General features: G+C 65.3%; 208 protein-coding genes, 1 tRNA gene and 1 riboswitch (2 of these 210 cut by a window edge). Of the genes, 109 read left to right on the forward strand and 100 right to left on the reverse strand.

Translation table 11 applies throughout. The features are described from left to right. The 7 genes in view from ACE10Z_RS10735 to ACE10Z_RS10765 are tightly spaced (at most 53 nt apart) and all read left to right on the forward strand, a layout consistent with a single transcriptional unit that may run on beyond the window. Positions 1-633, forward strand: the 3' portion of a protein-coding gene (locus tag ACE10Z_RS10735; protein ID WP_375787890.1) for an acetyl-CoA C-acyltransferase. The gene continues 555 nt to the left of window position 1, outside the view; the window shows 633 of its 1,188 coding nt (coding positions 556-1,188); the start codon falls outside the window, past its left edge; the stop codon is at positions 631-633. A 21-nt stretch (positions 634-654) separates the two neighbouring features. Further along, positions 655-1,665, forward strand: a complete 1,011-nt coding sequence (locus ACE10Z_RS10740) for an NAD(P)H-dependent flavin oxidoreductase (RefSeq protein ID WP_375787891.1) — start codon at positions 655-657, stop codon at positions 1,663-1,665. Between the two features lie 12 nt (positions 1,666-1,677). Further along, positions 1,678-2,451: an enoyl-CoA hydratase-related protein gene (locus ACE10Z_RS10745; RefSeq protein WP_375787892.1), complete on the forward strand. Its 774-nt coding sequence runs from the start codon at positions 1,678-1,680 to the stop codon at positions 2,449-2,451. A 41-nt stretch (positions 2,452-2,492) separates the two neighbouring features. After that, a complete protein-coding gene (locus tag ACE10Z_RS10750) occupies positions 2,493-3,653 on the forward strand; it encodes an iron-containing alcohol dehydrogenase (protein WP_375787893.1) in 1,161 nt (386 codons plus the stop codon). Positions 3,654-3,678: 25 nt separating this feature from the next. Continuing rightward, positions 3,679-4,485, forward strand: coding sequence for a glutathione S-transferase (locus ACE10Z_RS10755; RefSeq protein ID WP_375787894.1), 807 nt, complete (start codon positions 3,679-3,681; stop codon positions 4,483-4,485). Positions 4,486-4,524: 39 nt separating this feature from the next. Further along, positions 4,525-5,226 (forward strand): SDR family NAD(P)-dependent oxidoreductase, encoded by a 702-nt coding sequence (locus tag ACE10Z_RS10760; protein ID WP_375787895.1) that lies wholly within the window; start codon positions 4,525-4,527, stop codon positions 5,224-5,226. 53 nt (positions 5,227-5,279) lie between these two features. Next, positions 5,280-6,482, forward strand: a complete 1,203-nt coding sequence (locus tag ACE10Z_RS10765) for an ABC transporter substrate-binding protein (RefSeq protein WP_375787896.1) — start codon at positions 5,280-5,282, stop codon at positions 6,480-6,482. Between the two features lie 20 nt (positions 6,483-6,502). On the opposite strand, the gene ACE10Z_RS10770 is transcribed toward ACE10Z_RS10765, so the two are convergent. Further along, positions 6,503-8,059: a hypothetical protein gene (locus ACE10Z_RS10770; RefSeq protein WP_375787897.1), complete on the reverse strand. Its 1,557-nt coding sequence runs from the start codon at positions 8,057-8,059 to the stop codon at positions 6,503-6,505. Between the two features lie 15 nt (positions 8,060-8,074). Further along, the gene (locus ACE10Z_RS10775; RefSeq protein ID WP_375787898.1) at positions 8,075-9,376 is read right to left on the reverse strand and encodes a glycosyltransferase family 4 protein; all 1,302 of its coding nucleotides are present in this window, start codon (positions 9,374-9,376) and stop codon (positions 8,075-8,077) included. A gap of 166 nt (positions 9,377-9,542) precedes the next feature. Between ACE10Z_RS10775 and ACE10Z_RS10780 the strand changes: the two genes are divergently transcribed. Then, complete coding sequence (locus tag ACE10Z_RS10780; protein ID WP_375787899.1) at positions 9,543-11,654, forward strand: GumC family protein; 2,112 nt, start codon at positions 9,543-9,545, stop codon at positions 11,652-11,654. 57 nt (positions 11,655-11,711) lie between these two features. On the opposite strand, the gene ACE10Z_RS10785 is transcribed toward ACE10Z_RS10780, so the two are convergent. Then, the gene (locus ACE10Z_RS10785; protein ID WP_375787900.1) at positions 11,712-13,037 is read right to left on the reverse strand and encodes a lipopolysaccharide biosynthesis protein; all 1,326 of its coding nucleotides are present in this window, start codon (positions 13,035-13,037) and stop codon (positions 11,712-11,714) included. 517 nt (positions 13,038-13,554) lie between these two features. On the opposite strand from ACE10Z_RS10785, the gene ACE10Z_RS10790 reads away from it, so the two are divergent. Beyond that, on the forward strand, positions 13,555-14,775 hold the full coding sequence (locus ACE10Z_RS10790; protein ID WP_375787901.1) for an FAD-dependent oxidoreductase: 1,221 nt from the start codon (positions 13,555-13,557) through the stop codon (positions 14,773-14,775). 27 nt (positions 14,776-14,802) lie between these two features. On the opposite strand, the gene ACE10Z_RS10795 is transcribed toward ACE10Z_RS10790, so the two are convergent. Then, entirely contained in the window at positions 14,803-15,933 is a 1,131-nt protein-coding gene (locus ACE10Z_RS10795) for a GNAT family N-acetyltransferase (RefSeq protein ID WP_375787902.1), read from the reverse strand. Between the two features lie 498 nt (positions 15,934-16,431). Between ACE10Z_RS10795 and ACE10Z_RS10800 the strand changes: the two genes are divergently transcribed. The 4 genes from ACE10Z_RS10800 (at position 16,432) to ACE10Z_RS10815 (ending at position 21,038) form a co-directional block, all read left to right on the forward strand. After that, entirely contained in the window at positions 16,432-17,244 is an 813-nt protein-coding gene (locus ACE10Z_RS10800; RefSeq protein ID WP_375789803.1) for a WecB/TagA/CpsF family glycosyltransferase, read from the forward strand. 75 nt (positions 17,245-17,319) lie between these two features. Next, positions 17,320-18,609 (forward strand): O-antigen ligase family protein, encoded by a 1,290-nt coding sequence (locus tag ACE10Z_RS10805; RefSeq protein ID WP_375787903.1) that lies wholly within the window; start codon positions 17,320-17,322, stop codon positions 18,607-18,609. Then, a complete protein-coding gene (locus ACE10Z_RS10810; RefSeq protein WP_375787904.1) occupies positions 18,606-19,631 on the forward strand; it encodes a glycoside hydrolase family 5 protein in 1,026 nt (341 codons plus the stop codon). The genes ACE10Z_RS10805 and ACE10Z_RS10810 overlap by 4 nt, the downstream gene beginning before the upstream one ends. Before the next feature lie 117 nt (positions 19,632-19,748). Continuing rightward, positions 19,749-21,038 carry an MFS transporter gene (locus ACE10Z_RS10815; protein ID WP_375787905.1) on the forward strand — a complete coding sequence of 430 codons (1,290 nt, stop codon included), beginning with the start codon at positions 19,749-19,751 and terminating at the stop codon, positions 21,036-21,038. Positions 21,039-21,047: 9 nt separating this feature from the next. On the opposite strand, the gene ACE10Z_RS10820 is transcribed toward ACE10Z_RS10815, so the two are convergent. From ACE10Z_RS10820 to clpB, 5 genes are all read right to left on the reverse strand, one after another. After that, entirely contained in the window at positions 21,048-21,239 is a 192-nt protein-coding gene (locus tag ACE10Z_RS10820) for a hypothetical protein (RefSeq protein ID WP_097672779.1), read from the reverse strand. 85 nt (positions 21,240-21,324) lie between these two features. Continuing rightward, positions 21,325-22,140 carry a family 1 encapsulin nanocompartment shell protein gene (locus ACE10Z_RS10825; protein ID WP_342709490.1) on the reverse strand — a complete coding sequence of 272 codons (816 nt, stop codon included), beginning with the start codon at positions 22,138-22,140 and terminating at the stop codon, positions 21,325-21,327. Continuing rightward, complete coding sequence (locus tag ACE10Z_RS10830; RefSeq protein ID WP_375787906.1) at positions 22,133-23,194, reverse strand: Dyp-type peroxidase; 1,062 nt, start codon at positions 23,192-23,194, stop codon at positions 22,133-22,135. The genes ACE10Z_RS10825 and ACE10Z_RS10830 overlap by 8 nt, the downstream gene beginning before the upstream one ends. Positions 23,195-23,314: 120 nt before the next feature. Next, positions 23,315-23,584 carry a DUF2171 domain-containing protein gene (locus tag ACE10Z_RS10835; RefSeq protein WP_050628119.1) on the reverse strand — a complete coding sequence of 90 codons (270 nt, stop codon included), beginning with the start codon at positions 23,582-23,584 and terminating at the stop codon, positions 23,315-23,317. Between the two features lie 102 nt (positions 23,585-23,686). Beyond that, a complete protein-coding gene (gene clpB, locus ACE10Z_RS10840) occupies positions 23,687-26,299 on the reverse strand; it encodes an ATP-dependent chaperone ClpB (RefSeq protein WP_375787907.1) in 2,613 nt (870 codons plus the stop codon). 648 nt (positions 26,300-26,947) lie between these two features. Between clpB and ACE10Z_RS10845 the strand changes: the two genes are divergently transcribed. The 5 genes from ACE10Z_RS10845 to ACE10Z_RS10865 all read left to right on the forward strand — a co-directional run bounded on the left by ACE10Z_RS10845 (position 26,948) and on the right by ACE10Z_RS10865 (position 30,158). Further along, complete coding sequence (locus ACE10Z_RS10845; protein ID WP_375787908.1) at positions 26,948-28,327, forward strand: hypothetical protein; 1,380 nt, start codon at positions 26,948-26,950, stop codon at positions 28,325-28,327. A gap of 86 nt (positions 28,328-28,413) precedes the next feature. Then, positions 28,414-28,596, forward strand: coding sequence for a hypothetical protein (locus ACE10Z_RS10850; RefSeq protein WP_092116659.1), 183 nt, complete (start codon positions 28,414-28,416; stop codon positions 28,594-28,596). Between the two features lie 122 nt (positions 28,597-28,718). Next, positions 28,719-29,621 (forward strand): DnaJ C-terminal domain-containing protein, encoded by a 903-nt coding sequence (locus ACE10Z_RS10855; protein WP_375787909.1) that lies wholly within the window; start codon positions 28,719-28,721, stop codon positions 29,619-29,621. Beyond that, a complete protein-coding gene (locus ACE10Z_RS10860; protein ID WP_375787910.1) occupies positions 29,618-29,893 on the forward strand; it encodes a chaperone modulator CbpM in 276 nt (91 codons plus the stop codon). The genes ACE10Z_RS10855 and ACE10Z_RS10860 overlap by 4 nt, the downstream gene beginning before the upstream one ends. Before the next feature lie 40 nt (positions 29,894-29,933). Further along, a complete protein-coding gene (locus ACE10Z_RS10865; RefSeq protein ID WP_021081495.1) occupies positions 29,934-30,158 on the forward strand; it encodes a hypothetical protein in 225 nt (74 codons plus the stop codon). A 5-nt stretch (positions 30,159-30,163) separates the two neighbouring features. On the opposite strand, the gene ACE10Z_RS10870 is transcribed toward ACE10Z_RS10865, so the two are convergent. Together ACE10Z_RS10870 and ybaL are read right to left on the reverse strand one after the other, a co-directional pair. Next, positions 30,164-30,397 (reverse strand): hypothetical protein, encoded by a 234-nt coding sequence (locus ACE10Z_RS10870; RefSeq protein ID WP_375787911.1) that lies wholly within the window; start codon positions 30,395-30,397, stop codon positions 30,164-30,166. A gap of 39 nt (positions 30,398-30,436) precedes the next feature. Further along, complete coding sequence (ybaL, locus tag ACE10Z_RS10875; protein WP_375787912.1) at positions 30,437-32,170, reverse strand: YbaL family putative K(+) efflux transporter; 1,734 nt, start codon at positions 32,168-32,170, stop codon at positions 30,437-30,439. A 114-nt stretch (positions 32,171-32,284) separates the two neighbouring features. Here ybaL and ACE10Z_RS10880 point away from each other — a divergent pair, with 114 nt between their 5' ends. From ACE10Z_RS10880 to ACE10Z_RS10955, 16 genes are all read left to right on the forward strand, one after another. Next, positions 32,285-32,950, forward strand: a complete 666-nt coding sequence (locus ACE10Z_RS10880; RefSeq protein ID WP_375787913.1) for an HAD family hydrolase — start codon at positions 32,285-32,287, stop codon at positions 32,948-32,950. A 9-nt stretch (positions 32,951-32,959) separates the two neighbouring features. Beyond that, positions 32,960-33,913: a sugar-binding transcriptional regulator gene (locus ACE10Z_RS10885; RefSeq protein ID WP_375787914.1), complete on the forward strand. Its 954-nt coding sequence runs from the start codon at positions 32,960-32,962 to the stop codon at positions 33,911-33,913. 383 nt (positions 33,914-34,296) lie between these two features. Next, positions 34,297-35,610 carry an ABC transporter substrate-binding protein gene (locus ACE10Z_RS10890; protein WP_375787915.1) on the forward strand — a complete coding sequence of 438 codons (1,314 nt, stop codon included), beginning with the start codon at positions 34,297-34,299 and terminating at the stop codon, positions 35,608-35,610. A gap of 135 nt (positions 35,611-35,745) precedes the next feature. Continuing rightward, positions 35,746-36,618, forward strand: a complete 873-nt coding sequence (locus ACE10Z_RS10895; RefSeq protein WP_375787916.1) for a carbohydrate ABC transporter permease — start codon at positions 35,746-35,748, stop codon at positions 36,616-36,618. 4 nt (positions 36,619-36,622) lie between these two features. Next, complete coding sequence (locus tag ACE10Z_RS10900; protein ID WP_375787917.1) at positions 36,623-37,453, forward strand: carbohydrate ABC transporter permease; 831 nt, start codon at positions 36,623-36,625, stop codon at positions 37,451-37,453. A gap of 16 nt (positions 37,454-37,469) precedes the next feature. Next, positions 37,470-38,477 carry an ABC transporter ATP-binding protein gene (locus ACE10Z_RS10905; RefSeq protein ID WP_375787918.1) on the forward strand — a complete coding sequence of 336 codons (1,008 nt, stop codon included), beginning with the start codon at positions 37,470-37,472 and terminating at the stop codon, positions 38,475-38,477. An 86-nt stretch (positions 38,478-38,563) separates the two neighbouring features. Beyond that, entirely contained in the window at positions 38,564-39,337 is a 774-nt protein-coding gene (locus ACE10Z_RS10910) for an SDR family NAD(P)-dependent oxidoreductase (protein WP_375787919.1), read from the forward strand. Between the two features lie 27 nt (positions 39,338-39,364). Beyond that, positions 39,365-41,017 carry an FGGY-family carbohydrate kinase gene (locus tag ACE10Z_RS10915; RefSeq protein WP_375787920.1) on the forward strand — a complete coding sequence of 551 codons (1,653 nt, stop codon included), beginning with the start codon at positions 39,365-39,367 and terminating at the stop codon, positions 41,015-41,017. Between the two features lie 9 nt (positions 41,018-41,026). Further along, positions 41,027-41,965 (forward strand): carbohydrate kinase, encoded by a 939-nt coding sequence (locus tag ACE10Z_RS10920; RefSeq protein ID WP_375787921.1) that lies wholly within the window; start codon positions 41,027-41,029, stop codon positions 41,963-41,965. A gap of 118 nt (positions 41,966-42,083) precedes the next feature. Beyond that, a complete protein-coding gene (locus ACE10Z_RS10925; RefSeq protein WP_375787922.1) occupies positions 42,084-43,514 on the forward strand; it encodes an amidase in 1,431 nt (476 codons plus the stop codon). A gap of 283 nt (positions 43,515-43,797) precedes the next feature. Further along, positions 43,798-44,748, forward strand: a complete 951-nt coding sequence (locus ACE10Z_RS10930) for an ABC transporter permease (protein WP_375787923.1) — start codon at positions 43,798-43,800, stop codon at positions 44,746-44,748. After that, positions 44,745-45,641, forward strand: a complete 897-nt coding sequence (locus ACE10Z_RS10935) for an ABC transporter permease (protein ID WP_375787924.1) — start codon at positions 44,745-44,747, stop codon at positions 45,639-45,641. Before ACE10Z_RS10930 ends, ACE10Z_RS10935 begins: the two co-directional genes overlap by 4 nt. A gap of 2 nt (positions 45,642-45,643) precedes the next feature. Then, positions 45,644-46,648 (forward strand): ABC transporter ATP-binding protein, encoded by a 1,005-nt coding sequence (locus ACE10Z_RS10940; RefSeq protein ID WP_375787925.1) that lies wholly within the window; start codon positions 45,644-45,646, stop codon positions 46,646-46,648. Continuing rightward, positions 46,645-47,679 (forward strand): ABC transporter ATP-binding protein, encoded by a 1,035-nt coding sequence (locus ACE10Z_RS10945; RefSeq protein WP_375787926.1) that lies wholly within the window; start codon positions 46,645-46,647, stop codon positions 47,677-47,679. The genes ACE10Z_RS10940 and ACE10Z_RS10945 overlap by 4 nt, the downstream gene beginning before the upstream one ends. 56 nt (positions 47,680-47,735) lie before the next feature. Then, a complete protein-coding gene (locus tag ACE10Z_RS10950) occupies positions 47,736-49,226 on the forward strand; it encodes an ABC transporter substrate-binding protein (RefSeq protein WP_375787927.1) in 1,491 nt (496 codons plus the stop codon). Positions 49,227-49,266: 40 nt separating this feature from the next. Then, the gene (locus ACE10Z_RS10955) at positions 49,267-49,557 is read left to right on the forward strand and encodes a c-type cytochrome (protein ID WP_375787928.1); all 291 of its coding nucleotides are present in this window, start codon (positions 49,267-49,269) and stop codon (positions 49,555-49,557) included. Between the two features lie 106 nt (positions 49,558-49,663). On the opposite strand, the gene glyA is transcribed toward ACE10Z_RS10955, so the two are convergent. From glyA to bla, 3 genes are all read right to left on the reverse strand, one after another. After that, positions 49,664-50,941 carry a serine hydroxymethyltransferase gene (glyA, locus tag ACE10Z_RS10960; RefSeq protein ID WP_375787929.1) on the reverse strand — a complete coding sequence of 426 codons (1,278 nt, stop codon included), beginning with the start codon at positions 50,939-50,941 and terminating at the stop codon, positions 49,664-49,666. 34 nt (positions 50,942-50,975) lie between these two features. Then, a riboswitch (ZMP/ZTP riboswitch) is annotated at positions 50,976-51,061 on the reverse strand. An 83-nt stretch (positions 51,062-51,144) separates the two neighbouring features. After that, complete coding sequence (locus ACE10Z_RS10965) at positions 51,145-51,660, reverse strand: ankyrin repeat domain-containing protein (RefSeq protein WP_375787930.1); 516 nt, start codon at positions 51,658-51,660, stop codon at positions 51,145-51,147. Then, entirely contained in the window at positions 51,635-52,552 is a 918-nt protein-coding gene (bla, locus tag ACE10Z_RS10970; RefSeq protein ID WP_375787931.1) for a class A beta-lactamase, read from the reverse strand. Before bla ends, ACE10Z_RS10965 begins: the two co-directional genes overlap by 26 nt. Positions 52,553-52,652: 100 nt before the next feature. Here bla and ACE10Z_RS10975 point away from each other — a divergent pair, with 100 nt between their 5' ends. Continuing rightward, positions 52,653-53,630 (forward strand): LysR substrate-binding domain-containing protein, encoded by a 978-nt coding sequence (locus ACE10Z_RS10975; RefSeq protein ID WP_375787932.1) that lies wholly within the window; start codon positions 52,653-52,655, stop codon positions 53,628-53,630. Positions 53,631-53,969: 339 nt separating this feature from the next. On the opposite strand, the gene ACE10Z_RS10980 is transcribed toward ACE10Z_RS10975, so the two are convergent. The 6 genes from ACE10Z_RS10980 to ACE10Z_RS11005 all read right to left on the reverse strand — a co-directional run bounded on the left by ACE10Z_RS10980 (position 53,970) and on the right by ACE10Z_RS11005 (position 61,613). Next, positions 53,970-54,938: an ABC transporter ATP-binding protein gene (locus ACE10Z_RS10980; protein ID WP_375787933.1), complete on the reverse strand. Its 969-nt coding sequence runs from the start codon at positions 54,936-54,938 to the stop codon at positions 53,970-53,972. After that, positions 54,935-55,915: an ABC transporter ATP-binding protein gene (locus ACE10Z_RS10985; protein ID WP_375789804.1), complete on the reverse strand. Its 981-nt coding sequence runs from the start codon at positions 55,913-55,915 to the stop codon at positions 54,935-54,937. Before ACE10Z_RS10985 ends, ACE10Z_RS10980 begins: the two co-directional genes overlap by 4 nt. Continuing rightward, positions 55,912-56,829, reverse strand: coding sequence for an ABC transporter permease (locus tag ACE10Z_RS10990; RefSeq protein ID WP_050402552.1), 918 nt, complete (start codon positions 56,827-56,829; stop codon positions 55,912-55,914). The genes ACE10Z_RS10985 and ACE10Z_RS10990 overlap by 4 nt, the downstream gene beginning before the upstream one ends. Then, on the reverse strand, positions 56,795-57,751 hold the full coding sequence (locus tag ACE10Z_RS10995; RefSeq protein ID WP_375787934.1) for an ABC transporter permease: 957 nt from the start codon (positions 57,749-57,751) through the stop codon (positions 56,795-56,797). Before ACE10Z_RS10995 ends, ACE10Z_RS10990 begins: the two co-directional genes overlap by 35 nt. A 242-nt stretch (positions 57,752-57,993) precedes the next feature. Beyond that, positions 57,994-59,784, reverse strand: a complete 1,791-nt coding sequence (locus ACE10Z_RS11000; RefSeq protein WP_375787935.1) for a peptide ABC transporter substrate-binding protein — start codon at positions 59,782-59,784, stop codon at positions 57,994-57,996. 410 nt (positions 59,785-60,194) lie between these two features. Continuing rightward, the gene (locus tag ACE10Z_RS11005) at positions 60,195-61,613 is read right to left on the reverse strand and encodes a M20 family metallopeptidase (RefSeq protein ID WP_375787936.1); all 1,419 of its coding nucleotides are present in this window, start codon (positions 61,611-61,613) and stop codon (positions 60,195-60,197) included. Between the two features lie 319 nt (positions 61,614-61,932). Here ACE10Z_RS11005 and ACE10Z_RS11010 point away from each other — a divergent pair, with 319 nt between their 5' ends. Next, on the forward strand, positions 61,933-63,294 hold the full coding sequence (locus ACE10Z_RS11010) for a metallophosphoesterase family protein (RefSeq protein ID WP_375787937.1): 1,362 nt from the start codon (positions 61,933-61,935) through the stop codon (positions 63,292-63,294). A 54-nt stretch (positions 63,295-63,348) separates the two neighbouring features. On the opposite strand, the gene ACE10Z_RS11015 is transcribed toward ACE10Z_RS11010, so the two are convergent. The 4 genes from ACE10Z_RS11015 to ACE10Z_RS11030 all read right to left on the reverse strand — a co-directional run bounded on the left by ACE10Z_RS11015 (position 63,349) and on the right by ACE10Z_RS11030 (position 66,378). Further along, positions 63,349-63,561: a hypothetical protein gene (locus ACE10Z_RS11015; protein WP_375787938.1), complete on the reverse strand. Its 213-nt coding sequence runs from the start codon at positions 63,559-63,561 to the stop codon at positions 63,349-63,351. 459 nt (positions 63,562-64,020) lie between these two features. After that, positions 64,021-64,395 carry a response regulator transcription factor gene (locus ACE10Z_RS11020; RefSeq protein ID WP_375787939.1) on the reverse strand — a complete coding sequence of 125 codons (375 nt, stop codon included), beginning with the start codon at positions 64,393-64,395 and terminating at the stop codon, positions 64,021-64,023. After that, a complete protein-coding gene (locus ACE10Z_RS11025) occupies positions 64,392-65,258 on the reverse strand; it encodes a S1C family serine protease (protein WP_375787940.1) in 867 nt (288 codons plus the stop codon). The genes ACE10Z_RS11020 and ACE10Z_RS11025 overlap by 4 nt, the downstream gene beginning before the upstream one ends. A gap of 97 nt (positions 65,259-65,355) precedes the next feature. Beyond that, positions 65,356-66,378 carry an AraC family transcriptional regulator gene (locus ACE10Z_RS11030; RefSeq protein WP_375787941.1) on the reverse strand — a complete coding sequence of 341 codons (1,023 nt, stop codon included), beginning with the start codon at positions 66,376-66,378 and terminating at the stop codon, positions 65,356-65,358. 262 nt (positions 66,379-66,640) lie between these two features. Between ACE10Z_RS11030 and ACE10Z_RS11035 the strand changes: the two genes are divergently transcribed. The 3 genes from ACE10Z_RS11035 (at position 66,641) to ACE10Z_RS11045 (ending at position 69,951) form a co-directional block, all read left to right on the forward strand. After that, positions 66,641-67,090: a cupin domain-containing protein gene (locus ACE10Z_RS11035; protein ID WP_375787942.1), complete on the forward strand. Its 450-nt coding sequence runs from the start codon at positions 66,641-66,643 to the stop codon at positions 67,088-67,090. Positions 67,091-67,305: 215 nt separating this feature from the next. Next, a complete protein-coding gene (locus ACE10Z_RS11040; protein ID WP_375787943.1) occupies positions 67,306-68,799 on the forward strand; it encodes a flavin-containing monooxygenase in 1,494 nt (497 codons plus the stop codon). Positions 68,800-68,883: 84 nt separating this feature from the next. Beyond that, on the forward strand, positions 68,884-69,951 hold the full coding sequence (locus tag ACE10Z_RS11045; RefSeq protein WP_375787944.1) for a maleylacetate reductase: 1,068 nt from the start codon (positions 68,884-68,886) through the stop codon (positions 69,949-69,951). Position 69,952: 1 nt separating this feature from the next. On the opposite strand, the gene ACE10Z_RS11050 is transcribed toward ACE10Z_RS11045, so the two are convergent. Next, positions 69,953-71,407 (reverse strand): GH1 family beta-glucosidase, encoded by a 1,455-nt coding sequence (locus ACE10Z_RS11050; RefSeq protein WP_375787945.1) that lies wholly within the window; start codon positions 71,405-71,407, stop codon positions 69,953-69,955. Positions 71,408-71,646: 239 nt separating this feature from the next. Between ACE10Z_RS11050 and ACE10Z_RS11055 the strand changes: the two genes are divergently transcribed. The 6 genes from ACE10Z_RS11055 (at position 71,647) to ACE10Z_RS11080 (ending at position 82,105) form a co-directional block, all read left to right on the forward strand. After that, positions 71,647-74,313: a M1 family metallopeptidase gene (locus tag ACE10Z_RS11055; protein WP_375787946.1), complete on the forward strand. Its 2,667-nt coding sequence runs from the start codon at positions 71,647-71,649 to the stop codon at positions 74,311-74,313. Positions 74,314-74,391: 78 nt separating this feature from the next. Further along, entirely contained in the window at positions 74,392-76,044 is a 1,653-nt protein-coding gene (locus tag ACE10Z_RS11060) for an acetolactate synthase large subunit (protein WP_375787947.1), read from the forward strand. 138 nt (positions 76,045-76,182) lie between these two features. Then, on the forward strand, positions 76,183-77,823 hold the full coding sequence (gene pgm, locus ACE10Z_RS11065; protein ID WP_375787948.1) for a phosphoglucomutase (alpha-D-glucose-1,6-bisphosphate-dependent): 1,641 nt from the start codon (positions 76,183-76,185) through the stop codon (positions 77,821-77,823). Positions 77,824-77,847: 24 nt separating this feature from the next. Then, positions 77,848-78,804: an NAD-dependent epimerase/dehydratase family protein gene (locus ACE10Z_RS11070; protein WP_375787949.1), complete on the forward strand. Its 957-nt coding sequence runs from the start codon at positions 77,848-77,850 to the stop codon at positions 78,802-78,804. Then, a complete protein-coding gene (locus ACE10Z_RS11075; protein WP_375787950.1) occupies positions 78,797-79,672 on the forward strand; it encodes a dihydrodipicolinate synthase family protein in 876 nt (291 codons plus the stop codon). Before ACE10Z_RS11070 ends, ACE10Z_RS11075 begins: the two co-directional genes overlap by 8 nt. 105 nt (positions 79,673-79,777) lie before the next feature. Beyond that, positions 79,778-82,105 carry a xanthine dehydrogenase family protein molybdopterin-binding subunit gene (locus ACE10Z_RS11080; protein ID WP_375787951.1) on the forward strand — a complete coding sequence of 776 codons (2,328 nt, stop codon included), beginning with the start codon at positions 79,778-79,780 and terminating at the stop codon, positions 82,103-82,105. 86 nt (positions 82,106-82,191) lie between these two features. On the opposite strand, the gene ACE10Z_RS11085 is transcribed toward ACE10Z_RS11080, so the two are convergent. From ACE10Z_RS11085 to ACE10Z_RS11095, 3 genes are read right to left on the reverse strand one after another with little or no spacing between them, the layout of a single operon-like run. Then, positions 82,192-83,388, reverse strand: coding sequence for an acyl-CoA dehydrogenase family protein (locus ACE10Z_RS11085; protein WP_375787952.1), 1,197 nt, complete (start codon positions 83,386-83,388; stop codon positions 82,192-82,194). 13 nt (positions 83,389-83,401) lie between these two features. Next, positions 83,402-84,547 (reverse strand): acyl-CoA dehydrogenase family protein, encoded by a 1,146-nt coding sequence (locus tag ACE10Z_RS11090; protein ID WP_375787953.1) that lies wholly within the window; start codon positions 84,545-84,547, stop codon positions 83,402-83,404. Positions 84,548-84,551: 4 nt separating this feature from the next. Further along, positions 84,552-85,343 carry an enoyl-CoA hydratase gene (locus tag ACE10Z_RS11095; RefSeq protein WP_375789805.1) on the reverse strand — a complete coding sequence of 264 codons (792 nt, stop codon included), beginning with the start codon at positions 85,341-85,343 and terminating at the stop codon, positions 84,552-84,554. A 224-nt stretch (positions 85,344-85,567) separates the two neighbouring features. Between ACE10Z_RS11095 and ACE10Z_RS11100 the strand changes: the two genes are divergently transcribed. From ACE10Z_RS11100 to ACE10Z_RS11110, 3 genes are read left to right on the forward strand one after another with little or no spacing between them, the layout of a single operon-like run. Then, a complete protein-coding gene (locus tag ACE10Z_RS11100) occupies positions 85,568-86,188 on the forward strand; it encodes a LemA family protein (RefSeq protein ID WP_375787954.1) in 621 nt (206 codons plus the stop codon). Between the two features lie 21 nt (positions 86,189-86,209). Next, a complete protein-coding gene (locus tag ACE10Z_RS11105) occupies positions 86,210-87,106 on the forward strand; it encodes a TPM domain-containing protein (RefSeq protein ID WP_375787955.1) in 897 nt (298 codons plus the stop codon). A 4-nt stretch (positions 87,107-87,110) separates the two neighbouring features. Beyond that, positions 87,111-87,608 carry a TPM domain-containing protein gene (locus ACE10Z_RS11110; protein WP_375787956.1) on the forward strand — a complete coding sequence of 166 codons (498 nt, stop codon included), beginning with the start codon at positions 87,111-87,113 and terminating at the stop codon, positions 87,606-87,608. 199 nt (positions 87,609-87,807) lie between these two features. On the opposite strand, the gene ACE10Z_RS11115 is transcribed toward ACE10Z_RS11110, so the two are convergent. The 4 genes from ACE10Z_RS11115 to ACE10Z_RS11130 all read right to left on the reverse strand — a co-directional run bounded on the left by ACE10Z_RS11115 (position 87,808) and on the right by ACE10Z_RS11130 (position 91,199). Beyond that, a complete protein-coding gene (locus ACE10Z_RS11115; RefSeq protein ID WP_375787957.1) occupies positions 87,808-88,422 on the reverse strand; it encodes a glutathione S-transferase family protein in 615 nt (204 codons plus the stop codon). A gap of 142 nt (positions 88,423-88,564) precedes the next feature. After that, positions 88,565-89,878 (reverse strand): MFS transporter, encoded by a 1,314-nt coding sequence (locus ACE10Z_RS11120; RefSeq protein ID WP_375787958.1) that lies wholly within the window; start codon positions 89,876-89,878, stop codon positions 88,565-88,567. A 140-nt stretch (positions 89,879-90,018) separates the two neighbouring features. Further along, the gene (locus ACE10Z_RS11125) at positions 90,019-90,828 is read right to left on the reverse strand and encodes an MBL fold metallo-hydrolase (protein ID WP_375787959.1); all 810 of its coding nucleotides are present in this window, start codon (positions 90,826-90,828) and stop codon (positions 90,019-90,021) included. After that, entirely contained in the window at positions 90,825-91,199 is a 375-nt protein-coding gene (locus ACE10Z_RS11130; RefSeq protein WP_375787960.1) for a Crp/Fnr family transcriptional regulator, read from the reverse strand. The genes ACE10Z_RS11125 and ACE10Z_RS11130 overlap by 4 nt, the downstream gene beginning before the upstream one ends. Positions 91,200-91,403: 204 nt before the next feature. On the opposite strand from ACE10Z_RS11130, the gene ACE10Z_RS11135 reads away from it, so the two are divergent. The 3 genes from ACE10Z_RS11135 to ACE10Z_RS11145 all read left to right on the forward strand — a co-directional run bounded on the left by ACE10Z_RS11135 (position 91,404) and on the right by ACE10Z_RS11145 (position 94,475). Beyond that, positions 91,404-92,471, forward strand: a complete 1,068-nt coding sequence (locus tag ACE10Z_RS11135; RefSeq protein ID WP_375787961.1) for a hypothetical protein — start codon at positions 91,404-91,406, stop codon at positions 92,469-92,471. Positions 92,472-92,661: 190 nt separating this feature from the next. Next, positions 92,662-94,209 (forward strand): hypothetical protein, encoded by a 1,548-nt coding sequence (locus ACE10Z_RS11140; RefSeq protein ID WP_375787962.1) that lies wholly within the window; start codon positions 92,662-92,664, stop codon positions 94,207-94,209. Between the two features lie 101 nt (positions 94,210-94,310). After that, positions 94,311-94,475 carry a hypothetical protein gene (locus tag ACE10Z_RS11145; protein ID WP_223977455.1) on the forward strand — a complete coding sequence of 55 codons (165 nt, stop codon included), beginning with the start codon at positions 94,311-94,313 and terminating at the stop codon, positions 94,473-94,475. A 61-nt stretch (positions 94,476-94,536) separates the two neighbouring features. Here ACE10Z_RS11145 and ACE10Z_RS11150 read toward each other — a convergent pair whose 3' ends face one another. The 3 genes from ACE10Z_RS11150 to putA all read right to left on the reverse strand — a co-directional run bounded on the left by ACE10Z_RS11150 (position 94,537) and on the right by putA (position 99,749). Further along, positions 94,537-95,181: a glutathione S-transferase family protein gene (locus ACE10Z_RS11150; RefSeq protein WP_375787963.1), complete on the reverse strand. Its 645-nt coding sequence runs from the start codon at positions 95,179-95,181 to the stop codon at positions 94,537-94,539. A gap of 176 nt (positions 95,182-95,357) precedes the next feature. Next, entirely contained in the window at positions 95,358-96,563 is a 1,206-nt protein-coding gene (locus ACE10Z_RS11155; RefSeq protein ID WP_375789806.1) for a CaiB/BaiF CoA transferase family protein, read from the reverse strand. 174 nt (positions 96,564-96,737) lie between these two features. Next, complete coding sequence (gene putA, locus ACE10Z_RS11160; protein WP_375787964.1) at positions 96,738-99,749, reverse strand: bifunctional proline dehydrogenase/L-glutamate gamma-semialdehyde dehydrogenase PutA; 3,012 nt, start codon at positions 99,747-99,749, stop codon at positions 96,738-96,740. A 125-nt stretch (positions 99,750-99,874) separates the two neighbouring features. Here putA and ACE10Z_RS11165 point away from each other — a divergent pair, with 125 nt between their 5' ends. Continuing rightward, positions 99,875-100,339 carry an Lrp/AsnC ligand binding domain-containing protein gene (locus ACE10Z_RS11165; RefSeq protein WP_212319462.1) on the forward strand — a complete coding sequence of 155 codons (465 nt, stop codon included), beginning with the start codon at positions 99,875-99,877 and terminating at the stop codon, positions 100,337-100,339. 91 nt (positions 100,340-100,430) lie between these two features. Next, complete coding sequence (locus tag ACE10Z_RS11170; RefSeq protein ID WP_375787965.1) at positions 100,431-101,081, forward strand: hypothetical protein; 651 nt, start codon at positions 100,431-100,433, stop codon at positions 101,079-101,081. Between the two features lie 312 nt (positions 101,082-101,393). On the opposite strand, the gene ACE10Z_RS11175 is transcribed toward ACE10Z_RS11170, so the two are convergent. From ACE10Z_RS11175 to ACE10Z_RS11195, 5 genes are all read right to left on the reverse strand, one after another. Continuing rightward, positions 101,394-101,594, reverse strand: coding sequence for a cold-shock protein (locus tag ACE10Z_RS11175; RefSeq protein ID WP_021079749.1), 201 nt, complete (start codon positions 101,592-101,594; stop codon positions 101,394-101,396). Positions 101,595-101,880: 286 nt separating this feature from the next. Then, positions 101,881-102,192 (reverse strand): c-type cytochrome, encoded by a 312-nt coding sequence (locus tag ACE10Z_RS11180; RefSeq protein ID WP_375787966.1) that lies wholly within the window; start codon positions 102,190-102,192, stop codon positions 101,881-101,883. An 11-nt stretch (positions 102,193-102,203) separates the two neighbouring features. Beyond that, positions 102,204-103,403 carry a molybdopterin-dependent oxidoreductase gene (locus tag ACE10Z_RS11185; protein WP_375787967.1) on the reverse strand — a complete coding sequence of 400 codons (1,200 nt, stop codon included), beginning with the start codon at positions 103,401-103,403 and terminating at the stop codon, positions 102,204-102,206. Between the two features lie 209 nt (positions 103,404-103,612). Further along, positions 103,613-103,840: a hypothetical protein gene (locus ACE10Z_RS11190; protein ID WP_050404118.1), complete on the reverse strand. Its 228-nt coding sequence runs from the start codon at positions 103,838-103,840 to the stop codon at positions 103,613-103,615. Between the two features lie 164 nt (positions 103,841-104,004). Further along, a complete protein-coding gene (locus tag ACE10Z_RS11195) occupies positions 104,005-105,741 on the reverse strand; it encodes an adenylate/guanylate cyclase domain-containing protein (RefSeq protein ID WP_375787968.1) in 1,737 nt (578 codons plus the stop codon). A gap of 213 nt (positions 105,742-105,954) precedes the next feature. Here ACE10Z_RS11195 and ACE10Z_RS11200 point away from each other — a divergent pair, with 213 nt between their 5' ends. Next, on the forward strand, positions 105,955-107,520 hold the full coding sequence (locus ACE10Z_RS11200; protein WP_375789807.1) for a glycosyltransferase family 39 protein: 1,566 nt from the start codon (positions 105,955-105,957) through the stop codon (positions 107,518-107,520). A 164-nt stretch (positions 107,521-107,684) separates the two neighbouring features. Here ACE10Z_RS11200 and ACE10Z_RS11205 read toward each other — a convergent pair whose 3' ends face one another. Further along, positions 107,685-108,716: a YcjF family protein gene (locus ACE10Z_RS11205; RefSeq protein WP_375787969.1), complete on the reverse strand. Its 1,032-nt coding sequence runs from the start codon at positions 108,714-108,716 to the stop codon at positions 107,685-107,687. Beyond that, entirely contained in the window at positions 108,713-110,176 is a 1,464-nt protein-coding gene (locus ACE10Z_RS11210) for a YcjX family protein (RefSeq protein WP_375787970.1), read from the reverse strand. The genes ACE10Z_RS11205 and ACE10Z_RS11210 overlap by 4 nt, the downstream gene beginning before the upstream one ends. 199 nt (positions 110,177-110,375) lie before the next feature. On the opposite strand from ACE10Z_RS11210, the gene ACE10Z_RS11215 reads away from it, so the two are divergent. Together ACE10Z_RS11215 and ACE10Z_RS11220 are read left to right on the forward strand one after the other, a co-directional pair. Next, the gene (locus tag ACE10Z_RS11215) at positions 110,376-111,071 is read left to right on the forward strand and encodes a hemolysin III family protein (protein WP_375787971.1); all 696 of its coding nucleotides are present in this window, start codon (positions 110,376-110,378) and stop codon (positions 111,069-111,071) included. 225 nt (positions 111,072-111,296) lie between these two features. After that, on the forward strand, positions 111,297-112,091 hold the full coding sequence (locus ACE10Z_RS11220; protein ID WP_375787972.1) for an SDR family oxidoreductase: 795 nt from the start codon (positions 111,297-111,299) through the stop codon (positions 112,089-112,091). Between the two features lie 115 nt (positions 112,092-112,206). Here ACE10Z_RS11220 and ACE10Z_RS11225 read toward each other — a convergent pair whose 3' ends face one another. Beyond that, positions 112,207-112,827, reverse strand: coding sequence for a TetR family transcriptional regulator (locus ACE10Z_RS11225; protein ID WP_375787973.1), 621 nt, complete (start codon positions 112,825-112,827; stop codon positions 112,207-112,209). A gap of 82 nt (positions 112,828-112,909) precedes the next feature. Here ACE10Z_RS11225 and ACE10Z_RS11230 point away from each other — a divergent pair, with 82 nt between their 5' ends. Beyond that, positions 112,910-114,457, forward strand: a complete 1,548-nt coding sequence (locus ACE10Z_RS11230; RefSeq protein ID WP_375787974.1) for a 4-hydroxyphenylacetate 3-hydroxylase family protein — start codon at positions 112,910-112,912, stop codon at positions 114,455-114,457. A gap of 258 nt (positions 114,458-114,715) precedes the next feature. Here ACE10Z_RS11230 and mdlC read toward each other — a convergent pair whose 3' ends face one another. The 4 genes from mdlC to ACE10Z_RS11250 form a co-directional block, all read right to left on the reverse strand. Continuing rightward, positions 114,716-116,344, reverse strand: coding sequence for a benzoylformate decarboxylase (mdlC, locus tag ACE10Z_RS11235; RefSeq protein ID WP_375787975.1), 1,629 nt, complete (start codon positions 116,342-116,344; stop codon positions 114,716-114,718). 280 nt (positions 116,345-116,624) lie between these two features. Further along, positions 116,625-117,512: a BJP family subclass B3 metallo-beta-lactamase gene (gene blaBJP, locus ACE10Z_RS11240; protein ID WP_375787976.1), complete on the reverse strand. Its 888-nt coding sequence runs from the start codon at positions 117,510-117,512 to the stop codon at positions 116,625-116,627. A 129-nt stretch (positions 117,513-117,641) separates the two neighbouring features. Then, positions 117,642-118,025, reverse strand: coding sequence for a tautomerase family protein (locus ACE10Z_RS11245; RefSeq protein WP_375787977.1), 384 nt, complete (start codon positions 118,023-118,025; stop codon positions 117,642-117,644). 109 nt (positions 118,026-118,134) lie between these two features. Further along, complete coding sequence (locus ACE10Z_RS11250; RefSeq protein ID WP_298367306.1) at positions 118,135-118,632, reverse strand: helix-turn-helix domain-containing protein; 498 nt, start codon at positions 118,630-118,632, stop codon at positions 118,135-118,137. Between the two features lie 122 nt (positions 118,633-118,754). On the opposite strand from ACE10Z_RS11250, the gene ACE10Z_RS11255 reads away from it, so the two are divergent. Genes ACE10Z_RS11255 through ACE10Z_RS11270 form a run of 4 tightly spaced genes read left to right on the forward strand, consistent with a single transcriptional unit; the run spans position 118,755 to position 121,761 of the window. Continuing rightward, entirely contained in the window at positions 118,755-119,360 is a 606-nt protein-coding gene (locus tag ACE10Z_RS11255) for a VOC family protein (RefSeq protein WP_375787978.1), read from the forward strand. Positions 119,361-119,416: 56 nt separating this feature from the next. Continuing rightward, complete coding sequence (locus ACE10Z_RS11260) at positions 119,417-120,067, forward strand: isochorismatase family cysteine hydrolase (RefSeq protein ID WP_375787979.1); 651 nt, start codon at positions 119,417-119,419, stop codon at positions 120,065-120,067. Further along, positions 120,064-121,431, forward strand: a complete 1,368-nt coding sequence (locus tag ACE10Z_RS11265; protein ID WP_375787980.1) for an epoxide hydrolase family protein — start codon at positions 120,064-120,066, stop codon at positions 121,429-121,431. Before ACE10Z_RS11260 ends, ACE10Z_RS11265 begins: the two co-directional genes overlap by 4 nt. A 36-nt stretch (positions 121,432-121,467) precedes the next feature. Continuing rightward, the gene (locus ACE10Z_RS11270; protein WP_375787981.1) at positions 121,468-121,761 is read left to right on the forward strand and encodes a putative quinol monooxygenase; all 294 of its coding nucleotides are present in this window, start codon (positions 121,468-121,470) and stop codon (positions 121,759-121,761) included. Between the two features lie 31 nt (positions 121,762-121,792). Here the strand turns inward: ACE10Z_RS11270 and hisC are convergent, their stop codons facing one another. The 4 genes from hisC to ACE10Z_RS11290 form a co-directional block, all read right to left on the reverse strand. Then, the gene (gene hisC, locus ACE10Z_RS11275; protein ID WP_375787982.1) at positions 121,793-122,845 is read right to left on the reverse strand and encodes a histidinol-phosphate transaminase; all 1,053 of its coding nucleotides are present in this window, start codon (positions 122,843-122,845) and stop codon (positions 121,793-121,795) included. A 104-nt stretch (positions 122,846-122,949) separates the two neighbouring features. Then, positions 122,950-123,804: a MaoC family dehydratase N-terminal domain-containing protein gene (locus ACE10Z_RS11280; RefSeq protein WP_375787983.1), complete on the reverse strand. Its 855-nt coding sequence runs from the start codon at positions 123,802-123,804 to the stop codon at positions 122,950-122,952. A 27-nt stretch (positions 123,805-123,831) separates the two neighbouring features. Next, a complete protein-coding gene (locus ACE10Z_RS11285; RefSeq protein WP_375787984.1) occupies positions 123,832-124,932 on the reverse strand; it encodes a CaiB/BaiF CoA transferase family protein in 1,101 nt (366 codons plus the stop codon). An 11-nt stretch (positions 124,933-124,943) separates the two neighbouring features. Next, a complete protein-coding gene (locus ACE10Z_RS11290; RefSeq protein ID WP_375787985.1) occupies positions 124,944-126,113 on the reverse strand; it encodes an acyl-CoA dehydrogenase family protein in 1,170 nt (389 codons plus the stop codon). Positions 126,114-126,265: 152 nt separating this feature from the next. On the opposite strand from ACE10Z_RS11290, the gene ACE10Z_RS11295 reads away from it, so the two are divergent. Next, positions 126,266-127,189 carry a LysR substrate-binding domain-containing protein gene (locus ACE10Z_RS11295; protein WP_375787986.1) on the forward strand — a complete coding sequence of 308 codons (924 nt, stop codon included), beginning with the start codon at positions 126,266-126,268 and terminating at the stop codon, positions 127,187-127,189. A gap of 13 nt (positions 127,190-127,202) precedes the next feature. Here the strand turns inward: ACE10Z_RS11295 and ACE10Z_RS11300 are convergent, their stop codons facing one another. From ACE10Z_RS11300 to ACE10Z_RS11330, 7 genes are all read right to left on the reverse strand, one after another. Beyond that, positions 127,203-127,796, reverse strand: a complete 594-nt coding sequence (locus tag ACE10Z_RS11300; RefSeq protein ID WP_375787987.1) for a thiamine pyrophosphate-dependent enzyme — start codon at positions 127,794-127,796, stop codon at positions 127,203-127,205. Continuing rightward, complete coding sequence (locus tag ACE10Z_RS11305) at positions 127,796-128,356, reverse strand: thiamine pyrophosphate-binding protein (RefSeq protein WP_375787988.1); 561 nt, start codon at positions 128,354-128,356, stop codon at positions 127,796-127,798. The genes ACE10Z_RS11300 and ACE10Z_RS11305 overlap by 1 nt, the downstream gene beginning before the upstream one ends. 342 nt (positions 128,357-128,698) lie before the next feature. Then, a complete protein-coding gene (locus ACE10Z_RS11310) occupies positions 128,699-128,830 on the reverse strand; it encodes a hypothetical protein (RefSeq protein ID WP_375787989.1) in 132 nt (43 codons plus the stop codon). Positions 128,831-128,877: 47 nt separating this feature from the next. After that, positions 128,878-130,710: a methyltransferase domain-containing protein gene (locus tag ACE10Z_RS11315; protein ID WP_375787990.1), complete on the reverse strand. Its 1,833-nt coding sequence runs from the start codon at positions 130,708-130,710 to the stop codon at positions 128,878-128,880. 61 nt (positions 130,711-130,771) lie between these two features. Beyond that, the gene (locus ACE10Z_RS11320) at positions 130,772-132,046 is read right to left on the reverse strand and encodes a cytochrome P450 (protein ID WP_375787991.1); all 1,275 of its coding nucleotides are present in this window, start codon (positions 132,044-132,046) and stop codon (positions 130,772-130,774) included. 30 nt (positions 132,047-132,076) lie between these two features. Continuing rightward, on the reverse strand, positions 132,077-133,348 hold the full coding sequence (locus ACE10Z_RS11325; RefSeq protein ID WP_375787992.1) for a cytochrome P450: 1,272 nt from the start codon (positions 133,346-133,348) through the stop codon (positions 132,077-132,079). A gap of 226 nt (positions 133,349-133,574) precedes the next feature. Beyond that, entirely contained in the window at positions 133,575-133,934 is a 360-nt protein-coding gene (locus ACE10Z_RS11330; protein ID WP_375787993.1) for a hypothetical protein, read from the reverse strand. Positions 133,935-134,221: 287 nt separating this feature from the next. Here ACE10Z_RS11330 and ACE10Z_RS11335 point away from each other — a divergent pair, with 287 nt between their 5' ends. Genes ACE10Z_RS11335 through ACE10Z_RS11345 form a run of 3 tightly spaced genes read left to right on the forward strand, consistent with a single transcriptional unit; the run spans position 134,222 to position 136,788 of the window. Next, the gene (locus ACE10Z_RS11335) at positions 134,222-135,367 is read left to right on the forward strand and encodes a DUF898 family protein (protein ID WP_375789808.1); all 1,146 of its coding nucleotides are present in this window, start codon (positions 134,222-134,224) and stop codon (positions 135,365-135,367) included. 4 nt (positions 135,368-135,371) lie between these two features. After that, complete coding sequence (locus ACE10Z_RS11340; protein ID WP_375787994.1) at positions 135,372-136,496, forward strand: M48 family metallopeptidase; 1,125 nt, start codon at positions 135,372-135,374, stop codon at positions 136,494-136,496. 46 nt (positions 136,497-136,542) lie between these two features. Further along, complete coding sequence (locus ACE10Z_RS11345) at positions 136,543-136,788, forward strand: hypothetical protein (RefSeq protein ID WP_375787995.1); 246 nt, start codon at positions 136,543-136,545, stop codon at positions 136,786-136,788. 15 nt (positions 136,789-136,803) lie between these two features. On the opposite strand, the gene ACE10Z_RS11350 is transcribed toward ACE10Z_RS11345, so the two are convergent. Continuing rightward, complete coding sequence (locus tag ACE10Z_RS11350; protein ID WP_375787996.1) at positions 136,804-137,952, reverse strand: ABC transporter substrate-binding protein; 1,149 nt, start codon at positions 137,950-137,952, stop codon at positions 136,804-136,806. Positions 137,953-138,330: 378 nt separating this feature from the next. Between ACE10Z_RS11350 and ACE10Z_RS11355 the strand changes: the two genes are divergently transcribed. Beyond that, positions 138,331-138,579 (forward strand): hypothetical protein, encoded by a 249-nt coding sequence (locus tag ACE10Z_RS11355; protein WP_375787997.1) that lies wholly within the window; start codon positions 138,331-138,333, stop codon positions 138,577-138,579. Positions 138,580-138,586: 7 nt separating this feature from the next. On the opposite strand, the gene lspA is transcribed toward ACE10Z_RS11355, so the two are convergent. The 3 genes from lspA to ACE10Z_RS11370 all read right to left on the reverse strand — a co-directional run bounded on the left by lspA (position 138,587) and on the right by ACE10Z_RS11370 (position 141,343). Further along, a complete protein-coding gene (gene lspA, locus ACE10Z_RS11360) occupies positions 138,587-139,099 on the reverse strand; it encodes a signal peptidase II (RefSeq protein ID WP_375787998.1) in 513 nt (170 codons plus the stop codon). Positions 139,100-139,238: 139 nt separating this feature from the next. Beyond that, positions 139,239-140,234: a LysR family transcriptional regulator gene (locus ACE10Z_RS11365; protein ID WP_375787999.1), complete on the reverse strand. Its 996-nt coding sequence runs from the start codon at positions 140,232-140,234 to the stop codon at positions 139,239-139,241. Between the two features lie 77 nt (positions 140,235-140,311). Further along, complete coding sequence (locus ACE10Z_RS11370) at positions 140,312-141,343, reverse strand: MerR family transcriptional regulator (protein WP_375788000.1); 1,032 nt, start codon at positions 141,341-141,343, stop codon at positions 140,312-140,314. 744 nt (positions 141,344-142,087) lie between these two features. Between ACE10Z_RS11370 and ACE10Z_RS11375 the strand changes: the two genes are divergently transcribed. Further along, complete coding sequence (locus tag ACE10Z_RS11375) at positions 142,088-143,125, forward strand: IS110 family transposase (RefSeq protein ID WP_375784156.1); 1,038 nt, start codon at positions 142,088-142,090, stop codon at positions 143,123-143,125. Between the two features lie 329 nt (positions 143,126-143,454). Here ACE10Z_RS11375 and ACE10Z_RS11380 read toward each other — a convergent pair whose 3' ends face one another. Next, a complete protein-coding gene (locus tag ACE10Z_RS11380; RefSeq protein ID WP_375788001.1) occupies positions 143,455-144,252 on the reverse strand; it encodes a DUF2927 domain-containing protein in 798 nt (265 codons plus the stop codon). 93 nt (positions 144,253-144,345) lie between these two features. Further along, positions 144,346-144,918: a L,D-transpeptidase gene (locus tag ACE10Z_RS11385; protein WP_375788002.1), complete on the reverse strand. Its 573-nt coding sequence runs from the start codon at positions 144,916-144,918 to the stop codon at positions 144,346-144,348. Between the two features lie 388 nt (positions 144,919-145,306). Here ACE10Z_RS11385 and ACE10Z_RS11390 point away from each other — a divergent pair, with 388 nt between their 5' ends. Together ACE10Z_RS11390 and ACE10Z_RS11395 are read left to right on the forward strand one after the other, a co-directional pair. After that, entirely contained in the window at positions 145,307-146,854 is a 1,548-nt protein-coding gene (locus ACE10Z_RS11390; RefSeq protein WP_375788003.1) for an acetolactate synthase large subunit, read from the forward strand. Between the two features lie 103 nt (positions 146,855-146,957). Beyond that, positions 146,958-147,494: a hypothetical protein gene (locus tag ACE10Z_RS11395; protein ID WP_375788004.1), complete on the forward strand. Its 537-nt coding sequence runs from the start codon at positions 146,958-146,960 to the stop codon at positions 147,492-147,494. 609 nt (positions 147,495-148,103) lie between these two features. Here ACE10Z_RS11395 and ACE10Z_RS11400 read toward each other — a convergent pair. After that, positions 148,104-148,340 carry a hypothetical protein gene (locus ACE10Z_RS11400; RefSeq protein ID WP_375788005.1) on the reverse strand — a complete coding sequence of 79 codons (237 nt, stop codon included), beginning with the start codon at positions 148,338-148,340 and terminating at the stop codon, positions 148,104-148,106. Between the two features lie 181 nt (positions 148,341-148,521). Here ACE10Z_RS11400 and ACE10Z_RS11405 point away from each other — a divergent pair, with 181 nt between their 5' ends. Then, positions 148,522-148,662, forward strand: a complete 141-nt coding sequence (locus ACE10Z_RS11405; RefSeq protein WP_171947715.1) for a hypothetical protein — start codon at positions 148,522-148,524, stop codon at positions 148,660-148,662. Positions 148,663-148,731: 69 nt separating this feature from the next. Here the strand turns inward: ACE10Z_RS11405 and ACE10Z_RS11410 are convergent, their stop codons facing one another. Further along, on the reverse strand, positions 148,732-149,103 hold the full coding sequence (locus tag ACE10Z_RS11410) for a DUF4118 domain-containing protein (RefSeq protein ID WP_097677242.1): 372 nt from the start codon (positions 149,101-149,103) through the stop codon (positions 148,732-148,734). A gap of 180 nt (positions 149,104-149,283) precedes the next feature. Between ACE10Z_RS11410 and ACE10Z_RS11415 the strand changes: the two genes are divergently transcribed. Next, positions 149,284-149,586, forward strand: a complete 303-nt coding sequence (locus tag ACE10Z_RS11415; protein WP_375788006.1) for a hypothetical protein — start codon at positions 149,284-149,286, stop codon at positions 149,584-149,586. Positions 149,587-149,717: 131 nt separating this feature from the next. Here the strand turns inward: ACE10Z_RS11415 and ACE10Z_RS11420 are convergent, their stop codons facing one another. From ACE10Z_RS11420 to ACE10Z_RS11440, 5 genes are all read right to left on the reverse strand, one after another. Next, a complete protein-coding gene (locus ACE10Z_RS11420) occupies positions 149,718-151,169 on the reverse strand; it encodes an amidase family protein (protein ID WP_375788007.1) in 1,452 nt (483 codons plus the stop codon). A gap of 150 nt (positions 151,170-151,319) precedes the next feature. Next, positions 151,320-151,637 carry an addiction module antidote protein gene (locus ACE10Z_RS11425; protein WP_375788008.1) on the reverse strand — a complete coding sequence of 106 codons (318 nt, stop codon included), beginning with the start codon at positions 151,635-151,637 and terminating at the stop codon, positions 151,320-151,322. 355 nt (positions 151,638-151,992) lie between these two features. Further along, positions 151,993-152,067 (reverse strand) — tRNA-Val (locus ACE10Z_RS11430). A gap of 114 nt (positions 152,068-152,181) precedes the next feature. Continuing rightward, a complete protein-coding gene (locus tag ACE10Z_RS11435) occupies positions 152,182-153,477 on the reverse strand; it encodes a hypothetical protein (protein ID WP_375788009.1) in 1,296 nt (431 codons plus the stop codon). A gap of 142 nt (positions 153,478-153,619) precedes the next feature. Next, positions 153,620-154,225: a DUF1134 domain-containing protein gene (locus ACE10Z_RS11440; protein ID WP_298366658.1), complete on the reverse strand. Its 606-nt coding sequence runs from the start codon at positions 154,223-154,225 to the stop codon at positions 153,620-153,622. A 153-nt stretch (positions 154,226-154,378) separates the two neighbouring features. Here ACE10Z_RS11440 and ACE10Z_RS11445 point away from each other — a divergent pair, with 153 nt between their 5' ends. Then, positions 154,379-154,843 carry a YHS domain-containing (seleno)protein gene (locus ACE10Z_RS11445; RefSeq protein ID WP_375788010.1) on the forward strand — a complete coding sequence of 155 codons (465 nt, stop codon included), beginning with the start codon at positions 154,379-154,381 and terminating at the stop codon, positions 154,841-154,843. Here the strand turns inward: ACE10Z_RS11445 and cysQ are convergent, their stop codons facing one another. Beyond that, a complete protein-coding gene (cysQ, locus tag ACE10Z_RS11450; protein WP_375788011.1) occupies positions 154,844-155,671 on the reverse strand; it encodes a 3'(2'),5'-bisphosphate nucleotidase CysQ in 828 nt (275 codons plus the stop codon). Positions 155,672-155,911: 240 nt separating this feature from the next. Here cysQ and chpT point away from each other — a divergent pair, with 240 nt between their 5' ends. From chpT to ACE10Z_RS11480, 6 genes are all read left to right on the forward strand, one after another. Next, positions 155,912-156,559 carry a histidine phosphotransferase ChpT gene (chpT, locus tag ACE10Z_RS11455; protein ID WP_375788012.1) on the forward strand — a complete coding sequence of 216 codons (648 nt, stop codon included), beginning with the start codon at positions 155,912-155,914 and terminating at the stop codon, positions 156,557-156,559. Between the two features lie 202 nt (positions 156,560-156,761). Next, positions 156,762-159,476 carry a chemotaxis protein CheW gene (locus tag ACE10Z_RS11460; protein ID WP_375788013.1) on the forward strand — a complete coding sequence of 905 codons (2,715 nt, stop codon included), beginning with the start codon at positions 156,762-156,764 and terminating at the stop codon, positions 159,474-159,476. A 14-nt stretch (positions 159,477-159,490) separates the two neighbouring features. After that, a complete protein-coding gene (locus ACE10Z_RS11465; protein WP_375788014.1) occupies positions 159,491-159,961 on the forward strand; it encodes a chemotaxis protein CheW in 471 nt (156 codons plus the stop codon). A 63-nt stretch (positions 159,962-160,024) separates the two neighbouring features. Continuing rightward, entirely contained in the window at positions 160,025-160,390 is a 366-nt protein-coding gene (locus ACE10Z_RS11470) for a PleD family two-component system response regulator (RefSeq protein WP_018273268.1), read from the forward strand. Between the two features lie 75 nt (positions 160,391-160,465). After that, a complete protein-coding gene (locus tag ACE10Z_RS11475) occupies positions 160,466-161,626 on the forward strand; it encodes a chemotaxis response regulator protein-glutamate methylesterase (RefSeq protein WP_375788015.1) in 1,161 nt (386 codons plus the stop codon). Beyond that, entirely contained in the window at positions 161,623-162,492 is an 870-nt protein-coding gene (locus ACE10Z_RS11480) for a CheR family methyltransferase (RefSeq protein ID WP_375788016.1), read from the forward strand. Before ACE10Z_RS11475 ends, ACE10Z_RS11480 begins: the two co-directional genes overlap by 4 nt. A 487-nt stretch (positions 162,493-162,979) precedes the next feature. Here the strand turns inward: ACE10Z_RS11480 and ACE10Z_RS11485 are convergent, their stop codons facing one another. The 4 genes from ACE10Z_RS11485 to ACE10Z_RS11500 all read right to left on the reverse strand — a co-directional run bounded on the left by ACE10Z_RS11485 (position 162,980) and on the right by ACE10Z_RS11500 (position 165,320). Continuing rightward, on the reverse strand, positions 162,980-164,137 hold the full coding sequence (locus ACE10Z_RS11485; RefSeq protein WP_375788017.1) for a glutathionylspermidine synthase family protein: 1,158 nt from the start codon (positions 164,135-164,137) through the stop codon (positions 162,980-162,982). Positions 164,138-164,179: 42 nt separating this feature from the next. Next, entirely contained in the window at positions 164,180-164,395 is a 216-nt protein-coding gene (locus ACE10Z_RS11490; RefSeq protein ID WP_375788018.1) for a hypothetical protein, read from the reverse strand. Between the two features lie 96 nt (positions 164,396-164,491). Continuing rightward, a complete protein-coding gene (locus ACE10Z_RS11495; RefSeq protein ID WP_375788019.1) occupies positions 164,492-164,899 on the reverse strand; it encodes a hypothetical protein in 408 nt (135 codons plus the stop codon). A 16-nt stretch (positions 164,900-164,915) separates the two neighbouring features. Next, a complete protein-coding gene (locus ACE10Z_RS11500; RefSeq protein ID WP_024583958.1) occupies positions 164,916-165,320 on the reverse strand; it encodes a DUF350 domain-containing protein in 405 nt (134 codons plus the stop codon). 218 nt (positions 165,321-165,538) lie between these two features. Here ACE10Z_RS11500 and ACE10Z_RS11505 point away from each other — a divergent pair, with 218 nt between their 5' ends. Genes ACE10Z_RS11505 through ACE10Z_RS11515 form a run of 3 tightly spaced genes read left to right on the forward strand, consistent with a single transcriptional unit; the run spans position 165,539 to position 168,613 of the window. Then, on the forward strand, positions 165,539-165,796 hold the full coding sequence (locus tag ACE10Z_RS11505) for a hypothetical protein (protein WP_375788020.1): 258 nt from the start codon (positions 165,539-165,541) through the stop codon (positions 165,794-165,796). Between the two features lie 32 nt (positions 165,797-165,828). Then, complete coding sequence (locus tag ACE10Z_RS11510; protein ID WP_375788021.1) at positions 165,829-167,016, forward strand: hypothetical protein; 1,188 nt, start codon at positions 165,829-165,831, stop codon at positions 167,014-167,016. 10 nt (positions 167,017-167,026) lie between these two features. Beyond that, positions 167,027-168,613, forward strand: coding sequence for a protease pro-enzyme activation domain-containing protein (locus ACE10Z_RS11515; protein ID WP_375788022.1), 1,587 nt, complete (start codon positions 167,027-167,029; stop codon positions 168,611-168,613). 65 nt (positions 168,614-168,678) lie between these two features. On the opposite strand, the gene ctrA is transcribed toward ACE10Z_RS11515, so the two are convergent. Next, positions 168,679-169,380: a response regulator transcription factor CtrA gene (gene ctrA, locus ACE10Z_RS11520; protein ID WP_016848562.1), complete on the reverse strand. Its 702-nt coding sequence runs from the start codon at positions 169,378-169,380 to the stop codon at positions 168,679-168,681. A 367-nt stretch (positions 169,381-169,747) separates the two neighbouring features. On the opposite strand from ctrA, the gene fliI reads away from it, so the two are divergent. Beyond that, entirely contained in the window at positions 169,748-171,073 is a 1,326-nt protein-coding gene (gene fliI / locus ACE10Z_RS11525) for a flagellar protein export ATPase FliI (RefSeq protein ID WP_375788023.1), read from the forward strand. Between the two features lie 108 nt (positions 171,074-171,181). Continuing rightward, positions 171,182-171,601, forward strand: a complete 420-nt coding sequence (gene fliJ, locus ACE10Z_RS11530; RefSeq protein ID WP_021081901.1) for a flagellar export protein FliJ — start codon at positions 171,182-171,184, stop codon at positions 171,599-171,601. A 200-nt stretch (positions 171,602-171,801) separates the two neighbouring features. On the opposite strand, the gene ACE10Z_RS11535 is transcribed toward fliJ, so the two are convergent. Beyond that, positions 171,802-173,118: an ISNCY family transposase gene (locus ACE10Z_RS11535; protein WP_375783413.1), complete on the reverse strand. Its 1,317-nt coding sequence runs from the start codon at positions 173,116-173,118 to the stop codon at positions 171,802-171,804. Between the two features lie 241 nt (positions 173,119-173,359). On the opposite strand from ACE10Z_RS11535, the gene ACE10Z_RS11540 reads away from it, so the two are divergent. Further along, a complete protein-coding gene (locus ACE10Z_RS11540) occupies positions 173,360-173,905 on the forward strand; it encodes a sigma-70 family RNA polymerase sigma factor (RefSeq protein ID WP_097676823.1) in 546 nt (181 codons plus the stop codon). 3 nt (positions 173,906-173,908) lie between these two features. Beyond that, positions 173,909-174,874, forward strand: coding sequence for an anti-sigma factor domain-containing protein (locus tag ACE10Z_RS11545; RefSeq protein ID WP_375788024.1), 966 nt, complete (start codon positions 173,909-173,911; stop codon positions 174,872-174,874). 69 nt (positions 174,875-174,943) lie between these two features. Here the strand turns inward: ACE10Z_RS11545 and ACE10Z_RS11550 are convergent, their stop codons facing one another. Continuing rightward, the gene (locus ACE10Z_RS11550; RefSeq protein ID WP_375788025.1) at positions 174,944-175,246 is read right to left on the reverse strand and encodes a DUF6506 family protein; all 303 of its coding nucleotides are present in this window, start codon (positions 175,244-175,246) and stop codon (positions 174,944-174,946) included. A 125-nt stretch (positions 175,247-175,371) separates the two neighbouring features. On the opposite strand from ACE10Z_RS11550, the gene ACE10Z_RS11555 reads away from it, so the two are divergent. Then, positions 175,372-176,265: a LysR substrate-binding domain-containing protein gene (locus ACE10Z_RS11555; RefSeq protein ID WP_375788026.1), complete on the forward strand. Its 894-nt coding sequence runs from the start codon at positions 175,372-175,374 to the stop codon at positions 176,263-176,265. Positions 176,266-176,468: 203 nt separating this feature from the next. Here ACE10Z_RS11555 and ACE10Z_RS11560 read toward each other — a convergent pair whose 3' ends face one another. From ACE10Z_RS11560 to ACE10Z_RS11575, 4 genes are all read right to left on the reverse strand, one after another. Then, positions 176,469-176,669 (reverse strand): hypothetical protein, encoded by a 201-nt coding sequence (locus tag ACE10Z_RS11560; RefSeq protein ID WP_375788027.1) that lies wholly within the window; start codon positions 176,667-176,669, stop codon positions 176,469-176,471. A 406-nt stretch (positions 176,670-177,075) separates the two neighbouring features. Then, positions 177,076-179,208: a flagellar biosynthesis protein FlhA gene (flhA, locus tag ACE10Z_RS11565; RefSeq protein ID WP_375788028.1), complete on the reverse strand. Its 2,133-nt coding sequence runs from the start codon at positions 179,206-179,208 to the stop codon at positions 177,076-177,078. Positions 179,209-179,499: 291 nt separating this feature from the next. Beyond that, positions 179,500-179,796 carry a hypothetical protein gene (locus ACE10Z_RS11570; protein WP_375788029.1) on the reverse strand — a complete coding sequence of 99 codons (297 nt, stop codon included), beginning with the start codon at positions 179,794-179,796 and terminating at the stop codon, positions 179,500-179,502. Positions 179,797-179,900: 104 nt separating this feature from the next. Further along, positions 179,901-180,110: a hypothetical protein gene (locus tag ACE10Z_RS11575; RefSeq protein ID WP_375788030.1), complete on the reverse strand. Its 210-nt coding sequence runs from the start codon at positions 180,108-180,110 to the stop codon at positions 179,901-179,903. 292 nt (positions 180,111-180,402) lie between these two features. Here ACE10Z_RS11575 and ACE10Z_RS11580 point away from each other — a divergent pair, with 292 nt between their 5' ends. Continuing rightward, a complete protein-coding gene (locus tag ACE10Z_RS11580; RefSeq protein WP_375788031.1) occupies positions 180,403-180,822 on the forward strand; it encodes a hypothetical protein in 420 nt (139 codons plus the stop codon). A gap of 143 nt (positions 180,823-180,965) precedes the next feature. Further along, positions 180,966-182,195, forward strand: coding sequence for an MFS transporter (locus tag ACE10Z_RS11585; RefSeq protein ID WP_375788032.1), 1,230 nt, complete (start codon positions 180,966-180,968; stop codon positions 182,193-182,195). Here the strand turns inward: ACE10Z_RS11585 and ACE10Z_RS11590 are convergent. From ACE10Z_RS11590 to ACE10Z_RS11605, 4 genes are all read right to left on the reverse strand, one after another. Further along, positions 182,192-182,377: a hypothetical protein gene (locus tag ACE10Z_RS11590; protein ID WP_375788033.1), complete on the reverse strand. Its 186-nt coding sequence runs from the start codon at positions 182,375-182,377 to the stop codon at positions 182,192-182,194. The two genes, ACE10Z_RS11585 and ACE10Z_RS11590, sit on opposite strands and share 4 nt — an antisense overlap. Positions 182,378-182,434: 57 nt before the next feature. Continuing rightward, the gene (locus ACE10Z_RS11595) at positions 182,435-182,839 is read right to left on the reverse strand and encodes a DUF4864 domain-containing protein (protein ID WP_375788034.1); all 405 of its coding nucleotides are present in this window, start codon (positions 182,837-182,839) and stop codon (positions 182,435-182,437) included. A 273-nt stretch (positions 182,840-183,112) separates the two neighbouring features. Further along, positions 183,113-184,639, reverse strand: a complete 1,527-nt coding sequence (locus ACE10Z_RS11600; RefSeq protein WP_375788035.1) for a lysozyme inhibitor LprI family protein — start codon at positions 184,637-184,639, stop codon at positions 183,113-183,115. Positions 184,640-184,706: 67 nt separating this feature from the next. Continuing rightward, a complete protein-coding gene (locus tag ACE10Z_RS11605; RefSeq protein WP_018273259.1) occupies positions 184,707-185,255 on the reverse strand; it encodes a cupin domain-containing protein in 549 nt (182 codons plus the stop codon). A 137-nt stretch (positions 185,256-185,392) separates the two neighbouring features. Here ACE10Z_RS11605 and ACE10Z_RS11610 point away from each other — a divergent pair, with 137 nt between their 5' ends. Continuing rightward, positions 185,393-186,733, forward strand: coding sequence for an aspartate aminotransferase family protein (locus ACE10Z_RS11610; RefSeq protein WP_375789809.1), 1,341 nt, complete (start codon positions 185,393-185,395; stop codon positions 186,731-186,733). A 200-nt stretch (positions 186,734-186,933) separates the two neighbouring features. Next, a complete protein-coding gene (locus tag ACE10Z_RS11615) occupies positions 186,934-188,199 on the forward strand; it encodes a D-amino acid dehydrogenase (protein ID WP_375788036.1) in 1,266 nt (421 codons plus the stop codon). 11 nt (positions 188,200-188,210) lie between these two features. On the opposite strand, the gene ACE10Z_RS11620 is transcribed toward ACE10Z_RS11615, so the two are convergent. Then, positions 188,211-189,653 (reverse strand): MATE family efflux transporter, encoded by a 1,443-nt coding sequence (locus tag ACE10Z_RS11620; protein WP_375788037.1) that lies wholly within the window; start codon positions 189,651-189,653, stop codon positions 188,211-188,213. A 121-nt stretch (positions 189,654-189,774) separates the two neighbouring features. Between ACE10Z_RS11620 and gcvA the strand changes: the two genes are divergently transcribed. Beyond that, positions 189,775-190,644: a transcriptional regulator GcvA gene (gene gcvA / locus ACE10Z_RS11625; protein WP_375788038.1), complete on the forward strand. Its 870-nt coding sequence runs from the start codon at positions 189,775-189,777 to the stop codon at positions 190,642-190,644. A 6-nt stretch (positions 190,645-190,650) separates the two neighbouring features. Here gcvA and ACE10Z_RS11630 read toward each other — a convergent pair whose 3' ends face one another. Together ACE10Z_RS11630 and ACE10Z_RS11635 are read right to left on the reverse strand one after the other, a co-directional pair. After that, positions 190,651-193,785, reverse strand: coding sequence for a multidrug efflux RND transporter permease subunit (locus tag ACE10Z_RS11630; RefSeq protein WP_375788039.1), 3,135 nt, complete (start codon positions 193,783-193,785; stop codon positions 190,651-190,653). Between the two features lie 275 nt (positions 193,786-194,060). After that, positions 194,061-194,705 carry a TetR/AcrR family transcriptional regulator gene (locus tag ACE10Z_RS11635; protein WP_375788040.1) on the reverse strand — a complete coding sequence of 215 codons (645 nt, stop codon included), beginning with the start codon at positions 194,703-194,705 and terminating at the stop codon, positions 194,061-194,063. 152 nt (positions 194,706-194,857) lie between these two features. On the opposite strand from ACE10Z_RS11635, the gene ACE10Z_RS11640 reads away from it, so the two are divergent. From ACE10Z_RS11640 to ACE10Z_RS11650, 3 genes are read left to right on the forward strand one after another with little or no spacing between them, the layout of a single operon-like run. Then, the gene (locus ACE10Z_RS11640; RefSeq protein ID WP_375788041.1) at positions 194,858-195,355 is read left to right on the forward strand and encodes a (2Fe-2S)-binding protein; all 498 of its coding nucleotides are present in this window, start codon (positions 194,858-194,860) and stop codon (positions 195,353-195,355) included. Beyond that, positions 195,352-196,398 carry an FAD binding domain-containing protein gene (locus ACE10Z_RS11645; protein ID WP_375788042.1) on the forward strand — a complete coding sequence of 349 codons (1,047 nt, stop codon included), beginning with the start codon at positions 195,352-195,354 and terminating at the stop codon, positions 196,396-196,398. The genes ACE10Z_RS11640 and ACE10Z_RS11645 overlap by 4 nt, the downstream gene beginning before the upstream one ends. 3 nt (positions 196,399-196,401) lie before the next feature. Next, positions 196,402-198,672, forward strand: a complete 2,271-nt coding sequence (locus ACE10Z_RS11650; protein WP_375788043.1) for a xanthine dehydrogenase family protein molybdopterin-binding subunit — start codon at positions 196,402-196,404, stop codon at positions 198,670-198,672. Between the two features lie 200 nt (positions 198,673-198,872). On the opposite strand, the gene ACE10Z_RS11655 is transcribed toward ACE10Z_RS11650, so the two are convergent. Beyond that, entirely contained in the window at positions 198,873-199,520 is a 648-nt protein-coding gene (locus tag ACE10Z_RS11655; protein ID WP_375788044.1) for a cupin domain-containing protein, read from the reverse strand. A 181-nt stretch (positions 199,521-199,701) separates the two neighbouring features. On the opposite strand from ACE10Z_RS11655, the gene ACE10Z_RS11660 reads away from it, so the two are divergent. From ACE10Z_RS11660 to ACE10Z_RS11675, 4 genes are all read left to right on the forward strand, one after another. Further along, positions 199,702-200,469 carry an ABC transporter substrate-binding protein gene (locus ACE10Z_RS11660; RefSeq protein ID WP_375788045.1) on the forward strand — a complete coding sequence of 256 codons (768 nt, stop codon included), beginning with the start codon at positions 199,702-199,704 and terminating at the stop codon, positions 200,467-200,469. Between the two features lie 171 nt (positions 200,470-200,640). After that, the gene (locus ACE10Z_RS11665; protein ID WP_375788046.1) at positions 200,641-201,294 is read left to right on the forward strand and encodes an amino acid ABC transporter permease; all 654 of its coding nucleotides are present in this window, start codon (positions 200,641-200,643) and stop codon (positions 201,292-201,294) included. Further along, on the forward strand, positions 201,291-202,022 hold the full coding sequence (locus tag ACE10Z_RS11670) for an amino acid ABC transporter ATP-binding protein (protein ID WP_375788047.1): 732 nt from the start codon (positions 201,291-201,293) through the stop codon (positions 202,020-202,022). Before ACE10Z_RS11665 ends, ACE10Z_RS11670 begins: the two co-directional genes overlap by 4 nt. 194 nt (positions 202,023-202,216) lie before the next feature. After that, positions 202,217-203,509: an NAD(P)/FAD-dependent oxidoreductase gene (locus ACE10Z_RS11675; RefSeq protein WP_375788048.1), complete on the forward strand. Its 1,293-nt coding sequence runs from the start codon at positions 202,217-202,219 to the stop codon at positions 203,507-203,509. Between the two features lie 167 nt (positions 203,510-203,676). On the opposite strand, the gene ACE10Z_RS11680 is transcribed toward ACE10Z_RS11675, so the two are convergent. The 4 genes from ACE10Z_RS11680 to ACE10Z_RS11695 all read right to left on the reverse strand — a co-directional run bounded on the left by ACE10Z_RS11680 (position 203,677) and on the right by ACE10Z_RS11695 (position 207,883). Then, complete coding sequence (locus ACE10Z_RS11680) at positions 203,677-204,546, reverse strand: alpha/beta hydrolase family protein (protein WP_375788049.1); 870 nt, start codon at positions 204,544-204,546, stop codon at positions 203,677-203,679. Between the two features lie 125 nt (positions 204,547-204,671). Then, on the reverse strand, positions 204,672-205,070 hold the full coding sequence (locus ACE10Z_RS11685; protein WP_375789810.1) for a PaaI family thioesterase: 399 nt from the start codon (positions 205,068-205,070) through the stop codon (positions 204,672-204,674). 323 nt (positions 205,071-205,393) lie between these two features. Next, entirely contained in the window at positions 205,394-206,248 is an 855-nt protein-coding gene (locus ACE10Z_RS11690) for an enoyl-CoA hydratase-related protein (RefSeq protein WP_375788050.1), read from the reverse strand. A gap of 45 nt (positions 206,249-206,293) precedes the next feature. After that, positions 206,294-207,883, reverse strand: a complete 1,590-nt coding sequence (locus ACE10Z_RS11695; RefSeq protein ID WP_375788051.1) for a gamma-glutamyltransferase — start codon at positions 207,881-207,883, stop codon at positions 206,294-206,296. Positions 207,884-207,984: 101 nt separating this feature from the next. On the opposite strand from ACE10Z_RS11695, the gene ACE10Z_RS11700 reads away from it, so the two are divergent. Continuing rightward, positions 207,985-208,758, forward strand: a complete 774-nt coding sequence (locus ACE10Z_RS11700; protein ID WP_375788052.1) for an enoyl-CoA hydratase-related protein — start codon at positions 207,985-207,987, stop codon at positions 208,756-208,758. Positions 208,759-208,776: 18 nt separating this feature from the next. Here the strand turns inward: ACE10Z_RS11700 and ACE10Z_RS11705 are convergent, their stop codons facing one another. After that, on the reverse strand, positions 208,777-209,790 hold the full coding sequence (locus ACE10Z_RS11705) for an NAD(P)-dependent alcohol dehydrogenase (RefSeq protein WP_375788053.1): 1,014 nt from the start codon (positions 209,788-209,790) through the stop codon (positions 208,777-208,779). Between the two features lie 201 nt (positions 209,791-209,991). Here ACE10Z_RS11705 and ACE10Z_RS11710 point away from each other — a divergent pair, with 201 nt between their 5' ends. Next, positions 209,992-210,858 (forward strand): DUF2066 domain-containing protein, encoded by an 867-nt coding sequence (locus tag ACE10Z_RS11710; RefSeq protein WP_375788054.1) that lies wholly within the window; start codon positions 209,992-209,994, stop codon positions 210,856-210,858. 111 nt (positions 210,859-210,969) lie between these two features. Here the strand turns inward: ACE10Z_RS11710 and ACE10Z_RS11715 are convergent, their stop codons facing one another. The 3 genes from ACE10Z_RS11715 to ACE10Z_RS11725 all read right to left on the reverse strand — a co-directional run bounded on the left by ACE10Z_RS11715 (position 210,970) and on the right by ACE10Z_RS11725 (position 213,524). After that, positions 210,970-211,923 (reverse strand): helix-turn-helix domain-containing protein, encoded by a 954-nt coding sequence (locus ACE10Z_RS11715; protein ID WP_375789811.1) that lies wholly within the window; start codon positions 211,921-211,923, stop codon positions 210,970-210,972. A 225-nt stretch (positions 211,924-212,148) separates the two neighbouring features. Beyond that, positions 212,149-212,430: a hypothetical protein gene (locus tag ACE10Z_RS11720; protein ID WP_050401090.1), complete on the reverse strand. Its 282-nt coding sequence runs from the start codon at positions 212,428-212,430 to the stop codon at positions 212,149-212,151. Positions 212,431-212,627: 197 nt separating this feature from the next. Next, on the reverse strand, positions 212,628-213,524 hold the full coding sequence (locus ACE10Z_RS11725) for a LysR family transcriptional regulator (protein ID WP_375788055.1): 897 nt from the start codon (positions 213,522-213,524) through the stop codon (positions 212,628-212,630). A gap of 110 nt (positions 213,525-213,634) precedes the next feature. Between ACE10Z_RS11725 and ACE10Z_RS11730 the strand changes: the two genes are divergently transcribed. The 7 genes from ACE10Z_RS11730 to ACE10Z_RS11760 all read left to right on the forward strand — a co-directional run bounded on the left by ACE10Z_RS11730 (position 213,635) and on the right by ACE10Z_RS11760 (position 222,106). Then, the gene (locus ACE10Z_RS11730; RefSeq protein ID WP_375788056.1) at positions 213,635-215,254 is read left to right on the forward strand and encodes an FAD-dependent monooxygenase; all 1,620 of its coding nucleotides are present in this window, start codon (positions 213,635-213,637) and stop codon (positions 215,252-215,254) included. 11 nt (positions 215,255-215,265) lie between these two features. Next, a complete protein-coding gene (locus ACE10Z_RS11735; protein ID WP_375788057.1) occupies positions 215,266-216,057 on the forward strand; it encodes an alpha/beta fold hydrolase in 792 nt (263 codons plus the stop codon). An 18-nt stretch (positions 216,058-216,075) separates the two neighbouring features. Beyond that, positions 216,076-217,494, forward strand: a complete 1,419-nt coding sequence (locus tag ACE10Z_RS11740; RefSeq protein ID WP_375788058.1) for an MFS transporter — start codon at positions 216,076-216,078, stop codon at positions 217,492-217,494. A gap of 18 nt (positions 217,495-217,512) precedes the next feature. Continuing rightward, complete coding sequence (locus ACE10Z_RS11745; protein ID WP_375788059.1) at positions 217,513-218,703, forward strand: M24 family metallopeptidase; 1,191 nt, start codon at positions 217,513-217,515, stop codon at positions 218,701-218,703. A 391-nt stretch (positions 218,704-219,094) separates the two neighbouring features. Further along, positions 219,095-220,642, forward strand: coding sequence for a threonine ammonia-lyase, biosynthetic (gene ilvA, locus ACE10Z_RS11750; protein ID WP_375788060.1), 1,548 nt, complete (start codon positions 219,095-219,097; stop codon positions 220,640-220,642). Between the two features lie 77 nt (positions 220,643-220,719). Beyond that, on the forward strand, positions 220,720-220,983 hold the full coding sequence (locus ACE10Z_RS11755) for a hypothetical protein (RefSeq protein WP_375788061.1): 264 nt from the start codon (positions 220,720-220,722) through the stop codon (positions 220,981-220,983). A gap of 151 nt (positions 220,984-221,134) precedes the next feature. Beyond that, positions 221,135-222,106: a TRAP transporter substrate-binding protein gene (locus ACE10Z_RS11760; RefSeq protein ID WP_375788062.1), complete on the forward strand. Its 972-nt coding sequence runs from the start codon at positions 221,135-221,137 to the stop codon at positions 222,104-222,106. Positions 222,107-222,161: 55 nt separating this feature from the next. Here the strand turns inward: ACE10Z_RS11760 and ACE10Z_RS11765 are convergent, their stop codons facing one another. Further along, the gene (locus ACE10Z_RS11765; protein ID WP_375788063.1) at positions 222,162-222,851 is read right to left on the reverse strand and encodes an acetamidase/formamidase family protein; all 690 of its coding nucleotides are present in this window, start codon (positions 222,849-222,851) and stop codon (positions 222,162-222,164) included. A 561-nt stretch (positions 222,852-223,412) separates the two neighbouring features. On the opposite strand from ACE10Z_RS11765, the gene ACE10Z_RS11770 reads away from it, so the two are divergent. Further along, positions 223,413-224,333 (forward strand): CoA transferase subunit A, encoded by a 921-nt coding sequence (locus ACE10Z_RS11770; RefSeq protein WP_375789812.1) that lies wholly within the window; start codon positions 223,413-223,415, stop codon positions 224,331-224,333. Further along, on the forward strand, positions 224,326-224,823 hold the 5' portion of the coding sequence (locus ACE10Z_RS11775) for a CoA-transferase subunit beta (RefSeq protein ID WP_194459395.1). The gene runs 273 nt beyond the window's last position; 498 of the gene's 771 nt are visible here — the first part of the coding sequence; the start codon lies at positions 224,326-224,328; its stop codon lies off the right edge, out of view. The genes ACE10Z_RS11770 and ACE10Z_RS11775 overlap by 8 nt, the downstream gene beginning before the upstream one ends.

A 224,823-nucleotide genomic window follows, 5' to 3' on the forward strand; every position in this document is an offset into this window, starting at 1 on the left:
GGCCGCTTCAACGACGAGATCGTTCCGATCACGACGAAGATGGCCGTAGTCAACAAGGACACCAAGGAACTCAGCTTCCAGCAGGTGACGCTGGCGAAGGATGAAGGCCCGCGGCCCGACACCACGGCGGACGGACTCGCCAAGATCAAGCCGGTGTTCGAGGGCAAGACCATCAGCGCTGGCAATGCCAGCCAGCTCTCCGACGGCGCCTCGGCTTGCGTGATCATGAGCGACAAGATCGCCGCGCAGAAGGGCCTGAAGCCGCTCGGCATCTTCCGTGGCTTCGTCGCCGCCGGCGTCGAGCCGGACGAGATGGGCGTCGGCCCGGTTGCCGCGATCCCGCGGCTGTTGAAGCGGCACAATCTGAAGATCGACGACATCGATCTGTGGGAGCTCAACGAGGCCTACGCGGTGCAGGTGATTTATTGCCGCGACAAGCTCGGCATCGATCCGGACAAGCTGAACGTCAATGGCGGCTCGATCGCGATCGGCCATCCCTATGGCATGACCGGGGCGCGGCTCACTGGCCACCTCCTGATCGAGGGCCGGCGGCGCAAGGCGAAATACGGCGTGGTGACCATGTGCATCGGCGGCGGCATGGGCGCGGCCGGACTGTTCGAAATCATCCACTGATCGGCAACGCGGGAGAAACTTGTGAAGACAGCAATCACTGAACTGTTCGGTATCCAGCATCCGATCATCCAGGGCGGCATGCATTATGTCGGCTTCGCCGAGATGGCGGCCGCGGTGTCCAATGCTGGCGGCCTCGGCATCATCACCGGCCTGACCCAGCGGACGCCGGAGCTGCTGGCGAAGGAGATTGCGCGCTGCCGCGACATGACCGACAAGCCGATCGGCGTGAACCTCACCTTCCTGCCGAGCTTCACCGCACCGCCCTATCCCGAGTATATCGCGGCTATCCGCGAGGGCGGCGTCAAGGCGGTGGAAACCGCCGGCCGCAGCCCGGAACAATACATGCCGGCGCTGAAAGCGGCCGGCATCAAGGTGATCCACAAATGCACCTCGGTGCGGCATTCGTTGAAGGCCGAGAAGATCGGCTGCGACGCGGTCAGCGTCGACGGCTTCGAGTGCGGCGGTCATCCCGGCGAGGACGACATCCCGAACATGATCCTGCTGCCGCGCGCGGCGGACGAACTGACAATCCCGTTCGTGGCCTCGGGCGGCATGGCGGATGCGCGCAGCCTCGTCGCCGCGCTGTCGATGGGCGCGTCCGGCATGAACATGGGCACGCGCTTCATCGCGACCAAGGAGGCGCCGGTCCATGCCAATGTGAAGCAGGCGCTGCTCGATGCCGACGAGCTCGATACGCGCCTGGTGATGCGGGCGCTGCGCAACACCGAGCGGGTGCTCAAGAACAAGGGCGTCGACGAGCTGCTCGTGATCGAGCGCGAGAAGGGCGGCAAGCTCAAGATCGAAGACATCCACGAGCAGGTCGCCGGCGTCTACCCGAAGGTGATGATCGACGGCGAGATGGATGCCGGCGCCTGGAGCTGCGGCATGGTGGTCGGCCTGATCCATGACATTCCGACGGTCAAGGAGCTGATCGACCGCATCATGAGCGAGGCCGAAGCGATCATCCGGCAGCGGCTGACCGGCTTCCTCGACGGCAAGTTTGAAACCACGGCGGCCCGCGCGGTCGCCTGACGGGAGAGTGCCATGACCGAGCATGTCAAAGTGGAGGTCGCCGCCGGCGTCATGACGCTGACCTTGCAGCGGCCCGAGAAGAAGAACGCGCTGACCGGCGCCATGTATGACGCGATGTCGAATGCGCTGAAGCAGGCCGAGGCGGATCCATCCGTCCGCGTGATCCTGTTCCAGGGCGACGGCGACAGCTTCACCGCGGGCAACGACCTGGCCGACTTCGCGAGCCAGGCGCGCGGCGAGAGCGCGGTCGACAGCCCCGCGCATCGCTTCATCGAGACCATCAGCAAGGTCGGCAAGCCGCTGGTCGCGGCCGTGCAGGGCAATGCGGTCGGCGTCGGCACCACCATGCTGCTGCATTGCGACCTCGTTTATCTCGCCGAGAACGCACGGCTGATCACGCCGTTCGTCAACCTCGCTCTGGTGCCGGAGGCGGCCTCGAGCTGGCTGCTTCCCTTAAGGATCGGGCACGCGCGCGCCTATGCGATGTTTGCGCTCGGCGAGCCGATGGATGCACAGGGCGCGCTGGCATCCGGTCTCGCCAATGCCGTGGTGCCGCAGGCCGATCTGCGCAAGAAGGCGCATGACGCGGCGGTCGCGTTGACCAAGCGGCCGGCCGGTTCGCTCAGCCTGACCAAGAAGCTGATGCGCGAGCAGCAGCGGATCGCGGCGCAGATCGCCGAGGAAGGCGTGTTGTTCAAGGAGCGGCTGACGACGCCGGAGGCGCGCGAGGCCTTCGCCGCCTTCGCCGAACGGCGCCAGCCTGATTTCACCAAGCTGTCGGTCTGACCGGCAGCGCAACTCACGGACACATCGAGGGAGTGAACAGCATGGGCGTCGTCGGCAGCCATCAATATCCCAGCATGGAATCCGTGATCTACGGCAAGCCGGCAGCCGAGGCGCTGCGCGAGGAGGCCGAGCGGCTGGGCGCGAAACGCGTCTATCTGATCGCCAGCCGCACGCTGAACACCACGACCGACGAGATCGAGAAGATCCGCAAAGCGCTCGGCGATCGCCATGCTGCGACCTTCGATGGCGTGCCGCAGCACACGACGCGGGATGTGGTGACCCAGATCGCACGGCAGGCAAGCGAAGCCAAGGCCGATCTCATCGTCGCGATCGGCGGCGGCTCGGTGGTCGATGCCGCGAAGATCGTGCTGATGTGCATGGAGCACGAGATCTTCGAACCTGATGGCCTCGACGGCTTCGAGACCACGCCGGACCGCCGCTTCGGCCCGTTCCGCACGCCCAAGGTCCGGATGATCGCGATCCCCAGCACGCTCTCGGGTGGCGAATATAACTCCGGCGCGCTGGTCACCGACACCGGCCGCAAGCTGAAGCAGATTTTCAATCACCCGATGATGATGCCGCGCAGCATCATCCTCGATCCCGCGATCACCAGATACACGCCGGAGAAGCTTTGGCTCGGCTCCGGCACGCGCGCGATGGATCACGGCATCGAGGCGATCTGCTCCAGCCGGCCCAACGTGCTGGTCGATGCGGTGTGCCAGCAGGGACTGCGCTATCTGCATCACGGCCTGCTGCGTACCAAGGCCAATCCCGACGACGAGGCGGCGCGGCTGAGCTGCCAATTGGGCTCGTGGCTGTCGGCCTTCGGATTGCAGTCGCGGGTGCCGATGGGCGCGAGTCACGCCATCGGCCATGTGCTCGGCGGCACCTGCGACGTCCCGCATTACTTCTGCACGGCAGTGATGATGCCGAGCGTGCTGCGCTACAACCGCCCCGCGACGGAAGCCGCACAGCAAGCGATCGCCGCCGCGCTTGGTGCGCCCGGCCGCGACGCGAGCGAGGCATTCGCCGGCTTCATCGCGGAGCTCGGCCTGCCGCGGCGGCTTGCCGATGTCGGTGTCGCCGAAGACCGCTTCGAGCTGATCGGCCGGAACGCCATGCTGTCGATCTTCACCCGGACCAATCCGCAGCCGATCCGCGAGCCCGGCGACGTCGTCAAGATCCTGAAACTGGCCGCCTGAGGCAACAGCACCCGGAGCAGCCACCATGGCCGCCTTGCGCATCTTCTCCTATCTGCCGAACCCGCGGGTCTGGAAGGCAACCATTGCGGCGCGGTTCTGCGGCGTCGACGTCGAGGTCAGGGGCGCGTCCGGCAAGGAGTTGCGCGACTGGCTGTGGGACTACGATGCCCGTCCGCTGGCGGAGCAGGAACGCGCCGAGCTCGCCTCGCTGGCGCGGACCGGCCGGGTCGGCCTGACCGGCGCGCAGCTCTTCAAGACCGATGCGTTCATGGCGGCGCAGCCGTTCGGCAATGTGCCGGCCGCGTTCGGCGCCGACGGCAAAGTCGGGATATTCGAATCGAACAGCATCATGCGGGCAGTGGCGCGGCTCGGCGAAGCGAAGTTTCCGCTGTACGGACGTGACGCCTATGAGGCGTCCAGGATCGACAGCTTTCTCGACGTCAGCCTGGTCTTCGCGCGGGACACGCAGATCTATCTGCTCGCGCTGTCGGGCGGCACGGTCGATGCGGCCATTCATGCCCGCGCCAAGGATGCGTTCGCGATCTATGCCTCGGGGATCGAGCAGGCACTGTCGCCACGGCGAGAGGCGCTGGTCGGGAACGGCATCTCGATTGCCGACATCTGCCTTGCCGCCGAGCTTGCGCTGTTCATGAACGAGCATGGGCGGGCCGAGCAACTGCGCAAGCAGGGGCTGGAGAAAATACTGCATCCCGGCGTACGGGACGAATATCCGCTGATGTTCGCTCACTTCGCCCGGCTGGTCGAGCACGCGCATTTTAGGCCGGACCTCAAGCCTTACGTCGAGAAGCTGCTGTCGAAGGCGGCCGCTTGATCTCGAGAATGATTGGCTGCAACGCGGAGGATTGACTGCATGACCGCACCCGTCTGTCTGATATCCGGCGTTGGGCCCGGCACCGGTTCGGCACTCGCCAGGAGGTTCGCTGAAGGCGGCTATCGCGTCGCGCTTCTTGCCAGGAACGACGAGCGTCTCGCCGCGCTCGAGAAGCAGTTGCCGGGTGCAAAGGCCTATCGATGCGATGTGTCCGACCCTGTGCAAGTCGAGGCGGTGGCGTCGGCCGTGGAGCGCGATCTCGGCAATCCCGGCGTTGTGATCCACAACGCCGTCGGCGGGGCGTTCGGCACCTTCCGCGAGATCGATCCGCAGATTCTCAATCGCAACTTCCAGGTTAACACGATGGGCCTGTTGTACCTGGCGCGGCGATTTACTCCCGCGATGATCGCTGCCGGCAAGGGCGCCATCGTTGCGACCGGCAACACCTCGGCGTTGCGCGGCAAGGCCGGTTTCGCCGGTTTCGCGCCGACCAAGGCGGCGCAGCGCATCCTGGCCGAAGCGATGGCGCGCGACCTCGGGCCGCAAGGCGTCCACGTCGCCTATCTCGTGATCGACGCGGTGATCGATCTGGAATGGACGCGAAAGCGCTGGCCGGAGCGGCCGGACGACTTCTTCATCAAGCCGCGCGCGATCGCGGACGAGGTCTGGCACGTCGCCCATCAGGACCGCAGCGCGTGGTCGTTCAACGTCGAGATCAGGCCGTTCGGCGAAGCCTGGTAGACGCCGCGCGGCGGTCGCAAGCGCCGTTTAATTCATAAGCTCAGGGGGAATTCATGTCGTTGAAGACGTTTGCCGTGTCCATTGCGATGCTGGCGGCCGTTGCCGCAACTGCGGTCCGCGCCGAAACGCCCGGCGTCTCGGAATCGGAAATCAGGATCGGGGCGACGTTCCCGTTCAGCGGCCCGGCGTCCCCGCTCAGCAATACTGGCAAGGGCCTGATCGCCTACGTGCATTCCATCAATGATCGCGGCGGCATCAACGGCCGCAAGATCAACCTCATCACCTATGACGATGCCTATTCGCCGCCCAAGGCGGTGGAGCAGACCCGCAAGCTGATCGAGAGCGACGAGGTGGCGTTCCTGTTCAGCCCGCTGGGGACACCCGGCATCGGCGCAACCATCAAATACGTGACCGCGAAGAAGGTGCCGCACCTCTTCGTCGTCAGCGGTGTGACCAAGTTTGCCAACTTCGCCGAGTTTCCGCTGACCACCACGGGGCTACCGAGCTACAACACCGAAGGAAAGATCTACGCCAAATACATCTCCCAGACGGCGCCCGACGCAAAGATCGCGATCCTCTACCAGAACGACGATCTCGGCCGGGACTTCGTGGCCGCGTTCAAGGAAACCCTGAAGGGTGAGTTCGACAAGAAGGTGGTGACCTCTCCCTATGAGGTCACCGAGCCCACGATCGAATCCCGCGTGGTGACGCTGAAGGCGTCGGGCGCCCAGGCATTCCTGATCGCCGGCACGCCGAAATTCGCGGCACAGGCGATCAAGAAGGCGAGCGAGATCGGCTGGACGCCGCTCACCATCGTCAATTACGTGTCGAGCTCGGTCTCGGCGACGATCGTGCCGGCCGGCGCGGATAAGGCAGTGGGCGTCGTCGTGGCGACCATTACCAAGGATCCCAACGACAAGAAATGGGCCGACGATGCCGGCATGAAATGGTATCGCGCCCATTTCGAGAAATATCTTCCCGGCGCCGATATCGGCGACAACAACTACCTGTTCGGGACCCAGCAGGGCCAGATTCTGGAGCAGGTGCTGAAACAGTGCGGCGACGACCTGTCGCGCGAGAACATCGTCAAGCAGGCGCGCAACATCAAGGGGCTGGTGCTGCCGACCTTGATGCCGGGCATCACGATCAACACCGGCCCCGCCAACAGCATGGCCTATACGCAGCTTCAGCTGCAGCGCTGGACCGGAAGCTCCTGGGAACAGTTCGGCGGCGTGCTGAGCGCCGAGCCGAACTGAGCCGCCACATCGATTGTGGGCTAGTAGAGCCGTCGTGCGATCGGCTTCGCCAGCGCACCATGCCAACCCCATTGCGATGATGGGCCGCTCGACCGCAGGCTCGCCAGGAACGCCGTGGTCTTCGGCTGCACCCGCGAGCCGTCGATCACCTCGAGCTGGCCGCAGCGGTTGAGCGTGTGGAGTTTGCGCCCGGTCCATAGCGGCCCGGGCTTGAGCAGATGTCGAACGGCCTGCTTGTAGGTCGTCGGCGACAGTTCGAGCACTTCGGCAAGTCCGAGCGCCGCGCCGTATCCATTGGTGCAGTCCTGCACCGGCCGCCACAGTTTTCCATTGACGGTCACGAAGTTGCCGGCAGGTCGCGTGGTCGCGCGATCCATCAGGATCGGGTTGGCCGCATGCGGCTGCCAGGGGCCGAGCAACTGCCCGGCGTAATAGATCGCCAGCGTGTCGGAATATCCGCCGGTGCCGTCGCGCCAGGCGCCGAACATGTAATGGAGGCCGTTGTGCTGCGTGATCGTCACGTCGGCAAGTTCGAGGCCGGACAGCAGCGTCGAATGCCGCTCCCACTTGTCCGGAAAGCGGATGCATTTGTAGATCGGAACGTCCCGATGCGCGGTGCTTTCCGGGATCATCCAGAGCTCGCCATTGTCCTCGATCAGGAACGGGTAGGACAGATGCCAGGGCTCTTCGAGCACCGGCATCGCCGTGCCGATCGGCCCGCTGCCGTCGAATTCCATCGCGGAAATGATGCCCTTGCCGGTCCGGTGGTCGAGGTCCTCGAAGAAGACGAACGTCCTGCCCTGCCATTTCACTGGGAACGGATCGGCATAGAAGTGGTTGCCGGGATCGCCGAGCACGTTCCAGGCAGGTCCCGAGAGGTCGCCGGTGCGCCAGATATCCGTGTTCCCGGCGAAGCGCCAGCCGACATGCCAATGCGGCGCGTAGCAGCACAGGCGATAGATTTCCTTCGCGATTGAAGCCGCCACGCCGCGCACGACAATGGGCGCAGGATTTGGCGTTGCACCGCCGCTCGCCGGAGCTGCCAATTGCGGCACCAGCCGCGGAGCCCCTGAGAGTATCGGCGGCAGCATCGACAGCGTGCGCGCCATCACCGCATCGAGCCCGCCGCTCAAGCCAGCCGCGATTTCCGCGGAGGGATGGCCGCGGTCCATCACCGAGCCGTCGAGCTCATTGACGATTTCGATCACCGGCAGATCACCGGCGAGAATGGCCGCCAGCGCGGCACTTTCTCCCGTGCGGCCGTTGAAGCGTGGACGGAGATAGAGCTTGGCGGCGCAGCTCGGATCCCGCATGGCACTGGTGAAGTCGACCACCACGTCGGGGTTGCCGGCGCGCGGACGCTGCGGGATCGTCTTCAACGGGTCGGCGCCGCCGGTCTTGCCCTTGCGCAGGACGATGCGCTCGAGCTCGAACAGCATGTCGAGGCCGGCGGGGCGGGGCTCCGGCGTCGTGGTCCAGGCGATTTGAACGGGAATATCCTGATCGTTGACGCGCAACGACTCGCGGCACATCCAGAGCCGCGGCTGCGCGCGATCGCAGCGAAACTCGATAATCATGGCCAGCCCAACTTCCTAGTGCGCGTCCGCCCCCACAGCGTCGCCGAGAATGCGGACGTATTCCTCTATCATGGCATCCAACGAATAGCGCGACTTCAGGCCGACGGCGCTTTGCCGCAGCTGGTCGCTCAGCACGCGATCGGTCAGGACCGTCGACACGGCGGCCGAGAATTCGGCCTCGTTCCAAGCGTCAACGAACACCGCTGCGGGCTGTCCCTGGCAGGACAGCACCTCGCGCAGCACTGGGAGATCGTTGACGACGCAGGGAATGCCGGCGCTCGCGGCTTCGACCGCGGCAAGGCCGAAGGTTTCGGCCTGCGTCGGGAAGACGAACACGTCGAGGCAAGCCAGGAAATCGGCCATCTGGCGCGGTGGAATCTCGCCGATGAAATGCAGCCTGTCCGAGACCTTTAGCTCATCCGCCAGGGCTCTCAGCCGCCCTTCATCCGCGCCCTGGCCGGCGAGCGCAAGGTGCCAGGATGGATCGGCAGCCAGCAGGCGAATTGCCGCATCGAGCCGCTTGTGCGGGTGCAGCCTTGCCGCGCAGCCGAGCAGGGTACGGTCCGGCGGCAGCTTGAACTGCTGCCGCGCAACATCCTTCGGCAGGCTGTGCGACTTGTCGTCGAAGCCGTGCGGGACGTGCTTCATGCGCGACCGATACGGAGCGGGATAGCGTGCGTATTCACGCTCCATGTCCCGCGAGTTCAGCGTGATGCACTGGAAGAAACCGGTAGAGCCCATGATGATGTCGGCAGCACGCACCGGCATGCTCATCGAGAGCGCCGAGGATACCTGGTTCGCGATCACGGGGGCGCGGCTGACGAGGCGCGACACACCGCCGCCGATCACGTTGCCGAAGTGCTGGAAGGTCAGGACGACGTCGGGCTTGAAGGTCCTGAGATGGCCGGCAAGCGCCCACAGCATGCGCAGCAGCGCCACCGGATTTCCCGGACGGGTCTGCGCGCAATAGAACGTATTGGGCGGCTCGTCGAAGGAATCCGATTTGCGGTAGAAGAACAGGTTGGCGACATCGTAGCCGCGGGCGGTGAGGCCGGCGCCGAGCAGCCGCGAAATCTCCTGCGCGCCGGCGTTCTCGGCCTGGGTCTGCACCAGGACAACGCGCAGCTTTCGCTTGCTCTCGTTCGGTCGATCGCGTGATGCGGTCGATGCCTCGCGCAACTCTGTGCTTGGCGTGCGTTGGAGCACGGATTCCTCACCCGTCGAAGGAGTGGATTTGTCTCCTTCGTTTCTGCGCGCGTAACTATCACGGGAGGCGTGCTCGTGCATCGAGTAGCGCGTGTTGAGGTTATTGCTCATTTAGCAATCAGACATGTGTCAGCAATCGAGAGCTATTGTCTCACGGATAGGGTACAGCCGGCTCGTTAACTAATTGGTTACGGCGACGCAAAGAGGGGGTAACCGGCGATTAACCATAGATATTTACGTTGGGGCAGTACTGTCAGTTGAATTCGAGTCAGAACCCATGAAGTTCGGTAGCCGCATAGGCCCGAGACGTTCCGAAGTCACGGAACCCGCAGCGTCGTGGGAAACTGCCGGCGTGCCGGCTGGCCAATCTTCGGCGGAAACCACCAAGGGCGTCCTTAGCATTCCAGGCGTGGTGGCTTTTTTTCGTGAGAAAGGTCAACGCATCCTGATGCTCGCCGCGGTCATCTTCGCGGTCGGTATCATCTTGTTGATGTTGATCCCGGCGCGTTACGCCGCGACGGCGCTCGTCGTCGTCGACCCGCGCGAGCAGCGCGTAACCGCCGACCAGGACGTCCTGCCGGGGATCGGTCAAGACGCCGCAGCTCTGCAAAGCTACGTCGAGATCGCCAAATCCGATGGATTTCTCGGGCCGTTGATCGATCAGCTCAAGGTCGCCGAGGACAGCGACATCTCCGGCGGCAAAACCGACGCGACGCGCCTGCTCGACCGGTTTCGCAGCCGGCTCGATATCTCAAGGCGCGGATTAACCTATGTTATCGCCATCAAGTTCACGTCCAACAATCCGCAGCGCGCCGCGTACTACGCCAATGCGGTGGCCGAGGCCTTCGTCGCAAGCCAGCGCGGGACGCGCAGCGTGGCAACCGACGAGGCCGCCGACTGGCTGAAGAGCCGGCTCAAGACCTTGAACGACCGGCTGCGATCGTCGGAAGATGCCGTTGCCAAGTTCAAGCTCGAGCACCGGATCGTCAACGCCGGCAAGGAATCCACCACGCAGCAATTGCGCGTCACCGACCTGACGCAGCAGGTCGCCGCGGCGCGCGCCCGCAGCGAGGAAGCCAAGGCACGCTATGAGCAGCTGCAGCGCGACCTGAAGGCCAATGTCGACGGGCCGGTCAAGCAGGATCTGCTGAGTGCGCTGCGTGCCCAGCGCTCCGCGCTCAACGACCAGATTGCGCAGAAGCGCGGGGTGCTCGGCGATCGTCATCCCGACCTCGTGATGGCGCTCAGCCAGTTGAGCGATCTCAACCGGCAGATCGAGATCGAGCGCAAGAAGAACATCGACACCGCTAAGTCGGAATACGAGGCGCAGCGCGACCAGCAGAAGGCGCTCGAAGAGCAGCTGAAGGCGGCCGAGCAGCAGATCCTTGTCGACGGCCAGGCGCTGGTCAAGCTGCAGGAATTGCAGCGCGATGCCGATGCCAACAAGAATATCTACGAGCAGTTCCTGTCGCGCTACAGGACGACCGACGAGCAGCGCGGTCTTCAGAACTCGCAGACCAAGGTGGCATCGCCCGCGACGCCGCCGGTGCGTTCGACGCTTCCGCCGCTTCCCCTGTTGCTCGTCGCGCTCGCGATCGTCTCGCTGCTGACGTCGACAGCGATCGTCGCCGTGCCCGGCCTCGATCTGAAGCAGCTCCCGATCAAGAGCATTCCGCCGCTTCGCAGAGCCGAGGCGCCCGCACCGGCACCGACGCCGGCCGCGCCGCAATCTGCATTGCCGCCGGGCTTGCCGGTGCTGGCCCGCATCCCCAACATGGTGTCGCCAGATGCAGTCAGGAGCGTCTGGCAGACCCCGATTTCGGCGACGGCCGAGCCCGATCTCAGTCCGCATCTTCAGTTGCTGATCGAGAACATCGAGCAGCTTCCGGGTGAGCACGGCAAGGTGGCGCTGCTGCTGTCGGTCGAAACCGGTGCGGGCGGCAGCACCGTCGCACGGTCGCTCAACCGGTCCGCCGTCACGAACGGGATGCTCAGCGTCCTGATCGAGATGGAAACCAGCCGCGCCGAAGCCGCGCCGCCGCAAGGTGCGGGGATCATCAAGGCCGATCTGCCGTCGGTCGTCGAACTGCTCGGCGCCAGCTGCAAGGCGCCGCCCTATCCGCAGGACGACATTCGCGCCGATTTCGGCCTGATCATCGTCGACGCGTCGTCGCTTGCCATGCAGCCGGCCGCGGTCGCGGTGGCCGCCCAAGCGGACCTGGTGATCCTCGTGGTTCGCGAGGGCGCCGCCAACACGGCTGCGATCGGCAAGACGCGGGCCGATCTGTCCAGGTTCGGTTCGGTCCCGATTGCGCTCGTCGTCAATCGCGTGGCGGCCAATGCCGCGGTCAGCAACCCGCAGCGCGAAGCCCTGGGATTGGCAAGCTGAAGCGCTGGATACGCGTTTTCTTCACGCGAACCGGCGCCCGCTACGCTTGAAAACCCCCTAGTCCTTGCTATCCGCAACACGGACTGCGTAAGCGCCAGCCTTCGACGACGACAGATGCGACAGCACCAGAATTGACGGGTCGACGCCGGTCCGCCGGCGGCACAGCACATTGAGCGCGATGGTGGCGAGCACCAGGGAAACCGTCGCCGAGATCGCCGCCCCGAGCACGCCGAGCCAGGGGATCAGCACGACAAATCCGACCAGCCGCAACGCCACGTTGGCGGCAACAACAGGAACATAATCGCGCTCATGCCCGGTCAGCTGCAGGACCGCGGCCGACGGCCCGCCGGCCGCCTGGAAGGCCGTTCCGATCGCGAGCACGATCAACACCCACTGCTGCGCGGCGAAATGCGGTCCGAACAGGCCGAGAAGGTAGGGGGCGCCGACCCAGACGATGACGAGCCCGCTGAGCACGCAGAGCGCGGTCACCTCGGCCATCAGCTTCAGCGTATGTTCAAGCTCGCGGTGATTTTTGCTGAAATACAGCGAGGGCAGCCGGCGTGCGCCGAACGTGTAGAGCGCGGCCGAAAGCATCGCGAAGATGTTGGCCAGGCGCGAGGCCGCGAAATAGACGCCCGCAGTAGCTGGATCCAGCATCCAGTAGACCAGGATGACGTCGAAATACTGGTTCGCCGCTTCGAGAATCGATGCGAGCCAGAAGCGGAACGCGCTGCGGTTCCAGCGCGATGTCTCGAAACGCGCCGTGACCCTGCGCAGATTCGGCAGCACGCGCACGATCGACACGATCTGCACGACCAGCCCCAACGCCATCGCGACCGTCATCGCGGCGAACAGTTCGGCGGGGGTGAGCTGGCGGTGGCCGAACAGCGCCGCGATCAGGACCAGGACAATTGCAACCCGCCAGAAGAATTCGCGATTGCCTTCGCCCATCAGGATGCTGACCAGTGATCGTGCGATCTGGCTGCCGAGCATCAGCCCGGCATTGACGGCGGTGAACGCCGAGACGGAGAGGATCAAGAGCCACCATTCGCCGCGAATGCTTGCCACCGCGGCGATCGCGGCGATCGAGATCAGCATTCCGATCGCCGAGTACTTCAGGCTCGACAGCAGCACACCCTTGGTGAACTCGGCCTCGCCGCGTACCTCGTACTCATTGAGGAAGCGAACCAGCAGCAGCTCCTGGCCGACCAGGCCCACGACCGCGGCGATCTGGGCGATGGAGAGCAAGGTTGCGAAGTCTCCGAACGCGTCAGGCGTCATCGTCCGCGCCGCCAGCGAGAACAGGGCGAACGCGAGTCCGCCGCTGCCAACCTTGAGCAGGATGGTCCCGGCAACGCCGCGCGTGACGTCGCGCCGTAGCATTTGGAGAACAGAGGCAATCACCAGAGGCGTCTCAATATCCTGTCAGGCTGTTGACCGTAGCAGTCGGTGAGGTCGGGAGTGTTAATGTTCTCTTGCTAAAAATCCGTTCCTTCCAACCGGCCTCCAGGCGCCACGCGGTCGTGAACCTGGCCAATATGTCGCGCTGCTCCATTCTGGAACGCTGACGTCCTCACTGTGTCCAAACGGCGCAGATCGGATTTTTCCACGCCGTCCGGTTCGACAGTGTGGGCCGCGTTGGTTGAAGCCGCGTTAGCGCGTCAACGGCACGGTCGAAACACCACGGCCACGCAATTGCTCCGCCAGCCTGCTGCGGAGCGTCGAAAACATCAGTTTCATGACCGCCGTGGTTGCAAGCCATGTGCCGGGAAGCGGCTGATCGCGATGGGGCGTTGCCGTTAACCTCAACAGTGGAACTTGTTGTGTCCGTTCTGCAAGGCGGCAGGGCAGGCAAGGAAATTGCAGTTCCGTGGCCAATTAGCCGTCGGAGCGGACAAAGATGATTGCCGAGGAATGCATGACCCAGCCGATCGCACCCTGCGAGGCTGAAACGATCGAAGCGGACGTCGCCATTGTTGGCGCCGGTCTGGCCGGCTCGCTCGCGCGGGCCGTCCTTACGCGTGCCGGGTATCGGGTCGTCCTGATCGACAAGCGCTCGATCCCGCCGGATGAATTCCGGGTCGAAAAGATTGCCGGGCGGCAGATCGATATCTTCCGTCGCCTGGGCTTCATCGACGACCTCGAGGCCATCGCCTCGTCCTATGACCGGGTGCTCAACATCAGGGACGGCAAGCTGGTCGATATCGGCGTCGGCCGGTCCTACGGGATTTCCTATGCCAACCTCGTCGACATGGCCCGCGGCCTGACGCCTGATGCGTCGGGCTTCCTGCTCGACCAGGTGACCCATGTCAGCTGCAGCGCGGATCGTCAGCAACTGACGCTGGCCTCCGGAAAGCGCGTCGTCTCCCGCCTGGTCGTTCTGGCCACCGGCATGGCGGGCGCGCTTGGCTACAATCTCGGAATGCGCCGGCAGGTGCTCGCCGAGCGCCACTCGATTTCGTTCGGGTTTACCATTGCAAAGCCGGACAAGGCGCCGTTCGGCTTCGACGCGCTGACCTGCTACGGTAAGAAGGCGGCTGACGGCGTCGACTATCTCAGCCTGTTTCCGATGTCGGGCGGCATGCGCGCGAACCTGTTCATGTTCCGCGATCCGACCGATCCGATCATGCGCGAGCTGCGCCGCGACACCAGGCGGACGCTGCTCCGTCTGATGCCGGGACTGCAGACCTACCTCGGTGATTTCGGGATCGTCGGCCAGGTGCACAACTGGGTCATGGACCTGTCGGTGACCGAGGGCCATCTGCAGCCGGGCGTCGTGCTGATCGGCGATGCCTACCAGACCAACTGTCCTGCGGCCGGAACCGGCGTGAGCCGCCTGCTGGTGGATGTCGAGCGTCTCTGCACCGAATATGTGCCGCGCTGGCTCGAGACCGACGGCGTGGGCACGGAGAAGATCGCGCAGTTCTATTCCGATCACGACAAGCTTGCCGCCGACCGGCATTCACTGCAACTGGCGCGCTTCCGCGAGGCTTTGACCGCCAACACCGACGTACGCTGGACCATGCAGCGGAAGCTGCACTTCCTGCGCCGCATGATCACGCATCAGGTGGACCAGATTCATCCGGGATGGGTCATGCGCGTCCGCAGCGCGCTTCGGTAAAGGGACGGTAGGCTTTTCCAGCCGGCCTTACCGCGTACCGGTCGAGGTGCGGATCGGCCTGAGGTCGGTCACCCGCTTCGCCGCCTGCTTGATCCAGGGCGCCTGCTTCAGCGCAAACAATGCAAGCGATCCGGCCGCACTGCCGGCCTGCGTCACGCTCGACATCGGCGTGGGCTGGCCGCCGAACTGCATCTTGTAGGGCTCGTCACCGATGGTGAAATCCAGCACCCGGTCTCCGCGCTCGATGCAATCCTTGGCAACACTTTCGAACGTCAGCGCGCCGATCGACTGGCTCTTGTATCCCTCGATGTCGAAAGCTGTCATGACGACGAGCAGGCTGCCGCGGTGGGCCAGCCCAAGGGCGGTGGCGATGACCTCGCCATCCATCTTCATGGCATAGAGCCGGGTAAAACAGCCCATGCCGCGAAGCGCCACGCTCGAGTAGAAATCGAAATATTCCGGACGCTGCAGCAGGTCACCGTCGCCGTGTGCCTGGAAACGCGGGCCGCGAAACTTCCTCATCACGTCCATGGCCTCGCCGATGGAAGCGCCGTCGTTGCAGCATGAAAAGGTGAGCGTGCCCTTTTTGAGGATCTGGCGCCATTTCTTTGCCAGTTCCTTCTGATAGGATTTTCCCAGCGCGTTGATCCGCCATTGCTCGAACGGCGCGACCAGGACCGTCGCATAGGCATTGGTGTCCATCAGGCTGCGGTGAGGCGCCCCGAGCAAATTCTCGATCGGCATCCTGGCATCGAGCAGCTTGGGAATGCGCAGCAGGTCGAACGGCCGGACCAGTTTGCGAAGCTTCTCGCAGGCCTGCCGGTCCTGCAGCAGGTCGGCGAATGTCTCCGCCGTGCAGACCGGCGACAAATAGTCGGACACGCGAAGGTCCGCGAATTCGACCGTGCGCATCGGGCCGCGCCGCACGCGCAGCAGCGGCAGCACGGCCGCAAGCGCGCTGTTCGTGCGATGACGGACGACGACGACCAACGGCTTCGCTGCCGCGGCGGGAGCGAGCTTGCGATAGAGCGTGTCCAGCCATAACGGATGCTGGAAGGCGGTCGCGTCCGAGCCTTCAAACAATGTCGCGTATTCTTCAGACAGGAAGTCGAATGCGTCGTCGATGCACACATCGAACGCGTCATCATTCTTATTCATGTGAAACCAAACAAACTGAGTTTTAAAAGCGCCGGTCAAGCCAGCGCGTCGCCGTTATAGCAAGGCTGATGACCTCGGGCACCGGTAGAATACGATTTGTATTAATGTAGAGCGTGGACCTTTGCGCAGTGTTGCTGCGCGAACGTCGCCGGCCTCGCGGAATCCAGCGTGATGCTGTCGCCGTGCCCGGCGGCCGGCATCGTTAACAATTTCTCTACGGCCTGTGTCGAATCAGACTGCTGCGGCGATATCGCATGTGGTCTGGACCGGATATTGCAGTTATGGGCACGTAAGTCCTGGAGCCCTGCTGAAATGTTGACGAACAGCCAAAAAGCCCGCGTTTCCGACGCAATTTCGCCTGCGCAGGCCGATCGCGAGCGGCCTCGGCGTCTCAATTCGGATATGGCTGCTCCATCTGTCCGGATTTGCAACACTTCGAGCGCCGGGCAGCCGGTTTTCTCCACGGATGTGTCAGCCGGATCATCGATGCCGAACGGTGTGCTGGAGCGGCGCACCAATCCCGTCGGCAGGGCTGCGACCGCCAGCGTTGTGCGGGCGACCATCGGCGGGCTGCGGCTCGCCGTGCTCGATCGCGAGCAGACCGCGGACTTCATGGTCGAGGCGGTGTATCCGAACCGGCGCATCAATCGGCCGCTGTATCTGACATCAGCCAATGGCGAGGTGTTGTCGCGCTGCTCCACCGAGCCGATGACCGATCGGTTGTTCCGTGCTGCCGACCTGATCAATGCCGACGGGCAGCCGCTGGTCATGGTGTCGAAGCTGCGGTCGCCGAACCCGCTTCCCGAGCGCGTTGCGACCACGGATCTGTTCCACAACGTCGCGCGCAAGGCGGAAGAACGCGGGCTGACCTTCTACCTGTTTGGCGCGAACGAGGCCGAAAACAAGGCGGCAATCGCCAATGTCCGCCGGGCCTATCCGGCTCTCAAGATCGTCGGCCATTCGCACGGCTATCTGCGCGGCGACGCGCTTCGCGCCAAGGTGGATGAGATCAACGCCCTGGCGCCGGACTTTCTCTGGGTCGCGCTTGGCGTGCCCTACGAGCAGGCCTTCGTCGACGAATTCATGTCGCGGCTTGGCAATGTCGGCGTCATCAAGACGTCAGGCGGATTGTTCAACTTCCTGTCCGGATCGCGGCCGCGCGCGCCGAGATGGATGCAGATCGTCGGGCTCGAATGGGCCTGGCGTGTCTGGCTCGAGCCGCGCCGGCTGTTCTGGCGCTATCTGACGACCAATCCGCACGCCCTCTATCTGCTGTTCAACCGGACCCGGTCCTCGGCGACCAAGGACTGAATCCGTACTGAGTGCAATTTTGCCGCTCCGATCCACCGGAGCGGCGAGCTCTTCAATGAGCGGAGTACAACTGATATGGACGGTCGAGCAGCCGATAGCTCGGTCTGGCAGGCGCCGGGCGTTGATGCGGAAAATTTCGCTCGGACCGTCGTCAATTGGTCGATCACCGTCAACGTGATCATGTCGATGGGGACGTTCCACCCCGCGCTGCTTCCGACCGAGGTGACGCTGGTTCAGCAGGCCGTCGCCCTGCTGATGTGGGGCGTGCTGATCTATGCGAGCCTGTTCATTCGTCCCTGCCTGCGGCTGGCCTTCAATCTCGACGCGCTCGTGATTGTCGGATTCTATGCGTTCGCCACGATTTCGGTGCTCTGGACCAATCTGGACGTGGCGGCCTTGATGAAGGCCGCTGCGCTCGCTGTCACGACGCTGGGCGCGTTCTGCATGGTCAGTTGCGTCGACATCGACGACATCGTGAAATCGACCATCCGCGGCCTCTTCGTCCTGATCGCGGGCTCAGCGGTTTGTGCGGTCGCGCTCCCGGACATCGGTGTGGATCAGACCTGGATGCACAATGGGCAATGGCAGGGCGTCTTCGAGTCGAAACAGACCCTGGGCTTTGCTGGCGCCTATCTCATGTTCTTTGCCTGTTATCGAAAGATAACCGGACAGGGATGGCTGCCGTTCATCGTGACGTTCGCGCTGGCCTCGACTTGCGTCGTCTTCTCGGAGTCGCGTGGCGCCGGCGCCTTGTCGCTGGTCGCCTGTGCGCTGCTGCTGACCTCCCTGTGGTCAGTCAGGTGCATGCAAGTCTACGCGATGCTGCCATGTGCCATGTGCGTCGCGGCCGCGTTGCTGATGCTGTACTTCTACACGACCGGGTACGACTCGATCCACGTGTTCGATACGACGATCAATTTTACCGAGAGAACCTTCATCTGGCAGTACGCCATCAGCCATTTCGATGATGCGCCGCTGTTCGGATTTGGCATCAACGGGTTCTGGACCAGACCCGAGATCTACGACTATTTCAACCAGAACCATGGCTGGGTGCTCGACAACTACCACAACGGCTACATCGCCATTCTCGTCGAAACCGGATTTCTGGGCTATGTCCTGTTCATGGCGAGCGTCTTTCTGTTTTCGTACAAGATGCTCTGCCTGATCGCTGAGCGGGCGATCGACCGTCTGCATTGTGCGCTGATCATCGGGTTCGTTTTCCTCAACTGTCAGACCAATTTTACCGAAACGGTGTTCCTGCGTTCGACGATGTTCACATCGGTGCTGCTGATCGCCTTTTTCCTCGCCGCTTGCCGGTCGTTGCCGTCGTCGCGCCTGCAGCCGCGCGAACTGGAGCAGACATGAGCGGGTTCCGATGTCTTTCGCAAAGAGTGTTGAGCGCGCTGCTGGCGGCAGTGCTTTCTGCCGTGTTGCTCTCGCCCGCGCGTGCGGCCGGGCAGGGGGCGTCCCCGGACGTCGCGGCGTTGGGGCGCGGCATCAATATTCTTGGCTATGACGGCATCTGGGAAGGTTACCAGAACGCGCCCTTCCGCCTGGAAAACCTCACCGCCATCCGCAAGGCGGGCTTTTCACACGTCCGGATCAACTTCTTCGGCTTCAAGCACATGGATTCCGGCAACATCCTGGATGAAGCCGTCTTGCGGCGCCTCGACGCCGTGATTGAGCAGGTGCTGGCGAGCAGACTGATCCCGATCCTCGATGAGCACGACACCGATCTCTGCCAACGCGACGTGCCGGAATGCACGGCGAAGCTCAAGGCGTTCTGGCGCCAGATCGCGTCGCGCTACGCGGGCAAATATCCGGCGCTGGTGTTCGAGATCCTGAACGAGCCCGGCGGGAACATGACGTCGGCCGAGTGGAACGCGCTGCTCGGCGAGTGCCTCGCCATCGTCAGGGGCACCAATCCGAAGCGGAATGTGGTTGCCGCCGTCCTGAACACCGAGGCGCTGCCGGTCGAGGACCTGACGCTGCCGGCCGCCGACAGGAATCTCATCGTCACGTTCCACTATTATTTGCCGCTGCGATTCACCCATCAAGGCGCGCCGTGGTCGGCAACCTTCTCGAAGATCGGCCCGTTGAATTGGGGCTCCGCGGAGGACGAAGCCAAGGCCGCCGCCGATTTCGACAAGGTCAGGTCCTGGTCGGAGAGGGAGCAGCGCCCGATCTATCTCGGCGAGTTCGGCGTCTACGAACGCGCGCCAGCGGAGAGCCGGGCGAAGTACCTGTCGTTCGTGGCGAGGCGCGCCGAAAGCTTAGGCTGGGCGTGGGCCTATTGGCAATTCGATCACGATTTCGCGGCATTCGACGGCGCCCGGCAGCGCTGGAACAGGGATATCCTCCGCGCGATCATTCCTCCGGTTCGATGAACCCTTGCGGCCTGTGCGCGGCGCTGATCTGGGATCGCGCGGTACGCCCTGCCTTGCCTTGCATGGCCTGAGGAACAATACTCGCTCCGGACAGCCAAGCTTAAGGAATCGAGAGCGTTGCCGGACATTGCGAGCAGGGAAGAGTTCGATGTCAAGCGCGCAGCCTTTGCCGCGACTATCGGCAACATGCTGGAGTTCTACGACTTCATCACCTACAGCTTCTTTGCGACCGAGATCGGGCGCACCTTCTTCCCCGCGCATAGCGAATACGGCAGCCTCATGCTGTCGCTTGCGACCTTCGGCGCCGGGTTCCTGACGCGGCCGATCGGCGGTGTCGTGCTCGGCATCTTCTCCGACCGGGTCGGCCGGCGGCCGGCGATGCTGCTGAGCTTCGCGCTGATGGGTGGCGCGATCCTGACCATCGCGCTGACGCCATCCTATGCCGCGATCGGCGTCGTGGCTCCGATCATCGTGATCCTGGCGCGGATGGTGCAGGGATTCGCGCTCGGCGGCGAAGTCGGACCGACCACGGCCTATCTCATCGAAATCGCAGCGCCCAGGAAGCGCGGCCTGGTGGTGGCATGGCAGCCCGCCAGCCAGGAGGTCGCGGCGACCGTCGGCGCCCTCGTCGGTGTCATCCTGAGCAGCACGATGGCGCCTGACATGCTCCAGGCTTATGGATGGCGCGTCGCGTTCCTGCTCGGGGCGGTGTGCCTGCCGTTCGGCATATGGATGCGCCGCACGCTGCCGGAAACGGTCCCTCACGGCGAGCACGCTGCCGCGAGCGTCGAGCGCTCGAACCATGTCATGCTGGCGCGCCGGCATCTTCGCGTGATCCTGCTGGCCGTGATGATCCTGGCTAGCGGCACGATCTCGACCTACGTGACGCAATACATGACGACCTACGCCAAGAACACGCTGCACGTGTCGCCGTCGCTGGCGTTTACCGTCTCGTTGGTGAGCAACGGACTTCAGATCATCGGCGCGGTGCTGGGCGGCTGGCTTGCCGACCGGCTTGGCCGCAAACCGATCATGATCTGGCCGCAGCTGGTCGTGCTGGTGCTGACCTATCCGGCCTTCCTGTGGATCGTCCGGGATCCCGGCGCGTGGTCGCTGCTGTTCGGCTTCGGCATCCTGTCATTCATCGGATCGCTGCCGTTCACCGCGTTCTATGCCGCCTTCACCGAAGCTTTGCCGCAGAACATCCGTGGCGGCGTGTTCGCCACGATCTACGCGGTCGCGATCGCGACTTTCGGCGGCACCGCGCAACTCGTGGTCACATGGCTGCTGCATGTGACCGGAGATCCGCTGGCGCCGTCCTGGTATCTGCTGCTCGCGGCGGCGGTCGGCGTCCTGGCGATGAGCCTGATGCCCGAGACCGCTCCGGTGAAGGTCGGCGAGAAGTAACCGCTGAGCTCAGTCCATGTCGCGAAAGGCGTGGCCGTTGGCCTCGATCTCCTTCACGAGCTGCGGCGGCAGATTGGCTTGCGCCGAGGTGCCGTCGAACACCCAGTCTTTGGCGTCGCCGAGATCGGGGAGGCCGGCGCCCTTGCGGACATAAAGGCCGACCGACGCCTTCTTCGGGTTGATGTAGAGATCGTAGTCCATTGCGCGCCTCCTCTTCGTTGAAGTTCAACGGAAGCTCCGGCACAGATTGGCCAGAGGCTTCCTGGAAGAGTCAACGCCGGCGGGTCTAGGCGGGTTTCTTCGCCTCCGGCGCAAGCACCACCGACGCTTCGCTGGTCAGCATCAGGAAGGTGATGGTCTCCTGGAAATACAGCTGGACCGAGGTCGCGGAGTGGCTGAGATAGCCGATCGAAAGGTCCTGGCCGATCGAGAGCTGGAAATCGCCGCCGCGGGTGGTCAGCAGCACGCCGCCCTCGATCGCAGGCGCCCAGATGATCTTGCCGTCGATCAGGCGCTGGATGTGCTGCAGCACAGGATAGCCGTCGTCGGTCGCACCGCCGATCGCGGTGTAGGGTTCGGTGCCGAGCAGGAGCGTATAGGGACCGTTGACGCCGGCGAGCCGCAACTGGCTGACCGCCTGCGCGACCACGGCGGGGTAATTCTTGATGCTCGACGGCAGCTTCAGCACCGGGTTGCTGGTGCCCTGACGGATGCCCTGGATGCCGGCGGCCGTGTAGCCATCGAACACCGCGCGATCCTCGGCGAAGGCGATCTTTCGCGCGGCTTCCTTGAGCGGATCCCAGTCGGAATCATTGGAGCCGCGTTCGACGTCGTCGATCGCCTGCCGCGAGAGCTCGAACGGCACGCGCAGCTCGACCAGCGCGCGGACGTCACGTTGTGTCGCCTCGACCCCGTCACCGGGTGTCGCAATTTTCTTGAGATGGCCGGTGCCGACCGCAGAGAAGTCCGTTCCCTTTGGACCATCGACATCGACGACACGGCGCGCCGCCAGATGGCGCTTCAACGTCCGCGAGGCTTCCTCTTCGATCTGGGCCCATGCCGCGTCTGAGATGGGGGCCAGTCCCCGATGAAGATTATTCATGTCCAGCCTCTCCTTTGAGTGAGCCGATCCCGAGCGATCCGTCGGACGGCGGTATTTTTTGTGCAGGGGGCTCGTCAGCCCCGGCGTCATCCAGCGACGGCTCAGCCGGCGCGGGCGCAGGTGGTTCGCTGGTGACATCCTCCAGGAAGGTCGCCGACGGGATGAAGAACAGCGTGCCGGTCACGGCGCGGCTGAAGTCGAGCAGGCGGTCGTAATTGCCCGGCGGCTTTCCGACGAACATGTTCTCCAGCATCTGCTCGATCCGGTGCGGGGACTTGGCATAGCCGATGAAATAGGTGCCGAATTCGCCCTTGCTGATGTTGCCGAACGGCATGTTGTCGCGGACGATATCGAGCTCCTCGCCATTCTCGACGATCGTCGTCAGGGCGTTGTGCGCGTAGCTCGGCTTCACGGCATCGTCGAGCTCGATGTCGGACAGCTTGGTGCGGCCGATGATCTTCTCCTGCATCTCGACCGGCAGCTCGTTCCACTTCTTCAGATCGTGCAGGTATTTCTGCACGATCACATAGCTGCCGCCGGCGAAGGCTAAGTCCTCGTCGCCGATGATCGTGGCCTTGGTCGCCGCCTGGTCCTCCGGATTTTCCGTGCCGTCGACGAAGCCGAGCAGGTCGCGCTCGTCGAAATATTTGAATCCGTGCACCTCGTCCGAGGTGGCAACCGCATCGCCGAGCCGTGACATGATCTGTGTCGCGAGCTCGAAGCACAGGTCCATCGGCACGGCGCGGATGTGAAACAGCAGGTCGCCCGGCGTCGCGACGGCGTGGTGGACGCCGTTGATCTCGCGGAACGGATGCAGGCCTTGCGGCTTCGGCGCGCCGAACAGCCGGTCCCATGCATCCGAGCCGATGCCCATGACGCAGGTCAGCCGGCCCTCGAGATCGCGGAAGCCGACCGCGCGCACCAGCGCAGCCAGATCGGCACACAGCGACCGCACCACGGTATCAAATTCCGGATTGGGCTTGATCGTGACCGCAAGGAAGATGGCCGCGCGCGTCAGCTTCGCAGCGACCGGTTGCGGAACGGCTGATGGCACGCATCTCTCCTTAACTAACGGCACTTCCACGACGACAAAAGGCGGGGCTGGACGCCGGATTGACGTCCAGATACCGGGGAGAGGAGCATGCCATCGGAGCCTTTACAAGAGCCCGGATTGCTAGGCTTCCGCGGACGGACCAACCGGCTTGCCGGACTTCTCCTCCTCGAGGGTCACGGCAATGGCGGCGTTGGCTGAGAGCCGAACCTTGGAGCCTTCGACACCGGCGACGAAGCCGAGCTCGATATAGTGGTGATGGCCCTTGTGGAAGCCGTCGCTTTCGCTTTTCTTGAGCTTGATACGGTTGCCTTCCACGTGATCGACGGTGCCGACATGCACGCCGTCGGCGCCGATGACCTCCATGTTGTCCTTGATGTTCTGCTGCGTCATGGCGCTCTCCCTGGTTGCAGGTCAGCTTGTTCATTCAGCTTGCATATGAAGCGCCCGGACGACGCGACGATGACGGCGCGTCGTTGACAATCCGGGCTTCTCTCACACCGGTTCGAATTCGTCAGCGGCAGCGTTCTCGGGCTTCTTGCCGTTGAAGGTGAGGCCGGCCTTGGTGGCGGAGAGCTTCACCTGCGAGCCGTCGCGGACGTCGCCGGCGAGGATCATCTCGGCGAGCGGATCCTGCACGCTGCGCTGGATCACCCGTTTCAACGGACGGGCGCCATAGGCCGGATCCCAGCCCTTCTCCGCCAGCCAGTCGCGCGCCTTCGGATCGAGCTCGAGCTCGATCTTGCGATCCTCGAGCAGCTTGCGCAGTCGCGCGAACTGAATCTCGACGATGCGGCCCATGTCGCTCTTTTGCAGCCGGTGGAACAGGATGATCTCGTCGATGCGGTTGAGGAACTCGGGACGGAAATGCGCCCGCACCATGTTCATCACCTGCTCGCGCACCGCGCTGGTGCTCTGGCCCTCGGGCTGATTGACGAGGTACTCCGCGCCGATGTTCGAGGTCATGATGATCAGCGTGTTGCGGAAATCGACGGTGCGGCCCTGGCCGTCGGTGAGGCGGCCGTCGTCGAGCACCTGCAGCAGCACGTTGAAGACATCGGGATGCGCTTTCTCGATCTCGTCGAACAACACGACCTGGTAAGGCCGCCGCCTCACGGCTTCGGTCAGTGCGCCGCCCTCGTCATAACCGACATAGCCGGGCGGCGCGCCGATCAGCCGCGAGACCGAGTGCTTCTCCATGTATTCGGACATGTCGAGCCGGATCATCGCGGTCTCGTCGTCGAACAGATATTCGGCGAGCGCTTTTGCGAGCTCGGTCTTGCCGACGCCGGTGGGGCCTAGGAACATGAACGAGCCGATCGGCCGATTCGGATCCTGCAGCCCGGCGCGGGCGCGCCGCACCGCGGTCGACACCGCACGCACGGCCTCGGCCTGGCCGACGACGCGCTTGCCGAGCATCTCCTCCATGCGCAGCAGCTTGTCCTTCTCGCCTTCCAGCATCTTGTCGACGGGGACGCCGGTCCAGCGAGATACCACAGCCGCGATATTGTCGGCGGTCACGGTCTCGCTGGCGGACGAGGTCTCGCTGGCCTCGACCGCAGCGAGCTTCTTCTCGAGTTCGGGAATGCGGCCATAGGCCAGCTCGCCCGCCTTCTGGAATTCGCCCTTGCGCTGCGCGTTGGCAAGCTCGGTGCGCAACTGCTCGAGCTCGCCCTTCATCTTCTGCGCGTCGGAGAGCTTGCTCTTCTCCGACCGCCATCTCGACGTCATGTCCGCCGACTTCTTCTCGAGGTCGACGAGATCCTTTTCGAGGGTTTGCAGGCGGCTCCTTGAGCCGAGATCGGTCTCCTTCTTCAGCGCCTCCTGCTCGATCTTGAGGCGGATGATCTCGCGGTCGAGCGAGTCGAGCTCCTCAGGCTTGGAATCGACCTGCATCTTCAGCCGCGCTGCGGCCTCGTCCATCAGGTCGATGGCCTTGTCGGGCAGGAAGCGGTCGGTGATGTAGCGGTTCGACAGCGTCGCGGCCGCGACCAGCGCCGAGTCCGCGATGCGCACGCCGTGATGCTGCTCGTATTTGTCCTTGAGGCCGCGCAGGATCGAGATGGTGTCCTCGACCGTCGGCTCGGAGACGAACACCGGCTGGAACCGCCGGGCCAGCGCCGCGTCCTTCTCGACATGCTTGCGGTATTCGTCGAGCGTGGTGGCGCCGATGCAGTGCAGCTCGCCGCGGGCGAGCGCGGGTTTCAGCAGGTTCGATGCGTCCATCGCGCCGTCGCCCTTGCCAGCGCCGATCAGCGTGTGCATCTCGTCGATGAACAGGATGATGCCGCCCTCGGCGGACGTCACCTCCTGCAGCACCGCCTTGAGCCGTTCCTCGAACTCGCCGCGATACTTGGCGCCGGCGATCAGCGCGCCGAGGTCGAGCGCGAGCAGCGCCTTGTCCTGCAGGCTCTCCGGCACGTCGCCGTTGACGATGCGGAGCGCCAGGCCCTCGACGATCGCGGTCTTGCCGACGCCGGGCTCACCGATCAGGACGGGATTGTTCTTGGTGCGGCGGGACAGCACCTGAATCGTGCGGCGGATCTCCTCGTCGCGACCGATCACCGGATCGAGCTTACCGTCGCGCGCAGCCTGGGTGAGATCGCGGGCGTATTTCTTCAGCGCGTCATAGGCATTCTCGGCCGACACGCTGTCGGCGGTGCGGCCCTTGCGCAGCGCGTTGATCGCCGCGTTCAGGTTCTGAGGATTGACGCCGCCCTTGGCGAGCAGCTTGCCGGCGTCGCTGTCCTTGTCGGCGGCGAGCGCCTGCAGCAGGCGTTCGACCGAGACAAAGCTGTCGCCGGCCTTATCGGCAGCCTGTTCCGCCGCGGCGAAGGCGCGCGCTGTCTCCGGCGCGAGGTAAATCTGTCCGGAGCCGGCGCCGCTGACCTTCGGCACCTTTGCCAGCGCGTCTTCGGTCGCCTTGAGGATCGCGCGCGAGTTGCCGCCGGCACGGTCGATCAGGCCGGCCGCGAGGCCTTCAGGGTCATCGAGCAGCACCTTCAGGATATGGAGCGTCGAAAACTGCTGGTGCCCCTCGCGCATCGCGAGCGATTGTGCCGACTGAACGAAGCCGCGGACGCGATCGGTATATTTTTCAATGTTCATGGTGGCACCTCAAGGCAGCACAGGCTCGTCGAGATCAAGTCATGCCACGCATTGCCGCCGGCGACAGATGGCGGAACGATGACATCCATCAAGCGTCAGGCGTCCAATCGTGCCGGGCCGAGAACCGCGGGCCTGACGCCACCGCTGCTCGTATCGTGTGGTCGTTTCAGGGGTGTGTCAATCGCGGAGCGCGGCCGCCGGCATACCGCTTTCGAGGTGTTGCGGTGTTCGCTTCTGGCACTCATCCGGTGCCACTGCCACGGACGCACCGACAAATCGGGGTTCGGCATCACGCCGATGGCGGCTCGGCTGATCGTGATGCTTGCGAAATGAGCGGCGCGACGATCCCGGATGGTTGCAATCGTGCGAGAGCCGAAGTCATGCTCGAGATTTCGGTAACGGCGATCTCGCACCTCGTGTAGTGCACGCGATGATGCAGACGTGCGTCGCGCAGTGTTCCAATGAATCGCGCGATGATGAGTCACTACACACCCTGAACCGTCGATGAATAGCTGCGTGATGCGTTTGGCGCTGTTTCAGGTTGATGTAAGGTCAGGGCGCTAGCGATGAAGTGTGTCGGTGCGTTGCCGACGCTCGGAACTTTTGTTCCGGTTCTCACGTTGAACGTGCTCATCGAAGAGGCTCCCAATGACCACTCGTCTCCTTGCGACCACGTCGTGTGCAGCGATTGCCACGGCGCTGTTCTATGCGACCGCCGTGCCGGCAATCGCGCAGGATGCGGCATGCGCGCCGGTCTCTGCCGTCGAGGCCGCGCCGCCGCCGTTGCCGACCTACGATCAGCCGCCGGTGCCCGGGCCCGGCTACATGTGGTCGCCGGGCAATTGGTCGTGGGACGAGGATCGCGGCGATTACTACTGGGTGCCGGGCACCTGGGTGCAGCCGCCGCGCGTCGGGCTGCTGTGGACTCCCGGATACTGGGGCGCGTTCGGCGGCGGCTTCATTTTCCATCAGGGCTATTGGGGTGATCGCGTCGGCTTCTACGGCGGCATCAACTACGGATTCGGCTATGGTGGTTCAGGCTACGAAGGCGGCCGCTGGGATCGCGGCAATTTCTTCTACAATCGCACCGTGAACAATCTGGAAGGCGCGCGGATCACCAACGTCTACGAGAAGAACGTCACGATCAATCAGACCACCATCAACAACGTCAGCTACAATGGCGGCCGCGGCGGCATCGAGGTGCGACCGACTCCCGCCGAACGTACGATCGCCAAGGAGCAGCACTTCGCCGCGACGCCGTTGCAACGCAAGCAGGTCGAGACCGCAAGCCAGGATCCGAGCCTGTTCAAGCGGGCCAACAATGGCGTGCCCGCGGTCGCCGCAACGGCGCGTCCCGGCGAGTTGAAGGGACCGGGCGTGGTCCGCGCACGGCCGGCCGGCGAGGCGGTGCCGGCCAACGCCGCCAAGCCGGCGGCAGCGGAGCCGGCGCGGCCGGGAACTGCGGCTGCACCTGCGACGACACCGGCTGACTCGCACGCGCTCCCGGTCCCAGGGAAGGAGCTTCCGGCGGCGCATCCGACGGCTCAGGAGACCAAGCCCGCGGCCGAGGAGAAGCGCGCAGCTCCCGCTCCCGAGACCAAGGTTGAGCCGCACCCTGCTGCGCCGGCGGCTGCCGGAGCGCACGCGCTTCCAGTCCCCGAGAAGGGCGTGGCCGCGCATCCGCCCGCTGAGGTGAACAAGCCTGCGGTCGAGGAGAAGCGCGCTGCGCCTGCCGCCGAGCCGAAGGCTGAACCGCGGCCTGCAACGGAAGCGGCGCGGCCTGCCGCACCGGAGCGGCGGCCCGAAGAGGTACGCAAGGCGGAGCCGCGGCTCGAGCCTGCCGCAAAGCCCGTCGCGCGGCCGGAGCAGGCAGCACGCCCTGAACCACGACCGGAGCCGGCGGCCCGGCCGGAGCCACACGTCCAGGCCGCGCCGCACGTTCAGGCGCCGCCCCACGTTCAGGCGCCGCCGCATGCTGCGCCTGCCGGGGGGCATCCCGCGGAGGAGAAGCGCCAGGAGCAACACTGAGGTAAGATCGCGCTCCGCCGGCTCGTTTCGGCGGAGCGCGTTCTCTCTTCCGCCCGCGCGCAAGCGATCATCACTGGAGGTCGGTCATGGCACAGAGTCACGGTGGTAGCGGACAGCTTGACGACGGCAAGCCACGCCTGAGCGAGGACGACATGCAGCGAGCCCTGCTCGGTCCGCGGGGCGTGCCGGGCAAGCCGGATCCCGCCAGGATGACGCCGCAGCAGAAGAAGAACATGCCGAACTATCTCGATCCCGGACATACCTCATAGCGCCCGCGATCTGAGCGCAGGCTGCGTCGCCCGTTGCAGGGCGACGTGCGAGCGCACTTGCAAATCGCCTGCTTTTGCGCCCTCATGATTGCAGGTGCACTCACGGTGTTGCGGAGCAGGTTGTGAGAAATCCGTACGAGGTTCTTGGCGTTGCCCCGACGGCGTCTTCAGTCGATATCCAGAAGGCCTATCGAAAGCTGGCGAAGAAGCTGCATCCGGATCTCAATCCGGGTGACAAGGCGGCCGAAGAGAAATTCAAGGAAGTCGCTGCGGCGAACGATCTGCTCAGCGATGCCGACAAGCGCAAGCGCTTCGACGCCGGCGAGATCGACGCCGATGGCACCGAGCGGCCGCAGCATCGCTACTACCGGGATTTCGCCACCGCGGATGGCGGGCATCCCTATGCCGATAGTTCGGGCTATGCCGACTATATGGACCAGGACGACGCGTTTGCCGAGTTGCTTCGGCGCACCGAGCAGGCGCGTGCGAACCGGCGCGGCCGCGACCTGCACTACAGCCTCGTGATCGATTTCGCCGAAGCGATCGCCGGCGCGAGCAAGCGCCTGACGCTTCCCGATGGCGGCACGCTCGATGTGACGATCCCGCCGGGACTGATCGACGGCCAGGTCATTCGTCTGCGCGGCAAGGGCATGCCCGGCACCGGCAAGGGCGGCCCTGGCGACGCGCTGATCGAAGTGGAGATCAGGCCCGATCCGCGCTTCACCCGCGAGGGCGACGACATCTCGCTGGAATTGCCGATCTCGTTGTCGGAGGCTGTGCTCGGCGGCAAGGTCAACGTTCCAACCCCGACCGGCGCGGTCACCATGACGGTTCCGAAGGGCTCGAACACCGGCACGACGCTGCGGTTGCGCGGCAAGGGCGCGCCCAAGGTCGGCGGCGGTCATGGCGATGAGTTCGTCAAGCTCAGGGTGGTCCTGCCCAAGGGACCCGATCCCGCGCTCGAGGCGTTCGTGTCGAGCTGGGATCGCAAGGGATTCAATCCACGCGATGATGGTGCATCATGAACAAGCAGCAGTTCCTCATCGATGCGGGTCTGGAGGTGCAGACCCTGGAGTTCTGGATCGAGCAGCAATGGCTCGTTCCGGACGAGACCACGCACGAGATCAGCTTTTCCGACACAGACGTCGCGCGCGCGCATCTGATCCGGGATCTGAAGGGTGACTTCGGCGTCAACGATGAGGGGATCGACGTCATCCTCCATCTGGTCGACCAGCTGCACGGTCTGCGCCGCGCGTTCGAAGAATTGCACAAGAATATCGCGTCATCGCCGCGCTAGCCGCCTCGCTTGCGGCGAGCCGCAGTCCCGGGAGACCATCATGACGGACAAGCCGACGCCGCTGGCTCATGGCGAGATCGACGTTCTGATTTTGCAGGCGCTGGTGCGCAAGCTGATCGCAAAGGGCGTGCTGACGCCGGACGACGTCCGCGCGATGCTGTTCGAGGCCGCGAAAAATCTGGACCTTGTCGGTAGCGAGCTGACGACGGAAGCCGCCAACATCATCGTGCAGGAAGATCTGGCGCCGGCATTCCTCGGCGGTTGATGTCGTCAGGTCTGGCCGCTGCGGTTGGAGACCAGCCGGATTTGCGTGATCTGGTCGGCGTTGCCGGCGAGATAGGACTGCGCGTCGCACACCAGACGCTCGATCGCCGCGGCGTCATAGCTCGGATGACGGGTGTTCAGATGCAAATCGGTCTCGATCTGCATCACATTGGTCGTGGCCTCGGCGCCGAGCTCGATCGAGAACGACACCAGCGAAACGTGCGGGCTCTTGAACGCCATGTCCTGATCTCCTTTCATCGCGCAGCGGGCGCCATTACCTCAGGCTGCGGAATCTTCCCTTGCGCTCGCAGCATTTTGCGTGACCACACCAGAGTGTCTGCGGTCGAGCTCCTCGATCATGCCGCGGGCAATCTCGCGCTCGCCCATGATCACGATGTCGGCCCCGAGGCTCGTCAGATGATCGACCTCGGCGTCGGAATGCGCCCGCGCGATGATCTGGATGTCGGCATTCGCCGCGCGCGCCTGCTCGACGATCTGTCCGGCCTCGAACGCCTCGGGAATGGCGATCACCAGCGAGCGTGCGCCGGCCGGATTGGTCGCGCGCAGCACGCTGGCGCGGGCGGCGTTGCCCATCAGGGCTTCGATGCCGCGCTGCCTGAGCTTTGCGACCATGTCGTCGGACGCCTCGACCGCGAGGAACGGCGCGTTGCGCTGATGCAGCGCATCGCCGACGATGCTGCCGACCCGGCCGTAGCCGACCAGGATGGTGTGATCCTGCAAGTCGGTGATCGGGATCGGTTCAGCGGTTGCAACGGTTGGCGAGGAAGCCTGCGGCTTCTCGAGCCGCGAGGTCAGCCAGTCGACCACCGCGAACACCAGCGGGTTGAGCATGATCGAGAAGATCGCGCCGGCCAGGATCAGGTCGCGGCCGGCCTTCGGCAGCAGGTTGAGGGCAACGCCGAGCTCCGCGAGGATGAAGGAGAATTCGCCGATCTGGGCGAGGCTCGCCGAGATCATCAGGGCGGTCGCCATCGGGTGACGGAACAGCAGAACGATCAAGAGCGCGGCGAGCGACTTGCCGACCATGATCACGAACAGCGTCGCGAGAAACGGCCAGGGTTCGCGCACCACGCTGAGCGGATCGAACAGCATGCCGACCGAGACGAAGAACAGCACCGCGAATGCGTCGCGCAGCGGCAGGGTTTCCTGGGCGGCGCGCTGGCTCAGCGGCGATTCCCGCAGCATCATCCCGGCAAAGAAGGCGCCGAGCGCCAGCGACACCCCGAACAGCTTGGTCGCGCCGAACGCGATGCAGAGCGCGATCGCGAGCACGGCCAGCCGGAACAGCTCGCGCGACCCGGTATGCGCGATGTAGTGCAGGGCCCACGGGATCAGCCGGCGTCCGACCACCAGCATCAGCGCGATGAACACGGCGATCTTGATCAGCGTCAGCACCAGCACGCCGGTCAGCCCGAGGCCGAAGCGGGTGGCGAGCGGGTCGGAGACGAGCACAGCGCCATCACCGCCCTGGAAGCTCGCCACCGCCGGGAACAGCACCAGCGCGAGCACCATGGCGAGGTCCTCGACGATCAGCCAGCCGACCGCGATCTTGCCGCGTTCGGTGTCCATCAGGCGGCGCTCCTGCAGCGCGCGCAACAGCACGACGGTACTTGCGACCGACAGCGCGAGCCCGAACACCAGCCCGGCGCCGACGGTCCAGCCCATCAACAGCGCGAGGCCGAGGCCCAACAGCGTGGCGACCGCAATCTGCGCAATGGCGCCGGGCACCGCGATCGCGCGCACCGACAGCAGGTCGTTCAGCGAGAAATGCAGGCCGACGCCGAACATCAGGAGAATGATGCCGAGCTCCGCGAGCTCGGTTGCCAGCGCCTGATCTGCGACGAAGCCCGGCGTGAACGGACCCGCGGCGACGCCCGCGAGCAGATAACCGACGAGTGGCGGAACCCGAAAGCGCTGGGCGATGGTTCCGAAGACGAAGGCTAATCCAAGACCCGCGACGACGGTCGCGATCAGAGGTGTGTCATGCGGCATTTCGCCTTGTCGCACAGCATGGTTGGCGGTGCACCGCGACCATTTGAGGCGCGGCATTCCGCGCGCGAGCTGTGATCTATTGCTCATCGTGTGAGCATATGATCTCATGCCGGGATGGATCCGCAGCTTCCCGAGACCGATCTGGTCATCTTCGACTGTGACGGCGTGCTCGTCGACAGCGAAGAATTGAGCTGTCGCTGCCTCGCCGAGGCGATGGTGAAGGCCGGCATCGAGATGAGCACCGAGCGGGCGCTCGAACTCTTCCTCGGGCGCAGCACCACGGCCCTGGTGGACTATTGCCGGGGCGTGGGCAAGCCGTTGCCTGCGACGTTCCTGCCCGAATTGGCGCAGCAGGTCCGCGAGACCTTCCGTTCGCAGCTCAAGCCGATTGCCGGCATCGCCGCCGTGCTCGCGGAATTGCACCTGCCGTATTGTGTCGCCTCATCGAGTGATCTCGAGCGGGTGAAGTATTCGCTGGAGCTGACCGGTCTTGCGTCGCGCTTCGGGCCGCGGCTCTACACCGCGCAGATGGTCGAGCACGGCAAGCCGGCGCCGGATCTCTTTCTGTTTGCCGCCGGCAGAATGAGAGCCGATCCGCGCCGCACGCTGGTCATCGAGGATAGCGTCAGCGGGGTGATGGCGGCGAAGGCCGCGGGCATGAAAGTGTGGGGATTTGTCGGCGGCTCCCACTATCGGCTGGCGGACGGCAGTGCTCTGCTGAAGCAGGCGGGGGCGGATCGAATCTTCGCCGCGATGACGGATTTCTGGAACGAAGGCTGACGCAAGATCATGGCTGCGCCCGACAACGAAAAGTCTCGCCTCGACGATGCGGCGCGCGCCGGCTGGCTGTACTTCATCGCGGGCCACACCCAGGACGAAATTGCAAAAATGCTGCAGGTATCGCGCGCCTCGGCGCAGCGCCTGGTTTCGCTGTGTCTTGCCGAGCGGTTGATCACGTTTCGTCTCGAGCACCCCATTGCGGCCTGCATGGAGCTCGCATCGCGGCTGAAGGAGCGGTTCGATCTGGTGCATTGCGACGTCGTGCCATCGGATCCGGCGGCGCCGCTGTCGAATGCCGGGATCGCCGAGCGCAGCGCCAATCTGCTGGAGCTGACGCTGCGCTCGGAGACGCCTGTCATCGTGGCGCTCGGCACCGGTCGCGCGGTGCGCGCCGCGGTCGAGCGGGTCTCGCCGATCGAGCGGCCCGACCACCAGATCGTCTCGCTGGTCGGCAACATCTCGGCGGACGGCTCGGCAAGCTTCTACGACACGGTCGGACGGCTCGCCGATCGCACCGGTGCACGCCACTACCCGATGCCGCTGCCGTTCCTGATGTCGAGCGAGGACGAGCGCAACCGCATGATCCGGATCGATCCGATCGCGCGGGTGAGGGCGGTCGCCGCCAAGGCCGATCTGCGCCTGATCGGCATCGGCCAGATGGACCAGAAGGCCCAGGTCCATGTCGACGGCTTCGTCACCCGCGAGGAATTGCTGGAGATGATGCGGCTCGGCGCGGTCGGCGAGGTGACCGGCTGGGCCTATGACGTCAAGGGCAAACTGATCAAGGGCGGCACCAACAAGCGCCTCACCAGCATTCCGCCGCAGATCCCCGCGGTATCGACCACGATCGCCGCGGCCGTCGGCGCCGCCAAGGTGCCGTCGATCAAGGCCGCGCTGGCGGGCCGGGTGATCAACGGCCTCATCACGGACGAGGCCACCGCACGCGCGGTGCTGGATCGCTAGGCCGCGACAATCGAGTCGAGAAACGTGCCGCACTTCGCCTCGCCCCGCGTGCGGGGAGAGGCCGGAATGCATCGCTAGATGCATTCCGGGTGAGGGGGAGTCCCCACGTATTCCTCTGGTTTCGTATCCGCGGAGTGAGCCCCTCACCCCAACCCTCTCCCCGTAAGAACGGGGCGAGGGAGCGCAGTCCCGTTGCGGTTGCGAGATCAATCCGCGTTCTCGGCGCTAGCCGCTCCCCCTCCGCGAAAACCGCCATCCCAGGCTGTGGTGGAACCCGCAATCGCGCGAGACGGCGTCTCCGCGTGCTTGACAAATTTTAACGACGGGATGAACATACGCTCAACACGTGGGCATATGCTCAACGTGACATAAGGGAGGTCACCTTGAAAAACGTCCTTTGCGCCGTTGTGGGCGCGGCCAGTCTTTTGATCTCTGCCCCCTCGATCGCCCAGACCACGTTGACGGTCGCGACCGTCAACAACAGCGACATGATCCGCATGCAGGGGCTCACCAGCGAGTTCACCGCGAAGAATCCGGACATCACGGTCAAATGGGTGACGCTGGAAGAGAACGTGCTGCGCCAGCGCGTGACCACCGACATCGCCACCAAGGGCGGCCAGTTCGACGTGCTCACCATCGGCACCTACGAGGTGCCGATCTGGGCCAAGAAGAGCTGGCTGGTGCCGCTCGACAAGCTCGGCGCCGACTACGACGTTGGCGACCTGCTGCCGAAGATCAAGGATGCCGTCTCGGTCGACGGCAAGCTCTACGCCGCGCCGTTCTACGGCGAGAGCTCGATGGTGATGTATCGCACCGACCTGTTCGACAAGGCCGGCCTGAAGATGCCGGAAAGCCCGACCTGGGACTTCGTGGTCGATGCCGCCAGGAAGCTGACCGACAAGTCGGGCGGCGTCTACGGCATCTGCCTGCGCGGCAAGGCCGGCTGGGGCGAGAACATGGCGTTCCTGACCGCGATGTCCAACTCGTTCGGCGCGCGTTGGTTCGACGAGAAGTGGGAGCCGCAGTTCAATTCGCCGGAATGGAAGAAGACGCTGACGACCTATGTCGACCTGATGAAGCAGGCCGGACCTCCCGGCGCCTCGTCCAACGGCTTCAACGAGAACCTCGCGCTGTTCAGCGCCGGCAAATGCGCGATGTGGATCGACGCCACGGTGGCGGCGTCCATGGTGACCAATCCGAAGGATTCCAAGGTTGCCGACAAGGTCGGCTTCGCGCTGGCCCCGAACACCGGGCTCGGCAAGAACGCCAACTGGCTGTGGGCATGGAGCCTCGCGATCCCCGCCGGCTCGAAGAAGGTCGAGGCGGCCGAGAAGTTCATCGCCTGGGCGACCAGCAAGGATTACACCAAGCTCGTCGCGGACAAGCAGGGCTGGGCCGCCGCACCTCCCGGAACGCGCACCTCGCTCTACAAGAATCCCGACTATCTGAAGGCGGCACCGTTCGCCAAGATGACGCTTGCCTCGATCGATGCGGCTGACCCCAGCCATCCGACCGTCAAGCCGGTGCCTTACGTGGGCGTGCAGTATGCGGCGATTCCTGAATTCCAGGGCATCGGCACCCAGGTCGGCCAGCAATTCTCGGCCGCGCTCTCCGGTTCGACGACCGTCGACGCTGCGCTCGCCGCCGCGCAGTCCGCGACCGAGCGCGAAATGAAGCGCGCGGGCTACATCAAGTAAACAACGCCGAGATGAAGCCGGGGCGCAGCACGCGCCCTGGCCGCCCGACCAGCTCCAACCTCCCGAGCTGGGCTACTTGCGACCATCCTGTCCCGCAGCGGGATGGTCGCTCCTTTCCCAAAGAAGGAGGCGGGGATGGCGACCCAGCAGACCCAACTGCTAGCACGCACGCTGCTCACGCCCGCCGTGGCGCTGCTGTTCATCTGGATGATCGTGCCGCTGGCGCTCACGATCTACTTCGCGACCCTGCACTACAATCTGCTCGATCCCGGCTCCGAATCCTTCGTCGGGATGGAGAACTTCCGCTACTTCCTCACCGATCCGGCCTTCCTCGCCTCGCTGCAGAACACCCTGGTGCTGGTCGGCTCGGTGCTCGCGATTACGATCATCCTCGGCGTGCCGCTGGCGCTGCTGCTCGATCAGCAGGTGGTCGGGCTTTCGATCGTCCGGCTGATGGTGATCGCGCCGTTCTTCGTGATGCCGACGGTGAGCGCGCTGGTCTGGAAGAACCTCTTGATGCATCCGGTATCTGGACTTTTCGCCTGGATCGCGCATCTGTTCGGGTTGCCGGCGATCGACTGGTTCAACGATGCGCCGCTGTTCTCGGTGATCCTGATCATCTCCTGGCAATGGCTGCCGTTCGCGACCCTGATCCTGCTCACCGCGCTGCAATCGCTCGACGAGGAGCAGAAGGAGGCGGCCGAGATGGACGGCGCGAGCGCGATCTCGACCTTCATCTACATCACGCTGCCGCATCTGGCGCGCCCGATCACGGTGGTGATCCTGATCGAGACCATCTTCCTGCTCACGGTGTTCGCCGAGATCTTCGTCACCACCGGCGGCGGCCCCGGCCTGCAGACCACCAACATCGCCTTCCTGATCTATTCGCAGGCGCTGATCCAGTACGACGTCGGCAGCGCGTCGGCGGGCGGTCTGGTCGCGGTGGTGCTCGCCAACATCGTCGCGTTCTTCCTCGTTCGTATCGTCGGCCGGAACCTGGAGGCGTAACGTCATGGCGCGGATGGTCACGACCCGGAACAAGGTGATCTCGACGGCGGCAGCCTGGCTGGTCGGCTTCCTGATCTTCTTCCCGATCCTCTGGATGGTGCTGGCGAGCTTCAAGACCGAGCTTGAGGCGTTCGCGATCCCGCCGTCGTTCCTGTTCTTCCACTGGACGACGGAGAATTACGTCACGGTGCAGGAGCGCAGCGACTACCTCCACCACGCGCTCAACTCGATCATCATCGCCGGCGGCTCGACATTGATCGCGATGCTGATCGCGATCCCGGCGGCATGGTCGATGGCGTTCTCGCCGACCAAGCGGACCAAGGATGTCTTGCTCTGGATGCTGTCCACCAAGATGATGCCGCCGGTCGGCGTGCTGGTGCCGATCTACCTGATCTATCGGAATTTCGGCCTGCTCGATACCCGAACTGGCCTGATCTTCATCCTGTGCCTCGGCAATCTGCCGATCGTGATCTGGATGCTGTTCACCTATTTCAAGGAGATCCCGAAGGACATTCTCGAGGCGGCGCGAATGGACGGCGCCACGATCGGGCGCGAGCTGATCTATGTGCTGACGCCAATGGCGGTGCCGGGGCTGGCCTCGACATTGCTGCTCAATCTGATCCTGGCGTGGAATGAGGCGTTCTGGACCCTCAATTTGTCGACGCTTGAGGCCGCGCCGCTCACCGTGTTCATCGCATCCTATTCCAGCCCGGAAGGATTGTTCTGGGCGAAATTGTCGGCGGCGTCGACGCTCGCGATCGCGCCCATTCTCGTGCTCGGCTGGTTCAGTCAGCGGCAACTCGTCCGCGGCCTGACCTTCGGCGCGGTCAAGTAGCAGAAAGGCTTGTCCCATGGGTCAGATTACGCTGCAGGGTGTGCAAAAGTCGTTCGGGCCGGTCCACATCATCAAGGGCGCCGACCTCGAGATCTCTGACGGTTCCTTCGTCGTCTTCGTCGGTCCGTCGGGCTGCGGCAAGACCACGCTGCTGCGGTTGATCGCGGGGCTCGAGGATGTCACCGGCGGCGCCATCCTGATCGACGGACGCAACGTGGTCGACGTGCCGCCGGCCAAACGCGGGCTGTCGATGGTGTTCCAGTCCTACGCGCTCTATCCGCATATGAGCGTGCGCGGCAACATCGCGTTCGGCCTGAAGATGGCCGGGATCGCCAAGGACGAGATCAACCGCAAGGTCGAGGCTGCTGCGGCGACGCTCAACCTGACGCCCTATCTTGACCGCAAGCCGCGCGAGCTCTCCGGCGGCCAGCGCCAGCGGGTCGCGATCGGCCGTGCCATCGTGCGCGAGCCGAAGGCGTTCCTGTTCGACGAGCCGCTGTCCAACCTCGACGCCGCGCTGCGGGTGCAGATGCGGCTCGAGGTGACGCGGTTGCAGAAACAGCTCGGCACCACGGCGATCTACGTCACCCACGACCAGGTCGAGGCCATGACCATGGCCGACAAGATCGTGGTGCTGAACGGCGGCAAGATCGAGCAATACGGTTCGCCGCTCGAGCTCTACGAGAAGCCTAACAACCTGTTCGTCGCCGGCTTCATCGGCTCGCCGAAGATGAATTTCGTCACTGGTGAGCTCGCCAGGCAGCAGGGCGCTGCGACCATCGGCGTGCGGCCCGAGCATTTGAAGGTCGAGCGCGACGGGCAGGGCGGCTGGCACGGTACGGTCGCGGTCGCCGAGCATCTCGGCAGCGATACCTTTCTCTATGTCGACGCTGCGGCATTGGGAACGCTGACCGCGCGCTATGTCGGCGAGCTCGACCTGCATCCCGGCGACAAGGTGTCGCTGATCCCGGATCCGGCGCGCATCCATCGTTTCGACGACAGCGGCAAATCGATCCACGCGTAGAGCATGGATGGTCGCCGCAGTTGATCTCGCTCTGGCCGGGGCGGCACGCCCGCGAAAATGCAGGCTCTAGGCAAAGGAAGAAGAAAATGTATCTCGAGAAATTCAGGCTCGGCGGCAAGACCGCCATCATCACCGGCGCCGGTCAGGGCATCGGGCTCGCATGTGCCGAGGCGCTGGCGGAAGCCGGCGCCAAGGTCATCATCGGCGACCGCGATGCCAAGGCGGCCCATGACGCGCAGGCGGCGCTGAAGGCCAAGGGCTTCGACGCCGATATCGCGCTGATGGACGTGACGGATTCCGGGCGCGTCTCGGCCGTCGCCGACGAGCTGATCCGCAACTACGGCAAGGTCGATATCCTCGTCAACAATGCCGGCATCGCGCGCAGCGAGACGCCGGCCGAGACCGTGACCGACGAGCATTGGCTCAACGTCATCGACGTCAATCTGAACGGCACCTTCTGGTGCTGCCGCGCGTTCGGCAACCACATGCTGAAGGCGAAGTCCGGCACCATTGTCAATGTCGGCTCGATGTCCGGCTTCATCGTCAACAAGCCGCAGGAGCAGTGCTTCTACAATGCCTCCAAGGCCGCGGTACATCATTTGACCAAATCGCTCGCCGCCGAATGGGGCGCGCGCGGGGTTCGCGTCAACGCCGTGGCGCCGACCTATATCGAGACGCCGCTGAACGCCTTTGTGAAGAACAGCCCCCGGATGTACGACGCCTGGATCGGTGGAACCCCGATGGCGCGGATGGGGCAGGTCGACGAGATCGCCTCCGTGGTGCTGTTCCTGGCCTCCGAGGCGGCGAGCCTGATGACCGGAAGCATCGTTCTGGTCGATGGCGGCTACACTTGCTGGTAGGATCGCGCCGGAAATAACGGAGCGGCCATGCGGCAAGCCTATATCGGGGTGGACGTCGGGAGCACCAGCGCCCGGGCGGGGGTATTCGACGAGGCCGGAAAGCTATTGGGTTCGGCCCGGCATCCGATCCGGGTCTGGCACGAGCCCGGCGATATCGTCGAGCAATCGTCCGATGACATCTGGGCGGCCTGCGTGACGTCCGTGCGTAACGCGATGCGCGAGGCCGCGGTCGGGGCCGAGCAGGTCAAGGGCATCGGCTTTGACGCGACCTGCTCGCTGGTCGTGCTCGACAGGGAAGGCCGGCCGCTCACCGTCAGCCCGTCCGGCGATCCCGCGCGCAATGTCGTGGTCTGGATGGACCACCGCGCGATCGATGAGACCGAATTCGTCAACGCGACCGGCGACCGCGTGCTGCGTTATGTCGGCGGCGCCATCTCGCCGGAGATGGAGATCCCGAAGATCCTCTGGCTGAAGCGGCATCTGCCGGCGACCTTCGAGGCCGCCGGGCACTTCTTTGATCTCGCCGACTATCTTTCGTTCCGCGCCTCCGGCTCACTGGCGCGCTCGACCTGCACGGTCACGTGCAAATGGACCTATGTGGCCGGTGAGGGCGGCTGGAGCGAATCGTTCCTGAAGCGCGTCGGGTTGGAGGCGCTCGCCGCCGATCGCTTTGCCCGCATCGGTACCGAGATCGTCCCGCCCGGCTCGCCGCTCGGCCGCGGCTTGTCGGAAGATGCCGCGCGCGATCTTGGCCTTGCGCCGGGAACTGCGGTCGGCGCCTCGCTGATCGACGCCCACGCCGGCGGCGTCGGCGCGATCGGCGGCCGTGACGGGTCCGGCGCCGACGTCGATGTCTGCCAGCGATTGGCCTACATCATGGGGACGTCGGCCTGCATCATGGCGACCACCGTCGATCCTTGCTTCGTGCCCGGGGTCTGGGGCCCTTATTTCGAAGGCATGGTGCCGGGCTTCTGGCTGAACGAGGGCGGTCAATCGGCGGCGGGTGCCGCGATCGATCATCTGCTCAAATCGCATCCGGCGCATGCCGAGGTCTTGCTGGCTGCGAAGAACGACGGCGTCGATGTCATCGAGTACCTTGAGAAGCGCATCCTGGCGCGCAGCGGCAATGCCGGCGCGGCCGCGCTGCTCGCGCGCAACGTTCATGTCCTGCCGGAATTCCTCGGCAATCGTTCGCCCTATGCCGATCCGGGCTCGCGCGCCGTGATCGCGGGGCTCGATCTCGACACCGATGTGTCGGCGCTGGAGCGGCTGTTCATCGCCGGCCTGTGCGGGCTGGCCTATGGCCTTGCCGATGTCATCGAGGCGCTGCAGGCCCACGGCGTCACTGGCAAGACCATCGTGATCGGCGGCGGCGCGAGCCGCAGCCCGCTGGTGCGCCAGATCATGGCCGACACCACCGGCTATGTGGTGGCGCTCCCGCAGACGCAAGAACCCGTCTTGCTCGGCGCCGCCATGCTCGGCGCTGTCGCCAGCGGTGCGCACAATTCGATCAATGCGGCGATGGCCGGCATGTCGGCGCTCGGGCGGTTGAGCGAGCCGACCAGGCCCGAGCTTGCCGATTTCCATCGCCGGAAGCGCGGCGTGCACAAGATGCTGCGCCGGCTTGATCGCGACAGCCGCGAGGCGATGAAGCGGGCGCCCGGCGCGGCGCCGGGTTGAGGTGTTCGCATGCTGCTGAGTTGCGGAGATGCACTGATCGATTTCCTGCCGTCGCGGACGGCGGACGGACGCGAAGCCCTGACGCCCGCGGTCGGCGGCTCCTGCCTCAACATCGCGATCGGCAGCGCCCGGCTCGATGTTCCCACCGGCTTTGTCGGCGGCATCTCGACCGACACCTTCGGCAGGATGATCGCCGATCACGCCGCGGCGTCCGGCGTCGATCTCGGCCGTGCGACACGCAGCGACCGCCAGGCCACGCTGGCCTTTGCGCGCGTCATCGGCACTGAGACGCAATACGCCTTCTATGACGCCGACACCGCGTCGCGGAACTGGAGCTATCGGCGCGAGGCGATCGCGCTCGACGGCGTCACATGCCTGCACACCGGCTCGACCACGCTGGTCCATGACAAGGGCGCGGCCGAGACGCTGGCTTTCATCGAAGATGCGCGGGCGAAAGTGACGATCTCGCTCGATCCGAATTGCCGGCCGAACCTCGTCAACGACAAGGACGCCTATCGCGCCCGCATGCTGGCGTTCTGCGGCAAGGCGGATATCGTCAAGATGTCCGACGTCGACTTCGCCCATCTGTTCGGCGATCAGGCCTATGCGGCGAGGGCCGGGGCGCTGCTGTCCAGCGGCGCGTCACTCGTCGTCATCACGCGTGGCAATGATGGCGCCTCTGCCTGGCATCGCCAGGCCGGACCGATCGAGGTCGAATCGCCGGTGGTGAATGTCGTGGATACGATCGGCGCCGGCGACAGCTTTCAGGCGGCGCTGCTCGCCGCATTGCATCGGCTGGACCGGATCGCGCGGCAGCAACTGCGCGAGATTAGCACGGCCGAGCTCACGCGCGCGCTGTCGTTTGCCTGCAAATGCGCGGCCTTCACCTGCACGCGCGCGGGCGCCGATCCGCCGCGGAGCCGGGAGTTGCCCGCGGGCACTTGGTAGGCCATGCGCGACCGCCGCCGCGCCACGTGCCATCATGCGCGCGAGGCGATGGACTTGACGCATCCGGCGCGGCACGATGCGGGTCGTCGACCACGTCCAATACGAGCCCGTTCCCAAGATGAGCGAAGATCTGTGCCTGCTGCCTGCCGTCGAGCTTCGTGCGCGGATCGCTCGCAAGGAGGTCTCTCCCGTCGAGCTCACCGCCGCGGTGCTGGCCCGCGCCGAGCGGCTGCAGGGCGAGCTGAACTGCTTCATCACGCTGTGCGGCGAGGCGGCGATGGCGCAGGCGAAGGTCGCGGAGCGGCAGGTCATGGCCGGCGAGCCGCTCGGCCTGCTGCACGGCATCCCCTTCACGGTGAAGGACATCGTCAGCACCAAGGGCGTGCGCACGACCTTCGGCGCGGTGCCGTACCGGAACAACGTGCCCGATCATGACGCCGTGGCGGTGGCCCGGCTCCGTGCGCAGGGCGGAATATTGCTCGGCAAGACCACGACGCCGGAGTTCGGCAGCAAGTGCCTGACCGACTCGCCTTTGTTCGGCCGCACCCGCAATGCCTGGAGTGCCGAGCGGTCGAGCGGCGGTTCCAGCGGCGGCGCGGCGGTGGCAGTCGCAAGCGGCATCGCGCCGCTGGCGGTTGCGACCGATGGTGGCGGCTCGACCCGGATTCCGGCCGCCTGCAACGGCGTGGTCGGGATCAAGCAGAGCAACGGCGTGATCCCGCACAGCCAGGTGCAGGACGCCTTCGGCAACCAGACCTATGTCACGCCGACCACCCGCACCGTCGCCGACACCGCGCTGATGATGCAGGCGATGGCCGGCGAGGACCCGTCCGATCCGTGGTCGATCGGCGTGCCGGTGCCTGATTATCTCGATCGCGCGGCGCCGCGCGGCGATCTCCGGGGCAGGCGGGCGCTGTACTGCCTGTCGCCGCCGGGCCGACCGGTGACCGCGGATGTTGCTGCTAACTTCAAGGCGAGCCTCGACCTGCTGGCGAGCCTCGGCGCGGAACTCGAGGAGTTTTCCGGCGACGGCTTCGACATCGAGCCGATCTGGCGCGCCATCAATCACACGGTCTGGCGCACCCGCTTCGAGAAGCTCGCGGCCGATCATCCCGATGACCTGAGCCCGACCTTCCTGAAGCAGCTCGCGCTGGCCGCGAAGGTGAGTGGCGTCGAGTACCAGCAGGCGATGTTCGACCGCACCGCGCTGTTCCGCCGCGTGCAGTCGCTGCTTGCGCGCGGCGACCTCCTGGCGATGCCGACGCTGACCCGCACGGCGCTGCCGATCGACCAGGATCTGTTCGGCACCATCGAGATCGACGGCGAGAGCTTCGACAGCGTCCGGCCGCACTGGTTTCCCTGGACCATGCTGTTCAACATGACCGGGCATCCCGCGGTCAGCATTCCCTCAGGCTTCGGCCGCGACGGCCTGCCGATCGGCCTGCATCTGGTCGGACGCTTCCGGGCCGACGCGGACCTGCTGCGGGTTGCAGCGCTGTTCGAAGAGGCGAGCGACCTGCTCGGCCGCTGGCCGGCGCTGGCATCATGAAAGGTGCGGCGAAGGGCTTGCATTCGTTCGCGAACATGTTGAAACGTGGCTTCAGACAGGTACAAAGGTCACGGATCTTGATTGAATCGGTTCGGCCGCGCGCTCAATTCACCTCTCCCCGACGGGGAGAGGTCGATTTGCGCAGCAAATCGGGTGAGGGGCTCTGCTCCAACGAGAGAGCATAACCCCTCACCCGGCGCTGCGCGCCGACCTCTCCCAAGGGAGAGGTGAGCGTTCGATGCCGCTCCAGTTCGATCAAATCTTGCACCGACTTTAGGCGGGCATGAGCGTATTCTTCCTGCGGCGGATCCTGACCCTGGTGGCGACGCTGGTCGCGGCCTCGGTGATCATTTTCCTGGTGCTCGACGCACTGCCCGGCAATGCGGCGCAGATGCTGATGGGCGCCGACGCCTCGCCCGATGCGGTGCGTGCGCTCACCGTCAAGCTCGGCCTCGACCAGCCGCTCATGGTTCGCTATCTGCTCTGGCTCAAGGGCATGGCGGTCGGCGATCTCGGCAACAGCTATGTCTATGGCACGCCGGTGGCGGGCCTGATCGCCGAACGGCTGGTGCTGACGATACCGCTCGCGATCATGTCGATGCTGATCACGGTGGTGCTGGCGCTCGCGGCCGGCATCTACACCGCGGCCAACCACAACAAGCTCGGCGATGTCGGCGTGATGTCGCTGACCCAGATCGGCATCGCGCTGCCGAATTTCTGGTTCGCGATCCTCTTGATCCTGCTGTTCTCGGTGAAGCTGCAATTGCTGTCGGCCGGCGGATTCGCCGGCTGGGATGACGGCATCTGGGCGGGGATTCGCTCGCTGCTGCTGCCCGCGATCTCGCTTGCCGTGGTGCAGGCCGCAATCCTCGCCCGCGTCACCCGATCGGCGGTGTTGGAGGTGCTGCGCGAAGATTTCGTCCGCACGGCGCGTGCAAAAGGGCTCGGCAAGCGCGAGGTGCTGTGGCGGCACGTGCTGCGCAACGCCATGATCCCGGTCATGACGGTCATGGGCCTGCAATTCGCCAATCTGCTGGCCGGCACCATCGTGATCGAGAACGTGTTTTATCTGCCGGGCCTCGGCCGGCTGATCTTCCAATCGATCGCCAACCGCGACCTGATCGTGGTGCGCAACTGCGTGATGCTGCTCGCTGCGATGGTCGTGACAGTCAATTTCGTGGTCGATGTGCTCTATGCCTTCATCGATCCGCGCATCAAGGTTGCCAACCTGTGAGCGCGCCGCTGACCGCATCCGCCGGCACGGCGGCGATCGCACCCGGCGCAAGGCCTGCGACCGGCTTCTGGCGCCGCGCGCTGCGTCATCGCAGCTTCGTGCTCGGCGCGGTGCTCAGCCTCGTCGTGCTCGGCGCGGCGCTGCTGTCGCTGGTCTGGACGCCGTGGTCGGCCTATGACATCGACGTCGCCTCGAAACTGCACCCGCCATCGGCGGCGCACTGGCTCGGCACCGACGTGCTCGGCCGCGACATCGTCTCGCTGCTTTTGGTCGGCGCGCGCGCCACCATCATGGTCGGCGTCATTGCCGTCGGCATCGGCCTGACCTTCGGCGTTGGCCTTGGCCTGATCGCGGCTGCCCGCAAGGGCTGGACCGAGGAGCTCATCATGCGGATGAGCGACTTCACCTTCGCGTTTCCCGCCGTGCTGTCGGCCATCATGCTTGCCGCGGTCGCGGGCCCCGGCATGGTGACGTCGATCACCGCGATCGGCATCTTCCAGATCCCGACCTTCGTCCGCGTCACCCGCGGCTCGGCCAATGCGATCTGGGCCCGCGAATTCGTGCTGGCCGCGCGCGCCGCGGGCAAGGGCTCGTTCCGCATCACGATCGAGCATGTGCTGCCGAACATCCTGTCGATCCTGATCGTGCAGGCGACGATCCAGTTCGCGCTCGCGATCCTCGCCGAGGCCGCGCTGTCCTATCTCGGGCTCGGCACCCAGCCGCCGCAGCCGTCCTGGGGCCGCATGCTCAATGACGCGCAGACCCTGCTGTTCCAGTCGCCGATGCTCGCGGTCTATCCGGGTGTCGCGATCGCGATCGCGGTGCTCGGGCTCAACCTGCTCGGTGACGGCCTTCGCGATCTGCTCGATCCCCGTCTGGCGCGGGAGCGTTGAGCATGCGTGAGGCAGGCGCGCCGCTGATCGAGGTGAAGGACCTGGGCGTCCGGCTAAACACCAGCCGCGGCCCGGCGCAGGCCGTCCGCGGCGTCAGCTTTGCGCTTCGCCGCGGCGAGACGCTCGGGCTGGTCGGCGAGTCCGGTTGCGGCAAGTCGGTCACGGCGCTGGCCCTGATGGGGCTGCTGCCCGACAGCGCCGCGATCAGCGGCAGCATCCGGCTCGATGGCACGGAGCTGGTCGGCCTGCCGGACGCAGCCTACTGCAAGCTGCGCGGCAACCGCATCAGCATGATCTTCCAGGAGCCGATGACCGCGCTCAATCCGATGCACACGATCGGGCACCAGGTCGCCGAGCCCTTGCTGCGCCACACCGGTGTCTCGGCAGCCGAAGCGCGACAGGAAGCCATCGCCTTGCTCGATCGCGTCGGGCTACCCGATGCGGCGAAGCGTGTCGATGCCTATCCGCACCAGTTTTCCGGCGGCCAGCGCCAGCGCATCACGATCGCGATGGCACTGGCCTGCCAGCCTGACGTCTTGATCGCCGACGAGCCGACCACGGCACTCGACGTCACGATCCAGGGCCAGATCCTCGATCTGATCGCAGGTCTCGTCGCGGAGCGCGGCATGTCGATGATCCTGATCTCGCACGATCTCGGCGTGATCGCCGAGAATGTCGAGCGCATGATGGTGATGTATGGCGGCACCGTCGTCGAAAGCGGCGCCACCGATGCCGTGTTCACGCGGATGGGCCATCCCTATACGCAGGGCCTGTTCCGCGCCCGGCCGCGGCTCGGCGCGCGCAAGGGGACGCGGCTCACGACCATCGCCGGCACTGTGCCGGAACTGGCTGACCTGCCCGCGGGCTGCACCTTCGCCGATCGCTGCGCGATCGTGGAGGCGCGTTGCCGCGCGACGCTGCCGGCCGTCGTCGATGTCGGCGGAAGCCATGGCGTGCGTTGCATCAGGACCGACGTCTCGATGGCGGCCGGGGGCGTTGGCACATGACTGTGCTCGATCAGCCCCAGCCCGCGCCCGCGACACCGTTGCTCGAGGTGAGGGATCTCGCGCAACGCTACACCTTGCCGCGTGAAAGCCTGTTCAAGCCGGCGGCGCAGGTGCACGCGCTCAATGGCGTCACGGCGCAGGTCATGCCGGGCAAGAGCCTCGGCGTGGTCGGCGAGTCCGGTTCGGGTAAATCGACCCTTGCGCGGCTTGTGATGGCGCTGGAGCGGCCGTCGTCGGGGCAGGTCGTCATGATGGGCCGCGACCTCAACCGGATGCCGCCGGACGAGCTGCGCCACGCCCGCCGCGATTTCCAGATGGTGTTCCAGGACCCCTATGGCTCGCTCGATCCGCGGCAGACCATCGCGCGCATCGTTGCCGAGCCGCTGACTGCGCCCGGGCGCATCGATCGCAGCAGCCTGCGCGAGCGCGTCGCCGCCGTGCTGCGGCAGGTCGGGCTGCGCGATGCCGACATGGACAAGTTCCCGCACGAATTCTCCGGCGGCCAGCGCCAGCGCATCGCGATCGCGCGTGCGCTGATCACCCAGCCGAAGCTGATCGTCGCCGACGAGCCGGTCTCGGCGCTCGACGTCTCGGTGCAGGCGCAGGTGCTCAATCTGATGCAGGATCTGCAGGACGAGTTCGGTCTGAGTTACATCCTGATCAGCCATGATCTCGCCGTGGTCGATCTGCTCTGCGACGAGATCGCGGTGATGTATCTCGGGCGGATCGTCGAGCAGGGGCGTCCCGCCGATCTGTTCGCCCACAGCGCCCATCCCTACACGCGCGCGCTGCTCGATGCGGTTCCGCGCGCCCGGGCCGGTGGTGTCCGGCGGCGCCGCGGAGCGCAGGCGATCGTTTCGCAGTCCTCGGTCACGGCCGGCTGTCCTTACGCGCCGCGCTGCCCCCTGGCCGACCAGCATTGTCGCGAGACCGCGCCTGCGCTACGCAGCGTGGGTGACGCCCATCTGGCGGCCTGCCATTACGCCGAAGCCGTGATGGCGCTGCCGCCGGTGGTCGCCGAGGCCGGTTAGTCTTTTCTGTAGGGTTGACCTAGGCTGATCAAAGAGCACGTCCGGGGAGCAGACCGATGTTGAGGAAATTGTGCGTCATCGCGGCCGCTGCCGCACTCGCTGCAGCGCCATTGCCGAGCCTCGCGCAGGGCAAGAAGGACAGCGTCGTGATGGGTATGACGCTGGAGCCGCCGGGACTCGATCCCACCAACGCGGCCGCCGCGGCGATCGCCGAAGTGACGCTCTACAACGTCTATGAGACGCTGACCAAGATCAACGAGGACGGCTCGGTGTCGCCGCTGCTCGCCGAGAGCTGGCAGGCCGCGCCGGATCTCAAGACCTACACCTTCAAGCTTCGCAAGGGCGTCAAATTCCACAATGGCGAGCCGTTCGATTCCGCGGCGGTCAAGTTCACGTTCGACCGCGCCGCGGCGCCGACCTCGACCAACAAGGACAGGAGCCTGTACCAGGCCTTCGCGTCGGTGACGGCGCCGGACCCGGAGACGATCGTCGTCGCGTTGAAGTACGCCGAGCCGAACCTGCCGTTCCTGCTCGGCCAGGCGTCAGGCTCGATCGTCGAGCCGAAGAGCGCGCCGACCGATGCGACGCAGCCGGTCGGCACCGGGCCCTATACGCTCGGCAGCTGGGCCAAGGGCTCGTCGATCACGCTGGTGAAATGGCCGGCGTACCGCAACGCTGCCGCGATCAAGCTTTCCAAGGTGACGATCCGGTTCATCGGCGATCCCGCCGCGCAGGTCGCGGCGCTGCTGTCGGGCGACGTCGACGCGTTTCCGCGGGTTGCGGCGGCGCGCAGCCTCGCGCAGTTCAAGGCCGATCCGCGCTTCAACGTGCTGATCGGCGGCTCGCGAACAAAAACCATCGTCGGCATCAACGAGCGCAAGAAACCGCTGGACGACGTCCGTGTTCGCCGCGCCATCCTGGCGGCGATCGACCGCAAGGCGATGATCGACGGCGCGGTCGACGGCTTCGGCACGCCGATTGGCAGCTTTTACACGCCGGGATCGCTCGGCTATGTCGATACCACCGGCATCAATCCCTACGATCCGGAACTCGCCAAGAAGCTGCTGGCCGAGGCCGGCGTCAAGACGCCGCTCGAACTCAGCCTGAAACTGCCGCCGCCGTCCTACGCGCGGCAGGGCGGCGAGGTGCTCGCGGCGCAGCTCGCCAAGGTCGGGATTGTTGCCAAGATCGAGAACGTGGAGTGGGCGCAGTGGCTGTCGCAGGTCTTCACCGGCCCGCACAATTACGACCTCACCATCGTTGCGCATGTCGAGCCGTTCGACCTCGTGAAGCTGACCGAGCCGGATTACTATCTCGGCTACAAGTCCGAGGCGTTCAACGCGCTCTATCAGCAGATCATGGCGACGCCTGACGAGGCCGGCCGGGCAAAGCTGCTCGGCGACGCGCAGCGCATGCTGGCAACCGATGCGGTCGCCGGCTTCCTGTTCCAGCCGCAATTGATCACGATCGCCAGCAAGAAGCTGAAGGGCGTGTGGAAGGACGTGCCGCAATTCGAGAATGATTTCTCGACCTGGGCTTGGGAGTAACCCGGGATTCGGGAGCAGGCGATCGCGCCGGCGAAGACCAATGGCCTCAGCCGGCGCCGCGCCTCGCGCGACGTCGAGCGCACCCAAGGACGTCGCAGCGAAGGCGCTCAGTGCCAGCGCTTCCGTCGGTTGCCCGGCCTGCGATCTCGATCGCTTCCAGGGCGACGGCACGGTGCCGCGGCTTGCCGGGATGGGACGTGATTACCTCGCCAAGACCACCGCCGATTTCCGCACCCGCGCGCGCGGCAACAATCCCGGCATGTCCGACCTGATGCTGGCGACGTCGCCCGACGACCTCGCCGCGCTGGTGGACTATCTGGCGGGGCTTTAGGGGGCAGGGCTATCGGATATGCGCCTTTGGCGATCGAGGGTGGGCGCCGGCGCACCGACCCCGTTCTGCATATCTGTGCGTCAAGTTCCGGTTGCCGTACAACCGATCAGTTCGGTCGAGACCTGGACACCACGCCTGGAACAGGAAAGGCTCGGCACATCTCGATGCACTCCGACCTGAGACGCGCGAGGACCGCATCGTCTCCGTTCGCCTGCAGGGCCGCCGCAATGAACTCGCCGATACGGCGCATTTCGGAATCTCCCATGCCACGCGTGGTCGCCGCCGGTGTCCCAAGGCGAATACCGCTTGGCCTGAGCGGCGGGCGCGGATCGTCTGGAATAACCTGCTTGTTTGTGGTGATGGCGATGGCATCGAGCACGTCCTCGGCTGCTCGCCCGTCCAGTCCGACGGACGCGACTGTATCGACGACCATCATGTGATTGTCCGTCCCGTCCGTGACCAGCTTCATCCCGCGTTCCATCAGCGCGCCGGCAAGAACCTTCGCGTTGTGCAAAACCTGCCGCGCGTAAATTTGGAAATCCGCGGTCGCCGCCTTCTTGAGCGTCACGGCAATCCCGGCCACGACGTTCATGTGAGGTCCGCCCTGCAAACCTGGAAAGACGGAAGCATCGATCCGGCCGGCATTTTCCTTCCGGCACAGGATGATCCCGCCGCGGGGGCCGCGCAGTGTCTTGTGGGATGTCGTCGTCATGATGTCGAAGCCGGCATCAAGCGGATTGCGCATGACATTCGCGGCAACCAACCCGCCATAGTGGCTCACGTCAGCCATCGTGAGCGCGCCAACTTCGTCGGCGATACTCTTGAATGCCGCATAGTCCAGGTCGCGCGGATAGGAGCTGTAGCCGCACAACACCATCTTCGGACGCGCTTCACGCGCAATCGCGCGCAATTCATCGAAATCGATCGCGCCGTTTGACGGGGCCGTCTTGTAGCGAACGAAGTTGAACAAGCGTCCCATGTGGGACACCGGCGCGCCGTGGGTGAGATGACCGCCGTGGGACAGGTCCATGGCGAGAATCGTGTCGCCGGGCTGCAACAGGCCGAGATAGACGGCCTGATTCATCGGTGATCCGGAAAGCGGCTGAACGTTGGCGTGCTCGGCACGAAAAAGCGAGCAGGCCCGCTGGCGTGCGAGGTTCTCGATGCTGTCGGTATACTGCTGGCCGCCGTAGTATCTGCGTCCCGGATATCCCTCGGAGTATTTATTGGTGAAGACCGATCCGAGCAGTTCAAGCACCTCCGGGTAGGTGTAATTCTCGGACGGGATCAGTTCGACGCCGTCCTGTTGACGGCGCTCTTCCCCTACAAGAGCGGCAGCGATCTCTTGATCGTTGATGGACAGTTCGGTGTGAAATGACGGCATGCTCGGGCTCCTCAACACGCTGTTTTTCCAGCAGATTGGTTGCCCAGGCGATCGGCGTTGGAACCCTTCGCGCTTCCCCGTGGTCGATTCCACGTTAGCTCGCCAGTCGCGCGACAGGACGAATGAGCACAGAGACTCTTCGTACAGAAAAATTTAGCCGATCCGCGGACCTTTCGCAACCAATGAGTCCATCGCATCATGCCTCAGCGCGGCGTCAGCTCCTCGCGCAGCGCCGACAGGATGGTGAGATCGGCGGCGTGCTTGCCGGCCTTGTCGGCCAGCGCCGCATCGGCGCCGTGGGCGAGCAGCGCCTTCGCGATCGCCGGGTGGTTGCCTTCGGCGGCGATCATCAGCGCCGTGCGGCCGCGGGCGTCGCGTTCGTCGACCTTGGCGCCTGCGTCCAGGAGATAGGAGACGACCTCGAGCGCTTGTGCCTCCGGCACGGTCTCATCCGGCCCGGCCGCCCACATCAGGAGCGTGAGATCGTTGGCGTAGCGCGCATTGATGTCGATATCGAGCGCAAGCAGCTGCTTGACGATGCCGAGCTGACCGCCGGCCGCCGCATACACCACCGGTGGCTTGCCGGTGTCGTCAGCCTTGCGGCCGTCGGCGCCGTGCGCCAGCAGCTGCCAAGCCGCGCAGCGATTTGAGGCCGCGCAGCGATGTCGTGCCGCGCGGCGTTGTCCTGCCGCTCTAGCCGGTCTGCCCGGTGCTCGCATTGGCAACGGCGCGCCCGACATTGGCGATCACCTCGTTGCACTTCTCCATCGGAGCACTTGCCCCGGTCAGGTAGACCGTCACCACGATCGGCTTGCGGCCGGGCGGCCAGAACACCCCGATATCGTTATAGGTGCCGCGCTCGCCGGTGCCGGTCTTGTCGCCAACCTGCCAGTCGCGGGGCACGCCGGCGCGCAGCCTCGTGTCGCCGGTCTTGTTGGCGACCATCCAGTCCACGAGCTTCTGGCGCGAGGCGGCCTGCAGGGCATCGCCGATCACCACGCGCTGCAGACTCTTCAGCATCGCGACCGGGCTCGTCGTGTCGCGCGGATCGCCCGATACCCCCTCGTTCAGCGCCAGCTCCCAGCGGTCGAGCCGGCTCACATTGTCGCCGATAGTGCGGAAGAAGCCGGTCAAGCCGGCCGGCCCGCCGATCTCGCGGAGGATCATGTTGCCCGCGGTGTTGTCGCTCCGCGTGATGGCAGCCTCGCAGATTTCGGCGAGCGTCATGCCCGACGCGACATGCTCCTTGGTCACGGGCGAATTGGCCAAGATATCCTTGGCCTCGAACCGCACGCGCTGGTCGAGGCTGGATTCACCGCGGTCGACCCGGTGCAGCACCGCGGCCGAGGCCAGCGCCTTGAAGGTGCTGCACATCGGGAACCGCTCGTCGCCGCGCAGGCTCGCGCGCAATCCGGTCTCCATGTCGAGCGCGGCGACGCCGAGCCTGCCGCTGGTCGCGAGCTCGATGCGTGCAAACTCCTCTTGCAGCCGCTGCGCCGGTCCGTTTGGTCCCGCCGCTGCGCTCTGTCCTGCCGCGGCGCTTGGCCGCGGCAAGGTGCAGGACGCCGCAAGGCCCAGCGCGCGCAATCCAAGTGTCCGTCTCGTCAGCATGTCTCGTCTCCCGTTGGCGGCGCGAACCTGCCGGGCGGCGTGACGATCGACAAACAATCATTTATACAGCGAGGCATGAGAAAAACTTGGTCATGACGTCGTGCGCCGGCATCTCCCGCTGAACGCGTTGCGTGCCTTCGAGGCCTCCGCGCGGCTGTTGAGCTTCACCCGCGCGGGCCTGGAATTGCGCGTGACGCAGACCGCGATCAGCCACCAGGTCAAGCAGCTCGAGGATCTGCTGGGCGCGAGTCTGTTCCGCCGCCTGCCGCGCGGGCTGGTGCTTACCGACGAAGGGCTGGCGCTGCTGCCGGTGCTGACCGACGCGCTCGACCGGATCGGGGCGGCGATCGACCGCATCGAAGCCAAGGGCACGCGCGAGGTCGTCACCGTCGGCTGCGTCACGACGTTCGCGACCGGATGGCTGTTGCAGCGGGTCGATCGCTTCAAGCGCGCGCATCCCTATATCGACCTGCGCCTGCTCACCAACAACAACCGCGTCGACATCGCGGGCGACGGGCTCGATCTCGCGCTGCGCTTCGGCGACGGCTCCTGGCACGGCACCGAGGCGATCCATCTGTTGTCCGCGCCGCTGTCGCCGGTGTGCTGCGCTGACGTGGCGGGTCGGCTGCGCAAGCCGTCCGATCTCGCGCAGGAGTTTTTGCTGCGCTCCTACCGCGCCGAGGAATGGCCGCTGTGGTTTGCGGTGGCCGGCGCGCCGTGCCCGAAAATCCAGGGACCGATCTTCGACAGTTCGGTTGCGATGGCCGAGGCCGCGGCGCGCGGCGTCGGCGTCGGGCTGGTGCCGACAGCGATGTTTGGCAATGAGCTGGCGTCCGGCCGGCTGGTGCGGCCGTTCGCGGCCGAAGTCCCGGCGGGGTCCTATTGGCTGACCTGGCTCAAGTCGCGCGAGGTGACGCCCGGCATGCGCGCCTTCCGCGACTGGCTGCTCGACACGCTGCGGGCGGAGGTGAGTGAGACGGAGGAGGTGAGGGATGCGCCACAGGTGCCTGCCGCACGGCCCAAGCCGAAAGCTAAAGCGAAGGCCAGAACAAAGCCCGCGAAGAAGCGGCGACGCTAGTCGAAGTTCATCTAGCCCGTCATCCTGAGGAGCCGCGAAGCGGCGTCTCGAAGGATGCACGGCCCGGCTGGTGGCCGTCGACCCTTCGAGACGCGCTACGCGCTCCTCAGGGTGACGGGGTGATTGCTCTGCTTGCTCAGTGTCATCACCCGCGCATGCGGGTGATCCAGTATTCCAGAGACCGCAGTGCTCGAGCCGAGGGGCCGCGGCGTACTGGATCGCCCGGTCCATGTGCGCAATTGCGCACAGGCCGGGCGATGACCGCGGTGGACGAGGATATAGCCTCACATCCTCTTAGGGTGACGGTCCAGGAGCAGCGTGCGCTGCGGAGCAATCCGCCTATGCCAGATGGCACGCCACAAAATGCCCGTTGCTGCCTTCGCGCAGCTCAGGCGCGCTCTGACGGCAGCGCTCTTCGGCGATCGGGCAGCGGGTGTGGAAATGGCAGCCCTTCGGCGGGTTCATCGGGCTCGGCACGTCGCCCTTCAGGCGGATGCGCAGCTTTTTGGCCTTGGGATCCGCCACCGGCACCGCCGAGAGCAGCGCCTTGGTGTAGGGATGCTGCGGGTTGCGGTAGAGATCGCTGGCTTTGGCGAGCTCGACGATGCGGCCGAGATACATCACGGCGACGCGGTCGGAGATGTGTTCGACGACAGAGAGATCGTGGGCGACGAACAGATAGGTGAGGTTCAGCTCGGCCTGCAGATCCTCGAGCAGGTTGATGACCTGGGCCTGGATCGAGACGTCGAGCGCCGAGACCGGCTCGTCGCACACGATCAGCTTCGGCTCCAGGGTCAGCGCGCGGGCGATCGCGATGCGCTGGCGCTGGCCGCCGGAGAATTCATGCGGATAGCGCCGCATGTGCTCGGCCTTCAGCCCGACCTTGACCAGAAGGCGCGCGACGCGGTCCTCGCGCTCGCTGGCCGAGGTCACGAGGTTATGGATGATGAAGGGCTCGCCGAGGATTGCGCCGACCGTCATGCGCGGATTGAGCGAGGCGAACGGGTCCTGGAACACCAGCTGCATGTTGCGCCGCATGGCGCGCAGATCGCCGCCGCCGAGCCCGATCACGTTCTGGCCGTCGAACACGACTTCGCCCGAGGTCGGCTCGATCAGCCGCAGCACGCAACGCCCGGTGGTCGACTTGCCGCAACCGGATTCGCCGACCAGCCCCAGCGTCTCGCCGCGGTTGACCGCAAACGACACCCCGTCGACCGCATAGACTTGCCCGACCTCGCGCGACAGGAGGCCGCCGAGCACCGGAAAGTGCTTCTTCAGATTGCTGACGCGCAGCAGCGGCTCGCTCATGACGCGTCTCCGAGGTGGCAGGCCATGCGATGGCCGGGCGCGATCTGGCGCAGCCGTGGCTCCTGATCGGTGCAGATACGCATGGCGTGTTTGCAGCGGGAAGCAAAACGGCAGCCGGGCGGCGGGTTGATCAGGATCGGCACCGAGCCACCGATCGCTTCCAGCCGGGTCTTGTGCTCGGCGTCGAGATCGATGCGCGGGATCGAGCGGATCAGGCCCTGGGTGTAGGGATGGCTCGGATTGCCGAACAATTCGTCGACCGCCGCCTCTTCCACCACCTTGCCGGCATACATCACGACGACGCGCTGCGCGGTCTCGGCGACCACGCCCATCGCGTGCGTGATCAGCATCACCGCCATGCCGAGGCGCTCCTTCATGTCCTGCAGCAGGTCGAGGATTTGTGCCTGGATGGTGACGTCGAGCGCGGTGGTGGGCTCGTCCGCGATCACGAGCTTGGGCCGGCAGGCCAGCGCCATCGCGATCATCACGCGCTGGCGCATGCCGCCGGAGAACTGGTGCGGATAGTGATGCACGCGGCCCGCGGCATTGGGGATCTGCACCAGCTTCAGCATCTCGATGGTGCGCTCGAGCGCCTGCTTCCTGGTCACCGCCTCGTGGCGGCGCAGGCTCTCGGCGATCTGCTCGCCGATGGTCAGCACCGGGTTGAGCGAGGTCATCGGCTCCTGGAAGATGAAGCCGATCTCCTTGGCCCTGATGTCGTCGAGCTCATGGCTGGTCAGCGGTGCCAGGTCGCGGCCCTCGAACATGATCTCGCCGGCGACGATCTTGCCCGGCGGCATCGCGATCAGCTTCAGGATCGACATCGCGGTGACGGTCTTGCCGCAGCCGGATTCGCCGACCACACAGAGCGTCTCGCCGCGGTTGATGCTGATGTCGACGCCGTCGACCGCCTGGACGATGCCCTCGTCGGTGGTGAAATGGGTTTTCAGGCCCTTGATGTCGAGCAGCGCCATCAGATCACCTTGCGGGCGTCGAGCGCATCGCGCAGCCCGTCGCCGATGAAATTGATGGCGACGACCGCGATGAAGATCGCGCCGCCCGGAAACAGCGCCCAGTGCGGGCCGATATCGAGAAAGTCCTTGGCGTCATAGAGGATGCGGCCCCAGGTCGGCGTATCCGGCGGGAAGCCGAGGCCGAGGAACGAGAGCGTCGATTCGGCGATGATCGCGGCGGCGACGTCGATCGTGCCGGCGATGATCACAGGTCCCAGCGCATTGGGCAGGATGTGGCGCACCACCTGCCGCACCGGGCTCGCGCCGAGCGCGCGCGCCGCCTCGACGAATTCCTTCTCGCGCAGGGAGAGAAACTGGGCTCGCACCAGGCGGGCGACCGGCATCCAGCGCAGGCCGCCGATCACAAGCACGATCAGGATAAAGATGCCGCCCTCAGGGCCGAACACGGCCTTGAGCCCGTCGCGGAACAGATAGATCAGCATCAGCAGGAGCGGCAGTTGCGGCAGCGACAGGAACAGGTCGGTCAGCCACATCAGCGCATAGCCGAGCGGGCCGCGCGACATGCCGGCGAGCGCACCGATCAGCGTGCCGACGAACACCGAGACCAGCATCGCGGCGAGCCCGACCGCAAGCGAGATGCGGCCGCCATAGATCATGCGGGCGAGCAGGTCTTGGCCGAGATCGTCGGTGCCGAACGGATGCGCCAGCGAGGGGCCCTGCAGGCCCGCCACCACGTCGATGTCGCTGATCGAGACCCGCCAGATGAACGGGCCGATCACCACGGCGGCGATCAGCAGCAGCAGCAGCACGGCGCTGACCACGGCCGGCCGGTGCCGGCGGTAGCGCCGCCAGGTTTCGCGCCAGGGCGAGTAGCCGCGCCGCTCAGCGGAAGGAGATGCGAGGGTCAAGCCAGCCATAGAGGACATCTGCAATCAGGTTGAAGAGCACCACGAGACACGCGAAGACGAAGGTCACGGCCATCACGACCGGCGTATCGTTGGCGAGGATGGAAGAAATCAGGAGCGAGCCGATGCCGGGAATCCGGAAGATCTGCTCGGTGACGATGGCGCCGCCGAACACCGCAGGCATCTGGAGTGCGATCAGCGTGACGACCGGGATCATCGCATTGCGCATCACATGCTTGACGATCACCTTGGCCTGCCCGAGCCCCTTGGCGCGCGCGGTGGTCACATAGTCGAGCCGGATCACGTCGAGCATCGCCGAGCGCACGAAGCGGGTCATCGACGCCGCCTGGAACAGGCCGAGCACCATCACCGGCATGATGGCCTGCCGGATCATCTCCAATAGCCAGGGGATGCCGCTGCCGGGCACGTCGGTGTAGACGAAGGGCAGCCAGTCCAACTTCACCGAGAACACCAGGATGAACAGGATGCCGGTGAAGAAGGTCGGCAGCGAAAAGCCGATGAAAGCGAAGGTGTTGGCGAGCTGGTCGAACAGCGAATAGGGCCGGGTGGCGGCGTAGACGCCGACCGGGATTGCGATCAGCAGCGCCAGCAGCTGCGCCGAGCCGATCACGTAGAGCGTGGTCGGCAGCCGCTGCAGGATCAGCGTGTCGACGTTGATCCGGCTGACAAAGGAGAAGCCCCAGTCGCCCTGCGCCATCGCCGCAAGCCAGTGCAAATAGCGCAGGTAGATCGGATCATCGAGCCCGAACTTGGTGCGCAGCGCGGCCTGCACCTCGGGCGGCACGTTCGGATTGGTCGCGAGCTCGCTGAACGGATCGCCCGGCGCGAGCGCCAGCACGACGAACAGCACGACCGAAATCCCGAGCAGGCTCGGGATCGCGATCAACAGACGGCGCAGGATATACTGACTCATCGAGAGATCATCTGACTAACGCTCGCACCTTGAGCACGTTGATCTTGCTTCCAGTCGAAAGGCGAGCTTCACCTCGCACCGCGTGCAGGGAGAGGTCGGAATTCAAGCACAGCTTGAATTCCAGGTGAGGGGACTCTCCAAGAACTCATCTCTCACGGCATTTGCGGTTGGAGCCCCTCTCCTCGCAAGAACGGGGGGAGGGAGAAGATGCACCCACTCAACTCCGAACCTGTCCCCGTGTCTCAGGTTTCACGATACCAATCTTGCAGATTGTCGGTTTGGTTGGCCCAGCCGGAGAGCGCGGGCCGCACCGTGTTGGAGCAGGCTTCCACCGCAAGCCGATGCATCACGGGGATCATCACCGTGTCCTGCCACATCAGATCGTTGCACTTGATGTAGAGATCCGCGCGCTTGATCGGATCGGTCTCGGTATCGGCAGCATCGACTGCGGCGTCGAAATCCTTGTTGACCCAGCGCGGGAAGTTCGGTCCCTGCCACTTGTTCTCCTTGGTGGCGACGTTGCGCGAATGATAGCGACGCATGTGCAGGGCCGGATCGGGTTGCGTCATCGGGATCTGGAACATCTCGATGTCGGCATAGAAATGGGAGTAGGTGTCGGGGTTGGCGACGTCGGAGGAGAAGAACACCGAGGCCACCACCGATTTCAGCTCGACGTCGATGCCGGCCTTCTGGCAGGCCTGCTTGACGATCGCCTGGGTCTTCTGCCGCGGCCCGTTGATCGAGGTCTGGTACAGCAACTTCAGCTTCTTGCCGTCCTTCTCGCGGATGCCGTCGGAGCCCGCCTTGCAGCCGGCCTGCTCGAGCAGCGCGCTCGCCTTCTCGACCGAGAACTCCCATTTGGTGTTCTTGGAGACGAACTCCTCGGGGCCGTTGAGATAGTTGGCGGTGGCGCGGCCGGCGCGGCCGTAGATCACCTTCTTGATGGAGTCGCGGTCGACCAGCAGCGCGAGCGCCTGGCGCACGCGCGGGTCGGACAGGATCGGATGCTTGGTCTTCATCGACGAGCGTTCGCCGTCGACCTCGGTGTTGGGATCGGTGAAGTTGATGGCGATGAACTCGATGTCGCCGCCGACGGCATAGAGCGTCTTGCCCTTGCCGCCCTTCTCCAGCCGCAGCAGCACCTCGTCCTCGACCTGGATGTTCCAGGCGAAATCATATTCGCCGGTCTGGATCACCGCGCGCGCCGCCGACACCGCGTCGCCGCCGCCCTTCATCTCGATCGTGTCGAAATAGGGCCGGTTCGCCATGTGGTAGTTGGGGTTGATCTCGCCGCGGATCAGGTCGCCCGGCTTGAATTCGATGAACTTGTAGGGTCCGGTGCCGACCGGCTTCAGATTGGTCGGCGCCTCGCGCGACTTGCCGCCCTTGAATTCCGCGAACAGGTGTTTCGGAATGATGCAGCCATAGGCACCGACGAACGCGTTGGCCCAGAACGGCGTCGGATCCTTGAACTTGATGCGGACCGTGAGGTCGTCGACCTTCTCCACGGTCATGCCGGCGTAAGTCGCACTCGAGACCGCTGCCGTCGCGGGGTCGCTGGCATATTCCCAGGTGAAGACGACGTCGTCGGCGCTGAACGGCTTCCCGTCATGCCATTTGACGCCGGGTTTGAGTTTCCAGACCACCGATTTGGCGTCGGCGGCGAGTCCGCCGTTCTGGATCGAGGGGATCTCTGCGGCGAGGATCGGGTTGAGATGGCCGTCGACGTCCCAGCTGGCCAGCGGCTCATAGAAGATGCGCGAGCCGTCCTGGTCCTTGGTGCCGGTGGCGAAATGCGGATTGAGCAGGGTCGGGCCCTGCCACCACAACAGCTTCAGCGGACCGCCGCCGCCGCGCTTGGTCGGTTTGTAGGGATTGGGGCTTTGCGCCATCGCGACGCCGCCGATCGCCAGAATCTGGTTGGCCAACGGCGCGGTGAGGCCGACGGCAATCATTCGCTTGACGAAGGCGCGGCGGTCCATCCGTCCGTCCTTTACGTCGTCGATCATCCCGCGCAGATTGTTGTCGAACATTGTCCCCTCGGTCCGGCTCACGTGTGATTGCGGCGGGCCTTGGAACCGGCCGCCGTGCTGGCGGCAGATGGCACACCGAATGACCGCGCAGGTCAACGCCTGCCGAGGTTCAGCGACTAGGTCTTTTGGCTATCGCTTGTGCAGAACCGCTCCGCACCGCACATCGGTTCGGCATTTCGGTGCCAAAGCGCACCTGCGTGCGCCTCGCAGTGCGGAAAATTTGTTCGTTATCCTTTGTTCCGAGATGCTTTTTTGTCACGCGCGCGCGTTTTCGCGCGAAGTGGACGCCGGTTCGCGTGAGGAAAACACGTCAAAGCAAGAATCCAGAGCCCCGTTCCGATCCAATCGGAACGGGATCGGCGCTAGCCGGGCCTCGCATCGAAGCGCAGGCCCGGCCGCAGATGCTGCGCTCAGGCGACCGACATGTCCAACGGCGGTGCAACATTCGCCGGCAGCGGACTGACATAGGGCGTTCGCGTGGTCCGCTTCTTGAGGTCGGCCTTGGCGGCCGCGATCAGCTCCGGCTCCATCAGCGCCTTGACGCCGAGGCCGGCCATCGCCTTGGCGGCCTGCACCATCGCCTTGTGCGCGGCCGGCGTCTTGCCCTGCGCCACAACCTGCCAGGTGTGGAACGGCGTGCCGATTGCAACCGTCGGTGCATGGACCTGCACCGTCGGCACCACCCAGCTGACGTCGCCGACATCGGTCGAGCCGATCAGCGGATTGCGCTTGGCGTCGATCGGGACCAGGAAATCGGCCAGCGGCCGGTCGGTCGGCTCCATGCCGATCGCGTAATAGACCGTGGCGATGTCCTTGTCGGTCAGGGTCGCGCGGATCTTGCCGGCGAAATCCTTGTCGGCATCGTCGAAATGCGGCGGGCCGAGATCTTCCATGATCCGGTGCAGCGTCTGCTCCAGCGGGGTGTTGGGCAGGATGTTGGAGACCGCGGAGATGATCTTCATCTCCATCCTGGTCTCGGTCATCAGCGCTGCGCCCTGCGCGATCTTGTTCACGCGTTCGACCAGCTCATTCATGCCGGGCAGGTCGCGGGCACGGATCGAGTAGCGCACGCGGGCATGGGCCTGCACCACATTGGGTGCAATCCCGCCGGTGTCGAGCAGCGCGTAATGCACGCGAGCATCGCTCGGCATGTGCTCGCGCATGTAGTTGACGCCGACATTCATCAACTCCACCGCATCGAGCGCGCTGCGGCCGAGATGCGGCGAGGCTGCCGCATGCGAAGTCCGCCCGGTGAAGATGAAATCGGCACGGGTGTTGGCGAGCGACGGCGTCACCGCCACCTCCCAGAAACTGTGCGGATGCCAGGTAATGGCGATGTCGGCGTCCTCGAACGCGCCACAGCGCACCATGAAGGCCTTTGCCGCGCCGCCTTCCTCGGCCGGACAGCCGTAATAGCGCACCCGGCCCGGCACCTTGTTGGCGGCGAGCCAGTCCTTCACCGCGGTCGCCGCGAGCAGCGCGGAGGAGCCGAGCAGATTGTGACCGCAGCCGTGGCCGTGGCCGCCGGTCTCGACCGGACGATGTTCGGCAATTCCGGCCTCCTGGCTGAGGCCGGGCAGGGCGTCATATTCGCCGAGGAAGGCGATGACCGGGCCGCCCTCGCCCCATTCGCCCATCACCGCGGTCGGGATGTCGGCGAGGTTCTCGGTGATGCGGAAACCCTGGTGGCGCAGTTCGGCCAGATGTTCGGCGGATGAGCGCGCCTCGGTGTAGCAGACCTCGGGCATCGCCCAGACCCGGTCGCTCAATTCGATGAAACGCGGCTTGATCGTGTCGACGCCGCGCCAAACATCATTACGGTTGTCCATTTGCTTCGGTCCCTTGGCTCGCTGGAGCATGATCCGGAAAAGTGTGAAGCGGTTTTCCGAAAAGATCATGCCCGGACAATGAGCCAAAGTGCGATGACGATTCATCGCGCTTTGGCCAATCTGAAGCGCAAAAGGCTAGCAGCTTGGCGCAGCGCCGCCTAGCCGGTGCCGGCAGACCAGCTTTTCCGCAGCGTCACGTCTTGGTGTGCAGAGTACATGTCTGCTGCAGAGGCCGGCTGCAACCTTGCGTGCGCATGTCTACCTTGAGCGATCAGTCCGCCTTCCTCTATGATGTGGCACGCGAGGACGTGGCCCGATCATGGATGATGCAATTCCGTCTCTGCTGCCGAGAAATTTGGGCCACCAGTTCGTGATCTATGCCGACGCCTGCTCAGGCGTAGCAGGCGCGCTGCACGAGCGCACCTTCGCGTCGGTGAACAATGTGGTTCGCCGGCTCAATCCTGCGCCCGAATTCATCCTCTTCCCCGGCGATGAGATCATCGGCCTCACCGCCGATGCCGAGGAGTTGCGCGCACAGTGGCGGCATTGGCTCGACACCGAAATGGGCTGGCTCGACCGGCGCACGGTGCCGCTGTGGCACACGACCGGCAACCACACGACTTACGACGAGATGAGCGAGGCGGTGTTTCGCGAGGTGCTTAAGCTGCCGCGCAATGGTCCGCCGGGTCAGGAGGGCCTGTCCTACTGGGTCCGCCGCGACGATCTGTTGATGGTGTTCGTGCACACGCTGTGGAGCGGGCTGGGCGGCGAGGGGCATGTCGAGACCGACTGGCTGCAAGCGGTCCTCGCACAGCACAGCGATGCCAGGCACAAGCTGGTGCTGGGTCATCATCCCGTGTACCCCATCAATGGCTTCAGCGGCAGCTATCAGCGCGAGATCGGCCATGAATACAGCGCGCGCTTCTGGGATATCCTGGTCAGCGCCGGCGTGACCGCCTATCTGTGCAGCCACATCCTCGCATTCGATGTTCAGGTCCATCGCGGCGTGCTGCAGATATGCACGGCGGGCGCGGGCACCGCGCACCGGATGCCCGAAGGCATCGAGTATCTGCATTGCGTGCAAGTGGCGCTCGATCAGGACGGTCTTCGCTATCAGGTGCTCGACACCGAAGGCGCCGTGCGCGAGCAGCTCGCATGGCCGCTGCCATCTCTCGACCGCGCCGTGTGGTCGCCGTTGCCGCACGGGACCAGCACCGCGCCATTGTCCGGGATGCCGGCACCCGCGACGGTCGTTGCCCTGAAATTGTCGGGCCGCACCGCCGCGGCAAGCGCCGCGCCGCAAACGCTGCTGTGTACGCCCGTGCCTGACATGATCGCGCCGCTCTGGCTCGGGCTGCGCGGGCCGAACCAGACGCTCACCCTGATCCTCGGGCGCGAGCGCGGGCGAAGTCCGCACTACTGGGTCGGCCCCGATCTCGGCGATGAGCGGGATTTCGACCTCGACATCGCCTTCTATCCGGATATGGGACCGGGCGGCGTGCTGTGGCGACGCCGCGGTGACATCAGCTGGACGTCGTTCGCGGCGATATCGGCGACGGGGCTCGAGCGGTTCTCATGGCCCGCGCTCTGGAGCATCGGGTGCGGACAGCATGGATCGGACGACAGGCGATATGCCGGACCACGGCTCGACCTCGCTGCGACCGTGATCGCATTGTCGTGAGCCAAAGTCGGCGGCGCCCGCCGGGCCGAGAAGCGGAGCGAGGACGCGGGTGGCCTAGTCAGGCTTCTTCGGCTTGTCGCGTTCCGCGCTTTTCAATTCGCGATCGATCAGCGTGCAGACCCGCCGCTGCGCCAGCAGGCCGAGCCGCGCGCGCGTGGTGCCGTGCCGGATCTTGCCGTTGATCTCGAATGACCAGCTCCAGAGGTCGGGTTCGATGTTGGTGAGCGTGTATTGAATGTCTCGGTGACGATCGATCAGCTTCTTCATGCCGTTTCGTTTTGTTGGCTGAAGATTGCATAACCAGATCGAGGAGGCGCCTGTATCCGGACGACTACTTACACAATTGGTCTAAGCGTCCGCACCGCGGAATTTTCGCAATCACTGAGTTGGGGGCGTCGTCCAGTGCCTGCGTGATCATGTCGCGCGAATGCAGATGTGTATCCCCATTCTCATATGTCATCGCCCGGCTCGCCGCCTTCGCTAAGGCTTCGGCGCGCCAGGGATCCATGGCCTCGTCGAAGCCTTGGCGGAGACGGGACCGGGCGATCCGGTACGCCGCGGCCTCTCGGCTCAAGCCCCGCTGCCTCTGGAATACTGGATCACCCGCATGCGCGGGTGATGACCCCGCGTTGTTCGACATCTTGAAGCGAGAAGCATCCCCATCGTCGCCAGGACCACGATGGGATAGATCTCAATCCGCCAGACTCAATCTTGTACGTCCCGCCCTCACAAATTGATCACCCCGCGACGCGCCGCATGCGCGACGGCGTCGGTGCGGCCGGTGGCGTCGAGCTTGTCGAGCAGGGAGCCGACATGAAACTTGGCGGTGTGGACCGAAATCCCGAGCCGTTGCGCGATCATCTTGTTGGATGCGCCTTCGGCCAGCAGCGCCAGCACGTCGAGCTCGCGCGGCGTCAGCTCGAAGTCGGCGCCGCCGGCGGTCTCGCGGTTGCGTGCGACGATCGTCGCTGTCGCCTGTTCGCCCGGCGCGGCAAGCCGCAGGCCGGCGACGCTGCCGAGCAACGTCGCCAGCCGGTCGGCGAGGGCGGGGTCGTCGATCTCGAGTGCGATGATGATGTCGGAGGCAGGCTCGCTGCTCACGTCTCGGGCCTTTCGCCGACTGTCACCTTGAAGTTCAACGGCTCGCCGCCGCGATGCACGGTGAGTTCGACGACGGTGCCGACGCTCTGCGGCCCGAGGCCGCGCGACAGCGCCCGCACGCCCGACAGCTTCTCGCCGTTGACGGCAATGATCACGTCGCCCTGGCGGATGCCGGCGGTAGCCGAGGGGCCGGCCTTGTCGACATCCATCACCATTGCGCCGAGGTCGTCGTCGAGACGCACCGGCTGCAGCCCGACGCCAAGATATCCGCGCGCGATGCGGCCGCTCTTCTCGAGCTGGGCTGCGACCCGCTCGACGGTCGCGGCAGGGATCGTCAGCACGCGGCGCGGGCCGAGCACCGCCATGCCGAACGGCGCACCTGCGGCATTCAGCGCCAGCCCGCCCTGCTGGCTGTGTCGCAGCCGGACGTCGAGTTCGATCCGCGCGTCGATCTCGCCGCCGCGCAGGCTGCGCCAGGCGGCGCCCGACCGCGAGACCATGCCGAGCCGCGCGATCGGCGCGCCGCGGTCGGCTGCGACGATCACCGCGAGCGATCCGAGCGCGGGGATTTCGGTCGACAGCTTGATCGGCGCGACGTCGCCCTCAACGCGCAGCAGCGCGATGTCGGTGGTGTGGTCGCGTCCGGCGACGGTGGCTTGCCTGCGGCTGCCGTCGGCAAGCTGGATTTCGATCTCGCCCTCGTCGGCGAGCGCTTCGTCGGCAGTCACGACCAGGCCGGTCTTCCAGACGAAGCCGGAGGCGCGCGCGCGGTGCGAATGCACGGAGACGATCGCAGGTGCAGCGCGCGCAATGGTCTCGGAAAGGGCTGATGACAGCGAAGCGAGGGTGGTTGGTTCAGTCATGGGAAACTCCGTTGGCTTCCCCCAATCTGGGATGTTGCGCCCGGCGGTGAAACTGGCCGGATGGGCAGGGCCGGGCCCTGCCGATTGGAACCTCCGCTCAGCTCAGCCGCTGCAGGGTTACCTTCGGGCTTTCACCGAACTTGGCGCGGTAGGCGCTCGCCATCCGGCTCAGATGGGTAAAGCCGAGATCGAACGCAATATCGACGATGCGTTCGCCCGGCCGCGCCGTCTTGAGACGGGCGTTGAGATGAGCGAGGCGGATGTCGAGCAGCATCTCGGACACGGTGGTGCCGAAGTGACGGCGGAAGCCGAGTTGCAAGGCGCGGATGCCGGTGCCGGCGATCTCCGCAAGCTCGGCAAGATCCAGCGGTTCGGTCGTACGGGTCTCGAGGTAAGCCCGCACGCGCTTCAGCGCCGCGGGCTGCGCCTCGGTGCGGCCGTTGAAGACATCGATCGCCGAGCTCAGGCTGTGCCGTTGCTCGTTGAGCAGGACATTGAGAAACTGCTCGCGCCAATCGGCCGCCGCGACCGCGGATAACGATTTGCGTGGCCCGAGCTGCTCGGCCGTCGTCACGAGCTGCCCGATCCGGGCCGAGAGCGTCTGCCCGAGCGGTCCGTTCAACGCGACGGCCGGATCGAACTCGACCGGCCGGACCGCCACGCCGCCAAGCGCTGCGGCGCGATGCTCGACCAGCTTGCGGTCGAGCAGCACGATGAGCTGGGCGCAATCGTCGCGCCAGGTCATCTCGGTCGGAATCGTCGGCGACAGCAGGGAGGCACAGCGTTGTGGTCCGGTGGTGAGCTCGCGGGCGGCGGTCCGTACCGCGGCCGAGCCGGACAGCGGCATCTGCAACAGGAAGAAGCGGTCAAGGCAGCCCGGATTGATCGCGACCGATCCGCCATAGGCGACATAGTTGACGGAGAACCCGTCGAAGCCTGCGCAATTGTGATGCGCGGAAAAATCGCGCTCCGAACGATCGACCGGTGTCAGATCGTGCGGACAGAAGATGCGGCCGATCGCTTCAGCCGCGTCGTCGACGCGCGCCGTCGCGACGCGCGCGAAATCCTTGAGCCTTGCCGAATTTGCCCTTGCCGAAACCTCGTTGCCAACAGCTCTCACGCCGGCCGTCCGGAGTTGTTTGAGGTCTAAAACATCATGCAGCCTAGTGCATCCGTCGGCAAAGGGGAACGCCGTTTCGTCGTGCAATCTGCCCGATCGGCGCGCAGGCGGATGCGGCGGCATTGGGCAGGCGCCGCCGGGCTCGATGCTCCCGCATTGCAGCATGGTCGCGCCGGCTGCGGATTCGTTTATCGGCTAGACAGCCCTTTCAGCCGGCGACAGGCTCCGTGTCGGCAATACGCATAAAACTGGAGAGGCTGACATGGGCACGCTCGAAAAAGGCATTACCCGAACCGGCACCGGCTACGGCGGCAAGACCTGGAATATCCTGGGCCAAGTCTACTATCCGAAGGCGGTCACCGACTCGACCTTCGCGTTCGAGACCAACAGCGATCCCGGCCAGTTCGTGCCGGTGCATATCCACCCGACCCAGGACGAATTCATCCTGGTGCAGGAAGGCGTGCTCGACCTCAAGCTCGACGGCGTCTGGGTGCAGGCCAAGGCCGGCGACCTTGTGCGCATGCCGCGCGGTATTCCGCACGGCTATTTCAACAAGTCGGACAAGCCGGCGCGGGCGCTGTTCTGGGTGTCGCCGATGCAGAAGCTCGAGGCGCTGTTCGAGAAGCTGCACAATCTGCAGGACCCGGTCGAGGTGGTGCGCATTTCCGCCGAGCACGAGGTGGACTTCCTGCCGCCGGAAGCCAACGAGTAAAGCGTTTTCGAACGAAGTGGATACCGGTTCGCGTAAAGAAAACGCGTCAAAACAAGAATCTGGAGCCCCGTTCCGATCTTATCGGAACGGGACTCCAGGCGGGCGACAAAGACACGACGCGTATGTAAGGCGGCAATCGCCGGGGTTGGCTCCGGCGATGACGGGCATGCGTGCGTTCGAAAATTGGACCTGTTCATTCAATTCGGAGCGGTTTCATGGTCAAGCAGAAGCATGTGTGCGTGATCGGCGCCGGCATTTCCGGGCTCGCCGCCGGCAAGGCCTTTGCCGGTCGCGGTCACCGAGTGACCATCATCGAGCGCAGCGGCGATCTCGGCGGGGTCTGGGAGCCGGCGCGCTCCTATCCCGACGTCCAGACCCAAAGCCCGAAGGAGCTCTATCGCTACACCGACCAGGCGATGCCGGAGTCCTATCCGGAGTGGCCAAAGGGGCCGCAGGTGCATGCCTATCTGCGCGACTACGCCCGCAGCCATGGGCTCGACGGCGCGATGCGGTTCGACACCAGGGTCGAGGGCATGAAGCGCCGCGCCGACGGCAGACCAGGCTGGACGCTCGAACTCCGCTCGACCGACGGCGCGACCGGCCATGAGGATTTCGACTTCGTCGCGGTCTGCACCGGGCAATTCAACGAACCGCAGACGCTGCCGCTGCCCGGCGAGGACGGCTTCAAGGCGCAGGGCGGCCATATCCTGCACTCGTCGCAATATGGCGATCCTGATCTCGCCAAGGGCCACAAGGTGGTCGTGCTCGGCGGCTCGAAATCGGCGACCGACATCGCGGTGAACGCGGTCAATTCCGGCGCCAGCGAGGTCACCATCGTGTTTCGCGAGCCGGTGTGGCGGATCCCCTATTTCGTCGGCGGTCTCGTCAACTTCAAGCGCATCCTCTACATCCGCGCGCAGGAACAGATGTTTGCGAGCTGGGGCATCGGGCCGATGTCACGGCTCGCCCATGCCGCGGCGAAGCCGTTCGTCTGGGCGAACTGGCGCGGGCTCGAGAGCATGCTGAAGATGCAGCTCAAGCTGAAGCAGTGCGGCATGGTGCCGAAGGAGCGGATCGAGGACGGCATCAACTGCTCGGTGCCGATCGCGACCCCCGGCTTCTATCCGATGGTTGCCGACGGCCGGATCAAGGCGGTGCAGGGCACCTTCGATCATTATGACGGCAAGACCATCGTGATGAGCGGCGGCCAGCGTGTCGCGGCCGACGTCGCGGTGCTCGCGATCGGCTACAAGCTCGGCGTGCCGTTCCTCCCTAAGGAGTATCAGAACAAGCTGGTCGAGCCCGACGGGCAGTACCGGCTCTATCGGCTGATCGCCAATCCGGATCTGCCTGACATGGGATTTGTCGGCTTCAATTCGAGCTTCTGCACCGTGCTATGCGCGGATCTCGCCGCGAACTGGCTGGTACGCTATGCCGACGGCCAGCTCGCGCGGCAGCCGAGCGCGGCCGAAATGCACGACAACATCGCGATGATGCTGAACTTCAAGCGGGTCGAGCGGCCGGCGGCGGGCGTCTATGGCGGGCTGTGCGTCGCGCCGTATCACTTCAAGCATTTCGACGAGCTGTTGACGGACATCGGCACCAAGGCGTCGCGCCGCAACCCGCTCGTCGAAAAGTTCACGCCGCCGGACGCGGACGCCTATGCGCGCTTCCTCGCGACCGCGCCTGAATACAAGGCGGTGGCGTGAGTCTCGATTGACCTTGGCGAGAAGGTAGGTGAAACACTGTTGCCGCCCGGTGGCGTACGCCGGAGGCAACAGCTGGAGCGCCTGATGCCACAGCCATTCACTTATGAAGTCAGCCCGATGCGGGTCGTGTTCGGCGTCGGCGCGGTCGCGCAGCTGGCGGACGAACTCGGCCGGCTCGGCATCAGCCGTGCGCTGGTGCTGGCGAGCCGGCGGCAACAGGCCGAGCTCGGCGATCTCTCAGACTTGACCGGCGGCCGTATGGCCGGCGCGTTCGATGGCGCTGTCGTGCACACCCCGGTCGCGGTCACCGAACGTGCGATGCAGATGGTGCGCGAGCTGAAGCCCGACGGCGTGGTTGCGATCGGCGCGGGTGCCGCGACCGGTCTCAGCAAGGCGATCGCGCTGCGCACCGACCTGCCGCAACTGATCGTGCCGACCAGCTATGCCGGCTCGGAGATGACCCCGGTGCTCGGCGAGACGGTCGACGGCGTCAAGACCACGCAATCCTCGCCGAAGATATTGCCCGAGGCCGTGATCTACGACGTCAACCAGACGATCTCGATGCCGGCAAAGTTCTCCGCGATATCCGGCCTCAACGCGATCGCGCATGCGGCCGAGGCGCTGTATGCGCGGGACGGCAATCCGATCACCTCGCTGATGGCGGAGGAGGCGATTGCGAAGCTCGCGGCGTCGCTGCCGGACGTCATCGCACGGCCGCACGATCTCGACGCGCGGTCCGATGCGCTCTATGGCGCCTGGCTGTGCGCGGTCTGTCTCGGCACCGTCGGGATGGCGTTGCATCACAAGCTCTGCCACACCGTCGGCGCGCTGTTCGACCTGCCGCATGCCGAAACCCATGCGGTGCTGCTGCCGCATACCATCGCCTACAACACGCCGGCCGCGCGCGATGCGATCGGCCGCGCCGCGCGGGCGCTTGGGGTTGCTGATGCGGCTGACGGTCTGTTCGATCTGTCCGAAAGGCTCGGCGCGCCGCGTTCCCTCGCGGAGATCGGCATGCCCGAGGACGCCATCGCAAAGGCGGCCGCACTCGCCACCAAAAATCCTTACTGGAATCCGCGGCCGATCGAGGAGCGCGCGATCTGCGACCTGCTCCGGCGTGCGTGGTCGGGCGCGCGGCCGCAGGCCGGGTAGGTCATACGCCGATGGCGTTGCGCGCGATCACGTCGCGATAGAACGCAGCGCTCAGTTTCGGCACCCGCGCCTGGGTCTCGAAATCCACCCGATACAGGCCGAAGCGCTTCGCATAGCCGAAGATCCATTCGAAATTGTCCATCAGGCTCCACAGGAAATAGCCGTGGACCGGAACGCCGTCGGCGGTCGCGCGCTGCAATTGGGCGAGGTAGTTGCGCAGGAACATGATGCGGTCGAGATCGTAGATCTGCCCGTCCGGCTCTACCTTGTCGTCGCCGGAGGTGCCGTTCTCGCTGATATAGATGCTCTTGATGTTCCAGAGCTTGGCGGCAATCCGCGGCGCCCAGTAGATCGTCTCCGGCGCGATCCGCAGCCAATCCGAACTCATATGCGGGAACGAGGCCGGCATCGGCAGCGGCTTCCAGCCGGGGGCTGAGCCGGTGGCGAGGACATAGCAGTGCGGCGCGTAGATGTTGAGCCCGACGAAATCGTTGGGCTGCGCGATGATCTTCAGCTCTTCGGCGGTGAATTTGGGCGCGTCAGCGCCGGCATATTGCAGGAAGCCCTCGGTGTACTTGCCTTCGAGGACGACGCCGAGGAAACCTGCATTGAGCTCGCGCGTCGCGATCTCGGTGGCGCGGATGTTCTCCGGTGTGTTGACCGCGGGCACGCAGGCGGTGATGTTTTCGGCTGGGCCGACCCGCGTGCCGGGCCGGCCCCTGGCGCGGATCGCCTGCACCGCGAGGCCATGCGCCAGCGCGACGTGGTGGCGTGCCTGGTTCACCTCGGCCGGCGGCAGCGTCAGCCCCGGCGCGTCGACGCCGAGCGCATAGCCGAAGGGGAGGAAACGCCCGACCTCGTTGAGGGTGAAGATGTTCTTGACCCGGTCGGTCAACCGCTGCGCCACATAGCCGGCGTAGTCGCCGAACGCCTTCGATGTGTCGCGCGAGCGCCAGCCGCCGACGCGGTCCTGCAATGCCTGCGGCAGGTCCCAGTGATAGAGCGTGGCATAGGGCTCGATGCCGTTGGCGAGCAGCTCGTCGACCAGGCGGTTGTAGAAGTCGAGGCCCTTCGGATTGGGCGTGCCGGTGCCATCGGGAAACACCCGCGGCCAGGCGATCGAGAAGCGATAGGCCTTGGCGCCGAGATCCCTGATGAGGCGGACATCCTCCTTGTAGCGGTGATAGTGGTCGTTGGCGCGATCGCCGGTCGAGCCGTCCTCGATCTTGCCCGATGTATGGGTGAATGTGTCCCAGATCGACGGGCCGCGGCCGTCCTCATTGACCGCGCCCTCGACCTGGTAGGACGAGGTCGCGGTGCCCCAGACGAAGCCGGCGGGAAAGTTCGTGCCATTCGGCCGCGGAGCGTGGTTCGCTGCCTCGGCAGGGCCGGTCAAACCGAGCGCCGAGAAGCCTGCAAGGCCCGCAAACTGCCGGCGCGAGAACTTTCCGAACATTATTGTCTCCCGTCGCCGGATGCCGCGGCTAGAATGCCAGCCGCAGGTTAACCTTCCTCCCTGCCGTTGAGCAACAAGGGCCGGTAGGCCGATGCGTGTGCGCGTCGATCGATGCGAGCCAATGCGACGTCAGATGTCGCGGAGTTGTCAGTTTTGTGGCGACATCTTCTCTACTAGATTGCCTGCTACGTCCTTCCGCAATGACATCCGAAAATCCCGAGATCCCGGTGAGCTGCGCGATGAACAAGCCTGCGACCCAAGTCCGAACCGCTATGCTGCGTCGTCTTGCCACGGCAATCGGCTTGTTGCTGGCGATGGGCGCGGGCGTGCAGGCCGAGCAGACATTTTCGTTCGACAGCACGCCCGGAAAGCTGCCGAAGACGGTTGTCCCGTTGAGCTACGCGGTCGAGCTGACGCCCGATATCACCAGCCTGGCGCTGCCTGGTGTGGAGACGGTCGACATCGAGGTGCGTGAGGCTACGGCGCAACTGACGCTGAACGCGATCAACACGACGTTCGCCGAGGCCACGATCGATGACGGCGCGCAACGCGCGGAGGTCGTGACCGACGCCACCGCGCAGACCGCGACGCTGAGCTTTCCCCAGCCGCTCGCAGTGGGCCGCCACAAGCTCCGCATCGTGTTCACGGCGCAGATCAACAAGTTCGGTACCGGGCTGTTTGTGGTCGACTATCCGACCCCGACCGGGATCAAGCGGCTGATCTCCAGCAAGCTGGAGCCGGCCGACGCGAGGCGGATCTTTCCGTGCTGGGACGAGCCGTCGTTCAAGGCGAACTTCGCGCTGACCGTCGTGATCCCGCGCAATCTGCTCGCGGTCGGCAACATGCCCATCGCGAGCGAGGCGCCGGTCGCCGGCGATCTCAAGAAGGTCACGTTTGCGCCGACGCCGAAGATGTCGAGCTATCTGTTCGTGCTTACCGCGGGCGAGCTCGAGCGGGTCACGGCGGATGCCGGCGGCGTCACCATCGGCGTGGTGACGACGGAGGGCAAGAGCGGACAGGGCCGGTTCGCGCTCGACAGCGCGGTGAAACTGCTCGGCTATTACAACGACTATTTCGGCGTCAAATATCCGCTGCCAAAGCTCGATCTGATCGCCGTTCCCGGCGGGTTCGGCGGCGCGATGGAGAACTGGGGCGGCATCACCTTCTTCGAGAGCCGGCTGCTGTTCGACCCCGCGACGAATGCGGAGACGGCGCGGCGCGGCATCTTCGCCATCATCGCGCACGAGATGGCGCATATGTGGTTCGGCGATCTCGTCACCATGGCGTGGTGGGACAATCTCTGGCTCAACGAGGGCTTTGCCAGCTGGATGGCGACCAAGGCCTCGGAGCAGTTCTATCCACAATGGCAGAGCTGGCTGAACGGCACCAGCGCGAAGCAGTTTGCCATGGCGCTCGATGCGCGCCGCACCTCGCATCCGGTGCAGCAGCCGATCGCGGACCACAGCGAAGCGGTCACGGCGTTCGACGCCATCACCTACAACAAGGGCCAGGCGCTGATCCGCATGCTCGAGACCTATCTCGGCGAGCAGGCGTTCCGCGACGGCATCCGCAAATACATGGCCGCGCATGCCTACAGCAATTCCACCACGGCCGATCTCTGGCAGGCGCTCGAGACGTCCGGCGGGAAGACGGTGAGCGGCATCGCCGCCTCCTTCACCGAGCAGGATGGCGTGCCGTTGGTCGTGGCCGAGACCGTCTGCGATGGCACGGCGCAACGCCTGACGTTGCAGCAAGATCGGTTCGTGATCGCCCCGGCCAACGATCCGCCGCTGCCGGCCCACAGCTGGCAGATCCCGGTTGCGGTCGGACCTGCGCAAGGCAGGCCGTTTGACGAGCTTCTGTTGAAGGGCAGTGCCGATATCCCGGCCGGCGGTTGCGGCGATGCGATCAAGGTCAATCTCGGCGACGTCGGCTACTTCAGGGTCGAATACGGCCTCAAGAACCGTGCCGCATTGCTGAATGCTTTCCCGCAAATGCAGGTCGTTGACCGGCTCAATGTCGTCACCGACAGCTGGGCGCTGGTGCAGGCCGGCCGCGCCGAGGCGCCGTCCTATCTCGCGCTGCTCGACGCGCTCGATGCCGGCGACCATCGCGCGGTGTGGGACCAGGTGATCTCGACATTCGCTGCGCTCAACCGCCTGTCGCGCGACCGCAGCGAGCGACCGGTGGTCCAGGCCTATGCCCGCGCCAAGCTGCGCCCGGTATTCGACCGGATCGGATGGGATGGCGGCGGTCTGGGCGACGACGACACCGCGCTGCTGCGCGCGAGCCTGATCTCGACGCTCGGCGACCTCGGTGACCCGGCAATCGTCGCCGAGGCGAAGCGGCGCTTTGCGGCGTTTCTCGATGATCCCAAATCGCTGCCGACCACGCTGCGCGACGCCGTCACCCATATCGCCGGCATCACGGCTGATCGGGCGACGTATGACAAACTGCTGGCGCTCGCGCGCAACAGCACGGCGACCAATGAACGGCTGCGGTATTATTTCGCCGCGGCCAGCGCCCGCGATGCGGAACTGGCGCGCGCGACGCTGGCATTGACGCTGACCAGCGAGTTGCCCGACACGATCGTCACAGGGATGATCAACGCGGTTGCGTCCGCAGGCGAGCAGCCGCAGCTTGCCTGGGACTTCGTCCAGACCAATTTCGATACGTTGCTGGCCAGGCAGGGGCCGAACTTCCGCGACCAGTTCGTGCCGAACTTCATGATCAATTTTACCGATCAGCACCACGCGGCACAGCTCGCCGCGTTTGCCCCGTCGCAATCGACCAGCGGCGGGCGGGTGACGGTGGCGCGCTCCTTGCAGGCGATCGCGATCTCGGCCGATCTTGCCGCACGTGTGCTCCCCGCCACTGAGGCCTGGATCAGGGCGCACAAGCCGTGAGATCGCGAGGGAGTTTCCGGCGGCGCGCGATGCGGCTATGCTCCGTGCGCGGCATGCAATCAACGATGCGAGGCTGAGATGGTCAAAGGTTCCGATTTGCTGGTCGCGGCCCTCGAGAATGAGGGTGTGGAACGGGTGTTCGGTGTTCCCGGCGAGGAGAATCTCGACGTCGTCGAGAGCCTGCGCAAATCCTCGATCAAGCTGATTGTGACCCGCCACGAGCAGGCCGCAGCGTTCATGGCGGCGACCTATGGCAGGCTGACCGGAAAGCCCGGCGTCTGCATGACGACGCTCGGCCCCGGCGCGCTCAACCTGACCACGGGTGCGGCCTATGCGCTGCTCGGTGCGATGCCGATGGTGATGCTCACGGGCCAGAAGGGCATCTTGAGCAGCCGGCAGGCCAAGTTCCAGATCGTCGACATCGTCAACACATTCCGGCCGCTGACCAAGCTGTCGCTGCAGATCGTCAGCGGCGCCACCATTCCGACGCTGGTCCGCGACGCGTTCCGGATCGCGACGCAGGAACGGCCGGGGCCGGTGCTGCTCGAACTGCCCGAGGATATCGCGCGCGAGGAGATTGCGCCGGTCGAGATCGTGCCGCCGCACCCGATCGAGATTCCGATCGCGCATGCGGCTGCGCTCGACCGCGCCGCCGACATGATTTTGAAGGCGCAGCGTCCGCTGATCATGCTTGGCGCGGCGGCATCGCGCCCCCGCTCGACCGCCGGGATCGGCGACTTCGTGCGGCGGACCAAGATCCCGTTCTTCACGACCCAGATGGGGAAGGGCACGGTGTCCGGCGGCACCAATCAATATATGGGGACGGCCGCGCTGAGCGAGCGCGACTATGTGCATGAGGCGATCGACCGCGCCGACCTGATCATCGCGATCGGTCACGACACGATCGAGAAGCCGCCGTTCATCATGGGCCCGAAGGGGCCGCAGGTGATCCATGTCAGCTACACGGCGGCGAATGTCGAGCAGGTCTACTTCCCGCAATGCGAGGTGATCGGCGATGTCGGACCGAGCCTCGAACTGCTGGCCGACCGTGTCGCGGGAAAGCTGCCGTCGGCCAGCGCGCTGCTCAGCCTGCGTGAAGGCATCCTGGCGAAGATCACCGATCGCGCCACCGAGGGCCGCTGGCCGCCGACGCCGCAGCGCATCGTGCACGATGTACGGCAGGTCATTCCCGAGGACGGCATCGTCGCGCTCGACAACGGCATGTACAAGATCTGGTTCGCGCGCAACTACCGCACGCTGCTCGCGAACTCGCTGCTGCTCGACAACGCGCTCGCCACCATGGGCGCCGGCCTGCCGTCGGCGATGATGGCGGCGATGCTCTATCCGAACAACCGCGTGCTTGCGGTCTGCGGCGACGGCGGTTTCATGATGAACTCGCAGGAGCTCGAGACCGCGGTCCGCCTCAAGCTCAACCTGGTGATCCTGATCCTGGAGGACTCCGCCTACGGCATGATCCGCTGGAAGCAGGCGGTCGACAACTTCCCCGATTTCGGCCTGACCTTCGGCAACCCGGATTTCGTCAAATATGCCGAAAGCTACGGCGCCAAGGGCTCGCGGATCGAGAGCACGGAGGCGATCGTCCCGACCCTCGAGCGCGCCTTCTCCGGCGGCGGCGTGCATCTCGTCGTGGTGCCGATCGACTATACCGAGAACAAGCGCGTGCTGGTCGACGAGCTGCGCGAGAAGGTAAAGCAGATCGACGTCGAATAGCGGATTGCCGCTGATGACACGGAACGAAAAGCCCTCGGCTTGATTGAACGTAAGCCGCCATGGTAGCACGCCAGGATGTTACGCAATGAGTATCACTCGTTGTGCTGATAGTCGGCGATACCAGATCTGAGAGGTCACGTGACTGCACCAAATCCTGCCGCCGGCAAACCCATCGATCCCTCAGCGCTTGTCAATGTGCCGCGGCTGGTCACGGCCTATTTTGCCGGCAAGCCCGACGCCGGCGATCCCACCCAGCGGGTTGCTTTCGGTACCTCCGGCCATCGCGGCTCGTCGCTGAAGAATTCCTTCAACGAGGATCACATCCTCGCCACCACGCAGGCGATCTGCGATTACCGCCGCGAGAAGGGGCTTACCGGGCCGCTGTTCATCGGCATCGATACCCATGCGCTGGCCGAGCCGGCGCTGGCGAGTGCGGTGGAAGTATTCGCGGCGAACGGCGTCGAGATCATGATCGACGCGCAGGGCGGCTACACTCCGACGCCCGTCATCTCGCACGCGATCCTGAGCTACAACAAGGGCCGCAGCAGCGGCCTTGCCGACGGCGTCGTCATCACCCCGTCACACAACCCGCCGGAGGACGGCGGCTACAAATACAATCCGCCACATGGCGGCCCCGCCGACACCGACGTCACGGCCGTGGTCGAGAAGAATGCCAACCGCTACATCGAGGCCGGCCTCAAGGGCGTCGCGCGGATGCCCTATGATCGCGCGCGCAAGGCCGCGACCACGCATCTGCACGACTACATTACCCCTTATGTTGCCGATCTCGGCAACACCGTCGATCTCGCGCTGATCAAGTCCGCCGGCGTCAGGATCGGCATCGATCCGCTCGGCGGCGCGGCGGTGCATTACTGGCAGCCGATCATCGCGCGCTACGGCATCACCGCGTCAGTCGTCAATGACGCGGTCGATCCGACCTTCCGCTTCATGACCGCGGATTGGGACGGCAAGATCCGGATGGATTGTTCATCGCCCTACGCGATGGCGAGCCTGATCGGGATGCGGGACCGGTTCGACGTCGCCTTTGCCAACGATACCGACGCCGATCGCCATGGCATCGTGACCCGCTCGAACGGGCTGATGAACCCGAACCACTTCCTCGCCACCGCGATCGCCTATCTGTTCGCGCACCGGCCGCAATGGAGCAAGGATGCCGCGATCGGCAAGACCATCGTGTCGAGCTCGATCATCGACCGCGTGGCGAAGAAGCTGAACAGGAAGCTGGTGGAGACGCCGGTCGGCTTCAAATGGTTCGTCGAGGGGCTCGGCAGCGGCGGCTTCGGCTTCGCCGGCGAGGAGAGCGCCGGCGCATCGTTCCTCAAGCGCGACGGCTCGGCGTGGACCACCGACAAGGACGGCATCATCCTCGGCCTGCTGGCGGCGGAGATCATCGCCAAGACCGGACGTGATCCCAGCGAATTGTTCAAGGAGCTGACCGCCGAGCTCGGCGTGCCCTACTACGAGCGCATCGATGTCGCGGCGACGCCGAAGCAGAAGAACGCGCTGAAGGCGCTCGGGCCCGAGCAGCTCAACATGACCGAGCTCGCCGGCGATGCCGTGCGCGCGGTCAGGACCAAGGCGCCCGGCAACGACCAGCCGTTCGGCGGCATCAAGGTCGAGACCGAGGCCGGTTGGTTTGCCGCGCGTCCCTCCGGCACCGAGGATGTCTACAAGATCTATGCCGAGAGCTTCCGCGGGCCGGACCATCTGAAAAAGATCCAGGGCGATGCGCAGGCCGCGATCGCAAAGGTGTTCTGAAGGCGCGGGGCCGGGCGGAATTCAATGCGCGTATTGTTGACCGGCTCCTCCGGCTGGCTCGGCCGCTTCCTCGCGCCGCGGCTTCGACAGGCCGGCCACGACGTGACCGGCCTCGACGTCGTCCCGGGCGAGGCGACCGATGTGGTCGGCTCGGTGGCCGACCGGTCGGTGGTCGACCGGGTGTTCGGCGATCACGGCATCGAGGCGGTGATCCATGGCGGCGCGCTGCACAAGCCTGACATCGCGCGGTTCGCGCCGCAGGCCTTTGTCGACGTCAACCTGTCAGGCACGCTCAATCTGCTACAGGCGGCCGCATCCGCCGGCCATGACCGCTTCGTCTTCACCTCGACGACCTCGCTGATGATCTCGCAGGCGATCCGCGACGAGGAAGGCCATGCGGCGGTGTGGCTCGACGAGGCAAAGGGGCCGCTCGAGCCGCGCAACATCTACGGAGTGACGAAACTGGCCGCCGAAGGGCTGTGCCGGCTGTACAGCCGCGAGCATGGGCTGAACTGCGCGGTGCTGCGCACCAGCCGCTTCTTCCCCGAGGACGACGACACGATCCGCGATATCCACGGCGAGAACCTGAAGGCGACCGAGCTGCTGTATCGCCGCCTGACGGTCGAGGATGCCGCCGACGCCCATGTCGTGGCGCTGGAGCAGATCCGCGGCTTCGAAGTGTTCGTGATCAGCGCGCCGACGCCGTTTGCGCGCAGCGACGTCGCTGACCTGAAGACAGATGCGGCCGGCGTGATCGCGCGCACGTTCCCAGATGCGCCGGCGCTGTTCGAGCGCCAAGGCTGGCATTTGCCGAAATCGATCGGCCGGATCTACGACGCGCGCAAGGCCGAACGGCTGCTCGGTTTCCGCGCGGTAACCGACTTTGCAGTGGTGCTCGGCGCCCTGCGCAGCGGCGAGCCGCTTCCCTTTGCGCACGATCCCGATTATGTCTCGCCGTCAACGAGGCTCGCAAATGGCTGATTTCCACGGCGTCTTCCCGTATCTGGTGTCCCCGGTCGATCCCGCCGGTCATGTCCGCACCGAGGTGCTGGGCCGGCTCTGCGACGACCTGATCAAGGCCGGGGTCCACGGGCTGACGCCGCTCGGCTCGACCGGCGAGTTCGCCTATCTCAACAATGCGCAGCGCATGCAGGTGGTGGCGACCACGATCGAGGCCGCGCAGGGCCGCGTGCCTGTTGTCGCCGGCGTCGCCTCGACCTCGACGGCGGATGCGGTGGCGCAGGCCAAGGCCTATCAGAAGCGGGGTGCTGCCGGCATTCTCGCGATCCTGGAGGCGTATTTTCCGCTCAGTGACGCGCAGGTGGAATCCTATTTCCGCGCCATCGCCGACGCCGTCGACATCCCGGTCGTGATCTACACCAATCCGAACTTCCAGCGCTCCGACCTCACGCTCGACGTCATCGCGCGCCTCGCCGCGCATTCGCGGATCGGCTACATCAAGGACGCCTCGACCAATACCGGCCGGCTGCTGTCGATCATGAACCGCTGCGGCGACAGCTTGAAAGTGTTCTCGGCCTCCGCCCATATTCCGGCTGCGGTGATGCTGATCGGCGGCCATGGCTGGATGGCCGGGCCGGCCTGCATCATCCCGCGGCAAAGCGTCGAGCTCTACGACCTCTGCCGCCGCGCCCGCTGGGACGAGGCGATGGCCCTGCAGCGCAGGCTCTGGCGCATCAACGAGGCGTTCGCCCGCTTCAACCTCGCGGCCTGCATCAAGGCCGGGCTCGCGATCCAGGGCTACGACGTCGGCGACCCCGTGCCGCCGCAGGCGCCGCTCACGGCCGAGCAGCGCAAGGTGGTCGAGGACGCGTTGCGCGATCTCGGCTGAAACTGGCGTTGCATAAGGCGCATTACGTCGTCGTTTCCGGGCGTGTTGTGTCGCGCCGAAAATCCGTTAAAACCCGCCGAAATTTCTGAAATCAAGGACCCTCCGATGAACATTCTTCCCGGCAATATGCGTTTTGGTGCGGGCCAGCCGGTCAAGCGTCTGGAAGACCAGCGGCTGCTCACCGGGACAGGGCATTTCATCGACGACAAGCCGCAGGACGGCGCGCTCTGGCTGCACGTGCTGCGCTCGCCGCACGCTCACGCCAACATCAAATCGATCGACGCCAAGGCAGCGCTCGAGATGCCCGGCGTCAAGGCGGTCTATACCGGCGCCGATCTCGTGAAGGACGATATCGGCACGCTGCCGACGCTCGCGATCTTCAAGCGGCCCGATGGCTCGCCGATGACCGTGCCGCCGCGGCGCCTGCTGGCACACGAAGTCGTGCGCTACGCCGGCGAGGGTGTCGCGGCTGTGGTCGCGACCTCGCGCGTGCTGGCGCAGACCGCGGCCGAGGCGATCGAGATCGATTACGAGGTGCTGTCCTCGGTGGTCGATCCGGTCGAGGCGATCAAGCCCGGCGCGCCGGCGGTCTGGCCGGAGGCCCCCGACAACATCGTGGCCGCGATGAGCTATGGCGACGCCGCCAAGGTCGAGGAAGCGTTCGCCAGCGCGGCGCACAAGGTGTCGCTTGACCTGGTCAGCCAGCGCCTCGTGCCGTCGGCGATGGAGCCGCGCTCGACCATTGCCGAGATCGAGAAGAAGACCGGCCGGCTCATTCTGCATGTGCAGTCGCAGACCCCGGGCTCGACCCGTGATCTCCTGGCGGAATCGATCCTGAAGCGTCCGAAGGACAGTGTGCGCGTGCTGGTCGGCGATATCGGCGGCGGCTTCGGCCAGAAGACCAGCCTGTATCCCGAAGACGGCATCGTCGCCTATGCCGCGACCAAGCTGAACGAAAAGATCCGCTGGCGCGGCGACCGCACCGACGAGTTCGTCGGCGGCACCCATGGCCGCGACCTGACCTCGACCGGCGAGTTCGCGCTCGACGCCAAGGGCCGCGTGCTGGCTTACCGCGTGCGCTCGATCGGCGGCACCGGCGCTTATTCGTCGGGTACCGCCAACATCATTCCGCTGGTGCTCGGCCCGTTCGTGCAGACCGGCGTCTACGATCTGCCGCTGGTGCATTTCGAGGTGAAGTCGGTGATGACCAACACCGCGCCGGTCGGCGCCTATCGTGGCGCCGGCAGGCCCGAGGCGGTGTTCATCGTCGAGCGGCTGTTCGATGCCGCCGCGCGCCAGATCGGCATGGACCCGCGCACCATCCGAAAGGTCAACTACATCAAGCCGGCGCAGCTGCCCTACACCAACGCGGTCGGGCAGGTGTATGACTCCGGCGCCTTCACCCACATGCTGGAGCGCGCGTCCGATTTGGCCGACTGGAACGGCTTTGCCGCGCGCAAGAAGGCGGCGAAGAAGAAAGGCCTGCTCTACGGCCGCGGCCTGACCAGCTACATCGAATGGACCGGCGGCCGCGCCCACACCGAAAACGTCTCGCTGCATGCGACCGCCGAAGGCCGCGTCATCCTGCATTCCGGCACCATGGCGATGGGGCAGGGCCTCGCCACCACCTACACCCAGATGATCGCCGATACGCTCGGCATTGCCATGGACAAGATCGACGTCATCCAGGGCGACACGGATCTTGCCACCGGCTTCGGCAGCGTCGGCTCGCGCTCGCTGTTCGTCGGCGGCACCGCGGTCGCGGTCTCCACCAACGACATGATCAACAAGGCGCGCGACAAGGCCTCCCACCTGCTCGAAGCCTCCGTCGGCGACATCGAGTATCGCGACGGCTTCCTCACCGTGGTCGGCACCGACAGGCGCATCAGCCTGTTCGAGATCGCGAAGAAGGAAAGCGGCGCCAAGCTCTCGGTCGAGAGCGAGGGCAATGTCGACGGCCCGAGCTGGCCGAACGGCACCCATATCTGCGAGGTCGAGATCGATCCCGAGACCGGCGTGACGCGGGTCGTGCGCTACACCACGGTCGACGACGTCGGCGTTGCGGTCAATCCGATGCTGGTGACGGGGCAGGTGCATGGCGGCGTCGTCCAGGGCATCGGCCAGGCCCTGTACGAAGGCGTGGCCTACAGCGAGGAAGGCCAGCTTCTGACCGCGAGCTATCAGGACTACTGCATCCCGCGCGCCTCCGACGTTCCGCCGATCACGGTGACGCTCGATCCCTCCGCGCCGTGCAAGACCAATCCGCTGGGCGCCAAGGGCTGCGGCGAGTCGGGCGCGATCGGCGGGCCGCCCTGCATCACCAACGGCGTGATGGATGCTTTGAGCGAGGTCGGGATCACCCAGCTGAACACGCCGCTGACGCCGGTGAAGATCTGGCAGGCGATCCAGGACGCGAAGGTGACGGCTGCTTAGCCGTCATTCCGGGGCGATGCGCAGCATCGAACCCGGAACCTCGAAGTTGTCGCGCGAGATTCCGGGCTGGCGCTGCGCGCGCCCGCCTACAACCCCAGCACCATCTTCGCGATGATGTCGCGCTGGATCTCCGACGAGCCGCCGAAGATCGTATAGGCCCGCCCGTTGAGATATTCCGGCACCACCGGCAAGAGCTCCTCAGGGATCGCCGGCTCGTGGTTGAGCCGGTAGAACGGCCGCGCCGGTTCGACGGCAAGACCGTCATTGCCGATCACGTCGACGCCGAGCCGCGTCACGGCCTGGCGGATCTCGCTGACCCGCAGCTTGATCAGCGACGACACCGCGCCGGGGTTCTGCCCGGTCTGCAGCGCCGACAGTACCCTGAGCTCGGTCATCTCGAGCGCATCGATATCGACCTCGACCTCCGACATCCGCATCGCGATGTCGGGGTCCTCGATGGCGCGGCCGGTGACTTCGGAGCCTGCGAGATCGGAGATCGTATTCAGCGCCTCGCGCAGCTTGGCCGAGGCGATGCCGGAGCCGCGCTCGAACTCGAGCAGATATTTGCCGTAGGTCCAGCCCTTGCCTTCCTCGCCGACGCGGTTGGCGACGGGCACCCGGACGTCGTCGAAGAACACCTGGTTGACCTCGTGGTCGCCGCCGATGGTCAGGATCGGGCGCGTGGTGATTCCAGGCGTCTTCATGTCGATCAGGATGAAGCTGATGCCGTCCTGCTGCCGCTCGCCCTCGTTGGTGCGCACCAGCGCGAACATGCGGTTGGCGTGATGCGCATGCGTGGTCCAGATCTTGGTGCCGTTGATGAGGTAGTCGTCGCCGTCGCGCACCGCGCGGGTCTTCAGCGACGAGAGATCGGAGCCAGAACCCGGCTCGGAATAGCCCTGGCACCAGTAGTCTTCACCCGAGAGGATTCGCGGCAGGTAAAAGTTCTTCTGCTCCGGGGAGCCGAAGCCGATGATGACGGGGCCGACCATCTTGACGCCCATCACGTTGACATTCGGCACGCCGGCGCGGGCGCATTCGGCCTCGAAGATCCAGCGCTGCGCCGGCGTCCAGTCCGGACCCCCATGGTCAACCGGCCAGCCCGGCGCGCCCCAGCCCTTCCTGTGCAACGCACGTTGCCAGGCCATGCCGATATCGGGGTCGGAGAACACCGACGGCGTCAGCGCGGTGGCGCGCTTCATTTCCGGCGTCAGGCTCTCGGCGATGTAGTCGCGCACTTCCTTTTCGAAAGCGCGTTCCTCGGCACTGAAGGTGAGATCCATGGTGCGCTCTCCGTTAGCCGTGGGCGCGGCCGCTCAGGGCGGCGTGGCGGCGATAGTGATGGGCGCTGCCGCCGAACAGCGTGTCGAAGGCGAGCAGCCGCTTGAAATAGGCGCCGATGTCGAGTTCTTCCGTGACGCCCATGGCGCCATGCAGCTGCACCGCCTGTTCGGCGACGAAGCGCGCGCATTTGCCGATTTTTGCCTTGGCACCGGACGCCGCGCGGCTCCGCGCCACGGGCTCGGCGTTGGCCATCAGCGCAGCGCGTAATGCCATCGAGCGCGCTTCGTCGACCTGCATCGCGACGTCGGCGAGGCGATGGCGGATCACCTGATTGGCCGACAGCGGCCGGCCGAACTGTTTTCGAATCTTGGTGTATTCGAGCGTGGTGTCGAGCAGTGTCTGCATGATGCCGACCGCCTCGGCGCCGAGCGCGGCCATCGCGCGGTCGACCACGGTCTCGATCGCGGGCAGCGCATCCTGCCCGTCGCCGAGCAGCGCGTCGGCCGGCAATTGCAGATCCTTCAGATCGAGGTTGCAGCCGCGCCCGCCACCAAGCCGCGCGTAGTCGCGCAAGGTGAGGCCGGGCGTCCCGGCGGGCACCAGGAACAGGCCGAGCTTGCCGGATGCGCCGTTGGCGTTGGCAACGCGGGCGGAGACGATGATCTGGCTGGCGGCCGCGCCGTCCAGCACTGCGATCTTGCTGCCGTTCAACCGCCAGCCGTCGGCGGTCCTCGTGGCCGTCGTGTCGACATGGGCGAGGTCGAAGCGCGCGGCGCGCTCCGAATGCGCGAAGGCGAGCGTGAGCGCTCCCTCGGCAACCTTGGGCAGGATGGCTTGCTGCTGCGCCTCGGTGCCGCATTCGGCGATCAGCGCAGCGCCAATCACGACCGTCGAGAGGAAAGGCTCGGACACCAGTCCGCGGCCGAACGCTTCCATCAGTAGTCCAATCTCGATGGCGCCGCCGCCGAGCCCGCCATGGGCTTCGGCGATCGGCAGCGCCAGCCAGCCAAGCTCGGCGAATTGTTTCCAGACCGCAGGCGAATAGCCGAGCGGGTCGTTCGCCGCCTTCTTGCGATGGTCTGATGTGAAGGTTTCCGCCACGAAGCGGTCGGCACTTTCGCGCAGCAGGCGCTGCTCGTCGCTGAGGGTAAGGTCCATCTGGTCACTTCACGTTGGCGGTTTTCTTGACGGAGGGATGCAAACCCGCGGGGTCCACCACCATTCCGAATTCCTGAAGATTGTGCGCGTGGCAGAGCTGATGCAGCGCGAAGGCCTGATCGATCGCCGCCGGCTGGCCCATGATGTCGATCGAGCGGTTCACCGCCTCCTTGGAGAGCTTCAGTGCGAAGGCAGGCTTGGCGGCAATCCTGCCTGCCAGCGCCAGCGTGAAGGAGGAGAGATCGCCGCGCGGCACCACATGATTGACCATGCCGAGGCGATGCGCCTCGTCGGCGCTCCAGACATCGGCGGTGAACAGCATCTCCTTGGCCTTGCGCGCGCCGAGCTCCCAGGGATGCACGAACCATTCGACGCCGCAGACGCCCATCGTCACCACGGGATCGCAGAACTCGGCATCGCTGCTCGCGACGATCAGGTCGCAGGCCCAGGCCAGCATCAGCCCGCCGGCGATGCACTTGCCATGCACCTCCGCGATCGTCGGCTTGGCGAGATTGCGCCAGCGCCTTGTGATCTGCAGGTAGATCTCCTGCTCGCGCGCGAAGCGGCCATGGGCGTTGGGTTCGGCGAAGCCGCCCCAATTTCCGACTGGCGGGAAATCGACGCCCGCCTGGTTCTTAGCCCCAGGCCTGAGATCGTGACCGGCCGAGAAATGCGGGCCGTTGCCGGCGAGAATGATGACCTTGATTGCGTCGTCCTGCACCGCGTGGTCGAAGGCGGCGTTGAGGTCGTAGGTCATCTGCAGGTTCTGGGCGTTGCGCGCCTCGGGGCGGTTCATCACGATCCGCGCAATTGCAGGATCAGGCCGTTCGACGACAATCGTCTCGAATTGTTCAGACGCCAATGGATCCTCCCAGGATCGATTTTCTTGGCATGATGAACGGCGCAAGGAGGGATAGGCAAGGGCCATCATCGGCAAAATCCGCCGCGAATCCCGCCACGCGGGATTGTCGGGCGAAAATCTGTTACTCTGATCGAGAATCCACCGGGAGGACCATCTTCATGCGCAAGCTTTGGACCGTGCTGGCAGCGCTGGCGACCTTGAGCCTGACCAACTGCGGCTACAACGCGATCCAGACCAATGACGAGACGGTCAAGTCGAGCTGGTCGGAGGTGGTGAACCAGTACCAGCGGCGCGCCGACCTCGTTCCGAACCTGGTCAACTCGGTGAAGGGCTTTGCGCAGCAGGAGAAGGACGTGCTGCTCGGGGTCACCAACGCGCGCGCCAAGGTCGGCAGCATCCAGGCGACGCCCGAGGTGCTCAACGATCCGGCCGCGTTCCAGAAGTTCACGCAGGCGCAGGGCGAGCTGACCAGCGCGCTGTCGCGGCTCCTGGTCGTCACCGAAAATTACCCGCAGCTGAAATCGGATGCGCTGTTCCGCGATTTGATGGCGCAGCTCGAAGGCACCGAGAACCGCATCACCGTGGCGCGCAACCGCTACATCAAGGCGGTGCAGGACTATAATGTCGGCATCCGCACCTTCCCGAACAATCTGACCGCGATGGTGTTCGGCTACAAGGAGAAGCCCAACTTCACGGTCGAGAACGAGAAGGAGATTTCGACCGCGCCGAAGGTCGATTTCAATCCGGCGCCTGCGCCTGCGCCCGCGCCGTCGAAATAGCGCCGCCAGGCGCCGATCGCGATGACCGCCGCACGCATCATCCTGCTCGCCTTCCTGCTGGGCTTCGTGTGCCCGGCGTGGGCCGAGGTCGCGGTGCCTCAGCTCACCGGCCGCATCGTCGATCAGACCGGGACGCTGTCGGCGAGTGACGTTGCGTCGCTGAACGACAGACTGAAGGATCTGGAGACCCGCAAGGGCAGCCAGATCGCGGTCTTGATCGTGCCGACCACTGGTGAGGAAACGATCGAGCAGTTCTCGATCCGCGTTGCCGAGGCCTGGAAGATCGGGCGCAAGAAGGTCGACGACGGCGCGCTGCTGGTGGTCGCCAAGAACGACCGGCATTTGCGCATCGAGGTCGGCTACGGCCTCGAAGGCGTGCTGAGCGACGTCATCACCCACCGCATCATCGACGAGGACATCACGCCGAAGTTCAAGGCCGGCGATTTCACCGGCGGCATCTCGGCCGGCGTCGACCGCATGATCCGCCTGGTCAATGGCGAGCAATTGCCGGCGCCGGAGCCCGAGCACTGGCAGGGCCCCAATCTCGTCGATCTCGCCAATCCGGTGACGATCTTTGTCGTCATCATCGTGGCCAGCGTGCTGCGCGCGATGCTGGGGCGGCTATTGGGCTCGGCCGCGACCGGCGGCATCGTCGGCGTCTTCGCCTGGATGGTAGCCGGCTCGCTCGCCACGGCCCTGGTGGTTGGGCTGTTCGCTGCAGTTGCGGCGCTGATTTTCGGCGGATTGAATTTTGGTGGTCCGGCGGCCGGCTCGGGACCGTACCGGCGCGGCGGCGGCTATTCCGGCGGCTGGTCGGGCGGCGGAGGCTGGAGCAGCGGCTCGAGCTCGAGCGACAGCGGCGGCTTCAGCGGCGGAGGCGGCAGCTTCGGCGGCGGCGGCGCTTCGGGGAGCTGGTAGGCACATGGGCATCAGGCGCATCGGCAAGCATCTGCTCGAACATCGCTGGCGCGTGCGGCGCGAGTTTCCGCCGCGCGTGCTCGACGCCATCGAGCGGGCGATCACGGCGGGGGAGGCGACCCATTCCGGCCAGATCCGCTTCGTCGTCGAGGGCGCGCTCGACGGCGTGCCGCTGTTCCGCGATCAGCCGGCGCGGGAGCGGGCGCTCGACGTATTCGCGCACTTGCGGATCTGGGATACCCATCACAACAACGGCGTACTGATTTATCTTTTGCTTGCCGACCGCGACGTCGAGATCGTGGCCGATCGCGGCATCGATGCGAAGGTCGGCCGCGCCGGCTGGGAAGCGATTTGCCGCGCGATGGAAGCGGACTTTCGCGCCGGCCGGTTCGAGCAGGGCGTGATCAAGGGGATCGAGGCGGTGTCGCGGGAACTCGCGCGGTATTTCCCGCATGTCGCCGGAGGCCCGAACGAGCTGCCGGACAAGCCGGTGGTGATTTAGGGCGACCAACGATTTGGTCCGGTGCTCTCATCCTCCCCTGGAGGGGGAGGATCGACGCGAATGCAATGAGCGGCGAGGTGGGGTGAAGGTCTCTTCGCGTGAGCGCTGCCCGGGTGGAGAGATCACCCCACCTCGGCTCGCATTGCGCTACGCTTCATGCGAACCGATCCTCCCCCTCCAGGGGAGGATAAGAAGAGGCCTACGCCTTCACCGAAGGCCGCTCACCCACACGGTTGAACCAGGCCACGATGTTGGCGTTCGACTGGTCGAGCGGCTGGCCGACCTGGTTGCCGAAATCGAGCCAGCAATAGAGCAGCATGTCGGCGAGCGTGAAGCGCTGGCCGCAGATGTAGTCGCGGCCGTCGGCCATCTGGTCGTTTAGCCATTTGATGCGGTTGGCGGCGATCATCTTCAGCCCGGGCGAAGCCTCGGGCGCCACCGGAATGCGCTTCTCGAAGAACTTCAGCGCCTCGCCGAAGCGGTAGCCGTTGGCGAGCGGCTCGGCGATGTTGAGATCGACGCGGCGCGTCCACATCCGGCATTCCGCGCGCTCTTCCGGTGTCGTGCCGATCATGGCGGGTGAGGGGTGCTTCTCTTCGAGATATTCGCAGATCGCCGTGATCTCCGAGAGGTAGTTGCCGCAGTCGAGCTCGAGCGCCGGCATCTGGCCGTGCGGATTGCGCTTCAGATGCGCTTCCTCGCGGTTCTCACCCTTGCGCAGATCGACAGTCTGTTTGGGGATCTCGATGCCCTTCTCCGCCATGAACATGCGCACGATGCGCGGATTGGGTCCGATCGAGTCGTAAAGCTTCATGGTCCTCGCTCCCTGTTCTTCAGCGTTGTTCTTGCCGCTGTTGAACAGGCCACGCGCGGATTTGTCAAATGACCCGTCACATGTGCGGTCGCGCGGGCGTCGGTCGTACCGGTCGCGCGCCGACCGCGTGGTCTGCTTGTCGTCATTGCGCCGGTTGAGTTGCGATGCCCGGCACGGACGGTCGCCCGCGATAGACCGCCAGACCCACGAGACCCACTGCCGCAGCGAACAGGATGTAGTAGACGGGCGCCGCCTTGTCGCCCGTCACCTGGACCAGCCAGGTGTTGATGAACGGCGCCAGCCCGCCGAACAGCATCACGGCGAGATTGTACATCAGCGATGCTCCAGTCGAGCGCACGCCGACGGGAAAAATCTCGGTCATGAAGGCCGGCATCGGGCCGGCCAGGGCTCCGAGCAGGACCGCAACGATCTGCAACTGCCAGAGGTTCGCGGTGGTCGGGGCGGCGACGAGCCGCTGCAAGATCACATAGAACAGCAGGCTGTAGACGATCAGCGCCGGAACGAGCACCGCGCGACGACCGATCCGGTCGGAGAGGGCGCCGCTGGCCACCGCCACCGCCGCATTGACGAGGCTGACGACGAGCAGGCCGAGCTGTGCATTCAGGATCGGCAGCTTCAGCTCGGCGACCGCATAAGTGGGTAGAAAGATCGCATTGACATAGTTGATCGCCGTTCCGGCCGCGATCAGGCAGAACGAGGCAATCAACTCGCGTGGATGTTCGGAGAACAATTGGCCGAGCGTGGTCTGCCTGCTCGGCTGCGCCGTCGCGGCCTTCTCGGCGAGATAGGCCTGGAATTCGGGCGACTCGTCGCACCTGCGGCGCAGATACCATCCGGTCGGCCCGATCAGAATGCCGAGGATGAACGGCACGCGCCAACCCCAGCTCGCGAAGGCGTCGGGCGACAGGCCGAGATTGAGACCAATCGCCATCGCCGCACCGAGGCCAAACGCCAGCGATTGCGACACCATCTGGAACGAGCCGTATAAGCCGCGCCGGCCGGGCGGCGCGAATTCGATCAGCATGGCGCTTGCGCTGCCGAACTCGCCGCCGGCGGAAAAACCCTGGATCAGCCGCGCCAGCAGCAGCAATAGCGGTGCCGCGATTCCGATCGCGCCATAGGTCGGCAGCAGGCCGAGCAGGCCGGTGCCGACTGCCATCAGCGATATCATCACGACCAGTGCCTTCTTGCGGCCGTGCTTGTCGGAATAGAGCCCGAACACCAGGCCACCCAACGGCCTGGCTGCGAAGGCGATCCCGAATGTCGCGAAAGTCAGCAGCAGCGAGGAGTGCGGATTGTCCGCCGGAAAGAACAGCTTGCTGAGGATGCCGGCGAACAGGCCAAAAACGGTGAAGTCGAACCATTCCAGCGCATTGCCGATCGTGGAGGAGATCACCACCCGGCGGCGCATCTGCGCCATCGTGTCGACCTGCATTCGTTTCGTCTCCCCGCTATCGGCAACGGCTTGCATCGCCGAGTCCGTGATTCTTATCGTTGTGGGCCGATCCTAGTGCAAAGTCGCGGCAGGCCACAACGGGTGGCCTTGGGCGGGTGGCCTTGGGCTCGGTCCGGGCGTCAATCGTCGAGCTTGTTGAGATCGCGCACCGACTGCATGATCGGCTCGAAATTCGAGCGCGCATCGAGTGCGTCGAACAGTTGCGCGGTGTCCTCGAGCAGGGCATGCGAGCGCTGCAGCGCGATCCGCACGTCGTCCTGCGGCGTGTCGGACAGCCGGCCATGACCCGACAGCAGGATCTTCGAATTGAGGCCCTTCAGCCGCTCCAGCGACTGGATGTAGTCGGCGATCGAGCCGGAGCCGAACACGCCGCCCATCACGCCGCCCGGCATCAGCGTGTCCGCGGCGAACAACAGCCCCTTGTCCTGATCGAACAGCGAGATGCAGGCCGAGGTATGGCCCGGCGTGTACATCACGCTAAGGCGGAAATTGCCGAGGTCGATCAAATTGCCTTCCTCGAGCCAGATGTCGATATCGATCGGTACGTTCGGTTCGTTGAACATCTTGCGCAGCATCGAGAAGTCGTCGCGCAGCATGATCTTGTTGGCGGCAAGCCGGTGCGCGGCGATGTAGGCGCTGCCGTGGAAATGATAGGCCGCGCCGATATGATCGAGATGCTCGTGGCTCAGCACCACCATGTCGATCATGTCGGGCGTCACCCCGAGATGGTTGAGGCAAGCGACGAGCGACGGATAGTTGGTCGACAGCCCGACATCGATCATGATGGTCCGCTTGCTGCCGCGCACGAGATAGGCGTTCGCCGCGCGGTTCTTGAAGCGGATCTGATAGACGTCGTCGGCCGCCTGGATCAGCGTGGCGACGTCGGCCTCGAACAGCGTCTTGAAGGGGCTAGGCTTGCGCTCGCTCATGGGGTGGCCGCCGCTCGGTAGGTGACGGCGTTGGACGCGCGCAGGCGCTTCGAGAGCGCATCCATCACCATCAGCGCGAAGGCCGGCTGCTGGCTGACGAGATAGACGAAGCGGGCGTGGTTGATCCGCATCACCCGCGTCGCGGGCGCGGAGGCGATGGCGGTTGCGGAGCGCGCCGAGCCGTCGATCACGGCCATCTCGCCGAAGAACTCGCCCTTGCCGAGGCTGACGATGATCGTTTTGTGTCCGCCATCGATCTTGGCGATGTCGACGGTGCCGTCGAGCACGACAAACAGCTCGCGGCCGGTCGAACCTTCCTCAAAAATGACGTCATCGACATCAAATTCATTGATGCATTTCTCGATCGTCATGGCGCTCTCCTGCCTTCTGGCTGGAAGACGGCGGTATGTTAATCGGGAAAGCGCCGCGCGCAAACGGAGCTGACGCAGATTGCCGCATGGCAACATCGCCCGAATCCGGCCCGGAAAACTCCCTAAAATTTAGGTAATGGCGGAGCAGGGTAACCATTTCGCAAGCAATAAAAGTTACCGAATTGTCAACCCAGTCTGGAGACTTTGAACGTGAGTGAGCAGCAGAGCGAGCCGGTCAGCGGTCAAGCCGGCGCCGAAACGGCGGCGAAGAGCGAGCCCGCGATGGCCGTGGCCGGTGTCGAGGCTGTCAGGCTCGCGCCCGATCAGGAAGAGACCTCGCCAAAGGCCGACGCGCCCAGGATGGACGCGCCGAAGGTTGAATCCCCCAAGGCTGAGCCCTCCCGGCTCGATCCCATGATCGAGGCCAAGATCGACGCGAAGATCGAGCCGACCAACATGGACGTGCCCAAGGTCGGGACTGGTAAGCGGGAAGAGCCGCGTTTCCCGGGCAAGCTGATGATCATGGCGCCCGGTGACCGGACCTGGGACCATGAGGCGACCGCCTCCAAGCCGGGCGCCGAGCAGGGCGCCAAGACAGCAGGCAAACCGGCCGGCACGCGCCGGTTCGGGGCAATGGCCGCGGTGATTGCGCTGGCGACCGTGGCAGGCGCCATCGGTGGCGCGCTCGCGACCGCCGGGCTCGGCCATCTTGCCGCTCCCGCCGTTGCCTCCGTCAGGGATGTGGCCGCCAGCGACGCTGCGAAGGACGCCGCCGCCAAGGAAGCGGCCGACGCCGCCCTCGCCCGGATCGAATCCGAGATCACGGCGCTCAAGGCCAGCGTGGAGCAGACCGCCAAGGCCGGCCAGGCCCAGTTCAGCAAGGCCAGCGACCGGATCGAGAAGGTCGAGAAGGCCCAGGCCGAGCCGATCGCCAGGCTCAACAAGCTCAGCGAGACCGTCGACAAGCTCCGCGCCCCGCAGACGACCGTCGCCGCAGCGACGCCCGCCCGCGAGGTCACGGGCTCAATCACCCCGGCGACTGCCGCGGCAGCGCCTGCGGCCCCAAGGCCCGAGGTCGGCCGCATGCCGGTGGTCGACGGCTGGGCGCTGCGCGACGTCGGCAATGGCGGCGCGCTGATCGAGGGCCGCGGCGGCATCTACGAGGTTTATGCCGGCGATCCCGTCCCCGGCCTCGGCCGCGTCGACGCGATCCGCAAGCAGGATGGCCGTTGGGTGGTCGTCACCAGCAAGGGCCTGATCGTCTCGCGCTAGAGCTTCGGTTCTGATTGAATCAGAACCGAACCTCTAGCTTGTTGTTTGGACGCGTTTTCTTCACGCGAACCGGCGTCCACTTCGCTCGAAAACGCTATCTTCGGCCAAACACGACAACAGCAAGGCGCTTCACCGCGATGTGAAGCGCCTTTTTTCTTGAATAGGGTTTGCCGTGCGGTGTTAGTGGAGCATGAGCCGCGCGCTGAAATGCCTCCTGGTGATGTCCGTTCTGCTCGGTGGCGCCGTGCCTGCGCGCGCCGCGGAGGATCGCGCGCTCGAGCGCGGCGCGGCGGTGATCGATCCCGCGAGCCTGCGCGAGCTCGATCATGGCCGCCTCAGTCTCGGTCGGATGCTCGCGCCGGAGCGTTCCGCCGACACGCCGCTGTCCAACCGCGAGCTGTTCGGATTGCCTGCGATGGTGCCGGTGCGCGAGGCGCTCGATCGCGAATTCGATCGCTATGTCGCGAAGCACAAGGCAAGCCTGCCGAACGAGAGCATCGGGGTCGGCGACGGCTTTGCATTCCAGCTGTTCGACCGCGCGCTGTTTGAATCCCCCGACGTTCGCTTCGTGCTGTCCGGCATCGTCAACCGCATGGACCGCGCCTATGTGGCGCCGAACAGCTGCGGAGAGATCCGGCTGATCTACCGGCTGACCCGCACCGACGTGCCGCTGATCGGCGAGAACGCGGTGTCGCAGCGGCTGCCGATGACGTTGAACCTGGTGCTGAAGGCGAAGGGCGACGGCAATGATGTATCGCTCAGCTGCCGCGAGATCGCGCGGCACTGGCTCGCGACCGCCAGCGCACCGCCGGCGATGGAGAAATTGTTCGGCAAGGACGGGCCGCTCAACCTGATCGATGCGCGGAACATCGATCGCATCGAGACCAATCTGCAGATCGCGCACGCGCCGAAATCCGCGGTGCGCGACTTCCGTACCGACTATCTCCTGAAAGTGTTCGACTATGACGGCGCGGCAAAGCGCTTTGCCGAGGCGCCGCTGGAGAACCAGATCGATCGCGATCGCATTCTGGCCGACGAGGCGCTGAAGCGCGACTTCAAGGCGTGGCTGCTCGATCCCGGGCATTTTGCCGAGCTCGATCGCGGCACCCTGCTGATCCCCGATCGCTTCCTCGCGACCGGCGCGGTCGCACCGACGCCGACCGGTTTTGACGTCAGCGACCTGGAGCCGGAGTTCGGGGTGGTGCAGGGCGAGGGGACGGCCGGCACGGCAGTCTTCTCGGAAGGTGACGTGGTCGGCGCGTTGCAGAAGGCCGCGGCGGACGGAACGAAACTGCAGAACATCCAGTCGCTGGCCGGCTTCGAGCGGCGGCTGAACGATGTCACCTGCGCCGGCTGCCACCAGACCCGTGGCATTGGCGGCTTCCATTTCCCCGGCGTCGACTGGATGGCGGCGAAGCCGTCGAACTCCACCGTGGTGCCGGCTTCGCCGCATTTCTTCGGCGACCAGGTGCGTCGCCGCGACATCCTCACGAGCTTCCGCGACGGCAAGGCGCCGGACTTCTCGCGCGGCTTCTCCAGCCGGCCGCAACTGCGCAGCAGCACCGAGCTTGCCGGCACCGAATACAGCGACGGCTGGGGCGCACATTGCTATCTGCCGGGCAACAGGCCGGCCGAGACCGACCGCAGCTTCCGCGGCTGGACCTGCGCCGAGGGGCTTGCCTGCCAGGTTGCGGGGAAGGCCTCGCGGATGGGGATGTGCTTCGTGAAGGGGCGGTAATTCCAGCCGGAACCGAAGCGGCTGCGCGTCATTATTTGATGCTACATTGCGGTTCGCGACCACGACCCGAACAGCCCAGCCCTTGAGCGGAGACCGGCCCGATGAGTGCTCCCGAGCAGGACAAGCAGCGCAACCGCGAGATCGCGGCCAACGAGGCCGAGCGTCAGGCGGTGAGCGCCGTCCGCGTCAGCAGCTGGGCGATCGGGCTTGCGGTCATCATCGGCATCATCGTTGTGGCCGTTGTCTGGTCCTGGCTGAAGCGCTGATTCGCCATAGCGTTTTCAAGCGAAGTGGGCACCGGTTCGCGTGAAGAAAACGCGTCAAGATTTAAGCGTAGTGCTTCAGGCGCGGGCCGGGCAGCAGGTCATAGGCCGATTTCCAGCCGGGCAGGGTGGCGATGCGGCCGAGCCAGGCGCTGATATTGGGATGGCTGGTCGCGAAATCGTAGCCGGTCTCGTCGCTGGGATAGTGCAGATAGGCCATCATCGAGAAATCCGACACCGTCGGCCGCGCCCCGACCATGAAAGCTTTGTTGCCGACATGCTGGTCGAGGATGCCGAGGAAATCGTCGAGCCGCGCGCGGAAATATTTCAGCACCTTCGGATCGGCTGACGGCGTGAAGGTGCGCATGAAACGATAGGTCGCCATGTAGCCGGAGAGCTTCTGGTTGTCCCAGAACAGCCAGCGCAACAACTCGTACTTCTCCGCCGGCGTCTCGCCGCCGAATTTTCCGTACTGCTCGGCAAGCTGCAGCAGGATCGGCGCGGTCTGGGTGCGGCGCTCGCCGTCGACCTCGAGCACCGGGATCTCACCCATCTCGTTCACGTTGGCGCGCCATTGCGCGGTCCGCGTGATGCCGCCGCCGAAATCGGTCCACACCGGCTCGAACGTCTCGCCGCACAGCGTGAGCATCAGCGCGAGCTTGTAGCTGTTGCCGGATTCCGGGAAGTAATGCAGGCGGTAGCGGGGCATGTTGGACGCCTTCCGATGAAAGAAAACTCGCGGACCGCGTAGCCCGGATGGAGCGCAGCGCAATCCGGGACGGCGCGATCCGGTCGCAAGGCCGGCCCCCGGATTTCGCTTCGCTTCATCCGGGCTACGGACGGCGTTGTGCGCATCGCTCGCGATGACGACGGAAGCCTACCCGTCTACGCCACCGCGCCGGAGGCGCGCAGCTTCTGGATCGTGGCTTCGTCATAGCCGGCCTGGCGCAGGATCTCGTCGGAGTGCTCGCCGACTTCGGGCGGCTTGCGCGGCTGCACCTTCTTGGCGCCGTCGATGAAGATCGGGCTGTTGACGGTCAGCATGGTGTCGTTCTCGAAGCGCACCAGCACCTCGTTCTCGATCATCTGCTTGTCGTTCGGGATGTCGTCGAGGATGCCGACGACGCCGAACACCAGGCCGTTGCCGTCGAGGATCTTGCGCCATTCGGCGAGGTCCTTGCCGGCGAACACCTCGTCGAAGATCTTGATCAGCTCGATCGAGCGTGCATGGCGGTCCGCCTTGGTGGCAAAGCGGGCGTCGGCGACGAGATCCTCGCGGCCCATGCAGCGCGCCAAGGTCGGCCACTGCCGGTCCTCGTTGAGCAGCGACAGGATCAGCCAGCGGCCGTCCTTGCATTTGTAGTGGTTGGTGACGGCGTTGAGCGCCTCTTCGCGCGGCTTGCGCTTCTTGAACTTGGCGCCGGCGAGCTTGGCCTGCGCCAGCACGCCGTTGGCCCAGACGCCGTTGGCCATCAGATTGGTCGAGACGTGCGAGCCCTTGCCGGTCTTCTCGCGCTGGAACAGCGCGGTGACGATCGCGCCGTAGAACGCCATCGCGCAGGGGTGGTCGCCCATGCCGGCGACCGAACGGGCCGGCGTGGTGTCCTCGTCGGCACGCACCAGGTCCATCAGGCCGGAGCGGGCCCAATAGGCGTTGGAGTCGAAGCCGGGCTTGTTGGCCTCTTCGCCCTTCTCGCCGTAGCCGGTGAAGGAAGCATAGATCAGCCGGTCGTTGAGATGGGCAAGATGATCGTAGGTGATGCCGAGCTTCGCCCGCACCTGCGGCGGCATGTTGGTGATGAACACGTCGGCCTCGGCGACCAGCTTGTAGAGCACCTGCTGCGCGTCAGGCTTGGTGAGGTCGAGCGCGAGGCTCTTCTTGTTGCGGGCCTCGAGCATCCACGCGAAATTGTGCTCGCTCGCGGGATAGCCGGGCAGGTTAGGCAGATTGCGGTAAGGGTCGCCGGCGCCCGGCGGCTCGATCTTGATGACGTCGGCGCCGAAGTCGGACAGCACGGTGGCGGCCGCGGGCGCCGCGATGAAGCTCGCGCAGTCCAGGACCTTGAGCCCGTCAAAAATGCCTTTTTCCATCGTGCCGTCGCTCCCGTGGCGCTTGTTGGTGTTTTTCCGGTAGCTGGAATTATCGTGTGCGATCATTCCGATCGGACCGCCATTTGGCCCATCTCGGGGGCACGATGCAACGGCACTTTCTTACCCTATCCTTTACCCTCCCCTGGAGGGGCCCTCCAGGGGAGGGTGAAGCGCTTACTCCACGCCCGCCATCAGCGCGGCATTGCCGCCCGCGGCGGCGGTGTTGATCGTCACCGTCTGCTCGGTGGCGAAGCGTGTGAGGTAATGCGGGCCGCCGGCCTTGGGGCCGGTGCCGGAGAGGCCGCTGCCGCCGAACGGCTGCACGCCGACGACCGCGCCGATCATGTTGCGGTTGACATAGATGTTGCCGACCTGGAGACGGTCGATCACGTGCTCGATCGTGTCGTCGATGCGCGAATGGATGCCGAGCGTCAGCCCAAATCCAGTCGCCTCGATCGCCGCCAGAACGTCGCCGAGCCGCTCGGCGCGATAGCGCACGACATGCAGGATCGGGCCGAACACCTCCTCACGCAGTTGGCTCGCCGCCGAGAGCTCGAAGATATGCGGCGCGACGAAATTGCCTGCCGGCGCCTCGCCGGCGAGATGCACGCGCGCCTCCTGCTTCATCCGCGCGATATGCGCGTCGAGCCGCTGCTTGGCTTCCGCATCGATCACGGGTCCGATGTGCGTCGACGGTTGCGTGGGATCGCCGATCTTCAGTTCGCGTGCGGCGCCCGCGATCATCTCGATCATGCGATCGGCGACGTCGTCCTGCACGAACAGCAGCCGCAGCGCCGAGCAGCGCTGGCCGGCGGAGCGGAACGCCGAGGTCACGACATCGTCGGCGACCTGCTCGGGCAGCGCGGTGGCATCGACGATCATTGCATTGATGCCGCCGGTCTCCGCGATCAGCGGCACGATCGGCCCATCCTTGGCCGCAAGCGTCCGGTTGATCGATCGCGCCACCTCTGTCGAGCCGGTGAAGACCACGCCGGCGATGGCGGGATGCCTGACCAGCGCGGCACCGGCCGCACCGTCACCCTGGACCAAATGCACGGCCGTTTCCGGAACGCCCGCCTGATGCAGCAGGGCGATGGCCTCGGCCGCGATCCGCGGGGTCTGCTCGGCCGGCTTTGCGATCACCGCATTGCCGGCCATCAGCGCTGCCGTCACCTGGCCGAGGAAGATCGCGAGCGGGAAATTCCATGGCGAGATCGCGACGAATGCGCCGCGGCCGCGCAACTCCAGCATGTTGCTTTCGCCGGTCGGCCCGGGCATCGCCTCGCCTTGCCCGAACAGCTTCCGGCCGAGCGCTGCATAGTAGCGGCAGAAGTCGATCGCCTCGCGCACCTCCGAGAGCGCGTCGTCGAGCGTCTTGCCGCCTTCGCTCTGCAGCAAGGCGAGGAAGTGCGCGCGGCGCTGCTCGAGCAGGTCCGCGGCCTTGTCGAGGGTCGCCGCACGTTGGGTGGCCGGGGTGCCATCCCACGCCTTGAAGCCGCCGCGGGCGGCGGCGACCGCGGCATTCGCCTGTTCGACCGTCGAGGTCGCGACCATGCCGGACGCGACCCTGGATTCGATGGCAATCGAAGACGTCAGCGCGTCGAGTGCCTTCCGTTCGCCGAATTCGATGCCGTGCGAATTCTCGCGCTGCGGCCGATAGAGATCGGCCGGCAATGGAATTCCGGAGTGAGAAGCCTTGTCGTCGGCACCTATGATCTCGGCCGGGCGGCGCAGCAGGTCCACGATGGATACGCGATTATCCGCGGCCAGCGCCACGAAGGACGAGTTGGCGCCGTTCTCGAGCAGCCGGCGCACCAGATAGGCGAGCAGATCGCGGTGGCTGCCGACCGGCGCATAAGTGCGGTGGGCGATCTCAGGCCTGTCGTCGCCGAGCTGGGCGTAGAGCGCTTCGCCCATGCCGTGCAGCCGCTGGAATTCGAAGCTCGCAGGATCGTCTGACAATTCGAGGATCGTCGCGACCGTCAACGCGTTGTGGGTGGCGAATTGCGGAAACAGCCGCGGCCGCAGCGCCAGCAGCTTGCGCGCGCAGGCGACGTAATTCAGGTCGGTCATCGCCTTGCGGGTGAACACCGGATAGCCGTCGAGCCCGCGCTCCTGCGCGCGTTTGATCTCGGTGTCCCAATAGGCGCCCTTGACCAGGCGCACCATCATCTTGCGGTCGAGCGCCCGCGTGAGTGCGTCGATATAATCGATCACGTCGCCCGCGCGCTTCTGATAGGCCTGGATCGCAAGCCCAAAGCCGCTCCAGCCGGCGAACGACGGGTCGGCGAAGGCAGCTGCGATGACGTCGAGCGACAGCTCCAGCCGGTCGGCTTCCTCGGCATCGACGGTGAAGTTGAGGTCGAACGCCTTGGCGCGGCGCGCGAGGTCGATGAGCTGCGGCACCAGCTCGGTCATCACCCGGGCGTGGCTGACCGCCTCGAAGCGCGGATGCAGCGCCGAGAGCTTGACGGAGATGCCGGGCCGGTCGGGCAGGGCCTGATCGCCGGCCGCCCTGCCGATCGCGTCGATCGCGCGGGCGTAGGATTCGAAATAGCGACGGGCATCGTCGGCGGTGCGGGCGCCCTCGCCAAGCATGTCGAAGGAATAGCGCGAGCCGCGCGCCGTGTGCGATTGCGCCCGCGACAGCGCCGCCTCGATGGTCTCGCCGAGCACGAAATGGCTGCCCATCAGCCGCATCGCCTGCCGCGTCGCGGCGCGCACCGCCGGCGCGCCGAGCCGCTTGGTCAGCCGCCCGATCGTACCCTGCGGCGTCTCGCCGGGCTGGATCACGCGGGCCGACATGCCGAGCGCCCAGACCGAGGCGTTGACCATGAACGCGCTCGATCTGGTCTCGTGGTTGACGAAGTCGCCCTGGCCGAGCTTGTCCTCGATGAACTGGTCGGCAGTGCGCGCGTCGGGCACCCGGAGCAGCGCCTCCGCCAGCACCATCAGCGCCAGACCCTCCTTGGTCGACAGCGCGAACTCACGCAGCATGTCCTCGACCCCGCCGAGCGGATCGTCGTTGGCCCTGATCGCCTCGATCAGGCGCCGCGCGGTGCGGTCGACCCCAGCCTCCTGGTCTGCGCCAAGCCTGGCGTCCTGGCGCAGGCGGCCGGCGATCGCGGTGTCATCGGGGGCGTAGGGCGCGCCGAACGGCGGCGGGAGCGGGGACGGGTCAGGCATGATGGGTCCTTGGCGGTTCCTTGGGGTTGCACCGGAACACCTACGCGCGGTCGCACCGTAGTTCGATAGACAAATTAGCAGATTTGCCTTAGAAAATCCGGATCATTTCAGATACTGCCGTGGATATGACAGAGATTGACAAGATAGACCGCAAAATCCTCTCGATCCTGCAAGGGGATGGCCGGATTGCCAACGTGGAGCTGGCCGAGAGGATCGGCCTGTCGCCGACCTCGGTCGGCGAACGGCTGAAGCGGCTGCAGCGCGACGGCTTCGTCGAAGGCTATGGCGCGCGGCTCAACCCGCACCGGCTCGGCCTCGGCCTCCTGGTGTTCGTCGAGGTGCTGCTCGACAAGACCACGCCCGATGTGTTCGAGCGCTTCGCCAAGGCAGTCCAGATCGCGCCGGAAGTGCTGGAGTGTCACATGGTGGCCGGCGGCTTCGACTATCTGGTCAAGGCGCGCGTTGCCAACATGACCGCCTATCGCAGGTTTCTCGGCGAGACCCTGCTGGCGCTGCCGGGCGTGCGCGAGACGCGAACCTACGCGGTGATGGAGGAAGTCAAGCGCGACGCGCCGCTGCCGGTCGGCTGATATGCTCCGGATCTGATCCACAGCCATGCGCAGGATGTCTTGGCATCGCGGCGCACCCGCGATAATTCTCTCCCCAATTGGGGGCCGCGACATGGATGATGCCAATCAGCCGATAGGTGCGAAGCGAAGCGGGGTTGCCGGCGCGTTATGCGCAGCCGTTCTGTCCCTGTCCGCGATGACGCCGTCGCGCGCGGCCGAGTTCAGCTCCGGCATCATGCAGCTCTATACATCGGTCTCGATCTATCCGCCGTCGGCCTCGACGATGACGGTGTGCTACGGCTTCGTCTGCCGGCGCCGCGAGATGCTCGACTTCAGCGCGGCCGACAGGGCGGCCCTGACCAGGATCATGGCCACGGGCCGTGCCAACGCCGCCGCCGAACGCGCTGCCGTGCAGAAGGCCGTGATCTGGTTCGACCGCCGGATGGGGCCGATCCTCGGCACCGACAAGCGCGTGGCGAAAGCGGACTTCCGCGCAAACGACGACAAGCACAATTACGATTGCTGGGACACCACGCGCAACACGACCAGCCTGATGCTGGTGATGCAGTCGTGGAACCTGTTCAAGTTCCACGACGTCGGGGATCCCCACTATCGCGGATTCTCGTGGGGGCAGACGCCGCACAACACCGCGGTCTTGCTCGAACGCGCCACCAAGGTGGAATGGGCCGTCGATCTCTGGCCCCGCGGCTATCTGCAACCGCCTGACGTCATGACCGTCGCCAAATGGGTGACGGAAGATTGAGCGGCTGAACATTCCCGCCGCGCACGCTCCGCTCAGGTGCAGCATTTTCCGTCACGACCCGGGCATGATGGAGAGAGACATGCCCGCGATTGCCAGGGAGTTCACACGCGGCGCGCCGCAGCAATTGGGCGGTCCCGGATGTGCGGGCAAATGGCCGATAGCGGCACGCGATCGATCGCGGCCGAAAAAAGTTCAACGCCGTGGCGCGCGGGCGCCGTGCCCGCTCCGCCGAACGTCACGTCGTGTGATGTTGGATCGGCCCTCACTCCCGGATCGTGTCCGAGAGTGCGCCGCTGGATCTCGCGCGGAGCGCTAGACCTTGAGGTTCTCGGCTGACGTCTTGCCGCGATTGGCGATCTCTTCGTATTCAACAGACTGGCCTTCGTTGAGGCTCTGAAGACCGGCCTTCTGAACTGCTGAAATATGAACGAAAATGTCCTTGCCGCCTGTTGCGGGCTGGATGAATCCATAACCCTTGGTCGGGTTGAACCACTTCACTGTACCTTTGGGCATTCCAGTCGTCTCCGCGGAATCAATCGAAAACAGACCAGTCGGTCCCCGCACAAACCGGCTTGTCCGTACCGCACAGGATAGCAGTTTGAAAAAAGCTGGGTAGATCAAACCACGGTGTGTTTTTGCCCGGAAACAACCCGCTTTGCAGGGTTTTGCTGCCGGATTGCCTGTTTCGTGGTCAATTGATGCGCTGCAAAAAAGGATCGGTTCCACTGAACCGAATTGGATCAATGGCCCCCGCGCGCGGGCTTTCGGCCAGTGCGCGGGGAGATGGGCAGGCCGCGTCTCAATAGGTCGCGGAGAGATACTCGACGATCTTGCCGACGTCGGCCTGGTCGATCGGCGCGCCGTAGACCTTGATCATCTTGGTCACCTCGGCTTGCCAGAAGTCCTTCTTGAACTTCTCGCCTTGCGGCTGGGTCTTGATGTAGTCGGCCGAGTGGCAGGCGGTGCAGTTGTTCTGCACCACGTCGAGGTTGGGACCCGGCTTGAACGCCGCGGTCTCCTCGGGAAGCGTGTAGTTGACGGGCGCGGCCATCGTAGCTCCGATCGACAGCACGGCGATCGCGGCGAGGGAGGGAAGCAGCTTGTTGGTCATGATGCTTCTCCTCACGCCGCGGTGACGCGCACGGTTTCGACGACGTTGCGCAGATAGCCGGCCGGATTCCACAACGGATCCATCGGCTGGGTGTCGCCCGCATTGTTGGTGGCGCGCACCTTCAGCTCCGAGGCGCCGGCCGGGAGCGCGACCTTCAGCTTCCATTCGCGGAAGGCGTATTTGCCGAGATCCTTGCCGAGCTTGGCCGGTGTCCAGCTCTTGCCGCCGTCGGTCGAGACCACGACCTCCTTGATGCCCTTGCCGCCGTCGAAGGCGATGCCGCGCAGCGTGGTGCGGCCGGCCTTCAGCTTGGCGCCGTCGGCAACGCTGGTGATGAACGAGCGCACCGTGAAGCGGTTGATCGGGATCGTCGCCTTTGGTGCGGTGCCGGGCTCGACCGCATTGTTCGGCGTATCCGGAATCCGGTAGGCCGACTTCATCCAGAAGCCGTCGAACACGCTGTCGATCACGGTGATCTCGTTGAGGTGCTTCACCCAATAGGTGCCGTAGTAGCCGGGCACCACGAGGCGGAGCGGAAAGCCGTTGAGGAACGGCAGGTCCTCGCCGTTCATGCCCCAGGCCAGCATCACCTCGCCGTCGCGCGCATGGTCGATGTCGAGTGCCTTCACGAAGTCGGGCGTCGTGTCCATCACCGGAACGTCCATGCCGTTGAAGGTGACCTGCTTGGCGCCGGCCTGCACGCCGGCCATGTCGAGCACGGTCTTCAGCGGCACGCCGTGCCAGCGTGCACAGCCCATCGCGCCGTTGCCGAGCTGGCCGCCGGCGACGCGCGGGTTGAAGAAGCCGCGGCTGTTGCCGGAGCACTGGTTGACGGCGACGAGCTCGACAGCCTTCAGCTTCCGGATATCCTTCAGCGACAGACTCACGGGCTTGTCGACCTTGCCCTTGATCTCCAGCGTGAACTTGTCCGGATCCAGATCGTAGGGGATGCCGGCGAGGTGATAGCGGACGAAGAACGCGTTGTTCGGCGTGAGCGGCCCGTCGTTGAAGACCGCAAATGGCGTTTCCAGCTGCGGCGGCCGGCTGGTCTGGCCGATCATCGGGCGCTTCTGCGGGTAGTGCACCAGCGGCCGTTCGCCATTGCCGAAAGGCATCGTCACGGTGTCGAGGGCGAATGCGCCCCTCGATCCCAGCCCCGTCGCCAAAGCGGCCAGGCCGGCGCGCTTCATCAAGTCTCGTCGATCGAGCATTCCGCTTCCTCCGAAGCTGTTCTGTCGTGAGCTGGTCATCACCATGCTCACCTTGGCTTGCGCGCCTTCGCATCATGGAATGCGCGCGGCGACAAATGTCGCACCTGACAATCCCAAGTCAATTGAGCTTTCGCAGCGTTGCGTCGCAACAACGAAAAGCCCCGATCGCATGCGGCGACCGGGGCATTTCCATCAAGACGAAGGTTCGATCAGTAGCAGACGTTCACGGTGCGATAGCGATAGCCGTAGGGCGTCAGCACCAGGCGGGTGACGTAGCAGCCTGAATCGACGAAGCCGACGGAGATGCCCGGGCCGCCCCAGAAGTGATGGTGATACGGATGCCAGAAGAACGGCTTGGCCGAAGCCGAGGTCGGCGCCAGCGCGGCGGCAGCAAGCGTTGCGGCAGTCGCGAGAGCAAGCGTGACTTTGCGAAGCATGGTCGTCTCCTTCAGATGCGCGTTGACCTCTGTCGCGGCGCGGTTGCTGGTGTTGCCCATCGCCAGTCAGTCGCATCCGGCACCGGGCACGTTCGAGCATCTCTGCTGAGCGCAGCTTCGGATGTGCGGCAGGTCACATTCGGGTGAAGGGGAAGATGAACGGGTCAGGCCGCGACGGCACGCCGGTCGTCGACCAGCGTGGACAGGACGCGCGTCGCCTCGACGGTGCGCACGGTCATCGGCTCGTTGCGGCCGCGGATCGCGACCTGCTGCACCGGCAGGGCATCGTCGGCAAGGCCCGCAGTGACGCGCACCTCGTCGGAGATCACCGCCTCGCAGGCCAGCGCCTTCGTCATGTCCTGCAGCCGTGCCGCGACGTTGACGGCGTCGCCGAGCGCGGTGAACACCATATGGTCGCGATAGCCGATATCGCCGACGATCACCTCGCCGCCATGGATGCCGATGCCGAAGCGGATCGGCTCGCGCAAATCATGGCTGAGAAACTGGTTCAGCTCGTCGATATTGGCTGCGATCAGCGCCGCCGCGCGCAGCGCCTGGCGGCAGGCCACCTGCCGGTCGGTGCTGAGCCCGAACAGCGCCAGCATGCCGTCGCCGATGAACTGGTTGGGCCGCCCGCCGGCTTCCAGCACCGCCTGCGACACCGCGCCGAGGAAACGGTTGACGATGAACACGGTGTCGAACGGCAGCCGCTTCTCGGCAAGCTGTGTCGAGCCGCGCATGTCGACGAACATGCTGACCAGATAACGCTCCTGGCCGACCCGCGTCGGATTGGCGGCGTGCGCGTTCGCCGACATCGTGTGCGGCAGGAACAACTGGAAGAAGGTCAGGTCGCCAGTCGGCCGCAGCTGGCAGGCCAGCCGGATCGACGGATCGTCGGTGCCGACCCGGTGCAGCACGAAGGCTTCGCGCGGGGAAGGCTCGGGGAGGGCGGCGTGATCGCCGATGATCCGGATGCGGCAGGTCGAACAGCGCGCACGGCCGCCGCAGACACTCGCATGCGGCACGTTGTAGCGCAGGCTCGCTTCCAGCACGCTCAGTCCCTTCGGCACCCGCAGCGTGCGGCCGTTGCCGTAGGACAGCGCGATCGTGCCGCCGCGGCGCTCAAGCAGGGCACGCGCGCCCCGCGCCAGCAGCACGAGGGCGAGCAGGCCGAGATAGCCGAACGTCAGGCCACCCGTGATCTTCTCGAGCGTGGCAGCCTGGGCCGCCGTGCCGAGCTTCTGCGCCGACAGCTCCTCGCGCCGCCAGTCGGGATCCTGATAGTCCTCTATCGTGGCGCGGCCGCCCTGATAGATGCCGAGCATTGCCAGCGTCGGGATCAGCACGGCTGTGGCCAGCAGGAACGGCGCGGCCCACCGGAAAAACGCGCGCAGCCGGAGCCAGAAATACAGCCCGATGCAGCCATGCACCCAGGCGATCAGCAGCACCGCAAACATCAACCACAGCCGGACCGGCGAGGCGATGAAGAAGGTGTAGAGCTCCTGCGGGTAGAGCTTTTCGTGCCCGTACAGGGTCTGGCCGAGCCGCACGCCGACGATGTGGATGATGATGAAGACCGGGATGTTCAGGCCGAGCACCAGCTGCAGCGGCTCGATCGCCTTCCAGTGGAACTCGCGGCGTTGATACAGCGCCCAGATGCCGAGCCCGGTATGCACCAGGCAGGCGCCGTAGAACACGATCGCGACCGGCAGGAACTGCCAGAATTCGGTGTGGTAGTGCACCCCGATCGCCATCGCCTCGGTCGAGATATTGCCGAGCGCGTGGTTGAGGAAATGGCTGACCAGGTAGGCGAAGATGATCGCTCCCGTGACCAGGCGAACCTGCCGCTGGCCAATGCCGCGGGCCATTTCCTGCAAATGTTCGCGCGAAGCGGAGGCCATGTGATTCATATCGGCAATTCTAGTGCTTAATTCCCGCGCTGAACACCACCGCGGGCCCGGACGGGCCGCGGTAGCTGGCCGTCACGTTGACACTCCGTTAAGAGTCGAACAAAAAGCGCCGTGACGATAGCCCAAGCCGAATCCGGAACCGATAACATCAGCGTTAAGCCGGCCCGTTCGCGCGCGCCGGATTGGCGTGGCGTCATCGCCGTGATGGCAGCCATGACCGCGATGCGGCTGGTCTATGCCTATGCGCTCGATCTGCGTACCGACGAGGCCTATTACTGGACCTGGTCGAAGGAGAACGTGCTGTCCTTCCTCGACCATCCGCCGATGGTTGCCTGGTTCATTCGTTTTGGCACAGCTATCCTCGGCGACACCAATCTCGGCGTCCGCCTCGGTGGCATCGTGGCGATGCTGGCCACCCAGCTCCTGCTCGCCGACATCGTCCGCCGCGTGACATCGAACAATGTCCGTGCCGTGATGCTGGCGCTGCTGTTGCCGGAGGCAGCGCTTTATTACGGGTTGTTAATGGCCAAGGTCGCGCCCGACACGGCGCTGATCCCATTTTCGGTTGCAATGTTGTGGTCGCTGGTGCGGCTCGCGCAAAGCAACGACGGGCGCTGGTGGCTCGCCGCAGGGCTGTTTGCCGGGCTGTCGCTGCTGTCGAAATTCACCGCGATCATGTTCGCGCCGGCGGTGCTCGCCTTTGCGCTGGTGCCGGACTGGCGCTGGCGCTGGCTGCGCAGCCCGTATCCTTACCTTGCTGCGCTGATCGCGATCGTCGTGTTCTCGCCGGTGCTGATCTGGAACGCGGAGCATGACTGGGCTTCGTTCCGCTTCCAGGCGGTGCGCGCCACCGTCGAGCGCGATCTCACGCTGCGTACGCTCGGCGAGTTCATCGGCATGCAGTTCGGCCTGGTCGGCTTCGTGCTGCTGCCGGTGACGCTGTTCGGGACAGTGCTGACGGCATGGCGCGGCTATGTCAGGCGCGAGCCGGTCGCGATCCTGCTCGCAACCGCGGTGCTGGTGCCGTTCGCCTATTTCCTCTGGAAGTCGCTGACCTTGCGGGTCGGCGACACCTGGCCGATGTTTCTGTGGCCGGCGGGCTTTGCGGCGGTTGCGATCAATGTCACGCGGATGCCGTTCGAGGGCTGGTCGGCCGGCCTTATCAAATCGACGGTCTCTTGGGCGCGGACTGCGATCACGTCGGGCATCGTCTTCGTCGTCTGTGTGTTCCTCTATTACATGTTCGCGCCGTGGAATCTGATCGGTCGCACCGATCCGATCGGCACCGAGGCAGGCTATGATGTGGTAGCTGCGCGCACCCTGGCGCAGGTGCAGGCGACCGGCGCGACCTGGGTCGCGACCACGGATTATCGCACCTATGCGATGCTGCGCTGGATGCTGCGCGGGCGGGTGCCGGTCGTCGAGGTCAACGAGCGCGGCCGCTTCCAGGGCTTTGCCGATCCCGGCATGAGCAAGATCCGCGATCACATCGGCATCTATGTCGGGCGCGAGCCCGAGAACAATCTGCCGCTGTGGAGCGAGACATCAGCGGTGCGCCAGCCGCTGGAGCGCGTGACGCGAAGCTGGCGCGGCATGGTGATGGACACCTATGCGCTGGAGAAGATCAGCGGCTGGACACCCGATCTGTCGCCGCCGCCGGACACCACGTTCTTCCGCTGGCGCGTGCTGGCGATGCGCCTTCCTTCTCCCCTGGCTTTCGCCAGGACGACGGACGGAAACGTGCACCCGTCTCCTACCCCGTCATCCTGAGGTGCGAGCGGAGCGAGCCTCGAAGGATCGGCGGCCACCAGCCGGGCCGTGCATCCTTCGAGACGCCGCTTCGCGGCTCCTCAGGATGACGGGGCGTGTACAGCCTAACGACCCTCAAAGGCTTCCTTTGTGAGAGAAGGTGGTGCGCACAGGCGCGCCGCGCGCTATTCCTCTTCCTCGCGCTTGCGGATCAGGTCCTTTGCCAGATCGGTCAGCGCCGGGCGGGGCAGCGCGTTGAAGGGGAGCGGGCGGGTGACGTCGATCGCGGCGAGGCCGAGGCGGGCGGTCAACAGGCCGTTGAGCATGCCTTCGCCGAGCCGCTGCGACAGCTTTGCCGCGATGCCGTGACCGAGCATCTGCTGGATCAGGCTGTCGCTCGCGGCCATGCCGCCGGTGATCGCCAGATGCGCGATGACGTGGCGCAGCAGGCGGATCATGCCGAGCGCGCCGGGCCGGCCGCCATAGAGCCGCGCCAGCTGCCGGATCATCCGCAACGACGCCACGAACACGAACAGCACGTCGATCAGCGCGCGCGGGCTGACCGCGGTGACGACCGAGACGCGCTGCGCGGCCGTCGACACCAGGCGCCGCGCCTCCTCGTCGAGCGGCGTCATCAGTTCACGCTCGGCGAGGCGGATCATGTCGGCGCCGTCGATGATGTCGTCGGTGTGGCTCTGCAGCGCGCTGCGGGCGCGGGCGAGCTGCGGGGTCTGGTGCGCGAGCTTGAGCAGGTCGGCAACGATCGCGCGGCTCGCGGTGCGGTCGTCGCTGATCAAGACCTCGGCGGCGCGCAGATGCAGCTTCTCGATGGTCGCAAGCCGCGCCAGGCCGACCAGCTCGCGCGTGGTCACGACGGCCAGTGCCACCGTGGCGATGACGGCGAGCCCGAGCCCGAGGACGCCGAGGCCTTCGTTGCGCGCGAACAGATCCTCGACCAGGTTGATGACGCCAAGCCCGGTGCCGAGCACCACGAGGCCCGCGACCGCGCTCCAGAACAGCGTGCCCCAGCGGAAGCCGCGGCGTGCCGGCAGCAGCGGCGTATCGACCGGCACCGGAAGCTGCGCGGGCTCGGCCTCAGGCACGATCTGGATCGTGCCGCGGGTAAGGCGGCCGCTGTCGTCGGGATCCATCACGACCACGCCGGGATCGTCGAGCTTGAACGTCGCCGGCCGCCGCGGGGGCGTCTTCTCGTTCATTGCAGTTTGTCTCCGATCAGGAACTGGAGGGCGCGGTCAAGGCGGATGTGAGGCAGCGTGGGCTCCGCATCGCCGTTTCGTTCCAGCTTCGGCGGCCGGAAGCGCAGGAAACGATAATCGGCGGCCTCGGCGCCGGCGCTCGAGAGGCCGCAGAATCCGCCGTTGAACAGCTCCTCCGGATTGTCGGGCAGGTCGCCCGGAAAGGTCGCAACTTCAGTTTCGCCGTCCAATGTCCCGCCATTGGCGAGTTCGCCCGACGCCGGCGTGCCGAGGATCGACGGCAGCCGGTCGCGGCCGCGTGCGACCTGCGCCTCGCGCGTCGCGCGCACCGCGGCAAGCGCCACCACGTCGATGGCAGCGCCGGCATATTCGGCGCGCTCGGCGGCCTTGGCCACGATCCGCCGCAGCACGGCTTCCAGCCGGTCGTGGCTCTGATGATGCAGATGGTCGGCCTTGGTCGCCGCGAACAGGATGCGGTCGATGCGCGGCCGGAACAGCGAACTCAGGATCGTGCCGCGGCCGATCCGGAAGCAGTCGAGGATGCCGGCGAGCGCGGCCTCGAGGTCGTGCAGCGCCTCGGGGCCGGCATTGAATGCGGCAAGCGCATCGGCCAGCACGATCTGGCGGTCGAGCCGCGCGAAGTGGTCGCGGAAGAACGGCCGCACCACGACGTCCTTGTAGGCCTCGTAACGCCGCCGCATCATCGCCCACAGCGAGCCGTCGGGCGCGCTGCCGTCCACGGGCACGTCGAGCGGCGCGAAGGTCAGCGCCGGCGTATCGGCGAGATTGCCCGGCATCAGGAAGCGGCCGGGCGGCAAGAGGCTCATCGCGAACCGCTCGTCGCGGCAGGCGCGCAGATAATCGGTGAACAATCTTGCCTCGGTGCGCGCGGCCTGCTCGTCCTCCTTGGCCTCGGGCTTCAGCGTTGCGAGATGCGCGTGCCAGGGCGCCGCGAGCTTTGCGCGCAGCGGCTCGCGCGACAGCGCAAGGCTCTCCGCCGACCATTGCTCGTAGCTCTTGTTGAGCAGCGGCAGGTCGAGCAGCCACTCGCCGGGATAGTCGACGATGTCGAGGGTCAGCGTGCGGTCCGCGCCATTTTGCCGCTGATATTCGATCACGAGGCGAAGCTCGGAGATGTCGGTGGTCGAGCTCGGCCAGGTCCGCTCCTCGATCAGGGTGCGGACATGGTTCTCGTAGGCAAAGCGCGGCACCGCATCGTCAGGCTGCGGGGCGAGATAGGCGCGCGCGATCCGCCCTGAGGCATAGGCCTCGAACACCGGGAAGCGGCCGCCACGGGTCAGGCCATGCACCAGCGCGGTGATGAACACGGTCTTGCCGGCCCGCGACAGGCCGGTGACGCCGAGCCGCACCGTCGGCTTGAAAAGGCCCTCGCTATAGTCGAGCAGCGCCCGCGCCGACAGACGCGCTTCCTCGACGATATCAGAGAAGCGGGGGGGCATGGAGGGTTAACGAAAAGACCCGGCAGGAGGAGCCAAAAGGGGCGGGCGAACACCCGCAAGGTGGCGATTATCGGGCCAAAATCAAGCTTCACATTTCCGGCGCCTTTGCAGGCGAGGGATTGCCAAGTGAATTGCAGCGGGATTGAACGCGTCGCACCACTCGCGTTACCCATGGTCCATCGGCCCACAGGAAAGCCTGATGACGGTCTTTCGCCTGAAGCAACTTGCCTCGTCCTCGATCCACGCGGCCGGCGCCGCGCTGTGGAACTATGACCGCGCCGAGCTGATCGCCGACGGCGTCGTCCATCTCGTCGGCGTCTGTTTCGGGCTGGTTGCCGCCACCGCGCTGATCGTGCTGACCGCGGTCTATGCCGGCCCGTTCGATATTGCCGTGGTCTCGGTCTATGTTGCGGGCCTGCTCGCGATGCTGACGCTGTCGGCGACCTATAATCTCTGGCCGGTGTCGCGCGCCAAATGGATCCTCCGGCGCTTCGATCACTCCGCGATCTACCTGTTGATCGCCGCGACCTACACGCCGTTCATCGTGGAACTGAAGGACAGCTACTTCGCGATCGCGCTGCTGACCGGCGTGTGGTGTGTCGCGATCGTCGGGATCTGGCTGAAGCTCGCCTATCCCGGCCGCTTCGACCGGCTCGCGGTCGGGCTTTATCTCGCGATGGGCTGGAGCGGCATCATGCTTTACGACGCCGTCGTGAAGGCGCTGCCGGCGAAGGCGCTCGGCTTCGTGCTGGCGGGCGGCATCCTCTACAGTTTCGGGGTGATCTTCCACTCCTGGCGGCGGTTGCGCTTCCAGAACGCAATCTGGCACGGCTTCGTGCTGCTCGGGGCCGCCTGCCACTATACGGCGGTGTTCGACGTCGTGCTGGCGAGCTGAAGTTCTCGCCATCTGCGGCGGATGGGCTATCATGCTTCGTGATGCGCCCGTTCCGCTTTGTCCCGTCATCCTGAGGAGCGCGGAGCGCGTCTCGAAGGATGCACGGCCCGGCTGGTGGCCGTCGACCCTTCGAGACGCGCGTGCCGCGCTCCTCAGGGTGACGGGACGTGCAGGAGCGGGTGAGCAAAAGCGACGTGTGCAAGCAAAGATATCGGGAGGATAGCCATGCAGGTGGCAGGTAAGGTTGTGGTGGTCACCGGCGGTGGCAATGGCATCGGCAAGGCGCTGTGCGAGGCGTTCCACGCCGCGGGCGCGTCCAAGGTCGTGGTGGTCGACCTCGATCATGCGGCGGCCGAGAAGGTCGCGGCCTCGGTCGGCGGCGCCGCGTTCAAATGCGACGTCGGACAGGAGAAGAACATCCTGCACGTGGTCGACGAGACCGAACGCATGTTCGGCCCGATCGCGCTGTTCTGCTCCAACGCGGGCATCGGGGGCGGCTTCGATCCGCTGTCGAAAAATGCCGGCGGCACCTCGGACGAGCCGTGGTCCCGAAGCTGGGCGATCCATGTGATGGCGCATGTCTATGCGGCGCGGCACCTGGTGCCGCGCATGAAGGCGCGCGGCGGCGGCTACTTCCTCAACACGATCTCGGCCGCGGGCCTGTTGTCCCAGGTCGGCAGTCCGGCCTATTCGACCACCAAGCACGCCGCGGTCGGCTTTGCCGAAAACCTCGCGATCTCGCACCGCGCCGACAACATCAAGGTCTCGATCCTCTGCCCGCAGGGCGTCGACACCAACATGCTGCGTTCGATCCCGAAGGGCCCGCAATCCGGCGACGGCGATCTTTCCGCCGAGCAGGTCGCGCAGGATGCGCTCAAGGGCATCGAGCAGGAGACCTTCCTGATCCTGCCGCATCCACAGGTGCTCGGCTACATGCGCAAGAAGACCGAGAACTACGACCGCTGGATCGGCGGCATGGCCAAGATCCAGGCCAAGATGCGGGAAGCACAGGGGAAGTGAGACCGGTAGCCCGGATGGAGCGAAGCGTAATCCGGGTCGAACGTCGTTGGGTGAATCCCGGATTGCGCTGCGCTCCATCCGGGCTACGATTCTTGCAGATTGCGTGAGGTAAGGCTCACTCCCTGGCGAGTTGTACGATCTTCTCGCGCAGATAGGCGTCCATCAAATCGGGAGCGGAGGCGCCGAACATTCGGATGCGGCCGGTGTGCAGCAACAGCAAGAGGCCGGTCGCGTGCGCGAAGCAGTCGACCATCACCGTGTTGGCCTTCTGCCTCGACGCGCCCAGCGCCTCGGCGGCCTCCGCGATCGGATGCAGCGCGCCCTCGAGCGCGGCGTTCAGCGCGTGGTCGCGGTCATGGCCGAGCCCGGCCGGCTTCATGCCGCCGCGGAACAAATAGAAGCCGAGGTCGAGGTCCCGCGGGTTGTCGGCATAATAGCGGAAGAAGGCCATGCCCGCGGCAAGCAGCCTCTGCCTGGCGCCGCGCGTGGTCGCGACCGCCGCGCTGACGGCTTCGCCGAGCGCGGCCAGCGACTGCCGCAGCACCTCGGCATAGATCGCTTCCTTTGAATCGAAGTGGAAATACAGCGCCGCCGGGGTGTAGCCGGCCCGGGTGGCGATCGCCCGCAGGCTCGCGCCCTCGAGGCCTTCCTCGGCAAACACGCTGCGCGCCGCATCGAGGATCAGCTCCCGCTTGTGGCGGCTGACCGCTTCCTTCCTGCTCTCGCGCATCTGCATCCGGCGATTCCGTCCTTGACTCAATTCTAACAGTGTTCAATAATTTAACAATGTAAAAATAAATGAGCAAGGGAGAAGCGCCATGCTGATGACGGCTGCGGACTACCGGGAATCCTTGCGCCGCTACAAGCCGCGGGTGTTCGTCAACGGTGAGGCGATTGCGAGCGTTGCCGACGAGCCGTTGCTGGCGCCGGGCGTGGCTGGGGTCGGCGTGACCTATGATTTCGCGCATCGCGCCGAGCACGCGCCGATCATGACGGCGCGGCAGGGCACCTCGGGCAAGACCGTCAACCGCATGCTCCACATCAATGAGAGCGCGCAGGACCTGCTCTACAAGCTCGAGGCGGTGCGGCTGGTGTGCAGGACATCGGGCTGCGCCCAGCGCTATCTCACCCATGATGCGCTCAACGGCCTCTATCAGGCGACCAAGCTGACCGACGATCGCCACGGCACCGACTACAGCCAGCGCTTCCGCAATTACCTGCACGAGGTGCAGGACCAGGACCTCACGCTCGGCGTCGCCATGACCGATGCCAAGGGCGATCGCTCCAGGCGCCCGGGCCTGCAGGCCAATCCGGACGTCTATGTCCACATCAAGGAGCGCCGCCCCGACGGCATCGTGATCCGCGGCACCAAGGCGATCGTGACAGGCGCGCCTTACATGCACGAATTCCTGGTCATGCCCTGCCGCACCCATGTGCCTGCCGACAAGGATTTTGCGGTCTGTTGCGCCGTGCCGGTCGATGCGCCCGGCGTCACCATCGTCGCGCGCCCCGCGGGCCGGCCCGGCGATGCATCGGCGAAATTCTCGGCCAAGTATGGCCAGTCGGTCGGCGTCGTGATGTTCGACGACGTATTCGTGCCGCATGACCGCGTCTTCCTCGCCGGCGAGACCGAGGAGGGCGGGTTCCTCACCACGTCCTACGCCACGCATCACCGCCATTCCTGCATCGGCGCGCGTGCCGGCTTCGGTGATCTGTTGATCGGCGCCGGCGCGCTGATGATCGAGGCCAACGGGCTCGATGCCGAGAAGCACGCCCATATCCGCGAGGCGATGGTCGAGCTCATCACCATCACCGAGAGCTTCTATGCCTGCGGCGTCGCCTCATCTGTGTACTGCACCAGAGATCCGGCCGGCTCGGTGATGCCGGATGCGGTATTCTCCAACATCGGCAAGCTGCTGCTGGCGACCAAGATCTACGACATGCATCGCGTCGCGCATTACGTGTCCGGCGGCCTGATCGTCGCGCTGCCGGGTCCTGACGAGGACCACAATCCGGAGACGCGCGCCTCGCTCGCCGCTGTGATGGGCGGGCGGCCCGACATTCCGGCCGAGCAGCGCGCCGAGGTGGCGCGGCTGATCGAGGACCTCACCGTCTCGCACGAGGCCGGCTGGTACTCGGTGATCTCGCTGCACGGCGGCGGCTCGCCGGAGGCGATGAAGCGCGAGATCTGGCGCAACTATCCGGTGATGGAGAAGGCCGAGCTGGTCGAGAATTTGCTCGGCCGCGGCCTCGTCGACGGGGGACAGCGGGTGTCGAAGCAGCCCGGCCGCTGCTGCGCCACCGGCTGCGAAGTGCCGGCGCCGGCAGAGCGGGTGCTGGAACAGGTATCTGATCTCGTGAGGTGAGCACGCTCGTCAGGCTCCCTCCCCCCTTGCGGGGACCTTGCGGGGGAGGGCTGGGGAGAGGGGTAAGCCCCGGGCAAGATATCGAAGTGAGTCTCTCTTTCGCAATCTCGATCGCGTTACGTCGAGACTCATTTTTGAGAGAGCGTGCCGTGTGGCACCCCTCTCCCTAACCCTCCCCCGCAAGGGGGGAGGGAACCCTGCCGCCGGTGGCTCCCTCACTACGTCTTTCGGGAACCCCTCACTTGATCAGCGCGATCTTCACCCCTTCTGCGCGTAGAGCAGCGGCACCGCGGAATCGACCATCACCTCGATCAGGCTGGTGCCCTGATGCGACAGGCCGCGCTTGTAGGCGCTCGCGAGCTCGGCTGATTTCGTCACCCGCGTTGCGTCGCAGCCCATGCCTTCGGCGAGCTTGACGAAATCGATGCCGGGCAGGTCGAGGCCCGGCACGTTGCGCACCTGCATCACCTGGCTGAACGAACGCATCGCGCCGTAGCCGGAATTGTTCATCACGACGACCGTCAGCGGCAGCTTGCGTTGCGCGGCGGTCCACAGCGCTTGGATTGAATACATCGCCGAGCCGTCGCCGATCAGGCAGACCGTACGCCCTGTGTTGCGGCCGAGCGCCATGCCGACCGCGGCCGGCAGGCTGTAGCCGAGGCCGCCGCTCGCCATCGTGTAAAAGCTGTCCTGGCCGCGCATCGGCATCGCCTTCTGCATCAGCGGGCGATGCGACGGCACCTCCTCGACCAGCGCATCGTGCGGTCCCATCGCGGCCGAGAGCGCGTGCAACGCGTATTCGGCGGGGATCGGATCGCCGGCCGCGGGCGCCGGCGGCAGGACGCGGCCCGCTGATGCTGCCCGCTTGGTCTCCGGCAGCATCTCGAGCAGCGCCGACAGCGCCGGCTTCATGGTCGCAATGATGCTGTGGCCGGTCGGCGTCATCGCGGCGGCGTCGGGATCGTCGGTGATCTGGAAGATCGTGGTCGCGCCGTCGAAGATCGCGGCATGGCCCTCGACATGGAAGGTGAAGACCGGCGCGCCGACCACAACGACGAGATCGTGATCGCGCAGCGCGTCGGAGAGCTGGCCCGGTGCGGCATGCAGGAAGCCGGCAAACTGCGGGTGCCGCTCGGGGAACGAGCAGCGCGCCGAGAACGGGCTGACCCAGACCGCGGCCTTGGTTTTCTCGGCGACCTTCACCATCAGGTCGACAGCCTCCGCGCGATCGACGGCGGGGCCGACGACGAGGGCAGGACGCTTGGCCTCGCCGAGCGCGGCCGCCAGCGCCTGCATCGCGGTCGCATCGGGGCCGACCTCGCGGCTGACCTGGCGCGCGTCGAGCGGCTGCGTCGCATGCGCCCAGTCGTCGATCGGCACCGAGACGAAGGTCGGCCCGCAGGGCGGCTGCATCGCGACATAATAGGCGCGCGCGATCGCCGCCGGCACGTCCTCGGCGCGCGCCGGCTCGACCGCGAATTTCACGTAAGGCCGCGGGAATTCGGAGGCGCGTTCGGCGTAGAGAAAGGCTTGCAGCGGCATGATCGAGCGCGCCTGCTGGCCGGCGGTGATCACGAGCGGGGTCTGGTTGCGATAGGCGTTGTAGATGTTGCCGAGCGCGTTGCCGACGCCGGCCGCCGAATGCAGATTGACGAAACCGGCATTGCGCGTCGCCAGCGCATAGCCGTCGGCCATGCCGACCACGGAAGCCTCCTGCAGGCCGAGCACGTAATCGATGTCGTCGGGCCAGTCGCTCAGGAACGGCAGCTCGGTCGAACCGGGATTGCCGAACACGCGCCGGATGCCCCATGCGCGCAGGAGGCCGAAGGTGGCGTCCTTGACGGTAACGGTCTTGCCTTTGCTGGCGGCGGGTTTGCGCGAGGACATCGGGCGGCTCCCATTGCTTTCTTGTTACGTTCCGTCATTGCGGGCGGCAAAGGCGGAAAGGCAATCCACCTCTCGATGGATTGCCTGACGATGTCAAGCCGCTGCGCCCATAGTTGCCGCGGCAACGGCTACAAATTGCGTCGGCGGTTAGTCCACGTCGTCCTGAGGTGCGAGCGGAGCGAGCCTCGAAGGATGCGTGGCCCCGCTGGTGGCCGTCGATCCTTCGAGACGGCCGCGTTGCGGCCTCCTCAGGATGACGGATGACGCTTCGCTGTGCTCCCTAATTGGCCTTCTGGAGCGCGGCGGTCTGCTTGGCGAGCTGCTTGTCGAAATCCTGCTCCAGCCCTGCCACATAGGTGGCGTTTTCGCCCGGCTTGACGAACGGATTCGGTGCGCCGTCCTTCATCTGCGCACGCTTGGCCTGCATGTCGTAGACCTCCGGATGCGGCCCGAGCAGGACGTCGACCTTCATCGCCTTGACCTTGGCGAGGGTCGAGCGGTAGTCGTCGACGATGCCGGGATAGGTCGGGCGGCCGACCAGCCGGTTCAGCGCCACCGTTCCGCTGCAGAAGAACAGCACGTTGCGTTGCTGGTTGCCGTCCTTGACCGTCATCTCCCAGCTGGTGCAGCCGGGCGAATGGCCGGGCGTGGTGTGCGCGGTCAGCATCACGTCGCCGAGCGTGACCTTGTCGCCTTCCTTGACCGTGCGGTCGACCTTGACCGGCGCAAAGGCAAGATCGGCGTTGTTCTCGTCTCCAGGATAGTAGCCGCCCTCGAGCAGGGGCTTGTCGCGCTCGCCGGCGATCAGTTGTGCGCCGGTCTCCTGCTTGATCTCCGCGAAGCCGCCGGTGTGGTCGAGATGGGCGTGGGTGTTGAGGATGTATTTGATGTCGGCGACCTTGAAGCCGAGCTTGGCGATGTTGTCCTTGATCATGCCGGTCGACTGTTGCATCGCCGTATCCATCAGGATCAGCCCTTGCGACGTCTTGATGACATAGACCGCGATCCCGTCGGTGCCCACGTAGTAGATGTTGTCGACCAGCTGGAAGGGTTCGAACGGTGCGGTCCATTTCTTCATGACCGTTGCCATGAAATCCTTGAGCGTCTGTGCTTGCGCCCCGGTTGCGATCAGCGCGAGCGCGCACAGCGCGGCTGCGATCGTCCTCATGGTTGCCTCCCCATTTGTTGTTGTTTGCGCACGGGAGCGCACTATGCGTGCCGGTAACGCCGATCGCAAGATACGGACGGCAGGCCGCCGGACATGCCACTGCCTGTCCGGCGCATGCCTGTTCCGCGTTCAGCTCGCATATTGTGCGATGCCGTTGCCGAACGACCAGTTTTCCTTGGCGACCTCGACCAGGTTGATGAAGATATCGTCCGGGCGTCCCTGCAGCTGGCTCTGGAAATCGTCCACGATCCGCTTGTAGAACGCCTTCTTCATCTCGACCGTGCGCCCGGCATTCAGCGTGATCTGGATCAAGATGAGATCGTCGCTGTAAGTGTTGCCGAGATAGCTGTCGGCGTAATTCAGGTCGCCGCGATCGTGCTCGGTGATGACCTGAAACTTGTCATTCTCGGGCACGTTGATCACCTCGCGCATCGCCTTGTAGACGATCTCGCCCAGCGTCTTGCGATATTCGGCGGACTTGCCGCGCTTCAGGTCGATACGAACGAATGGCATGGTGGTCTCCTGTGTTATCGGGGCTCGGCCGGATCGGCCCCGTGTGATCGAGACGCTGCGACGGTGCGAGCTCTCGCATCGTCCGCCAGCGCGGGCGGCGTCCGGAAATTCAGCGGGTCGCCTTGAAGGCCTCCCATCGCGCATCGCGCTCTCTTTGGTATTTGGGCGTCCGTTCGCCGACCATGTCGGCGCGGCGGACCGGCTCGCCGCAGGACTCGCAGACCGGACCGAGCCCGGCCGGCTTGCCGCAGACGAGATGGGTGTAGTTCATTGCGCGGCCTTCCCGCGGTGACTTGCACCAGGTCTCGCCCCAGGCGCGCAGCGCCATCAGCACCGGAAAGAACGCTTCGCCCTTCTCGGTGAGGTGATATTCGTGGCGCAGCGGGCGCTTGTTGTAGACGCGCCGGGTCACCAGACCGTCCGCTTCCAGCTTTTTCAGCCGTGCCGTGATCATCTGCGGCGTGCCGCCGGACTGCGCCTGGATCTCCTCGAAGCGATGATTCCGCGCGAACAGTTCGCGCAGAACAAGTACTGTCCAGCGGTCGCCCACAACGGTTTCGGCGCGAGCGACAGGGCACAGCGTTTGGTCAGCCGTGTTGTCCTTCATTTTGGTCATCACGTTTTCTTCATCTGACTTGTTACTATGATTTTCATAGCAATATGGCTCCGCATCGTCGCAAATGCAATGGGCCGTTGATGGGCCGGTTTGTCATCACCAGGGAGCGAGCCATGACCACCGAACAGGGGCCGACAGCGGCCAAAGTCGATTTGAAGCTCGAAGTCGCCGTCATTCCGGTCTCGGATGTCGACCGCGCCAAGCGCTTCTATCAGGACCTGGGCTGGCGGCTTGATGCCGATTTCGTCAGGCCCGACGGTTCGCGCGCCGTGCAACTGACGCCGCCGGGTTCGCCGACCTCGATCCATCTCGGCTCGGGATCCGCGCTGCCGCGCTTCCTGATCGTCAATGATATCGAAGCGGCACGCGCCGAGCTGATCGCGCGCGGCGCCGATGTCAGTGAGGTGTTTCACCGCGGCGCGGAAGGCCGCATCAAGGGGCCGGACCCGGAACGACCGAGCTACGGGTCGCTCGCCACGTTCAACGATCCCGACGGAAACGTCTGGCTGCTGCAGCAGGTGACGCAACGCCTGCCCGGGCGGGTCGACGGCGACAGCACGAATTTCTCCTCATCGGCCGATCTCGCTGCCGCGCTGCGCCGCGCGGCAGCAGCCCATGGCGAGCACGAGAAGCGAACCGGCGGCCACGATGCGAATTGGCCCGATTGGTACGCCGAGTACATCGTCCGCGAACAGGCCGGCAAGCCGCTGCCCGAGTAAGCGGAGCGCGTCATTGAAGCAAATCCAACGGGCGCCTGATGCCCAAGGAGCGATCGATGTCCCAGATCACCTATCCACGCGAGCGAACCGCTCTGCTTCTCGTCGATCCCTACAATGATTTCCTCTCCGAGGGCGGCATGGTCTTTCCGCGCATCAAGCCGATCGCCGACGAGGTCGGGTTGCTCGACAATCTGCGCCAGCTCGACGGCGCGGTCCGGGCCGCCGGCATCCAGGTGGTGATCGTCCCGCACCGCCGCTGGGAGCCGGGCGATTATGAGGATTGGGATCATCCCAATCCGACCCAGCGCTTGATCATGCAGCGCCATAGCTTTGCGCGCGGCGAATGGGGCGGGGATTGGCATCCGGACTTTGCGCCCAAGCCCGGCGATCTGATCGCTCAGGAGCACTGGGGGCAGAGCGGGTTCGCCAACACAAATCTCGATTTTCTGCTCAAGCAGAAGGGCATCACGCATGTGATCGTGGTCGGGCTGCTGGCCAACACCTGCATCGAGTCGACCGCCCGTTTCGCGATGGAGCTCGGCTACCACGTGACGCTGGTGCGCGATGCCACCGCCGCCTTCTCGCACGACATGATGCACGCCGCTCACGAGCTGAATGGCCCGACCTACGCCCATTCCATCCTGACAACCGCGGAGGCGATCGCGGCGTTGCCGGCAGCCTCTCATTCCAAGGAGACAGTCAAATGACCACGACGTCGAAGACACCAGCTGCAATCGCAATAGGCCAATCGACCCAGGAGGCCATCGACCAAACCCGGCGCAGGCTGCTGACCGGCGCGGCGCTGGGCCTGGCTGCTGCCGGTGCCGCCAGCCTGTTTCCCGCGCATCCCGCCGCGGCAGCCAGCAGTGATGCGATCCGGCCATTCCGCATCAACATTCCCGAGGAAGACCTTGTCGACCTTCGCCGCCGTCTGGCCGCGACCCGATGGTCCGACAAGGAAACCGTCAATGACGACTCTCAGGGTGTTCCGCAGGCGATGCTGCGCGATCTCGTCCGCTACTGGCAGACCGACTACGACTGGCGGAAGGTGGAGGCGCGGCTCAACGCGCTGCCGCAGTTCATCACCGAAATCGACGGGCTGGACATCCATTTCATTCATGTTCGCTCGAAGCACGACAATGCATTGCCCCTGATCGTCACGCATGGCTGGCCGGGTTCGGTCATCGAGCAGATGAAGATCATCGACCCCCTGACCGATCCCACCGCGCATGGCGGCAGCGCGTCGGATGCGTTCCATCTCGTGATCCCGTCGATGCCGGGCTACGGCTTCTCCGGCAAACCGACCACGGTCGGCTGGGATCCCCAGCGCATCGCGCAGGCCTGGGTTCAATTGATGAAGCGGCTTGGCTACGGCAAGTTCGTGGCGCAGGGCGGCGACTGGGGTTCGCCGGTCTCCAATGAGATGGCCAAGCTGGGTGCGCCGGAGTTGCTCGGCATCCACGTCAATCTGCCCGGTGTTGTTCCGCCCGAGGTCTTCAAGGCGGTCAGCACCGGCGGCCCTGCGCCGGACAACATGTCCGCGGAGGAGCAGCACGCCTTCGACCAGATCAAGCTTCAGTTCGCGAAACGGCGCGCCTACGCGCAGATCATGGGCACGCGCCCGCAGTCGCTCGCGGCCTTTGCGGATTCGCCGGCCGGCCTTGCCGCCTGGCTGCTCGATCACGGCGACGGCTACGCCCAGCCGGCCTCCGCGATGCAATCAGCCGTGCTCGGGCACGCGGTCAACGGGCATTCCGCCGGCGCACTGACCCGCGACGACGTGCTCGACAACATCACGCTCTACTGGCTGACCAACACGGCCGTCTCGTCGGGCCGCCTGTACTGGGAGAACAAGACCAACCTCTATCTGCCCGCCAATGTCACGATCCCGGCCGCCGTAACCGCGTTTCCCGGCGAGAGCTTTGTGGCGCCGCGGAGCTGGGCGGAAAAGGCCTACCACAAGCTGATCTACTTCCATCAGGCCGAAGCCGGCGGTCACTTCGCCGCATGGGAACAGCCGGACATCTTCAGCCGAGAGGTTCGGGACGCGTTTCGGCCGCTGCGCAGCTGATCTGAACATTCAAAGGGACCGAAAGGAGTATTCATCATGCCGAAACTCGCACTCATCGCCACCGTCGAGGTCGCGCCGGAGAAGCGGGATCAGGTGCTGCCGCTGCTGTCGGCGCACGGCGCCCGTTCGCTCAGGGATGAACCGGGCACGCTGCACTTCGATATCCTGGTGCCACGCGAGGATACCGCGAAGCTCCTGATCTACGAGGTCTACCAGGATGACGCGGCGTTCGAGGCGCATCGCAATGCGCGTTCGATCGCGCAGTTTCGCGAGGAGTCCGCGGGGCTCGGCATCAAGATATCAGCGACGCGGTGCACGCCCGCGGAGTAGACGACCTTGTCGCCGGCTTTGTCGCAGGGGATCAGACCATCTGACGCAACAAGCCGATCAGGCGGCCGCATTCATCGTCCGTGCCGACCGTGATGCGCAGGAAATCATCGATCCGCGGCTTCTGGAAATGCCGCACCAGCACGCCGCGCTCCCGCAGTTTTGCGGCGAGATCCGCGCCGCGATGGGCGCCATGGCGGGCGAACACGAAGTTCGCATGCGACGGCAGCACTTCGAAGCCGAGCTCGGTGAGGCCGCGGGCAAGCGCCTCGCGACTCCTGATGATGCGTTGCCGGGTCTCTTCAAACCAGGCGTCGTCCGCGATCGAGGCGACTGCACCCGCGATCGCGAAGCAATCCAGCGGATAGGAGTTGAAGCTGTCCTTGACGCGTTCCAGCGCCTCGATCAGCGGGCGCTGGCCGATGGCGAAGCCGACGCGCAGTCCCGCCAGTGCGCGCGATTTGGACAGCGTCTGGATCACCAGGAGATTGTCATGGCGCGCGACCAGCGGCACGGCGCTTTCGGCGCCGAAGTCGACATAGGCCTCGTCGACCACCACGAGACGGTCGGGATGCTCGGTCACCAGCGCCTCGATCGCGGCGCGCGGCAGCGCGATGCCGGTCGGTGCGTTGGGATTGCACAGCAGGATGGCGCTACCCAGCCGCCGGTAGTCGGCAAGGTTGATCCGCATCGCGGCATCGAGCGGGACCGCCTCGTAGCCGACACCATAGAGGCGGCAATAGACGGGGTAGAAGCTGTACGTGATGTCGGGGAACAGCAGCGGCGCATCGTGCTTCAGCAGCGCCGGAAAGGCGTGGGCCAGCACCTCGTCCGAGCCGTTGCCGACGAACACTTCGTCAGCGGTGACGCCATAGCGCGTCGCGATCGCCTCGCGCAGCGCGGATGCGCGCGGGTCCGGATAGAGCCGCAGCCGATCCGTGGTCGCGGCGATCGCCGCTACCGCGCGCGGCGAGGGCGGGTAGGGATTCTCGTTGGTGTTGAGCTTGATGAGGCCGTCGATCTTCGGCTGCTCGCCGGGCACGTAGGGCGACAGATTGTGGACGACCGAACTCCAGAAGCGACTCATGATCTCGTGATCCTGGGATGAATGCGGTCACAATACGGAATACGAGGCGCTGATGAAAGCGCCTCGTTGTTTCCTCGCATTCCGATCTGCGTCGCGCTGGTGCCTTACCAGGTCGCCGTGCCCTTCATGGTCGGCTGGCCCTCGGCGTTCGCGGTCCACAGCTCCATGCCGCCGTCCTTCTCGTTGGCATTGATCGAGAACTCGCTGCCCTCGAACAGCGGCTGCACGCCGCGATAGGTGAGCTTCTTCGGCGGCTTGCCGCCGCGGAGCTTCGCGGCGAGCTCGACGATGAAGGAGGCCTGCAGCGGGCCGTGGAAGATCAGGCCCGGATAGCCCTCGACCTTGGTGACGTAGTCGCGATCGTAGTGGATGCGGTGGCCGTTGAAGGTCAGCGCCGAATAACGAAACAGCAGCACCGGATCGGAGACGTGGCTCTCGCGATGCTGCGCGGCCGGGGGAGGCGGCGGCGCCTTGGCGGGTGCGGCGGACGGCGTGCTCGTCATCTCGCGATAGACGATGTCCTGCCGTTCGCGGACCGCAAGCCCGCGCGAGGTCGTCACCTCGTGATGGACCGAGACGAAGCACAGCGTGCCGGTCGAGCCCGATTTCACCGTGACGTCGGCGATCTTCGAGGTGCGTTTGGCTTCATCACCAATACGCAGCGCGTCGAAGAATTCGAGCTCGCCGCCGGCCCACATCCGGCGCGGCAGCGGCACCGGCGGCAGGAAGCCGCCGCGGGTCGGGTGGCCGTCGGGGCCAAGCTGCGACATCGGAAACACCGGCTGCGCCAGGCACCAATGCGTGGTCCACGGCGCGGCGTCGCCGACCTTCGGCTCGCCGATCTCCTGGAACAGCGTCGCGCGCAGCCCCATCACGAGATACTTCGTGACGACGTCGGAGGCCTCGATGGTCTTGCCGATCCACTGGCGGAGATGATCGAGGTCGAGTTTATCGGTCATGACTGGGTTGCCCGGGTAGGAGGGATCTCAGGATCGTTTGATGCGCTCGCCGATCGCGGGCACCTTGCCGTAGTGCCTGTCCTCGCCGACGACGATCGCGGCCGGCGCCGGATAGCTGACACGGCCGTTCGGCGTGTCGACCTCGATGCGGCGCAGATGCGGATGTTTGGCGAGGTCGTCCATGCTGTTGACCTCGGCAAAAGCGATGTCGGCCTCGGCGAGCTTGCCCAGCAAGTCCTCGCGCGTCAGCTTGCCGAAACTGTCGCTGACGATCTGGTCGGTCAGCGCGCGGTTGCGCACGCGCTCGACCATGTTGGCAAAGCGCGGATCGTCGGGCAGGCCGGGCTGGCCCAGCACCTTGGCGCACAGCGTCTTCCACTCGCGCTCGCTCTGGATCGAGATCAGGATCTCCTTGCCGTCCTTCGAGCGGAACACGCCGTAGGGCGCGATCGAGGGATGGGCGAGGCCGATCCGCTTCGGTGACTTGCCGTCCTCGGCATTGAGCAGCGGCACGGTGAGCCAGTCGGCCATCACATCGAACATTGAAATGCGGATATCGGCACCATCTCCGGTGCGGCCGCGGCCGATCAGCGCCTCGAGAATGGCAGCATGCGCAGTGGCGCCGGTCGCGACGTCGACGATCGACATGCCGACGCGCGAGGCGCCTTCGGGGCCGCCGGTGATCGAGGCGAGACCGCTCTCGGCCTGGATCAGGAGGTCATAGGCCTTGCGATCGGCGTACGGGCCGGTGTCGCCATAGCCGGTGATGGTGCACATGATCAGCTTCGGATAGGCCTTGCGCAGCCGCTCGCGCGAGAAGCCGAGCTTGTCCATCGAGCCCGGCTTCAAATTCTGCAGCAGCACGTCGGCGCCCGCGATCAGCTCCTCGAGCTGGGCACGGCCTTCCTTGGTGGCGAGATCGACCACGGCGGAATCCTTGCCGCGATTGAGCCAGACGAAATAGCTGCTCTGGCCCTTCGCCGCGGCGTCGTAGCCGCGGGCGAAATCGCCCTCCGGCCGCTCGATCTTGATGACATGGGCGCCGGCATCCGCCAGGCGTGACGAGCAGAACGGCGCGGCAACCGCCTGTTCGACGGCGATGACGGTCAATCCCTCAAGCGGCAGCATGATCTGAGAACTCAGTAGGAGCGGGGCATGCCGAGCACGTGCTCGGCGACGAACGACAGGATCAGATTGGTCGAGATCGGCGCCACCTGATAGAGCCGCGTCTCGCGGAACTTGCGCTCGACGTCGTACTCCTCGGCGAAACCGAAGCCGCCATGGGTCTGCACGCAGGCATTGGCCGCTTCCCAGGACGCATCCGCCGCCAGCATCTTGGCCATGTTGGCCTCAGCGCCGCAGTCGAGGCCCGCTTCATATTTGCGGGTGGCTTCCTTCACCATCAATTCGGCTGCGCGCATCGAGGCGTAAGCTTTCGCGATCGGGAACTGGATGCCTTGATTCTGGCCGATCGGCCGGCCGAACACGCTGCGCTCCTTGGCGTAGTTGGTGGCCTTGGCGATGAACCACTTGGCATCGCCGATGCACTCGGCCGCGATCAGGATGCGCTCGGCATTCATGCCGGACAGGATGTAGCGGAAGCCCTTGCCTTCCTCGCCGATCAGGTTCTCAGCCGGCACCTTCATGTCGGTGAAGAACACTTCGGTCGTGGCGTGGTTCATCATGGTGCGGATCGGGCGGATCTCCAGACCCTTGCCCTTCACCTCGCGCATGTCGACGATGAACACCGAGAGCCCGTCGGTGCGCTTCCTCGACTGCTCCTTCGGCGTGGTGCGCGCCAGCAGGATCATCAGGTCGGAATATTCGGCGCGGCTGGTCCAGATCTTCTGGCCGTTGACGACGTAGTGGTCGCCGTCGCGGCGCGCGAAGGTCTTCAGCGACGAGGTATCGGTGCCGCTGGTCGGCTCGGTGACGCCGAACGCCTGCAGCCGCAATTCGCCGGTCGCGACCTTCGGCAGATATTTCGCCTTCTGCGCGTCGTTGCCGTGCCGCAGCACGGTGCCCATCGTGTACATCTGGGCGTGGCAACCGCCGCCGTTGCAGCCGGCGCGCTGGATCTCTTCCAGGATCGCCGCCGCGGCCGACAGCTTCAGGCCCGCACCGCCATATTCCTCGGGGATCAGCACCGAGAGATAGCCGGCCTCCGTCAGCGCATCGACGAACTCCTTCGGATAGGCCATCTGGCGGTCGAGCTTGCGCCAGTATTCGCCGGGAAACTGCGCGCAGAGCTTTGCGACGGCGTCGCGGATGTCTGTGTGGTCGTCGGTGTGTTGTTCGTGTGCGGTCATGATTTCGTTTTGCCGAGAGGTTGCGCCAGAGCGTTGTCGAGCGAAGCGGAAACCGGTTCGCGTGAGGAAAACGCCCGCTGTTGTGGGGTCCCGGTAAACTCCCTATGCTGTTTTTTTATAGCGTATGAACCTGCCTTCCAGGATTGGCAAGTATGGATTTCCGCCAGCTTAGGACCTTTGCGTGCGTCGCGGAACTCGGGAGTCTGAGCAAGGCATCCGATACCTTGCGGGTCGCGCAGCCGGCGCTGAGCCGGCAGATCAAGCTGCTGGAGCATGAGCTGCGCACCGAATTGTTCACGCGCAACGGCCGCGGCATGGTGCTGACCGATGCCGGCCGGCTGCTGCTGGCGCGCACCGGCGGTATCGTGCGGCAGATCGACCAGATCCGCGACGACATCCAGTCCGCGGGCGGCGCGCCATCCGGGCGCGTCGTGCTCGGGCTGGTGCCGACGGTGAGCTGCGTGATCTCGGCGCGGCTGGCGCGCCGCACGGTGGAACGCTATCCCGGCATCTCGCTCTGCATCGTGGAGAGCTACAGCGGCCATCTGATCGAGTGGCTGCATCGCGGCGAGATGGACCTTGCGGTGATCTACGGCCCGTCGGTCGATCTGCATCTGGCGGTGCAGAGCCTTGGCCGCGATAGCATCGTCGCGGTCGGCCCGCGCGGCAGCGGACTGAAGCACAAGAAGCAGGTCGATATCGGCTGGCTGCTGCGCCAGCGCCTGGTGCTGCCAAGTCATTCGCACGGGCTCCGCGCCATGATCGAGCATGCGGCGGCGAAGAAGAAGGTCACGCTCGACGTCAAGCTCGAGGCGGATTCGTTCCGGGTGCTGACGAGCCTGGTCGAGGAGGGGCTCGGATACACCATGCTGCCGCCGTCCTCGGTGCGCGGCGAGGTCGCCGACGGCCGGCTCGAGACCGCGCCGATCGCGCGGCCGGCGCCGCGGCGCGAGCTGACCCTGGCCTCGCCTGTCGAGCATCCCGGCTCCAATGCGATCACGCTGATCGCCAAATTGCTGCGCGACGAGGTCGCCGCGTGCCGCGCCGAGGGGCTCTGGGATATCCAGCTCGCCTGAGCGCGGCTTCGCATCACTTCACCTGGAAGCCGAGATGACCGCGGAAGCGGTTCTTGAGGTAGGTGCCGTCACGCGGCGGCAGCGCGCGCTCGACTTCTCCGGCCGCGATGCGGATGCGCGCCAGCCGCGGGCCGCCGCCGAGATCGCGCAAGCTATTCCGGAAGCGTTCGATGCCGGCCATGTCGGCGATGTCGGAGACGCTGCCGATGCCCGCGCCATCAGCGATCACCTCGAGCTTCGCACCAAGGCCGGAGTGGCTGAGCTGCATCCCGGTCTCGCCGAAATGGCCGTTGTCGAGCACCGCGATCGAGAGATTGCCGGGCTGCTTGGTGGCGATGGTCAAGAGACTGCCGATGCCCATCAGCTGCTCGCCGTCGCCGGTGACGACCAGCACCGGCCGCTTCGGCTGCGCCAGCGCGAGGCCGAGCCCGACCATCGCGGCGCCGCCCATCGCGCCCCAGAGATAGAAATTGCTCGCGTGGTCGCCGGCATCGAACACGTCGTAGGACGAGGAGCCGAGCCCGGAGATCACGAGCAAATCGCCGCGGTCGGCGAGCAGCGCCTTCACGGCGGCGCGGCGATCGAGCGTGCCTGTTGGTGCCGACATCAGTGCGTCTCCCTGGTCCACTTCTTGCGGCCGATCATGCGCTGTGAGATCAGCACCGCGACCTGCTGGTCGCCGTCATAGGCGAGCGAGGCGGCGGCCGAGATCACCTCCTCGGCGTCGTCGGGGTTCTCCAGCCGCAGCACGGTGGTGCCCATGATCTCGAACGCCTGCGGCGTCGCGCGGCCCATCGGGATCTGCCAGGGATTGAACTCGGCCCATTCGCCGCGCATCGTCACCAGGGTCAGCAGCGGGAAGCGGCAGCTCGCCATCAGCGACAGCATGTTGACGCAATTGCCGACGCCGCTCGATTGCATCAACAGCACCGCGCGATCGCCGCCGAGCCAGGCACCGGCGGACAACGCCACGCCTTCCTCCTCGGTGGTCAGCACCGTGGTCTTGATGTCGGCATCGGCGTGCGACAGCTTGATCAGCTTGGAATGTCCGGCGTCGGGGACGTAGCACACTTGCGCGACGCCGAAATCCTTCAGCGTGCGGTAGATCGCAACCGGCCAGTCGGTGCTGGTCGCGCTGTCCTGGTGAACGGCAATCTGGTCCATCATGGCCTCGGCTAGGGGCGCGCAGTGGCGCGTCCTCACACCGAAGGCTTAGCGCGCGAGGACGATCAACTCCCGTCGTATCTGTGTCGCGCAGCTATGCCGGAATTGTATATCTCCGTCATTGCGAGCCAACGGGTCGCGCGAACGCGCGCCCGATGACAGGCTCCGCGAAGCAATCCATCTGTCCGCATGCGCGGAGGGATGGATTGCTTCGTCGCTTCGCTCCTCGCAATGACGAGGGGGCTGGCGCTATCCCGGCTCAGCCATTCGGCTGCAGAAACGTGCCGTACTGCTTGCTCGCGACCACCGCGGCGGCGGCGTCTCCGATGGCGCGCATCGCCGCCATCATCGGCCACGGCCCAAGGCTGATCCGGCGCGGGCGAGCTCCGCGATTTCGGGATTGCCCCGCGTCACCATGATGTTGACGGGCAGCGGCGTCAGTTCAACGAGCTGCTCGATCAGCGCGAGGTCAGTCAAGCCCGGCACAAAAATGCCGTCGGCGCCGGCATCGGCATAGTTTGCCGTCAGTGTGCGTTGGTCGCCGTGAAGACGTACATGTCCCAGAACGTCTCGGGATGATCGACCTCGAAGCGGTGCCACTGGTCCAGATTGGTCTCGTCGGCCGTGCCCGGAAACTGCCTGCGGAATTGCTCGAGCACCGCGGGATCGTCAAACGGCTCGAAGCCCCCGAACGACAGGCCATGCTCGTTCAGGAAAGCCGCGATCTCGGGAATCGTGAGCCGATGTTCCATGACGTTGAACAGCAGATCGCGGCAGCCGCTCATGCTGTAGAAATCCTTGGCGCCGATCAGCGGCTTCCATTGCTCGGCTTCGCGGAAGATGTCCTGGCGGCATCGTCTGATGTCGGCGGCGGTGGCGCGATAATTGCGCGCGGCGATGCGGGCGCGGGCCTCCACGATGACGCGGCGCGCCAGCTCGCTGTACAGGCCGATGCGCATCGAGCCGCCCGGCCGCAGCAGCGAGACCAGCACGCGCCAGCCGGCAAAAGGCTCGGCAAGATGGTGCAGCACGCCGACCGACTCGATGCTGTCGAAGGTGCGGTCGATCGTGCCCAATTCCAGGATATCCGCCTGCGCATATTCGATGTTGGTCAAGCCCAGCTCGCGCGTCTTGCGGCGCGCATAGGCGAGGCTGGTCATGCTGATGTCGACCGCGAGCAAGCGGGCGTTCGGATACACCTGCGCGATCTGGATCGCATGCGAGCCGGTGCCGCAGCCCGCGATCAGGATATCCAGCCTGGCTTGCTGTTCGGCCGTCGCGACGGTTCGTCCCCGCGCCCGGTCGGCCGCGAATGCCGTCAGCGGGTTCACAGTCCAGCGCGGATAGGGATTTTCCTCGTACTGGCGCATCACCTCGACGGAAACGTCGTTCCTAATCGAGGTGAGCGTTGGAATAGAGCTGCGATCTTCCGTCTCCTCGCGCGGCTCGCGGAGCTGCACCCGCAACAGGCCGGCGACGGTCGCAGGCCAATCCCGCCGCAGCAGCGCGTCCGCCTGTGGGAGCGCATGAAGCGGGAAATAGGCTGCGACGACCGCGAGCAGGAGCGGCGTGATCGCGGCCCCTGATGCCAGGTGGTGCAGCAATCGATCGCGCAATGCGCCCGCAAGTTCGCTTTCCTGCTCGGCCTGCCCATAGGCATATTCGTTGATGAAGCATTGCCGGGCAAGCGCGCAGGCAAAGCCAACGATGTCGTCGTCCTCTGCGTCATGATTGTTCGCGAGCCGCAACAGTTCGGCCCGCGCATATCCCAGCAGCACCTCGAGCTGCATGTTCGCCAGCGTCGTCGCTTCCATTGCCGAGCGCAGGAACAGGTCGCGCGCAAGCGGGGCGACGCTGTCAGCGCCGAACAGCTCGGCGTTCGTGACCGGCAGCGGCCACTTGCCGGCGATCCGCCCGACATAGGCGGTGACGGTTGGGCTTTGCAGGATGAAGCCGACAGCCTTCGCATCCATGCCGAGCGCAAGCGCCTTGGTGAAATGCGCTGCGGCCTTGGCGCGATTGCCCAGCGCCTGGTAGGAATTTCCGGCGTTGTAATGGCAGGCGGCGTTGACCTCGTCGGAGGCAATGGCCTTTGTGAACATCTTCGCGGCGCCGCGGTGATCGCCGGATGCCTGCGCGATCAGGCCGACAAGGTTCAGGCTCTGCACATGGCCGGGCTCACGCGCGAGAATTTGCCGGCAGATCTCCTGCGCTTCGTTGAAGCGGCGCATCCCGTAGAAGCGGCTCGCCTCAACGGCAAGGCCGGCGACGCTGACGCCCGCGGAGCCGAAAGCGGGAGCGCTTCCGGCGGACTCGTCCCGTCGCTTGCCGGCCGCACGCCGTTCTTTTCGGTTCATGTTCCGTCAACTGGCCCAAACTGCAAGATGCTGCCGGACAGCGCGCCGATCGGCTCCAGGCTCAGCCCGGGATCCGCACCAGCAGGTTCTCGATGCCGCGCACGAAGCTGGAATAGACCCGCTTCGGCTCTCCGACCACCTCGATGCGGTCGAAGCGCTTCAGCATCTCCTGCCAGACGATCTTGAGCTGCAGCTCGGCGAGCCGCATGCCGACGCAGCGGTGGATGCCGAAGCCGAACGACAGATGGATGCGCGGCCGGGCGCGATCGATGATGAATTCGTCCGGACGGTCGATCACCTGGTCGTCGCGGTTGCCGGAGACGTACCACATCACGACGCGGTCGCCCTTCCTGATCGTCTTGCCGCCGATTTCGGTGTCCTGAAGCGCGGTGCGCCGCATGTGCGCCAGCGGCGTCTGCCAGCGGATCACCTCCGGCACCATGGTGTCGATCAGCGCGGGATTCTCCTTCAGCTTCCTGAACTGGTCGGGATGTTCGTGCAGCGCCAGCACCGAGCCGCTCATGGTGTTGCGCGTGGTGTCGTTGCCGCCGACGATGAGCAGGATGATGTTGCCCATCAGATTGTCGGGGTCCATGTGCCGGGTGGCGTCGCTGTGCGCCATCATCGACAGCAGGTCGTTCTTCGGCGGCGCGTTGACGCGCTCGTTCCACAGTTTCGAGAAATAGGCGTAGCACTCGTCCATTTCCTGCCGCCGCTCTTCCGGCGAATTCACGATGCCGCTCTTCGGCAGCGCGGTGGAGACGTCGGACCAGCGCGTCAGCTTGCGCCGTTCTTCCCAGGGGAAGTCGAACAATGTCGCCAGCATCTGCGTGGTCAGTTCGATCGAGACGCGCTCGACGAAATTGAAGGTCTCGTTGCGCGGCAGGTTGTCGAGCACGCTCGCCGAGCGCTGGCGGATCAGCTTTGCCAGCTCGTCGAGATGATTGGGCGTGAACATCGGCGACACGGTCTTGCGCTGATGGGCGTGCTTCGGCTGGTCCATCGCGATGAAGCTCGGATAGTCGTAGCCGGGCGGCACGTCGCGGATCGAGATGCCGCCGAGCGTGGAGTCCGAGGAGAAGATGCCGTGGCTGGTGTCGACATGCATGATGTCGTTGTACTTCACGACCGACCAATAGGGCTCGATCGGCGAATTGGTGCAGTAGTGCACCGGCTCTTCCTTGCGCAGCCGCTCGAACCACGGCCACAAGGTGTCGCTCTGGAATAACCGCGGCGCGCCGGGATGAAAATCCTTCAGGGGCGTCGCATAGGCTTCCTCGCGGGCGAGGCGCTGCAGCTCGGCCCGGTCGGCACGGATGGAGGTCTGGACGTTCATGATTCTTGATCCCGGTTGGCTGGCGAGGCGTCAGGCGGCAATGCGCACCGGCAACGTCTCGTAGCCCTTGATGAAGCTGGAATACACCCGCTGCGGCTCCTCCACCACCTCGATCGTGTCGAAGCGCTTGAGGATCTCTTCCCAGATGATCTTGAGCTGCAGCTCGGCGAGACGCAGGCCGACGCAGCGGTGGATGCCGAAGCCGAACGAGATGTGGGTGCGCGGCCGGGCGCGGTCGATCAGGAACTCGTAGGGCTTCTCGATCGCTTCCTCGTCGCGATTGCCCGAGACGTACCACATCACGACCTTGTCGCCCTTCTTGATCTGGCGTCCCCGGAACTCGAAGTCGGCGAGCGCGGTGCGCCGCATATGGGCGAGCGGCGTCTGCCAGCGGATCACCTCGGGCACGAAACTGTCGATCAGATCAGGGTTCTCCTTGAGCTTGCGGTATTGCTCCGGATGCTTGCTGAGCGCGTAGATGCTGCCGGACAGCGTGTTGCGCGTGGTATCGTTGCCGCCGACGATCAACAGGATCAGGTTGCCGAGGAAGTTCTTCGGATCCATGTTCCGCGTGGCGTCGCTGTGCGCCATCATCGAGAGCAGGTCGCTCTTCGGCGGCTGGTCAGCTCGCTCCTTCCACAGTCTTGCGAAATAGGTCGCGCATTCCATTAGTTCGGCCTGCCGCTCGTCCTCGGTGGCGACGAGGCCGCCGGCGCCGGGCAGGGTGGTCGCGACATCGGACCAGCGGGTCAGCTTGCGGCGATCCTCCCAGGGGAAGTCGAACAGCACCGCGAGCATCTGCGTCGTCAGCTCGATCGAGACCTTGTCGACCCAGTCGAACACCTCGCCGCGCGGCAGATTGTCGAGGCACTCGGTCGAGCGCCTGCGGATGTTGATGGCAAGCTCGTCAAGGTGCGTCGGCGTGAACATCGGCGCCACAGTCTTGCGTTGCGCCGAGTGGCGCGGCTGGTCCATCGCGATGAAGCTTTCGCGGCGCAGGTCGGGCGGCACGTCGCGGATGGTGATGCCGCCGAGCGATGCGGCCGAGGAGAACACCGCGTGGTTGGTCTCGATGTCCATGATGTCGTTGTAGCGGGTGATCGACCAGTACGGACCGAACATCGAATCCTTGCAGTAGTGCACCGGATCCTCGCGGCGCAGCCGGTCGAAATACGGCCAGAAGGTATCGGTCTTGAACAGCTCGGGATGGCCGGGATCGTAGTCTGCGAGCGGCAGCGTGTTGGCGCGTTCGCGTGCGGCATCCAGATTGGTGTCGTCGACCAGATCGATGGTCCCGTGCATGAGCGGCTCCTCAACCGTTTCGCGACCGGGGCATCGCCGGCGCGGCATGTTTTACCGAATTACATTCTCATTCCGCGGTTTGCGCAAGGGCTCTCGGCGCACATTTGGCCGCATTGATGTCAGGCCAAAGCGGCCGAATCCGGGCTATTCGCCGGCGGAGGGGGCAAGGCGGCGGCCAACGCTGTTTGAAACGGCGTTTGATTCGGTCGGGCGGCGCGGGCGCCGTCTATTGGCTGCCGGGCTTTTCGCAGGGGTAGGTGTCCTGCATGCCCCAGAGCAGCAGGAGCGCGACCACCATCTCGCCTTTCGCGGACCGCTTGTCGGCCGCTTTGAGCATGATCTCTTCGGTCTGCTCGCTGGTCAGCGCGAGGGTGTCGGGCATGCAGAACAGCAATTGGCCGCCATGCCGTTTCAACCAGGCATTGGAAGCCATCAGGCCGCCCCTGACGCCGTCCAGGTACATATGATTGAAGATGCGAAAGTTCTCATTCTTCGGATTGCGATAGGAATCCAGCCGCACATCGACGGCAGCGGCCGGAGCTGCCGCAAGCGCCAGGAAGCACGCCGACAGGATCCATTTGTTCATCGCTAAAGTATCCTCGCGCTTGCGGCGGCGTCTTTGCCGTTCGGCTTGTCGGTTAAGTCGGCAAATTGCCGCTTTGGGTTCGAAGCGCGCGACCCGGGTGAGAAAGGGGTGGCAGTTCGGCTCGCGGCCGATCTTCAGCGGTCCCGTTAAGGCAAAGCCAACCGCGCCCTGCCAAAAATCGCCCCGCGATCTCGACCTTGTGTGAAACCTGGATCACACTCGCAGCGACAAACCTGTGCTTTTGATGCGCAGAGATTGTCCCGTCCTGGAGTTATCCCGTGAATGACATGAGCTGGACCCCGCTGGGGCCGCCGCAGCCGCCCCCGGTTCCGCCGCCGATGCCGGTGGCATTCTCGGGGAATCGGAAGGAGTTCTTCCGCCTCATCGCGCGCGGCGCCGGGCTCGAACTCGTCACGGTCGGCTTCTACCGGTTCTGGCTCACCACCGACATCCGCCGGCACCTTTGGTCGAACACCCAGATCGACGGTGACGCGCCGGAATATACCGGCCGCGGCAAGGAACTCCTGATCGGCTTTCTGGTCGCGCTCGCGATCCTGCTGCCGATCTATCTCGGCTATTTTCTGATCGGCATCGAGGCGGAGCATCTCAAGGCGTTCGCCTCGCTGCCGCTGGTCGCCTTCTTCTATCTGTTCGGCCAGTTCGCGATCTATCGCGCGCGGCGCTACCGCCTGACCCGCACGGTATGGCGCGGCGTTCGCTTCTGGATGAGCGGCTCGGGCTGGTTCTATGCGCTCAAGGCCTCGCTCTGGGGCCTGCTGGTCGTGATCACGCTCGGTCTCGCGCTGCCATGGCGCGAGGCCGCGCTCGAACGCTACAAGATGCGGCATTCCTATTACGGCGACCTGCAAGGCTCCTTCGAAGGCCGCGGCTGGGATTTCTTCAAGCGGGGCTGGTGGCTCTGGCTGCTGATGCCGTTCGCGCTGTCTTCCTACGTCTTCGCCCCGTTCGCCTATGCCGCGTTCAAGGCGATCGAGTGGCGCTGGTGGCTGTCAGGCATCCGCTTCGGCGAGGTCCGGCTGGAATCGACGCTTCCGCGCAGCGCGCTGATCGGCCTGTACTGGAAGGTGATCGGCTGGGTCGTGCTGCTGTTCATGGTGTTCGCGGCCTATCTCTTGGCGTCCATCTTCCTGGTCGCCAGCATGGACGGCTCCTCGATCGCGACCTTCTTCAAGACCGAGGCGTTCGCCAGGAGCATTCCCCTGATCGTGCTGCTCGGCATCGGCTATCTCGCCTATGCGCTGGCGATGAACGTGGTGATGCGGGTCTATCTGATGCGCGATCTCTGGGTCCGGGTGCTGTCGTCGACCATCGTGCACAACATCGAGGCGGCGGCCAACGTCACCGCGCGCGGCGAGCTCGCCAATGCGCTCGGTGAAGGCTTCGCCGACGGCCTCGACGTCGGTGGTTTCTAGCACCATGGAAACCGATTCCAGTGAGACAAACTCCGCGGCGACGCCGGAACCCGGCGGCGTCTTCTTTGACGGCCTGTCGAACCGGCGGCGCATCGTCGCGCTCGCACTGTCCGATGCGCTGGAGATCCGGGAAGGCGGCGAGTTGCTCGCGCGCTGGGCGTTTGCCGACATCCGCCGCGCCGACAGCCCGTCCGGCCTGTTGCGGCTGAGTTGCCTGACCGCACCGCCTCTGGCGCGGCTCGAAATCCGCGACGCGCCGCTGATTGCCGCGCTTGCCGCGCGCTGCGACAAGCTCGAGGCGGACCTGCCGAACCGCAGGGGCGTCGCCGCGATCGTCGGCTGGTCGCTCGCGGCCGCGGTGTCGATCGTGCTGGTGGTGCTGTTCGGCGTGCCGCTCGCCGCCGACCGGCTGACGCCGCTGGTGCCCGACTCCTTCGAGCGGCGGCTCGGCGACGTCGCGGAGGCGCAGGTCAAGGTGGTGTTCGACGGCAAGCCGTGCAGCAACGCGGCCGGCCAGGCGGCATTCGAGAAGCTGGTCGGCAAGCTGCGGGAGACCGCGGGCCTCGACACCTCCGTGCAGTCGGGCGTGCTGGCGACGCCCGTGCCGAACGCCTTCGCGTTGCCGGGCGGCAAGGTCTATCTGTTCGAGGGGCTGCTGGATAAGGCCGAGAACCCCGACGAGATCGCCGGCGTCCTGGCGCACGAGCTCGGCCATCTCCGCCACCGCGACAGCATGCGCGAGCTGATCCACAATGGCGGCACCTCGTTCCTGATCGGGCTGCTGTTCGGCGACATCACCGGGTCCGGCGCGCTGATCTTCGCGTCGCGCTCGCTGGTGACGTCGTCCTATTCGCGCGACGCCGAGACCAATGCCGACAGCTTTGCGATCGAGACCATGCACAAGCTCGGCCGCCCGGCGAAGCCGATGGGTGAACTGATGTTCCGCGTCACCGGCAAGGAAGGCGGCAAGGGGCTCTCGCTCGTCTCCAGCCATCCGCTGACCGAGGACCGCCTCGCGCGGATGGACAAGGCCGACGCCGGCAGCCGGCCCAACGGCCCGCCGCTGCTGTCGACCGCCGAATGGCAGGCGCTGAGGAGCGTTTGCGGATCGGCCAAGGGCAAGGTGTGAGGCAAGGGATTTCGAGAACAAGGGATTTCGAGCCTGGTGCAATCCCATGCCGCGTGATGGCAGATACTGGTTTCCCGCCAAGCGGTATGGCTGGGGCTGGGGTCCTCCGAACAACTGGCAGGGCTGGTCGGTCGTCGCGGGCTTTGCGGCCCTGATTGCCGTCGGCGCCGCGACGATCCTCCCGCGCTCCCACACCGGCTTCATTGGCTGTGTTGCTGTGCTGAGCGTTCTGCTCATCGGCGTGTGCTGGTGGAAGGGCGAGCCGCCGCGCTGGCGATGGGGCGGCGACTAACCCATTCTCCTGCAGCTACTTCACCAGCCTGAACTTGCCGCCCTCGACCTTGATCAGGAACGCCGACCGCTCGTCATAGCCGTTGTGGTCGGTCGGGCTCATCGTCGAGAGGCCGTTGTTCAGATAGACGTCCTTGCCGCGCTCCAGCTCGTCGCGCAGCGCGGCGCGGAATTCCGGCGTGCCGGGCTTCGCCGTCTTCAGCGCGCTTGCCGCCGCCCGCTTGAACAGCGTGACGGCGTCCCACAGATGCGCGCCGAAGATGTTCGGCTTTTGCCCGTTGACCTTCTCGTAGGACGACACGAACGCGTCGCGCGCCTGGCGGAACGGATCGTTCGCCGGCAGATCGTCGGCGATGGTGAAGGCCTCGCCGGTGAAGATCGCACCCTCGACATTAGCGCCGCCGAGCTTGATGAATTCCTCCGACGCAACGCCGTGGGTCTGGAAGATCTTTCCGGCATAGCCGCGGCTGCGCAGCGCCTCCTGCGGCAGCACCGCCGGGGTGCCCGCGGACGCGATGAACACCGCCTCCGGATTGGTCGCGATCACCTTCAGCGCCTGGCCCATCGCGCTGGTGTCGGCACGCGCATAGACCTCATGCGTCGTGACGGTGAGGCCGAGCGTGGGTGCCAGCCGTGACACCTCATTGTAGTAGCCTTCGCCATAGCCGTCGGACACGCCGATATAGCCGAGCGTCTTGATGCCGGATTTCGCGATGTATTTCAGGATCGCCGCCGCCATCAGGTCGTCATTGGGGACTACCTTGAACGCCCAGCGGCGGCGCTCGTCCATCGGCCGCACGATCGCGGTCGCCGCCGCCAGCGAGATGATCGGCGTCTTGGATTCGAAGGCGACGTCGAGCATCGGCATGGTCACGGGGGTGAGCGAGGAGCCGATCAGGATATCGACGCCGTCCTGGATCACGAGGCGGCGGGCATTCTGCGTGCCCTTGGTCGGATCGGACTCGTCGTCGAGCGCGATATAGACCACCTTCTCGCCGCCGATCTCCTTCGGCAGCGCGGCGATGGTGCGCATCTGCGGCTGGCCGAGCGCCGAGCCCGGCCCGGATGCGGACACCACGACGCCGACCTTGATGTCGGCCCGCGCGTCCGGCGCGACCATGAGTGCGCCCGCAAGTACCCAGAGTCCGGCCATGGCCAGCTTCATTGCAAATCCTCCCAGCAAGTCTTTTTTCTATAATGCGCGGCCGATGATAGCCGACCGGCGTCCGGTTCGGCATCTTATTGATTCCGCCCGATGCGTCTGTCCCCCTGATTGGGGACACCCGGGCGGCGCCCCGGGAAGGGCTCGCGCCTTCAGGGAAGCCGACCCCGTCCCGCAGATTTCGATCCGGCTGCGGCGCAGTCGTGAACCTCGCGTTTACCAATTTCCTAAAGGCCGCGCGAACCAGTTTCCCTAATCGGGCGGCAACGTCCTCCTGTTATTGAAGGACAGGAAAAGGGAGTACGAACATGTTCAGCATTGTTCGGATCCTCGTCTTGATCGCATCTGCCGATGCGGGATCCGTGGTTGCAGGCGTGCAGTTTGACGGCGCGCAGCCGTCGCAAGCGGTCCACGTCCATGATTGAGCCCCATCCGATCGTGCCCGAGCACGCCCGCGCCATTTGCGAAGAGATCGGCGAGCGGCTGCGCCATGCGCTGCGCGACGATTACGCCGATTTGCCGCCGAGGCTGCGCGAACTCGTGAACGAACTCGCCCTGCAGGATTGCGAGGCGCCGTCGCTGGTGCCGGCAATGGCGGAGATGACGCGGCCGCTGGTCGTCGCGGCCTAGGACCAGCCTAGCTGCCGCCGAGGCCTGCTGCCTCCGCCTTGGGCGCTTCCTGCGGCGGCAGCAGCACAGCAAGCAAAATGAGCCCGACTCCCAAATCGATCGAAACGTCGGCGACGTTGAAGATCCAGACAAATCGAAGTTTCGAGGCATCGAACAGGTCGACGACGGCACCCAACCGAAGACGGTCGATCGCATTTCCGGCCGCTCCGGCGCCGATCAGGGCGAATCCGAAGGCGTTGATGGCCGATGTCGATCGCCGCAGGATCGATCCGAGCAGAGCCGCCGCAGCGGCAAGTCCGACGGACGCGAGCGCCCACCGCGACAACGCACCGTAGTCGGGAATGAGACCGAACGCGTTGCTGCGATTGAACACGAGCGTGAGGTCGATGGGGCCGGGCAGCTTGACGGTGGCGCCGGTTTCCAGCGATCGAAGCGCCCAATGCTTTGTCAGCTGATCCAGCGCAAGCATCGCGAGGGCGACGCAGAGCGCGACGATGCGCGAGCCTCGATATTTTCTCACGAAATCGCTTCTCGCTCCGCTGTCGTCCACGCCATGGGCAACAACCCCGGTGTCACACCATAGTGTGATGGGCCGTAACGGCCAATATCTCCGACCGTATTGCACCAGCCCGGCTTTGAAGTGAAGGGCACAAGTCCGCTTAAACGTTCTTCGCGACCTTGCGCGTCCGCGTCGGTCCGGCGCCGGCGATCGCCGGCTTGATATTCCACACCGCGCGCACCGCCGCGAAGGCGTGCGCGATCACCGGCTCCTGGCGGCGGGCGGCAAGGCAGGCGAAAGAGAGATCACAGCTGAGCTTTACCTTGTCAGCGACCACGAACTGATGCGGGCGCGCCATCCGCGGCGCCAGCACGCTGTCGCGCGCGAGGGCGAGGCAGAGGCCGGATTCGACGAAGTCGATCATCGCCTCTTCCTGGTCGGTGTAGCCGACCCGCTTCGGCAAGGCGCCGAGCGGGCGGAAGATGTCGTCGAGCAGCCGGCGATGGCTGGAATGCGGCGGTGTCGCGAGCCAGGGCAGCTCGGCAAGCTCCGCCCAGTCCTTGCCGATCACCCGGTCGCGCCAGCCGATCGGCGCGATCACGCGGTAGTGGTAGCTGAGCAGTGGCGCCAGCTGGTAGCGGCCGTCGGCGATGGTGCGCTCGGTGAAGCTGTGATGGACCAGCTGCTCCGGCGGCGTGGCGTCGACATAGTAGCCGACGTCGAGCTCGCTACGGCCGACCTGCGCCAGCACGTCGTCGCTGACGCCATGGCGCAGAAACACTTCGGTGCGTTGCGAGGACATCGCAAGGCTGCGCACGAACGGCCCGAGCCGGGTGAATTCGGGGTCGAGGATGGTGCCGACGCGCAGCGTGCCGCGCTGCGCCTCGTTCAGCGAGTCCGCCATCGCCTTGAAGTCGGATGCCGCGGCCACCGCCCGGTGCGCCAGCGGCAGCAGCGCGGCGCCGGCATCGGTCAATGTGAAGCCGCTGGGTGTGCGGTTGAACAGCTGCAGCCCGGTGCTTTCCTCCAGCGCCTTGAGTTGCAGGCTGACCGCCGGCTGGGTCAGTTTCAGCATCGCTGCAGCGCGCGACACGGTGCCCTCACGGGCAACCGTGATGAAGCAACGCAAGGCCTGGGTACGGGGAAGCTCGCTCATTGTGTGAGCTTATAGCACAGTTTTCCTGCCGTGCATCCGACCTTGTTGCGTGACTATAATACAACCAATGCGAGAAATCAGGATGGCCGCCACGCAACCATGCCTTCGGTGCGCGCGCGCACCTCCGGCGAGGCGAGGCAGCTCGCAACTGCCTCATAGCCGGGCGCGCCGGGCACGGGCGTGACAGAGATCGGCACGCTGTGATTGGCGGGGCACAGGATGATCGCTTCATCGTCGCCGACCGCGTCGAGGTCCAGGATCGTGTTGGAGCGCGTGAGGAAGAACAGTGGCCGCGCCTCGGGCCCGCGACGGCGCAGATGCGCGATCACGGCCTCCTGGCTGGCCGCATCGAGCCCTTGCTCGAGCATGTCGATCACCAGGATCGTGTCGCCATCGGCCTCGAGAACGGCGAGCAGGGTGGTCAGTGCGGCTGAGTCCACCGCGCCATCGGCGAGGAGGACGGCAAGGCTCGCCTCGACCTTCGCCTTGTGCGCCGGGTCGGCATCGAGTCGCGCGCGAACGGCCGCGCCGCCGTCGGCGGTGCGGTCCAGCCCCACGAAGCTGGCGTCGGGCAGCGCTTCGGCCAGCCGCTGCGCGAGGCGCGTCTTGCCGCTGCCGAGCGGACCGACGATGTAGTTCAGCAGCTTGACGTCGCGCAGTTCGAAACGCTCGCCGCCCCACGGCCATGGCAGATCGAACGCGACACCGATCGCCGGTCGTGTCCTGACCGCACCGATGAGGTCGCATGTCGCTGGCATCTTGCCGCGGCCGAGGTCGGTGCGCAGCCGGCGCACCCTGGCGATGCTGTCGCCGGATTGGCGGATGCGTGCTTCGAGCGTGGCCTCGTGCGCGGCCAGCACGCGATCGAGAATGACGGCGTCGCCGCTCAGGATCCGCGCCACTTCATTGATGCTGAGGCCGAGCGCGCGCAGCGCGACGATTTCGGCGCCGCGCGCCATCTCGGCCGCACCATAGGCGCGCCATCCGGCCGGCGTGCGGCCGGGTGCGATCAGGCCGCGCTCCTCGTAGAGGCGCAGCGCTTTCGCCGTGATCCCGAGCTGCCTTGCAGCTTCGGACGGGCTGAGGAAACGGGCAGCAGGAGCATTCATCGAATCACCTCGCGTCGTCTGACCGCGCTTCTATGGAGGCGGCCGCAGGGGCAAGGTCAAGCGGGGAGGATGGTGATTCCGCATCCTGCGAAGTGAGCAGTGAGGTGAGCACGCCTCTCAGGCTCCCTCTCCCCTTGCGGGAGAGGGTGGGGAGAGGGGTGGCCCCGGGCGAGATGATTGATGATGGCACGGCCCTCGCGGCTGCGTTCGCTTCTCGTTGTGACGCATGCATACGGAGAGAGCATGTCGTGTGGCACCCCTCTCCCTAACCCTCTCCCGCAAGGGGAGAGGGAACCCTGGCGCCGGTGCGTCCCTTACGCGTGCGTCGCGCGAGAATGCGAAGCTGCGTCCCCATCCACAACTGTCGTCGCCCGGCTCGCCGCCTCCGCTAAAGCTTCGGCGCGCCTATGACTCGTAGCCTCGTCGAAGCCTTGGCGGAGACGGGACCGGGCGATCCAGTAAGCCGCGGCCTCTCAGCTCAAGCACAGACGTCTCTGGAATACTGGATCACCCGCATGCGCGGGTGATGACACCGCGTTGCTTGACATCTTAAATCGCGCCTCATCCTCATCGTCGTCCCTGCGAAAGCAGGGACCCATAACCACCGATGCTGATCATCTTGCGTTGCTGGAACGACGAGTCCCTTCAACAACCAAGGCCGCGGAGTTGATGGTGTGGACGGCCCCCTACGGCATCAGTGTGCCAGAATGAGGTTGTTGCAAATCTCAGACAAAGGAGCCGTCCGTGGGAGAGATTATCCGCATTGGAATGGATACGTCGAAGCATATTTTTGTGCTGCATGGGGTTGATGCGGCGGAGCAGGTGGTGCTGCGCAAGAAGCTATCGCGCAAGCAAGTGCTGGAGTTCTTCGCCAAATTGCCGCCGACCGTGATCGGGATGGAGGCCTGCGGAGCTTCGCAGTATTGGGCGCGGGAGCTTGGCAAGCTCGGTCACGAGGTGAGGCTGATGGCCCCGCAATTGGTGAAGCCTTACGTGATGCGGAACAAGAATGACGGGCGCGATGCAGAAGGGCTATGTGAAGCGATGGACCGGCCGAACATGCGCTTTGTGCCGGTCAAGACGGCCGAGCAACAGGCCGCGCTGATGCTGGCGGGGCTGCGCGATGGATTGATCGCCCGGCGCACCCAGCTGAGCAACGCGATCCGCGGCTATGCGGCGGAGCTCGGCCTGATCGCGCCCAAGGGGCTCGACAAGATCGAGCCGCTGCTGGCGCGGATCGCGCAGGACGAGAGCTTGCCCACCATGGCGCGCGAGGTGTTTGCGGTGCAGGGACGCCAATACGCTGCTCTGCAAGCCGAGCTCAAGCAACTCGAGGTTAGGCTGATGGCCTGGCACCGCGCCGATGCGCTGAGCCGGCGTCTGGCGCAGATCCCATCCGTCGGCCCGATCACCGCAACACGGCTGGTGATGAAGACGCCCGATCCGCATGCGTTCCGCTCCGGCCGGCATTTTGCGGCCTGGCTCGGCCTCACACCGAAGGATCATTCCACCGGCGGCAAGACCAGGCTCGGCAAGATCACGCGGGCCGGTGACGAAGACCTGCGCCGCTTGTTCGTGGTTGGGGCGACTGCGGTCATCCAGCAGGTTCGGCGGGGCCGAGGCCATCCGTCGCGCTGGCTGCTGGCGCTGCTCAAGCGCAAGCCGCCGAAGCTGGCCGCCGTGGCGCTCGCCAACAAGGTTGCCCGCATCGCCTGGAAGCTGATGGCGACGGGCGAGAGTTACGATGCCGCGCGGCTCAATGCCATGGCGGCCGCCGCCTAACAGATTGGCCGGCCGGCGGGTTCGCCCACCAGCCGACCCGGAAGCTGCAAGAGCAGATGGAGCAATCGGTCGATCAACGATGCGAGACAGTCCGTGGGACCCATTGGCCGCCAACAGGTCGCGGGGTTGTTTGGAGCTCGCGTCGCGCAACCCATCTTGGCCAGCGACCATTGCGTGTCGCATCAACAGGCCGGACATATGGATGCAGCGATCCGATCTACTCAGAAAGCTCTTGTGCCACGGGGGCCGTCCACATATGGGTCCCTGCTTTCGCAGGGACGACAGCGGTGCTTGTCGCGAACGTCCCTGCCTATTGCGGCGGCCCACCCTCATTCCAGATGGTTCACCTTCGCCACCCAGGCGCGGACGTCGGTGAGCACGGCGGGCAGCGCGGCCTTGACCTCCTGCACGTTCATGCCGGACTTGATGCGGGGGTCGTAGAGCAGGTTGAGCAGGTACTGGTCGTAGACGTCGAAGAAGCCCATCGAGACGCTGTCGTTGAACATGGTCCACGGCACGGTCGCAGTGTCGTTGATCGGGCCGAGCGACTGCAACAACTCCTCATAGGCGCAGTCGAGGAAGACGAAATCGCCATTGTCGACGGTGAGGATGACGTCGGAATGCTCGATCTCGTAGTTCTCGTTCTTGCGGAAGCCGGACAGGCATTGCGGGTCGAGCGAGGTGCGGATCTCCTTGGCGCGCTCCTGGCCGTAGAAGGTCGCGATCGTGCGGTAGAGCTCGCGGTCGCGCACCATCTTGACCACGACATTGGCCGCGTCGTTGTTGTCGGTCATCGCGATGTCGAGATGCTGCACCTTGGCTCGGATGTCGGCGATGACCTTGGCGAGCTGGACCTTGCGGTCGGCGCGGTTGCCGTCGGCGAACACGCGCACCGGCCTGTCGTATTTGCGGATGCGGTCGACCCGACCGGCGAGATGATATTCCGCGCCGAACGCGGTCTTCAGAAAGCCCTCGACGATCTCGGCGTCGGTGAAGATTTTCTTCTCGTTGCGCTGGCGCGCCACGATGGCCGGTACCTCGGCGGCGGCCGGCACGGTGCTATCGGTGAGGCAAACGGCGAGCGCTGCGGCGAGAAGGAGAAGTATCGAAGGACGGTGCTGAGACATTACGACAACGCTGCCGCAAGGTTTGCGGCAGCGCAAGGTGCGATCGGCGATCTCACCTGATGGAAGCGCCCGGTTCCGTCGAAGTCGAAGCGATCAGTTCTTCACCACGACGGTGGCGCCGACCGAGACGCGATCATAGAGGTCCTTGACGTCCTCATTGGTCATCCGGAAACAGCCCGACGAGACCGCCTGGCCGATCGTCTCCGGCTCGTTCGAGCCGTGGATGCGATACAGCGTCGAGCCGAGATACATCGCGCGCGCGCCGAGCGGGTTCTCGATGCCGCCGGCCATGTGGCGCGGCAGATCGGGGCGCCGGCGCAGCATGTCCGAGGGCGGTGTCCAGGACGGCCATTCCTTCTTCGCGGAGATGCGGTGCACGCCGCTCCAGCGGAAGCCGTCGCGGCCGACGCCGATGCCGTAGCGCAGCGCCTGGCCGTTGGCCTGCACCAGATAGAGCCGGCGCTCGGCGGTGTTCACCACGATGGTGCCGGGGGCATAGTTGGTCGGGTAGTTGACGGTGGTGCGCGGGATCGGGCTCGAGCCGCCACCGCCGAAGAAGCTCGGGATGTCTGACTGGTAGCCCCGGGAGTCGAAGAACTGGGCCTGGGCCTGGCCGGCACCTGCCAGGATCGTGAGCGCGGCAAACATCAAGGCAATCTTGCGCATCGTCGTCGTCCTCGCGAACAATCAAATATGAAGCCAAAAAGGCCATAATCGCCAGCGTTTCGCAAGCGACGAAGCCGTGACATCAGCCATTTTCGACAACACGGTTTAAAAAGGCAACAGACCGGAAGCGATACCTGCATTGTCCCGCCAAACCTTTGACGAAGCGGATGAAGAATGGTTGATCTGGAGCGTTTTCAAGCGAAGTGGGGTACCGGTTCGCGTCGAGAAAACGCGACCAAACAAAAGCTGGAGCGTTTTCAAGCGAAGTGGGCAGCGGTTCGCGTGAAGAAAACGCGACCAAACAAAAGGATACGAGCATGATCCGATTTAATCGGATCGGATCATGCTCTCAGCGACCTCAAGAACATCTCGAAACGGGAGCGTGAGCATGAACGGTGCGGAAAGTCTGGTGCGGACATTGGTCGCGGGCGGCGTGGACGTCTGCTTTACCAATCCCGGCACCTCGGAGATGCATTTCGTCGCAGCACTGGACAAGGTCCCCGGCATGCGCTGCGTGCTCGGCCTGTTCGAAGGTGTGGTGACCGGTGCGGCCGACGGCTATTTCCGCATGAAGGGCACGCCGGCCTCGACGCTGCTGCATCTCGGGCCCGGTCTCGCCAACGGCCTCGCCAATCTGCACAACGCCAAGAAGGCGCATTCCGGCATCGTCAACATCGTGGGTCAGCACGCGACCTACCACATCGGCTACAACGCGCCGCTGACCTCCGATATCGAGGGTCTCGCGCGGCCGATGTCGTCCTGGGTGCGCACATCGCCCGACGCCAAGTCGGTGGCGGCCGATGGCGCGGCCGCGATCGCCGCGGCCAAGAGCGCGCCGCCCCAGATCGCAACGCTGATCCTGCCGGCCGATACCGCCTGGAACGAGACCGACGGCATCGCCGAGGTGCCTGTGGATGCGCAGCGCCCGAGCTATTCGCCGCAGGCGGTCGACACCGCGGCGAAAATCCTGCACGGCGATGCCGCGCGCACGCTGCTGCTCGTCACCGGCAGCGCGCTGACCGAGCAGGGCTTGGCGCTCGCCGAGCGGATCGCCGGCAAGACCGGCTGCACCGTGATGGGCCAGACCTATCACCCGCGCATGGCGCGCGGCCGCGGCCGCTTCTCGATCAACCGCATCCCCTATGTGATCGAGCAGGCGCTGCCGATCCTGAAGAATTTCCGTCACATCGTGCTGGTCGAGGCCAACGATCCGGTGGCGTTCTTCGCCTATCCGAACAAGCCGAGCATGCTGAAGGCGGAAGGCTGCGAGGTGCATCGCATGACCGCCTGGGGCGAGAATTCGGTCGCAGCCCTCGGGGCGCTTGCCAATGCGCTGCATGCGACGGCGCAGGACGTCAAGCCGCAGCAGCACCAGGAGCTGGTCAAGCCGACCGGCGCGCTCAACCACGCCACGATCGCGCAGGCGATCGCGTGCGCGATCCCCGAGAACGCCATCATGGTCGATGAGTCCGTTACCACCGGCCGGGGCTTCTTCCCGCCGACGGCGGCGGCCGCGCCGCACGACTGGCTGCAGAACATGGGCGGCTCGATCGGCTTCTCGACGCCGGTCGCGACCGGCGCCGCGGTCGCCTGTCCCGACCGCAAAGTGATCTGCATGGTGGGCGACGGCAGCGCGATGTACACCATCCAGTCGTTGTGGACGCAGGCGCGCGAAGGGCTCAACGTCGTCACCATCGTGTTCGCCAACCGGATCTACCAGATCCTGCGCGGCGAGTTCGACGGCGTCGGCGCCGGCGAGCCGGGCAAGCGGGCGCAGGACATGCTGAAGATCGATCGGCCGACGCTCGATTTCGTCGCGCTCGCGAAGGGCATGGGCGTGCCGGCGGTGGCGGTCACATCAGCGGATGAGTTCAACAAGGCGCTGGCGAATGCCGTCGCCGAGCCGGGCCCGCGGCTGATCGAAGTGCAGATGTAGGCGCATGATCCGGAAAAGTGCGAAGCGGTTTTCCGGCGAGATCATGCGCAACTAGAGTGCGTTTCAAAGGCCGCGGCGGCGGCCCGTCCAGTCGGAGGCGTCAATGCAGACCGAGCTGAACAAGGTGATCGCCGCCGTGCAGGAGTTTTATGCGCAGGAGACGTTCCTGCTGGAGCGGGATCTCGGCGAGCGAACGCTCACTCACCGGCTGGCTGTCTATGTCGAGCGGGAGTTTCCCGGCTGGCAGGTCGACTGCAACTATGATCGGCTCGGCGAGCGCACGCTGCGGCTGCCGCGCGGCTCGGGGAGTTCGACCGACGACCATCTCGGCAAGTCGATCTATCCCGATATCGTCGTGCATCAGCGCGACATCCCGAACAATCTCCTGGCCATCGAACTGCGCAAGGACAGCAACCACCAGCCGCTCGAGCACGACCAGCGCAAGCTGCAGGCGCTGACCGATCCGAATGTCTGGTTTGCCTATGCGATGGGCGTTCTGGTGATCGTCGGACAGCACGGCGTGAGCTTTTCCGAAGTCTATGCCGGCGGCGCCATCGACAGCGCCACGTCGCGCTGGTTTGCGGCGCGCATACGCGAGAGCGGGCTCGCAGGCAGGCGCGACGATGGCGCTCAGCACTAAAGCCAGATGAGATTGGGTTGAAGCGGCTTGCCGCGATTTCGGTCCACCTCTCCCCGTTGGGGAGAGGTCGGATTGCGCCTGGCGATGCGAAGCATCGTCCAGTGCAATCCGGGTGAGGGCTCTCGCTCTCTCGATAGACTGCAACCCCTCACCCGATTTGCTGCGCAAATCGACCTCTCCCAAGGGAGAGGTGAACCTTCGATGCCGCACCAGCTCAACCTAATCTCATCATGCTTTATATCCATCGCGATGAATCTTGCTCTGCATCGCAGTGATAGCCCGTTTGGATCATGCGTTGCCGCTGCACGCGCGTCACAACAGAAGGTGCGGGAGGTGGAGCAATTTCTGGAGCTGGTGGTCATTTTTCAGAACGATCCGATGGCGGTGCGGATTACCGGCTCTGCGCCTCTTTCGCTCCCTCTCCCGCACTTGAATTCTCTGGTTCAGTTCTCACTGCTCCAACGTTCACTGCCCCAGGCGGCCAGCGCATTTGATCGCGACGCGACGGGCGAGGCGGCATCCGCACCGAGACAGCAACAAAAAGGCCGCCTGCGGGCGGCCTTTTCCGTGATGGCCAGGTTCGCGATCGGCTACCGCGATTGTTTCTGTTTATTGCTTGGCCGCGTCGTCGCCGGTCGTGGCGGCGCCAGCCTTGGCGCCTCCCTTGGCGCTCGATTTCTTGGCGGTCTTCTTGGCTTTCTTCTTCGGCGCCATCTTGGTTGCCTCGCCCTTGGTCGCCGTGTCGCCGCTTTGCGCCGCGGGGGCCGGGCTGGCGGCCTTGTCCTGCGCGAGCGCAGTGGACGAGACGAAAGCAAGCGCCGTGACGGCGAGGATCAGTGTTCGCATCGGATGGTTCTCCCAAGTTGGTTTTCCGGCGCCCCTCAACGGGACAGAATGTCGCAGGTTCCGCGGCGCCGATCAGCAGTCCGTGAGCTGTGCGTGAACGGCGCAGCCGCTGCGAGGTGGGCGGAACCGGGAACCACGAGCCGCGTTATGTCGCTGGGCAGGAGTTCCGAGGAGAGACGCCATGCGCTGGCGGTCAATGACGGAAACCACCAATACGGTGCTCGACACCGCCCCCGAGGATACCTTCTACACGGTGGGCTGGACCATCAGCGGGCTGGCGACACTGGCCACCATCGTCGCGGTCTGGATGTTCGGGATCTGAGGGCGAACGATCCGTGCAGGCAATCGGCTTGCCAGCGCCGGCGGGGCCGTCGTGGCCTGCGCCGGTCAACTATTTCCGCAAAATGGCCAGCGCTTCCCGGTAGAGCTGCGAAAAACCGAGCAAGAGCGCGCTCGACAGCAGGAACGTCGCGATGCTGTCATAGTCGTCGGCCGTCGGCCAGGCGAACTCGAAATAGGGGGGCATGAACACCCACCACACGATCGGCACCGTGATGATGGTGGCAAAGGCGCCGGCCGGCGCGCCGCCCATCAGCCCGGCGATCAGGATCGCCGGCACGAAGGCCGCGAAATAGAACTGCATGCCGAAGCTCGCGAACATCTCCTGCGTTGCGGTGGCGAGCACCACGGCCAGCAGGGCGACGACGAACGTCGACAACGACCAAGGCCGCAGCTTCAGAATGTAGTCGTTGCCCTTGCGCATCGAGACGTCCCGGCCTCCGCGAGTCCCGGGAAGGTAGCCGAGGAGGCCTGCAAACAAAACCCCGTAGGACTCCGAGGGTCAGCGTTGTGCTCGGCACAGTGAAAAGGAACCGGCCCGGTCAAGCCACTGCCGCATTGTCGCGCTTATTGCATTGCGGCAGGGCGATGGTGGGACGACACAATGCTGGAATTGCTGATTGTCGTGTTGGTCACCGGGATCGGGTTCGTATCGGGGTACGGCGTGCGCGAGCTGATCTCGCGCCGCAGACGGCGGTCCCAGCCGCAGGTCAGGGCCGCGCGGCGCCAGGCGCCGGACGGTGATACCGCTGCGGCGCTGCTTGCCGCGAATGATGACGTCTCGGTGCGCGGTCGGCGCTGGCCTCCCCACACGCAACAGGCCGATCACGCCACCCCTCCCGATGAACTCGACGGCGCGGTTCGCGACCTGCTCGGCGAACTCGGCCGGCGCACCGCCAGGCCGTAATCCGCCCCACACCGCCGCCGGCAGTGAGCCGGCATGGCCGCGGCATCGCAGCAGCTGCCGACGGTTCTGATTGTCCCGAAGTCACTCGGCTCGAGGGCGGTAGCTGTCGCAGCCATCGCCCCTCTCAAGGCCTAAGCCACGCGCGCAACTTCCTGATAGCTCGCCGGTGGCCAGCGATCCGCCCAGGGGCGCGCCGCCTCGAGCTGATAGGCCAGGCCGAACAGCGTGGCCTCCGCGCCTGCGCGCGCGGCGAAGTGGGAGCCGATCGGCAGGTTGTTCGCGCTCCAGTACAGCGGAATGCTCATCGCCGGGATGCCCGCCGCGTTGATCAGCGGGGTGAAGTCCGAATTATCGACGGCGCGCTCGAACAGAGTGTCGAACGGCAGGTCTGTTGCGTGTTCGCCCAGAAGCTTCGCCGGATGACGCGCCACAGGCGACAGCAGCACATCGTAGGCTTCAAAAAATGCGTCCAAGGCTCGGCTGGCTTGCGTCAGCTGAGCGACCGCACCAGCGATCCGCTCCGGCGAAAGCGCCGCCCCTCGGCTTGCGAGCCCCAGCGTCCAGGGCTCAAAGTGTTCGGTGTCGGCGTCGCATCCGATCCATGCGCAAGTCGCTTGGACTGCGCTGGCGGCCAGCACCATCCATGCGTCGAGGAAGGCTTCGATCGCTGCCGGGCCGGAGAATGGCCACGCCGTCGGTTCCGCATGGTGGCCCAGGCTCTCGCAAAGTCGGGCAGTGGAGACCAGCGCGTCGTCCACGTCGGTGGCAGGGCGGTTGCCGCTGAAGCCCTCCTGTATCAGACCGACGCGAAGCGGTTTGCTGATCGGATCGCGCACGAACCCCAACGGGCCGAGCTTGGTGTCCGGGTCTTCCGTGAGGCTAAGCATGAGCGCGCTATCGCGCACCGACCGGGTAAGGACATGATTGACTGCGACGTCGGGCAAGTCGAATGGCATGGGTGGAGCGCCATCGCTTCGATTGCGGCCACGGCTCGGCTTGAGGCCGAAGACGCCGTTGTGGCACGCGGGATGACGGATTGATCCGCCCCCATCGCTGGCATGCGCCATGGGAGTCATCCCGGCTGCGACCGCCGCTCCGGCGCCCCCTGAAGATCCGCCGGGCGAGCGCGCGAGGTCCCACGGATTGTGGGTTGGACCGAAGAGTTTGGGTTCGGTCGCGTCGATCAAGGCGAACTCCGGCGTGTTTGTGCGCCCGACCGTGACCAAGCCGACAGCCTCCAGTGCGAGGGCGTACGGGGAACTGACCGGCGGGATGAAGTTGCGGAGCGCGCGGCATCCAAACGTGTTCGGCGTGCCCGCCACCGACAGTACATCCTTGATCAGAAACGGAACGCCTGCGAAAGGACCCGACAGGGCTGCGCTTGCAGATCGCTCTCGTGCTTGCGAATAGAGTTTGTGCGTGACAGCGTTGAGCGCTGGGTTAGTCGCCTCGATCCGCGCGATAGCAGCTTCGACAAGCTCGCTGGTGCTGATCTGACCAGATCGGACCAGATCGGCTTGGGCGATAGCGTCCAGCTTGGCGAACTCGTCATTTCCGCCCGAGTGAACTTGGGTCTGTGACATGCGTGCCCACTCGATGTTCCTTGCCGAGGCAGTTCACACTATCGGTGTGCGCGGGGGCGCGGGCAAGCCCGAGGTCTGTCCGCACGTAGGACTTATGCCTCTCCCGCCGCACGCTCCTGTGCCGAGCGTCATTGCCGCCGGACTTTGCCACTACGCCACGGCTTTCTTCTTCGGCTTGCTCTTGGCCGGTTTTGCCGTAAGCCGGATTCCCATTGCCCCGATGATGCGCAGGATCGTTGCGAACTCCGGGTTGCCATTCTCGCCAAGCGTCTTGTAAAGCCCCTCTCTGGTCACGCCAGCGGCCTTTGCAACCTCGCTCATGCCTTGTGCTCGGGCAACGAGATTGAGGGCGTCACGAACCTCTGCAGGATCGCCATCGGCGAGAACAATGTTCAGATACTCAGCTCGCGCCTCCGCTGTGCGAAGGTGTTCGGTGGCATCGAACTTCTTCAGCTTGCTGACTTTCATCCTCAATCCTCCAATGTCTCGGCGATTTCCAGCGCGGCAAGCCAGTTGGTGAAGTCAGGCGTTTCGCGAACGTCGATCATGTAGTGATTGTAATCCATAGATTACAGTTCGGTGCGAGTTCCCAGTCCAGACTGCGGACCCGATGCCCGTTCTGGCCGTAATCCGACATAGATGCACCCAAGCTTGGCTTTGGAGGGCAACGCGGGCGCAATCAAGTTCAGAAATGGCGTAACCCATTGATCCGACTTGCCTCGGCTACTTTGCATGGGGTTGTTTTCGACATTTTTGATGAGGCGGTCCCGAAGGGCGCCAGAATGTCGACAATCGTCCGCACTTGGCGGTTCAGGAAGGGAAATGGTGGACGCACAAGGGATCGAACCTTGGACCTCTCCCGTGTGAAGGGAACGCTCTCCCGCTGAGCTATGCGTCCGGGATCTGACGTGCCAAAGGCCGCTGGTCGGCGGCCGGTCGAAAAGTGGCGCTTCGTCAGAGCGTGCGATTTACGAAGTGCCGGGTAGGGGTGTCAAGCCAAACCCTGCGGGAATCAGGCGCCTTGCTGACGGGCGCGGGAAGCGTGTGACTGCAGGGCACGGATGCGCTCGGCGAGTGTGCCGCCGCCTTCGGGCATCCCGCTGCCCGGCGGGATGCCATTTGCGGCACCGTTGGCTGGTTTGGCGGCCGCCTTGGCCGGCACGGTCGGCTCCGCCGCCAGCATCGCCTCGATCGCCGAATTGGGGCCCTCGAGCTGGATCGCGAGCTTGGCCACCTCGGCGGCGATGTCGTTGATGCGCTCGCGCAGCAGCGCGTTCTCCATCCGCTCGGTCGCCCAGGAGCTCTCGGCCTGCTGCTGGATCGCGTTGATGTCGCGCTGCAGCTTGCCGCGATCGTCGCGGGCGATGCGCAGCTGCTCCTCGATCGCCGCCTTCTCCTGACGCAGCCTCTCGAGCACCGACGATTTGCCGCCGCTCGTCGCCGCGATCTCCTCGCGCAGCTCCTGCACGGTCCGCTCGGCGGCGGCGTTGGCCTGCTTGAGCTGGCCGTTCTCGAACTCACGCTCGGCAAGCAGTTTGCCCTGGGTCGCAAGCCGGGTCTCGAGGTCGGTGACGCGGTTGCCGAGCATCTCGGCTTCCTTGACCTGGACGATCAGCTGGCGGTCGAGATCGGTGACCCGCTGGCTCAGATTCTCGACCCGGCCGCGCGCGTCGGTGAGCTCGCGCGTCGCGGTCTCCGACTGGTTGCGCTCCTGGGCGAGGCGGGCCTCGGTCGCCGCGAACTCCCTGGCGGCATCGCCGACGCGGTTCTTCAATTCCTCGACCTGGGTCCGCACCGCGACCAGTTCGACCTGGCGGCTGTCCGCCGTCATCGAGCGGTCGCTGAGCTCGGCGTTGATCTTGCCAAGCTCGCCCTGCTTGTCGGTCAGCGCCTGCTCGGCGTTGCGCAACAGCTCGGTCTTGGCGGAAAACTCTTCCTCGGTGGCGCGAAGCTGCTCCTTCATCGCCTTCTCGCGCGCTTCCAGCGCGAAGATGGCGGCGTTCTTCTCGCCCAGCTCGATCTTCATGCGGTTGATCGCATCGGTCTTCTTGCCGAGCTCGGCGAGCTGGCTCGTGGTCTTGCTCTTGAGCTGGTCGACGCTCATCTCGAGCCGGCGGGCCGACATCGCGAATTCGGCGCGGAGCTGGTCCTTGTCGGCCTGGATCTCGGCCATCGACAGCGGGGTCGCCGCCTCCATGCGGCGCGTGGTCAGCCGCACCGCCCGGTTATGCACCAGCGGAACGATCATCAGGCCACACAGCATCGAGATCAGGAAACCGATCGCCGCGTACATGATCGGCTCGATCATGAAGGGTCACTCCAAAGAAAGCAGGAATTTGTTAATCACAATGCCACGGCGGGCCGGCCAAAGGCCAGCCCGTTTGCCGCGTTAACCTGAATCGCTAACCGTTCCGGAGCGCCCGGCACAATCACCCGATCGGCGCAGCGACCTAGAACGGGTTCCAGGTCGCGCGCGGGGTGAATTTGAGATAGCCGACGCTGGCGCCGAGCCGCAAGCCGATGCCCGAGCGAATCGGGACCAGCACGATGTTGTTGGCGGTCAGCGCCGTCATGCCGAAGCCGCCGACGATATAGGCCGAGCCGTCGATGCCGACGAAGCGCTGATAGATCGCCTGCGTCGAGGGCAGGTTGTAGACCAGCGTCATGGTCCGGGCGCCGTCGCCGCCCCAGTCGAAGCCGACCGAGGGACCCTGCCAATAGACCCGCAGGTCGCCGGCGTTCTTGGTGTAGAGCGTGCCTTCGCCATAGCGCAGCCCGGCCACGAAAGCGCCGGAGCCTTCCTCACCGAGCACGTAGCCGTTGGGCAGGCCCCATTGGCTGACCGCGCGCTCGATCACCGAGGCGAGCCCGCGCGAGACGTTGCCGAAGAATTTGTGTCCGGCGCCGACCAGTTCATCTGGCCCGTAAGTATACGGGGTCTGCTCACGCTGCGGCGGTGGATATTGCGGCGGTGGGGGCTGCTGCGCGGACGCCCCTGCGCTCCAGCACATCAGCGCGGCAAACGCGACCGCGGCAAGGCGTGATGCGAAAGTCATTAAGAACCCCTGCTATCGAAATCCGGGCGTTGCCCTTTAACCTGATGCCAACAGGCACGGCTCTAGGTTGCGCCCAGTGTCCCCTCGACTCGGATGTTATCGGTATCAACTATGACGGCACAACGGCAGGAAAGATATGGATCGTGCCGGGGCATGGCGTTTTTCGGCCTGTTGGCGGGCATTTTGGCGGCCATCTGGCCCTCTCTGCCTGTTCAGGCCACGACGACCGAGCGCGTGGTGACGAACCGCTACTCTGGCCTCGCGATCGAGGGATTCGATCCCGTCGCCTATTTCACCGACGCCGCCGCCACCCAGGGACGGCCGGAATTCGAGGCCGCCGACAGCGGCGCGGTCTGGCGTTTCCGCAACGAAGGCAACCGCGCCTCGTTCGTGGCGCATCCTGAAATCTATGGCCCGCAGTTCGGCGGCTACGATCCGACCGACCTGGTGCGGGGCGTGACATGCGCGGGCAATCCGCGCTTCTGGGCTGTCGTCGGGAACAGGCTTTATCTGTTCAACCGGGAACACAGCCGCGACACCTTCGCCGCCGACCCCGCGCGCTTCCTGAAGGAAGCTGCGGCGCGCTGGGGGGAGCTGGAAGAAAGCCTCGCGCAATAATCACGCCGCCGCGGACGGGTCGCCCCACGCAATGAATTCGGGCACCAGAAAGTCTTCGCGGCCGAGCCCGAAATGCAATTGGCGCCCCTTCGAATCGGTGACCTTGCCGCCGGCCGCAACGACCACCGCGTGACCGGCCGCCACGTCCCATTCGGACGTCGGCGAGAGGCGGGGATAGATATCGACCTCGCCCTCGGCGACACGGCCGAACTTGACGGCCGAGCCCAGCACGGCGCGCACCGCGCCGCCGCGTTCGTCGATGAAGGCTTCGGTGCGCGCATCGCCGTGTGAGCGGCTGACCGCGACGGTCCAGGGCGCGCCGCGTGGCGGGCAGGGACGGCTCTTGATCGGCACCGCCTGCGAAACCGCGCCGCCCTGCAATGTCAATCGCTCGGCGCCCTTGCCGACGATGCCGCGCCAGATCAGCCCCAGCGCGGGCGCACCGACGATGCCGAGCAGCGGCACGCCTTGCGTGACCAGCGCCACGTTGACGGTGAACTCGTTGCGGCCGGCGACGAACTCCTTGGTGCCGTCGAGTGGATCGATCAGGAAGAAACTGTCCTTGTAGGGCGGCGTCGCCAGTTGGACGCGCTCCTCCGACAGCAGCGACACATGTGGCGTCAGCCGCGTCAGCCCTTCGACGATGATGTGGTCGGCGGCGAGATCGGCCTCCGTGACCGGCGATCCGTCACTTTTGCCTGTCACGTTCATGGCGGATCGGTTGACCGCAAGAATCGCCTCGCCGGCCTGGATCACCAGTTCGGTCAGCGATTCGAGCAGCGTGGCGGCGGCCTCGCAGCCGATCAGGGACGGCTGTGCCTTATTCATGGGCGGGTCTCATATCCTGTTTGTGTTCCCTGAGATCGCAATGCGATGCAAGGCATCGCATCGCGATCTCATCCCCTTGTTTGAGCATGATCTTTTCGGAAAACCGGTTTCCACTTTTCCGGATCATGCTTTATCAGTCCCGCCGCAAGCTGGCAGCATCCGTCTGCGCGGTGTATCAAGCCCACTGGCATGCGTGATTCGCACTCCTCCCGCGGCGTGCGGCTTTCCAGGAAACAATTGATGTCTGGCACTTCGTCTCCCGGTCCCGCTCCCGATGCACTCGAACTCGCGGCGCTGCTGTGCTCGCGGGTCTGTCACGATCTCATCAGTCCGGTCGGCGCGATCGTCAATGGGCTTGAGGTGCTTGACGACAATCCCAAGCCCGAAGACCGCGACTTCGCGCTCGATCTGATCCGCAAGAGCGCCAAGACCGCTTCGGCGCGGCTGCAGTTCTGCCGGCTGGCGTTCGGAGCCGCGGGTTCCTCCGGCGCGCAGATCGACCTCGGCGATGCCCAGAACATGGCGAAGGGGCATATCGAGGACGGCAAGGTGACGCTGACCTGGAACTTGCCGCGGCTGCTGCTGCCCAAGAACCGGGTCAAGCTGCTGTTGAACATGCTGGTCATCGCGCAGCAGACCATCCCGCGCGGCGGCACGCTCGCCATCGATCCGGTCGGCGAGGGTGAGACGATGAGCTTCCGCATCCTGGCCGCGGGCCTCAATGCGCGGGTGCCGCAGAACATCGTCGACCTGCTCAATGCAAGCTCGTCGAACACGGTCGATGCGCATGCCGTGCAGCCGCATTACACGCGCCTGCTGGCTGAGGCCTGCGGGTTGAAAGTGACGCTCACGCTCGACGGCGACAAGGTCATCATCTTGGCGTCCTGACCGCGGCCGCCGGAACATCATTAAGCAAAGGTTACGAACGGCCGCGCGATTCGATCGTGCGGCCTTATCTCTTTGTTGATCCCGTTCTTTTCCAATTACTCAACCAAACTTAAACGCTTTGCGGAGAAGCTGACCTAAGTTCCGGCCGGCGCGTTGATGTCGCGCGCCGCAGCGTTTTCGGCGTTTTTCGAAGGTTGGTTTCATGGACGATCTGTTGCGCGAGTTCCTGACGGAGAGCAGCGAGAGCCTGGATACGGTCGACAACCAGCTGGTGCAGTTCGAGCAGGATCCGAACAACGCGAAGATCCTGGATAATATTTTCCGGCTTGTGCACACGATCAAGGGGACCTGCGGCTTCCTCGGGCTGCCGCGGCTGGAAGCGCTGGCGCATGCCGGCGAGACCCTGATGGGCAAATTCCGCGACGGCATGCCGGTGAAGGCGGAAGCCGTGACGCTGATCCTGTCCTCGATCGACCGCATCAAGGAGATCCTTGGCGGGCTCGAGGCGACCGAGGCCGAGCCCGAAGGCAACGACCGCGACCTGATCGATCAGCTGGAAGCGATGGTCGAGCACGGCATGGCCGCCATGGCTGCCGGTGAGGCTGCTGCTGAAGACATGCCTGTCGTTGAATCTCCATCCGTGCAGGCAGCGATGAGCGAAGGCACGCTGGTGGTGCAGACGCTGGAGCGTCCGCTGCGCCCGGGCGAGGTCTCGCTCGACGAGCTCGAGCGCGCCTTCCGCGAGACCGACATTGAAGTCGCAGCGCCTGCGCCCGCGCCGGTCGCGAAGCCCGCAGCCGAGCCGGCCGAGGCTGCAAAGAAGCCGGCCCGCAAGGCCGCCGCCGAGGATGCTGTCCAGGAGGGCGACAAGATCGCCAACCAGTCGATCCGGGTCAACGTCGACACCCTCGAACACCTCATGACCATGGTCTCCGAGCTGGTGCTGACCCGCAACCAGCTTTTGGAGATCTCACGCCGCAACGAGGACACCGAGTTCAAGGTGCCGCTGCAGCGGCTCTCCAACGTCACCGCCGAGCTGCAGGAAGGCGTCATGAAGACGCGCATGCAGCCGATCGGCAATGCCTGGCAGAAGCTGCCGCGCATCGTCCGAGATCTCTCCGGCGAACTCGGCAAGCAGATCGAGCTCGAGATGCACGGCGCCGACACCGAGCTCGACCGCCAGGTGCTCGACCTGATCAAGGATCCGTTGACGCACATGGTGCGCAACTCCGCCGATCATGGCCTGGAGACCACCGCCGAGCGGGTCGCTAGCGGCAAGCCCGAGCAGGGCACCATTCGCCTGTCCGCCTATCACGAGGGCGGCCACATCATCATCTGCATCGCCGACAATGGCCGCGGGCTCAACACCGAGCGGATCAAGGCCAAGGCGCTCCAGAACGGTCTCGTCACCGAGGCTGAACTGGAGAAGATGACCGAGGCCCAGATCCACAAGTTCATCTTCGCGCCGGGCTTCTCGACCGCCGCGCAAGTGACCTCGGTGTCCGGCCGCGGCGTCGGCATGGACGTGGTGCGCACCAATATCGACCAGATCGGCGGCACCATCGACATCAAGAGCGTGGCCGGCGAGGGCGCCTCGGTCACCATCAAGATCCCGCTGACCTTGGCGATCGTCTCCGCCTTGATCGTGGAAGCCGGCGGCGACCGCTTTGCAATTCCCCAATTGTCCGTGGTCGAGCTGGTGCGCGCGCGCGCCAACTCCGAGCACCGCATCGAGCGGATCAAGGACACCGCGGTGCTGCGGCTGCGCAACAAGCTGCTGCCGCTGATCCATCTGAAGAAGCTGCTCAAGATCGACGATGGCGCGACCACCAGCGATGCCGAGAACGGCTTCATCGTGGTCACTCAAGTGGGCAGCCAGACCTTCGGTATCGTGGTCGACGGCGTGTTCCACACCGAGGAGATCGTGGTCAAGCCGATGTCCACGAAACTGCGGCACATCGACATGTTCTCCGGCAACACCATTCTGGGCGATGGCGCCGTGATCATGATCATCGACCCCAACGGGATCGCCAAGGCGCTCGGCGCGTCCGGCTCCTCGGCCCATGACATGGCCGACGACAATGCCGCGGCGCATGCCTCGAGCGGCGAGCAGCTCACCTCGCTGCTGGTGTTCCGCGCCGGCTCGAGCCAGCCCAAGGCGGTGCCGCTCGGCCTCGTCACGCGGCTGGAGGAGATCGCAACCGACAAGATCGAGCTCTCGAACGGCCGCTACATGGTGCAGTACCGCGAGCAGCTGATGCCGCTGGTGCAGATGATAGGCGTCGAGGTGCAGACGCAAGGCGCGCAGCCGATCCTGGTGTTCGCCGACGACGGCCGCTCGATGGGGCTCGTGGTCGACGAGATCATCGACATCGTCGAGGAGCGACTCAACATCGAGGTCGCGGGCTCCCAGGACGGCATTTTGGGTTCGGCCGTGATCAAGGGCCAGGCCACCGAGGTGATCGACGTCGGCCACTTCCTGCCGATGGCGTTTGCCGACTGGTTCTCGCGCAAGGAGATGCGCCCGTCGGCTTCGGCGCAGTCGGTGCTGCTGGTCGATGACTCAGCGTTCTTCCGCAACATGCTGGCGCCGGTGCTGAAGGCCGCCGGCTACAAGGTGCGGACCGCGGGAGGCGCGCAGGAAGGGCTCGCGGCGCTGCGCTCGGGGCAGGCCTTCGACGTCGTGCTGACCGACATCGAGATGCCCGAGATGAACGGCTTTGAGTTCGCCGAGAACATCCGGAGCGACCACAACCTCATCGGGCTGCCGATCATCGCGCTGTCGGCGATGGTGTCGCCGGCGGCGATCGAGCGCGGCCGGCAGGCCGGCTTCCACGACTATGTCGCCAAGTTCGACCGTCCCGGGCTGATCGCGGCGCTGAAAGAGCAGACCGCCGAACTGCGCCGCGCCGCTTAGAGGAAACGAGAGTGATGACCAGCAAGACCGAGACCAGTGAAGGCGCGATGGCCGAATACGTCACCGCCGTGATCGGCGGCCAGCTGTTCGGCCTACCGATCTCGCGGGTGCAGGACGTGTTCATGCCGGAGCGGCTGACGCGGGTACCGCTGGCCTCCAGCGAGATCGCCGGCGTGCTCAATCTGCGCGGCCGCATCGTCACCGTGATCGACATGCGCGCCCGGCTTGGCCTGCCGAAGGCCGACGACGGCACGCCGCCGATGGCGGTCGGCGTCGACCAGCGCGGCGAATCCTATGGCCTCTTGATCGACCAGATCGGCGAGGTGCTGCGGTTGCCCAACGACGGCCGCGAGGACAACCCGGTCAACCTCGACCCCCGCATGGCCAGGCTCGCCGGCGGTGTTCACCGCCTCGACGGACAGCTCATGGTCGTCCTCGATATCGATCGCGTGCTCGAACTGGTGCCTGATGCCAAAGCGGCCTGAGACGGGCCGACAGAATCGAAGAACTGAAACATCCCACCGGGGATGAGGAAGTAGAGGTCGCAGATGAGAACGTGTCTTGTTGTCGATGACTCAAGCGTCATTCGCAAGGTTGCCCGCCGTATCCTGGAAGGGCTCGATTTCCAGATCGTCGAGGCCGAGGACGGCGCCAAGGCGCTCGAGGCCTGCAAGCGCGCGATGCCCGAGGCCGTGCTGCTCGACTGGAACATGCCGGTGATGGACGGCTACGAGTTCCTCGGCAATCTCCGCCGCATGCCCGGCGGCGATCAGCCCAAGGTCGTGTTCTGCACCACCGAAAATGACGTCGCGCATATCGCACGCGCGCTGCATGCCGGTGCCAACGAATACATCATGAAGCCGTTCGACCGGGACATCGTCACTGCGAAGTTCCAGGAAGTCGGCTTGATTTAACTCTACGTTCGATCCGGCGGCAGAAGCCTTCGGCTCAACGGTTGTTGTGCGTCGTGTTGCGTCGCTGGTGAAGTCATGAGTGTTGCGTTGACAAGTACTGCGGTCCCGACATCGACCCGTTCCGACAAGGTGCGGGTGATGGTCGTTGACGATTCCGTGGTCATCCGAGGGATGATCTCGCGCTGGATCGGCGCCGAGCCCGACATGGAGGTCGTGGCCTCGCTGCGCACCGGCCTCGATGCCGTCAACCAGCTCGAGCGCTTCAACCCCGACATTGCGGTGCTCGATATCGAGATGCCCGACCTCGACGGCATCTCGGCGCTGCCGCAGCTGCTGGCGAAGAAGCGCGACCTCGTCATCATCATGGCCTCGACGCTGACCCGCCGCAACGCGGAGATCAGCCTGAAGGCGCTCTCGCTCGGCGCGTCCGACTACATTCCGAAGCCGGAGAGCACGCGCGAGGCGACCGCTGCGGAAACCTTTCGTCACGACCTGATCCAGAAGATCCGTCATCTCGGCGCCAAGGCGCGGCGCAGCCCGGTCCATACGACGGCGAGCCCGCCGCTCGCGCCGGGGCACGACAAGCCGCGCACGGGGCTGGCCCCCGCCGCAGCACCCGCGCAGGTCGTGCGCCGCTCGTTCGGCCTGCTGCAGCCGAAGGTGCTGCTGATCGGCTCCTCCACCGGCGGCCCGCAGGCGCTGATGTCGCTGGTCGCAGAGATCGGCCCTGTGATCGATCGCGTCCCGGTGCTGATCACCCAGCACATGCCACCGACCTTCACCACCATTCTCGCCGAGCATCTGGCGCGCACCAGCAAGCGGCCGGCGCATGAGGGGGTCGACGGCGAGAGCATCAGGCCGGGTCAGATCTATCTGGCGCCGGGCGGACGCCACATGCGGATCGCCCGCCACGGCATCGATGCCACGATCGCGCTCGACGACGGGCCGCCGGTCAATTTCTGCAAGCCTGCGGTCGATCCGATGTTCACCTCCGCGATCGATGTCTGGCAGGGCAGCATCATGTCGGTGATCCTGACCGGCATGGGCTCCGACGGCATGCGCGGCGGCAAGGACATCGTCGCCGCCGGCGGCAGCGTGATCGCCCAGGATGAAGCGAGCAGCGTGGTGTGGGGCATGCCTGGTGCGGCGGTCAATGCCGGCATCTGCGCGGCCGTGCTGCCGCTCAATCAGATCGCACCGAAGCTTGTTCGCGTGTTTGCGGGAGACCGTTCGTGACGCCGCTGGACTACGAGTATCTGCGTAAGCTGCTGAAGGAACGTTCCGGCCTCGATCTGTCGGCCGACAAGCAATATCTCGTCGAGAGCCGCCTGCTGCCCTTGGCGCGCCGGTCGAATCTTGCCGGCATTCCCGAGCTCGTCCAGAAAATGAAGGCCGGCGCCGAGGTGCTGACGTCGGAGGTGGTCGAGGCGATGACCACCAACGAGACCTTCTTCTTTCGCGACAAGATCCCGTTCGATCATCTCAAGGAAGCGGTGCTGCCGGCGCTGGCGCAGGCCCGTGCCGCGCGGCGCAGCTTGCGCGTCTGGTGCGCGGCCTCGTCGACCGGGCAGGAGCCCTATTCGATCGCGATGCTGCTGAAGGAAATGACCGCGCTGTTCGCCGGCTGGCGCATCGAGATCATCGCCACCGACCTGTCGCAGGCGGTGCTGGAAAAGTCGAAGGCCGGCCTGTTCAGCCAGTTCGAGGTGCAGCGCGGCCTGCCGATCCAGCTGCTGGTCAAGCACTTCGTGCAGAAGGGCGAGCTCTGGCAGCTCAACGCCGATATCCGCGGCATGGTGCAGCATCGCCAGCTCAATCTGCTGCAGGACATTTCGCATCTCGGCACCTTCGACGTGATCTTCTGCCGCAACGTGCTGATCTATTTCGATCAGCAGACCAAGGCAGGCATCTTCGGCAAGATCTCCCGGATGCTCGAGACCGACGGCGTGCTGGCGCTTGGCGCGGCTGAATCCGTGGTCGGCATCACCAATTTGTTCAGGCCCTATCCGGACCGTCGCGGGCTCTATCAGCCCAGCACCGCGCCAGTCGCGCGCGCCGGCGCCGCGCATGTGCTGAAGGCGGTCGCGTCGGCTGCGCGTTGAGCTGGATCTTCCGAATTGGCAGCGCGATACTGCCAATACCGTCATCCTGAGGAGCGCGTAGCGCGTCTCGAAGGATGAACGGCCACCGGCCGGGCCGTCGATCCTTCGAGACGCCGCTGCGCGGCTCCTCAGGATGACGGGACAAAGATTCTCGACGTCCTCACAAAATCGCGTGCGGCAGGAAGCGCGAGGTGTTGCCGGTGATCTGTTCAGGCCCTACCCCGACCGGCGCGGGCTATCAGCCCAGCACCGCTCCAGTCGCGCGCGCCGGCGCCGCGCATGTGCTGAAGGCGGTCGCGTCCGCGGCGCGGTGAGCTGGATCTTCCGAATTGGCAGCGCGATACTGCCAATACCGTCATCCTGAGGAGCGCGTAGCGCGTCTCGAAGGATGAACGGCCACCGGCCGGGCCGTCGATCCTTCGAGACGCCGCTGCGCGGCTCCTCAGGATGACGGTGCAAGGGCTATGATCGTCTCATCGAGTCTGAGCTACAAAATCGCGTGCGGCAGGAAGCGCGATGCGTTGCCGGTTATCGGGTTCTCGTCCTCGCGGATCGAGAGCCCGCAGGGCGTGTGGTCGACCAGCCAGCTTCCGAGCACGGGGTACTGCCCGGAGAAATTCGGCAGCGGCGCGAGGGCCTGCCGGATGAAGCCCTCGGCGCCGTAGGGACCTTCTTCCGCGACCAGCGTGATGCCGGCGCTGACCAGCTCGACATTGGCGCCTTCGCGCGAATAGATCGGCTTGCGCACGAACGAGGTGCCGAGCTGCGCGGCCTGCGGGTCGTCCTCGAAATAGGCCGGCAGCAAATTGGGGTGGTTCGGGAACAGCTCCCACAACAGCGGCAGGATGCCCTTGTTGGACAGGATCGCCTTCCAGGGCGGCTCGATCCATTGCGTCGGCGCCGAGCTGAGGTTCTTGCCGAACGCATCGTGGAACATCCATTCCCATGGATAGAGCTTGAAGGCGAGCGCGATCGGGCTTTCGTCGAGGTCGACGAACTGGCCGTCACTGCGCAGTCCGATCTGTTCGATGTCGAGCAGCGTGGTCTTCAGCCCGGCCTGCGCCGCGGTGTCCTCGAGATAGGCGAGCGTGCCGGCATCCTCGGCATTGCCGGTCAGCCCGGTGAGATGCAGCGGCTGGGTCGCGCCGATCGTCTTCCAGGCCTCGATCAGCGCCTCGTGGATCGAGTTGAACTGGTCGGCGCGCTTCGGGATGATGTTGCGTTCGATCGCCTGTTCGAGCCAGGTCCATTGAAACACCGCGGCCTCGAAGATCGAGGTCGGTGTGTCGGCATTGTATTCGAGCAGCTTGGCCGGGCCGCCGCCGCTGAATTTGAGGTCGAGCCGGCCGTAGAGGCTCGGGTCCTCGCGCCGCCAGCTCGCCGCGATCAGGTCCCAGAACGCTTCCGGTATCTTCAGCCGGCGCAGATATTGTTCATCCTTGACCGCGCGTCCGGCGAGCTCGAGGCACATCGCGTCGATCTCGCCGGTCGGCGCCTCGATATCGCGCTCGATCTCGTCGAGCGTGAAGGCGTAATAGGCGCGCTCGTCCCAGTAACGTTCGCCGTCGATGGTGTGGAAGGTGAAGCCGGCGCTTTCGGCAGTTGCCTGCCAATCGTCGCGCTCGGAACATGCGATGCGTTGCATGAAGGGATCCGTGATCTTCAGACGATGCGCGTCAGCTCGCTGTCAGCCGCCGCCATGTGGGGGACCGTTGTCGTAGCGGGCGATGGTGCGTGGCGCGCCGCCGAAGCCGCCGGAAGGTGATATCTGCTCGGGCTTCCGCTTGGCCTTGTGCCCCGCGTGGTGATGACTGCGGGCATGGCCTGGCGTCAGGCCCATCGAGGCTGCGCCGATCGCGACGCTTCCCATCAGTTTCAGCCAGACCCGTCGCGAGCGTTTCATGGACGCGATCCTTGCCTTCTGCGGAGCCGCGCCGAGTGTCCGTCAGCTCCGATCGCCGGGCAAGCGAAAGCGCATGACGACACGGCAAAGTGCTTGTCAGCCACCGCCGAAGCCGAACGCATGCGCGAACGAGCCGAAGCCGCCGCGGCTGACCGACGAGCTTGACGATGAACTCGACGAGGATGAAGAGCCGCCTGATGAGGAGCTGCCGCTGTAGAAGCTGCTGTGCGATGAGCCGCCGCCGCCCGACCCGGACGACGAACTGCGCGGCGCGCAGTCGGCGCCGGGTTGCAGGCCGGCCGGCGTGGTCACGCCCGGTGGCGGCTGGATGGGCTGGCAATTCTGCCGCGGCATCAGCGCGTAGGCGCCGCCGCCGACCGCGAGCGTGCCCATCATCAGCAGCGCGACATGATTGGAGCGCTTGGAAGGCGGCTCCGGCCGCGTCGCCACCGCCGGCACGCTTGGCCGCCGTTTGCCGAATTCCGGATTTGGTTTGCGCGCCATGGTTTGGTTCAGTGGCTCAGTAGATCATGCAGGCCGCGTTCAGCGCGCCTGCGGCCAGCGAGGACAGTCCGAGCCAGATCGCCGCCGCCATTTCGCCGGAGGCGATCCGCGCCGACAGGTTCGGCACCGGGATCTTCACGATGTAATAGACGATGATCTGCACGATCAGCGCGATGATGCTCCAGATCAGGCAGTCCACCACATTGGCGGAATGGGCGATGGCGCTGACCACCGGCAGCACGAAGCCGAGCAGGCTGAGACCGAGGGCAATCGCTGCCGCCGGATCGTTGTCGCGGATCAGCTGGAATTCGTCATGCGGGGTGACGCGGGTGTAGACGAAGAGGTAGGCGACCACGGCGATCAGCGCCGTGCAGAAATAGACCAGGAACGCCGGCAGGCCGGCGAGGGATTGCAGGATCATGTGATGCGCCCGAACAGCCCTAGATGGTCATCCTATAGCTGATTGGTCGCGGTTCGCGAAGCTTCGGTTCGATCTGGCCTGTGGGCTCCGGTGGCCGCGGACGGCCGCCGGAAAATTGCTGCGCGAGGATGTGAGCCGCTTCACAGCGGCCCTCGCGATGGTCGTCTATACGATATGCAACCAGAAGTGCATGTCGAGAAATGGGCTCGGTGATCCCGATGACGACCAGTTTTGGCAACGACATCCTGCCGATGTTTCGACCGGGCGACATCGCCTGCATGACGGCTAAGGGCGTTCGGCTCGGCGACGCCGGGTGGATCTGCGATCCGGCCGGCAATGATGACTTTGCCGATCACGCCAACGCACGCCGCGTCTTCGCTGCGCTGTCGTCCGGCTTCATGCCGCCCGGTCACCGATGGTCGCAGGACGCGCTCGATGTCTATGCGAGCTGGATAGGGGACGGATTCCAACCTTGAACCCCAACCTTGAATCCAATGTGGAGAGCAAGATGAGAAGGTCGATCGATACGCTGCTCGTCTGTGGTCTGCTTGTGCTTCCCGCCCTTCCGGCCGCGGCGCAATCCTCGCCGAATCCCGCGATGACCGCGCCCGATCAGGTCGCCTGGCAGCTCTTCATCCAGGCCAACGGCCGCGCCGGCGGCAGCAATTCGACGTTCGAGACCTGGGCAAGCGATACCGATCTGTTCCAGCCCAATCCGCAGTTCCCGGCGGCTCCGACGCCGCCGTCGCTGCGTCCGCCGATCCTGCCGCAGGTGGCGCGCGAAGGCGTGCAGCAGAGCGGCGGGTTGCTGCCGGCGCTGCCGCCGGGCGCCGCGCAGGGGCAGATGGAGGAGACGCGTCACAACAAGCCGACGTTCGACTTCATCGTCCAGAACAACCTCTACAAGCTGTCGGGCGTGAAGGCCGCATTCGGCAAGGCGCTGTCGTTTCCGGTCGATTCCATCGAGGTGAAGGGAAATTGGCTGCCGGTCAGCGACATTCCGCAATTCACCAACAACAAGGTGACGGTGGCGCAGGTGCCGCAGCTCTATCACGTCAACAGCGCCGCCGGCGTGCAATACGCCCTGGTCTCGATGCATGTGATCAGCAAGCAGGTGCCGAACTGGACCTGGGCGACATTCGAGCACCGCTTCAATCCGAACCGCTGCGACATCATCGGCTGTCGTGACAATTTCGGCGCGCAGACCGCGTTCGTGCCGTCGAACCGGACCGCCGGCCAGGGCTATCCGGATTGCGTGAAGACGGCCGCGCTGACGGCGTTGCTGTCGAGCGCGGATATCGATCCGGTCTACAACAACTACTGCCTGAAGGGGTCGCAGGTGGATTTCGTGGACAATGTCGGGCTCGACATCAGGGTCGGCAATTCCGTCACCGAGGACGGCTTCGTCGCGACGTCGTCCTGCATCACCTGCCACGGCCGCGCGGCCTTCAAGGCGGACGGCACGCCGGCGTCGCAGGCGGGATTCCTGTCGTTCGGTCCGAATGGCCCGGTTGCTCCGCTCGGGCCGCTGCTGCCCGAATGGTACTGGAAATTCTCGGGCCAGCCGCCGATCTTCGAAGGCAAGCCGGCTCTCACGCGCATCGCGACCGCGGCCGACTTCGTGTGGTCGATCCCGTTCTGCGCCTACGACGATACGCAGAATCCGGCGCAGCCGAGCCCATGTGCCGGAAAGTGAGACCGCACTGATGGCAGGCAGCCGCGAGCGCAGGGTTCCGCTTGCCGGCAGCAACCGCGCCGCGCCGGTCGATGCGACGCTGGTTGGCGATGTCGATCCCGACGAGCGGATCCCCATCGTGGTCTATGTGAAGCGGCGCACCCCCGACCAGTTTCCGCCGGGCAGCGCCGGTGATCTGGCCCGGCTCGCTGGGCCGATCACGCGGCACCAGCTCGCGACCCAGCGCCACCGCAGCCATGCGCGCGCCATCGCCCGTGTGGTGCGGCTGGCGGCAGAGCGGGGCTTGACCGTCGGCCGCAGCGATCCCGTCGCGCGCACGGTCGAGCTGGAAGGCACCGCGCGGCAGATGGCCGAGATCTTCGGCGCGACGCTTCGCACCTACCGCGACGGCGAGCGCACGTTTCGCGCCCGCGTCGGCGGCCTGACGGTGCCGGCCGAGATCGCGCCATGGACCCGCGCCATTCTCGGCTTCGATCAGCGGCCGCTGCGGACCAGGACGCCGCTTGTGCAGGCCCAGGCGGACACTGGCAGCGGCAGCGGGCTGTGGCCGACCGACATCGCGGCCCTCTACGGCATTCCGCTGGATCGCGACGTGTCGTCGATCTGTGTCGGCATCATCGCTCTCGGCGGTGGCTATCTCGCGAGCGATCTCGCCAGGGCGGTGGCCGGCATGAACCGGCCGCCGCCGGTGGTCGTGAATGTGCCGCCGACCGGCAATGATGGCAGCTTCGGCAGCAACGATGTCGCCGACCAGGAGATCGCGCTCGACCTCCAGGTGCTCGCCGGCCTGCTGCCGCAGGGCAAGATCGTGGTCTACTTTGCCGAGAACTCCGCCGCCGGTCTGACGGACGCGATCCATCAGGCGGTGTTCGATGAAGTGCATGCGCCTCAGGTGGTCTCCGTCAGCTGGGGCAGTGCCGAGAAATACTGGACCGAGCCGGGGCGAGACGCGATGCAGGCGGTGCTGGCCGATGCCGCCCGGCTGCGCGTCAGCGTGCTGTTCGCCTCTGGCGATCAGCTCGCGACGAGCGGCCTGACCGACGGCAAGCTCCATGTCTGGTTTCCCGCCTCGAGCCCCTATGCGACGAGTTGCGGGGGCACGCAGCCCGTGCTTGCCGCGGGCAATGGGTCGGCTGCAGCGGAGGCGGTCTGGAATGCCGGTGCGGTCGGCACCGGCGGCGGCATCAGCGACGCGTTTCCCGTCCCCGACTATCAGTCGCATTTGACGCTGCCGAAATCGCAGAACGACGGTGCTATCAGGCGCGGCGTTCCGGACGTCGCCTGCGCGGCCGCGGCAAGCCCGGGCTATCGGATCATCGTCAACGGACAGGCGATGGCGATGAGCGGGACCAGCGCCGCGACGCCGCTATGGGCTGCCCTGGTCGCAATAGCCGTCGCCGCGCGCGGCGAGCAGATCGGCTTTCTCAACGCCGCGCTTTATTCCAATCCCGGCGCATTCCGTGCGGTCGTGCAGGGCAACAACCGCGTCGGCGGCAAGGGCTACGATGCCGGCCCCGGCTGGAGCGCCTGCACCGGGCTCGGCGTTCCGAAAGGCGCGGATCTGCTCGCCGCCCTGACCGCGATCCCGGTGGCGTAACTTCCCAAACAAAAACCCCGCCATTCGCGGCGGGGTTCAGGAGGTTTGCTCAAGAAGGCGAAGCGTCAGGCGGGAATGCGCTCGTCGGCCTCGTGCGGCTCGCGCAGCACATAGCCGCGGCCCCACACGGTCTCGATGAAGTTGCGGCCCTCGGAGGCGTTGGCGAGCTTCTTGCGGAGCTTGCAGATGAAGACGTCGATGATCTTCAGCTCCGGCTCATCCATGCCGCCGTAGAGATGGTTGAGGAACATTTCCTTGGTGAGCGTGGTGCCCTTGCGGAGCGAGAGCAGCTCCAGCATCTGGTATTCCTTGCCGGTGAGGTGCACGCGCTGACCGCCGACCTCGACCGTCTTGGTGTCCAGATTGACCACGAGATCGCCGGTCTGGATGACCGACTGGGCGTGACCCTTGGAGCGGCGCACGATCGCGTGGATGCGGGCGACCAGCTCGTCCTTGTGGAAGGGTTTGGTCATGTAGTCGTCGGCGCCGACGCCGAGACCCTTGACCTTGTCCTCGATGCCGGCGAGGCCGGAGAGGATCAGAATGGGGGTTTTGATCTTCGAAACCCGGAGCTGCTTGAGCACGTCGTAGCCGGACATGTCGGGCAGGTTGAGGTCGAGCAGGATGATGTCGTAGTCGTAAAGCTTGCCGAGATCGACGCCTTCTTCACCGAGATCCGTCGTGTAGACGTTGAAACTCTCGGATTTGAGCATCAATTCGATCGACTGCGCGACGGCGCTATCATCTTCAATCAGCAAAACGCGCATGCCAGTCCCCTATAGTCGCCGCTCCGGGCGTCAGGTCGGCCGCACTTGCGGCACTCACAAAACGCCTTTGAACAACTGATTCGGATCCTGACGAGATATGGTTAACAAAAACTGATTCCTCGACGCAAGCTCTAACCGTGCAATTTTTGTCGAATCGCCCTAAGATATTGCGTAGAAGAAGCTTTTCCTAACCGCGCTCGTTCAGTTTCCACATTAAGAGCCGGGCCTAACCGACTCTCGCGACTCGCCCTTCTTCTGATGGGCGAGCGACCTCAGTCACCAAAGACAGTGACGCAATGATTAATGATGCGGGTAAACACGAAGTTAAGCGGCCGGCGCAAAATTGCGGAAACTTAAGGTTTTCGCAATGAAGGCGCTCGCGGAGCAGATCGGGGACATCGACGGCGTCAATATTTATGGCCGTGTGGTCGGCGTCCGCGGGCTCATGGTCGAGATCGCCGGCCCGATTCACGCGATGTCGGTCGGCGCCCGCATCGTGATCGACGTCGGCGCCGGCCGCTTCATCCCGGCCGAGGTGATCGGCTTCTCCGGCGAGAACGCGGTGGTGATGCCGTTCGGCGGGCTCGATGGCGTCAGGCGCGGTTGCCGCGCCGTGATCGCCAACGCGGCGAGCCAGGTGCGGCCGTCGCCGGCCTGGCTCGGCCGCGTCGTCAATGCGATGGGCGAACCGATCGACGGCAAGGGTCCGCTGCAACAGGGCGCCTCGCCGATGTCCTACCGCAACTCGCCGCCGCCGGCACATTCGCGCAGGCGGGTCGGTCCGCCGCTCGACCTCGGCGTGCGCGGTCTTAATACTTTCCTGACCTGCTGCCGCGGCCAGCGGCTGGGCATCTTCGCGGGCTCCGGCGTCGGCAAGTCGGTGCTGCTGTCGATGCTGGCGCGCAATGTCGATGCCGCGATCTCGGTGATCGGGCTGATCGGCGAACGCGGCCGCGAGGTGCAGGAATTCCTCCAGGAGGATCTCGGCGAGGAGGGGCTGGCGCGCTCGGTCGTGGTGGTCGCCACATCGGACGAGCCGGCGCTGATGCGGCGCCAGGCGGCGTATCTGACCCTCGCCATCGCGGAGTATTTCCGCGACGAGGACCGGGACGTGCTGTGCCTGATGGACTCGGTGACGCGCTTTGCGATGGCGCAGCGCGAGATCGGCCTTTCGGCGGGCGAGCCGCCGACCGCCAAGGGCTACACGCCGACCGTGTTCACCGAATTGCCGAAGCTGTTGGAGCGGGCAGGGCCGGGCACCGGCGTCGGCACCATCACCGCGATCTTCACCGTGCTGGTCGACGGCGACGATCACAATGAGCCGATCGCGGACGCGGTGCGCGGCATCCTCGACGGCCATATCGTGATGCAGCGGGCGATCGCCGAGCGCGGCCGCTATCCCGCGGTCAACATCCTCAAGTCGGTCTCGCGCACCATGCCGCGGTCCGCCGACCCCGACTTCCTGCCCTTCATCAACAAGGCGCGGCAGGTGATGGCGACCTATGCCGACATGGAGGAACTGATCCGGCTCGGCGCCTACCGGCCGGGTTCCAGCCCCGAGGTCGACGAGGCGATCCGGCTGCACGAACCCTTGGAAAGCTTCCTGCGCCAGGCCAAGGACGAGGCGACCAGCCTGGGCGACGGCTACCGGCAACTCGCTCAAATCCTGTCGGGTTTGGAAACGGAACGCTAACTTTGTCAGGCCATCATCCCCGGCACACCATAGCTATGCCGGTGGGGCCCAGGGGGGAGCCGGTTCTGTCCCGCGTTCATAATTGGGACTTCTGGGGAGTATGAGTCGATGAAGTCACGTGAAACGCTGATCCGCCTGAAGAAGTTTCAGGTCGATGAAAAGCGCCGTCGGGTTACCCAGATCGAAGGCATGATCGCCGACTTCCAGCGCATGTCCGTCGAGCTCGAGCGCGAGATCCAGACCGAGCAGGAGCGCGCCGGGATCAATGATCCCTCGCACTTCGCCTATCCGACCTACGCCAAGGCCGCGATCCAGCGCCGCGAGAACCTGACCCGTTCGGCCGACGAGCTGCGTGCCCAGCTCGACGACGCCAAGGCGCTGCTGTCGGAAGCCTTCGAGGAGCTGAAGAAGGTCGAGTTGCTCGACGAGCGCGACCAGGCGCGCGAACGCGCGGAGGAGAGCGCCCGCGAGCAAGCCGACATGGATTCGATCGGCCTGATGCGGGCCCGTCTCGGCGTCATCGCCTGATATCTCGCTCCCTCCGCTGACCATCTTGAGAGCCCGGGCCGATCGCCCGGGCTTTTTGCTGGGTGCTGTCCACAAGCCGGCCTCTTGTCGGCCACTGTCCGTAGCGGGTGAAGATGTCGTGTTTTTGTAGCTCGTGATCTGTCGCCTTCGTTTCAGATTTGCAGGGGAGCCGGAAGGCGGGGACGGCTTTCCCTGATTGATCATGCCATGGCTGTTGCGGCGGTTTTAGCCCTCCGGGTCGGTTTCTTTGTTCGACTTGAAGCCCGTTTCTCCGCCCCGACCCGCGCTGTCTCGACGGCGGCGCGCGCAGGAGCGGTCAAGGACGCGCGCTTGCGCGCCCGCAAGGGCTTGTCCTTGACGGCTCCGAGCACGCTGCCAGGCTGAGGCGCGTCGGGGCTGATCTGGTGTCCGTTGGCGCTGAACATCGCCAACCGATGCGGTCCGAGGAACACGCTGACGGTGCCATCGGGATACTCATGTAGGCGCACCACAGCCTTGACGAAGTGAGGCCTGAGCCGGCTCTGCGGCAGCTGCAGCCGCCGACCGTTCCATGCAACGGTATTATCGTTGGCGACGGTTCGCTCCTCGATCACGCACAGCGCCTCGCGCCAGGCCTCATGGCGGTCGGCCACGAATGCCGTGCCGTCCTGTTCGGGCTTGATCGCAAACGCGGCGTTGTGCCCGGCGATGTAATGCGTCTTCAGCCACGTGTTGGCGGCTTCGAGCGTCGTGATCCCGGCAAGCCGCAGCTCCTTCGGCAGCCGATCCTGCAACGTGCCGAACACCCGCTCGGAGCGCCCGCGCGCCTGCGGCGAATAGGCTGCGATATGCTCGATCCCAAGATGCGACAAAGCCCGTCCCACCTGGGTTTGTTGCGTCTTGGAGACCTTCTCGCCAGCTTTTGGGGTCAGGAAATAATGGCTGCCGCGGTCGGTGTAGAGCGCGCAGAACAGGCCGTGCTCGCCAATCACTTCGCGCAAGGCCTGGAAGGTCGAGGCCGTTCCTTCTTCCTCGACCAGCACCATCGAGTAGATCTCGCTGGTCGCATCGTCCATCGTGACGATCAGGTCCTTCGCGGGCAGACCTTCGATCCAGACGTGGCGCGATCCGTCCTGGTGCAGCAGCATGCCCCGAAGCGGCCGGCGTGGGCGCTTCTTGCGGTGCGCCGAACGCTTCGGCGCCTTCCGCACCAACCCCGCCGCGTGCAAGGCCAGCTTGGTCACCGTATAGCCCAGCATATAGTCATGCCGCTTTTGCAGCTGCTCGTGGAAATGCTTCACCGTGAAGTCCGCGTACTTGTCCCGGAACAGCCCCAGCATCCGCTCCAGTTCTTCCTCCGGCGCCCGCCTCGGCGAGCGCTGACCCATCCGCCGGTCGACAAGCCCGTCATCGCCCTCCGCCTCAAAGCGTTCTGCCCAACGTTGAAAGGTCCGCACGCTGATCCCCAGAACCTCTGACGCCGCCTCCTGCGTCAGCTCCTTGGCCTCCGTCCGCTCCAACAAACTTGAAAACCGCATCCGTCGTACACCCTCGTGAATGGATGCCGTGCCCATCGTGCCCCCTTTGTTCCGGGGCACCGAAAACACGACACTTCACGAGCTACAAACAGGCGACAGATCACGAGCTACTGACACCTCTTGTCGGCCACTTGGCGGATGGTGCTGTCCCAAAATATGCTACCACCGGTCCAGACCAGATGATGATCGGCGGCGCGGTGGCAATGGGGGCGACGTGGGATGCAGGCTTGGAGGGCGCTGAATGCTGACGCCGGCTGAGCTCGTCTGGCTGATCGCCGCCGTCGCGAAGGGGGATCAGGCCGCCTTTGAGCGGCTGTACGCCGCAACCCGCTCGAAACTCTTTGGCGTCGTACTCCGTATCTTGCGGCGTCAGGACCTCGCCGAGGAGGTCATTCAGGAGGCTTACGTCAAGATCTGGAACAGCGCAGGGCAGTTCAACCCGGCCCTGTCGTCCCCGATCACGTGGATGGCGTCGATCGCGCGCAACCGCGCCATCGATGTGGTGCGCAAGCGAGGCGAGTCCTCGCTGGAAGATGAGCCTGCGGCGATGGAAGTCGCCGCCGACTCGCCCGATCCGCTGGCGCGACGGGAAATGACGGAAGAGTTGAAGCGGTTGCTGGAGTGCGTCGGTCGTCTGGAGCCCGATCGTCAGAAGCTCGTGCTGCTCGCCTATTACAACGGCTGGAGCCGCGAGCAGCTCGCCGCAAAGTTCGAGACACCGGTGAACACGGTGAAGACCTGGCTGCGCCGCAGCCTGATGGATATCCGGGAGTGTCTTGGACTCTGATTGATGGCCTATAGCGAAGACCATATCGCGCTCGCCGCGGAATATGCGCTCGGTACGCTCGATGCCGACGAGCGCGTGCAGGTCGAGACCATGATGGCCGTCGACACCGAGTTCGCAGCGCTCGTGCACGCCTGGGAGTTCAGGCTCGGGCCGCTGAACCAGATGGTCGGCCTGGTCGAGCCGCGCCCGGTGGTCTGGGAAAACATCAAGGCGGCGATCGGCCATGCCGGCGCGCCGCAGGCGCCGCTGGTGCTGCCCGAGACGCCGGCCGCGACGGTGACGCCGCCACCTTCGCCAATAACCGACGATCCCGAATTCGGTTCGGCGTTCGATCCGGAGCCTTCGCAGGCACCCGAGATCCGGAGGCTGCCCGAGACCCGACAGCCACGGGTCATCTTCGACGAACGCAACGTGACCGCGCTTGCGAGCCGCGTGAAACGCTGGCGCGGCATCGCATCGGCCGCGACCGCGATCGCGGCCGCGCTGTTGGTCACGCTCGGCTTGCAGATTTACCGGCCGGACGCCTTGCCGAATGCGATCCGTCCGAAGCCGCGCATCCAGACCGTGGAAGTGAAGACGCCGGCGCCGGTGCTCGCGCCGTCGGCGCAGTATGTCGCGCTGTTGCAGGGACAGAATGGCGGGCCGGCCTTCATCATGACGATCGACGGCGCGACCAAGAATTTCACCGTGCGAAAGGTCGGCGCTCCGTCGGAGCCCGGCAAGAGCTTTGAGCTCTGGCTGATCTCCGACAAGCTGCCGCAGCCGCGCTCGCTCGGCGTGATCGGCGCCGATGATTTCACCGCGCGTCCGGTGCTGTCGGGTTACGATCCCGACGTGATCAACGGCGCCACCTACGCGGTGACCGTCGAGCAGGCCGGCGGTTCGCCGAATGGCCAGCCGACCTCGGCGCCGATCTTCACCGGCAAGCTGATCGAGACCGTGCCGGGCGGCTCGGGCACGCCGCGGTAGTCCCAAGCGAGGCCATCCGAAAAGTGCTTGAGGCCGCGAGCTGCGTCCCATCGATTGCGACCTCGCGGATCAATCGCGGAACAGCTCATGCATGAGCGTAATCGCCTCCGGGCCATATCCGACCGAGCCCACCGGTATCTTGCCGCCGATCGCCTCGATCACCTGCGCCGTCCAAACCGGACCGAAGCCGCCGCACAGTTCAAGCAACTGAACGCCTTCCCCAACCAGTTCCTCGGCGACCGCGAGTCCTTGCGACGGCTCGCTGACGCCGATTGCGATCATCTCGAAATGATCTGATTTCATCACCGTACGGTGTTGGGTTGGGTCGAGCCCGCCGCCGGTAACAACGAAGCCAAATTTTGTGAGAGCCACCAGAACGTCTCCTATGGGTCAGAGCTCCGCTGATCGGGCAGCGTGCCTCATCGACTCCCAGATGGCCGACCGGCTATAGTCCTGTCCAATGCGAATTGGGACCTGGTTGAGACTGAATCGGACTGATGCTTGATCTTCAAAGGCTCAGGTACTTTGTCGCTGTCGCGGAGCTGGAGAACGTCGGACGGGCGGCAAAATTGCTGCATCTGACGCAGTCGCCGCTCAGCAGGCAGATTCAGAGTCTCGAAGCTGATCTTGGCGTCATGCTGTTCCAGCGCACCAAGAAGCGGCTCAGGCTGACCACTGCGGGACGCGATCTTCTGGTTGAAGCGAAGGCGTTGCTGTCGCATGGCGCACGGGTCGAAGGTCGCGCACGTGCAATCGCGACGGGGTCGGCTGGCTCGCTCGTGATCGGCTACGTCACCGGTGCGCTGCATGCCGGCGTCCTGGCGCGGTGGTTGAGGACATATTGTCAAGGTGCGCCGGACGTCGAGATCGAGCTGAAGAACTTGCGATCGCACGATCAGCACCGGCAGCTTGTTGCCGGCGAGATCGATATTGGATTCGCGCACGCACCCCCGGGCCAGGACGAGCCGCTGCGATCGAAGCTGATCTACGGGGAAGCATTCAAGCTCGCCGTCCCCAGGGCAAGCAAGTTCGCTGCAGCGCCTTCGGCACGTGCGCTGAGCAAGGCAAAGTTCATCGCGTTGCCGGGATCGAGCGCCGGCGGCGGACGGGGCGAACTCGTCAAGGTATGTCGGTCTGCGGGCTTCGAACCGGATATCCGCTATGAAGCCGCTGATCCCTTGGCCGTACTGGAAATGGTCGGCGCCGGTCTTGGTCTGGCCATTGTGCAAACCAGTCTCGAGCGGATCAAGCCGCGAACCGTGTCATTCGCCGATCTGCCGCCCGGCTTCGACATGACGATGCCGATCCATCTGACATGCGCCGACGCATGCGCACCTGCGGCTGAGAAATTCTTCGGGCTCTCCGTTACGCCTGCTGGCTCGGCCCCATAGCGAGACGCGAACTGCCTGACTGGACGGCGATTTCAATTCGTTCTGGCCGGAAGCGCGTCGGAGGTCCGCACAAAAAAAGAAAACGCCCGTGGGGAGCGGGCGTTTTCGATAGTCAACTTGGGGGTAGTTGGGGGTCTTAAATATCCACGCAGCGACTTTGGGGGGCTGTAAAGAACACTACGTGAATTCGTGAAACTCTCCTGTTAGCGGACCAGCGAGTTGCTCGAGCTCGTGATCGCGACCGGCTTGCCGGCCTTCATGACACGTGCCGTCTGCGTGTAACCCTCGTCCGACGAATTGTGCGCGGTGATGCCGAAACCAGCGACCAGGATACCGGCGACCAAGGCCACGACCACAATCTTCAGGTGCGTCGTACGATCAGCGCTGTAGATCGAGTGGTTCATGGAAGTCTCCTGCCGCCTTCCTGCTCTCAATAAATCTGTCGGTTTGGTCTGCTGCCCGGTTCAACGTCTCGTGCCCCACCAACGTAGGATTTGACGATTCCGTTCCCTAGGGGTCATCACAAGGGCGTGATGAGACGTGATCGGGCGCGATCAAAACCGTCGCCGGCTCCCGAAATCCACATTAACTGAATGTAATATCAGTAGCTTGCCTAGAAACCGGATCATATTACCCCGGATAGGGCCGTTCCGGACTGTTCCATATAAATCAGTTGCCTGTGGCGAGAAAGCACAGGCGAAAACGCAAGTGATTTGCGCCGGCTAGAGCATTTTCAACCGAAGCCTGTCCCGCACTTGATGCGGGATGGACGCCGGTTCGCGTGAAGAAAACGCGTCCAAACAAGAAGCCCTACACGCTGCCGACGGTCTTCAGCCGGGCCCGGGGATGGATCTCGGCCTGCGACAAAACGGTGGTCTGCGAGCGGAACCGTTCCACCAGCGAGCGAACGAACGGCCGGATCGCGGCCGAGGTCACCAGCACCGGCGCCTCGCCCTCGCGCGCCGCCTGCTCGAAGGCGTTGCGCACCGCGGTCATGAATTCCGACAGCTTGGAGGGTTGCATCGCCAGGCTGCGGTCGTCGCCGGTGCCGACGATCGACTCGGCAAACGCCTGTTCCCAGCGCGCCGACAGCGCGATCAGCGGCAGATAGCCGTTCGGCGAGGTGTTCTGGGCGCAGATCTGCCGCGCCAGCCGGGCACGGACATGCTCGACCATGGTGGCGGGATTGCGCGAGAACGCCAGCGCGTCGGCGATGCCCTCGAGGATGGTGGAAAGGTCGCGGATCGAAATCCGCTCGGCGAGCAGCAATTGCAGCACGCGCTGGATGCCCGACACCGTGACCTGGCTCGGCACGATGTCCTTGATCAGCTCGCCCTGCTCCTTCGGCAGGTCCTTCAAGAGCTTCTGCACCTCGCCATAGGACAGCAAGTCCGCCATGTTGGTCTTGAGCAACTCGGTCAGGTGCGTCGACAGCACGGTCGCAGCGTCGACCACGGTGTAGCCCTTCAGCGCAGCCTCTTCCTTCAGACCGGCATCGACCCAGGTCGCCGGCAGGCCGAAGGTCGGTTCGATGGTGTGGATGCCCGGCAGCTGCACCTGGCTGCCGGCGGGATCCATGACCATGAACTGGCTCGGCCAGATCTTGCCGGTGCCGGCGTCGACTTCCTTGATCTTGATGGCGTAGCTGTTGGCCTCGAGCTGCACATTGTCGAGGATACGCACCGCCGGCATCACGAAGCCCATCTCGATCGCGAGCGAACGTCGCAGCGCCTTGATCTGCTCGGTGAGGCGGTCGGTGCCGTCGGGACCGTTGACCAGCGGCAGCAGTGCGTAGCCGAGCTCGATCTTGAGGTCGTCGATCTTCAACGCGGCGGCGATCGGCTCTTCCGCGGCCGCAGCGGCGGCGGCCGCGGCTGCAGCCGGGGCGGCAGCGGCGGCGGCCTCGGCGGCGTTGGCGACCCGCTTCTTCTTGCGCGCGTTCCAGGCCAGCGCCGCGGCGCCGGAGCCCAGCGCCAGGAACGGCAGCGTCGGAATGCCCGGCAACAGCGCCAGCACCAGCATGACGCCGGCCGACATGCCGAGCGCCTGCGGATAGCCGGAGAGCTGGCGCATCAGCGCCTTGTCGGCGGCGCCGGTGATGCCGGCCTTGGAGACCAGGAGGCCGGCTGCGGTCGAGACGATCAGCGCCGGCACCTGGGTGACGAGACCGTCGCCGACCGTCAGCACCGTGTAGGTGCGGGCGGCTTCACCGAAGGAGAGGCCCTGCTGGGCAACGCCGATAATGATGCCGCCGACGATGTTGATGCCGACGATCAAAAGTCCGGCGATGGCGTCGCCGCGGACGAACTTCGAGGCGCCGTCCATTGCGCCGAAGAAGCCGCTCTCGTCTTCCAGCGCCTTGCGACGCTCCTTGGCGGCCTTCTCGTCGATCAGACCGGCGGAGAGGTCGGCGTCGATCGCCATCTGCTTGCCGGGCATCGAGTCCAATTGGAAGCGCGCCGCGACTTCGGCGATACGGCCCGAACCCTTGGTGATGACCACGAAGTTCACGATCACCAGGATCGCGAACACGATGATGCCGATCACGAAGTTGCCGCCCATCACGAAGTTGCCGAACGCCTCGATGACGTGGCCAGCGGCGGCCGTGCCCTCGTGGCCGTGGCTCAGGATCAGCCGGGTCGAGGCCATGTTCAGCGACAGCCGCATCATGGTCGAGATCAGCAGGATGGTCGGAAACGACGAGAATTCCAGCGGCGCCTGGATGAACAGCGAGGTCATCAGGATCAGGATCGAGATCGTGATCGAGACCGCCAAAAAGAGGTCGAGCACGATCGAGGGCAGCGGCAGGATCAGCACCACCAGGATGGTGAGAACGCCGAGCGCCAGCGCGAGATCGCCGCGCTTGAGGATGTCGCCGATCTCGCCGAGACCAGGCAATCCGCTCTTGCCTGCCGTGCCCTGACCCGCCGTGACGTCGACCATGGTAGCCGCTCTCCCCCGCGACTGGCGGCTGCGGCCGCCAAGCGTCTGCGCGACGGCCGCAGGGCCGCCGTTCCGAAAGTGAGGCACCGCGCTGGCGTCCACGGGGATCTCCACCCGTCATACGCGTTCGACGACACTCGACTTCACTCGGCAATTCTTGCCGGGTGTATGGTTAGCAAAGGGTTAATAAGTGCGTTTTGCGGGGGGGGGCGCGGGTCGTCGCAGGCGCCGGGCATGGGGATTCCAGGGCGGGGTGGGCGGGTTGGAGCGCCCGGAGCCGGTTCGCTGCCTCTATCTGAGCGCGCCGAGCACGACGCCCGATGCGGCGATGAGGCCGAGCGTGATGACGCTGGCGCGCCACAGCAATTGGTGCCGGGCGGCACGCTGGTCATGGAAGGCCAGCCAGTCGCGAACGAAGCCCGCGGGAATGTCGAACACCACGGCAGGCTCGTCGCGATGGTGCGTCTCATGCTCGCAGTACATCGTGCGGACCGTCGGTACGCCCAGCCGCTCGAGCTCGCAATGCCACTCCCAGGCATGCTTGCCGTTGGTCCAGCGATTCTCGAAAGGGATCACGTGTGATTCCATGACGAGCCTCCTGGCCCCGCCTTGAACCTGACGTGGCAATTCTAGCTCAATGTCCGGACCGGCGCGAGATCGGTGTCAGCTGCCCGACACCGATCATGGCGGCGTCAATCGGCTGATAGCATCCATTTGCGCCAATGCGTCGGCTGGATGTCGAGATGCTTGCTGCCGGCGTGGTCGACCCATTCGGCGCCGTCCCGGTGGCACGGGAACATCAGCGCGTGGACCATGCCGTCATAGTCGAGGACACAGACCTCGAGCTCCCTGTTCGACGGCGCTGACGCAACGGGTAACCACTCTGCTGACGACGAATGCATGACGATCCTCCGACAGTGTTCGCTTCGATCCTTTACCTTGCGAGCTGCGCGCCATCCGGGCGCGATGATAGGTCCGGATGGCGAGCCGCCAATGTGAACCAGCTCGCATTGTAGCAGTTTTTCTCATCAGCATGGATCACGGTTCGACGGACGATATTCCCGCTCGATCGGTCCGCTGCGATCGCTGCAGTGCACGATGCGGATTGAACTTTCGCGGCCCGGCCTCCGACCAAACGCCAGCAACGTAACTCAGCCGCCAGAGGCATCGATGTCGAACCGGGCAGGTCGAACCATGACAGCAGGCATTGCTGCCGCGATCGCGCTGCTGGCGGCGCCGGCGTCCGCCGTGACGCTGCCGGACGACCGGGCCTGGATGATCCGCATGATCGCCTGCAAGGGTAATGGCGTCCTGATGGAGGTTTTCCTGCCGCAATCCGTCGTCTTCGCGCCACATGGCGGCATGGCCGCGGGCAAGACGGCGGACGGCTACTACACGCTCGATCTGACCGAGCTCAACAAGGGCAAGGATCTCGAGCCGGTGCATGTGACGATGAGCGCGGACAAGAAGTCCGTCACCGTCGACCAGTACACGCGCGGCTTGCCGCCGACCCGCATACCGGTCGGCGGCGGCACCGTGGATTTCGATCAGCGCTTCGGCATCGGCGCGAAGTGCGGCCCGTTCCAGGCGCAGGATCCCAACTACGGCAATTGAGGCGCCTCACGCGCCGGTGAAAGCGCTGCGTCCCCTTGCTGACGCATGCCTAATCTCTCGGCATGTGGCTTGACCCGGAGGCAAATGCCGACGAAGTTCCGCGTGCCGTGGTAATTTCTTCTGAATTTTCCCCTGAAGCCGCAGTGTTTATTCCCGACTCGCGCCGGGCATGGCTGCGCCTTGCCATAGCCGTGGTGATCGGCTCGCTCGGCAGCGTCGGCATGTGGTCGGTCGTGGTGGCGTTGCCGGCGGTGCAGACCGACTTCGGCGCGACCCGCGGAACGGCCTCGCTCGCCTTCACGATGGTGATGCTCGGTTTCGGCGTCGGCCAGGTCGTGACCGGCAAGATCAGCGACCGCTACGGTATCGTCGCTGCAATCGGCGCCGGGATCGGCATTCTCGGTCTCGGCTATATCTGCGCCGGCTACGCGCCGTCGATCTGGGCCTTCATCCTGCTGCATTTCGCGATCGGCCTGTCGTCGGCCGCGACCTTCGGTCCCCTGATGGCGGAGGCCTCGCACTGGTTCGAGCGCTACCGCGGCCTCGCGGTCGCGATCGCCGCCAGCGGCAATTATGTCGGCGGCACGGTGTGGCCGCCGCTGGTCAATTTTGGCATGCAGAGCATCGGCTGGCGCACCACTCATATTGCGATCGGCATCTTCACCGCGATCGCAATGGCGCTCGCGCTCGTGGTGCTGCGTCTGTTGATGGGGGCGGCGACCCGGCGCAGCCATGTCAACGCCGCGCCGCCGCGGGTCGACATGCGGCTCTCCACCAACGCGCTGACCGCGATCCTGTCGCTCGCGTCGATCTCCTGCTGCGTGGCGATGTCGATGCCGCAGGTTCACATCGTCGCCTATTGCGGCGATCTCGGTTACGGCGTGGCGCGCGGCGCCGAGATGCTCTCGCTGATGCTGGGCTTCGGCATCATCAGCCGGATCGGCTCCGGCTTCCTCGCCGACAGGATCGGCGGCATCCGCACGCTGCTGATCGGCGCGATCGCGCAGGGAGCGGCGCTGCTGTTCTACCTGTTCTTCGACAGCCTGACCTCGCTCTACATCATCTCGGCGATGTTCGGCCTGTTCCAGGGCGGCATCGTGCCGAGCTACGCCATCATCGTGCGCGAGGCGATGCCGGCCTCCGAGGCTGCAACCCGGATCGGCATCGTGATCTTCGCCTCGGTGTTCGGCATGTCGTTCGGCGGCTGGATCTCGGGCGTGATCTTCGACGCCACCGGTTCCTATGCCGCGGCCTTCGCCAACGGCCTGGCCTGGAACCTGCTCAATGTCAGCATCATCCTGCTGCTCCTGATGCGGTCGCGACAGCGGGCTGGCGATAGCATGATCCGGACTGCGGGTTCGGCAACTTCCTAAAGATCGACCGAGATCCTCGCGATCGCCTTTTCCAGGCGGCTCTTGATGGAATCCATCTTGCCGGTCAGTTGCTGCAGCTCCCGCAGATCGAGGTCGGCATAGACGAACTCGTTCAACTCTTTGCGTTGCGCGGACAGGTTCGCCATTTGCTTCTTGGCGTGCTCGGTCAGCGACAGGTTCACGACCCGGGCATCCTCGGTCGAGCTCTTGCGGCGCAGAAGGTTCTTCTATCCGTGCGATCACACCGCCTGACCGGCCTTCAGCAATGAGCAGCCGGTGATCTTCAGACTGCCGTCGGCCTGCCGCTCCAGCGTGTAGAGCGCCTCCCACGCCTCGCCATTTGTGTCGACGATCTGAACGCGCTGCGCGATCCGGTCGCCTTCGCTGCGGGCCTCGCCGAACTCGAAGCTCCTGTGGCGATAGACCGGCGCGTATTGATTCTGCACCATCGACATGAAGATATCGGCCTGCGGAAAGATCTGCCGGATCGCGGGTGCGGCATAGGAATAGGCCGCCGCGGCGTCGTCGCGGCCGAACGCCTGCTCCTGGGCGCGGATCACGCCTTGCGCCGCGGCGACGTCATCGGCCATGGCCGGCGAGGCGATGGCGAACAGAATGGCGGCAATGAGGGCGATCGCGCGCATCGGAAGGCTCCCTGGTCGATCCTCGAGCTTACGCGGCAGATCCGGCGTGGTTTCGCGCGCGATCGATTCCCGTCGAAAAATTGATCTGCCGCAACGCTTCCTCCGGCCGGCGCACTAACCTTGTTTTGCCAATCTTGGAGGACCGCCATGACCCTGGATACCATTCTCGTCGTCATCGCCGTGACCATGATGTTCGCGACGGTCGCGTTCGTGATCGCCTATGGCGACCACCAGACCCGCAACTTGTGATGGCGCAGCCGTCCGGCCGCGCAGCTACCTGATCGAGCCCTTGAAATTGTCGATGTCGGGCGAGGGGCGGGCTGGAAACAGCCGCGCGGTCGAGGAATTGTCGAGCCGGCGCTTGCATTTTGCCTCGTCGGCGCTGTCTTCGGTGCCGTCCTTCCCAGTGCGCTTCCTGGCGAAGGCATCGTCCCGCCGGTTGACGATCAGCATCGCGTGGTCGCGCTCGAGCGTATCCGGATTCTTGCGCTGCTCGTCGGAGCGGAACGCGCCGCCGGTGATCTTGCCCGTCATCTCGTAGTCGCAGCCGGCCTTCCAGTCGCCTTGGTCCCACTTCCATCCCGTCGCCTTCAGCGTGCCGTTGCCGTCGGTGGTGACCTTGAGGATGGCGTTATGGGCAAGCCAGACGCCGGCAAGCCCGCTGCGCTTGTCGTCAAAGCCTTCGAGCAGCGCCAGGCGTTCGCGCTGCAAGCCGTTGACGTGATCGCGCGCATCGACGGTGAAGTGGACCTGCGAGCTCTGCTTGTTCCAGGCCGGATGCAGGAACTCCGGGAATTGTTCGGTCTGGCTTTTCACCCAGTTGCGCTGGTCGTCGATCAGCGCGCGCCGCGTCGCCTCGTCGAGCCGCGGCTGCAGCGCCTTCCAGGCGCGGTTCAGCCGCTGGTCGTTGTCGGCCAGATCAGGATCGGCGCAGATTTCCTCGTCGGTCGCGGTCTCGGGCCTGGTGCAGTCGAAGGTCGGCGCGACGAACGCGGTGTCGGCCTTGTCGGATGCCGCATCCTTGCCGGCGGCAAAATAGCTGCCGGTGACCTGCCACATCGACGAGCAGTCGTTGAGCCCGTCAAACTCCTCGTCATCGATGGTGCCGACGATCCGCAAGGTCTCGCCCTGGCGGCGGAGTTTGATTGACGGCGGCTTGGCGGGAGCGGCCGCTGTGTCCGTTTTCGGCTTGTCGGCCGCTGTCTCCGCCTCGATCACCACCGGGCCGGAGAGCCAGCCGGTCCCCGAAGGCTTCAGATCGGCGGTCAGCTTGCAGGTTCGCCTGCGATCGCCGCCATAGTCGCCGCGCAGATCGGCGGCGAGGCGATAGGCGCCGCCCTCAGTCGGCGTCAGCGTGAGGTAGCCGAAGGCATTGACCCAGTGGCCCGCGATGCCGGGACGGCCGGATGCCAGTCCGTCAAGCGCGGCCGCGCGGCGGCGCAAGGCCGCGGCAAAACCCGCCTTCAGCTCATCCGCGTCGGTATCGGCGAGCACCTCCGCGGCGTCGATGAGCATCTCGTTGAACCAGGCCTGGTCGCGCTTCAACAGCGGCCTGACGTTCGCCGGCAGCTTGGGAAGCGCCGCGTCGAATGCCTTGTCGATCTGCGCCACCAGTCTGTCGGTGCCGGCCTTCCTGCAGTCCGCGGTCTTGATCCGGTTATCGCCGCCATCGCCGCACAGGCTGATCGCGGTCGGCGCGCTGCTCGATGCGCGCAGGAAATCGTCCATCGCAGCCGACGCGCCGGGCGCAAGGACCGAGATCGCGGCCGCGGCGGCCGCAAGCCGTGGGAAGCAAGCCATCGACGTCACCCGCAAGGCCGCGACATGCGGCCCTTGCGGCTTGGGTCGCGCACCGCCTGCGCCGGGTTCAAAATGTCGGCGGCGTGCAGGCCGAAATCACCTCGCACGGCTTGGCGCCGATGCAGCGGAAGCGGTGCGGGCGGCGGCTTTCGAAGTAATAGGCGTCGCCGGCGTTGAGCACCCGCCGCTCGTCGTCGACCGTGACCTCGAGCCGGCCCGAGACCACGATGCCGCCTTCCTCGCCTTCATGCACCAGCGGCACCCGGCCGGTGTCGCTGCCGGGCTCGTAGCGCTCTTTCAGGATCTGCAACGCGCGTCCGAACAGGCTGTCGCCGATCTGGAGGTAGGAGATCGGCTTCTTGCCGATCTCGGTCAGTTCGTCGGCGCGGTAGAACGCCTTGCGCGGCCGCTCCGGCTCGATTGCGAAGAATTCCGCAAGCCCCATCGGAATGCCGTCGAGGATGCGCTTGAGCGCGCCGACCGACGGGTTCATCTGGTTGGATTCGATCAGCGAAATCGTCGAATTGGTCACGCCGGAGCGCTTGGCGAGCTCGCGCTGCGACAGCTTGTGCCGCGCGCGGATGAATCGAAGCCGACCGCCGATGTCGACGCTCATGAACAGATCCCTGTTGCAGGTGTTGCGGATCGAACAAATAGTCGCAGACCGCCTCAACAAGATCAATGGCTTGCGCTGCGACAGAAAAGGACTTGTTGAGTACCGTGAAGAGTGGTCCGACTACGCATCCCCAGCCCATGGAGTGCACCGTGACCGTTCATCAGATTCCGAACACCATCAAGACCGATTCGTTCTGGATGCCCTTCACGGCCAACCGGCAGTTCAAGAAAGCGCCGCGGCTGTTCTCCTCCGCCAAGGGCATGTACTACACCTCGGTCGACGGCCGGCAGGTAATCGACGGCTCCGCCGGCCTCTGGTGCGTCAACGCCGGTCATGGCCGCCCGCAGATTGCGGCCGCCGTCGAGCGCCAGCTGTCCACGCTGGACTTCGCGCCTTCCTTCAACATGGGCCACCCGCTGGCGTTCGATTTCGCCGAGCGCCTCGCCGAGATCGCCCCGAAGGGGCTGGATCGGATCTTCTTCACCAATTCGGGTTCTGAATCGGTCGATACCGCGCTGAAGATCGCGCTGGCCTATCATCGCGCCGCCGGCCAGCCGACCCGCACCCGTTTGATCGGCCGCGAGCGCGGCTATCATGGCGTCGGCTTCGGCGGCATGTCGGTCGGCGGCATGGTCGCCAACCGCCGCCAGTTCGCGACCCATCTGCCGGGTGTCGACCACATCCGTCATACCCATGATCTCGCCCGCAACGCCTTCGCCAAGGACCAGCCGGATCATGGCGCCGAACTCGCCGACGACGTCGAGCGGATGGTCGCGCTGCATGGCGCAGACACCATCGCGGCCGTGATCGTCGAGCCGGTGCCCGGTTCGACCGCAGTGCTGCCGGCGCCGAAGGGCTATCTGCAGCGCCTGCGCGAGCTCTGCACCAAGCACGGCATCCTGTTGATCTTCGACGAGGTCATCACCGGCTTCGGTCGCCTCGGCACGCCGTTCGCCGCCAATTTCTACGGCGTGACGCCCGACATGATGACGACCGCCAAGGGCATCACCAACGGCACGGTGCCGTGCGGCGCGGTGTTCGCCAGCCGCCAGGTCCATGACGGGCTGATGGTCGGCCCGGACAACGCCATGGAACTGTTCCACGGCTACACCTATTCGGCGCACCCGGTGGCCTGCGCGGCAGGTCTTGCCACGCTCGACATCTACAAGGACGAGGGTCTGTTGACCCGCGGTGCCTCGCTCTCCGATTACTGGCGCGATGGCCTGCATTCGCTGAAGGGCCTGCCGAACGTCGTCGACATCCGCAACCAGGGCCTGATGGGCGCGGTCGAGCTCTCGCCGCGTGACGGCGTCGTCGGTGCGCGCGGCTACGACGTCATGGTCGATTGCTTCAATCGCGGCCTGTACTTCCGCATGAGCGGCGACTCGCTGGCGCTGTCGCCGCCCCTGATCGTCGAGAAGTCGCATATCGACGACATCGTCTCGATCCTCGGCGACGCCATCAAGCGCGTGGCCTGATAATTGCAAAGCGTTTTCGAGCGAAGTGGAAACCGGTTCGCGTGAAGAAAACGCGGCGAACTAGAAGCTAGAGCTCGTTCCGATTGGATCGGAACGAGCTCTAGCTAAATTATAGCTAGCTCTACAAATTGCTGTCGCCGTTGCGAAGCAGAGTGATTTCGCAGCGGCGATTGCGTTTTCGCTGCAGGATGTGAGGAAAAGTGAAGGTCCTTGTTCTCGGCAGTGGCGTGATCGGCGTCACCTCCGCCTATTACCTTGCGCGTGCCGGCCATGAGGTGACCGTGATCGACCGCCAGCCGAAGCCTGCGCTCGAAACCTCGTTTGCCAATGCCGGCGAGGTGTCGCCGGGCTATTCGTCGCCCTGGGCCGGCCCCGGCGTGCCGGTGAAGGCGGTGAAGTGGCTGCTGATGAAGCACGGCCCGCTGGTGATCCGACCGAAGCTCGATCCCGTGATGTGGCTCTGGCTTCTGAAGATGCTGCGCAACTGCACCACGTCGCGCTACGCGGTGAACAAGAGCCGGATGATTCCGATCGCGGAATACAGCCGCGACTGCCTGGAGGCGCTGCGCAGCGAGATCGGCATCCGCTACGACGAGCGCGCGCGCGGCACGCTGCAGCTGTTTCGCGAGCAGGGCCAGCTCGATCACACCGGCGATGACATCGCGGTGTTGAAGCAATACGGTGTGCCGTTCGAGGTGCTCGACCGCGACGGCTGCATCAAGGCCGAGCCCGCGCTGGCCGGCGTGAAGCAGAAATTCGCCGGCGGGCTGCGGTTGCCGCATGACGAGACCGGCGACTGCCACATGTTCACGCAGGCGCTGGCGCTGGAGGCCGAGAAGATCGGCGTGCGCTTCAATTTCAATGTCGGCATCGACGGCTTGAACGCGGATGCCACCCGCATCACCGGCGTTGCGACCAGCGCCGGCATGATGCAGGCCGACGCCTACGTGCTGGCGCTGGGCAGCTACTCGCCGCATCTGGTGCGGCCGCTCGGCATCTCGCTCCCGGTCTATCCGGTGAAGGGCTATTCGATCACGGTGCCGATCAAGGACGCCGCCGGCGCGCCGGAATCGACCGTGATGGACGAGAGCTACAAGGTCGCGATCACCCGGCTCGGCGATCGCATCCGGGTCGGCGGCACCGCTGAGATCTCTGGCTACTCGACCAAGCTCTATGACGCGCGCCGCGCGACGCTGGATCACTCGCTGACCGATCTGTTTCCGCGCGGCGGCGACCTTCCCAAGGCCACCTTCTGGTGCGGCCTGCGCCCGATGACGCCGGACGGCCCACCGGTGATCGGCGCGACGCGCTTTGCCAATCTGCACCTCAACACCGGCCACGGCACGCTCGGCTGGACCATGGCCTGCGGCTCGGGCCGGGTGCTGGCGGACATGATCTCCGGCAAGAAGCCCGAGATCGACACCAAGGAGCTGTCGATCAAGCGCTACGATCACCGCTTCGGGTGAAAGCGAGCGGGCTATTCGTAGCCCGCACGCCGGATCAACGGCGGCAGTGCGAACAGGCCGAACGCGACCATGCCGACTGCGACGGCGGCGAAATTCCAGGTGACATCAGCCTTCAACGCGATCACCGCGTAGCCTCCGGCGACGGCGATCGCGGCCCTGAGCAATGCGGCGAGCACCGACGCCTCCATTCGCCGGGTCGCCTGGCCGGCACAGTAGAGCACGTAGCCGAGCCCGAAGAATCCGAAGAACGGTCCGACACGGTGCAGGTACTCCGCGCCGATCTGCAGCACGGCCGGGTCCTGGCTGAACAGTCCGATCCAGGCTTCGGGGAAGGCCGCCGCAGCCAGCCCGATCAGCTCAGTGAGCGTGCAGGCCATCGCAATCCCGATCCACGACGTCTTCAGCGCGCGGTCGATCCGGCCGGCGCCGAGATTGGCGCTGATGATAATGCCGACCGGCCCGCCGATGCCGTAGGCGAGCGGCACCAGCAGAAACTCAAGCCGCGAGCCCGCGCCGTAGCCGGCCAGCGCCTCCACGCCGCCGATCGCGACATAGGCGGTGACGATGGCAAGCGTCAGATTGGTGGTGGCTGACACGATGGCCGACATGCCTCCGACGCGAAGGATCGCCAGCATTGGCGCAAGCGAGAGCGCCGGGATGCGAAACGATGGCTTGAGCGCGCCGAACCGACCCCAGAGATAGATGGCGTAGGCCAGCGTTCCGAAGGTGTAGTACACCAGCATCGCGACGGCGCCGCCCGCGGGGCCGAGGCCCTGATGGCCGAAGGCGCCGAAGATCAGCGCCGGCGACAGCGGCAGCAGGATCAACGCGCCGCTGCACACCACGATCACAGGGACCAGCAGATTGCCGGTACCGCGCACCACGGCCAGCAGCAGATTGAACAGCCAGATCGGGATCGCGCCGGCAAAAATGATGCTGGAGTAGGACAGCGCGATCGCAAGCGCGTTGCCCGAGATGCCCATCGTGCCGTAGAGCTGCGAGCCCAACGTCAGCATCACGACCGATGTCGCGAGGCCAAGCAGGACGCCGAGCGCCACGGCGTACCAGGCGTAGTCGCTGGCGTCGCCGATCCGGCCGGTGCCGAGCGCACGCGCGACTGTCGTGACGAAGCCGCCGCCGATCGCACCCTGCGCGATCGCTACCACGAGCGACACCAGCGGAAACACCGGCGCGACGCCGGCCAGCGCATCGACGCCGGTGCGCGAGACGAAATAGACCTCCAGCAAGCCGATCAGGATCTGCACGGTCATGACGGTGGCGTTGGGCAGCGCAAGCCGCAGGATCAGCGGCGCGATCGGCTGCTCCAGCAGCATGCGGGTGCGCGGATCGAGGTCGGCGGCCGCGGCGCGCGACGGTGGGCTTGCGTGACGATGCGGGCAACGCGCGTTGGCCGGTGCTCCGGTTCGGCGCAATAGGGCAGCGGCAGAGGACATCGCGGGTGCTCCAGGGTGCTCGGTCTCGGCACCTGCTCAACTAGTCCCGCCGCGGCGACGGGGCGAACGATATGATTTGACAGCACTTGTTAGCGTTCCTAACAATTGCCGGATGGCCCCGTTGCCGCCGTTGGAGACCCTGCGCGTATTCGAGGTGGCTTGCCGTCACGGCAGCTACTCGGAAGCGGCGCGCGAGCTGCATGTGACGCACAGTGCGGTGAGCCAGCGCATCCGGCAGCTCGAAGAGGAGCTCGGCCTCACGCTGTTCGAGCGGCAGGGCAACAAGATGGTGCCGACGCCGGCCGGGCTTCGGCTGCAGGCCGGCGTCAAGGGCGCCTTCTCGGAATTGAACGCGGCGCTCGGCAGCCTTCATACGCGTCGCGCCGACGCCGAGCTGACCGTGAGCCTGTTGCCGGTGATGGCTGCGCGCTGGCTGGTTCCGCGGCTGTCGCGCTTCACGGCCCGCTATCCCACCATCAACCTGCACATCAAGACCGGTCAGGCGCTGGCCAATTTCAAATCCGACGGCGTCGACATCGCGATCCGGTTCGGCACCGGCGACTGGAAGGGGCTTCGTGCCATCAAGCTGTTTGGTGAAGAGTTTTTCCCGGTGTGTAGCCCGAGCCTCAACGGCGGCCGGTTGCCGAGGGACCCGGTGGCGATGCTGTCGGAGCCGCTCCTGATCGATCGCAATCTGTCATGGCGCGCCTGGTTCAAGTCGGCGGGCCTGAAGCTCGATCGCGATATCGTCGGTACGTCCTTCACCGATACCAACGCGCTGATGGAGGCGGCCGTAACCGGGCAGGGCATTGCGCTCGGGCGCCTCTCGATCACACGATCGGACATGCTGGCGGGTAAACTGGTGCGCCTGTCCGACCACAGTCTGCGCGTGGCCTATTGCCACTATGCGGTCTATCCGACGTCCTCGGAGTCCAATCCCGCGCTGGTCGCCTTCCGGGACTGGCTGGTGGCGGAGGCACAACGCGGTTGAGCTACGCTATTCGGCGGCATCCCGGTCCACGGACGGTTCGACATCGTCGTCTCGCCTCGTCGCCGTCCAATTCGAAAGCGCGTTCGAGAATCGGTCGAGATAGAGATACACGACCGGCGTCGTGAACAGCGTCAGCGCCTGGCTCACGATCAGGCCGCCAACCATCGCGTAGCCGAGCGGCTGACGGATTTCCGATCCCGTTCCGGTGCCCAGCATCAGCGGGACGCCGCCGAGCAGGGCGGCCATCGTCGTCATCATGATCGGACGGAAACGTAAGAGCGCCGCTTTCCGGATCGATTGACGCGGCGACAGATGCTCCTCGCGTTCGGCGGCGATCGCGAAGTCGACCATCATGATGCCGTTCTTCTTCACGATCCCGATCAGGAGGATGATGCCGATCAGCGCGATCAGGCTGAAATCGAACCCGAACGCCATCAGGATCGCCAGCGCACCGACGCCGGCCGACGGCAGCGTGGAAAGGATCGTGAGCGGATGGATGTAGCTTTCATAGAGCATGCCGAGGATCAGATAGACCACGACCAGCGCGGCCAGGATCAGCAGCGGCACCGAGCTCAGTGATTGCTGGAAGGCCTGTGCGGTGCCCTGGAAGCTCGAGCTGAGTGTGGCCGGAGCCCCCAGATTGGCGACCGCGTCCTGAATCGCATCGGTGGCCTGGCCGAGCGCCACGCCCTGCGCGAGGTTGAAGCTGATCGTGGTCGCGGGAAACTGCCCCTGGTGGGCGATTGCGAGCGGACGCACCGGAACCGTCGTCCATTTGCAGAACACCGAGAGCGGTACCTCGTCGCCCGTCGCCGGCGACTTGATGTAGAGCTTGTTGAGCGTGTCGAGCTTGCCCTGCAATTCGGGGAGGATCTCCAGGATGACGTGATAGCTGTTGAGCTGGGTGAAGTACTGGGTCACCTGGCGCTGGCCGAACGCGTCGTACAGCGTGTCGTCGATCAGTTGCGGCTGGATGCCGTAGCGCGACGCGGTGTCGCGATCGATGGTCATCGTCAGCGTCGTTCCCTCGGTCTGCTGGTCGGTGGCGACGTCGCGCAACTCCGGCAGGGTCTTCATGCTGGCCAGGATCTTCGGCGCCCATTGGTTCAGCTCGGCGAGGTTGGCATCCTGCAGCGTGTATTCGAACTGCGTCCGCGTGGCGCGGCCGCCGAGCCGGACGTCCTGCGAGGCCTGCATGTAGAGCCGTGCTCCCTCGACCGCCTCGAGCTTCGGCCGCAGCCGCGCGATGATTTGTTGCGCATCCGCGTCGCGCTCCTCGTGCGGCTTCAGCGTGATGTACATGCGGCCCGAATTCAGCGCAGTGCCGCCGCCGCCGATGAACTCGGCCATGCTGTCGACCGCCGGATCGGCCCGGACGATCCGGCTGAGCTCTTCCTGATGCTGCTTCATGTCGGCAAACGAGATGTCCTGGGCCATCTCCGAGACGGCGTTCAGGAAGCCGTTGTCCTGTTGCGGGAAGAATCCCTTGGGAATGATCACGAACAGATAGACCGACAGTGCCACCGTCGCGAAGAAGATGCACAGCGTGGTCCGGCTCCAGCCCAGCGCCAGATCGAGGCCGCGCTCATAGCCATGCAGCATCCGGTCGAATGCCGCCTCGCTCCATTGGTAGAGCCGGCCGTGCCTGGTTTCGCCGTGCGCGCGCAGGAAGCGCGATGCCATCATCGGCGTCAGCGTCAGCGACACCACCAGCGAGACGAAGATCGCCATCGCCAGGGTCACCGCAAACTCGCGGAACAGCCGGCCGATGACGCCCCCCATCAGGAGCAGCGGGATCAGCACCGCGACCAATGAGATGCTGATCGACAGGATCGTGAATCCGATCTCGCCGGCGCCTCGCAGTGCCGCGGCAAGCGGCCGTTCGCCCTGCTCGACGTATCGCGTGATGTTCTCCAGCATGACGATGGCGTCGTCGACCACGAAGCCGACCGCAATCGTCAGCGCCATCAGCGAAAGATTGTCGAGCGTATAGCCGAACACCCACATCAGCGCGCAGGCGCCGAGCAGCGCGAGCGGCACGGTCACGGCGGGAATCACTGTGGCCCAGAAGCTGCGCAGGAAGGCGAAGATCACCATGACGACCAGAACGATGGTGATCAGCAGCGTGATCTGCACGTCCTCGACGGCGGCGCGGATGGTCAATGTCCGGTCGCTGATGATCTTGATCGTGATGGCGGGCGGAATGGCGGCAATCAGCCTCGGAAGCTGCGCCTTGATCCTGTCGACCGTGCCGATGACATTGGCGCCGGGTTGCTTGAAGATGACGAGGAACACACCGCGCTTGCCGTCCGCCCAGGCGGCCTGCTTCATGTCTTCCGGCCCGGCGATGGCCCGGCCGATGTCACGAATCCGCAACGGGCCGCCGTTGCGGTAGGCGACGATGACGTCGTTCCAGTCGTTGGCATCCGGAAGCTGATCGTTGGCGTAGATCGTGTAGGCGCGGCTCGCGCCGTCGATGTTGCCCTTCGGGCTGTCGACCGTTGTGATGGCGATCTGGCCGCGGATGTCTTCCAGCGAGAGCCCCTTGGCGACCAGCTTGGCGGGATCGATCTGCACGCGGATCGCGGGCTTCTGCTGTCCGCCGATGAACACCTGGGCGACACCCGAAATCTGACTGATCTGTTGCCCGAGCTGGGCGTCGACCGCATCGCTCACCCGGATCAGCGGCAGGGTGTCGGAGGTCGCCGACAACAGCAGGATCGGCGAGTCCGCCGGGTTGACCTTGCGATAGGTCGGCGGCGACGGCAGGTTCTTGGGCAGCTGGCCGCCGGCTGCGTTGATCGCGGCCTGGATGTCGTTGGCGGCGCCGTCGATGTTGCGGTTCAGATCGAACTGGATGGTGACCGCGGTCGACCCGAGCGAACTCGTCGAGGTCATCTGGGCAATGCCGGGAATCTGCGCGAATTGCCGCTCCAGCGGCTGCGCCACGGAGGAGGCCATGGTTTCGGGGCTGGCGCCCGGCAGGCTCGCCGAGATCTGGATGGTCGGAAAGTCGACCTGCGGCAGTGGTGCGACCGGCAGCAAAGGATAGGCGACCATGCCGACGAACAGAATGCCGGCCATCAGCAGCGAGGTGCCAATAGGGTAGCGGATAAACGGAGATGAGATGCTCTCGTTCATTTCAGCAATCCAAATGAACGGCAGGCGCATCTTTTCCCGAATGCCGGGAGTCGTCCTCGAACGCTCGAGCGCGAACGCGCGTTTTCCTCGCCATGGCCAATCGGCAGATCGCGGAGTTCGCGTCTACCTGTTTTTTGCCAGCATAATCATTCCCGGGGACGGCGCGAATGGAAACACCGGATCGCCCATTCGACCTTCGTTCAATAGGTCGGAATCCGCGCGTCCAAACGTGTCCTCCGCGCGAAGTATATCTGATTACGATATATTTGTGGCAGCTACCGCGAGCGCGGCCGCCTGGCCCTCTTCTTTGCAGGCTTTGCCGCGGATGCCGCTGCACCCGTCGGCTGCACCCGCAAACCGTCCACGAACACATCCAATAGCCGCAGCGCCGTGGTCTGCCAGCCCGGCTGGTCGTGCATGTAGCACATGCCGATCAGCGCGCGCAGCACGTCCTCGGCGCTGATGTCGTCGCGGATCGCGCCGGCGGCGACCGCGCGCGCGAGCAGGGTGCCGATCGCCTTGGTGAGGCGATCGAACGAATAGGCGTATAGTTCGGTCGAGCCATGCGCGACCAGCGCCAGCGCTGCGACCATGCCCTTCTTGGTCGCGACGAATTGCACATTGGCGCGCATCCAGCGGCGCAGCGCCTCGACCGGCTCGGGGGCGCATTGCAGCTGCTCGGCAAGGTCGCCGAGCTGCTCGACCTCGCGGCGATAGACCGCCTCGTACAGCGCCTCGCGGGTCGGGAAGTGCCGATACAGCGTGCCGATGCCGACGCCGGCATGGCGCGCGACGGCCTCGAGGCTCGCCTCGCTGCCGCCGGCCGAGAACACGGCCTTGGCCGCTTCGAGCACGCGCTCGCGATTGCGCACGGCGTCGGCGCGCGGCTTGCGGACAATTTCTGGTGATGACCCGGCCATTCCTTTTTCTTTTTACCCTCCCTTGTAAACGGAGGATGCCTCCGTATATGGCGACCAGCACCGGGCCTGACAAGGCGCGCCGATCATGGATCGGCGGCCACGGGTTCGCGTTGCCTCGATTCAACCCGACCATACACGGATCGGAGCCCTGCATGAATCTCCCACTCAGTCTCACCATCAACGGCGTCCGCCGCGACATTGCCCTCGACGACCCCCGCGTCACCCTGCTCGACCTGCTGCGCGAGCGGCTCGACCTCACCGGAACCAAGAAGGGATGCGACCGCGGCCAGTGCGGCGCGTGCACCATCCTGGTCGACGGCCGCCGCATCAATTCCTGCCTCGCGCTCGCCGTCAGCCATGACGGTGCCGGGATCACCACCATCGAAGGCGTCGGGCACGGCGGCGAGCTGCACCCGGTGCAGGCCGCCTTCATCGCCCATGACGGCTTCCAGTGCGGCTTCTGCACCCCGGGCCAGATCATGAGCGGCATCGGCCTGATCCAGGAAGGGCAGGCCGGCGACGACCCCGAGCGCGTGCGCGAATGCATGAGCGGCAATCTCTGCCGCTGCGGCGCCTATCAGGGAATCACCGAGGCCGTGCTCGAGGCACAATCCAGCATGACCGCCAGCAAGCAGAGGCGCTCCGCATGATGAACTTCGATTATGTCAGGCCGGCCAGCGTCGCGGACGCGATCGCGGCCGCGTCCGAGAAGGGCGCGAGCTACCTTGCGTCCGGCACCAACCTGCTCGACCTGATGAAGGGCGGCGTCAGCCGGCCGAGCCGTCTCGTCGATGTCACGCATCTGCCCGGGCTCGATCGCATCGAGCATCTCCCCGACGGCAGCCTGCGCATCGGCGCGCTGGTGCGCAATGCCGATCTCGCCCATGACGCCGAGTTCGCGCGCAACTACCCGGCGATCGCCGAGGCGCTGCTGTCGGGCGCATCCGCGCAGCTGCGCAATGCCGCGACGGTCGGCGGCAACCTGATGCAGCGGACGCGCTGCGCCTATTTCTACGACGCCGGCAGCGCCTGCAACCGGCGCTGGCCGGGCGCCGGCTGCGACGCGCTGAAGGGCGAGAACCGCCTGCATGCGGTGCTCGGCTGGAGCGAGGGCTGCATCGCAACCCATCCGTCGGACTTCTGCGTGCCGCTGGTCGCGCTCGATGCAATCGTCGAGATCGAAGGCAAGGGCGGCCGGCGCGAGCTGCCGCTCGAGGCGCTGCATCGGCTGCCCGGCGAGACGCCGGAGCGCGAGACCGCGCTGGAGCGCGGCGACCTGATCGTCGCGCTGCGGCTGCCGGCCGAGGCGCAAGGCTTCGCTCGCCATGCCCGCTACATCAAGGTGCGCGAACGCACCTCCTATGCCTTCGCCGTGGTCTCGGCCGCAGCTAGCCTGCGCATCGAGCATGGCAAGATCCGCGAGGCGCGGCTCGCGCTCGGCGGCGTTGCGGCAAAGCCGTGGCGGGCGCGCGAGGCCGAGCAGGTGCTCGCCGGCGCCGCGCCCGATGCGGCGGTCTACCGCGAGGCGGCGCGCGCTGCGCTCGCCGGCGCAAAACCGTCCGGCGACAACGCCTTCAAGATCGAGCTCGCGCAGCGCATCGTCGTGCGCGCGCTCACCGTTGCCGCCGCAGGCACGCCGGACCGCATTCCCGCGCTGCCCGGCTCTCCCTTCTCATCCGTTGCAGGAGCGTAACGCATGACGGTTGAACTCAGTCTGACCCGCGACCCCGCCCATATCAGGCATGGCTCGAATATCGGCCAGCCGATGACCCGCACCGACGGCGTGCTGAAGGTCACCGGCAAGGCCCGCTATGCCGCGGACAATCATCCGCCCGGCATGGTCTATGCTGTGATCGCAACCAGCTGCATCGCGCGCGGCCGCGTCACCGCGCTCGACGTTGCCGCCGCCAAGCGCCATCCCGGCGTCATCGACGTGATGACGCCGGCGCACAAGCCCGAGCTTGCGGAAGACCCCGACGCCAAGGGCAACCCGTTCGCGTTCCGCATGGAGCTGTTGCAGAGCGATAAGGTGCGCTACGCCAACCAGGCGATCGCGGTCGTGATCGCGGAGACGCTGGAAGCCGCGACCGAAGGCGCAGCGCTGCTGTCGCCGCGTTACCAGGTCGAGATCGCGCGCGTCGGCCTCGACGCCGGGGAGGCCTACGCGCCACCCGTGGTCGGCATCGGCAATCCCGCCGAAGTCCGCCACGGCGACATCGACGCCGGCATGGCTGCGGCTGCGAAACTGACAGATGCGACCTACGAGACGCCGGCGCAGTATCACAACGCGATGGAGCCGCATGCGATCGTCGCGGTGTGGGACGGCGACCGCCTGTTCATCGACACGCCGAGCCAGGGCATGGGGTTCGCACAGATGCGCATCGCCGGGCTGTTCGGCATTCCGCCCGCGAACATCCACATCAACAGCCCGTTCCTCGGCGGCGGCTTCGGCTCCAAGGGGCTGATCTCCGGGCCGCAGGTGCTCGGCATCATGGCCGCCAAGTTGATCGGCCGTCCGGTCAAGCTCGTGCTGCGCCGCAGCCAGATGTATGGCCCGGTCGGCCATCGTCCGCCGACCCGCCAGCGCATCCGGATCGGCACCGACGAGGCCGGCGCGCTCACCGCGATCAATCATGAGGCGCGGATCACGACGTCGAGCTTCGACGATTTCTACGAGCCCGCGGCCGATGCCTCGCACACGCTCTATGCCAGCCCCGCGATCCGCACCGCGCATGAGGCGGTGCGCGTCGACACCGGCACGCCGCTGTTCATGCGCGCGCCGGGCGAGGCCACCGGATCGATCGTGCTGGAAAGCGCGATCGACGAGGCGGCGTTCGCTTGCGGCATCGATCCGCTGGAATTTCGGCTGAAGAACTACGCCGAGGTCGAGCCGACCACCGGCAAGCCGTTTTCCTCCAAGGCGCTGCGCCAGTGCTACGCAAAGGCCGCCGAACGCTTCGGCTGGGCGGGCCGTCCGCTGCAGCCCAAGCAGATGCGTGACGAGAACGGCTTTCTGGTCGGCTGGGGCGTAGGTACCGCAACCTTCCCGGCCATCATGTTCCAGGGCAATGCGCGCGCGGTGATCCGCGCCGACGGCAAGGGCGTGATGGAGACCGGCGCGCACGACATGGGGCAGGGCGCCTGGACCGCGCTGGCGCAGATCTCGGCCGACTCGCTCGGTCTGGATTTCGATCAGCTGACGTTCCGATCCGGCAGCTCCGATCTGCCCGATGCCGGCATTGCCGGCGGTTCGGGGCATACCGCAACCGTCGGTGCCGCGATCCACAACGCAGGTGCGGCCGTGATCGCAAAACTCGCCGAGCTCGCGACCGCGGACCAGCGCTCGCCGTTGTTCGGCGCCGGCAATGCCGGCGTGGTGGCGCGGGCCGGCCGGCTGCATCGCCACGACGACGATTCGCGCAGCGAAGGCTATGCCGACATCCTGGCGCGCGCCGGCCTCGCCGAGGTCGACGCCACCGGCAGCGGCGCAGCCGATGCGGCGGCACAGTCGCAATATGCGATGCATGCGCATGGCGCGGTGTTTGCCGAGGTCAAGGTCGATCCGGAGCTCGGCCAGATCCGCGCCACGCGGCTGGTCGGCGCGTTCGCCGCCGGCCGTATCGTCAATCCGTTGCTGGTGCAGAGCCAGCTCTACGGCGGCATGATCTGGGGCCTCTCCTTCGCGCTGCACGAGGAGGCGGTGATGGACCATCGTTCGGGCCGCATCCTGAATGCGAACCTCGCCGAGTATCATGTGCCTGTGAATGCCGACGTGCCGCCGATGGAGGTGATCACGGTCGACGAGCACGATCCGCATGTGAATGCGCTCGGCATCAAGGGCGTCGGCGAGATCGGCATCACCGGCAGCGCCGGCGCAGTCGCCAATGCCGTCTTCCACGCCACCGGCATCCGGGTGCGGAATTTCCCGATCAAGATCGAGGAAATTGTGATGGGGTTGGCAGGATAGGTGCTTCACCTTCCCCTGGAGGGGACCTGGAGGGGGAGGGTCGATAAGCATCGCGCGAAGCAAGATGCTTAGCGGGGTGGGGTGACGGTCCCTCCACGCGTGTGCTGCCCGTGGGGAGAGATCACCCCACCCCGGCTCGCATTTCGCTGCGCTCAACGCGATCCGACCCTCCCCCTCCAGGGTAGGGTGGCAGCGGGGCCTCACCCCACCGCCGTCACGCAGTTCACCCACAGCACCACGGCCTTGGCATCGTGGGCCGGATTGGAGAACCGATGCGGGCGCCGGCTGGCGAAGCGGAAGCTGTCGCCTTGCTTCAGCGTCCAGGTCTCGGTGTCGACCGTCAGCGTCATCTCGCCTGACAGCACGAGGCCGGCCTCTTCGCCGTCATGGGTATAGAACTCGTCGCCGGTGTTGCCGCCGGGTTCGAGATGCACCAGGAACAGATTGAGCCGGCTCTCGCTGCCCGCGGGGCTGAGCAACTGCTTAGAAATGCCGGTGCGCCACAGCTTCAGCTCGGCGCGCTGCACCTCGCGGGTCACGATGCCGCCGGCGCTGTCGTCTTTCGGCGCCGCGCCGAACAGCGCGGCGATGCCGACGCCGAGCACGTCGGCCAGCGTCGCCAGCACGCGCAGCGAGGGCGACGACAGGCCGCGCTCGATCTGGCTGATGAAGCCGATCGACAGCTCGGTACGCGCGGCGACCACCTCCAGCGACATCTGCTTGGAGCGGCGCAGGTCGCGGATGCGGCGTCCGACCGCGAGATCCATCGCAGGCTCGGCCGGCTTCCTGGCCGGTTTTTTGACCGCGCGGCGTGCCGTCACGGGCCGCGCTGCCGCGCCTTTGCGCATTCTCTTGCCGCCGCTCACGTCAGTCCGCTTCCTTCATGTGCATGAAAACCGCTTGCATTGGCCGCGGTTTCGTGACCACAATTTCATATTGGTGAAAATAGGCCGGAACGGCGTCGCCCGCAACATCTAGCTCGAAAAGCAGGGCGATGCGGCGCCGAGGCCAGCTTCGGGAGGTGTTGCGATGTCCTTTCTGCGTCTCGTTCAGGCCGCGGTCGCGGTGCTTGCCCTTGCCTTGAGCGCGCCGTCGGGGGCGCAGCAGGTGCTGAAAGTCGGCTCGACGCCGACCGGCATCCCCTTCACCTTTCTCGACACCAAGACCAATTCGATCCAGGGCATCATGGTCGATCTCGCCACCGAGATCGGCAAGGACGCCGGCTTCTCCGTGCAGATCGAGCCGATGCAGTTCTCGGCGCTGATCCCCTCGCTGACCGCAAACAAGATCGACATCATTGCGGCCGCGATGTTCGCCACCGCCGCGCGCAAGGAGGTGATCGACTTCTCCGAACCTGTCTACACCTATGGCGAGGGCCTCGTGGTGCCGAAGGCCGACACCAAGGCTTACGCCTCGCAGGAGGACCTGAAGGGCACCGTGGTCGGCGCCCAGGTCGGCACCGCGTTCGTCGACGCGCTGAAGAAGACCGGGCTGTTCAGCGAGGTCAAGGTCTACGACACCATTCCCGATATCCTGCGCGACGTGAATGCCGGCCGCCTCAAGGCCGGCTTCGCCGACTATCCGATCCTCGCCTACAATCTGCAGCAGGGCAATTTCGCCGATGTCCGGCTGGTCGATGGCTACAAGCCCGTCACCGTGGGGACGGTCGCGATCGGCGTCCGCAAGAGCGACACCGAGCTGCTGGCGAAGATCAACGCCTCGCTGGCGAAGCTGAAGGCAAACGGCACGATCGCGAAGATCCTGGAGAAATGGGGCCAGAAGGCCAGCGCGTCGTGACGCGCGGGTACCCCGATGGAGACCCGTCACCCTGAGGAGCGCGTAGCGCGTCTCGAAGGGTCGACGGCCACCAGCCGGGCCGTGCATCCTTCGAGACGCGGCGAAGACGCCGCTCCTCAGGATGACGGAGATGAAATTCGAGTAGGTAACCGGACTGCACACGATTAGCCGATGCAAAAATTCTTCCATGACGCCGTCGAGTTCGTGCCGATCCTGTTGCAGGGCGTCTGGCTGACCATCGTCGTCACCGTCGGCTCGCTCTTGCTCTCGACCGTGCTCGGGCTGGTCTGGGCCTTGATGCGGGTGTCCGGAATTCGCATCCTTGTCGGCCTCAGTGCCGCGCTGATCAACGTGATCCGCGGCATCCCGATCATCGTGCTGCTGTTCTACATCTATTTCGTGATGCCCGATTTCGGCATCGCGCTGTCGGCGCTGCAGGCCGCGATCATCGGGCTCGGCATCGCCTATTCGGCCTATCAGGCGGAAAATTTCCGCGCCGGTATCGAGGCGATCGACAAGGGACAGATCGAGGCGGCGCAGACCATCGGGATGGGCTGGTGGCTCACCATGCACCGCGTGGTGCTGCCGCAGGCGGTCAGGATCATCCTGCCGCCCTACGGCAACATCATGATCATGATGCTGAAGGATTCTTCGCAAGCCTCCACCATCACGGTCGCCGAGCTCGCGCTGCAGGGCAAGCTGATCGCCTCCTCGACCTTCAAGAACACCAGCGTGTTCACCCTGGTGGCGCTGATGTACCTCACCATGAGCATTCCGCTCATCCTGCTGGTTCGGCACTTCGAGAACAAGGCGAACCGCAAATGATCGAGCTCAACGACGTCCACAAGAGTTTTGGCAAGGTCGAGGTGCTGAAAGGCATCACCGCCTCGGTCGCCAAGAGCGAGGTGGTCTGCATCATCGGCCCGTCGGGCTCCGGCAAGTCGACCATCCTGCGCTGCATCAACGGGCTCGAGAGCTACGATCGCGGCGAGATCAGCGTCGAGGGCGCGCGCGTCGATCAGGGCAACCGCTCGATCGTGGCGATCCGCACCCAGGTCTCGATGGTGTTCCAGCGCTTCAACCTGTTTCCGCATCGCACCGCGCTCGAGAACGTCATCGAGGGGCCGCTCTATGTGAAGAAGGAGCCGCGCGAGGCGGCGATTGCCCGCGGCCGCGCGCTGCTCGCGCAGGTCGGCCTCGCCGACAAGGCCGAGGTGCATCCGCCAAAGCTCTCCGGCGGCCAGCAGCAGCGCGTCGCGATTGCGCGGGCGCTGGCGATGCAGCCGAAGGCGATCCTGTTCGACGAGCCGACCTCGGCGCTCGATCCCGAACTGGTCGGCGAGGTGCTCTCGGTGATGCGCAAGCTCGCCGATGACGGCATGACCATGGTCGTTGTCACGCATGAGATGGGCTTTGCCCGCGACGTCGCCGACCGCGTGCTGTTCATCGATGGCGGCATCATCGTCGAGCAGGGCGCCGCCAAATCCGTCCTCAACCAACCGCAACACCCGCGCACCCAGGATTTCCTGCGCCGCGTGCTGCACCCGCTGTGATCGGAAAATGATGTCATCCGGTCGAGTCGTTACCGCATCAACGGTTCACCTCTCCCCTTGTGGGAGAGGTCGGATTGCATCGTCAGATGCAATCCGGGTGAGGGGTTACGCTCTCTCGTGGGACCTGAACCCCTCACCCGCGCCTTCGGCGCGACCTCTCCCCGATGGGGAGAGGTGAAACGCGAGCCCCAGTCATGACCCCAACCTCGCGCCTGCCGCTGCCACCGAGCCTCTACGCCGACACCGCGGTGGAGGCGACGCCGACACCGCCGCTGACGTCAGACAAGAGCGTGCCGGTCGCGATCATCGGCGGTGGCTTCACCGGCCTGTCGACCGCGCTGCATCTTGCCGAGCAGGGCGTGCTTGCGACGGTGCTGGAGGCACAGGAGCCGGGCTGGGGCGCCTCCGGCAACAATGGCGGGCAGACCAATCCCGGGCTGAAGCACGACCCCGACCAGATCGAACGGGATTTCGGCGCCGATCTCGGCCGCCGCATCATCGAATTCTCCTACGGCACCACGAATTTCACGCATGACCTGATCCGCCGCTACCAGATTCCCTGCGAGGCGCGGCAGAACGGCACGCTGCGCGCCGCGTACAATGAGGCCAGCGCGACCGCGATCGAGACCACGGCGAAGCAGTGCATCCGGCGCGGCATGCCGGTCAAGCTGCTCAACGCCGCCGAGATGCGCGAGATGACCGGCAGCGACCGCTACCTCTGCGCCATGCTGGATGCGCGCGGCGGCGATCTGCATCCGTTGAGTTACGCGCGCGGGCTGGCGCGCGCCGCGATTGGCGCAGGCGTCGCCGTCCATGGCGAGACGCCGGCGCTGTCGCTTCGCCGTGACGGCAACCGCTGGCGGATCGAGACCCCGCGCGCAATCGTGCACGCCGACAAGGTGCTGCTCGCGACCAATGGCTTTACCGATGATCTCTGGCCGGCGCTCCGCCGCACCATCGTGCCGGTGTTCTCGTCGATCGCGGCGACCGCGCCGCTGTCCGAGGAGGTCGCGCGTGCGATCATGCCAACGCGTCCGGTGCTCTACGAGAGCGGCCATATCACGGTCTATTACCGCATCGACCAGCACAACCGGCTGCTGATGGGCGGCCGTGGCCCGATGCGCTGGATCAGCAAGCCGACCGACGTCGCCTATCTGATCCGCTACGCCGAGCGGTTGTGGCCGCAGCTCAAAGGCGTCCGCTGGACCCATGGTTGGAACAGCCGCCTTGCCATCACCGCCGATCACTATCCGCATGTCCACGAGCCCGCGGAGAATTTGCTGATCTCGCTCGGCTGCAACGGCCGCGGCGTCGCACTCTCGACCGCGATGGGCGCGCAACTCGCCCGCCGCCTGATCGGAGGCACCAAGGCCGAGATCGACATGCCCGTGACCGGCATCAAGCCGATTCCGATGCACGCCTTCTGGCGCGTCGGCGTCACCACGGCGGTGCTGACCGGGCGGGTAAGGGACAAGCTTGGGGTGTAGCTGCCGCTAGTGTCCCGAATCCGAAGTCCGTATCATTCGCCGCACTTTCGGAGCGAACTTCGGATTCGATAAGGACACTAGCAAACTTATGATTCTAGTGTGCTTTATGAATGCGAAGTTCGTGAAAGCGGCTGCCGCGAAATCGCACGAACTTCGCATTCAGCACACTAGCGCGTCGCGGCCTCGCCAAGGTGCGTTCTGAAGAACGCGATGGCCGCGGCGTGGAAGCGCTGATGAAACGCGACGCGGTCGAAGCCCGGCGCGTCGGCGCAGATGCCCGCCATCTTCGCTGTCTCCGCCGGTGTGCAGGTCGCGAGGAAGGAGAAGTGCTTGGCATCCTTCACCAGGTGAAAGTCCGGTTTGGACGGAAGCCGGTCGTTGATGGCGGCCGCACAGCACCCGGACAGACCGTCGCCATTCTGCGCGGGGTCCGAGCTCCACAGTTGAATCGGGATCGTCACGGCTTTCAAGTTCTCGGCGGCAAAGAACAGCACGGGAAAGGGATCGACGATGATCGCGGCCTTGATCCGCGGATCGTGCACGACCGGTCCGCTCGGCTTCTCGCCGCCTTCGAGCTCCTTGCAGGCCCGCAAGCTCGATGTCTGGCAGTTCGGCAAGCCCTTGCGGAGATCGGGCTCACCGCCCACCGCCGCGATGCCTGTATAACCGCCCCAGGAGAAACCATAGAGACCGATGCGTCCGGCATCGATGTGGGCTGCGTCAGGCCAGGCTCCGAGCGCGTAGTCGATCGCACGCTTGATGTCGGCGGGCCGCTCGACCGTGACGGCAAGGCTGTCGGTGCCGCTGGTGTCGCGTTCGGTATCGGTCGGATGATTGATCGTCACGACGATGAAACCGGCATCCGCCAGCGCAGCGGCGGTGTCGTGATGCCCGCCGAGCCAGCCACGCCTTCCATGCGAGATCACGATCAGCGGCAGCTTGTCTCCCACGATCGGGCAGTCGTTGACGCCGAAGAACGTTCTGCCGCCGCGGGCATCGATCTCGCGCGGGGGCTCGGCGCACGGGTGCCAGGCCACCCCTCTGATCGCAGGCCCGTCGGGATCGGCGGGAACATCGAAGTGCCGAAGTCCAGCCGCGTGCGCCACAGAGACAGCAAGCAACGACAGAGCGGACAACACGAAGGGCGCACAACGCATGGCTATCACTTGTCCAGAATCCGCAATTCGGCCGTGGCGCTGGCAACCGTCACATTGTCGGCGTCGATCAGATCGGCCTCGACGATCATGTCGCGGTCGGTCTGCGAGACGACCTTGGCCTTGGCCGTGATCGGACCGACGCGCGCCGGCTTGAGAAAGCGGGTGGTGAGGGTTCTGGTCACCACGGTCCTGGTTGACGGAAGTACAGCGAGGGCCCCGAGGCCGGTGGCCGAATCCAGCATCGCCGCCAGGAAGCCGCCCTGGATCGTTCCGTGCCGGTTGGTGAACAGGGGCTGCGCCACAAAGCGGATCGAGGGGATTTCGCCGTCGAAGCCCAGCCACTCGCGTCCAAGGAGCTGGGCGCCCGGCGGCACGTCTGCGCTTGCATCGCTCAAGCCGGTCACCATTGTTCGTTGTCGGGCCGAAATGTATCAGCCCATTTGCGTCCTGCAATGTCCCTCGGCGCGCCATCGCGAAGGCGTCAATTACTGCATGCGCGGGTGATGATACCGCGTGGTGCGACGCCTCGAATCGAGAACTATCCTCATCGTCGTCCCGGCGAAAGCCGGGACCCATTACCCCAAGTCTCAATCGTTGCGCGACGCTGGGGCCACAGCCTTCTTCAACAACGCCACCCTGTGGTTGGGTCCCGGCTTTCGCCGGGACGACGGTGGTGCGTGAGATGCGACATTGTCTCACAGCACGACGGTCCACGCCGCGATCCCCGTCATTCCGAGGGCGGCCACCACGGATACTGGCTCGGCATGTCTTGCGAGACCTTGCCCGGAAACGCCGGCTTTCGCTTCTCGATGAAGGACTGCACGCCCTCGCGCACGTCGGCGTGGCCGCCGCGCTCGACCGACATCGGTTTGTCGATCGCGAGCAATTCGAACGGATCAGGCGCGCCGGCGAAGCGCCAGAGCATCTGGCGGGTCAACGCCACCGACACGGCCGACGTCTCCGCCGTCATCTCGTGGGCGATCTGCCGCGCCCGCTCGAGCAAGGCGTCCGGCTCGGCCACCTCGCTGACGAGGCCGCCCGCCAGCGCCTCGTCCGCATCGAAGGTGCGGCCGGAGAGACACCAGCGCAGCGATTGCGGCAGGCCGACGAGCTTTGGCAAGAACCACGCACTGCCGGCCTCCGGCACCAGCCCGCGGCGCGCGAAGATGAAGCCGATCTTGGCGCCGCGAGCGGCGATGCGGATATCCATCGGCAGCGTCATGGTGATGCCGACGCCGACCGCAGCGCCGTTGATCGCGGCGATCGAGGGCTTTCGGCAGTTGAAGATCGCCTCGACGAAGCGGCCGCTGCGCTGGCCAGCGCTTGCGAACACGCCCGCACCGTGGCTGCCGGACGTGTCGAAGCTCTTGGCGCCGCCGGAGACGTCGGCACCGGCGCAGAAGGCACGGCCCGCACCGGTGACGATGATGGCGCGGACGTTGTCGTCTTCGTCAGCGCGCAGAAACGCGTCGGCGATCTCTGCACCCATCGTGCCGGTATAGGCATTGAGCTTGTCGGGGCGATTGAGCGTGACGATCGTCAGGGAGCCGTCGATGTCGCACGTGATGTGTTCGTAGCTCATGACGGCCTCCCCGGGATGCTTGTTGTAATGCGCGCCGTGATCGGTTCACGCCTCCGCGATTGCGTCGCTCCACGGATGAAACGGCTCGGTGGCGCCGCTGTTTGTCGTGCCATCGCGCAGCACGATGCTGGGGCAGGCGAACTTCTTTGGCTGGGTCTGGATGCGTGCCTCCTCATAGTCGAAGCTGCCGCGCAGCACCTCACGCACAGCCTGCGGCAGGCGGACATCGCCGATCACGACGGCGCCTTCGCTGGCGTCGATGCGTGGCTGATGGATCGCCGCGTCGAGATCCATGCCGAAATCCATCACGAAGGAGAGCAGTTGCGACACCGCGGGCAGGATGCGGCGGCCGCCGGATGCGCCGGCGGCAAGACGGCGGCCGTCGGCCGCCTCTGCCACCACGGGCGTGTAATTGGTCAGGCAGCGCTTGCCGGGCGCGAGCGAGTTCGGATTGCCTTGTGTCGGATCGAACCACATGATGCCGTTGTTCATGGTGAGGCCAGTGTTCGGCGTCACGAATTTGGAGCCGAAGGTCGACAGCAGCGTCTGCGTCACTGCCGCCATGTTGCCGTTGCGGTCGACCGCCGAGAAATGCGTGGTGCAGGATGGCGCGATCGCCTCCGCACCGAGCGCGCGGCGGCCGTCAACGTCACCCATGTCCTTCAGCCGCTCGCGATAGGCGGCCTGCAGCGCCTCGGCGTAGGCAGCATAGGCGGTCGCATCCGGGCCGCCCTGCGCGGGCGCCAACGCCTTTTGCAGCAGACCGAGCGTGCGGGCCATGGTGGGACCTGCGGTCAGCTCCGGCGTCGCATACACGGTGCCGCCGCGATAGGGAATCCTGAGCGGCTCGCGCAGATGGGCGCGGAAGGCGGCGAGATCGCGCACCGACAGCGCGCCGCCGGCGGCCTGGATGTCGTCGGCGATGCTGCGCGCCAGATCGCCCTCGTAGAAGTCGCGCGGGCCGGCCGCGGCAAGCTGCGCCATCGTCGCCTTCAGCCTGTCCTGCGGCATGCGGACCACCGACTTGATGCCCCATTGCGCATTCGGCGGCAGGCCGTCCAGCAGATACGCCGCGGCGCTGGCGGGATAGCGCCGCAGATCCGCGGCCGAGCTTGCGATCATGTCGGTGGTCCACCAATCCACCAGCAGGCCTTCGCCGGCGAGCTTGACGCTCGGCGCCAGCAGGTCCTTCCACGGCATCTTGGCGTGGCGGCGATGCGCCTCTTCCATGCCGGCGACGACGCCGGGCACCGCGATCGAGCCCGGGCCGTGCAGATTTCGGTCGTCCTTGACCCGCGCCCAGGGAAACAGGTCGGAGGCCGCGCCGCCGGTCAACGGATAATCCTCGAGGCGCAGGCCGTCGGGCGCGCGCATGCCGTAGTCGATCACCTCGACGCGGTTCTCCCTGGCGCGGTACAGCACCATCGCGCCGCCGCCGCCGGCGCCGCTCATCCACGGCTCCAGCACGCCGAGGGCAAAGGTGGTTGCAATCACGGCGTCGACGCAATCGCCGCCCGCTGCCAATACCTCTGCGCCGACTTCGGCCGCCTTGCGCGATTGCGCTGCGACGATGCCGCCCTTGGCGCTGACGGCCGGCTTGCGGATCACTTGCGAGTTGGAGAACTGGTCGGACATGGCGTTGCTTTCGCTGTTCTTGTTGCGGGCGGGTCGCGTTGGCGTAGCATGCCAAGCAAGGCACTGTCAGTGCAACAACAACCAATTTCGGGGAGCGGAAAATGAGCAGTGTGAAGCGTGAACGGGACGGCAAGGTCGGCATTCTGACCCTGAACGATCCCGCCAGCCTGAATGCCATGACGCCGGAACTGCTCGGCGATCTCGCACGCGCCATCGGCGAGATGGGCGTCGAGCCCGGCATCCGCGCGCTGGTCCTGACCGGGGAGGGGCGCGGCTTCTGCTCCGGGCAGAATCTCAAGGCGTTCAACTCGCTCGGCGACAATATCTATACCGGCGTCATGAAGCATTACTGGCCGGCGATGCAGGCCTTGCGCGAGTGCCGGATGCCGGTGGTGGTCGCCGTCAACGGCGTCGCGGCCGGCGGCGGCTTCAGCCTTGCGATGTCCGGCGACATCATCCTGGCCGCGCGCTCGGCGAGCTTCATCCAGGTGTTCAGCCGGATCGGCCTGGTGCCCGACCTCGGCTCGACCTGGCTCTTGCCGCGCCTGATCGGGCGCCAGCGCGCGCTCGAGCTGATGCTGCTGAACGAGCCGTTGTCGGCCGAGCGGGCCAAAGAGTGGGGATTGGTGCGCGATGTGGTCGACGACGCAAGGCTGCTCGACGAGGCGAAAGTGCTCGCCGGCCGCCTCGCCGATGGTCCGACCCGCGCGCTGGTCGCGACGCGGCAGTTGCTCGAGGAGAGCGAGCACGCAAGCTACGCCGATCAGTTCCGCCGCGAGATCGAGCTGCAGCAGGTGATCCGCGAAAGCGCCGACGCGAAGGAAGGCCGCCAAGCCTTCGTCGAGAAGCGCAAGGCCCAGTTCACGGGGCGCTAGGCCTTGCTGGTGGGCAAATCAGCCGATCGCAATTGCGATCTTGCCGAAATGCGCGCCGCTCGCCATGTGGGCGAACGCATCCCTGACCTGGTCGAACGCGAACACCTTGTCGATCACGGGCTTGACGCCGTGCATGCTGATGCCGTCGCACAGCGCCTGCAGATCCTCGATCGAGCCGACGGTGACGCCCTGCAGCCGCTGCTGCTGCATCACCATCAGCGGCAACCTGGTGTCGGACGAGGCGGGACCGGCGAGCACGCCGATGAAGGCGATGGTGCCGCCGATTTTGGTCGCGCGGATCGACTCGTTCAGCGTGCCGACGCCGCCGACCTCGACGACGAGATCGACGCCGCGCCCGGTCAGCTCGCGCGCCTTCTTGCCCCAGTCGGGCGTGGTCTTGTAGTTGAGCGTGACATCGGCGCCGAGCTGCTTCAGCCGCACGATCTTGGCGTCGCTGGAAGAGGTCGCGATGACGCGGGCGCCGCACATCTTGGCGAATTGCAGCGCGAACAGCGAGACGCCGCCGGTGCCCTGGGTCAGCACGGTCTGTCCCGGCTTGATGTCGCCGAGCTTGACCACTGCGCTCCACGCCGTGAGCCCGGCGCACGGCAGTGCCGCGGCTTCGATATCGTTGAGATGGTCCGGCGTGCGCACCAGCGCGTGCGCCGGGAATACCCGGTACTCGGTCAGCACGCCGTCGACGCTGCCGCCGAGCGCCGCGCGCATCCGCGCCTCGCTCGGCTCGCCGCCGAGCCAGCTTTCGAAGAAGCTGCCGATCACGCGATCGCCGGGTGCGAAACTCCTGACCCCGGCGCCGACCGCTTCGACCACACCGGCGCCGTCGGAGACCGGCACCAGCGGAAATTTCTGGCGCGAGCCGTAGCCGCCCTTGACCGTCAGCAGGTCGCGATAGTTCAGCGTTGCCGCCTTCAGCCGCACCAGGACCTCGCCGGGACCGGCCTGCGGAACCGGCTTGTCGACCAGTGCAAGCGCGTCGACGCCGCCGGGGCCTTGCAACTCATAGCATTTCACGGGACGTCTCCTGTCGGGGGCTTGTTGTCTTGGGCGACGCACCGGGCGCCGCCGCGCATCCACCGAGCATATGTCAGGCCTGCGGCGTGTGGCCATAGCGCGCGTGGCGGCCGATGGAATGGCGCCCACGCTCGAACAGATTGGAGCTGCCCGAAAATACCGCCAATGTGCCGTTGATGAAGTGACCGAGCGGAGGTGACGATGGCTGCCTTGCTTGAGACGAAACGCAATCCGATCGCCGCGTTCGCACGTGGCGTGGTCCGAACGCTGCTTGCCGTTGCGCTGATCTGTTGCAGTGGTGCGATGGCGGCGGATGACGACCTCTACCGCGCGCAGACCGTCGTCACCGGCCAGGGCGAGCCGAACCGCATCATCGGCTTCGGTGCATGTCTGGAGGACGTCCTGATCAAGGTCTCCGGCCAGCCGATGCTGGCAAGCGACCATCGGCTCGCTGGCTACAAATCCAGGGCCAGTGAGTTCGTCAGCAGTTTCGACTATCACGACCAGTATGCCGGCAAGCCGCATCATGACGAGCAGGGCACCCGCGACCGGCCTTACGACCTGACGGTGGCTTTCGACCAGAACAGGATCGACGGCATTCTCGCCGAGCTCGGCCTCAAGCCGTGGCGATCGCAGCGGCCGGCGCTCGGCGTGTTCGTCGGGATGCTGCACGGCCCGAAGGACTTCATCGTCACATCTGACGGGCCGCAGTCCGATTTGCAGCGCGATGCGCTCGCGGCTGCCGCCGGCAAGCGCGGCATGCGCGTCGTGCTGCCCGATACGGCCGCGTTGACGAGTGCCAACGTCACGGCGGCCGGGCTCCTGAAGATGCCGACCGCGCAGCTGAGTTCGATCGTGGCGCCGCAGGGCGGCGAGGCCATCCTGGTCGGGCAGCTGGTCTGGGACGACAACGATCTCGGCTGGACCACGCAATGGCGGATGGTGTGGCGCGGCAAGGACTACAAATGGCAGTTTCGCGGCGTCACCTTCGATGAGGCCTTCCGGCGCGGCGTCGGCGGTGCCGCGCAGGTGCTGTCGGGCAATGGCGATCCGGGACGATCGAAATGAGCCTGCGCGCTCTAAGCTTATCCCGTTCCGATTGAATCGGAACGGGCTCTAGATTCTTGTTTTGACGCGTTTTCTTCACGCGAACCGGTATCCACTTCGCTCGAAAACGCCCTAGCCGGCGTAGCCGAGCGTGTGCGACGGGTATTCTCCGAACATCGCGCGGTAGTATTGCGAGAAGCGCCCGAGCTCGATGAAGCCCTGTTCGATCGCGACCTTGGAAACGGTGGTCTGCTCCGGCGTGCTTTCGCGCAGGATCGAACGGATCGTGCAGAGCCGCTTGTAGCGCAGGAACGTCACCGGGCCGACGCCGAACACCTCGTGGAAGGCGCGGTGCAGGCTGCGTCGCGACAGCCGGAGCTCGGTGCAGATTTCCGAGACATGGACCGGGCGGGCACCCGCGGCGAGCAGATAGTCCTCGACGTCACGCACCAGCTTCATCGCCGACGGCAGATAGCTGGTTCCGTCAGGCGGCAGCGACGTGACGACCGTCGCCGTCACGCAGTCGATGATCGCGCGTTTCCAGAATTCGGCCGACGCATGCGACAAGGCGTCCGGATAGCGCGCGAGATGCGCGATGATTTTCGGCAGCCTGTCCGCCGCGCTCATGCCGATCGTGCGGTCCGCGCGAAAATGGTTCTTGACGCTCCATGTTTCGGCATCGGCGAGCCGCGGCTCACCGCCGAATATGTCGGGCAAATCGGCCATGTCGAAGCGAATGGCGGCATAGGACGAGGCCTTGTGAAAGACGCCGTCATGCTCGATCGACGGAGGGATCACCAGCACGTCGGCCGGCTGCATGTCGAATGCCCAATGCGTGACGCGATCCGTGGCGTTCAGCAGCATTCCGATGATCAGCTTGTCATCGGTCGAAGTGCGCTGGGTACGGACCCCGACATTGAATGCGCCGATGCTGAGCGAAAAATCGCCGATCCCGACATGGGACAACGTCCCGCGCAGCTTGCCCCGCTCGAGCTGCATGACCTCGACATGCGAGCCTTTGACGGCGTCGTGGAGTCCCTCGAAGCCGTCAAGCTCGCCGCTGTGAACCGTCAGCTGCTGGCCCATATCCACGCGTTCCACGGCGGAATCATGGACGGGATTTTTGCCGGTTTTGGCCCGGAAGGCAACGCGGACGACGGCAAGGGATTGATCGGTCGGGACGTCGTTTTGTCAGGACCGCACGCCTTGGGGGCGAGGCTGGCACAAAGTGCATATCGTCCCCGCCGCATGGGGGGCAATCGCTTGATCTCAAAGCAAAATGTGCAGTTTTCAGCGGCTCTGCGCCGGTGGCTAGGCCGCCATCAGGTGCTCAAGCGCAACAGCCTGCTCGCGGGTCTGGAAAGCGATGGCGGTATGCGTGAAGCCCGACGAGGCCTGGGTCTGCGCGATGTGATTGAGGACCTCGGTGCCCTTGACCACGTGAAGGTCCATTCCGGGGCCGGCGGGGAAGATGCCGAGGACGACATCGTAGGCGTCGACGATGGCCTTCAACGCGCCACCCTTGTCTTCCGAAGCATCGATAAAGATACGAACATCCGCGGCGATACTACGAAGTTCGTCAAAGTCGATCACTGGAAGTCTCCTATACGCAACTCACTGATCGACTTTAGCTACAACTTGCTTACTGAAACCTAAATTACGCCCGGTTCCTTCGTGCGCTCACCGCTCCGTGACTCGAATTTGTGCCTGCGCGATCGCCGTCTTTCGGCCTGCCCGTGCGCAGGGCTTCCGCGCGGAATGAGCGGATCGTTTGGCAGGGAGTGGCGTGTTCAGGTCTTGTGCGCGGGCGCAGTCAGGATAATTCCCTCATCGATCAGGGCGCGACAGATCTTCTTCAAGGTTGCAATCGCTTCACGCGTTGCCCGGCTGACCGGCCGTCCGCGCGGCAATGCCAGGACGCGGTCGGCGCGCATCCATGGCAACAGCGCTGCCGACAGCGCGCCGGTGGCGACTTCCTGGTGAATGCCGGAGAACGGCAGCAATGCATAGCCGAGGCCCGCGGCCACCATGCGCTTCATCGGGGTGCTGTTGTCGACCCGTACCGCGCAGAGCATTGTCGAAGGGAACGGGTTGCGGCTGAGCGGGCCCACGGCGGATGGCAGGGCGTCGAACTGCTTGCGGGTCAGTCGGCCGCGCTTCAGCAGCGGATCCCGCGCCGGTCCGATCAGGAACACCTGTTCGACCATGAGCAGTTCATAGTCGAGGTGATCGTTGGGGGGCGGCGTCGTCACGATCGCGAGATCGAGCTCACCGCGCAGCAGGCGTTCGGATGCGTTTTCCGTCAAGCCTTCACTGAGCTCGAGCCGCACCCGTGGAAATTGCTTCACGAATGTCTGGGCCAGCGGCGGGTAGAGGATATCGCCGAGGCTTGGCGGCGCGCCGATCCGGACCGTACCGCTGGGCTCGCGATTTTCCGTGCGCACCTCGGCCTTGATGTCGTCGATCGTGCCGAGCAGCCAGCGCCCGCGCGCGAGCAGCACCTTGCCGGATTCCGTAACCGAGACACCGCGCGCGCCGCGTTCGAGCAAGGCGCCGCCCAATTCGTCTTCGAGTTCCTTGACGTGGCGGCTGAGCGCCGACTGGGCGACGTTCAACGTGCTCGCTGCGGCGGCAAAGCCGCCACGCTCGGCGACGGCAACGAAATAGCGGATCTGCCGCAGGTCCATGATCGGCGCTCCATCTCAATTCGAGATGGATACCATATCAAACATATTCTTGTGAGATACCAAAAAAGGAGCAGTCTCCTCGCAACGATCAGAACGGAGGAGAGACGAGCATGGGCATCGCCACCGATGAGGCACGCCAGACGTCCGTATTCATCGCCGGCGGCGGGCCGGTCGGCCTTGCGATGTCGCTGCTGCTCGATCGGTTCGGCATCGACTGCGTCGTGGTCGAGAAGAGTCCGACGACAACAGATCATCCCAAGTCGCGCGGCTGCTGGGTCCGCACCATGGAGATCTTCCGGCAGTGGGGGATCGAGCAGGCGATCCGCGACCGCGGCCTACAGGACAACTCCGACATGTTCGTGTTCCTCGACAGCATCGCGGGTCACGAGTTCGGCCGCACCCGTCCCGAACCGAATGTCGGGCATACCCCCGCCTGGAAGAGCCTGGTCGCCCAGGATGCCGTCGAGGAGGAAATTCTGCGGGTGGTCGAGAAGTCCAAGCACGCCACGGCCCTGTTCAACACGGCCTGTGAATCGTTCGAGGAGACCAACAGCGGCGTCAACGTCACGACACGTTGTGAAAAGACCGGCGAAGTGACGCAGTGGACGGCGACCTACCTGATCGCCGCCGATGGCGCGGGCAGCCAGACGCGGCGCAGCGCCGGGATCGACATGGTCGGGCCGTCCACGCTGGCGGTGATGTCGAACGAGTATTGGCGGGCCGATCTGTCGCGTTTGCCGATCGCACGCGAGGCCGCCGGCTTCATCATCGTCCCGGACAGACCCGATCTGCCGCGCGCCGGCATCCTGAACACCAATGGCCGGGACCGCTGGCTCACCGTGAGGCAAATCGGCCTGACCAAGGACGATCGCGAGCGGCCATGGACCGACCAGGAGTTCATCGAGATCGCGCGCGGCCATGTCGGCATTCCGGACCTCGACGTCACGCTTCTCAACCGTTCGATCTGGCGCGTCAGCATGCAGGTGGCCGAGACCTTTCGAAAGGGCCGGGTGTTTCTGGTCGGCGACTGCGCGCACCGCTTTCCGCCGACCGGCGGCTTCGGCCTGAACTCCGGTGTGCAGGACGCGCATAATCTCGCCTGGAAACTCGCCTTCGTGTTGAAGGGACTCGCGGACGAAAAGCTGCTCGACAGCTATTCCAGCGAGCGCCGCCCGATCGCGCAATCCAATGCCAATTTCAGCTACGGCAATCGGCTGCGCTTTGGGCTGACCGACGACGCCGTACGATCGCGCAACCCGGACCGGATCAGGTTCTGGATCAACGATATGGACAATCACCTGCACAGCATCGGGCAGAACCTCGGACACAATTACGAGGATGGCGCGGTGATCCCCGACGGCACCGTCGCGAAGGCGTTGAACTCCCGCTACTACACGCCGACCGACCGTCCCGGCGCGCGCTTTCCGCATATGTGGCTCGAGCCTTCGCGCAAGAAATCCACGCTCGACTGGTTCGACAAGGAATTCACCGTCGTCACGGGTCCGCTCGGCAGCGAGTGGCTGGAGGCAGGGAAGCAGGTGGCGGAGAAGACCGGCCTGCCGCTCTCGCTGAAACAACTGCCGTCAGCTGACCCGGCCGACGGATTCCAGCTGGGCATGCGCGGCGCGGTGCTGGTGCGCCCCGACGGACACGTGGCGTGGCGGATGCCGTGGGTGCCGTCGGATCCGGCGAAGGAACTGGCCGGCGCGCTCTCGACCTTGCTGCACTAGCGGAGGCTCCCATGCAATCGTTCGAATCGAGCGGCATCGTCACGGCATTCGAGAAAACCGGACGCGGCGAACCGATCGTGCTGCTGCATGGCGGCGAGGCCGATCATTCGATGTTTGACGGCCTTGCGCCTGCGCTGGCGGCGGATTTCACCGTGATCGCGTATGACCAGCGCGATTCCGGCGCCACCAGGAATCCTCCGTCGTCCTATTCGCTGGCGGACCTGGCTGATGATGCCGCGGCCTTGATCGGAGGGCTCGGCTACGATCGTGTCCATGTCTTCGGGACCTCGCTGGGCGGGCTGATCGCGCAAGTGCTGGCGGCCCGCCATCCCGGCCGCATTGATCGCCTGATCCTGAGCAGCACCTGGAAGGTCAACAGGAGCCCGCTGGAGGTCAATGCGGATGTGTTCCGCACACTCGCGTCGTACCGCGCCGACACCGCAGGCAACGCGCCGAAGATCGCGGAGTTCTTCTTCCCGCCGGACTATCTGCGCGCGCGGCCCGAACTGATCGATATCTTCCGTGGCTCGAGCCGCGATGACGGCCAGAAGGCGCGACGTGGCGCCTTGCTCGCGCAGCCCGTCGCTGCCGATCTGACGGGCTTTGATCGCCCGACGCTGCTGCTGGCAGGTGCTGACGACCGGCTGATCCCGAACGCGGAGACATTTGCGCTCGCCCGCGATCTTGCGTGCGTCGAGACGAGGACCATCGCGGACGTCGGCCATGTCGCATCGATCCAGGCCCCCGAGCGGGTGGCGGAGGCGGTGACGGCATTCCTGAATTCAAAAAAGAAGGCGGCTTGACAACAACAGGGGGAGACCATGGCTGAGCAAGCGAGCGCTGTGCCGTTCGACGAAGCGCCGGTGACGACGCGCTATTGGCTATCGATCATCATCTTCGCCATCTCCGGCGTGGTGGATTTCTTCGATTTCTTTGTGGTCGGGTTTCTGGTCTCGGTGCTGGCGCCGAAATGGCACCTGACGTTCGGCCAGACCTCGATCATGCTGATGAGCGCCGGCATCGGGGCGATGCTGGGGGCGTTCGCTGCAGGAGTCCTCGCCGATCGCTTCGGGCGCAAGCCGCTGGCGGTTGCCGGCGTTCTGCTTTGCGGCCTGACCTCGGGCGCGATCGCGTTCATTCCGGAAGACGGCTGGGTTGCGTTCGCGATCCTGCGCTTTTTCGTCGGCTTCGGCCTTGCCGCGGGCGCGGCGGCGGCAGTCCCTGCCATCGTCGAATTCGCGCCGACCCGTCATCGCACGCTGGTCACGAGCCTCGTGGTCGTTCCGGTCGCCTTTGGCGTGCTGTCGGCGTCGGTGACGGTGAGCTTCCTGCTGCCGCTGGTCGGCTGGCGCGGATTGGCCGCGGTCGGATTCCTGCCGATCATCCTCGCAATTCTGACCATGATCATCATGCCGGAATCGCCGCGCTGGCTGATCAGCAAGGGCCGCGTGCGCGAGGCGCAGACGAATATCCGAAAGCTCTATCGGGTCGGCGGCGAGTCATTTGTCTTGCCTACGCTGCCGCCGGCAAGCCCGGCGACATTTGCCGATCTGTTTGCCGAGCAGCGGCGCTTCTGGCTGACAGTCCTGATCTGGTTCGGCGCCAGCACGGCGAATTACGGCGTTTTCCTGTGGGGACCGACGATCGTGGCGCTGCTGCTTGGCGTCGCGCCCCAGGATGCGGCGAAGATGTTCATCTATGTCAGCCTCGCCGGCGTTGTCGGCCGGACCGGCTTTGCGTTTCTGGCGCACCGGATCGGCCGCAAGCCGTGTGGCCAGTTGATGGGCTATGGCACTGCGGTTTCACTGGCACTGGCGGCCTATTTTCACAACGACTTTGCCGGCTCGGTCCCGCTGTTCCTGGTCTTCCTGATCGTCGGCGCCGTGTTCTTCGACGGTGGATTTTCGAATATCGGGCCCTATCCCGCGGAGATTTTTCCGGTCCAGCTTTCGGGACGCGCGGTCGGCCTTGCCCAGCTTTCGAACGGCGTCGGCAAGATCGTAGGTCCCCTGTGCCTCGCGTTGATCGCCGGCGCGGACAATGTCGTGCACCCCAGCGCAACCGCCTCGGCGGTGGCGCCGGCGTTTTTGTTTCTTGCCGGCGCGGGTCTCCTGATCGGACTTGCCTTTACGTTCCTCGGCGTCGAGCCGCACGGACACCCGGTGGCTCTGTTTGGCGACAATAAGGCCGCGAGCGCCGCACCGAAGCCGCTGGCCGCAAAAGCGGCGGCAGGACAGTGAAAGACGGAAGGATTTACAATGGACAATGCGCACGACATGGTCGCGGCGGCGGCGCCGTTCGATACTGCAAAACTCGATCGGCTGATGGATGAGGCGGGGCTCGACATTTTGGTCGTCACCTCGCGTCACAATGTGCAGTACCTGCTCGGTGGTTATCGCTTCTTCTTCTTCGACGTCATGGAAGCGATCGGCACCAGCCGCTATCTGCCGGTGTTCGTCTATCAGAAGGGGCACCCTGAAAATTCCGCCTACATTGGTAACCGCATGGAAAAGTTCGAGCATGAGCTCGGACGGATATCGGCGCCGAACGTTAAAGCGGGCGCGTGGGGAACGATCGATGCGATCGGCCTCGCCCTTGATCACGTGAAAAAGCTCGGGGGCGGCGCCAAGCGCGTCGGCATCGAGGCAGGTTTCCTGCCGGCCGAGGCCAGGGATCACCTGCTTGCCGGTCTTGGCAACGTCGAGTTCCGCGAGGCTCATTTCACGCTCGAGCGCCTTCGCGCCGTAAAGTCTCCGGCCGAGTTGGATCTCATCAGAGAGGCTTCCGAGCGGGTCGTCGATGCTATGATGGCGACGTTCAAATGCTGTGCACCGGGCATGACCAAGAACGACGTCGTCGCCCGTCTGCGCCGTGAGGAGCAGGAGCGCGATCTCGTGTTCGAATATGGCCTGATTGCCGCGGGCAAGAGTCATAACCGCGCACCGTCGAACCAGCTTCTTGCGGAGGGCGACGTGATCTCGATCGATTCCGGCGGAAACTACCGGGGCTATATCGGCGACCTCAGCCGCATGGGACTTCTGGGGGAGCCCGACAGTGAGCTGCGCGAGTTGCTGCAAGAAATCGAGGACATCCAGCAGGTGGCCCGGCGCCCAATCCGGCCGGGCGCGATGGGGGGCGACATTATCGCGGCGGGCGAGGCAGCCGTCAAAACCTCGCCGCATCGCGCCGTGCTCGACTTCACCGCGCACGGCATCGGGCTTGTCAGCCACGAAGCGCCGCGCCTCACCGCGACCGGCCCGGTCCCTTACGCGCCCTATGACGCCGACCGGCCGCTCGAATGCGGGATGGTGATCTCGATCGAAACCGCGCTGCTACATCCGCAGCGCGGCTACATCAAGCTCGAGGACACGCTGCTCGTCTCCGAATCGGGCTGGGAAGCGCCCGGTGACCATGGCAGGGGATGGAATTCGTTGCATCTCATGACGTGAACCCGGTCAACGCCACGACCGCATTTTTGGCTGGGTCACCGCTTCAGCTGCGGTGCTGGAGGCGCTCGCTGGCGAGTTTCGGAATACTAGAAATATATCCCTGAGTTGCCCGACGTGTCAAGTTGCCCGGTCGACGCCGGCCGCCGCCGGCTACTTTGCATGGGGTTGTTTTCGATATTTTGGCAGCGCCCCCTGCGACGGCCCAGATGACTTCATATGCGCTCGGCCAGGCGATTGATCCGGCGGTCTTTGCTTCACGCGAGCCTCCGGTCATGCGATGCTTCGCGCTGGATGCAGCGGCCGGCTCCACGCCGTCTGCTCGCCAGGTCGGCGCCGACGATGGGCAGGTGCAACCGATATGGATTGCCTCCCCATCGACAGAAGCGACCCGATGACCACTGCCGCCAACGCGCTCCGCGACTACGCCCAAAGCATCCTGACCGCCCGTGTCTACGACGTGGCGGTGGAGACGCCGCTCGACCCGATGCCGCGGCTCTCGGAGCGCCTGTCGCGCGCCGTCTTGCTGAAGCGGGAGGACTTCCAGCCGATCTTCTCCTTCAAGCTTCGCGGCGCCTACAACAAGATCGTCAGGCTGCCGGACGCGCAGCGAAGACAGGGCGTCATCTGCGCGTCGGCGGGTAATCACGCGCAGGGCGTGGCGCTGTCGGCGCGCAAGCTCGGCATTCCCGCGACGATCGTGATGCCGAGGACGACGCCCGCGATCAAGGTCGAGGCCGTCCGGCGTCTGGGCGGCGACGTTGTGCTGCATGGCGACACGTTCGACGATGCCCAAACCAAGGCCAGGGAGATCGAGGTCGCGCGCGGCCTGACCTTCGTGCATCCGTTCGACGATCCGGACGTGATTGCAGGCCAAGGGACCGTCGGGATGGAGATCCTGCGGCAGCATCCCGATCCGATCGAGGCGATCTTCGTGCCGATCGGCGGGGGCGGGCTGGCGGCTGGCGTCGCCGCCTTCGTGAAATTCCTCAACCCTTCGATCAAGGTCGTCGGCGTGGAGCCGGCCGACGCAGCCTCGATGGCGGCCGCGCTCGCCAAGGACAGCGTTGTCGCGCTGGATCAGGTCGGGCTGTTCGCCGATGGCGTCGCCGTCCGCAAGGTCGGAGCGGAGACGTTCCGCCTCTGCCGCGACCTGCTCGACGAGGTCGTCACCGTGGACACCGACGCCATGTGCGCCGCCATCAAGGATATCTTCGACGACGTGCGATCCGTTGCCGAGCCCTCGGGGGCGTTGGCGCTCGCTGGCCTCAAGGCCTACGCCGAGCGCGGCGCACTCAGCGACGGCAGCCTGATTGCCGTCAACAGCGGGGCCAATCTGAATTTCGACCGGCTGCGCACCATCGCCGATCGCGCCGAGGTCGGCGAACACCGGGAGGCGCTGCTTGCGGTGACTGTGCCGGAGAAGCCGGGCAGCTATCGGCACTTCATCCGTATTCTTGGTTCGCGGGCGATCACGGAATTCAACTACCGCTTCGCCGAGACGACGGCGCCGGCGCAGCTCTTCGTCGGCATCGCGCTGAGCCGCGGCGAGGCGGAGAAGCGGGAAGTCATGGAGCTGCTGCGGCGCGAGGGCTATCCGATCCTGGATCTGAGCGAGAACGAGATGGCCAAGGACCATGTACGCTACATGGTGGGCGGTCGCGCGCCGCTTCTCAAGGACGAGGTGATCTACCGCTTCGAGTTTCCGGAGCGTCCCGGCGCATTGCTGAAATTCCTCGAGAGCCTGGCGCCTGACTGGAACATTTCGCTGTTCCACTACCGGAATCACGGCGCCGACTACGGACGCATCCTGGCAGGCATCGAGGTCAAGCCTGGCGAGCGCGCCCGGTTCGTTCAGGCGCTCGACGCGCTCGGCTATCCCTATTGGAACGAGAGCGAGAATCCGGCCTATCGCCTGTTCCTCTCCGCCGAGAAGGGATGAAGCGGCGAGGTCCTACGCAGGTCCAGAGTAAAGAGGACGGTTGGCGGTGCAATGGCTGTCTGCTCGCCAATCACGGCATGATCGCGCTCGGCGCCAATCTCGACAAGGCAATGTGGCTCGCACTCGAGCTCGAGACCCTCGCGCGGCAATACTACCTCTCGCTTGCGCTCGACTCGCGGATCATCCTGAGCGACGAGGAGATCGCCGACACCGCAAAGGGTTTCTCCACCTACGGGTTGCAGGCGCCCAAGCCGAGCAAGGCCCGCGCGACGGCAAAGGCGGCCCCGCGCCGCGCCGAGAACGGCGTAGCAGCAAGCGATGACGGGCACTCGCCGGTCTAGGACGGCATGTGCAGATAGCTGGGCCATTTGACGGCCCCGTCGGCATAGGCAAGACTGATCGAAGTCAAACTGTGCTTGCGGGTCATTTCCGGTGCTCAATTCGGATTCTGCTTTGCCTTCGCCGACCAGTTGGGCTGGCTTACGGTCTGCCATGGCGGCGCTTCTCATTGCGTCGACGGTCATCTTCAGCGCGCCTGCGTCCGCTCAAGTGACGTGGCAAATGGCGACGGAATATCCTCGAAGCAATATCTCGGGAGTTGGCTTGGCAAAGTTCGCGGAGCTCGTGTCCGCACAGACGAGCGGATACGTTACGGTCCGCAATGCGTTCGATAACGAGTTGAAGATCGGCTCCGGCGAAATGTTGCGTGCGGCCCGAGAGGGACGGATTGCCGGTGGCGACGCATTTGCGGGGCCGCTCGAAGCGTCCGATCCGGTATTTGGTCTGCCGTCGCTGCCGTTTGTCGTCCAGTCCATCGAGGCGGCGCAGACCATCAACGCGCGCGCGCGGCCACTCTACGAGAAGGCGTTGGCCGCGCAGGGCCTCAAGCTCCTGTACATCACCATTTGGCCGTCCACCGGCCTCTGGAGTGTCCAGCCAATCTCGACGCCGGCGGACCTGCGATCCATTGCCGCGCGGACGTATGACTACAATTCGGCCGAGGTGATACGCGCGGTCGGTGCAACCGCGGAGTATCTTCCGTTCAACGAGGCAATCGCCAGGGTAAGAAGCCATGCGCTGAATGCTATCCTGACGTCGGGCGACGGCGGGGCCGGCCGAAAGCTCTGGGAGGATCTAACTCATTTCACGGCGATCAACTACGCGATCCCGATCTCGATTGCCTTTGTAAGGACCGATGCCTTTGAAGCGCTCCCGGAATCGGTTCAACGCCAGGTGATGCAGGTGGCCGCCGAGACGGAAGAAAGCCAGTTCCAGCTTCTTGCCAATCGCACGGCCGAGAATTACGCGCGCATGCGTGCCAACGGGGTTCAGATCACAGAGCCGGCGCCGGCCGCTGTTCTCACGGCGCTGAAGCAAGGTGCGTCGGCACCAATCGCAATGTGGAAGGCCAAGGCTCCTCCGGAAGCCGTGGCTATCGTTGAGCGGGCGTTGCAGCAGCAGTAGACAGTGTCATTGCACGGGCGAGGATGAGCCAAGACGCTGTGCGCGGCGCGCAGCATTAGTTCGTGCGGCGGCTGCGGCCTTGCGGTGTGAGCGCATTGACGATCGATGGGCTGACCGACGCGGATGTGGTCTCGACCTGAGGGGTCGCAAGATGCAGATTGCGTCGAATGTGAAACTCGAACGTGCCGGCGAGCGCCGTTTCGATGGCGGAGAGGTGCGTATCTCCATCGTCGAGGAGCGCGTGGCCATGCCCCGCCGAGAACAATGCGCCCGCGACGAAAACCGGCAAATAGGCGGTGCATCCGACGCCGAGATCCCTGTTGTCGATGCGCCCGCTAAAACCATTCGCTTCGTTCGGCTTGCGGGGGTCCCAGTTCGCCGGCGGCGCGACACCAAAGTTGCCAAAGCACGGCGATAACCTCAGCTCCCGTCCCCAGGGCAGGCGCGCGATATTGCGCGTGCGATCGAGCGGGACATGCCGGCAGCAAAAGTCCAATGACGTTTCCCGCGCAGCGCTCGTCGGGGCGCTCATGTTCCAACCCCAGTCCGATCGCAAGCGGACATCGAGGACACGAACCTCGAGCACGTCACCCGGTTCGGCGTCCTCGATGTGGATCGGTCCGGTCAATAGCCGCGGTGCGGCTCCGTGGGATGCGGGGATGTCGCTGCCGCCAAGCGGTTCGACCAGGTCGCTCACAAGATCGAACGCTTCATCCGGCTCGGCCGAGAGCGTTTCGATCGTCACCCGATCACCAGACGCAATTCGGATGACGGGACTGAGCCGGCCATCCCACAGTCCCCAATGAAGATGATCTGGTGTCGAGGTAAGATAATGCTCCACGGTCCATCCTTTCTTATTGGTTCTTGTTGATGCCTCTGCGCCCGCTGCCGCGCCACGCGGCGGTGGCAGCCGAGTGATCGCTGTCGAAGCAGGCGCTCCATGGCGATGCTTTCGAAAGTGCCGCCTCGCTCATAAGCATGATTTGCATAAGCATGATTTGTGCCAAGCACCGAGATGTTTGGCAGGACGTCCTATCTATAGGTTCATGGTCATTATGCTCGACTGACAGGTTTGGGATCGCCAAGCGGCACAAATGATGCCGTGGCGTCTTTCAAGCGCTCCAGCTGAATCCGTCACGATGGACCGTTGCGAAGATTCCGCTAGACGTATGGGACTAACATTAGTACGATAGGTTCAATTGGCAGGAAGGGCCTGCGGTTCGCTCCTCAGCCGCTGCCGGTTGCCGACAAGGAGGATGTTTTGCCGGATACCCTGGTGGAGCCGTATACGCGGCTCAGAGAGAAGATGGCGCAGCGCGACCGCAGCCTGCGCGAAAAGGTGGTGTCGCTCGAGGAGGCGGCAGGCTTCGTCCAAGATGGCATGAAAGTGGGTGTTGGCGGGTCGACCATGTCCCGCACGCCGATGGCGCTGCTCTGGGAGCTGATCCGCCAGCATCGCAAGGATCTTTCGATTTCGCGCTGCATCGTCTCGACGGACGGCGACCTCGTGTTCGGATCCGGCATCGCGAACCACGTCGTCACCAGCTGGTTCGCCCAGGGGATTCTCTGGGGTTTGTCCAAGGTAATGCGGCATCACGTGGAAAATGGCGGCAAGCGCTATGAGGAATGGAGCCACATGGCTGTCGGCATGCGCTTTCGCGCCGGCGGCATGGGTGTTCCGTTCCTGCCGACCCGCGCCATGTTGGGGTCGGATATCGTTGGTCAGCGTCCCGAAGCCAAGCAGATCGATTGTCCGTTCACCGGCGAAAAAGTGTTGCTGGTCCCCGCGCTCAACCCCGACGTCGCGCTGATCCACGTCCAGCGCTGCGACCCCTACGGCAACGCCCAGATCGACGGCCTGCAATTCATGGACATCGATCTCGCGCTCGCTGCCAACAGCGTGATCCTCACGACCGAGCGGATCGTCTCGAATGACCAGATCCGGCGCGCGCCGGACCAGACGAAAATTCCGTTCTTCTGCGTCGATGCCGTGGTCGAGGTTCCCTACGGATCGGCTCCGCACGAGTGCTACGGCCTCTATGAACCGATGATGCGGCACATGGAAGCCTATGTCGCGCAGGTCAACGCGGATCCCGTGAAGGGCATGCAGGAATATCTCGACCGCTATTTCTACAGCCCGAAGTCCTGGAACGAATATCTCTCGCTGATCGGCATGGATGAGGTGTTGGAGGCAACGCAGAAGGGCAGGAGCATCTATAATGACTGAGGCGCAGCGCTACACCGCAAGCGAAATCCTCGCGATCTTGAGCGCGCGCCAGCTGCAGGACGGGCAGGTGGTCTTCGCCGGCATCGGCGTGCCGCTGCTCGCTGCAACCCTGGCTCAGCGCACCCGCTGTCCAGCCCTGACTATTCTGTTCGAGGGCGGCGTGGTCGGCGCCTTCGTCGAGCCGGGCAAATTGCCGCCGTCGACCAACGACCAGCGCTGCACAAAGCGCGCCAACATGGTCCTCGGCAGCGCCGATGTCTTGCTGCTGCTCCAGCGCGGTTACGTCGATGTCGGCTTCATGGGCGGCGCCCAGATCGATCAGTTCGGCAATCTGAACTCGTCGTTCATCGGCGACCCGGCGAAGCCGAAGACGCGGCTGCCAGGTACCGGCGGCGGCAATGACATCTCCAGCCTGACCAACATGATCGTCGCGATGAAGCACGAGAAGCGTCGCTTCGTCGAAAAGGTCGACTTCATCACCAGCCCCGGC

This window comes from Bradyrhizobium sp. Pha-3 (assembly GCF_042258615.1).
Classification (GTDB): domain Bacteria; phylum Pseudomonadota; class Alphaproteobacteria; order Rhizobiales; family Xanthobacteraceae; genus Bradyrhizobium.

Excerpts from the sequence above, each read along its gene's own strand:
- ACE10Z_RS11185 (WP_375787967.1), bottom strand. The coding sequence starts at position 103,403 with ATGCTCGATCGACGAGACTTGATGAAGCGCGCCGGCCTGGCCGCTTTG.
- cysQ (WP_375788011.1), bottom strand. The coding sequence starts at position 155,671 with ATGAATAAGGCACAGCCGTCCCTGATCGGCTGCGAGGCCGCCGCCACG.
- ACE10Z_RS10910 (WP_375787919.1), top strand. The coding sequence starts at position 38,564 with ATGTATCTCGAGAAATTCAGGCTCGGCGGCAAGACCGCCATCATCACC.
- ACE10Z_RS11330 (WP_375787993.1), bottom strand. The coding sequence starts at position 133,934 with ATGAACAAATGGATCCTGTCGGCGTGCTTCCTGGCGCTTGCGGCAGCT.
- ACE10Z_RS11110 (WP_375787956.1), top strand. The coding sequence starts at position 87,111 with ATGGGCATCAGGCGCATCGGCAAGCATCTGCTCGAACATCGCTGGCGC.
- mdlC (WP_375787975.1), bottom strand. The coding sequence starts at position 116,344 with ATGTCCTCGCGCAAACCCGCCGCCAGCAAAGGCAAGACCGTTACCGTC.
- ACE10Z_RS11600 (WP_375788035.1), bottom strand. The coding sequence starts at position 184,639 with ATGGCTTGCTTCCCACGGCTTGCGGCCGCCGCGGCCGCGATCTCGGTC.
- ACE10Z_RS11440 (WP_298366658.1), bottom strand. The coding sequence starts at position 154,225 with ATGACTTTCGCATCACGCCTTGCCGCGGTCGCGTTTGCCGCGCTGATG.
- ACE10Z_RS11100 (WP_375787954.1), top strand. The coding sequence starts at position 85,568 with ATGCGCAAGCTTTGGACCGTGCTGGCAGCGCTGGCGACCTTGAGCCTG.
- ACE10Z_RS11105 (WP_375787955.1), top strand. The coding sequence starts at position 86,210 with ATGACCGCCGCACGCATCATCCTGCTCGCCTTCCTGCTGGGCTTCGTG.
- hisC (WP_375787982.1), bottom strand. The coding sequence starts at position 122,845 with ATGAGTCGCTTCTGGAGTTCGGTCGTCCACAATCTGTCGCCCTACGTG.
- ACE10Z_RS11000 (WP_375787935.1), bottom strand. The coding sequence starts at position 59,784 with ATGTTCGACAACAATCTGCGCGGGATGATCGACGACGTAAAGGACGGA.
- ACE10Z_RS11660 (WP_375788045.1), top strand. The coding sequence starts at position 199,702 with ATGTCCTTTCTGCGTCTCGTTCAGGCCGCGGTCGCGGTGCTTGCCCTT.
- ACE10Z_RS11515 (WP_375788022.1), top strand. The coding sequence starts at position 167,027 with ATGGCAGGCAGCCGCGAGCGCAGGGTTCCGCTTGCCGGCAGCAACCGC.
- ACE10Z_RS11610 (WP_375789809.1), top strand. The coding sequence starts at position 185,393 with ATGGAGTGCACCGTGACCGTTCATCAGATTCCGAACACCATCAAGACC.
- ACE10Z_RS11245 (WP_375787977.1), bottom strand. The coding sequence starts at position 118,025 with ATGCCATTCGTTCGTATCGACCTGAAGCGCGGCAAGTCCGCCGAATAT.
- ACE10Z_RS11125 (WP_375787959.1), bottom strand. The coding sequence starts at position 90,828 with ATGAGCGAGCGCAAGCCTAGCCCCTTCAAGACGCTGTTCGAGGCCGAC.
- ACE10Z_RS10755 (WP_375787894.1), top strand. The coding sequence starts at position 3,679 with ATGGCCGCCTTGCGCATCTTCTCCTATCTGCCGAACCCGCGGGTCTGG.
- ACE10Z_RS11200 (WP_375789807.1), top strand. The coding sequence starts at position 105,955 with ATGGCAGCCATGACCGCGATGCGGCTGGTCTATGCCTATGCGCTCGAT.
- ACE10Z_RS11735 (WP_375788057.1), top strand. The coding sequence starts at position 215,266 with ATGCAATCGTTCGAATCGAGCGGCATCGTCACGGCATTCGAGAAAACC.
- ACE10Z_RS10900 (WP_375787917.1), top strand. The coding sequence starts at position 36,623 with ATGGCGCGGATGGTCACGACCCGGAACAAGGTGATCTCGACGGCGGCA.
- ACE10Z_RS11220 (WP_375787972.1), top strand. The coding sequence starts at position 111,297 with ATGCAGGTGGCAGGTAAGGTTGTGGTGGTCACCGGCGGTGGCAATGGC.
- ctrA (WP_016848562.1), bottom strand. The coding sequence starts at position 169,380 with ATGCGCGTTTTGCTGATTGAAGATGATAGCGCCGTCGCGCAGTCGATC.
- ACE10Z_RS10780 (WP_375787899.1), top strand. The coding sequence starts at position 9,543 with ATGAAGTTCGGTAGCCGCATAGGCCCGAGACGTTCCGAAGTCACGGAA.
- ACE10Z_RS11470 (WP_018273268.1), top strand. The coding sequence starts at position 160,025 with ATGAGAACGTGTCTTGTTGTCGATGACTCAAGCGTCATTCGCAAGGTT.
- ACE10Z_RS10750 (WP_375787893.1), top strand. The coding sequence starts at position 2,493 with ATGGGCGTCGTCGGCAGCCATCAATATCCCAGCATGGAATCCGTGATC.
- ACE10Z_RS11335 (WP_375789808.1), top strand. The coding sequence starts at position 134,222 with ATGAGCTGGACCCCGCTGGGGCCGCCGCAGCCGCCCCCGGTTCCGCCG.
- ACE10Z_RS11070 (WP_375787949.1), top strand. The coding sequence starts at position 77,848 with ATGCGCGTATTGTTGACCGGCTCCTCCGGCTGGCTCGGCCGCTTCCTC.
- ACE10Z_RS10920 (WP_375787921.1), top strand. The coding sequence starts at position 41,027 with ATGCTGCTGAGTTGCGGAGATGCACTGATCGATTTCCTGCCGTCGCGG.
- ACE10Z_RS11420 (WP_375788007.1), bottom strand. The coding sequence starts at position 151,169 with ATGTCACAGACCCAAGTTCACTCGGGCGGAAATGACGAGTTCGCCAAG.
- ACE10Z_RS10795 (WP_375787902.1), bottom strand. The coding sequence starts at position 15,933 with ATGAATAAGAATGATGACGCGTTCGATGTGTGCATCGACGACGCATTC.
- ACE10Z_RS11205 (WP_375787969.1), bottom strand. The coding sequence starts at position 108,716 with ATGAACGAGAAGACGCCCCCGCGGCGGCCGGCGACGTTCAAGCTCGAC.
- ACE10Z_RS11725 (WP_375788055.1), bottom strand. The coding sequence starts at position 213,524 with ATGGACCTGCGGCAGATCCGCTATTTCGTTGCCGTCGCCGAGCGTGGC.
- ACE10Z_RS11010 (WP_375787937.1), top strand. The coding sequence starts at position 61,933 with ATGGATGATGCAATTCCGTCTCTGCTGCCGAGAAATTTGGGCCACCAG.
- flhA (WP_375788028.1), bottom strand. The coding sequence starts at position 179,208 with ATGGTCGACGTCACGGCGGGTCAGGGCACGGCAGGCAAGAGCGGATTG.
- ACE10Z_RS10850 (WP_092116659.1), top strand. The coding sequence starts at position 28,414 with ATGGCACAGAGTCACGGTGGTAGCGGACAGCTTGACGACGGCAAGCCA.
- ACE10Z_RS11540 (WP_097676823.1), top strand. The coding sequence starts at position 173,360 with ATGCTGACGCCGGCTGAGCTCGTCTGGCTGATCGCCGCCGTCGCGAAG.
- ACE10Z_RS11595 (WP_375788034.1), bottom strand. The coding sequence starts at position 182,839 with ATGCGCGCGATCGCCCTCATTGCCGCCATTCTGTTCGCCATCGCCTCG.
- ACE10Z_RS11700 (WP_375788052.1), top strand. The coding sequence starts at position 207,985 with ATGAGCAGTGTGAAGCGTGAACGGGACGGCAAGGTCGGCATTCTGACC.
- ACE10Z_RS11045 (WP_375787944.1), top strand. The coding sequence starts at position 68,884 with ATGCCACAGCCATTCACTTATGAAGTCAGCCCGATGCGGGTCGTGTTC.
- ACE10Z_RS10940 (WP_375787925.1), top strand. The coding sequence starts at position 45,644 with ATGCGTGAGGCAGGCGCGCCGCTGATCGAGGTGAAGGACCTGGGCGTC.
- ACE10Z_RS11350 (WP_375787996.1), bottom strand. The coding sequence starts at position 137,952 with ATGAAGCTGGCCATGGCCGGACTCTGGGTACTTGCGGGCGCACTCATG.
- ACE10Z_RS11285 (WP_375787984.1), bottom strand. The coding sequence starts at position 124,932 with ATGCTGCCGCTTGAGGGATTGACCGTCATCGCCGTCGAACAGGCGGTT.
- ACE10Z_RS10810 (WP_375787904.1), top strand. The coding sequence starts at position 18,606 with ATGAGCGGGTTCCGATGTCTTTCGCAAAGAGTGTTGAGCGCGCTGCTG.
- ACE10Z_RS11180 (WP_375787966.1), bottom strand. The coding sequence starts at position 102,192 with ATGACCAACAAGCTGCTTCCCTCCCTCGCCGCGATCGCCGTGCTGTCG.
- ACE10Z_RS11170 (WP_375787965.1), top strand. The coding sequence starts at position 100,431 with ATGGATGATGCCAATCAGCCGATAGGTGCGAAGCGAAGCGGGGTTGCC.
- ACE10Z_RS11195 (WP_375787968.1), bottom strand. The coding sequence starts at position 105,741 with ATGGCCTCCGCTTCGCGCGAACATTTGCAGGAAATGGCCCGCGGCATT.
- ACE10Z_RS11510 (WP_375788021.1), top strand. The coding sequence starts at position 165,829 with ATGAGAAGGTCGATCGATACGCTGCTCGTCTGTGGTCTGCTTGTGCTT.
- ACE10Z_RS11210 (WP_375787970.1), bottom strand. The coding sequence starts at position 110,176 with ATGCCCCCCCGCTTCTCTGATATCGTCGAGGAAGCGCGTCTGTCGGCG.
- ACE10Z_RS11670 (WP_375788047.1), top strand. The coding sequence starts at position 201,291 with ATGATCGAGCTCAACGACGTCCACAAGAGTTTTGGCAAGGTCGAGGTG.
- ACE10Z_RS11025 (WP_375787940.1), bottom strand. The coding sequence starts at position 65,258 with ATGACTGAACCAACCACCCTCGCTTCGCTGTCATCAGCCCTTTCCGAG.
- ACE10Z_RS10860 (WP_375787910.1), top strand. The coding sequence starts at position 29,618 with ATGAACAAGCAGCAGTTCCTCATCGATGCGGGTCTGGAGGTGCAGACC.
- ACE10Z_RS11755 (WP_375788061.1), top strand. The coding sequence starts at position 220,720 with ATGATCGCGCTCGGCGCCAATCTCGACAAGGCAATGTGGCTCGCACTC.
- ACE10Z_RS10925 (WP_375787922.1), top strand. The coding sequence starts at position 42,084 with ATGAGCGAAGATCTGTGCCTGCTGCCTGCCGTCGAGCTTCGTGCGCGG.
- ACE10Z_RS11605 (WP_018273259.1), bottom strand. The coding sequence starts at position 185,255 with ATGAGCGTCGACATCGGCGGTCGGCTTCGATTCATCCGCGCGCGGCAC.
- blaBJP (WP_375787976.1), bottom strand. The coding sequence starts at position 117,512 with ATGAGGACGATCGCAGCCGCGCTGTGCGCGCTCGCGCTGATCGCAACC.
- ACE10Z_RS10995 (WP_375787934.1), bottom strand. The coding sequence starts at position 57,751 with ATGAGTCAGTATATCCTGCGCCGTCTGTTGATCGCGATCCCGAGCCTG.
- ACE10Z_RS11495 (WP_375788019.1), bottom strand. The coding sequence starts at position 164,899 with ATGGCGCGCAAACCAAATCCGGAATTCGGCAAACGGCGGCCAAGCGTG.
- ACE10Z_RS10825 (WP_342709490.1), bottom strand. The coding sequence starts at position 22,140 with ATGAATAATCTTCATCGGGGACTGGCCCCCATCTCAGACGCGGCATGG.
- ACE10Z_RS11460 (WP_375788013.1), top strand. The coding sequence starts at position 156,762 with ATGGACGATCTGTTGCGCGAGTTCCTGACGGAGAGCAGCGAGAGCCTG.
- ACE10Z_RS11095 (WP_375789805.1), bottom strand. The coding sequence starts at position 85,343 with ATGAACCGCCCCGAGGCGCGCAACGCCCAGAACCTGCAGATGACCTAC.
- fliI (WP_375788023.1), top strand. The coding sequence starts at position 169,748 with ATGAAGGCGCTCGCGGAGCAGATCGGGGACATCGACGGCGTCAATATT.
- glyA (WP_375787929.1), bottom strand. The coding sequence starts at position 50,941 with ATGCCGTCATTTCACACCGAACTGTCCATCAACGATCAAGAGATCGCT.
- ACE10Z_RS11295 (WP_375787986.1), top strand. The coding sequence starts at position 126,266 with ATGGATTTCCGCCAGCTTAGGACCTTTGCGTGCGTCGCGGAACTCGGG.
- ACE10Z_RS11165 (WP_212319462.1), top strand. The coding sequence starts at position 99,875 with ATGACAGAGATTGACAAGATAGACCGCAAAATCCTCTCGATCCTGCAA.
- ACE10Z_RS10980 (WP_375787933.1), bottom strand. The coding sequence starts at position 54,938 with ATGAGCGAGCCGCTGCTGCGCGTCAGCAATCTGAAGAAGCACTTTCCG.
- ACE10Z_RS11410 (WP_097677242.1), bottom strand. The coding sequence starts at position 149,103 with ATGCGCAAGGGCAACGACTACATTCTGAAGCTGCGGCCTTGGTCGTTG.
- ACE10Z_RS11120 (WP_375787958.1), bottom strand. The coding sequence starts at position 89,878 with ATGCAGGTCGACACGATGGCGCAGATGCGCCGCCGGGTGGTGATCTCC.
- ACE10Z_RS11075 (WP_375787950.1), top strand. The coding sequence starts at position 78,797 with ATGGCTGATTTCCACGGCGTCTTCCCGTATCTGGTGTCCCCGGTCGAT.
- ACE10Z_RS11630 (WP_375788039.1), bottom strand. The coding sequence starts at position 193,785 with ATGAACGAGAGCATCTCATCTCCGTTTATCCGCTACCCTATTGGCACC.
- ACE10Z_RS11155 (WP_375789806.1), bottom strand. The coding sequence starts at position 96,563 with ATGGAAAAAGGCATTTTTGACGGGCTCAAGGTCCTGGACTGCGCGAGC.
- ACE10Z_RS11710 (WP_375788054.1), top strand. The coding sequence starts at position 209,992 with ATGGCTGCCTTGCTTGAGACGAAACGCAATCCGATCGCCGCGTTCGCA.
- ACE10Z_RS11115 (WP_375787957.1), bottom strand. The coding sequence starts at position 88,422 with ATGAAGCTTTACGACTCGATCGGACCCAATCCGCGCATCGTGCGCATG.
- ybaL (WP_375787912.1), bottom strand. The coding sequence starts at position 32,170 with ATGCCGCATGACACACCTCTGATCGCGACCGTCGTCGCGGGTCTTGGA.
- ACE10Z_RS11760 (WP_375788062.1), top strand. The coding sequence starts at position 221,135 with ATGGCGGCGCTTCTCATTGCGTCGACGGTCATCTTCAGCGCGCCTGCG.
- ACE10Z_RS11140 (WP_375787962.1), top strand. The coding sequence starts at position 92,662 with ATGAGCCGCGCGCTGAAATGCCTCCTGGTGATGTCCGTTCTGCTCGGT.
- ACE10Z_RS11435 (WP_375788009.1), bottom strand. The coding sequence starts at position 153,477 with ATGATCGAGCCGATCATGTACGCGGCGATCGGTTTCCTGATCTCGATG.
- ACE10Z_RS11080 (WP_375787951.1), top strand. The coding sequence starts at position 79,778 with ATGAACATTCTTCCCGGCAATATGCGTTTTGGTGCGGGCCAGCCGGTC.
- ACE10Z_RS11050 (WP_375787945.1), bottom strand. The coding sequence starts at position 71,407 with ATGTTCGGAAAGTTCTCGCGCCGGCAGTTTGCGGGCCTTGCAGGCTTC.
- ACE10Z_RS11745 (WP_375788059.1), top strand. The coding sequence starts at position 217,513 with ATGGACAATGCGCACGACATGGTCGCGGCGGCGGCGCCGTTCGATACT.
- ACE10Z_RS10745 (WP_375787892.1), top strand. The coding sequence starts at position 1,678 with ATGACCGAGCATGTCAAAGTGGAGGTCGCCGCCGGCGTCATGACGCTG.
- ACE10Z_RS11485 (WP_375788017.1), bottom strand. The coding sequence starts at position 164,137 with ATGCAACGCATCGCATGTTCCGAGCGCGACGATTGGCAGGCAACTGCC.
- ACE10Z_RS10865 (WP_021081495.1), top strand. The coding sequence starts at position 29,934 with ATGACGGACAAGCCGACGCCGCTGGCTCATGGCGAGATCGACGTTCTG.
- ACE10Z_RS11145 (WP_223977455.1), top strand. The coding sequence starts at position 94,311 with ATGAGTGCTCCCGAGCAGGACAAGCAGCGCAACCGCGAGATCGCGGCC.
- ACE10Z_RS11320 (WP_375787991.1), bottom strand. The coding sequence starts at position 132,046 with ATGAACGTCCAGACCTCCATCCGTGCCGACCGGGCCGAGCTGCAGCGC.
- ACE10Z_RS11290 (WP_375787985.1), bottom strand. The coding sequence starts at position 126,113 with ATGACCGCACACGAACAACACACCGACGACCACACAGACATCCGCGAC.
- ACE10Z_RS10765 (WP_375787896.1), top strand. The coding sequence starts at position 5,280 with ATGTCGTTGAAGACGTTTGCCGTGTCCATTGCGATGCTGGCGGCCGTT.
- ACE10Z_RS11575 (WP_375788030.1), bottom strand. The coding sequence starts at position 180,110 with ATGCATTCGTCGTCAGCAGAGTGGTTACCCGTTGCGTCAGCGCCGTCG.
- ACE10Z_RS10905 (WP_375787918.1), top strand. The coding sequence starts at position 37,470 with ATGGGTCAGATTACGCTGCAGGGTGTGCAAAAGTCGTTCGGGCCGGTC.
- ACE10Z_RS11645 (WP_375788042.1), top strand. The coding sequence starts at position 195,352 with ATGATGAACTTCGATTATGTCAGGCCGGCCAGCGTCGCGGACGCGATC.
- ACE10Z_RS11390 (WP_375788003.1), top strand. The coding sequence starts at position 145,307 with ATGAACGGTGCGGAAAGTCTGGTGCGGACATTGGTCGCGGGCGGCGTG.
- ACE10Z_RS11055 (WP_375787946.1), top strand. The coding sequence starts at position 71,647 with ATGAACAAGCCTGCGACCCAAGTCCGAACCGCTATGCTGCGTCGTCTT.
- fliJ (WP_021081901.1), top strand. The coding sequence starts at position 171,182 with ATGAAGTCACGTGAAACGCTGATCCGCCTGAAGAAGTTTCAGGTCGAT.
- ACE10Z_RS10835 (WP_050628119.1), bottom strand. The coding sequence starts at position 23,584 with ATGACGCAGCAGAACATCAAGGACAACATGGAGGTCATCGGCGCCGAC.
- ACE10Z_RS10785 (WP_375787900.1), bottom strand. The coding sequence starts at position 13,037 with ATGCTACGGCGCGACGTCACGCGCGGCGTTGCCGGGACCATCCTGCTC.
- ACE10Z_RS10775 (WP_375787898.1), bottom strand. The coding sequence starts at position 9,376 with ATGAGCAATAACCTCAACACGCGCTACTCGATGCACGAGCACGCCTCC.
- ACE10Z_RS11035 (WP_375787942.1), top strand. The coding sequence starts at position 66,641 with ATGGGCACGCTCGAAAAAGGCATTACCCGAACCGGCACCGGCTACGGC.
- ACE10Z_RS11665 (WP_375788046.1), top strand. The coding sequence starts at position 200,641 with ATGCAAAAATTCTTCCATGACGCCGTCGAGTTCGTGCCGATCCTGTTG.
- ilvA (WP_375788060.1), top strand. The coding sequence starts at position 219,095 with ATGACCACTGCCGCCAACGCGCTCCGCGACTACGCCCAAAGCATCCTG.
- ACE10Z_RS10760 (WP_375787895.1), top strand. The coding sequence starts at position 4,525 with ATGACCGCACCCGTCTGTCTGATATCCGGCGTTGGGCCCGGCACCGGT.
- ACE10Z_RS10955 (WP_375787928.1), top strand. The coding sequence starts at position 49,267 with ATGGCCTCAGCCGGCGCCGCGCCTCGCGCGACGTCGAGCGCACCCAAG.
- ACE10Z_RS10820 (WP_097672779.1), bottom strand. The coding sequence starts at position 21,239 with ATGGACTACGATCTCTACATCAACCCGAAGAAGGCGTCGGTCGGCCTT.
- chpT (WP_375788012.1), top strand. The coding sequence starts at position 155,912 with ATGTCTGGCACTTCGTCTCCCGGTCCCGCTCCCGATGCACTCGAACTC.
- ACE10Z_RS11305 (WP_375787988.1), bottom strand. The coding sequence starts at position 128,356 with ATGATGGACCAGATTGCCGTTCACCAGGACAGCGCGACCAGCACCGAC.
- ACE10Z_RS11555 (WP_375788026.1), top strand. The coding sequence starts at position 175,372 with ATGCTTGATCTTCAAAGGCTCAGGTACTTTGTCGCTGTCGCGGAGCTG.
- ACE10Z_RS11380 (WP_375788001.1), bottom strand. The coding sequence starts at position 144,252 with ATGTCTCAGCACCGTCCTTCGATACTTCTCCTTCTCGCCGCAGCGCTC.
- ACE10Z_RS11385 (WP_375788002.1), bottom strand. The coding sequence starts at position 144,918 with ATGCGCAAGATTGCCTTGATGTTTGCCGCGCTCACGATCCTGGCAGGT.
- ACE10Z_RS11620 (WP_375788037.1), bottom strand. The coding sequence starts at position 189,653 with ATGTCCTCTGCCGCTGCCCTATTGCGCCGAACCGGAGCACCGGCCAAC.
- ACE10Z_RS10870 (WP_375787911.1), bottom strand. The coding sequence starts at position 30,397 with ATGGCGTTCAAGAGCCCGCACGTTTCGCTGGTGTCGTTCTCGATCGAG.
- bla (WP_375787931.1), bottom strand. The coding sequence starts at position 52,552 with ATGCTGACGAGACGGACACTTGGATTGCGCGCGCTGGGCCTTGCGGCG.
- ACE10Z_RS11500 (WP_024583958.1), bottom strand. The coding sequence starts at position 165,320 with ATGATCCTGCAATCCCTCGCCGGCCTGCCGGCGTTCCTGGTCTATTTC.
- ACE10Z_RS11315 (WP_375787990.1), bottom strand. The coding sequence starts at position 130,710 with ATGAACCGAAAAGAACGGCGTGCGGCCGGCAAGCGACGGGACGAGTCC.
- ACE10Z_RS11740 (WP_375788058.1), top strand. The coding sequence starts at position 216,076 with ATGGCTGAGCAAGCGAGCGCTGTGCCGTTCGACGAAGCGCCGGTGACG.
- ACE10Z_RS11325 (WP_375787992.1), bottom strand. The coding sequence starts at position 133,348 with ATGCACGGGACCATCGATCTGGTCGACGACACCAATCTGGATGCCGCA.
- ACE10Z_RS11445 (WP_375788010.1), top strand. The coding sequence starts at position 154,379 with ATGGCGTTTTTCGGCCTGTTGGCGGGCATTTTGGCGGCCATCTGGCCC.
- ACE10Z_RS11560 (WP_375788027.1), bottom strand. The coding sequence starts at position 176,669 with ATGAACCACTCGATCTACAGCGCTGATCGTACGACGCACCTGAAGATT.
- ACE10Z_RS10965 (WP_375787930.1), bottom strand. The coding sequence starts at position 51,660 with ATGCGAGCACCGGGCAGACCGGCTAGAGCGGCAGGACAACGCCGCGCG.
- ACE10Z_RS11675 (WP_375788048.1), top strand. The coding sequence starts at position 202,217 with ATGACCCCAACCTCGCGCCTGCCGCTGCCACCGAGCCTCTACGCCGAC.
- ACE10Z_RS11230 (WP_375787974.1), top strand. The coding sequence starts at position 112,910 with ATGCTGATGACGGCTGCGGACTACCGGGAATCCTTGCGCCGCTACAAG.
- ACE10Z_RS10880 (WP_375787913.1), top strand. The coding sequence starts at position 32,285 with ATGGATCCGCAGCTTCCCGAGACCGATCTGGTCATCTTCGACTGTGAC.
- ACE10Z_RS11730 (WP_375788056.1), top strand. The coding sequence starts at position 213,635 with ATGGGCATCGCCACCGATGAGGCACGCCAGACGTCCGTATTCATCGCC.
- ACE10Z_RS11215 (WP_375787971.1), top strand. The coding sequence starts at position 110,376 with ATGACGGTCTTTCGCCTGAAGCAACTTGCCTCGTCCTCGATCCACGCG.
- ACE10Z_RS11370 (WP_375788000.1), bottom strand. The coding sequence starts at position 141,343 with ATGAATGCTCCTGCTGCCCGTTTCCTCAGCCCGTCCGAAGCTGCAAGG.
- ACE10Z_RS11345 (WP_375787995.1), top strand. The coding sequence starts at position 136,543 with ATGCCGCGTGATGGCAGATACTGGTTTCCCGCCAAGCGGTATGGCTGG.
- ACE10Z_RS11250 (WP_298367306.1), bottom strand. The coding sequence starts at position 118,632 with ATGAAGGACAACACGGCTGACCAAACGCTGTGCCCTGTCGCTCGCGCC.
- ACE10Z_RS11150 (WP_375787963.1), bottom strand. The coding sequence starts at position 95,181 with ATGCCCCGCTACCGCCTGCATTACTTCCCGGAATCCGGCAACAGCTAC.
- ACE10Z_RS10885 (WP_375787914.1), top strand. The coding sequence starts at position 32,960 with ATGGCTGCGCCCGACAACGAAAAGTCTCGCCTCGACGATGCGGCGCGC.
- ACE10Z_RS11655 (WP_375788044.1), bottom strand. The coding sequence starts at position 199,520 with ATGCGCAAAGGCGCGGCAGCGCGGCCCGTGACGGCACGCCGCGCGGTC.
- ACE10Z_RS11570 (WP_375788029.1), bottom strand. The coding sequence starts at position 179,796 with ATGGAATCACACGTGATCCCTTTCGAGAATCGCTGGACCAACGGCAAG.
- ACE10Z_RS11300 (WP_375787987.1), bottom strand. The coding sequence starts at position 127,796 with ATGTCGGCACCAACAGGCACGCTCGATCGCCGCGCCGCCGTGAAGGCG.
- ACE10Z_RS10790 (WP_375787901.1), top strand. The coding sequence starts at position 13,555 with ATGATTGCCGAGGAATGCATGACCCAGCCGATCGCACCCTGCGAGGCT.
- ACE10Z_RS11405 (WP_171947715.1), top strand. The coding sequence starts at position 148,522 with ATGCGCTGGCGGTCAATGACGGAAACCACCAATACGGTGCTCGACACC.
- ACE10Z_RS10805 (WP_375787903.1), top strand. The coding sequence starts at position 17,320 with ATGGACGGTCGAGCAGCCGATAGCTCGGTCTGGCAGGCGCCGGGCGTT.
- ACE10Z_RS10895 (WP_375787916.1), top strand. The coding sequence starts at position 35,746 with ATGGCGACCCAGCAGACCCAACTGCTAGCACGCACGCTGCTCACGCCC.
- ACE10Z_RS11690 (WP_375788050.1), bottom strand. The coding sequence starts at position 206,248 with ATGAGCTACGAACACATCACGTGCGACATCGACGGCTCCCTGACGATC.
- ACE10Z_RS11090 (WP_375787953.1), bottom strand. The coding sequence starts at position 84,547 with ATGGACCTTACCCTCAGCGACGAGCAGCGCCTGCTGCGCGAAAGTGCC.
- ACE10Z_RS10930 (WP_375787923.1), top strand. The coding sequence starts at position 43,798 with ATGAGCGTATTCTTCCTGCGGCGGATCCTGACCCTGGTGGCGACGCTG.
- ACE10Z_RS10915 (WP_375787920.1), top strand. The coding sequence starts at position 39,365 with ATGCGGCAAGCCTATATCGGGGTGGACGTCGGGAGCACCAGCGCCCGG.
- ACE10Z_RS11190 (WP_050404118.1), bottom strand. The coding sequence starts at position 103,840 with ATGCTTCGCAAAGTCACGCTTGCTCTCGCGACTGCCGCAACGCTTGCT.
- ACE10Z_RS11425 (WP_375788008.1), bottom strand. The coding sequence starts at position 151,637 with ATGAAAGTCAGCAAGCTGAAGAAGTTCGATGCCACCGAACACCTTCGC.
- ACE10Z_RS11650 (WP_375788043.1), top strand. The coding sequence starts at position 196,402 with ATGACGGTTGAACTCAGTCTGACCCGCGACCCCGCCCATATCAGGCAT.
- ACE10Z_RS11175 (WP_021079749.1), bottom strand. The coding sequence starts at position 101,594 with ATGCCCAAAGGTACAGTGAAGTGGTTCAACCCGACCAAGGGTTATGGA.
- ACE10Z_RS11475 (WP_375788015.1), top strand. The coding sequence starts at position 160,466 with ATGAGTGTTGCGTTGACAAGTACTGCGGTCCCGACATCGACCCGTTCC.
- ACE10Z_RS11545 (WP_375788024.1), top strand. The coding sequence starts at position 173,909 with ATGGCCTATAGCGAAGACCATATCGCGCTCGCCGCGGAATATGCGCTC.
- ACE10Z_RS11015 (WP_375787938.1), bottom strand. The coding sequence starts at position 63,561 with ATGAAGAAGCTGATCGATCGTCACCGAGACATTCAATACACGCTCACC.
- ACE10Z_RS11365 (WP_375787999.1), bottom strand. The coding sequence starts at position 140,234 with ATGAGCGAGCTTCCCCGTACCCAGGCCTTGCGTTGCTTCATCACGGTT.
- ACE10Z_RS11770 (WP_375789812.1), top strand. The coding sequence starts at position 223,413 with ATGGCGCAGCGCGACCGCAGCCTGCGCGAAAAGGTGGTGTCGCTCGAG.
- ACE10Z_RS11280 (WP_375787983.1), bottom strand. The coding sequence starts at position 123,804 with ATGACCGATAAACTCGACCTCGATCATCTCCGCCAGTGGATCGGCAAG.
- clpB (WP_375787907.1), bottom strand. The coding sequence starts at position 26,299 with ATGAACATTGAAAAATATACCGATCGCGTCCGCGGCTTCGTTCAGTCG.
- ACE10Z_RS11415 (WP_375788006.1), top strand. The coding sequence starts at position 149,284 with ATGCTGGAATTGCTGATTGTCGTGTTGGTCACCGGGATCGGGTTCGTA.
- ACE10Z_RS11465 (WP_375788014.1), top strand. The coding sequence starts at position 159,491 with ATGACCAGCAAGACCGAGACCAGTGAAGGCGCGATGGCCGAATACGTC.
- ACE10Z_RS11060 (WP_375787947.1), top strand. The coding sequence starts at position 74,392 with ATGGTCAAAGGTTCCGATTTGCTGGTCGCGGCCCTCGAGAATGAGGGT.
- ACE10Z_RS11270 (WP_375787981.1), top strand. The coding sequence starts at position 121,468 with ATGCCGAAACTCGCACTCATCGCCACCGTCGAGGTCGCGCCGGAGAAG.
- ACE10Z_RS11715 (WP_375789811.1), bottom strand. The coding sequence starts at position 211,923 with ATGGGCCAGCAGCTGACGGTTCACAGCGGCGAGCTTGACGGCTTCGAG.
- ACE10Z_RS11005 (WP_375787936.1), bottom strand. The coding sequence starts at position 61,613 with ATGGACAACCGTAATGATGTTTGGCGCGGCGTCGACACGATCAAGCCG.
- ACE10Z_RS11085 (WP_375787952.1), bottom strand. The coding sequence starts at position 83,388 with ATGGATCTCACCTTCAGTGCCGAGGAACGCGCTTTCGAAAAGGAAGTG.
- ACE10Z_RS11580 (WP_375788031.1), top strand. The coding sequence starts at position 180,403 with ATGACAGCAGGCATTGCTGCCGCGATCGCGCTGCTGGCGGCGCCGGCG.
- ACE10Z_RS10770 (WP_375787897.1), bottom strand. The coding sequence starts at position 8,059 with ATGATTATCGAGTTTCGCTGCGATCGCGCGCAGCCGCGGCTCTGGATG.
- putA (WP_375787964.1), bottom strand. The coding sequence starts at position 99,749 with ATGCCTGACCCGTCCCCGCTCCCGCCGCCGTTCGGCGCGCCCTACGCC.
- ACE10Z_RS11640 (WP_375788041.1), top strand. The coding sequence starts at position 194,858 with ATGAATCTCCCACTCAGTCTCACCATCAACGGCGTCCGCCGCGACATT.
- ACE10Z_RS10950 (WP_375787927.1), top strand. The coding sequence starts at position 47,736 with ATGTTGAGGAAATTGTGCGTCATCGCGGCCGCTGCCGCACTCGCTGCA.
- ACE10Z_RS11535 (WP_375783413.1), bottom strand. The coding sequence starts at position 173,118 with ATGCGGTTTTCAAGTTTGTTGGAGCGGACGGAGGCCAAGGAGCTGACG.
- ACE10Z_RS11400 (WP_375788005.1), bottom strand. The coding sequence starts at position 148,340 with ATGCGAACACTGATCCTCGCCGTCACGGCGCTTGCTTTCGTCTCGTCC.
- ACE10Z_RS10845 (WP_375787908.1), top strand. The coding sequence starts at position 26,948 with ATGACCACTCGTCTCCTTGCGACCACGTCGTGTGCAGCGATTGCCACG.
- ACE10Z_RS11225 (WP_375787973.1), bottom strand. The coding sequence starts at position 112,827 with ATGCAGATGCGCGAGAGCAGGAAGGAAGCGGTCAGCCGCCACAAGCGG.
- ACE10Z_RS10945 (WP_375787926.1), top strand. The coding sequence starts at position 46,645 with ATGACTGTGCTCGATCAGCCCCAGCCCGCGCCCGCGACACCGTTGCTC.
- ACE10Z_RS11255 (WP_375787978.1), top strand. The coding sequence starts at position 118,755 with ATGACCACCGAACAGGGGCCGACAGCGGCCAAAGTCGATTTGAAGCTC.
- ACE10Z_RS11695 (WP_375788051.1), bottom strand. The coding sequence starts at position 207,883 with ATGTCCGACCAGTTCTCCAACTCGCAAGTGATCCGCAAGCCGGCCGTC.
- ACE10Z_RS11505 (WP_375788020.1), top strand. The coding sequence starts at position 165,539 with ATGACGACCAGTTTTGGCAACGACATCCTGCCGATGTTTCGACCGGGC.
- ACE10Z_RS11635 (WP_375788040.1), bottom strand. The coding sequence starts at position 194,705 with ATGGCCGGGTCATCACCAGAAATTGTCCGCAAGCCGCGCGCCGACGCC.
- ACE10Z_RS11490 (WP_375788018.1), bottom strand. The coding sequence starts at position 164,395 with ATGAAACGCTCGCGACGGGTCTGGCTGAAACTGATGGGAAGCGTCGCG.
- ACE10Z_RS11340 (WP_375787994.1), top strand. The coding sequence starts at position 135,372 with ATGGAAACCGATTCCAGTGAGACAAACTCCGCGGCGACGCCGGAACCC.
- ACE10Z_RS11130 (WP_375787960.1), bottom strand. The coding sequence starts at position 91,199 with ATGACGATCGAGAAATGCATCAATGAATTTGATGTCGATGACGTCATT.
- ACE10Z_RS11260 (WP_375787979.1), top strand. The coding sequence starts at position 119,417 with ATGTCCCAGATCACCTATCCACGCGAGCGAACCGCTCTGCTTCTCGTC.
- ACE10Z_RS11395 (WP_375788004.1), top strand. The coding sequence starts at position 146,958 with ATGCAGACCGAGCTGAACAAGGTGATCGCCGCCGTGCAGGAGTTTTAT.
- ACE10Z_RS10990 (WP_050402552.1), bottom strand. The coding sequence starts at position 56,829 with ATGGCTGGCTTGACCCTCGCATCTCCTTCCGCTGAGCGGCGCGGCTAC.
- ACE10Z_RS11040 (WP_375787943.1), top strand. The coding sequence starts at position 67,306 with ATGGTCAAGCAGAAGCATGTGTGCGTGATCGGCGCCGGCATTTCCGGG.
- ACE10Z_RS11265 (WP_375787980.1), top strand. The coding sequence starts at position 120,064 with ATGACCACGACGTCGAAGACACCAGCTGCAATCGCAATAGGCCAATCG.